This is a genomic window from Nonomuraea sp. LPB2021202275-12-8 (assembly GCF_037044575.1).
In the GTDB taxonomy this organism is placed as follows: Bacteria; Actinomycetota; Actinomycetes; order Streptosporangiales; family Streptosporangiaceae; genus Nonomuraea.
The window spans coordinates 1-223,465 of record NZ_JBAHWD010000002.1 but is presented as its reverse complement, the minus strand read 5'-3'; the positions used below and the strand labels follow the sequence as shown (position 1 = coordinate 223,465).

At 71.3% G+C, this 223,465-nt stretch carries 213 protein-coding genes, 1 tRNA gene and 2 pseudogenes (1 of these 216 cut by a window edge); 110 read left to right on the top strand and 106 right to left on the bottom strand.

What is annotated here, in order from left to right; genetic code table 11:
- Positions 1-1,784: the 5' portion of a M64 family metallopeptidase gene (locus tag V5E28_RS04850; protein WP_336205133.1), read on the bottom strand. 460 nt of this gene lie to the left of the window's left edge; the window shows 1,784 of its 2,244 coding nt (coding positions 1-1,784); its start codon is at positions 1,782-1,784; the stop codon falls past the left edge of the window.
- 77 nt (positions 1,785-1,861) lie between these two features.
- Here V5E28_RS04850 and V5E28_RS04845 point away from each other — a divergent pair, with 77 nt between their 5' ends.
- A complete protein-coding gene (locus tag V5E28_RS04845) occupies positions 1,862-2,803 on the top strand; it encodes a LysR family transcriptional regulator (RefSeq protein WP_336205132.1) in 942 nt (313 codons plus the stop codon).
- Positions 2,804-2,885: 82 nt separating this feature from the next.
- On the opposite strand, the gene V5E28_RS04840 is transcribed toward V5E28_RS04845, so the two are convergent.
- Positions 2,886-3,920, bottom strand: coding sequence for an anti-sigma factor (locus V5E28_RS04840; protein WP_336205131.1), 1,035 nt, complete (start codon positions 3,918-3,920; stop codon positions 2,886-2,888).
- A 125-nt stretch (positions 3,921-4,045) separates the two neighbouring features.
- On the opposite strand from V5E28_RS04840, the gene V5E28_RS04835 reads away from it, so the two are divergent.
- The 3 genes from V5E28_RS04835 to V5E28_RS04825 all read left to right on the top strand — a co-directional run bounded on the left by V5E28_RS04835 (position 4,046) and on the right by V5E28_RS04825 (position 7,516).
- Positions 4,046-5,314: an FAD-dependent oxidoreductase gene (locus V5E28_RS04835; protein WP_336205130.1), complete on the top strand. Its 1,269-nt coding sequence runs from the start codon at positions 4,046-4,048 to the stop codon at positions 5,312-5,314.
- 5 nt (positions 5,315-5,319) lie between these two features.
- On the top strand, positions 5,320-6,654 hold the full coding sequence (locus V5E28_RS04830; protein ID WP_336205129.1) for a class II 3-deoxy-7-phosphoheptulonate synthase: 1,335 nt from the start codon (positions 5,320-5,322) through the stop codon (positions 6,652-6,654).
- A gap of 91 nt (positions 6,655-6,745) precedes the next feature.
- On the top strand, positions 6,746-7,516 hold the full coding sequence (locus V5E28_RS04825; protein ID WP_336205128.1) for an SAM-dependent methyltransferase: 771 nt from the start codon (positions 6,746-6,748) through the stop codon (positions 7,514-7,516).
- Positions 7,517-7,567: 51 nt separating this feature from the next.
- Here V5E28_RS04825 and trxA read toward each other — a convergent pair whose 3' ends face one another.
- Both trxA and V5E28_RS04815 read right to left on the bottom strand, forming a co-directional pair.
- Positions 7,568-8,008, bottom strand: coding sequence for a thioredoxin (gene trxA, locus V5E28_RS04820; RefSeq protein ID WP_336205127.1), 441 nt, complete (start codon positions 8,006-8,008; stop codon positions 7,568-7,570).
- 57 nt (positions 8,009-8,065) lie between these two features.
- Positions 8,066-9,757 carry an ExeM/NucH family extracellular endonuclease gene (locus tag V5E28_RS04815; protein ID WP_336205126.1) on the bottom strand — a complete coding sequence of 564 codons (1,692 nt, stop codon included), beginning with the start codon at positions 9,755-9,757 and terminating at the stop codon, positions 8,066-8,068.
- Between the two features lie 106 nt (positions 9,758-9,863).
- Between V5E28_RS04815 and V5E28_RS04810 the strand changes: the two genes are divergently transcribed.
- The gene (locus tag V5E28_RS04810) at positions 9,864-10,919 is read left to right on the top strand and encodes a pentapeptide repeat-containing protein (RefSeq protein ID WP_336205125.1); all 1,056 of its coding nucleotides are present in this window, start codon (positions 9,864-9,866) and stop codon (positions 10,917-10,919) included.
- Here V5E28_RS04810 and V5E28_RS04805 read toward each other — a convergent pair.
- The 3 genes from V5E28_RS04805 to V5E28_RS04795 are packed head-to-tail and all read right to left on the bottom strand — an operon-like array spanning position 10,916 to position 12,043.
- Positions 10,916-11,350 (bottom strand): SRPBCC family protein, encoded by a 435-nt coding sequence (locus V5E28_RS04805; RefSeq protein ID WP_336205124.1) that lies wholly within the window; start codon positions 11,348-11,350, stop codon positions 10,916-10,918. The two genes, V5E28_RS04810 and V5E28_RS04805, sit on opposite strands and share 4 nt — an antisense overlap.
- The gene (locus tag V5E28_RS04800; protein ID WP_336205123.1) at positions 11,343-11,693 is read right to left on the bottom strand and encodes an ArsR/SmtB family transcription factor; all 351 of its coding nucleotides are present in this window, start codon (positions 11,691-11,693) and stop codon (positions 11,343-11,345) included. Before V5E28_RS04800 ends, V5E28_RS04805 begins: the two co-directional genes overlap by 8 nt.
- Entirely contained in the window at positions 11,690-12,043 is a 354-nt protein-coding gene (locus V5E28_RS04795) for a glyoxalase superfamily protein (RefSeq protein ID WP_336205122.1), read from the bottom strand. Before V5E28_RS04795 ends, V5E28_RS04800 begins: the two co-directional genes overlap by 4 nt.
- Before the next feature lie 107 nt (positions 12,044-12,150).
- On the opposite strand from V5E28_RS04795, the gene V5E28_RS04790 reads away from it, so the two are divergent.
- On the top strand, positions 12,151-12,810 hold the full coding sequence (locus tag V5E28_RS04790; protein ID WP_336205121.1) for a permease prefix domain 1-containing protein: 660 nt from the start codon (positions 12,151-12,153) through the stop codon (positions 12,808-12,810).
- On the opposite strand, the gene V5E28_RS04785 is transcribed toward V5E28_RS04790, so the two are convergent.
- Complete coding sequence (locus V5E28_RS04785; RefSeq protein ID WP_336205120.1) at positions 12,794-13,129, bottom strand: PadR family transcriptional regulator; 336 nt, start codon at positions 13,127-13,129, stop codon at positions 12,794-12,796. The two genes, V5E28_RS04790 and V5E28_RS04785, sit on opposite strands and share 17 nt — an antisense overlap.
- An 89-nt stretch (positions 13,130-13,218) precedes the next feature.
- Between V5E28_RS04785 and V5E28_RS04780 the strand changes: the two genes are divergently transcribed.
- The 8 genes from V5E28_RS04780 (at position 13,219) to V5E28_RS04745 (ending at position 21,266) form a co-directional block, all read left to right on the top strand.
- Entirely contained in the window at positions 13,219-14,382 is a 1,164-nt protein-coding gene (locus tag V5E28_RS04780; RefSeq protein WP_336205119.1) for a cytochrome ubiquinol oxidase subunit I, read from the top strand.
- A 9-nt stretch (positions 14,383-14,391) separates the two neighbouring features.
- Positions 14,392-15,156 (top strand): cytochrome d ubiquinol oxidase subunit II, encoded by a 765-nt coding sequence (locus tag V5E28_RS04775; protein WP_336205118.1) that lies wholly within the window; start codon positions 14,392-14,394, stop codon positions 15,154-15,156.
- A gap of 6 nt (positions 15,157-15,162) precedes the next feature.
- Entirely contained in the window at positions 15,163-16,923 is a 1,761-nt protein-coding gene (gene cydD, locus V5E28_RS04770; protein WP_336205117.1) for a thiol reductant ABC exporter subunit CydD, read from the top strand.
- Entirely contained in the window at positions 16,920-18,623 is a 1,704-nt protein-coding gene (gene cydC / locus V5E28_RS04765) for a thiol reductant ABC exporter subunit CydC (RefSeq protein ID WP_336205116.1), read from the top strand. The genes cydD and cydC overlap by 4 nt, the downstream gene beginning before the upstream one ends.
- An 88-nt stretch (positions 18,624-18,711) precedes the next feature.
- Complete coding sequence (locus V5E28_RS04760; protein WP_336205115.1) at positions 18,712-19,335, top strand: hypothetical protein; 624 nt, start codon at positions 18,712-18,714, stop codon at positions 19,333-19,335.
- On the top strand, positions 19,332-19,655 hold the full coding sequence (locus V5E28_RS04755) for a transcriptional regulator (protein ID WP_336205114.1): 324 nt from the start codon (positions 19,332-19,334) through the stop codon (positions 19,653-19,655). Before V5E28_RS04760 ends, V5E28_RS04755 begins: the two co-directional genes overlap by 4 nt.
- Positions 19,652-20,533 (top strand): ABC transporter ATP-binding protein, encoded by an 882-nt coding sequence (locus V5E28_RS04750; RefSeq protein WP_336205113.1) that lies wholly within the window; start codon positions 19,652-19,654, stop codon positions 20,531-20,533. Before V5E28_RS04755 ends, V5E28_RS04750 begins: the two co-directional genes overlap by 4 nt.
- Positions 20,526-21,266, top strand: coding sequence for an ABC transporter permease (locus V5E28_RS04745; protein ID WP_336205112.1), 741 nt, complete (start codon positions 20,526-20,528; stop codon positions 21,264-21,266). The genes V5E28_RS04750 and V5E28_RS04745 overlap by 8 nt, the downstream gene beginning before the upstream one ends.
- A gap of 71 nt (positions 21,267-21,337) precedes the next feature.
- Here the strand turns inward: V5E28_RS04745 and V5E28_RS04740 are convergent, their stop codons facing one another.
- The 3 genes from V5E28_RS04740 to V5E28_RS04730 form a co-directional block, all read right to left on the bottom strand.
- On the bottom strand, positions 21,338-22,570 hold the full coding sequence (locus tag V5E28_RS04740) for a S1C family serine protease (RefSeq protein ID WP_336205111.1): 1,233 nt from the start codon (positions 22,568-22,570) through the stop codon (positions 21,338-21,340).
- 283 nt (positions 22,571-22,853) lie between these two features.
- Positions 22,854-23,051, bottom strand: coding sequence for a hypothetical protein (locus V5E28_RS04735; protein WP_336205110.1), 198 nt, complete (start codon positions 23,049-23,051; stop codon positions 22,854-22,856).
- Positions 23,052-23,097: 46 nt separating this feature from the next.
- Positions 23,098-23,535, bottom strand: coding sequence for a hypothetical protein (locus V5E28_RS04730; RefSeq protein WP_336205109.1), 438 nt, complete (start codon positions 23,533-23,535; stop codon positions 23,098-23,100).
- Positions 23,536-23,633: 98 nt separating this feature from the next.
- Here V5E28_RS04730 and V5E28_RS04725 point away from each other — a divergent pair, with 98 nt between their 5' ends.
- A complete protein-coding gene (locus V5E28_RS04725) occupies positions 23,634-24,083 on the top strand; it encodes a MarR family winged helix-turn-helix transcriptional regulator (RefSeq protein WP_336205108.1) in 450 nt (149 codons plus the stop codon).
- A 50-nt stretch (positions 24,084-24,133) separates the two neighbouring features.
- On the opposite strand, the pseudogene V5E28_RS49430 reads toward V5E28_RS04725, so the two are convergent.
- From V5E28_RS49430 to lon, 9 genes and pseudogenes are all read right to left on the bottom strand, one after another.
- Positions 24,134-24,427 (bottom strand): annotated as a pseudogene (locus V5E28_RS49430) (integrase core domain-containing protein); the annotation flags it as partial.
- 46 nt (positions 24,428-24,473) lie between these two features.
- Positions 24,474-24,653 (bottom strand): hypothetical protein, encoded by a 180-nt coding sequence (locus V5E28_RS04720; RefSeq protein WP_336205107.1) that lies wholly within the window; start codon positions 24,651-24,653, stop codon positions 24,474-24,476.
- Between the two features lie 49 nt (positions 24,654-24,702).
- Positions 24,703-26,238 carry an AMP-binding protein gene (locus tag V5E28_RS04715; RefSeq protein WP_336205106.1) on the bottom strand — a complete coding sequence of 512 codons (1,536 nt, stop codon included), beginning with the start codon at positions 26,236-26,238 and terminating at the stop codon, positions 24,703-24,705.
- Between the two features lie 100 nt (positions 26,239-26,338).
- Positions 26,339-26,926, bottom strand: coding sequence for a hypothetical protein (locus V5E28_RS04710; protein ID WP_336205105.1), 588 nt, complete (start codon positions 26,924-26,926; stop codon positions 26,339-26,341).
- 141 nt (positions 26,927-27,067) lie between these two features.
- Complete coding sequence (locus V5E28_RS04705) at positions 27,068-27,901, bottom strand: MetQ/NlpA family ABC transporter substrate-binding protein (RefSeq protein ID WP_336205104.1); 834 nt, start codon at positions 27,899-27,901, stop codon at positions 27,068-27,070.
- 10 nt (positions 27,902-27,911) lie between these two features.
- Positions 27,912-28,568 carry a methionine ABC transporter permease gene (locus tag V5E28_RS04700; RefSeq protein WP_336205103.1) on the bottom strand — a complete coding sequence of 219 codons (657 nt, stop codon included), beginning with the start codon at positions 28,566-28,568 and terminating at the stop codon, positions 27,912-27,914.
- 22 nt (positions 28,569-28,590) lie between these two features.
- On the bottom strand, positions 28,591-29,541 hold the full coding sequence (locus V5E28_RS04695; protein ID WP_336205102.1) for a methionine ABC transporter ATP-binding protein: 951 nt from the start codon (positions 29,539-29,541) through the stop codon (positions 28,591-28,593).
- 317 nt (positions 29,542-29,858) lie between these two features.
- On the bottom strand, positions 29,859-31,004 hold the full coding sequence (locus V5E28_RS04690; protein ID WP_336205101.1) for a Fic family protein: 1,146 nt from the start codon (positions 31,002-31,004) through the stop codon (positions 29,859-29,861).
- Positions 31,005-31,151: 147 nt separating this feature from the next.
- Complete coding sequence (gene lon / locus V5E28_RS04685; RefSeq protein WP_336205100.1) at positions 31,152-33,512, bottom strand: endopeptidase La; 2,361 nt, start codon at positions 33,510-33,512, stop codon at positions 31,152-31,154.
- Positions 33,513-33,687: 175 nt separating this feature from the next.
- Between lon and V5E28_RS04680 the strand changes: the two genes are divergently transcribed.
- The 5 genes from V5E28_RS04680 (at position 33,688) to V5E28_RS04660 (ending at position 38,571) form a co-directional block, all read left to right on the top strand.
- A complete protein-coding gene (locus V5E28_RS04680; protein WP_336205099.1) occupies positions 33,688-34,968 on the top strand; it encodes a sensor histidine kinase in 1,281 nt (426 codons plus the stop codon).
- Positions 34,965-35,621: a response regulator transcription factor gene (locus V5E28_RS04675; protein ID WP_336205098.1), complete on the top strand. Its 657-nt coding sequence runs from the start codon at positions 34,965-34,967 to the stop codon at positions 35,619-35,621. The genes V5E28_RS04680 and V5E28_RS04675 overlap by 4 nt, the downstream gene beginning before the upstream one ends.
- A 32-nt stretch (positions 35,622-35,653) precedes the next feature.
- A complete protein-coding gene (locus V5E28_RS04670; protein ID WP_336205097.1) occupies positions 35,654-37,012 on the top strand; it encodes a phenylacetate--CoA ligase family protein in 1,359 nt (452 codons plus the stop codon).
- A 63-nt stretch (positions 37,013-37,075) separates the two neighbouring features.
- Entirely contained in the window at positions 37,076-37,627 is a 552-nt protein-coding gene (locus tag V5E28_RS04665) for a flavoprotein (RefSeq protein ID WP_336205096.1), read from the top strand.
- A 113-nt stretch (positions 37,628-37,740) separates the two neighbouring features.
- The gene (locus tag V5E28_RS04660) at positions 37,741-38,571 is read left to right on the top strand and encodes an alpha/beta hydrolase (protein ID WP_336205095.1); all 831 of its coding nucleotides are present in this window, start codon (positions 37,741-37,743) and stop codon (positions 38,569-38,571) included.
- A gap of 83 nt (positions 38,572-38,654) precedes the next feature.
- On the opposite strand, the gene V5E28_RS04655 is transcribed toward V5E28_RS04660, so the two are convergent.
- Both V5E28_RS04655 and V5E28_RS04650 read right to left on the bottom strand, forming a co-directional pair.
- Positions 38,655-38,996 (bottom strand): DUF4180 domain-containing protein, encoded by a 342-nt coding sequence (locus V5E28_RS04655; RefSeq protein WP_336205094.1) that lies wholly within the window; start codon positions 38,994-38,996, stop codon positions 38,655-38,657.
- 124 nt (positions 38,997-39,120) lie between these two features.
- Complete coding sequence (locus V5E28_RS04650; protein WP_336205093.1) at positions 39,121-39,522, bottom strand: helix-turn-helix domain-containing protein; 402 nt, start codon at positions 39,520-39,522, stop codon at positions 39,121-39,123.
- A gap of 112 nt (positions 39,523-39,634) precedes the next feature.
- On the opposite strand from V5E28_RS04650, the gene V5E28_RS04645 reads away from it, so the two are divergent.
- Positions 39,635-40,327, top strand: a complete 693-nt coding sequence (locus tag V5E28_RS04645; RefSeq protein WP_336205092.1) for an MBL fold metallo-hydrolase — start codon at positions 39,635-39,637, stop codon at positions 40,325-40,327.
- Here the strand turns inward: V5E28_RS04645 and V5E28_RS04640 are convergent.
- On the bottom strand, positions 40,292-42,502 hold the full coding sequence (locus V5E28_RS04640; protein WP_336205091.1) for a P-loop NTPase fold protein: 2,211 nt from the start codon (positions 42,500-42,502) through the stop codon (positions 40,292-40,294). The genes V5E28_RS04645 and V5E28_RS04640 overlap by 36 nt on opposite strands.
- A gap of 500 nt (positions 42,503-43,002) precedes the next feature.
- Between V5E28_RS04640 and V5E28_RS04635 the strand changes: the two genes are divergently transcribed.
- The 4 genes from V5E28_RS04635 to V5E28_RS04620 all read left to right on the top strand — a co-directional run bounded on the left by V5E28_RS04635 (position 43,003) and on the right by V5E28_RS04620 (position 46,583).
- Complete coding sequence (locus V5E28_RS04635; RefSeq protein WP_336205090.1) at positions 43,003-43,383, top strand: ClpX C4-type zinc finger protein; 381 nt, start codon at positions 43,003-43,005, stop codon at positions 43,381-43,383.
- A gap of 388 nt (positions 43,384-43,771) precedes the next feature.
- Entirely contained in the window at positions 43,772-44,413 is a 642-nt protein-coding gene (locus tag V5E28_RS04630; RefSeq protein WP_336205089.1) for a biliverdin-producing heme oxygenase, read from the top strand.
- 80 nt (positions 44,414-44,493) lie between these two features.
- Positions 44,494-45,096, top strand: a complete 603-nt coding sequence (locus tag V5E28_RS04625; protein WP_336205088.1) for a TetR/AcrR family transcriptional regulator — start codon at positions 44,494-44,496, stop codon at positions 45,094-45,096.
- Positions 45,097-45,185: 89 nt separating this feature from the next.
- Positions 45,186-46,583 carry an MFS transporter gene (locus tag V5E28_RS04620; protein WP_336205087.1) on the top strand — a complete coding sequence of 466 codons (1,398 nt, stop codon included), beginning with the start codon at positions 45,186-45,188 and terminating at the stop codon, positions 46,581-46,583.
- Here V5E28_RS04620 and V5E28_RS04615 read toward each other — a convergent pair.
- Positions 46,565-47,794 (bottom strand): cytochrome P450, encoded by a 1,230-nt coding sequence (locus V5E28_RS04615; protein WP_336205086.1) that lies wholly within the window; start codon positions 47,792-47,794, stop codon positions 46,565-46,567. The two genes, V5E28_RS04620 and V5E28_RS04615, sit on opposite strands and share 19 nt — an antisense overlap.
- 67 nt (positions 47,795-47,861) lie before the next feature.
- On the opposite strand from V5E28_RS04615, the gene V5E28_RS04610 reads away from it, so the two are divergent.
- Complete coding sequence (locus V5E28_RS04610; RefSeq protein ID WP_336205085.1) at positions 47,862-49,223, top strand: FG-GAP and VCBS repeat-containing protein; 1,362 nt, start codon at positions 47,862-47,864, stop codon at positions 49,221-49,223.
- Here V5E28_RS04610 and V5E28_RS04605 read toward each other — a convergent pair.
- From V5E28_RS04605 to V5E28_RS04595, 3 genes and pseudogenes are all read right to left on the bottom strand, one after another.
- The gene (locus tag V5E28_RS04605; RefSeq protein WP_336205084.1) at positions 49,208-50,641 is read right to left on the bottom strand and encodes a sensor histidine kinase; all 1,434 of its coding nucleotides are present in this window, start codon (positions 50,639-50,641) and stop codon (positions 49,208-49,210) included. The two genes, V5E28_RS04610 and V5E28_RS04605, sit on opposite strands and share 16 nt — an antisense overlap.
- A gap of 22 nt (positions 50,642-50,663) precedes the next feature.
- Positions 50,664-50,993, bottom strand: a pseudogene (locus V5E28_RS04600) (response regulator); the annotation flags it as partial.
- Positions 50,990-51,163, bottom strand: a complete 174-nt coding sequence (locus V5E28_RS04595) for a DUF5666 domain-containing protein (protein ID WP_336205083.1) — start codon at positions 51,161-51,163, stop codon at positions 50,990-50,992. The gene V5E28_RS04595 and the pseudogene V5E28_RS04600, both read right to left, overlap by 4 nt.
- A 156-nt stretch (positions 51,164-51,319) precedes the next feature.
- On the opposite strand from V5E28_RS04595, the gene V5E28_RS04590 reads away from it, so the two are divergent.
- Positions 51,320-51,796 carry an efflux RND transporter periplasmic adaptor subunit gene (locus V5E28_RS04590; protein WP_336205082.1) on the top strand — a complete coding sequence of 159 codons (477 nt, stop codon included), beginning with the start codon at positions 51,320-51,322 and terminating at the stop codon, positions 51,794-51,796.
- Positions 51,797-51,867: 71 nt separating this feature from the next.
- On the opposite strand, the gene V5E28_RS04585 is transcribed toward V5E28_RS04590, so the two are convergent.
- The 5 genes from V5E28_RS04585 to V5E28_RS04565 all read right to left on the bottom strand — a co-directional run bounded on the left by V5E28_RS04585 (position 51,868) and on the right by V5E28_RS04565 (position 58,591).
- Positions 51,868-53,394 (bottom strand): alkaline phosphatase D family protein, encoded by a 1,527-nt coding sequence (locus V5E28_RS04585; protein WP_336205081.1) that lies wholly within the window; start codon positions 53,392-53,394, stop codon positions 51,868-51,870.
- Positions 53,395-53,460: 66 nt separating this feature from the next.
- Positions 53,461-55,329 (bottom strand): hypothetical protein, encoded by a 1,869-nt coding sequence (locus tag V5E28_RS04580; RefSeq protein WP_336205080.1) that lies wholly within the window; start codon positions 55,327-55,329, stop codon positions 53,461-53,463.
- Positions 55,322-57,103, bottom strand: coding sequence for an HSP90 family protein (locus tag V5E28_RS04575; protein ID WP_336205079.1), 1,782 nt, complete (start codon positions 57,101-57,103; stop codon positions 55,322-55,324). Before V5E28_RS04575 ends, V5E28_RS04580 begins: the two co-directional genes overlap by 8 nt.
- A 43-nt stretch (positions 57,104-57,146) precedes the next feature.
- Complete coding sequence (locus V5E28_RS04570; RefSeq protein WP_336205078.1) at positions 57,147-57,728, bottom strand: HAD family hydrolase; 582 nt, start codon at positions 57,726-57,728, stop codon at positions 57,147-57,149.
- The gene (locus tag V5E28_RS04565; protein ID WP_336205077.1) at positions 57,725-58,591 is read right to left on the bottom strand and encodes a hypothetical protein; all 867 of its coding nucleotides are present in this window, start codon (positions 58,589-58,591) and stop codon (positions 57,725-57,727) included. Before V5E28_RS04565 ends, V5E28_RS04570 begins: the two co-directional genes overlap by 4 nt.
- Positions 58,592-58,791: 200 nt before the next feature.
- On the opposite strand from V5E28_RS04565, the gene arfB reads away from it, so the two are divergent.
- Positions 58,792-59,199: an alternative ribosome rescue aminoacyl-tRNA hydrolase ArfB gene (gene arfB, locus V5E28_RS04560; protein WP_336205076.1), complete on the top strand. Its 408-nt coding sequence runs from the start codon at positions 58,792-58,794 to the stop codon at positions 59,197-59,199.
- A gap of 50 nt (positions 59,200-59,249) precedes the next feature.
- Here arfB and V5E28_RS04555 read toward each other — a convergent pair whose 3' ends face one another.
- From V5E28_RS04555 to V5E28_RS04545, 3 genes are read right to left on the bottom strand one after another with little or no spacing between them, the layout of a single operon-like run.
- A complete protein-coding gene (locus V5E28_RS04555) occupies positions 59,250-59,879 on the bottom strand; it encodes an NADPH-dependent FMN reductase (protein WP_336205075.1) in 630 nt (209 codons plus the stop codon).
- Positions 59,880-59,891: 12 nt separating this feature from the next.
- A complete protein-coding gene (locus tag V5E28_RS04550) occupies positions 59,892-61,853 on the bottom strand; it encodes an ABC1 kinase family protein (RefSeq protein ID WP_336205074.1) in 1,962 nt (653 codons plus the stop codon).
- A gap of 9 nt (positions 61,854-61,862) precedes the next feature.
- Positions 61,863-62,786 carry an acyl-ACP desaturase gene (locus V5E28_RS04545; RefSeq protein ID WP_336205073.1) on the bottom strand — a complete coding sequence of 308 codons (924 nt, stop codon included), beginning with the start codon at positions 62,784-62,786 and terminating at the stop codon, positions 61,863-61,865.
- Between the two features lie 79 nt (positions 62,787-62,865).
- Here V5E28_RS04545 and V5E28_RS04540 point away from each other — a divergent pair, with 79 nt between their 5' ends.
- The gene (locus V5E28_RS04540; protein ID WP_336205072.1) at positions 62,866-63,333 is read left to right on the top strand and encodes an NUDIX hydrolase; all 468 of its coding nucleotides are present in this window, start codon (positions 62,866-62,868) and stop codon (positions 63,331-63,333) included.
- Here V5E28_RS04540 and V5E28_RS04535 read toward each other — a convergent pair.
- A complete protein-coding gene (locus V5E28_RS04535; protein WP_336205071.1) occupies positions 63,296-63,919 on the bottom strand; it encodes a hypothetical protein in 624 nt (207 codons plus the stop codon). The two genes, V5E28_RS04540 and V5E28_RS04535, sit on opposite strands and share 38 nt — an antisense overlap.
- Before the next feature lie 25 nt (positions 63,920-63,944).
- Positions 63,945-64,739: an HAD-IIA family hydrolase gene (locus V5E28_RS04530; protein WP_336205070.1), complete on the bottom strand. Its 795-nt coding sequence runs from the start codon at positions 64,737-64,739 to the stop codon at positions 63,945-63,947.
- Between the two features lie 61 nt (positions 64,740-64,800).
- Between V5E28_RS04530 and V5E28_RS04525 the strand changes: the two genes are divergently transcribed.
- From V5E28_RS04525 to V5E28_RS04490, 8 genes are all read left to right on the top strand, one after another.
- Positions 64,801-66,012 carry a M20 metallopeptidase family protein gene (locus V5E28_RS04525; protein ID WP_336205069.1) on the top strand — a complete coding sequence of 404 codons (1,212 nt, stop codon included), beginning with the start codon at positions 64,801-64,803 and terminating at the stop codon, positions 66,010-66,012.
- A 34-nt stretch (positions 66,013-66,046) separates the two neighbouring features.
- Positions 66,047-66,970 carry a zinc-dependent alcohol dehydrogenase family protein gene (locus V5E28_RS04520; protein ID WP_442945769.1) on the top strand — a complete coding sequence of 308 codons (924 nt, stop codon included), beginning with the start codon at positions 66,047-66,049 and terminating at the stop codon, positions 66,968-66,970.
- A 159-nt stretch (positions 66,971-67,129) separates the two neighbouring features.
- Positions 67,130-68,959 (top strand): ABC transporter substrate-binding protein, encoded by a 1,830-nt coding sequence (locus V5E28_RS04515; protein WP_336205067.1) that lies wholly within the window; start codon positions 67,130-67,132, stop codon positions 68,957-68,959.
- Between the two features lie 3 nt (positions 68,960-68,962).
- The gene (locus V5E28_RS04510) at positions 68,963-69,970 is read left to right on the top strand and encodes an ABC transporter permease (RefSeq protein ID WP_336205066.1); all 1,008 of its coding nucleotides are present in this window, start codon (positions 68,963-68,965) and stop codon (positions 69,968-69,970) included.
- On the top strand, positions 69,967-70,872 hold the full coding sequence (locus tag V5E28_RS04505; protein ID WP_336205065.1) for an ABC transporter permease: 906 nt from the start codon (positions 69,967-69,969) through the stop codon (positions 70,870-70,872). Before V5E28_RS04510 ends, V5E28_RS04505 begins: the two co-directional genes overlap by 4 nt.
- A gap of 2 nt (positions 70,873-70,874) precedes the next feature.
- The gene (locus tag V5E28_RS04500) at positions 70,875-71,861 is read left to right on the top strand and encodes an ABC transporter ATP-binding protein (protein WP_336205064.1); all 987 of its coding nucleotides are present in this window, start codon (positions 70,875-70,877) and stop codon (positions 71,859-71,861) included.
- Entirely contained in the window at positions 71,858-72,868 is a 1,011-nt protein-coding gene (locus V5E28_RS04495) for an ABC transporter ATP-binding protein (protein ID WP_336205063.1), read from the top strand. The genes V5E28_RS04500 and V5E28_RS04495 overlap by 4 nt, the downstream gene beginning before the upstream one ends.
- A gap of 2 nt (positions 72,869-72,870) precedes the next feature.
- On the top strand, positions 72,871-73,797 hold the full coding sequence (locus V5E28_RS04490) for a GNAT family N-acetyltransferase (RefSeq protein WP_336205062.1): 927 nt from the start codon (positions 72,871-72,873) through the stop codon (positions 73,795-73,797).
- A gap of 2 nt (positions 73,798-73,799) precedes the next feature.
- On the opposite strand, the gene V5E28_RS04485 is transcribed toward V5E28_RS04490, so the two are convergent.
- Entirely contained in the window at positions 73,800-74,912 is a 1,113-nt protein-coding gene (locus V5E28_RS04485; RefSeq protein WP_336205061.1) for an exo-beta-N-acetylmuramidase NamZ family protein, read from the bottom strand.
- 58 nt (positions 74,913-74,970) lie between these two features.
- Here V5E28_RS04485 and murQ point away from each other — a divergent pair, with 58 nt between their 5' ends.
- The 3 genes from murQ to V5E28_RS04470 all read left to right on the top strand — a co-directional run bounded on the left by murQ (position 74,971) and on the right by V5E28_RS04470 (position 77,419).
- Positions 74,971-75,870 (top strand): N-acetylmuramic acid 6-phosphate etherase, encoded by a 900-nt coding sequence (gene murQ, locus V5E28_RS04480; RefSeq protein ID WP_336205060.1) that lies wholly within the window; start codon positions 74,971-74,973, stop codon positions 75,868-75,870.
- Between the two features lie 75 nt (positions 75,871-75,945).
- Entirely contained in the window at positions 75,946-76,998 is a 1,053-nt protein-coding gene (locus tag V5E28_RS04475) for a serine hydrolase domain-containing protein (protein ID WP_336205059.1), read from the top strand.
- Positions 76,999-77,038: 40 nt separating this feature from the next.
- Positions 77,039-77,419 carry a VOC family protein gene (locus V5E28_RS04470; RefSeq protein WP_336205058.1) on the top strand — a complete coding sequence of 127 codons (381 nt, stop codon included), beginning with the start codon at positions 77,039-77,041 and terminating at the stop codon, positions 77,417-77,419.
- A gap of 3 nt (positions 77,420-77,422) precedes the next feature.
- Here the strand turns inward: V5E28_RS04470 and V5E28_RS04465 are convergent, their stop codons facing one another.
- Positions 77,423-78,313, bottom strand: a complete 891-nt coding sequence (locus tag V5E28_RS04465) for a TIGR03619 family F420-dependent LLM class oxidoreductase (protein ID WP_336205057.1) — start codon at positions 78,311-78,313, stop codon at positions 77,423-77,425.
- A gap of 31 nt (positions 78,314-78,344) precedes the next feature.
- On the opposite strand from V5E28_RS04465, the gene V5E28_RS04460 reads away from it, so the two are divergent.
- Together V5E28_RS04460 and V5E28_RS04455 are read left to right on the top strand one after the other, a co-directional pair.
- Entirely contained in the window at positions 78,345-79,199 is an 855-nt protein-coding gene (locus V5E28_RS04460) for an aminoglycoside phosphotransferase family protein (protein ID WP_336205056.1), read from the top strand.
- A gap of 56 nt (positions 79,200-79,255) precedes the next feature.
- Positions 79,256-79,531: a TFIIB-type zinc ribbon-containing protein gene (locus V5E28_RS04455; RefSeq protein WP_336205055.1), complete on the top strand. Its 276-nt coding sequence runs from the start codon at positions 79,256-79,258 to the stop codon at positions 79,529-79,531.
- Between the two features lie 56 nt (positions 79,532-79,587).
- On the opposite strand, the gene V5E28_RS04450 is transcribed toward V5E28_RS04455, so the two are convergent.
- Positions 79,588-80,565, bottom strand: a complete 978-nt coding sequence (locus V5E28_RS04450; protein WP_336205054.1) for a hypothetical protein — start codon at positions 80,563-80,565, stop codon at positions 79,588-79,590.
- A gap of 152 nt (positions 80,566-80,717) precedes the next feature.
- Between V5E28_RS04450 and V5E28_RS04445 the strand changes: the two genes are divergently transcribed.
- Entirely contained in the window at positions 80,718-82,478 is a 1,761-nt protein-coding gene (locus tag V5E28_RS04445) for an AMP-dependent synthetase/ligase (RefSeq protein WP_336205053.1), read from the top strand.
- A 15-nt stretch (positions 82,479-82,493) separates the two neighbouring features.
- Positions 82,494-82,865: an acyl-CoA thioesterase gene (locus V5E28_RS04440; protein ID WP_336205052.1), complete on the top strand. Its 372-nt coding sequence runs from the start codon at positions 82,494-82,496 to the stop codon at positions 82,863-82,865.
- Here V5E28_RS04440 and V5E28_RS04435 read toward each other — a convergent pair.
- The 5 genes from V5E28_RS04435 to meaB are packed head-to-tail and all read right to left on the bottom strand — an operon-like array spanning position 82,849 to position 86,667.
- Entirely contained in the window at positions 82,849-83,928 is a 1,080-nt protein-coding gene (locus V5E28_RS04435) for an acyltransferase family protein (protein WP_336205051.1), read from the bottom strand. The genes V5E28_RS04440 and V5E28_RS04435 overlap by 17 nt on opposite strands.
- Positions 83,925-84,542 carry a TetR/AcrR family transcriptional regulator gene (locus V5E28_RS04430; protein ID WP_336205050.1) on the bottom strand — a complete coding sequence of 206 codons (618 nt, stop codon included), beginning with the start codon at positions 84,540-84,542 and terminating at the stop codon, positions 83,925-83,927. Before V5E28_RS04430 ends, V5E28_RS04435 begins: the two co-directional genes overlap by 4 nt.
- A gap of 41 nt (positions 84,543-84,583) precedes the next feature.
- Entirely contained in the window at positions 84,584-85,006 is a 423-nt protein-coding gene (locus V5E28_RS04425) for an acyl-CoA thioesterase (RefSeq protein WP_336205049.1), read from the bottom strand.
- Entirely contained in the window at positions 85,003-85,650 is a 648-nt protein-coding gene (locus tag V5E28_RS04420; RefSeq protein WP_336205048.1) for a TetR/AcrR family transcriptional regulator, read from the bottom strand. Before V5E28_RS04420 ends, V5E28_RS04425 begins: the two co-directional genes overlap by 4 nt.
- A 57-nt stretch (positions 85,651-85,707) precedes the next feature.
- Positions 85,708-86,667, bottom strand: a complete 960-nt coding sequence (meaB, locus tag V5E28_RS04415) for a methylmalonyl Co-A mutase-associated GTPase MeaB (RefSeq protein WP_336205047.1) — start codon at positions 86,665-86,667, stop codon at positions 85,708-85,710.
- Positions 86,668-86,800: 133 nt separating this feature from the next.
- Here meaB and V5E28_RS04410 point away from each other — a divergent pair, with 133 nt between their 5' ends.
- Complete coding sequence (locus V5E28_RS04410) at positions 86,801-88,315, top strand: serine/threonine-protein kinase (protein ID WP_336205046.1); 1,515 nt, start codon at positions 86,801-86,803, stop codon at positions 88,313-88,315.
- Positions 88,315-89,835, top strand: coding sequence for a serine/threonine-protein kinase (locus V5E28_RS04405; RefSeq protein WP_336205045.1), 1,521 nt, complete (start codon positions 88,315-88,317; stop codon positions 89,833-89,835). Before V5E28_RS04410 ends, V5E28_RS04405 begins: the two co-directional genes overlap by 1 nt.
- Here V5E28_RS04405 and scpA read toward each other — a convergent pair.
- From scpA to V5E28_RS04380, 5 genes are all read right to left on the bottom strand, one after another.
- Positions 89,829-92,006, bottom strand: a complete 2,178-nt coding sequence (scpA, locus tag V5E28_RS04400; RefSeq protein WP_336205044.1) for a methylmalonyl-CoA mutase — start codon at positions 92,004-92,006, stop codon at positions 89,829-89,831. The two genes, V5E28_RS04405 and scpA, sit on opposite strands and share 7 nt — an antisense overlap.
- Positions 92,003-93,742, bottom strand: a complete 1,740-nt coding sequence (locus V5E28_RS04395) for a methylmalonyl-CoA mutase subunit beta (protein WP_336205043.1) — start codon at positions 93,740-93,742, stop codon at positions 92,003-92,005. Before V5E28_RS04395 ends, scpA begins: the two co-directional genes overlap by 4 nt.
- Before the next feature lie 44 nt (positions 93,743-93,786).
- Positions 93,787-94,302 carry a peptidoglycan-binding domain-containing protein gene (locus tag V5E28_RS04390; protein ID WP_336205042.1) on the bottom strand — a complete coding sequence of 172 codons (516 nt, stop codon included), beginning with the start codon at positions 94,300-94,302 and terminating at the stop codon, positions 93,787-93,789.
- A 341-nt stretch (positions 94,303-94,643) separates the two neighbouring features.
- On the bottom strand, positions 94,644-95,582 hold the full coding sequence (gene mtnA / locus V5E28_RS04385; RefSeq protein WP_336205041.1) for an S-methyl-5-thioribose-1-phosphate isomerase: 939 nt from the start codon (positions 95,580-95,582) through the stop codon (positions 94,644-94,646).
- A 9-nt stretch (positions 95,583-95,591) separates the two neighbouring features.
- Positions 95,592-97,457 (bottom strand): CASTOR/POLLUX-related putative ion channel, encoded by a 1,866-nt coding sequence (locus V5E28_RS04380; protein WP_442945767.1) that lies wholly within the window; start codon positions 97,455-97,457, stop codon positions 95,592-95,594.
- A gap of 90 nt (positions 97,458-97,547) precedes the next feature.
- Between V5E28_RS04380 and V5E28_RS04375 the strand changes: the two genes are divergently transcribed.
- Positions 97,548-99,158 (top strand): serine/threonine protein kinase, encoded by a 1,611-nt coding sequence (locus V5E28_RS04375; protein ID WP_336205039.1) that lies wholly within the window; start codon positions 97,548-97,550, stop codon positions 99,156-99,158.
- Between the two features lie 49 nt (positions 99,159-99,207).
- Positions 99,208-100,323, top strand: coding sequence for a DUF5925 domain-containing protein (locus V5E28_RS04370; protein ID WP_336205038.1), 1,116 nt, complete (start codon positions 99,208-99,210; stop codon positions 100,321-100,323).
- 48 nt (positions 100,324-100,371) lie between these two features.
- Here the strand turns inward: V5E28_RS04370 and V5E28_RS04365 are convergent, their stop codons facing one another.
- Both V5E28_RS04365 and V5E28_RS04360 read right to left on the bottom strand, forming a co-directional pair.
- The gene (locus tag V5E28_RS04365; protein WP_336205037.1) at positions 100,372-101,820 is read right to left on the bottom strand and encodes a hypothetical protein; all 1,449 of its coding nucleotides are present in this window, start codon (positions 101,818-101,820) and stop codon (positions 100,372-100,374) included.
- Positions 101,817-103,148: an SWIM zinc finger family protein gene (locus V5E28_RS04360; protein ID WP_336205036.1), complete on the bottom strand. Its 1,332-nt coding sequence runs from the start codon at positions 103,146-103,148 to the stop codon at positions 101,817-101,819. The genes V5E28_RS04365 and V5E28_RS04360 overlap by 4 nt, the downstream gene beginning before the upstream one ends.
- A gap of 82 nt (positions 103,149-103,230) precedes the next feature.
- On the opposite strand from V5E28_RS04360, the gene V5E28_RS04355 reads away from it, so the two are divergent.
- The 4 genes from V5E28_RS04355 to V5E28_RS04340 all read left to right on the top strand — a co-directional run bounded on the left by V5E28_RS04355 (position 103,231) and on the right by V5E28_RS04340 (position 108,071).
- A complete protein-coding gene (locus V5E28_RS04355; RefSeq protein WP_336205035.1) occupies positions 103,231-104,295 on the top strand; it encodes a peptidase C39 family protein in 1,065 nt (354 codons plus the stop codon).
- A gap of 3 nt (positions 104,296-104,298) precedes the next feature.
- On the top strand, positions 104,299-106,152 hold the full coding sequence (locus tag V5E28_RS04350) for a S9 family peptidase (RefSeq protein ID WP_336205034.1): 1,854 nt from the start codon (positions 104,299-104,301) through the stop codon (positions 106,150-106,152).
- Positions 106,149-107,411 (top strand): M20/M25/M40 family metallo-hydrolase, encoded by a 1,263-nt coding sequence (locus tag V5E28_RS04345; protein WP_336205033.1) that lies wholly within the window; start codon positions 106,149-106,151, stop codon positions 107,409-107,411. Before V5E28_RS04350 ends, V5E28_RS04345 begins: the two co-directional genes overlap by 4 nt.
- Before the next feature lie 66 nt (positions 107,412-107,477).
- Positions 107,478-108,071, top strand: coding sequence for a TIGR03086 family metal-binding protein (locus V5E28_RS04340; RefSeq protein WP_336205032.1), 594 nt, complete (start codon positions 107,478-107,480; stop codon positions 108,069-108,071).
- Between the two features lie 8 nt (positions 108,072-108,079).
- Here V5E28_RS04340 and V5E28_RS04335 read toward each other — a convergent pair whose 3' ends face one another.
- The 6 genes from V5E28_RS04335 to V5E28_RS04310 form a co-directional block, all read right to left on the bottom strand.
- Positions 108,080-109,042 carry an ABC transporter permease gene (locus V5E28_RS04335; protein WP_336205031.1) on the bottom strand — a complete coding sequence of 321 codons (963 nt, stop codon included), beginning with the start codon at positions 109,040-109,042 and terminating at the stop codon, positions 108,080-108,082.
- Positions 109,039-109,896, bottom strand: coding sequence for an ATP-binding cassette domain-containing protein (locus V5E28_RS04330; RefSeq protein WP_336205030.1), 858 nt, complete (start codon positions 109,894-109,896; stop codon positions 109,039-109,041). The genes V5E28_RS04335 and V5E28_RS04330 overlap by 4 nt, the downstream gene beginning before the upstream one ends.
- On the bottom strand, positions 109,893-110,285 hold the full coding sequence (locus V5E28_RS04325; RefSeq protein ID WP_336205029.1) for a GntR family transcriptional regulator: 393 nt from the start codon (positions 110,283-110,285) through the stop codon (positions 109,893-109,895). The genes V5E28_RS04330 and V5E28_RS04325 overlap by 4 nt, the downstream gene beginning before the upstream one ends.
- Positions 110,286-110,347: 62 nt before the next feature.
- Complete coding sequence (locus tag V5E28_RS04320; protein WP_336205028.1) at positions 110,348-111,091, bottom strand: DUF427 domain-containing protein; 744 nt, start codon at positions 111,089-111,091, stop codon at positions 110,348-110,350.
- Positions 111,092-111,119: 28 nt separating this feature from the next.
- A complete protein-coding gene (locus V5E28_RS04315) occupies positions 111,120-111,707 on the bottom strand; it encodes a hypothetical protein (protein WP_336205027.1) in 588 nt (195 codons plus the stop codon).
- Positions 111,708-111,767: 60 nt separating this feature from the next.
- The gene (locus V5E28_RS04310) at positions 111,768-112,235 is read right to left on the bottom strand and encodes an adenylyltransferase/cytidyltransferase family protein (RefSeq protein WP_336205026.1); all 468 of its coding nucleotides are present in this window, start codon (positions 112,233-112,235) and stop codon (positions 111,768-111,770) included.
- Between the two features lie 158 nt (positions 112,236-112,393).
- On the opposite strand from V5E28_RS04310, the gene V5E28_RS04305 reads away from it, so the two are divergent.
- Positions 112,394-112,834 carry an ATP-binding protein gene (locus tag V5E28_RS04305; protein ID WP_336205025.1) on the top strand — a complete coding sequence of 147 codons (441 nt, stop codon included), beginning with the start codon at positions 112,394-112,396 and terminating at the stop codon, positions 112,832-112,834.
- Here the strand turns inward: V5E28_RS04305 and V5E28_RS04300 are convergent.
- The gene (locus tag V5E28_RS04300; protein ID WP_336205024.1) at positions 112,831-113,802 is read right to left on the bottom strand and encodes a helix-turn-helix transcriptional regulator; all 972 of its coding nucleotides are present in this window, start codon (positions 113,800-113,802) and stop codon (positions 112,831-112,833) included. The two genes, V5E28_RS04305 and V5E28_RS04300, sit on opposite strands and share 4 nt — an antisense overlap.
- Before the next feature lie 205 nt (positions 113,803-114,007).
- On the opposite strand from V5E28_RS04300, the gene thrS reads away from it, so the two are divergent.
- From thrS to V5E28_RS04280, 4 genes are all read left to right on the top strand, one after another.
- Positions 114,008-115,183, top strand: coding sequence for a threonine--tRNA ligase (thrS, locus tag V5E28_RS04295; protein ID WP_336205023.1), 1,176 nt, complete (start codon positions 114,008-114,010; stop codon positions 115,181-115,183).
- Between the two features lie 94 nt (positions 115,184-115,277).
- A complete protein-coding gene (locus V5E28_RS04290) occupies positions 115,278-117,800 on the top strand; it encodes a TRAP transporter permease (protein ID WP_336205022.1) in 2,523 nt (840 codons plus the stop codon).
- A complete protein-coding gene (locus V5E28_RS04285) occupies positions 117,797-118,738 on the top strand; it encodes a TAXI family TRAP transporter solute-binding subunit (RefSeq protein ID WP_336205021.1) in 942 nt (313 codons plus the stop codon). The genes V5E28_RS04290 and V5E28_RS04285 overlap by 4 nt, the downstream gene beginning before the upstream one ends.
- Before the next feature lie 20 nt (positions 118,739-118,758).
- Positions 118,759-119,292 carry a DUF1850 domain-containing protein gene (locus tag V5E28_RS04280; protein ID WP_336205020.1) on the top strand — a complete coding sequence of 178 codons (534 nt, stop codon included), beginning with the start codon at positions 118,759-118,761 and terminating at the stop codon, positions 119,290-119,292.
- Here the strand turns inward: V5E28_RS04280 and V5E28_RS04275 are convergent.
- Together V5E28_RS04275 and V5E28_RS04270 are read right to left on the bottom strand one after the other, a co-directional pair.
- On the bottom strand, positions 119,187-120,158 hold the full coding sequence (locus V5E28_RS04275) for a magnesium transporter CorA family protein (RefSeq protein ID WP_336205019.1): 972 nt from the start codon (positions 120,156-120,158) through the stop codon (positions 119,187-119,189). The genes V5E28_RS04280 and V5E28_RS04275 overlap by 106 nt on opposite strands.
- Positions 120,159-120,872, bottom strand: a complete 714-nt coding sequence (locus V5E28_RS04270; protein ID WP_336205018.1) for a DUF72 domain-containing protein — start codon at positions 120,870-120,872, stop codon at positions 120,159-120,161.
- A gap of 85 nt (positions 120,873-120,957) precedes the next feature.
- Here V5E28_RS04270 and V5E28_RS04265 point away from each other — a divergent pair, with 85 nt between their 5' ends.
- Positions 120,958-122,253 carry a YibE/F family protein gene (locus tag V5E28_RS04265; protein ID WP_336205017.1) on the top strand — a complete coding sequence of 432 codons (1,296 nt, stop codon included), beginning with the start codon at positions 120,958-120,960 and terminating at the stop codon, positions 122,251-122,253.
- Here the strand turns inward: V5E28_RS04265 and V5E28_RS04260 are convergent.
- The gene (locus V5E28_RS04260; RefSeq protein WP_336205016.1) at positions 122,199-123,059 is read right to left on the bottom strand and encodes an NAD(+)/NADH kinase; all 861 of its coding nucleotides are present in this window, start codon (positions 123,057-123,059) and stop codon (positions 122,199-122,201) included. The genes V5E28_RS04265 and V5E28_RS04260 overlap by 55 nt on opposite strands.
- Positions 123,060-123,197: 138 nt before the next feature.
- Here V5E28_RS04260 and V5E28_RS04255 point away from each other — a divergent pair.
- The 5 genes from V5E28_RS04255 (at position 123,198) to V5E28_RS04235 (ending at position 125,439) form a co-directional block, all read left to right on the top strand.
- Positions 123,198-123,271, top strand: a tRNA-Pro gene (locus tag V5E28_RS04255).
- 103 nt (positions 123,272-123,374) lie between these two features.
- A complete protein-coding gene (locus tag V5E28_RS04250) occupies positions 123,375-123,800 on the top strand; it encodes a hypothetical protein (protein WP_336205015.1) in 426 nt (141 codons plus the stop codon).
- 68 nt (positions 123,801-123,868) lie between these two features.
- The gene (locus tag V5E28_RS04245; protein WP_336205014.1) at positions 123,869-124,414 is read left to right on the top strand and encodes a hypothetical protein; all 546 of its coding nucleotides are present in this window, start codon (positions 123,869-123,871) and stop codon (positions 124,412-124,414) included.
- Positions 124,411-125,235 carry a hypothetical protein gene (locus tag V5E28_RS04240; RefSeq protein ID WP_336205013.1) on the top strand — a complete coding sequence of 275 codons (825 nt, stop codon included), beginning with the start codon at positions 124,411-124,413 and terminating at the stop codon, positions 125,233-125,235. The genes V5E28_RS04245 and V5E28_RS04240 overlap by 4 nt, the downstream gene beginning before the upstream one ends.
- A 6-nt stretch (positions 125,236-125,241) precedes the next feature.
- Positions 125,242-125,439, top strand: a complete 198-nt coding sequence (locus V5E28_RS04235) for a hypothetical protein (RefSeq protein ID WP_336205012.1) — start codon at positions 125,242-125,244, stop codon at positions 125,437-125,439.
- A gap of 57 nt (positions 125,440-125,496) precedes the next feature.
- Here the strand turns inward: V5E28_RS04235 and V5E28_RS04230 are convergent, their stop codons facing one another.
- On the bottom strand, positions 125,497-125,853 hold the full coding sequence (locus V5E28_RS04230) for an ATP-binding protein (RefSeq protein ID WP_336205011.1): 357 nt from the start codon (positions 125,851-125,853) through the stop codon (positions 125,497-125,499).
- Between the two features lie 75 nt (positions 125,854-125,928).
- The gene (locus V5E28_RS04225) at positions 125,929-126,702 is read right to left on the bottom strand and encodes a SigB/SigF/SigG family RNA polymerase sigma factor (protein ID WP_336205010.1); all 774 of its coding nucleotides are present in this window, start codon (positions 126,700-126,702) and stop codon (positions 125,929-125,931) included.
- 178 nt (positions 126,703-126,880) lie between these two features.
- On the opposite strand from V5E28_RS04225, the gene V5E28_RS04220 reads away from it, so the two are divergent.
- A complete protein-coding gene (locus V5E28_RS04220; protein ID WP_336205009.1) occupies positions 126,881-127,237 on the top strand; it encodes an STAS domain-containing protein in 357 nt (118 codons plus the stop codon).
- On the opposite strand, the gene V5E28_RS04215 is transcribed toward V5E28_RS04220, so the two are convergent.
- Positions 127,234-127,935, bottom strand: coding sequence for a GAF and ANTAR domain-containing protein (locus V5E28_RS04215; protein WP_336205008.1), 702 nt, complete (start codon positions 127,933-127,935; stop codon positions 127,234-127,236). The genes V5E28_RS04220 and V5E28_RS04215 overlap by 4 nt on opposite strands.
- Before the next feature lie 73 nt (positions 127,936-128,008).
- Between V5E28_RS04215 and V5E28_RS04210 the strand changes: the two genes are divergently transcribed.
- The 3 genes from V5E28_RS04210 (at position 128,009) to V5E28_RS04200 (ending at position 131,693) form a co-directional block, all read left to right on the top strand.
- Positions 128,009-129,841, top strand: a complete 1,833-nt coding sequence (locus V5E28_RS04210; protein WP_336205007.1) for a SpoIIE family protein phosphatase — start codon at positions 128,009-128,011, stop codon at positions 129,839-129,841.
- A 166-nt stretch (positions 129,842-130,007) separates the two neighbouring features.
- A complete protein-coding gene (locus V5E28_RS04205) occupies positions 130,008-131,054 on the top strand; it encodes a glycosyltransferase (protein ID WP_442945766.1) in 1,047 nt (348 codons plus the stop codon).
- Between the two features lie 45 nt (positions 131,055-131,099).
- Positions 131,100-131,693 (top strand): FMN-binding negative transcriptional regulator, encoded by a 594-nt coding sequence (locus V5E28_RS04200; RefSeq protein ID WP_336205005.1) that lies wholly within the window; start codon positions 131,100-131,102, stop codon positions 131,691-131,693.
- 3 nt (positions 131,694-131,696) lie between these two features.
- Here the strand turns inward: V5E28_RS04200 and V5E28_RS04195 are convergent, their stop codons facing one another.
- Positions 131,697-132,749, bottom strand: coding sequence for a PucR family transcriptional regulator (locus V5E28_RS04195; protein WP_336205004.1), 1,053 nt, complete (start codon positions 132,747-132,749; stop codon positions 131,697-131,699).
- A 75-nt stretch (positions 132,750-132,824) separates the two neighbouring features.
- Between V5E28_RS04195 and V5E28_RS04190 the strand changes: the two genes are divergently transcribed.
- The gene (locus V5E28_RS04190; protein ID WP_336205002.1) at positions 132,825-133,742 is read left to right on the top strand and encodes a proline dehydrogenase family protein; all 918 of its coding nucleotides are present in this window, start codon (positions 132,825-132,827) and stop codon (positions 133,740-133,742) included.
- 2 nt (positions 133,743-133,744) lie between these two features.
- Positions 133,745-135,370 carry an L-glutamate gamma-semialdehyde dehydrogenase gene (pruA, locus tag V5E28_RS04185; protein ID WP_336205001.1) on the top strand — a complete coding sequence of 542 codons (1,626 nt, stop codon included), beginning with the start codon at positions 133,745-133,747 and terminating at the stop codon, positions 135,368-135,370.
- Between the two features lie 231 nt (positions 135,371-135,601).
- Here the strand turns inward: pruA and V5E28_RS04180 are convergent, their stop codons facing one another.
- Positions 135,602-135,760, bottom strand: coding sequence for a hypothetical protein (locus tag V5E28_RS04180; protein ID WP_336205000.1), 159 nt, complete (start codon positions 135,758-135,760; stop codon positions 135,602-135,604).
- Between the two features lie 33 nt (positions 135,761-135,793).
- Here V5E28_RS04180 and V5E28_RS04175 point away from each other — a divergent pair, with 33 nt between their 5' ends.
- A complete protein-coding gene (locus tag V5E28_RS04175) occupies positions 135,794-136,486 on the top strand; it encodes a hypothetical protein (protein WP_336204999.1) in 693 nt (230 codons plus the stop codon).
- Between the two features lie 122 nt (positions 136,487-136,608).
- On the top strand, positions 136,609-137,859 hold the full coding sequence (locus tag V5E28_RS04170) for a serine hydrolase domain-containing protein (protein WP_336205422.1): 1,251 nt from the start codon (positions 136,609-136,611) through the stop codon (positions 137,857-137,859).
- 45 nt (positions 137,860-137,904) lie between these two features.
- Here V5E28_RS04170 and V5E28_RS04165 read toward each other — a convergent pair whose 3' ends face one another.
- The 3 genes from V5E28_RS04165 to V5E28_RS04155 all read right to left on the bottom strand — a co-directional run bounded on the left by V5E28_RS04165 (position 137,905) and on the right by V5E28_RS04155 (position 140,993).
- A complete protein-coding gene (locus V5E28_RS04165; protein WP_336204998.1) occupies positions 137,905-138,624 on the bottom strand; it encodes a DUF4142 domain-containing protein in 720 nt (239 codons plus the stop codon).
- A 123-nt stretch (positions 138,625-138,747) separates the two neighbouring features.
- Entirely contained in the window at positions 138,748-140,250 is a 1,503-nt protein-coding gene (locus tag V5E28_RS04160) for a SagB/ThcOx family dehydrogenase (protein WP_336204997.1), read from the bottom strand.
- 110 nt (positions 140,251-140,360) lie between these two features.
- Positions 140,361-140,993: a helix-turn-helix domain-containing protein gene (locus V5E28_RS04155; protein ID WP_336204996.1), complete on the bottom strand. Its 633-nt coding sequence runs from the start codon at positions 140,991-140,993 to the stop codon at positions 140,361-140,363.
- 68 nt (positions 140,994-141,061) lie between these two features.
- Between V5E28_RS04155 and V5E28_RS04150 the strand changes: the two genes are divergently transcribed.
- Together V5E28_RS04150 and V5E28_RS04145 are read left to right on the top strand one after the other, a co-directional pair.
- Positions 141,062-142,312, top strand: a complete 1,251-nt coding sequence (locus tag V5E28_RS04150; protein ID WP_336204995.1) for an MFS transporter — start codon at positions 141,062-141,064, stop codon at positions 142,310-142,312.
- Positions 142,313-142,368: 56 nt separating this feature from the next.
- Complete coding sequence (locus V5E28_RS04145) at positions 142,369-143,175, top strand: serine/threonine-protein kinase (protein WP_336204994.1); 807 nt, start codon at positions 142,369-142,371, stop codon at positions 143,173-143,175.
- Here the strand turns inward: V5E28_RS04145 and V5E28_RS04140 are convergent.
- Positions 143,172-143,930, bottom strand: coding sequence for a lysophospholipid acyltransferase family protein (locus V5E28_RS04140; RefSeq protein ID WP_336204993.1), 759 nt, complete (start codon positions 143,928-143,930; stop codon positions 143,172-143,174). The two genes, V5E28_RS04145 and V5E28_RS04140, sit on opposite strands and share 4 nt — an antisense overlap.
- Positions 143,931-144,047: 117 nt before the next feature.
- Here V5E28_RS04140 and dhaK point away from each other — a divergent pair, with 117 nt between their 5' ends.
- Genes dhaK through dhaM form a run of 3 tightly spaced genes read left to right on the top strand, consistent with a single transcriptional unit; the run spans position 144,048 to position 146,030 of the window.
- Positions 144,048-145,028: a dihydroxyacetone kinase subunit DhaK gene (gene dhaK / locus V5E28_RS04135; protein ID WP_336204992.1), complete on the top strand. Its 981-nt coding sequence runs from the start codon at positions 144,048-144,050 to the stop codon at positions 145,026-145,028.
- Positions 145,028-145,642: a dihydroxyacetone kinase subunit DhaL gene (gene dhaL / locus V5E28_RS04130; RefSeq protein ID WP_336204991.1), complete on the top strand. Its 615-nt coding sequence runs from the start codon at positions 145,028-145,030 to the stop codon at positions 145,640-145,642. The genes dhaK and dhaL overlap by 1 nt, the downstream gene beginning before the upstream one ends.
- 13 nt (positions 145,643-145,655) lie before the next feature.
- A complete protein-coding gene (gene dhaM, locus V5E28_RS04125; RefSeq protein ID WP_336204990.1) occupies positions 145,656-146,030 on the top strand; it encodes a dihydroxyacetone kinase phosphoryl donor subunit DhaM in 375 nt (124 codons plus the stop codon).
- Here dhaM and V5E28_RS04120 read toward each other — a convergent pair.
- From V5E28_RS04120 to V5E28_RS04105, 4 genes are all read right to left on the bottom strand, one after another.
- Positions 146,027-147,694: a thiamine pyrophosphate-binding protein gene (locus tag V5E28_RS04120; RefSeq protein ID WP_336204989.1), complete on the bottom strand. Its 1,668-nt coding sequence runs from the start codon at positions 147,692-147,694 to the stop codon at positions 146,027-146,029. The genes dhaM and V5E28_RS04120 overlap by 4 nt on opposite strands.
- Positions 147,691-148,464: a cyclase family protein gene (locus V5E28_RS04115; protein WP_336204988.1), complete on the bottom strand. Its 774-nt coding sequence runs from the start codon at positions 148,462-148,464 to the stop codon at positions 147,691-147,693. Before V5E28_RS04115 ends, V5E28_RS04120 begins: the two co-directional genes overlap by 4 nt.
- An 81-nt stretch (positions 148,465-148,545) precedes the next feature.
- Positions 148,546-149,097 (bottom strand): hypothetical protein, encoded by a 552-nt coding sequence (locus tag V5E28_RS04110; protein ID WP_336204987.1) that lies wholly within the window; start codon positions 149,095-149,097, stop codon positions 148,546-148,548.
- Positions 149,098-149,118: 21 nt separating this feature from the next.
- Positions 149,119-149,547, bottom strand: coding sequence for a CBS domain-containing protein (locus tag V5E28_RS04105; protein ID WP_336204986.1), 429 nt, complete (start codon positions 149,545-149,547; stop codon positions 149,119-149,121).
- A gap of 155 nt (positions 149,548-149,702) precedes the next feature.
- Here V5E28_RS04105 and V5E28_RS04100 point away from each other — a divergent pair, with 155 nt between their 5' ends.
- Positions 149,703-151,097, top strand: coding sequence for an aminopeptidase P family protein (locus tag V5E28_RS04100; protein ID WP_336204985.1), 1,395 nt, complete (start codon positions 149,703-149,705; stop codon positions 151,095-151,097).
- Positions 151,098-151,118: 21 nt separating this feature from the next.
- Here V5E28_RS04100 and V5E28_RS04095 read toward each other — a convergent pair whose 3' ends face one another.
- A complete protein-coding gene (locus V5E28_RS04095; protein ID WP_336204984.1) occupies positions 151,119-153,986 on the bottom strand; it encodes an AfsR/SARP family transcriptional regulator in 2,868 nt (955 codons plus the stop codon).
- 272 nt (positions 153,987-154,258) lie between these two features.
- On the opposite strand from V5E28_RS04095, the gene V5E28_RS04090 reads away from it, so the two are divergent.
- From V5E28_RS04090 to V5E28_RS04075, 4 genes are all read left to right on the top strand, one after another.
- Positions 154,259-156,097, top strand: a complete 1,839-nt coding sequence (locus V5E28_RS04090) for a DNRLRE domain-containing protein (RefSeq protein ID WP_336204983.1) — start codon at positions 154,259-154,261, stop codon at positions 156,095-156,097.
- The gene (locus V5E28_RS04085) at positions 156,094-159,564 is read left to right on the top strand and encodes a LamG-like jellyroll fold domain-containing protein (RefSeq protein ID WP_336204982.1); all 3,471 of its coding nucleotides are present in this window, start codon (positions 156,094-156,096) and stop codon (positions 159,562-159,564) included. The genes V5E28_RS04090 and V5E28_RS04085 overlap by 4 nt, the downstream gene beginning before the upstream one ends.
- Positions 159,565-159,666: 102 nt before the next feature.
- Positions 159,667-160,443: a hypothetical protein gene (locus tag V5E28_RS04080; RefSeq protein WP_336204981.1), complete on the top strand. Its 777-nt coding sequence runs from the start codon at positions 159,667-159,669 to the stop codon at positions 160,441-160,443.
- Positions 160,444-160,552: 109 nt separating this feature from the next.
- Positions 160,553-162,085 (top strand): alpha/beta hydrolase, encoded by a 1,533-nt coding sequence (locus tag V5E28_RS04075; RefSeq protein ID WP_336204980.1) that lies wholly within the window; start codon positions 160,553-160,555, stop codon positions 162,083-162,085.
- 11 nt (positions 162,086-162,096) lie between these two features.
- Here the strand turns inward: V5E28_RS04075 and V5E28_RS04070 are convergent, their stop codons facing one another.
- Positions 162,097-163,518, bottom strand: a complete 1,422-nt coding sequence (locus V5E28_RS04070; RefSeq protein WP_336204979.1) for an FAD-binding oxidoreductase — start codon at positions 163,516-163,518, stop codon at positions 162,097-162,099.
- A 406-nt stretch (positions 163,519-163,924) separates the two neighbouring features.
- Here V5E28_RS04070 and V5E28_RS04065 point away from each other — a divergent pair, with 406 nt between their 5' ends.
- From V5E28_RS04065 to V5E28_RS04030, 8 genes are all read left to right on the top strand, one after another.
- Complete coding sequence (locus V5E28_RS04065) at positions 163,925-164,563, top strand: 4'-phosphopantetheinyl transferase family protein (protein WP_336204978.1); 639 nt, start codon at positions 163,925-163,927, stop codon at positions 164,561-164,563.
- A gap of 9 nt (positions 164,564-164,572) precedes the next feature.
- Entirely contained in the window at positions 164,573-164,749 is a 177-nt protein-coding gene (locus tag V5E28_RS04060; protein ID WP_336204977.1) for a hypothetical protein, read from the top strand.
- Positions 164,750-164,818: 69 nt separating this feature from the next.
- The gene (locus V5E28_RS04055) at positions 164,819-165,277 is read left to right on the top strand and encodes a MarR family winged helix-turn-helix transcriptional regulator (protein WP_336204976.1); all 459 of its coding nucleotides are present in this window, start codon (positions 164,819-164,821) and stop codon (positions 165,275-165,277) included.
- A gap of 59 nt (positions 165,278-165,336) precedes the next feature.
- Complete coding sequence (locus V5E28_RS04050) at positions 165,337-165,987, top strand: LppX_LprAFG lipoprotein (RefSeq protein ID WP_336204975.1); 651 nt, start codon at positions 165,337-165,339, stop codon at positions 165,985-165,987.
- The gene (locus V5E28_RS04045) at positions 165,984-167,477 is read left to right on the top strand and encodes an MFS transporter (RefSeq protein ID WP_336204974.1); all 1,494 of its coding nucleotides are present in this window, start codon (positions 165,984-165,986) and stop codon (positions 167,475-167,477) included. The genes V5E28_RS04050 and V5E28_RS04045 overlap by 4 nt, the downstream gene beginning before the upstream one ends.
- 55 nt (positions 167,478-167,532) lie before the next feature.
- Positions 167,533-168,618, top strand: coding sequence for a GNAT family N-acetyltransferase (locus V5E28_RS04040; protein ID WP_336204973.1), 1,086 nt, complete (start codon positions 167,533-167,535; stop codon positions 168,616-168,618).
- Complete coding sequence (locus tag V5E28_RS04035) at positions 168,615-169,781, top strand: DegT/DnrJ/EryC1/StrS family aminotransferase (RefSeq protein ID WP_336204972.1); 1,167 nt, start codon at positions 168,615-168,617, stop codon at positions 169,779-169,781. The genes V5E28_RS04040 and V5E28_RS04035 overlap by 4 nt, the downstream gene beginning before the upstream one ends.
- Positions 169,771-171,102, top strand: coding sequence for a lipopolysaccharide biosynthesis protein (locus V5E28_RS04030; RefSeq protein WP_336204971.1), 1,332 nt, complete (start codon positions 169,771-169,773; stop codon positions 171,100-171,102). The genes V5E28_RS04035 and V5E28_RS04030 overlap by 11 nt, the downstream gene beginning before the upstream one ends.
- A 35-nt stretch (positions 171,103-171,137) precedes the next feature.
- Here V5E28_RS04030 and aspS read toward each other — a convergent pair whose 3' ends face one another.
- The 6 genes from aspS to V5E28_RS04000 all read right to left on the bottom strand — a co-directional run bounded on the left by aspS (position 171,138) and on the right by V5E28_RS04000 (position 177,757).
- Entirely contained in the window at positions 171,138-172,403 is a 1,266-nt protein-coding gene (gene aspS / locus V5E28_RS04025) for an aspartate--tRNA(Asn) ligase (protein ID WP_336204970.1), read from the bottom strand.
- A 291-nt stretch (positions 172,404-172,694) separates the two neighbouring features.
- Positions 172,695-173,540, bottom strand: coding sequence for a class D beta-lactamase (gene blaOXA / locus V5E28_RS04020; RefSeq protein ID WP_336204969.1), 846 nt, complete (start codon positions 173,538-173,540; stop codon positions 172,695-172,697).
- An 85-nt stretch (positions 173,541-173,625) separates the two neighbouring features.
- Positions 173,626-175,020, bottom strand: coding sequence for a ribosome biogenesis GTPase Der (der, locus tag V5E28_RS04015; RefSeq protein WP_336204968.1), 1,395 nt, complete (start codon positions 175,018-175,020; stop codon positions 173,626-173,628).
- Positions 175,021-175,049: 29 nt separating this feature from the next.
- The gene (cmk, locus tag V5E28_RS04010) at positions 175,050-175,706 is read right to left on the bottom strand and encodes a (d)CMP kinase (protein WP_336204967.1); all 657 of its coding nucleotides are present in this window, start codon (positions 175,704-175,706) and stop codon (positions 175,050-175,052) included.
- A gap of 69 nt (positions 175,707-175,775) precedes the next feature.
- Positions 175,776-177,134: a carotenoid oxygenase family protein gene (locus V5E28_RS04005; protein WP_336204966.1), complete on the bottom strand. Its 1,359-nt coding sequence runs from the start codon at positions 177,132-177,134 to the stop codon at positions 175,776-175,778.
- Positions 177,134-177,757 carry a TetR/AcrR family transcriptional regulator gene (locus V5E28_RS04000; RefSeq protein WP_336204965.1) on the bottom strand — a complete coding sequence of 208 codons (624 nt, stop codon included), beginning with the start codon at positions 177,755-177,757 and terminating at the stop codon, positions 177,134-177,136. Before V5E28_RS04000 ends, V5E28_RS04005 begins: the two co-directional genes overlap by 1 nt.
- A gap of 106 nt (positions 177,758-177,863) precedes the next feature.
- On the opposite strand from V5E28_RS04000, the gene V5E28_RS03995 reads away from it, so the two are divergent.
- Positions 177,864-178,727, top strand: a complete 864-nt coding sequence (locus V5E28_RS03995; RefSeq protein WP_336204964.1) for a glycosyltransferase family 2 protein — start codon at positions 177,864-177,866, stop codon at positions 178,725-178,727.
- Positions 178,728-178,747: 20 nt separating this feature from the next.
- Positions 178,748-178,942: a DUF2795 domain-containing protein gene (locus V5E28_RS03990; RefSeq protein ID WP_336204963.1), complete on the top strand. Its 195-nt coding sequence runs from the start codon at positions 178,748-178,750 to the stop codon at positions 178,940-178,942.
- A gap of 54 nt (positions 178,943-178,996) precedes the next feature.
- Here the strand turns inward: V5E28_RS03990 and V5E28_RS03985 are convergent, their stop codons facing one another.
- From V5E28_RS03985 to V5E28_RS03940, 10 genes are all read right to left on the bottom strand, one after another.
- Entirely contained in the window at positions 178,997-180,145 is a 1,149-nt protein-coding gene (locus V5E28_RS03985) for an NAD(P)/FAD-dependent oxidoreductase (RefSeq protein ID WP_336204962.1), read from the bottom strand.
- 73 nt (positions 180,146-180,218) lie between these two features.
- Entirely contained in the window at positions 180,219-181,310 is a 1,092-nt protein-coding gene (locus V5E28_RS03980) for a prephenate dehydrogenase (RefSeq protein ID WP_336204961.1), read from the bottom strand.
- A gap of 21 nt (positions 181,311-181,331) precedes the next feature.
- Positions 181,332-181,691, bottom strand: a complete 360-nt coding sequence (gene aroH / locus V5E28_RS03975) for a chorismate mutase (RefSeq protein WP_336204960.1) — start codon at positions 181,689-181,691, stop codon at positions 181,332-181,334.
- Between the two features lie 70 nt (positions 181,692-181,761).
- Positions 181,762-183,810: a pseudouridine synthase gene (locus V5E28_RS03970; RefSeq protein ID WP_336204959.1), complete on the bottom strand. Its 2,049-nt coding sequence runs from the start codon at positions 183,808-183,810 to the stop codon at positions 181,762-181,764.
- Complete coding sequence (gene scpB / locus V5E28_RS03965) at positions 183,807-184,328, bottom strand: SMC-Scp complex subunit ScpB (RefSeq protein WP_336205421.1); 522 nt, start codon at positions 184,326-184,328, stop codon at positions 183,807-183,809. Before scpB ends, V5E28_RS03970 begins: the two co-directional genes overlap by 4 nt.
- A gap of 394 nt (positions 184,329-184,722) precedes the next feature.
- Positions 184,723-185,541 (bottom strand): segregation and condensation protein A, encoded by an 819-nt coding sequence (locus V5E28_RS03960; RefSeq protein ID WP_336204958.1) that lies wholly within the window; start codon positions 185,539-185,541, stop codon positions 184,723-184,725.
- Positions 185,538-186,479 carry a ParA family protein gene (locus tag V5E28_RS03955; RefSeq protein WP_336204957.1) on the bottom strand — a complete coding sequence of 314 codons (942 nt, stop codon included), beginning with the start codon at positions 186,477-186,479 and terminating at the stop codon, positions 185,538-185,540. The genes V5E28_RS03960 and V5E28_RS03955 overlap by 4 nt, the downstream gene beginning before the upstream one ends.
- 144 nt (positions 186,480-186,623) lie before the next feature.
- A complete protein-coding gene (locus V5E28_RS03950; RefSeq protein ID WP_336204956.1) occupies positions 186,624-187,529 on the bottom strand; it encodes a site-specific tyrosine recombinase XerD in 906 nt (301 codons plus the stop codon).
- A 14-nt stretch (positions 187,530-187,543) separates the two neighbouring features.
- On the bottom strand, positions 187,544-188,155 hold the full coding sequence (locus V5E28_RS03945; RefSeq protein ID WP_336204955.1) for an NUDIX hydrolase: 612 nt from the start codon (positions 188,153-188,155) through the stop codon (positions 187,544-187,546).
- Complete coding sequence (locus tag V5E28_RS03940) at positions 188,152-189,816, bottom strand: CTP synthase (protein WP_336204954.1); 1,665 nt, start codon at positions 189,814-189,816, stop codon at positions 188,152-188,154. Before V5E28_RS03940 ends, V5E28_RS03945 begins: the two co-directional genes overlap by 4 nt.
- Before the next feature lie 109 nt (positions 189,817-189,925).
- On the opposite strand from V5E28_RS03940, the gene V5E28_RS03935 reads away from it, so the two are divergent.
- Genes V5E28_RS03935 through V5E28_RS03925 form a run of 3 tightly spaced genes read left to right on the top strand, consistent with a single transcriptional unit; the run spans position 189,926 to position 192,549 of the window.
- Positions 189,926-190,618 (top strand): acyltransferase, encoded by a 693-nt coding sequence (locus tag V5E28_RS03935; RefSeq protein WP_336204953.1) that lies wholly within the window; start codon positions 189,926-189,928, stop codon positions 190,616-190,618.
- 9 nt (positions 190,619-190,627) lie between these two features.
- Positions 190,628-191,752, top strand: coding sequence for an NAD(P)H-dependent flavin oxidoreductase (locus tag V5E28_RS03930; protein ID WP_336204952.1), 1,125 nt, complete (start codon positions 190,628-190,630; stop codon positions 191,750-191,752).
- A complete protein-coding gene (locus tag V5E28_RS03925; protein ID WP_336204951.1) occupies positions 191,749-192,549 on the top strand; it encodes a GntR family transcriptional regulator in 801 nt (266 codons plus the stop codon). The genes V5E28_RS03930 and V5E28_RS03925 overlap by 4 nt, the downstream gene beginning before the upstream one ends.
- Here V5E28_RS03925 and V5E28_RS03920 read toward each other — a convergent pair.
- Positions 192,506-194,887: a GcvT family protein gene (locus V5E28_RS03920; protein ID WP_336204950.1), complete on the bottom strand. Its 2,382-nt coding sequence runs from the start codon at positions 194,885-194,887 to the stop codon at positions 192,506-192,508. The two genes, V5E28_RS03925 and V5E28_RS03920, sit on opposite strands and share 44 nt — an antisense overlap.
- A gap of 70 nt (positions 194,888-194,957) precedes the next feature.
- Between V5E28_RS03920 and V5E28_RS03915 the strand changes: the two genes are divergently transcribed.
- Together V5E28_RS03915 and V5E28_RS03910 are read left to right on the top strand one after the other, a co-directional pair.
- Positions 194,958-195,863, top strand: coding sequence for a phosphotransferase (locus tag V5E28_RS03915; RefSeq protein WP_336204949.1), 906 nt, complete (start codon positions 194,958-194,960; stop codon positions 195,861-195,863).
- 4 nt (positions 195,864-195,867) lie between these two features.
- Positions 195,868-196,464, top strand: coding sequence for a DUF4126 domain-containing protein (locus V5E28_RS03910; protein WP_336204948.1), 597 nt, complete (start codon positions 195,868-195,870; stop codon positions 196,462-196,464).
- Here V5E28_RS03910 and V5E28_RS03905 read toward each other — a convergent pair.
- Positions 196,412-196,981 carry a PadR family transcriptional regulator gene (locus V5E28_RS03905; RefSeq protein ID WP_336204947.1) on the bottom strand — a complete coding sequence of 190 codons (570 nt, stop codon included), beginning with the start codon at positions 196,979-196,981 and terminating at the stop codon, positions 196,412-196,414. The two genes, V5E28_RS03910 and V5E28_RS03905, sit on opposite strands and share 53 nt — an antisense overlap.
- A gap of 58 nt (positions 196,982-197,039) precedes the next feature.
- Here V5E28_RS03905 and V5E28_RS03900 point away from each other — a divergent pair, with 58 nt between their 5' ends.
- The gene (locus tag V5E28_RS03900) at positions 197,040-197,804 is read left to right on the top strand and encodes an alpha/beta fold hydrolase (RefSeq protein ID WP_336204946.1); all 765 of its coding nucleotides are present in this window, start codon (positions 197,040-197,042) and stop codon (positions 197,802-197,804) included.
- Positions 197,805-197,954: 150 nt separating this feature from the next.
- Here V5E28_RS03900 and V5E28_RS03895 read toward each other — a convergent pair whose 3' ends face one another.
- Positions 197,955-198,719 carry a glucose 1-dehydrogenase gene (locus tag V5E28_RS03895; RefSeq protein ID WP_336204945.1) on the bottom strand — a complete coding sequence of 255 codons (765 nt, stop codon included), beginning with the start codon at positions 198,717-198,719 and terminating at the stop codon, positions 197,955-197,957.
- Positions 198,720-198,925: 206 nt separating this feature from the next.
- Between V5E28_RS03895 and V5E28_RS03890 the strand changes: the two genes are divergently transcribed.
- Positions 198,926-199,531: a hypothetical protein gene (locus V5E28_RS03890; RefSeq protein WP_336204944.1), complete on the top strand. Its 606-nt coding sequence runs from the start codon at positions 198,926-198,928 to the stop codon at positions 199,529-199,531.
- 29 nt (positions 199,532-199,560) lie between these two features.
- Here V5E28_RS03890 and V5E28_RS03885 read toward each other — a convergent pair whose 3' ends face one another.
- On the bottom strand, positions 199,561-200,130 hold the full coding sequence (locus tag V5E28_RS03885; RefSeq protein WP_336204943.1) for a hypothetical protein: 570 nt from the start codon (positions 200,128-200,130) through the stop codon (positions 199,561-199,563).
- A 415-nt stretch (positions 200,131-200,545) separates the two neighbouring features.
- Between V5E28_RS03885 and V5E28_RS03880 the strand changes: the two genes are divergently transcribed.
- Positions 200,546-201,121 (top strand): RNA polymerase sigma factor, encoded by a 576-nt coding sequence (locus V5E28_RS03880; protein WP_336204942.1) that lies wholly within the window; start codon positions 200,546-200,548, stop codon positions 201,119-201,121.
- Positions 201,114-202,313, top strand: a complete 1,200-nt coding sequence (locus tag V5E28_RS03875; RefSeq protein WP_336204941.1) for a CU044_5270 family protein — start codon at positions 201,114-201,116, stop codon at positions 202,311-202,313. Before V5E28_RS03880 ends, V5E28_RS03875 begins: the two co-directional genes overlap by 8 nt.
- Before the next feature lie 40 nt (positions 202,314-202,353).
- On the opposite strand, the gene uvrB is transcribed toward V5E28_RS03875, so the two are convergent.
- Genes uvrB through V5E28_RS03855 form a run of 4 tightly spaced genes read right to left on the bottom strand, consistent with a single transcriptional unit; the run spans position 202,354 to position 206,434 of the window.
- Complete coding sequence (uvrB, locus tag V5E28_RS03870) at positions 202,354-204,459, bottom strand: excinuclease ABC subunit UvrB (protein WP_336204940.1); 2,106 nt, start codon at positions 204,457-204,459, stop codon at positions 202,354-202,356.
- Between the two features lie 36 nt (positions 204,460-204,495).
- Positions 204,496-204,729, bottom strand: coding sequence for a helix-turn-helix transcriptional regulator (locus V5E28_RS03865; RefSeq protein WP_336204939.1), 234 nt, complete (start codon positions 204,727-204,729; stop codon positions 204,496-204,498).
- A gap of 14 nt (positions 204,730-204,743) precedes the next feature.
- The gene (locus tag V5E28_RS03860) at positions 204,744-205,598 is read right to left on the bottom strand and encodes an ABC transporter permease (RefSeq protein WP_336204938.1); all 855 of its coding nucleotides are present in this window, start codon (positions 205,596-205,598) and stop codon (positions 204,744-204,746) included.
- Positions 205,595-206,434 (bottom strand): ABC transporter ATP-binding protein, encoded by an 840-nt coding sequence (locus V5E28_RS03855; RefSeq protein WP_336205420.1) that lies wholly within the window; start codon positions 206,432-206,434, stop codon positions 205,595-205,597. The genes V5E28_RS03860 and V5E28_RS03855 overlap by 4 nt, the downstream gene beginning before the upstream one ends.
- Positions 206,435-206,653: 219 nt before the next feature.
- Here V5E28_RS03855 and V5E28_RS03850 point away from each other — a divergent pair, with 219 nt between their 5' ends.
- The 8 genes from V5E28_RS03850 to V5E28_RS03815 all read left to right on the top strand — a co-directional run bounded on the left by V5E28_RS03850 (position 206,654) and on the right by V5E28_RS03815 (position 213,501).
- Entirely contained in the window at positions 206,654-208,255 is a 1,602-nt protein-coding gene (locus tag V5E28_RS03850) for an SPFH domain-containing protein (protein WP_336204937.1), read from the top strand.
- On the top strand, positions 208,252-209,481 hold the full coding sequence (locus V5E28_RS03845) for an SPFH domain-containing protein (RefSeq protein WP_336204936.1): 1,230 nt from the start codon (positions 208,252-208,254) through the stop codon (positions 209,479-209,481). The genes V5E28_RS03850 and V5E28_RS03845 overlap by 4 nt, the downstream gene beginning before the upstream one ends.
- An 8-nt stretch (positions 209,482-209,489) precedes the next feature.
- Entirely contained in the window at positions 209,490-210,263 is a 774-nt protein-coding gene (locus V5E28_RS03840; RefSeq protein WP_336204935.1) for a sporulation protein, read from the top strand.
- A gap of 190 nt (positions 210,264-210,453) precedes the next feature.
- Positions 210,454-211,536: a hypothetical protein gene (locus V5E28_RS03835; RefSeq protein ID WP_336204934.1), complete on the top strand. Its 1,083-nt coding sequence runs from the start codon at positions 210,454-210,456 to the stop codon at positions 211,534-211,536.
- A 9-nt stretch (positions 211,537-211,545) separates the two neighbouring features.
- Positions 211,546-212,163: a hypothetical protein gene (locus tag V5E28_RS03830; RefSeq protein ID WP_336204932.1), complete on the top strand. Its 618-nt coding sequence runs from the start codon at positions 211,546-211,548 to the stop codon at positions 212,161-212,163.
- A 10-nt stretch (positions 212,164-212,173) separates the two neighbouring features.
- Positions 212,174-212,983: an inositol monophosphatase family protein gene (locus V5E28_RS03825; protein ID WP_336204931.1), complete on the top strand. Its 810-nt coding sequence runs from the start codon at positions 212,174-212,176 to the stop codon at positions 212,981-212,983.
- Positions 212,984-213,085: 102 nt separating this feature from the next.
- Positions 213,086-213,358 carry a hypothetical protein gene (locus tag V5E28_RS03820; RefSeq protein WP_336204930.1) on the top strand — a complete coding sequence of 91 codons (273 nt, stop codon included), beginning with the start codon at positions 213,086-213,088 and terminating at the stop codon, positions 213,356-213,358.
- Entirely contained in the window at positions 213,355-213,501 is a 147-nt protein-coding gene (locus V5E28_RS03815; RefSeq protein ID WP_336204929.1) for a hypothetical protein, read from the top strand. The genes V5E28_RS03820 and V5E28_RS03815 overlap by 4 nt, the downstream gene beginning before the upstream one ends.
- A gap of 7 nt (positions 213,502-213,508) precedes the next feature.
- On the opposite strand, the gene V5E28_RS03810 is transcribed toward V5E28_RS03815, so the two are convergent.
- On the bottom strand, positions 213,509-213,961 hold the full coding sequence (locus tag V5E28_RS03810) for a hypothetical protein (RefSeq protein WP_336204927.1): 453 nt from the start codon (positions 213,959-213,961) through the stop codon (positions 213,509-213,511).
- A gap of 38 nt (positions 213,962-213,999) precedes the next feature.
- A complete protein-coding gene (locus V5E28_RS03805) occupies positions 214,000-215,172 on the bottom strand; it encodes an SLC13 family permease (RefSeq protein ID WP_336204926.1) in 1,173 nt (390 codons plus the stop codon).
- A gap of 57 nt (positions 215,173-215,229) precedes the next feature.
- Here V5E28_RS03805 and V5E28_RS03800 point away from each other — a divergent pair, with 57 nt between their 5' ends.
- On the top strand, positions 215,230-220,809 hold the full coding sequence (locus tag V5E28_RS03800; protein WP_336204925.1) for a TIR domain-containing protein: 5,580 nt from the start codon (positions 215,230-215,232) through the stop codon (positions 220,807-220,809).
- A gap of 15 nt (positions 220,810-220,824) precedes the next feature.
- Here the strand turns inward: V5E28_RS03800 and V5E28_RS03795 are convergent, their stop codons facing one another.
- Complete coding sequence (locus V5E28_RS03795) at positions 220,825-221,406, bottom strand: TetR/AcrR family transcriptional regulator (protein WP_336204924.1); 582 nt, start codon at positions 221,404-221,406, stop codon at positions 220,825-220,827.
- 92 nt (positions 221,407-221,498) lie between these two features.
- Between V5E28_RS03795 and V5E28_RS03790 the strand changes: the two genes are divergently transcribed.
- The gene (locus V5E28_RS03790) at positions 221,499-222,317 is read left to right on the top strand and encodes an SDR family NAD(P)-dependent oxidoreductase (RefSeq protein ID WP_336204923.1); all 819 of its coding nucleotides are present in this window, start codon (positions 221,499-221,501) and stop codon (positions 222,315-222,317) included.
- Between the two features lie 33 nt (positions 222,318-222,350).
- On the opposite strand, the gene coaE is transcribed toward V5E28_RS03790, so the two are convergent.
- Positions 222,351-222,953 carry a dephospho-CoA kinase gene (gene coaE, locus V5E28_RS03785; protein WP_336204922.1) on the bottom strand — a complete coding sequence of 201 codons (603 nt, stop codon included), beginning with the start codon at positions 222,951-222,953 and terminating at the stop codon, positions 222,351-222,353.
- Between the two features lie 9 nt (positions 222,954-222,962).
- Positions 222,963-223,430, bottom strand: coding sequence for a GNAT family N-acetyltransferase (locus V5E28_RS03780; protein ID WP_336204921.1), 468 nt, complete (start codon positions 223,428-223,430; stop codon positions 222,963-222,965).
- Positions 223,431-223,465: the final 35 nt, after the last annotated feature.

Sequence of the window (223,465 nt, the reverse complement as noted above, 5' to 3'; positions counted from 1 at the left end):
CAGGCGGGCGGCGGCGCGATCGTGGTGACGGTGAAGCTTTTGGCCCCGCCGTGGTTGCCCGCGGCGTCGATGGACCGGTACTCGATGGTGTGCCGGCCCCTGGGCAGCTTGCCGTACACGAGATGGTCGATGACGGTGCCCTGCTCGGTGAAGGTCCACGGCAGCTCGGAGGAGGTGGGCCAGCCGAAGTAGTTGAACCAGCCGTCGCCGTCGACCCTCGACTCCGACACCACGTAGCCGTCTCGGTCGTCGTCGCCGGTGAGCCGCATCGAGAACGGCCCGTTGTAGACGTAGGTGTCGCCGGACCTGGCCAGCGGCTCGGACAGCTCGTAGCGGGTGCTCGGCGCGACGGCGTCGACGGTCCAGGTGAGCGTGTCGCCGCCGAGCGCGGCGGTGAGCTCGTGGGTGCCGGCGGCCAGGTCGAGGTCGCCGAGGTCGAGGTCGGAGCCGCTGCCGCCGACCGGTTCGCCGTCGAGCTTCCAGTCGACCTCGGGCACGGTCGCCGCCGGGTGCGTGGTCTCCACGGAGACGACGTCGGCCCGGCCGAGCGGCCGGCCGGTCGGCGTCGAGGAGACGAAGCCGGGCGTGACGCCGTCGGGCGGGGTGGTCAGCGCGGTGTCGACCGTCCAGGTCCGGGTCCTGGTCATGGCGCCGCGGACGGCCGGATCGCGGACGAACTCCGTCGGGTCGCTGACCGTGGCGGTGACCGTGTGCGTCCCGGGCGCCAGGCCGAGCGTGCGCAGGTCGAGCGTGTCGGCGTCGCCGGGCAGGTCCGTGCCGTCCACGGTCCAGGTGGTGACCAGGCCGTGGCTCACCGGGCGCATCGGCTCCACCCAGAGCACCCGGTCGGCGCCCACGGGAGCGGTGGCCGGCGTCGCGTCCTGGATCACCATGGTCTTGGCGGTGATCCGCTGCGCCATGACCTCACGGCCGACCTGGTCGAAGTAGTAGCCGAGGCTCTTCATGATGGAGTGCGCACTGGGCCGCCAGACGCCCGTGGTCGTGTAGAGGCCGCCCTCGTACCGGCCGATCGGGCCGCCCGACTCGCTGGGGTCGCCGAGCCAGCGCCACCACTTCCTGCGCTGGTCGCGCATCTCCTGCTCGGACAGCAGCGTGTGGTGCGCCGACGACGGCTCGGGGCCGGTGTAGGCGCCGCCGGGGACGCCGCGCTGGTAGTAGTCGTACTCGTCCTGCAGCCCTCCCAGGGAGTGGCCGAGCTCGTGCGGGCTGATCAGGGCCGACATCGCGTTGCTGCCGGACGCGGTGGCGTAGGAGCCGCCCGCGCCGCCGTAGGTCCCGCTGTTGCCGAGGGCGAGGATCTGCCGGTTGCCCGAGGTGGTGCCGGTGACCAGGTTCGCGTACCGGTTCGCGGCGGCGTTGTCCATGGTGATCAGCCGCTGCACGCTGCCGGGATTGCACTGTCCCCAGAAGCCCATGCTGAGCGGTGTGGTCTTCCTCGGCGAGGTCAGGTCGGGGTCGCAGCTGATGCCGGAGTCGCCGGAGACGATGTCCACCCGGTAGACGTTGAGATAGTTCCGGTAGGACTTGAACGGCTCGATCGACCACATCACGTTGAGGTGCCGGTCGACGTCCTCGCGGAACCTCCCCTGCTCGGCCTCGGTGTAGCCGTCGCCCATGATGATCAGGTTGAACCGCTTGGCCACCGCGCCGGTCACCTGTACGGGCACCACGGTGGCGGTCCCCGGTTCGGCGGCGCTGTCGGCGGCAGCGGGAGGCGCGTACAGGAGGGCGGCGGCCAGCACCAGGGCCGCGAATCTACGCATGCCTCGCACTATCGGCCCGGCAGCGGCGGCAGTCTCATCCCATATAGGCATAACTCCGGCGTGATAGCTTCTGCGAGGTGCAGCTGGAGCTGAGGCATCTCAAGACGCTGCGTGCCATCGCCGACCAGGGCAGCGTGACCAGGGCGGCCGCCGCGCTCGGCGTCTCCCAGCCCGCGCTCACCGCCCAGCTCCGCCGCATCGAGCAGGTGCTCGGCGGCGCCGTCTTCACCCGCGACCACCGGGGCGTGGCGGCCACCGCGTTCGGCGAGTTCGTGCTGGCCAGGGCGCGCGTGGTGCTGGCCGGCGTGGACGACCTGCTCGCCGCCGGGCCGTACGAGCCGGCGGGGCAGGCGGTGCGGATCGGCGGGTTCGAGAACCCCGTCGTGGTCACCCTGGTCGCCAACCTCGCCGACGCGCTCCCCGAGGCCAGGATCACGCTGCAGACCGAGCACTTCGTCCGCCTCCTGGTGGACATGGTGGTCAACGGGCGGCTGGACGTGGCGCTGGTGGCCGACTATCCCGGCCACGAGCTGCGCCCCCACCCGTCGCTGGGGCTGGAGGTGGTGGCCGTGGAGCCGGTGTTCGTGGCCGTGCCCGCCGGTCACCCGCTGGCCTCCCGCGAGGAGGTGGAGCTGGCCGACCTGGCGGGCGAGCCGTGGGTGCTCCCGCCGCCCGACGGGATGGGCTGGCCCGAGCACCTCCTGCAGGCGTGCGCGCGGGCCGGGTTCACGCCCCGGGCCCGGTATCAGCTCGCGGAGGCGGGGGTGCGCAGGGAGCTGATCGGGGCCGGCCACGCGGTGTCGACCTGCCAGGCGCTGTACGAACCCGGCGAGCGCGTCGCCGTGCTGCCGCTGCGCGGCAACCCGCTGTGGATGCGGCAGGTGCTCATCTGGCGGCCGTCGTTCGCCGCCCACGCGCCGTCGCTCGTGGACAGCGCCCGCGCCGCCCACGCCGCCGTCTCCGCCCGCAGCCCCGCCTACAGCACCTGGCTCACCCGCCACGACCCCCCACCCGCCTGACCTGTAACCCGCCTGACCTGTAACCCGCCTGACCTCTCACCCGCGATGGCCAGGCTTCCGCAGCCTGAGCGGCGGTCCCGGCTCAGGCTGCGGGCAGCTCGGCGAACAGGATGGGCTGGGTCGTCGGCCGCCTGGAGCCGCCGGCGGGCTCTACCGTGAGGCCGACGTGCCCGTCGTCGGCGAGCGTCGTCGCCAGCAGGGGGGCGGTGAGGCCGTCCTCGCGGCGGTCGAGGAGCCCTGCCGGACGCATCCCGCCGGGGCCCATCAGCCACAGCTCGTAGACGCCGGCCTCCGGGAGCTCGGGCAGGCCGGACGCGGTGAAGACCATGCGGCCCTGGTCACGGGAGAGCACGAAGACACCGGTGCCCCCAGCGGTGACGGGCTGTCGCACCGTCCGCGCGTCGGGCGCGGCCAGCACCGCGGCGACGGCCGCGTCACGTGCCCGCATCTCCCCCAGATCCTGGCGGGCGTCGAAGGCCAGCGCGCCGAAGGCGACCGCGGCCGCCGCCGCCACCGCCGCCAGCCCCGCCACGACCTTCGCCGGCCACCGGCGGCGCGACGGGACGACTCCGAGCCGCCCCCGCTCCGGAATCACGGTCCGCGCATCCCGTCCCCCCACAGGACGCGGGAGGACCGCGGTCGCGTCGTCGTCGGACCCCTGGGACCCCTGGGGACCCGGGGCCACATCGTTCAGCCCTTCGCGCCGGGGCCACTGGATCAGGGTGGCGTCCGCGCCCTCGTCCCCGGGCGCCGGGTGGACGAGAGTCCCGTCCCCGACGGCATCCCGCAGCGGCGGATGAGCCACGGTCGCGTCCCATGCTCCCCCGGCGGGGTCCCGGTAGGCGATGGTGGCGTCGCCGGCGGTGTCGTGGGCGGTGTCGTGGGCGGGGGGCCGCCGCCGTACCCGGTGGACGGCGGCCAGGACGCGCGGGCGCAGGGCGTCGGGAGGGTCGAGGGCGACGGCGAGCGCGAGCCGGGCGGCGGTCTCCCGCAGCCCGCGCACCTCGGCCGGGCACACCGGGCAGACCGAAAGGTGCTCCTCGTACGGCCCCACGTCGGCAGGCGGCAGAGCGTGCACGGCATAGGCGCCGGAAAGGGCGTGGAGGTCGTTGTCCATGTCCACTCCCATGTCCACTTCCGCGTGAGAGGCGGCTCCCGCCATTGATTCGGCCTTTCGGCCTTTCCGGATGCAGGGCTTGCGCTTTTCCTGTGAGATGAGACAATCTCATCAGGTGATGAATTATGACATGTGCGATCGCGGGCGGCGGCCCGGCGGGCGCGATGCTCGCACTCCTGCTGGCCCGGACCGGCGTCGAGGTGACGCTGCTGGAGAAGCACGCCGACTTCCTGCGCGACTTCAGGGGTGACACGATCCACCCGTCGACGCTGCGGGTGCTCGACGAGATCGGGCTGGCCGGCGAGTTTCTGAAGCTCCCGCACCGGAAGGCGTACGAGATCAGCCTCGTGTCCGACACCGGCCCGATGCGGCTGGCGAGCCTGCGCGAGCTGCCCGGCCCCTACAACTACATCGCGTTCGTCCCCCAGTGGGACTTCCTCAACCTCATCACGGCCGAAGCGGCCACCTACCCGAACTTCCACCTGAAGATGCGGGCGGAGGCGTACGACCTGATCCGCGAGGACGGCGCCGTGCGCGGGCTGCGCTACCGCGACGACACCGGCGAGCACGAGCTCAGGGCCGACCTGACCGTGGCGGCCGACGGCCGCGGCTCGGTGCTGCGCGAGCGGGCGGGGCTGGTGCCGGAGGAGCTGGGCGCGCCGATGGACGTGCTGTGGTTCCGCATGCCGCGCGAGGACACCGACCCGGACGAGACGTTCCTGCGCGTCTCCAGCGGCCACATGATGGTCGCGATCAACCGCGAGAGCTACTGGCAGCTCGCCTACGTCATCCCCAAGGGCGGCTTCGACCGGCTCGCGAGCCAGGGCATCGAGGCGTTGCGCGAGCCGGTGGCGAGGATGCTGCCGTTCCTCGAAGGCCGGATCGGGCAGGTACGGAGCTACGACGACGTCAGCATGCTCACCGTCGCCCTGAACCGGCTGCGCCGCTGGCACCGGCCCGGCTTCCTGTGCATCGGCGACGCGGCGCACGCCATGTCGCCGGTGTTCGGCGTCGGCATCAACCTCGCCGTGCAGGACGCGGTCGCCACGGCCAACCTGCTGGCGGGCTCCCTGCGCTCCGGCGCCCTCATCACCGACTCCACGCTCCACCTGTTGCAGAAGCGCCGCATGCCGCCGACCCGGGTGACGCAGGCGGCCCAGCGGCTGGTGCAGGACAGGCTGATCCGCCCGGCGCTGAAGAGGCAGTTCAAGCCGCCGCGGGTGCGGCCCGACCTGGCCAGGATCCCGCTGCTCAACCGCGTCACCCGCCGCTTCATCGGCCTCGGCGTCAGGCCCGAGCACGTGACCGTGGGCCCGGTGGCGGGACGGCCTTCTCACAACGTGGACAATGGGGTCGGTAGGGAGGACCCAGTGGAATACCCTCGTATGTCGTGAGCGCAATGAGCAATTCGCTGAATCCCGAGTCCTGGCGAGCCCTCCCGGCGGCCCAGCAACCTGACTGGCCCGACCGCGAAGAGCTGGACAAGGTCGTCGCCGAGCTCGGCGGCCTGCCCCCGCTTGTCTTCGCCGGAGAGTGCGACCAGCTCAAGGAGCAGTTGGCCGCCGTCGTCCGCGGCGAGGCGTTCGTGCTCCAGGGCGGTGACTGCGCCGAGACGTTCGCCGGGGCGACCGCCGACAATGTGCGCAACAAGCTCAAGACCCTGCTGCAGATGGCGATCGTGCTCACCTACGCCGGCAAGGTGCCGGTCGTGAAGATCGGCCGGCTGGCCGGGCAGTTCGCGAAGCCGCGCTCCAAGGGCACCGAGGCCCGCTCCGGCGTCGAGCTGCCCGCCTACAGGGGCGACATGGTCAACGGCTTCGAGTTCACCCCCGAGGCGCGCAACCCCGATCCGTGGCGGCTGCTCAAGGCCTACCACTCCTCGGCCGTGACGCTCAACCTGGCGCGGGCGTTCACCAAGGGCGGTTACGCCGACCTGCGCCAGGTGCACGCCTGGAACCAGGACTTCGTCGCAGAGTCACCCGCCGGACGCCGCTACGAGCAGCTCGCCAGGGAGATCGACCAGGCGCTGGCGTTCATGCGGGCCTGCGGGGCCGACCCGGAGGAGTTCCACTCGGTGGAGTTCTACTCCTCGCACGAGGCGCTGATCCTCGACTACGACCAGGCGCTCACCCGCGTGGACTCGCGCACCGGCCTGCCGTACGACGTCTCGGCGCACATGGTGTGGATCGGCGAGCGCACCCGCCAGCTCGACGGGGCGCATGTGGAGTTCTTCTCCCGCATCCGCAACCCGATCGGCGTCAAGCTCGGCCCGACCACCACCCCCGACGAGGCGCTCGCGCTGATCGACAAGCTCAACCCGGACAACGTGCCGGGACGGCTCACGTTCGTCACCCGGATGGGCGCCTCCAAGATCCGCGAGCACCTGCCGCGGCTGGTCAAGGAGGTCACGGCCTCCGGCGCGCAGATCGCGTGGATCTGCGACCCGATGCACGGCAACACCTTCGAGGCGCCGAGCGGGCACAAGACGCGGCGGCTCGACGACGTGCTCGACGAGGTAGCGGGCTTCTTCGAGGTGCACCGCTCGCTGGGCACCCACCCGGGCGGCATCCACATCGAGTTCACCGGCGACGACGTGACGGAGTGCGTGGGCGGCGGCCACGAGATCGTCGAGGGCGACCTGGCGACGCGCTACGAGACCGCCTGCGACCCGCGGCTCAACCGCGGCCAGTCCCTCGATCTCGCGTTCCGGGTGGCCGAGCTCTACCGCGGCTGACAAACCACGTCTCACACCAGCACTTCCCGCACGGCCAACCCCGGTGGTCTCCTATGATCACCGGGTAAATGCCGAAATATCGGGAGATGTTGTGGATAGTGCGCCGGACGGGGTCGACCCGAACGTGCCCAACGTCGCGAGGATGTACGACTACTACCTCGACGGCAAGGACAACTTCGCGGCAGACCGGGAGGCGGCCGAGCGGATCCTGCGGCTGTTCCCCAACACCAAGGACTCGGCCCGGGAGAACCGCGGCTTCCTGCGCCGCGCCGTACGGGATGTGACCGCCGGCGGGGTGCGGCAGATCGTCGACCTTGGAGCGGGTCTGCCCACCCAGGGCAACACGCACGAGATCGCGGGCGAGGCCCGGGTGGTGTACGTGGACTACGACCCGGTCGTGTGCACGCACGGCCGCGCGCTGCTGGCCAGGGGCGAGAACGTGGACTTCCTGGAGGCCGACGCCAGGAAGCCGGACGAGCTGCTCGCCCGCCTTGAGCCGATGATCGACTTCGATCAGCCGGTGGCGTTCATGTTGCTCGCCATCCTGCACTTCATGCCGGACGACAGCGCCTACGACGTCGTGGCGAGGCTGCGTGACGCCTCGGCGCCGGGGAGCCACCTCATCCTCAGCCACGCCATCGACGACAAGCCTGACACCACGCCGGAGGCTCTGGAGGTCTATCAGCAGGCCACGGCCGCGCTCCGCCTCAGGACCCATGAGGAGATCCTGCGCTTCTTCGACGGCTACGAGCTGCTGGAGCCGGGCCTGGTCTACCCCAAGGACTGGCGGCCGGACGACGAGCAGCCGGCGAGCCGGTTCAGGTCCAACCCCGGCTACGCGGGAGTCGGGCGCAAGGCCTGAGGCCCCGGAAACAGAACGGCCCCGCCGGGAAACCGGGCGGGGCTCTTTCGTTCAGTTCTGGTCGGCGTTCTTGAGCTCCTTGTCGAGCTCGGACCTGATCTCGTCCATGTCGAGAGCGCGCACCTGGCGGATGAGGTCCTTCAGCGCGGGCTCGGGAATGGCGCCGGGCTGCGAGAAGACCACGATGCCGTCGCGGATCGCCATGAGCGTCGGGATCGACCTGATGTCGAAGCCCTGTGCGAGCGCCTGCTCCTGATCGGTGTCGATCTTCCCGAACGTGATGTCCTGGTGCTCCTCTGACGCCTTCTCGAAGATCGGGCCGAACATCTTGCAGGGTCCGCACCACTCGGCCCAGAAGTCGAGCAGGACGATCCCCTTGTCGGCGATGTCGTTGAAGTTCTTCTCGGTTACTTCGATGGTCGCCACAAGTGGCTCCTCGTGTCGTCGGTCCTCTGTCTTCCGCAGTTGCAACCCTGACAACCACGTACCCATCACCAGCATTCCATGCGCCGGGCCGCGTCGCCGCGGCCCGGCCCCAGCGAGGATCGCTCAGCGGCCCGGCAGGCTGAGCCCGACGACGAGCGGGTCGTGGTCGGAGGAGCGGTAGGCGTCCGGCTTGTAGAGGCCCGGCGGGTTGAACTCGGTGTTGTAGTCGAGGATGCGCGGCTCGTCGGCGTTGATGTGCCAGATCGTGGCGCTGGTCACGCGCTTGAGCAGCTGCTTGCCCGCGAGCATGTGGTCGAGCTCGCCCGCCAGCCCGTCGAACACGTAGCTGTAGCGCAGCGGCGCCGGCACGAACCTCTTGGTCAGGCTCGTCAGGCCGCCCGCCTCCAGCGTGTCGATGGGGTCCTCCTCGCCGTAGGCGTTGAGGTCGCCGAGCACGAGCGGGCCGGGCAGGTCGGCGACGAGCCCGAGCAGCGCCTGCGCCTGCTGGACGCGGGTGGCGTTCCAGCAGCCCTGGCCGTCGCCCTGGTCGGTGTCGGGGCCGCCGTCGGGGCAGGAGCCCTTGGACTTGAGGTGGTTCACCACCATGGTGAACGGCTGGCCTCCCGAGGTCCTGCGGAAGGTCTGGATGAGCGGCGGCCGGCTGAAGACGGGGTCCTCGGACGACCTGGCGGCGCCCACCGGCGCCAGTTTGCCGGGCTTGTAGATGATGCCCACCTGGATGGCGTCGGTGCCGGGGAAGGGGTGGCTCAGCGCGGCGTACGTGCCCGCGCCGACCTCGGCGTTGACCGCGTCGACGAGGGCCTGCAGGGCGGTCTGGCCGTTGTTCTCGACCTCCATGAGCCCGACCGCGTCGGCGTTGACGCCCTTGAGCGCCGCCACCAGCTTGGCGAGCTGCCGCTGCTGCTCCTCGGGGTCGGTGGCGCCGCGCGAGCCGATGGTGGTGAACCAGTTCAGCGTGTTGAACGAGGCCACCCTGACGTTGCCCACGACGGGGAAGGGCTTGGGCAGGCGCGGGTTGGTCCTGAGGTAGTCGATGGGCTCGGTCGGCTGCAGGCGGTATCTGCCGAAGCCGTAGCCCAGGACGCCGGTGACGCCGAAGGCGGTGTCGCCGGCCCGGACGATCGGCGGCAGGGTGGCCGGGTTCTCCCTGGTGGAGCCGTCGTCGATGAGCAGCGAACGCCGCAGGTTCGCGCCGGCGTCGACGCCCGGCCGGTCGGTCGGCTGGAACAGCCGGCCGCCGGAGGAGACCGTGACCTCGCCGAAGCGGCCCAGGTTGTAGTGGTCGTCGACGGTCAGCAACTGGCGGAAGGTGAGCAGGACGTTCTCGACGGCTTCGAGCCCGTCGCCGGGCAGCCTGTAGCTCCTGGCGGCCACCGAGCCGGTGCCGCACACGTCGACGGCGGTGACCGGGGACAGCTCGGTCCACCCGTTGAACTCCGTCGCCCGGCCGGTGACGAGGACCCGGTCGCCGACCTTGACGTCCTTGAACGACTCACGGGCGAAGGCGAACAGCCCGTCGGAGGTGGCCGGGTCGGAGTCCGGCGTCGAATCCTGCAGGAAGAAGCCGCTGAGCTGGTCGGTGCGCTGGAAGTCGCCGGTGACGACGCCTTCGACGCGTACGGTCTGCCCGGCTAGCGGGGTGGCGTCGCCGCTCCCCTGGACCTCCGCGATCTGCCGGTCCGCTGGAGTGTCGCAGGGACCGGCGGGGGTCGCGGCGGCGGGAGACACCGTGAAGGTGGCGGTGAGTGCTGCCACGGCGACCGCGGCGAGATAAGTCCGAGGTAAAGCGCGCATAACCTGCACTTTAGAGCTTACTGTGCTTGCAATTTTCTACATAGATGTGGCTAGAAGATGAAATTACCCACCCTTGACAAGGCCGACCGCCGGGTATGACCAGCGTATGGACTGGGTCACCTGCGCGCACTCAGCCGCATGCACGGGAATCGCTCGCCGGCCGTACGGTCACTGCCTCGCCCACCTGTCCCACGACGAACTCGCCACGGTGCTGGCGGCGATGTCCCCCGGTCACCTGCTCGACCTGCGCGGCACCACCGTCTCCGGCGACCTGCTGCGGCGGGTGATGGAGGCGGCCCAGGACCGGCCCGGCCGGGCCCGGCTGGAGCGCGCCAGGTTCACCGGCGACGTCAGGCTGGCGGGCGTGACGTTCCAGGGTGACGTGTCGCTCGACCTCGCCAGGTTCGAGCGGCTGGCCTCCTTCTTCGGCGCGCGCTTCGAGGGCAACGTGTCGCTGGCCGGGGCCAGGTTCCTCAGGGAGCTGTCCTTCCATGGCGTCCACGTGCGCGGGCACATCTCGCTGGACCACGCGGTGATGTCCCGGGACGCCCTCTTCAGCCAGGTGGTCTTCGAGCGCGGGCTGTCCTGCGAAGGGGCGAGGTTCGAGGGGTACGCCACCTTCGACGGGGCCGAGCTGCGCGGGGCCGCGAGTTTCCGCGGCGCCCGGTTCGGCCGGACGCTGTCGTTCCGCAAGGTCAGCGGCAGCGTCGGGTTCGACGCGGCGCGCTTCGCGGCCGACGCCTACCTGTCGGCGACCGGCCGCTTCTCCGCCGCCAGGGCGCACGCCGACGGCGCCCTGGACGTGGCGGTCCAGGCCTGCGGGGTGGACCTGCGGCGGGTGGAGGTGTCGGGCGTCACCACGCTGCGCCTCACGGACTCGCAGGCCGACCTGGAGGGCGCGGTCCTGCGTGGCCCGGCGAGCGTGACCGGGCGCGGCAGGTCCGCGCTGACGTCGCTGCGTGAGGTGGACGCCGGGCACCTGGCCCTGTCGGGCCTGGACCTGTCGTCGTGCCGGTTCGGCGGGCTCGCCAACCCGTCCGGGGTGCGGCTGAAGGAGTGCACGTTCGCGCTCACCGGGAGGCACATGAGCCTGCGCTGGCCGATGCTGCGCTGGTTCGCGCGGCGCCGGGTCCAGCCGCCCGACCGGGTCGTGCACCGCTAGAGTCGCGCCGCCACCTCCGCGATCGCCCTGAAGTGCTGGGAGCGCCAGCCGCCGCCCATGATCCTGCGGGAGAGCTGTTGCGTCGGGTCGTCGGGGTCGAAGCCCTCGTGGTCGAGGAAGAGCCTGGTGCCGCGACCCTCGGGCTCCAGGCGCCAGGTGACGGTCCAGTCCGCGTCGCGGCCGCCGCGCCAGCTCAGCTTCAGCAGCTTCTCCGGCTCGGCCTCCAGGACCTCGCAGTGGACGACCCCGTCGAAGCCGACCTGCTCCTTGGGCGCGGTGGTGAAGGTGAACCGGTGCCCCGCCTCCGCCTTGATGTCGCCCGGCATGAGCCAGCGGGACACCAGGTCGGGCTCGGTGAGGGCGCGCCACACCTTGGCGGGCGGGTGCGCGATGAACTGGTCGAGCCGGATCGCGCGCGGGTCCTCAGGCATCGTCGGCCTCCATGTCGTCCTCGATTTCGTCTTCCATGTCGTCCAGCAGGTCGCGCAGGCGCGCCAGCCTGCCTGTCCAGAAGCGCTCGTACGGGGAGAGCCAGTCGCGGATCTCCATGAGCGGGGCCGCCTCCAGCCTGTAGTGCCGTTCGCGGCCCTTGCGGCTCTCGGCCACCAGGCCCGCGTCCTTGAGCACCCTGAGATGCTCCGAGACGCTGGGGCGGCTCATGTCGAAGCGCTCGGCAAGCCGGCCGGCGGGCTGGGCGCCCTCGTCGAGCAGCAGCCGCAGCAGCTCGCGCCTGGCCGGGCTGGCCAGCGCGGTGAAGACGTGGTCGGCGGTCATGCCGGGCTGACCACGAACCCGTTGCCGAAGGGGTCGGCGAACAGCAGCTGGCGCCCCCACGGCTCGTCGGTCGGCCCCTGGAAGTCCATGCCGTGCTCGCCGAGCCGCGCCGCCAGCGCGTCGAGGTTGGGCGCGGCCACCACGAGGCCGCCGATCGGCGCCATGTCCGGGAACCAGGAGGCGAGCAGGAGGCCGGTCTCCGCCCCCTTGGGGGCGACGGTCAGCCAGCGGCCCATCGGGAACGGGTTGTCGGTGCGGACCTCGAAGCCGAGGACCTCGGTGTAGAACGCCAGCGCCTTCTCCTGGTCGGCGACGGGCACGGTCACGGTCATGAGCTGGGAGATGAGCATGTCGCACACTATACGTAGGAATTTTCCTACATATCAACTGCTGCCTGGTCAGAATTCAGGGAAAACCCCGATGGGACCCCGACCGGCCCGTCCCTAAACTGGTGCGCATGCGCATCGACGACTACGTGGCCGGCCTCGACAGGGCCCTGTCGGGGCCGCACGGCCCCAAGTACGACCTGGTCGTCGAGGCGCGCGACAGCCTGGTCGACACCGCAGACGCGTTCGAGGCCGAGGGCCTGGCGCGGGCCGAGGCCGAGCGGCTCGCGGTCGAGGAGTTCGGCCGGATCTCCGAGGTCGCTCCCGGCTATCAGGCGGAGCTGACCGCGACGGCCGGACGCAGGCTGGCCCTGCTGCTGCTCACCAGCGTGCCGGCGACCGTGCTCATGTGGGGGCTGATCTGGCAGCTCTACCCGGGCGAGGCCGCCGCGTGGGCCGCGCGCCCCGGCTGGCACATGACCGCCTCCCTGCTGATCGACATCCTGCAGCTCTCCGTCGGGGTGTACGGCGGGCTCGCGCTCCTGGCCCTGAGCCGCGGCAGGCGCTGGATCCCCCGTCCCCGCCTGGTGACCCGCTCGCTCGGCCTGGCCGTCTGGGCGATGCTGCCGCTGACGTCGGCACTGGGCCTGCTGCTCTCCCAGGGCTCCTACGTGCCCGCCGACCTCGACCGCTTCCCGCCCGTGATGCTGGCCAGCCTGACCACCTACGCCTTCGGCGGACTCCAGCTCTACTGCGCCTCCCGCTGCATCCGGCTCACCCGGACGGCCTGACCTCCGGCTGCAGCACGCTGCCGATCGCGCTGGTGAACTCCCGCCAGGCCGACCGCTCCCCCCGGAGCTGCCTCCTGCCGGAGTCGGTCAGCCGGTAGGTGCGGCGCCTGCGCCCGCCCACCGTCGCCCACTCGCTGGACAGCAGGCCGGTGCGCTCCAGTCTGCGCAGCGCCGGATAGACGGTGCCGGTCGGGACGCTGAGCGCGCCGCCGCTGCGCTCCTGCAGGGTCTCGATGATGGCGTAGCCGTGCAGCGGCTCACGCTCGAGCACGGACAGCAACAGAGCGTCCATGTGGCCGCGGAGCGCGTCTGGGTTCATGCCCGCAATCCTAGGAGCCCGTTCAGCATGTAGACAGTCTACATGTAGACTCCCTATATGTAGGCAGACACAACGACGGGGTTGAAATCATGGACGTTCTCGAGCTGGCCCGGTTACAGTTCGCCGTGACGGGGAGCCTGCACTTCCTGTTCGTCGTGCTCACGCTCGGGCTGGCGCCGCTGGTCGCGATCATGCACACGCGCTGGGCCCGATCAGGCAGGCCGCTGGACGAGCGGATGACCCGGTTCTGGGGCCAGATCTACGTGATCAACTACGCGATGGGCATCGTCACGGGGCTGGTGATGGAGTTCCAGTTCGGGCTGTCGTGGAGCGGGCTGTCCCACTACGCGGGCGACGTGTTCGGCGCCCCGCTGGCCATGGAGACGCTGGTCGCGTTCTTCCTGGAGTCGACCTTCCTCGGCCTGTGGATCTTCGGCTGGGGGCGGCTGCCGAAGTACGCGCACCTGGCGTGCATCTGGCTGGTGGCCGCGACGGCCTACGCCAGCGCGTTCTACATCATGGTCGCCAACTCCTTCCTGCAGAACCCGGCAGGAGCCGTGGTCGCCGGCGACCGGCTCGAACTGGCCGACTTCGGCGCGCTGCTGACCAACAAGACGCTGGTCTTCTCCTTCCCGCACGTGCTCGGAGCCGGGCTGTTCACCGGGGCGATGGTGCTGGTCGGGGCCAGCGCCTACCAGTTGCGGCGCCGTACCGGTGAGGTGGAGTTCTTCACCAGGTCGATGCGGATGGGCGTGGTCACGGCCGCGATCGGCATCTTCCTGACGGTGGGCTTCGGCTACGCGCAGTTCGGCGGCATCCAGGAAGGCAAGTTCGACGGCGACGTCGCCGCGGCCGTCCCGCTCGCGATCATGATGGAGGGCGGGAACCTGCTCTCCCTGTTCGTGCTGCTCTTCATGCTGCCGCTGGTCGCCGTCCTGCATCGCTGGCGGCGCACGCAGCTGGTCCTCATCGCGCTGACGCCGCTGCCGTTCGTGCTGGCGATCCTCGGCTGGCTGGCCAGGGAGCTCGGGCGGCAGCCGTGGATGATCTGGGAGAGGCTGACCGTCGCCGACGCCATGACGCCCGGGCTCACCTCCGGCATGGTCACCGCCTCGCTCGTCGGCTTCGTCCTGGTGCTGGGGCTGCTCGCGGTCGTCGACTACGTGCTCATCGCCAGGGTGATCAGGCGTGGCCCGCGCGACCTCGATCTCGGCGCCACCGCCGAGCAGCGCTCCCCTGCGCTGACCTACTAGGAGTCCGCCATGGAACTGATCTGGTTCGCCTTCTTCGCCGTGCTGCTGGCCGGCTACTTCGCTCTGGAGGGTTTCGACCTGGGGGTCGGGCTGCTGCTGCCGGTGCTCGGCAGGACGGCCGGCGACCGGGACCGCATGGTCGCCGGCATCGCGCCGTTCGTGCTGGCAGGCGAGGTCTGGCTGGTGGCGGTCGCCGGGACGCTGTTCGGCGCCTACCCGATGCTCGAGGGCGAGGTGCTGTTCGGGCTCTACCCGCTGGTGGTGGCGATGCTGCTGTCCTGGATCGTGCGCGACGCCGGGTTGTGGTTCCGGCGCAGGATCGGCGGCGCGCGCTGGCGGGGGTTCTGGGACCTGATGATCACGCTCGGCTCGCTCGGGCTGTCGTTCGGCTGGGGCGTCGCGCTCCACGCGGCGGCCACCGGGTTCGGCTCATCGCTGCTGCATCCGCTGGGGCTGCTGCTGGGCTTGGTGGTGACGCTGCTGTTCGCCTTCCACGGCTGGATCTTCCTCGGCTGGCGGCTGCCCGGGTTCGCGGGCGCCGCCCGCTCGGGGCGGGCCCTGCTGCTGTCCGCGGCGCTCGCCGCCCTGCCCGCCATCGGCGTGCTGGCGGGCGGCATGGGCTATCTGCTGGACCACAGCGCGCCGCCCGCCACGCTGAATGTGCTCAGTCTCATGGTCCTGCCGTTCGCACCCATCATGCTCGGGGCGCAACTATGGGTATGGCGCACTTTCCGTCCAGGTAAGGATGCCGACCGGATCCCATCGTTCTTCTGAGGACTCGTGCACAAGGATCTCCTGCGCCTGATGCGGGCCGAGCAGTCGGTGCGCCGCCACCTCGCCGTCACCTTCGTCGCGGCGGTGGCGGCGGGGCTGCTCGTCCTGGTGCAGGCTGAGCTGCTGGCCGGGGTGCTGTCCGGCAGGTTCGCCGCCACCGCGCTGGCGGGCGTGGCCGCCGTGGTCGCCGTGCGGGCGCTGCTGGCGTGGACGCAGGGCGTGTTCGCCGGGCGCACCGCCACCGGGGTCAAGTCCGCGCTCCGGCACCGCCTGCTGGCCAGGCTGCAGGACCTGGGTCCCGCCAGGCTCGCCGGGCACCGCTCGGGCGAGCTCGTCACACTCACCGGCCGCGGCCTCGACGGTCTGGACGCCTACCTGACGGGCTACCTGCCCTCGATCGCCGTCGCCGCGGTGGTGCCGGTGGCGGTGCTCGTCCGGCTGCTTGTCGCCGACCTGGCCAGCGCCGTCATCGTGCTGGTCACCCTGCCGCTGATCCCGATCTTCGGCGCTCTGGTCGGGATGACCACCAAGGCCGTCACCGAGCGGCAGTTCCGGGCGCTGTCCCGGCTCGGCGGGCACTTCCTCGACGTGGTCCGCGGCCTGCCCACGCTGCGCGCCTTCGGCCGCGCCCGCTATCAGGCGACGGTCATCCAGCAGGTCGCCGACGCCCACCGGGGCGCCACCATGAAGACGCTGCGAGTGGCGTTCCTGTCGTCGCTGGTGCTGGAGCTGTGCGCGTCGCTGTCACTGGCCCTGGTCGCCGTCCCCATCGGGCTGCGGCTGCTGGGCGGCTCCCTCGACCTGACGACCGCGCTGCTGGTGCTGCTGCTCGCGCCGGAGGCGTACCTGCCGCTGCGGGCCATGGGCACCCGCTTCCACGCCTCCATGGAGGGCGTGGCCGCCGCCGACGCGGCCTTCGCCGTCCTGGACGGCGAGCCACGGGAGCCCGGCGCCCGCCCGGCCGGGCCGGAACGGGCGCCCCGGCCGCAGGCGCCGCCTGAGGGGCCGCCGCTCATCCGGCTGGAGGACGTCACCGTCCGCTACCCCGGCCGGGACGACCCCGCGCTGGAACACGTCACGCTCACCATCGAGCCCGGCGAGCGGGTCGCCCTGGTCGGCGAGAGCGGCGGCGGCAAGAGCACGCTGCTCAACCTGGTGCTCGGCTTCGTCCAGCCGTCCGAAGGCAGGGTCCTGGTGGACGGGACCGATCTGCGCGAGCTCGACCTGGACGGCTGGCGCGCCCGCCTGGCGTTCGTCCCGCAGCGCCCGCATCTCTTCACCACCACCGTGGCCGGCAACATCCGCCTCGGCGCCCCTTCGGCCTCTCCGCTGGAGGTGCGGCAGGCGGCCACGGCCGCGCACGCCCACGACTTCATCGACGAGCTCCCCGAGGGGTACGAGACACGGGTCGGCGAGCGGGGCGCGAACCTGTCGGCGGGCCAGCGCCAGCGCATCGCCCTGGCCAGGGCGTTCTGCCGGCCGTCGGCTCCGCTTCTGCTCCTGGACGAGCCCACGGCCCGCCTCGACGGCCGCAGCGAGGCCGCCGTGGTCGCGGCGACCGCCGACCTCTGCCGCGACCGCACGGCCGTGATCGTGGCGCACCGGCCGGCGATGATCGAGCTCGCGGACCGGGTGATCCGTATCCACGAAGGCCGGGTGGTCGCGGATTCGGCGGCTTGTCGCGAGATATCCGGCGCTGACGCACCAGATATCTCGGATATATCGCCCGACGACCGATATATCCCTACATCGAGGAGTGAGTCGTGAACCGGCGCATGGGGCGGCGGCTCGTCTGGGCCGTGCTGGCCGGGGCCGCGGCCGACCTGGCCGGGCTGGGCCTGATCGCCGCCGCGGCCTGGCTGATCACCAGAGCCGCTGAGCAGCCTCCGCTGGCCGCGCTGAGCGTGGCGATCGTGGCGACGCGGGCGTTCGCCACGAGCAGGGGCGTGTTCAGGTACGCCGAGCGGCTCACCGGACACGACGTGGCCCTGCGCGCCCAGGCGGACGCCCGCGAGCGGCTCTACGCCTCGCTCATCGCGCCGCGGCGGCCCGGCCACGGCGGGGCCGACCTGCTCAGCAGGATGGTGGACGACACCGAGGCGGTGCAGGACCTGCTCGTGCGCTGCCTGCTGCCCGCCGCTGCCGCCGCCATCGCGGGGCTGGCCGCGGTGGTCGTCGGGCTGACCCTGCTGCCCGTCACGGCGCTGGTGCTGGGGGCCGGGCTGGTGGTGGCGGGCGTGCTGGTGCCCGCCGGCACGGCCACGGCCGCGCGGCGCTGGTCGGCCAGGATCGCGCCGGCCAGGGCCGAGCTGGCGAGCCGGGTGGCCGACCTGGTGCACGGTTCAGCGGACCTGGCCGCGTACGGCGCCGGCGACCGCGCCCTGGCCGACGCCCTGGCCGCCGACGCGAGGCTGGCCACGCTGGAGCGCCGCCAGTCCCGCGTGCACGCCGCCGCGCTCGCGACGGGCACCCTGGTGCAGGGCCTGACCGTGGCCGCGATCGTGCTGATCGCCCAGAACGCGGGCGTGGGGACCGTGGCCACGGCCGTGCTCGCGCTGACGGCCTTGGTGTCCTTCGAGCCCGTCCTGCCGCTGGCCGCGGCGGGCGAGCGCCTGGCGGGCGTACTGGCGGCCCTGCGTCGCCTGCGCGACGTCCAGGCCACTCCCCCGGCGATCGACGAGCCCGCCGCCGCCACCCCCGCCCCGCCGTCGCCGCTGACCGTCGAGATCGACGATCTGGTCGTACGGCATGCTTCCGCGAACGGATCCGGTACCGCGCACACCGGCAGGCCGGCCGTCGACGGGGTGTCGCTGACGCTGACGCCCGGCAGGCGGCTCGCGCTGGTGGGACCGAGCGGCGCCGGGAAGAGCACGCTGCTGGCGGCGCTGATGCGGCTGGTAGAGCCCGAGTCCGGAAATATCAGGATCAACGGCGTCGACATCAGGAGCATGGCCTCTGATGACGTACGAACGCTGATGACCGGCCTGACCCAGGATCCGTACATCTTCCAGACCACCCTGCGCGACAACCTGCGCCTGGCCGGGCCGGAGGCGGGCGAGGAGGCGCTGCTGCGCGCCGTACGGGATGCCCGCCTGGAGCAGTGGGTCGAGCGGACCGGATGGGACGCCGAGCTGGGCGAGGACGGCAGCACCGTGTCCGGCGGGCAGTTGCAGCGCCTGGCGCTCGCCAGGGCGCTGTTGTACGACCCGCCGGTGCTGCTGCTGGACGAGCCGGCCGAGGCGCTGGACGAGGAGACGGCGGACCGGCTGATGACCGACCTGCTCGACGTGACGCACGACCGCACCACGCTGCTCGTCACGCACCGGCTGAAGGGGCTGGAGCAGGTGGACGAGATCATCGTGCTGGAGGAGGGCCGCGTCGTGCAGCGGGGGCACCACGACGAGCTCGTCGGGCGGCCGGGCTACTACCGGGACCTGTGGGAGTCCGAGGCGCTCACCCGCCGCTGAGCCGGGAACCATCCGGTCGGACCGCTCGTTGTGCTGCATGGCAGGCTGGTTTAAAGTACAAACCAGTTTGAGGCCAAGAGGAGTTGCCATGACAAATGACGGCGAGCGCGTTCCCAGCCCCGAGGAGACGCTCCGCCTCATCGAGGAGCAGCGCGTCGCCACGGTGAAGGCGCTGCGCGGCGACCCCCTGCTGCTCTACGCGCCCTGGGGCATGGCCTGGCTGCTGGGGTTCGGCGCGTTCTTCCTGCACTACGGCCTGCACGGGGTGCCATACGCGCCGATCAGCCAGAACCAGGCGCTGGGCGTGCTGATGAGCGCGCAGGTGGTGGCCGGTGGCCTGGCGGCCTTCGGGATCGTCAAGATGGCCGGCCAGGTGCGGGGAGAGACCTCGGCCAAGGGCACGATGTATGGCTACTCCTGGTTCGTCGGGATGGTCCTGCTGGGCGTGATCGCCACCCGCGTCAGCCCCATGCTTCCCGCCGCGGAGTCCGGCCTGCTGTGGGCGGGCGCGTCCCTCATGCTGGTGGCCGTCCTCTACATGACCGGCGGCGCCATCTATCTCGACTGGCCGATGTTCTTCGTCGGCGTCTGGATCGCCGCCGTGAACGCGCTGGGCGTGCTGCTGGGCCCGGGCTGGCACGCGCTGCTGACGGCGGTGCTGCTCGGCGGGGGGCAGATCGCCGCCGGCTTCTGGCTCAGGCGGCGGATGTGACCGCGGACAACACCCTGCCCGAGCTGGACCCGGTGGTCCACGCCCAGGCCAGGCTGCGCGTGATGGTCACGCTCAACACGCTGGGCGACGGCGACGAGATCGCCTTCCCCACGCTGAAGGACCTGCTCGCCATGACGGCCGGCAACCTGTCCGTCCACCTGTCCAAGCTCGAAGAGGCGGGCTACGTGCACATCACCAAGACCCACAAGGGCCGCACCCCCATCACCTACGTCGCCCTGACCAAGCGCGGGCGGCTGGCGCTGGAGGACTACACCAAGGCGATTCGCGCCCTACTGGACTCCACAGGAGGCATTTCATGACAGTCCTCGCCAAGACGGTCGAGGTCACCCGGCGCTACGGGAATGTGCTCGCGCTCGACAACGTGTCCCTCGACATCCACGCCGGCGAGTTAGTGGGCTTGCTGGGCCCGAACGGCGCGGGCAAGTCCACGCTCATCAACCTGTTCGTGGGACTGCGCCGCGCCACCTCCGGCACGGTCGAGCTGCTCGGCGGCTCCCCTGCCGACCCGCTGGTACGGCGCGGCATCGGCGTCACGCCGCAGGAGACCGGCCTGCCCGAGGTTCTCAAGGTGGGCGAGATCGTCGACTTCGTGTCCGCGCACTTCCCGCAGCGTGCCGACAAGTCGGAGCTGCTGGACCGCTTCGACCTGGGCGATCTGGTCAAGCGCCAGATCGGCGGCCTGTCAGGCGGGCAGAAGCGGCGGCTGGCCGTGGCGCTGGCCTTCGCGGGCAATCCCCGGCTGGTCTTCCTGGACGAACCGACCACCGGGCTCGACGTCGAGGCCAGGCGGGCGCTCTGGGACGGCATCAGGGCATTCCACGACGAAGGCGGCACGGTGCTGCTGACCAGCCACTACCTGGAGGAGATCGAGGCGCTGGCGCAGCGGGTCGTGGTGGTCGGCCACGGCCGCGTGCTCGCCGACGACACCGTGCGGGCCATCCGCGACGTGGTGGGGGTGCGGCGGGTCTCCCTGGTCGCGGACGGGCTGCCGGAGCTGCCCGGCGTGATCGCCAGCCACCGTGAGGACGGCCGCGTCCATCTGGTGACCTCCGACCCCGACCGGCTCGTCGTCGAGCTGGTGCGCAGCGGCACGGCGTTCTCCGGCCTGGAGATCCGGCCCACCTCGCTCGAAGAGGCCTTTCTCGCCATCACCGCCAAGGAGCCGTCACATGTCTAGCCTGATCCTCGCCCACACCCGCTATCAGGCCCTGGAGCAGATCCGGGTGCCGATCGGCCTGCTGGCCAGCACGCTGTTCCCGGCCATCTCGATGCTGGCGTTCGTGGTGCCGTTCGCCGGCGCCGACCCGCTCGCCGCGACCACCGCGACGGGATCGATGATGCTGATCGGCGCGATGTCTGCCGCGCTGATCGGGCTGGCCATCTCGGTCGCGCAGGATCGTGAGCAACCGTGGAACCCCTACCTTCGCACCCTGCCCGCCGGGCCGCTCCCCCGCTTCGCCGGGCGGATCCTCACCACCATGGGCATGATGGTCGCCTCGGTGATCCCGGTGCTGGTGATCGCCGCCCTGTTCACCGAGGCGACCATCACCGCGCCCCGGCTGCTGCTCGGCGTGGCCGCGGTGCTGGTCTCGTCGATCCCGTTCATGATGATCGGCCTGTTCATCGGCTTCGCGATGCCGTCGAAGGCGGCCATCGCGGTGTCACAGCTGCTGTTCTTCCCGCTCGCGATCCTGGGCGGGCTGATGTTGCCCATCCAGCTGATGCCCGCCTTCGTGGACACCGTCTCGCAGTTCGTGCCCACCCGGGGCGCCGGCGAGCTGGTCTCATGGGCCGCCGCCGGCGTCCAGCCGGAGGTGCTGCCCCTGGTGACGCTGGCGGCCTGGACACTGATCTCCGCGACGGGAGCGGCATGGGCCTACCGGCGCGACGAGGGACGCCGGTTCTCGTAAGCCCGAAACGGGGGGTGTGCCGCCAAGTCCGCAGCGATCTCGACGGCACACCCGTCCGTGAGGGGGTCCTGTTATTTCTTCTCTTCGAGGGTCACGGTGGCGCTGCTCTCCTTGCCGTCCCTCATATATGTGATCTGAACCTGTTGGCCCGGTTTGAAACCTCTGACCTGCCCAACAACCGTATCTCCGCCGTCGACCGCCTTACCACCGATCTGCGTGATCAGGTCGCCCTGCTTCAGCCCGGCCTTCTCAGCGGGGCTTGCGGCGGTCACCTGGCGGACCAGCGCCCCGGGCACGTCGCCGGTGGCGTCGGTGACGCTCACGCCCAGGAACGCGTGGCTGACCTTGCCGCTGCCGATGAGCTGGTCGGCCACGTGCTTGGCGGTGTTGATCGGGATGGCGAAGCCGACGCCGATGCTGCCGCTGCTGCCACCGTTCGTGGCGATGGCGGTGTTGATGCCGACCAGCTGCCCGGAGGCGTTGACCAGGGCGCCGCCGGAGTTGCCCGGGTTGATCGCCGCGTCGGTCTGGATGGCGCCGGCGATCGTGGTGACCTCGCGCGCCTGACCACGCTGCTCCCCCCAACCGGGCGGGACCTGCTGCTCCTGCTCGCCGCCGACCGACAGCGTCCGGTCGAGCGCGCTGATGATGCCCATGGTGACCGACCCGTCCAGGCCGAGCGGGCTGCCCAGAGCCAGCACGGAATCGCCCACCTTGAGCCCGTCACTGTCGCCCAGCGAGGCGGCGGTCAACCCCGAGACGCCCTCCGCCCTGATGACCGCCAGGTCGGTGGCGGGGTCGGTGCCGACGACGGAGGCCTTCGCCGTCTTGCCGTCGTTGAACTTCACGCTCATCTCGCCGCCCTGACCGGCCCCCACGACCACGTGGTTGTTGGTCAGGATCAGCCCGTCGGCCGACAGTACGACGCCCGAGCCCTCACCGGTGGCACCCTTGATCATCACGACGGAGGGCTGCACCTTCTCCGCTACCTCGGAGACGGACAGGTTGTTGGAGACCGACTTGAACGCCGAGCTCGGCGCGCTCGCGGCGGCGGTCGGCTCCTGGAACGCGGTGGCGACGGTGGCCCCCACGGCACCGCCGCCGATGGCCATGGCCGCCAGGGCCAGTCCCGCGATCGCCTTCTGCCGGGCGGTGAAGCCCGGCTTTCTCGGCGCGGGCGGCGGCGGCGCCGGCGGCCCCATGATCACGGTGTCTCGCCGGGGGAAGCCCCCGGCGGAGGGCGGAGTGTCGCCGAACTGGCTCCACCCGCCTGCGCCCTGCTCGCGAGGCTCGTTCGCGTTCATGTCATCTCCTCAAGTCCCGATGACTCAAGGGTGCCAAGGTCGGCGTAAGTGCAGGTTAAGCGCTTGATCGAAGGAGGGTGAGAAGTCTGACGAGAGCCTTATCACTGCTGGTGGGGGCTCTGTCACCGGACAGAATTTTGTGTGGGTAAAACATTGTTCCCGCGACCCGGACGGTGTCGACGCGCGGGGGCCCTCGCCGCAGGACGTCCCGGCCGGGGTGCACCGTGCGCGACACGTTGACTTCTCGCCCACGCTGAGGGCGGTGGAGAAGCACGGGACGGGATCAGCGGTGGGCGCGCAGCGCGGCGAGCAGCCTTTGGAAGGCCGGCACCGCCTCCGGGGCCGGCGGCAGGCCCCGGAGGCGGTTCAGAAGCTGCCAGTACCGCTCCACTTGGGGCTCGGCGACCAGTTCCAGCCAGTCCGTCAGGGAGGCGATCTCCTCGGCGGGCAGCTCAACGGGGATGATCCGGTCCAGAATCACCCTTGCGCCAGGCGACTCCGGCGGGACCTCCTTCTCAGGAGGTGGATCAGGCGGCGCGAACGTCTGATCCGCGCGGAGAAACCGCAGGCTCCCGTCTGCGCGTGACGAGCCGGGCGGCCAGCAGTCCCAGCACGACAATGCAGGTTAAATCGAACCAGATGCTCAGCGGCGACAGATCTCCGCGGATCGCCGCGTTGGGCAGAATGAGGGCGAGAAACGTGGTCTTGCCGACCACGGCTGCCAGGGCGGCCGCGAGGCGCACCGGCGGGTGGAACGCGGCCCACACGATGGCGGCCCCGAGCAGAAGCTGCAGCATGCCCCGGTGCTGCAGCAGGGCCTGCGTCATTGGAGCGGGGTCGGACACGCCGTAGTTCCAGTCGAGGATGCCGACGTTCACGAGGGCGACGACGGGCAGTGTGGTAATTGTGCCGATCAAGGTGAGGGCGACACGCAGGGCGGTCTCGCCACGGGAAGACAGCGTCATGAGAGCTCCTTTAGCGCGCATCCGTCAGGTTGGCTGACGATTTTTCGTCAGTCTAGCTGACGATTGTCGCCGGGCTCAAGGGCTCTACATTGGACGGCATGAGCACGCGCGGCGCAGCAGAGCGGATCTCCATGGCCACCGGCTACATGTTGGCGCGCCTCGGCGACTTCGCGCGGCAGCGCATCGAGGTCGAGGTCGGCGGCTGGGGCCTTACCGGCAAGGAACTGCGCGTGCTGGCCTATGCGCACGACGCTGCCATGTCGCAGCGCGACCTGACCGCGCTGGCCCGCATGGATCGCACCACCATGACGGAGGTCATCAACACGCTGGAGCGGCTGGGGTATGTGCGCCGCGTCCGCAACACCGCCGACCGCCGCAAATATCTGGTCACGGTCACCGAGGACGGCGCACGCGTAGTGGAGGAGGTGCTGGCGCATATGGCGAAAGTGGAGGCTGACTTCCTCGGCGCGCTGACACCCGTCGAGCGCTCGCTGCTGAACGACATGGTCGCCCGCCTGTTCATCGCCCACGACCCTGATTGTGCGTAATCAGGGTCGTGCGTACCACGCAGGTTCAGATGGGCTGGGCCTGACGAGGCCTAACAGCACCGCTGCTCCGCAAGGCGGTGGGGCTCGCGCACTGACGCCCAGGTCGTGCGACATTGCGCCTGCCGAAAACCCCATCCACGCACTTCAAGCGGCATGTGAGTATTCGTGGAGGACTCCGCCGAGCTGGTCTCGCCGGCCGGATCGTTAAGGGGTTGGCGTAGTGACAGTGCCTGATGCGGCCGGTGCTCGTTGCAGTGGCGCCTGTACCCGGCCAGGACCTGCCTCAGATGCCGCTCACCAAGGACCAGAAGGTGATCGAGGCATTCACGCCGCAGCGTGCCGACGAACCACTCGGCAACGCGTTCGCCCGTGGCGAGCGCGGCGGAATCTTCAGGACGCGCACGTCCGCGCCGACGAGCACCCCGTCAGATCGTCCTGCTCTCCGGTCAAGACCATCTGCCGGACCGTCCGCTGGAAGCTCTCGTCGGCGACCAGCTCGGCCAGCTCTATCCAGGCGTTCACCTGCTCGGACGTCGGGTCTTCCGGAAGCTCGGCAGGGATGTCGCGCATCCATTCCGCGACGAGGGCGGCCGCCGGGAGCGGCCGGGGTGTGTCGCGGCTATGAGGGCGCGGGCCAGTATTCGTCCTTGAGCAGCCGCTTGTACAGCTTGCCCGTGGGGTGCCGGGGCAGCTCGGCGCGGAAGTCCACCGATCTCGGGCACTTGTAGTGGGCCAGGTGCGAGCGGCAGTACTCGATCAGCTCCGCCTCCAGCTCCGGCCCCGCCTCGGCCATGGAGACCGGCTGCACCACCGCCTTGACCTGCTCGCCCATCTCCTCGTCCGGCACGCCGAGCACCGCCACGTCGGCGACCTTGGGGTGGACGCACAGGACGTTCTCCGCCTCCTGCGGGTAGATGTTCACCCCGCCCGAGATGATCATGTACGAGCGGCGGTCGGTCAGGTAGAGGAAGCCGTCGGCGTCGAGGTAGCCGATGTCGCCGAGGGTGGTCCAGCCCCTGCCCTTGGGGTCCTGGACGGAACGGGTCTTGTCCGGGTCGCCGTGGTATTCGAAGGCGGCGCCGCTGTCGAAGTAGATGGTTCCGTGCTCGCCAGCCGGGAGGTCGTCGCCCGCCTCGTCGCAGATGTGCACGGTGCCGAGCAGCGAGCGGCCGACCGTGCCCCGGTGCTGGAGCCAGTCGGCGGAGTTGACGTACAGGAATCCGTTGCCCTCGGTGCCGGCGTAGTACTCGTGGATGATCGGGCCCCACCAGTCGATCATCTGCTCCTTGACCGGGATCGGGCAGGGGGCGGCCGCGTGGATCGCGCAGGCCAGCGACGACAGGTCGTACTTCTGGCGCGTCTCGTCGGGCAGCTTGAGCATCTTGATGAACATCGTCGGCACCAGCTGCGTGTGCGACGCCCGGTATTTCTCGACCGCTTGCAGGTACTGCTCGGGATCGAAGCGTTCCATGACGACGACCGTGGCGCCGAGCCGCTGGAGCGACAGGCAGTAGCGCAGCGGCGCGGCGTGATAGAGCGGCGCGGGCGACAGGTAGACGCTGTCGGCCGACGGCGCGAACAGGCCCTCGATGAGCCTGAGGAGCATGCTCGGCTCGGTGAGCGGCGCCATGGTGAGCGCCGGTTTGATGCCCTTGGGCCTGCCGGTGGTGCCGGAGGAGTAGAGCATGTCGGCGCCCTGGACCTCGTCGTCGATCGGGGTGACCGGCTGCCCGGCCACCGCCTTCTCGTAGGAGGTGAAGCCGTCGGCGACGCCGTCCAGCATCAGGCGCAGCTCGACGCCCGGGGTGGCGGCGGTGATCGAGGTGGCGACGTCGGCCAGATCGGCGCTCGAGATGAACACCCGCGCGCCGCAGTTGCCGACGATGTAGGAGAGCTCGTCGGCCTGCAGGCGGGAGCTGATCGCGGTGTAGTAGAGGCCGGAGCGGTGCGCCGCCCAGGCGATGGCCAGGAAGAGCGGATGGTTGCCGAGCATGAAGGCGATATGGTCCCCCGGCCGTAGGCCGGCGGCGCGGAACAGGTGGGCCAGCCGGTTCGACTCCTCGTCGAGCCGGCGGTAGGTGATGACCTGACCGGAGCCCGCCATGATCACAGCGGGCTTGTCCGGGCTGACTGCTGCGATGGCTCCGGGGTACATGAACCGAACACTATTCTGCTGATTGGCCGATGCGCCAGAACCACCCGGGCACGGCGAAGCCGCGACCTCGCCATCGAGATCGCGGCTCCGTCAGAACGGGTCAGGCGGCGGCGTGGTAAACGTCCTGCCAGCCGGAGTACCAGCCGGTCGGGCCGAAGTGCTTGCCCCTGCTCACGTTCACGTAAATGTGCGCGGCGTCCTTACCGGAGAACGAGTAGTGCTTCGGGAACTTGTGGCAGTTCTTGAACTTCTTGAAGTACGTGGAACCGTCGTGGTTCACGATCTTGAAGGTCTCCCACGCGCAGTTGTTCTTGCCCCACCACTTGTAGTTGGTGAGCTTGCTGTCGACCGAGTAGAAGTGCTCGGTCTTCCAGACCCACACGTGCTTCTTGAACTTCTTCGGAATCCACTTGCAGTGCTTGTCGCCGTCCTCGTCGTACTTGCAGACCTTCTTCTTGACCCAGAAGGTCTTCCAGTACCAGTGCTTGTACTTCTTCTCTTCGACCTCGACGTGACCCTTGGCCTTGGCCTTGTGGTCGCTGGAGTAGTAGGACCCCCAGCCCGCCTCGTACGAGGCGGGGGTGGCGGAGGTGGCCGAAGTGACGGAAGCGTTTGCGGCGACCGGGGCGGCGATGGCGACCGTGGTGGCGGCGGCCACGCCGATGAGGATTCGTGCTGCGAATCGCATGTGGAGGCTCCTCGGGAGAGGGTTTGCTTTTTGCTGTCCCTGTATTGGTAATCCGACCGCATTGCCTACCACTTACAATCCGCTTACATGGCCTTAAATCGCCCTTAAGATCATTTAATATGATCTAGCGGTTTTTCAATATCATTTGGCGGCGATCACCGAGCCCTGATACTTCTGCGCGATGAAGTCCTTGACCTTCTGGTCCTGCAGGAGCTTGCCGAGGGTCACGATGTTGGCGTCCTTCTCGTGGCCGGCCGGCACCACCAGGCCGTTCACGTACGGGTTCGCCTCGGTCTTCTCCAGCGCCAGCGCCTGCGTGGCGGGCTTGAGCCCGGCCTCGAGCGCGTAGTTGCCGTTGATCACCGCGGCGTCGACGTCGTCCAGCGAGCGGGGCAGCTGGGCTGCCTCCAGCGGCTTGAACGCGAGCTTCTTGGGGTTGCCGGTCACGTCCCGCTCGGTGGCGGCGGTGCCGGCGCCCTCCTTGAGGGTGACCACGCCGTTGTCGGCGAGCAGCTTGAGCGCGCGGCCCAGGTTGGTGGCGTCGTTCGGAACGGCCACGGTGGCGCCCGCGGGCAGCGCGGCGAGCTCGGTCGACTTCTTGGAGTACAGGCCCAGCGGCTCCAGGTGGACCGGGGTGACGAAGCTCAGCTCGGTGCCCTTGGAGGCGTTGAAGTCGTCCAGGTAGGGCTTGTGCTGGAAGAAGTTGGCCGTGAGCTGGCCCTCGCTGAGCTGCACGTTCGGCTGCACGTAGTCGGTGAACTCGACGACCTCGAGCTTGAGGCCGGCGGCGGGAGCCAGGTTGTCCTTGACGAAGTTGAGGATCTCCGCGTGCGGGACCGGGCTCGCGCCGATCTTCAGCACGGTGTCCGCCGACTCGGCCTGGGCGCCGCCTGCCGGAGTAGCGGACTGCGACGTACCGCATGCGGCGAGCAACAGGGACAGGGCAGCCGCGCCCACAAGGCGATGAATTTTCATGATTTTTCCTTTACTTGTGCGATAGACGCCGGGCGAGCACATCGCCCAGGCTCTGCATGATTTGCACGATCACGATGAGCAGCACGACGGTCACGATCATGAGCACCGTCTCGAACCGCTGGTATCCGTATCTGACGGCCAGGTCGCCGAGCCCGCCACCGCCGATGGTCCCGGCCATGGCCGAGTAGCCGATCAGGGCGACCACGGTCACGGTCACCCCCGCGACGATGCCCGGCAGCGCCTCGGGCAGCAGCACCTTCCAGACGATGGCGGCGCGGCCCGCCCCCATCGCCTGAGCCGCCTGGACCACATCCCTGTCGACCTCGCGCAGCGCCGTCTCCACCAGGCGCGCGAAGAATGGCACCGCCCCGACGGTGAGCGGCACGACCACCGCCGCCGTCCCGATCGTGGTGCCCACGACCAGCCGGGTGAACGGGATGATCGCGATCATCAGCACGATGAACGGCAACGACCGCCCCACGTTCACGATCAGTCCGAGCGCCGACTTGAACACCGGCAGGGGGCGGAGCCCGCCCCGGTCGAACACGACCAGCGCCACGCCCAGAGGCAGCCCGAGCAGCACGGTGAAGACCGCGGCCCAGCCCACCATCACGGCGGTCTGCCAGGTGCCCTCCCACAGCAGGGGCGCCATCTCGTCCCAGGTCATCCGGTCTGTCCGCCTTTCCGCGTCATGACGTCTCCACCAGCAGGCCACGCTCGCGCAGGTACGCCAGCGCGGACGGGACCTCCTCGCCCGCGAGGGCGACGCGCAGGCGGCCGACGGAGCCGCCCGCGAGCTCCTCGATCGAGCCGCCCAGGATGCTGACGTCCACGTCGAACTTGCGCACGACCTCCGACACCAGCGCCTGCCGTGGGTCGCCGGTGAAGGTGAGCGTGACCGAGCCCGCCGGCGCGGGGTCGGGCAGCGGGAAGATCTCCCGCGTCAGCCGCGAGCCCGGCGTCCTGATGAGCCCGGCGATCGGCCCCGACTCCTCGATCCGGCCGCCGGCCATGATGGCGGCGGAGTCGCAGATGGTCTTGACGACGTCCATCTCGTGGGTGATCAGCAGGATCGTCAGCCCGAGCTCGGTGTTGAGCCGTTTGAGCAGGGCCAGGATCGACTGCGTGGTGCCCGGGTCGAGCGCCGAGGTGGCCTCGTCCGACAGCAGCACCGCCGGGTTGCCCGCCAGCGCCCGGGCGATGCCGACCCGCTGCTTCTGCCCGCCGGACAGCTGGTGCGGGTGGTCGCCCCCGCGGCCGCCGAGCCCCACCAGGTCGAGCAGCTCGCCGACGCGTCGCCGTCGCTCCGCCCTGGGCACGCCCATGACCTCCAGCGGGAAGGACACGTTGCCGGCGACCGTGCGCGAGGAGAGCAGCGCGAAGTGCTGGTGGATCATGCCGATGCGCTGGCGGGCACGGTTGAGCTCCCTGCCGCGCAGCGCCGTCAGGTCCTGCCCGGCCACCGTTACGGTGCCGGCGGCGGGCCGTTCGAGCAGGTTGACGCAGCGGAGCAGGGTGCTCTTGCCGGCGCCGCTCTGGCCGACCACACCGTAGATCTCGCCCTCGCGCACGTGCAGGTCGACACCGTCCAACGCGACGGTGTCGCCGTACAGCTTGCGCAGGCCGGATACCTGGATCACGACATTTCCCCACGACTGAGAGCGGCCACCCAAGGGGCCGCGCAACGGACATCAGCAGCAGAGGACGGGCTAGCGGGTGCCCGGATGGAATGGCAGGTGACTCAGCCTGCGCAGCACGAACAAGGGTGTGATCACGGTGACCTTCGAGGGATGCGGGCGGGTGGTTCTCAGCGGGCCTGCATGGCGGACATTCGCCCCATACGCATGCGACAACACCAGGCGCCCATGGCGCTCCGGTCGTCCGCGTATGCCTCGTTCACGCCGTGTGCAACAGCGTTGTTAGCCCCTCCTATTCCGGTTATGTCCGGTGATCTGAGTCACTGTACGGTTTCGCGCTCCTTGTACGGGTCCACCAGGGGGATGACCCGCTCGGCGAACTGCGCCTTGATCTCGGACATCCGGGGGCCGGGGGCGTAGAAGCGGCCCTTGGTCTCGCCGTACGGCCGAACCCAGCGCTTGGCCGCGAGGTCGCGCAGGTCGCGGGCGGCCTGGCCCTGGCTGAGCCCCTCGTCGGCCTGGTATCGGCTGCGTCGCAGCCGGGTGTTCACGAACACCTCGTATAGCGCGGACACGACGCGGGGGTTGAGCGCGTCGGCATCGATCCGCTCTTCCAGGAGGGTCCAGATCTCTCCCGCCTGTGCCAGGCGCTGTGCCACGCGCTGGGCTTGAAGGTGGTGTGCTCGCAGGCAGAACCGCACCCATGCCAGGGTGTCCCCGTGCGGACTCCAGCTCCGCCGACCGACCTCGCCGAGGACGTCGTAGTAGTCGAGAGTGGAGCGCTGCTGGCCGAGCCACTCCTCGATCGAACAGAACTCGGGTGTCGTGATCTGATCCCGGCCGAGCACCAGGGTTTGCAGGGCCCGCGACATCCGGCCGTTGCCATCCCGCCAGGGATGGATCTTGACGAGATTCAGGTGCGCCATTGCGGCGCGGACGTACCCGGGGGCGCCGAGATCCCCGTCGTTGAGCCACTCGACCAGCTTGTCCATCAATTCCGGCACCCGTTCGCTGTCCGGCCCCTCGTAGACCACCTCGCCGGTCTCTGAGTTGCGGATGTAGACGCTTCCGGGCCGGATGACGCCCGGCGACTTGTCGCGATGGTGGCCGATCATCATGAAGTTCAGTGCGTTGAGCAGCCCCGCGTCATACCGGAAGGCAGAGGCCCTGGAGAGCTGCTGGATATAGGTCAGGGCCTGCTGGTATCCGGCGATCTCCCTGGCCACGGGGCCGGTCGTCTCCAGCGGCTCCTCCCCCGCCATGATCGACTCGATGTCCTCGACGCTGGCCTGGTAGCCCTCGATGGAGTTGGACCCCTGGATGGCGCGCGCCTGCAGCTGCCGGCGGAGCTGGCCGTCCCAGCGATGGGTCTCGGCCAGGCGGTATTTCAGATCGCGCCGCATGTCCTCGATCTCGGCCAGCACGGCTTTGTCCACCGCCTCAAGCGCGGGCGTTCCGTACAGCATGAGGTCAGCCAAGCATCAACGAATCATTCAGTCAAACGGCGGGATGATTCAACCATCTATATACGGAAAATAATGATCTTTGATACGAGCACACGGGCACCCCGCCGCAGCGGGAGCTGCGACGGGGTGCGCGTCATGGAGGCCGGGTCAGGCGGCGACGGAAGACGCCACCTGCGCCGGGGCGAGGGCGATGTCGAGCACCTCGCGCACGTCGCCGACCGGGTGGATGGTCAGCTCGTCGCGGACCTCCTGGGGCACGTCGTCCAGATCCGGCTCGTTGCGGGCCGGGATGAGCACCGTGGTGATGCCCGCCCGGTGCGCCGCGAGCAGCTTCTGCTTGACGCCGCCGATCGGCAGGACCCGCCCGGTGAGCGAGATCTCGCCGGTCATGGCCACGTCGCCGCGGACCAGGCGGCCCGACAGGAGCGAGGCCAGCGCGGTCGTCAGCGTCACACCGGCCGAGGGGCCGTCCTTGGGCACGGCGCCCGCGGGGAAGTGGACGTGGACCGAGCGGTCCTTCAGCGCGGTGACCGGCAGCTCCAGCTCCGCGCCGTGCGAGCGCAGGTAGGACAGTGCGATCCTGGCCGACTCCTTCATCACGTCGCCGAGCTGGCCGGTCAGCGTGAGCCCGGTCTCGCCGGTCTCCGGGTCCGCCAGCGACGCCTCCACGTAGAGGACGTCGCCGCCGGCGCCGGTGACCGCCAGGCCCGTCGCCACGCCGGGCACCGAGGTGCGCTGGGTGGCCTCGGGCAGCGACGACTCCGGCACGAACCGCGGCCGTCCGAGGTAGCCGACCAGGTCGTCCGCGCCCACGGTGGCGGGCAGCTCGTCGTTGGCCGTCACCTTGCGCAGGATGCGGGCGATCGAGCGCTCCAGCGACCGGACCCCGGCCTCGCGGGTGTACTCGGCGGCCAGCCTGCGCAGCGCGCCCTCCTCGACCTTGACCTCTTCGGCCGTCAGGCCGGCCAGGTCCAGCTGCCGGGGCAGCAGGTGGTCGCGGGCGATCGCGACCTTCTCGTCCTCGGTGTAGCCGTCGAGGGTGACGATCTCCATGCGGTCCAGCAGCGGCCCGGGGATCGCCTCCAGGACGTTGGCCGTGGCCAGGAAGAGCACGTCGCTCAGGTCGAGCTCGACCTCGAGGTAGTGGTCGCGGAAGGTGTGGTTCTGCGCCGGGTCGAGCACTTCGAGCAGGGCAGCGGTCGGGTCGCCGCGGTAGTCGGCGCCGACCTTGTCGACCTCGTCGAGCAGGACGACCGGGTTCATCGAGCCGGCCTCGCGGATGGCCCGGACGATGCGGCCGGGCAGCGCGCCGACGTAGGTGCGCCGGTGGCCGCGGATCTCCGCCTCGTCGCGGACGCCGCCGAGCGCGACGCGGACGAACTTGCGGCCCATCGCGCGGGCGACGGACTCGCCCAGCGAGGTCTTGCCGACTCCGGGCGGGCCGGCGAGGGCCAGCACCGCGCCGCTGCGGCGGCCGCCCACCACGCCGAGACCCTTGTCCTGGCGGCGCTTGCGCACGGCCAGGTGCTCGATGATGCGGTCCTTCACGTCGGACAGGCCCGTGTGGTCGGCGTCCAGCACCTCGCGGGCGCCGACGATGTCGTAGGTGTCCTCGGTCCGCTCGTTCCAGGGGATGTCGAGGACGGTGTCGAGCCAGGTGCGGATCCAGCCGGTCTCGGGAGACTGGTCGGAGGTCCGCTCCAGCTTGTCGACCTCCTTGAGCGCCGCCTCGCGCACCTTCTCGGGCAGGTCGGCGGCCTCGACGCGGGCGCGGTAGTCCTCCTCCTCGGTCCCGGCGGTGTCGCCGTTGAGCTCCTTGAGCTCCTTGCGGACCGCGGCGAGCTGCTGGCGCAGCAGGAACTCGCGCTGCTGCTTGTCCATGCCCTCCTGGACGTCCTTGCGGATCGTCTCGGCCACGTCCAGCTCGGCGAGGTGGTCGCGGGACCACTCGATCAGCCGGGCCAGCCGGTCAGCCGGGTCGGCGGCCTCCAGCAGCTCGACCTTCTGGGCGGTCGTCAGCCACGGGGTGTAGCCGGAGCTGTCGGCCAGCACCGACGGGTCGTCGATCTGGTTGACCTGGTCGACCACCTGCCAGGCGCCACGCTTCTGCAGGATCGTGGTGGCCAGGGCCTTATACTCCTTGGCCAGCTCCTGGGCGCGCTCGCCCGCGGCGACGGTGTCGACCGTGCTGACCTCCACCCACAGCGCCGCCCCCGGTCCGGTCGTGCCACTGCCGACGCGCACCCGGTTGACGCCGCGGACGACCGCGGCGGGCTCGCCGCCGGGAAGCCTCCCGACCTGCTCGACAACGGCCTGCACGCCGACGGCGCCGTAACGGCCGTCGATCCGGGGAACGAGGAGGACCTGCGGCTTGTTGCGACCGGATGCCTGTGCCGCGTCGATGGCGGCCCGCACCTCGGAGTCGGACAGGTCCAGGGGAACCACCATGCCCGGCAGGACGACAGCGTCATCCAGCGGCAGGACCGGGAGGATCAAGCTCTCACTCATGCGCACTCCAAAGGGTTGAGTTACATGGACTCAATTCATCAGAGCCCGCCATTGTTCCCTTCGCTGCGACTGTTCGCTCAGAGCGATCGTAATTATGTAAGCGATACCTGGGAATGAGGGGGGATCAGACCTTGGTGGGACGCGGCGCCCCCGGCCCCGCTCGTAGGCTGTGGGCGTGATCCCGGCAGTGGTGCGGCCTGTTCAGCTCGCGCTCTATCAGGGTGTGGCCGACCCTCCGGCGCCCCGCTCGCGGCGGCTGACAGTCCGGTTGCCGCGCCGGCTCGCCGTCGTCCCGACCTCCCGGCTGGATCTGGTGCAGGCGGCCGACGCGCTGCTGGCCGCGATCGCGTTCCTCACCACGCTCTCCCAGGTGTCCGACTGGAATGTGAAGGCCGTCTCCCCCGTCTCCGAGGGCTTCTCTCTGCTCATGGCCGTGGGCGTGGCCCTGCCGCTCGCGCTGCGCGACAGGTGGCCGCTGGCCGCCTGGCGGACCGGGTTCCTCATGCTGCCGATCGGCGTCTGGGTGACCTCGTCCATCGGCGTCCGGCCCGCCGATGCCCCCTACACGTTCCTGATGGTGCTGTCCTGTCTGCTGGTGAGCTACTCGGCCGCGGTACGCTGCGAGCGGCGGATCACCGTCGCGATCTGGGTGCTGAGCGTCCTGACGGCCTGGATCATCCATCCCAACTCCATGCCCGTCGCGGCGGTCATGGTGACGGTCGCCGTCCTGTTCGGCTACAACGTGCGCGTCCGCCGCACCGCCACGGCCCAGCTGGTCGTGGAGGAGCAGCGCACACAGGAGGCGGTGGGCGCCCAGGCCGTGCTGGAGGAGCGGGCCCGCATCGCGCGCGAGCTGCACGACGTGGTGGCGCACCACATGTCGGTGATCGCGATCCAGGCCGAGGCGGTCCCCCTCAAGGCGGCGGGCGATCCGGCCCAGCTCGAAGCGGGGCTGGCGGACATCCGCGGCCTGTCGCTGGACGCGATCGCCCAGCTCCGCCAGGTGCTCGGCGTGCTGCGCGACCAGGACGGCCGGACCGACACCGCGCCGCTGCCCGGCCTCGACCGGGTCGAGGAGCTGATCGCCAACGCGCGGGCCACGGGGCTGACGGTGCTGGTCAAGCGGCCCACGTCGCTGGAGGGCCTGGCGCCCGCGCTGGGACTGTCGGCCTACCGGATCGTCCAGGAGTCGCTGAGCAACGCCATGCGCCACGCGCCGGGCGCCACGGTCGTGGTCGACATCGGCCGCGACGACGGCGGCTTACGCCTGCACATCACCAACGGCCCCGGCCTCGCCCCCGCCGGGCCGCGGGGAGCCGGTCAGGGGCTGGTCGGCATGCGCGAGCGGGCGGCGCTGCTCGGCGGCACGCTCGACGCCGGGCCGGTCCCCGTGGGAGGTTTCCAGGTGACCGCGACACTGCCGGTCGACGCCACGACCGAACGGGGGTCCGGGTGATCCGGGTGCTGATCGCCGACGACCAGGGCATGGTGCGCACCGGGTTCACCGTGTTCCTGAGTGCCCAGCCGGACATCGAGGTGGTAGGCGAGGCCGCCGACGGTCGGGAGGCGGTCGAGCGGGCGGCGGAGCTCGCCCCCGACGTGGTGCTGATGGACGTCCGGATGCCGGTCATGGACGGGCTGGAGGCCACCAGGCGGCTCCTGTCCTCCGGCGCGCGGTCCAAGGTCCTCATCCTGACCACCTTCGACCTCGACGACTACGTCTACGAGGCGCTGCGCGCCGGGGCGAGCGGGTTCCTGCTCAAGGACGCCTCCGCCACCCAGCTGGCCGAGGCGGTGCGGGTGGTGGCCGCCGGTGAGGCGCTCATCGCGCCGGCGGTGACCAAGCGGCTCATCCGCGAGTTCGCCAGGCTGGGCCCGTCACGGGCACCCGAGGCGGGCCGGCTGGCAGGGCTGACCGAGCGGGAGACCGAGGTGCTCACCCTGGTCGCCCAGGCCATGTCCAACCAGGAGATCGCCGGCAAGCTGGTGCTGGCCGAGCAGACCGTCAAGACCCACGTGGGGCGGGTGCTGATGAAGCTGGGGCTGCGTGACCGGGCCCAGGCCATCGTCTACGCCTACGAGACGGGGCTGGTGCGGCCGGGCGGGTGACGGCCGCCGCCCGGCGGATCTACAGTCGGCAGATGGACGTCGTCAAGCTGTTCCACGAGGTGGCGGAGACGGTGCCGGCCTACCGGGCGTTCCTGGCCGAGCACCACATCGATCCCCGGAAGATCACGACATCTCAGGATTTCGTGGGATTGCCGATGACGACCAAGGACGGCTACACGCGCCGCCATCCCCTGCCCGATCTGTGCCGCGACGGGGTGATCGGCGACATCATCGCGGTGTCGTCCGGCTCCACCGGGGTGCCGTCGTTCTGGCCGCGCTCCGCCTCTGACGAGCGGGTGATCGCCGCCCGTTTCGAGGAGATCTTCAGGGACTCCTTCGACGCCCGCGAACGCCGCACCCTGGCCGTCGTCTGCTTCGCGCTCGGCACCTGGGTCGGCGGCCTGTTCACCGTCAGCTGCTGCCGCCACCTGGCGGAGCTCGGATATCCGATCAGCGTGGTCGCGCCCGGCAGCGACAAGCAGGAGATCCTGCGCGTCATCCCCGAGCTGGCGCCACACTTCGACCAGGTGGTCCTGCTCGGTTACCCGCCCTTCCTGAAGAACGTCATCGACTCCGGTCTCCCCTGGTCCGCCTGGGACGTCAAGCTGGTCACCGCCGGCGAGGTCTTCAGCGAGGAATGGCGCACCCTCGTGGCCTCCAGAGCGGGCATCGACGACCCGCTGCGCGGCATCGCCTCCCTGTACGGCACCGCCGACGCGGGCGTTCTGGGCAACGAGACTCCGCTGTCGGTGGAGATCCGCCGCTTCCTGGCCGAACGACCCGCCACGGCCAGGGAGCTGTTCGGCGAGTCCCGCCTGCCGACGCTCGTCCAGTACGACCCCGAGGTCCGCCATTTCGAGGAGCACCGGGGCACGCTGCTCTTCTCCGGCGACAACGGCGTCCCGCTGATCCGCTACCACATCGCGGACGAGGGCGGGGTGATCCCGTACGAACGCATGCTGCGGTTCGTCCGGGAGCGCGGGCTCGAACCGTCGGCCCCCGGACCCGAACGGCCCTTCGTGTACGTCTTCGATCGCACCCACTTCACCGTCTCCTACTACGGGGCGAACGTGTATCCGGAGAACATCGCGGTCGGGCTGGAGCAGCAGGCTGTGAGCGCGCTGGTGACGGGCAAGTTCGTGCTGGAGGTGGTGGAGGACTCCGGCCGCGACCGGCACCTGACGGTCACGGTGGAGCTCGCGCCCGGCGAGAAACCGTCCCAGGAGACGGCCCGGGCCGTCGGCGGGTCGATCCTGGAGCAGTTGCTCCGGCTCAACAGCGAGTTCGGGCACTACGTGCCGGAGGCGCAGCAGGCGCCCGTCATCCGGCTGCGCGAGGCGGGAGACGCGGAATACTTCCCTCCTGGCGCCAAGCACCGCTACACCCGCTGACGGGCCGGGCGACGCTCAGTCGCATGCCTTCGAGGCATCGGGCCGACCGGCTTGAATGCCCTCATGAACACACCCGTCAATCCCGTGCTCTACATCGTCGTCTGCGCGACCCCGCGCGCCCGCGTCGTCGACGAGCTCGTCGAGCGGGCCATCGGACGCGGCTGGACCCCGTGTGTGATCGCCACGCCCCAGGCGGTGCGGTTCGTCGACGTCGCCGCTCTCACCGAGCTGACCGGCTACCCCGTGCGTCACGCGTACAAGGATCCTGACGCGCCCGACCTGCTTCCCGACCCCGACGCCATTCTCGTGTGCCCGGCGTCGTTCAACACGATCAACAAGTGGGCGGCGGGCATCAGTGACACCCTGGCCCTCGGCCTGATCACCGAGGCCATCGGCATGGGCCTGCCGCTCGTGGCCGCCCCCGCCGTCAACAGCGCCCAGGCCTCCCACCCCGCCTTCGAGCGCAACGTCGGCGAGCTGCGGGCCGCAGGGGTCACCATGCTGTACGGCCCCGGCATCTGGGAGCCGGCACCACCACGAAGCGCCGGAGCGCCGTTCGACTGGGATCTCGCCCTCGACGCCCTCGACGAGGCCCGCGACAGGCTCGGCTCGTAGCCGTACGCGCCGCGCGTCATCCCCGGCCGAGCCGCGTCACCCCTTGGTACTACCGGGAGGTTCAACCCCAGCGGTGACGCGGGTTACATGGCGGTCTTCGTAGCTTCGACGCCATGCGCACACGCCATGGAGTTCTCGGAATGCTCGCGTTCGGCGCGCTCGTCATCCCGCCCGCCCCGTCGAGCGGCCGTCTCGTGGAGGTCTTCGGCGATCCGGCCACGGCGGACGGGGTGGCGATCATCGTGCCGGGCGCGGACGTCACGGTGAAGACGTTCGACACCGGCCACCATCGTCCGGGAGGCTCGGCCCGCGCACTCCTGGCCGAGGCGTCCCGCCTGGATCCCGACAGGCGGCTCGCCGTGGTGGCCTGGCTCGGTTACGACTCCCCGCCGACCGTGAGCCTGGACGTCATGCTGGACACCTCTGCCACGCGGGGAGCGGCGGCGCTCCGCCGCGCCGTCGCCGACCTGCGCGGCCGGACGGCGGCGCCGATCACGCTGCTCTGCCACAGCTACGGCTCTGTGGTGTGCGTCAAGGCCGTCCCCGGTCTGCCGGTCACCGACCTGGTCGTCTTCGGCAGTCCCGGTCTCGAGGACCCCTCCTCCGCCGCGGCCCTCACCCCACCGCGGACACCCGCCGCCTCCACGTTGACCAGCACGGCCACAGCGCCCAGCGGGACGGTTCACCGCACGTCTCCCCCGCCGCGCCTCTGGGCCGGGCGAGGGGACGGCGACTGGATCAGGTTCGTGCCCAAGGTGAAGCTCGGACCGCTCGGCTTCGGCGCCGACCCGATGGATCCCGCCTACGGCGCACGACTGTTCGAAGTCGGCGCGGGCGGCCACAGCGACTACTTCAGACCGGGCACTGCCTCACTGCGCAATCTCGCCCTCATAGCCCTGGGCAGGCACGATGACGTGACCCGTGCACCGGCGGCTGGGACGTGAGCACAGGAGCCGCCGCCGAGATGCGTCGGATGAGGCCGGACGGCAGGAACGGCCGAGGCCCGACGGCGGGGATGGCTGGGCGTTCACGCCTCGGACAGTCGCTGCTCCAGCTCCGCCAGGTCAGCGACGAACCACGTCTGGCGGCCCTCGTTCGCCTCCCGGACCCAGTCGCCGAAGGACGAGCTGGCGGCGACATGGGGGGAAACGTCGCCCATGATGGCGAAGCCGAGCCGGTAGTTGGCGAACTTCTGCACCAGCTCGCCCGCGACCCGCGTACGGAGACTCCAGAAGTCCTCATGCAGCCGCTCGGTGGGGACGGCCACCCAGCGGGCCTGCTGAGACCAGGCTTCGCCGATCAGGTCGAGGGCGTCCTGCTCGCTGCGCAGGGGCTCGCCATGCGGTTCGCACACCAGGATGTCGGACACTTGCGCTCTCCTCACAAAGGATTCAGGGGCGTATTTCTCATCAGTGAATGGCGGTCGCCGCCTCGCAGCGGCGGGGCCGGTGGCGGGGCCGGCTTGCAGCCGTCATGGGACGAGCCGGTTGCCTTCACTCCCTCACCAGCGCCTCGACGAGCCTGAACACCTGGGCGGACATCTCCAGGTCGCCCAGGATGATGATCTTCAGGTTGGCGCGCTCCTCGTCGTAGACCAGCTCGACCCGGACGCCGTTCGGGCGGCCCACAAGGGCTCCCAGGAGCATGGTGCTCAGCCGGTCCATCTGGAGCCGGTCGATGCCGTCGATCCGCACGATGCTGGACGCCTCCACCTGGCGGGCGGGGACGGGGGGCGACAGGGTCCGTCCGGTGAACGCCTCAAGATCCTCGCGGGCGATCCGATACTGCTTGCCGATCTTGACGGCCTTCAGCCGGCCGTCGCGCACATAGTTGCGGACGGTCTTGACGTGAAGTCCCAGCAGGTCCGCTGCCTGCCCGACGGTGTAATCTTGCATAACGTTCCCTAATTTACCCCGATAAAGGGAATGACAAGGACGTTAAGGGAGTGCGCTCCGCTCCTGGCGAAGGGACGCGCTCGCGGGCCAGAGCGGGCGTAGGTTTGCGCGCATGGACCTCGTCGAGCTGACGCCCAACCTGCACCTGCTCCGTTTCGACGTCGGGCACGCCTATCTGTGGCACGAGCGCGACGCCCTGACGCTGATCGACACGAGCGTGCCCGGCTCAGGCGGCGACATCGAGGGCGCCATCCGGTCTCTCGGCTTCACCCCCCGGGACCTGAGGCGTGTCATCGTGACCCACGGGCACGAGGACCACCACGGCGCCCTCGCGGAGATCGCGGCCGACGCCACGGTGATGGTCCACCAGGCCGACGCGCCCGTCGTACGGGGAGAGGCAGCGAGGCAGCTGCCCGAGCGGGCGGACATGCCCGACTGGGAGCGGGAGATCTTCGACAGCCTCCCCCCGATCCCGCCGGTCCCGCCCGCCCGGGTCGATCAGGAGCTGGCGGGCGGCGACGTCATCGACTTCGGCGGCGGAGCCGAGGTGATCTCCATTCCCGGCCACACCGACGGCAGCATCGCCATCCACGTCCCGGCACACCGCCTGCTGTTCGCCGGCGACACCATCGCGCACGTGGACGAGCGGATCATGCTCGGCGTGTTCAACGTCGACCGTCCCAGGGCGGTCGAGTCCTTCCGGCGGCTGGCGGATCTCGAACTCGCCCCGGTCTGCGTCGGCCACGGCGACCCGATCACCGGCGACGCCTCAGCCGGTCTGCGCAGGGTGGCCGCCGAACTCTGACCCCGCGCCGGCCGGGGCGATGGGCGGCAGCGCGGTGAGGGTCCAGGCCTTCCTGATCTCGTCCAGGGTGGATCTGGCCAGCACGTCCGCCGTGCCGATCTCGCGTTGTGCCCGAGCCAGCGCGGAGAAGGAGCCGGAATGGCCGGGCCGTGACGCCTCGGTGATCAGTTGCTCGGTAACGTTCCCGGAGAAGACGGACGACACCGTGTCCAGGAAGTAGGCGCGGTTGGCGAGCGTCACGCCGAGCCTGGCGCCGCCGGGCAGGACGGCGGCGTGCTCGGCGATGCGGTCGCCGAGCTGGCGCAGGCCGCCCTGCCCGGCGACCACGTCCATCCGGAAGAACTGCAGGAGCTCCCCGGGCGTCGCGACGCCGTCCCCGGCGCTGTTGGCGGTTCTGGCCAGCTCGCGCTCGACGAGGCCTGCCGTGACCTCCGCCAGAGAACTGGGCCGGTCCGGCTCCAGCAGGGCCACCGCGGCGCGAGCCGTGCGGAGCAGGCCGCGGGGCATGCCGCCCGACAGGCAGTAGAACAGCGCCGCGAACGGGGCGGGCAGGCCGATGACGCGGGTGTCGAGGAGCTTCACGGCGGTGCGGTGATCCAGGGGCTCGACCCGGACGACCTCGTCGATGGCGCTGTCGAAGGCGTCGCGGCGGCCGGCAGGCGACAGGTCCGCCTCCTTGAGCGCCTCGTCCGAGACCGACAGCACGAACAGGCAGTGCGGCACGTCGAAGACGACCTTGAGCTCGTTGAGGAAATCCCGCGCGACGGCCGCCGGCGCGATCCGGTCGAGCTCGTCGATGGAGACCACCAGCCGCCGCGCCGGTATGGCGGTCGAGACCTCCTCCGCCACCACTCCGAGGAAGCCCGTCAGCATCTGGACGATCTCGGGGTAGGCCAGCGGCTGGCGAGTGTGAGTGGTCCCGCGTTTCGCCGACATGCTCCACGGCCCCCAGCCGCCGCTCGCGTTCAGCTCGCCCGAGCGCGTGTGCTGATACCGGACGCGCTGCAGGATTCTGGTCGCCTCGGGCGCGGCCCGGAGTTTCTCGCGGATCACCACCCTGCACAGCCTGGCGAGCAGGTGGAGCATGAACTCGCGCCGGTCGTAGACGACCGGCGCGGTCACCTCGACAGCCAGTTTCGCCGTGCTGTCGGGGGCGACGCCCTTGCAGTACGCGTTCAGCAGCTCGCTCTTGCCCGCCCCGCGCGGCCCGGCCAGCGCGATGCTGCCGCCGTCCATGCCGTTGCAGACCCTGATCAGGGTTTCCTCGGCAGGAGTCACCACGTGGTAGTCCAGCGCCCGCACCCGCCGCAGGCCGGGAGCGCTCATGACACTCAGGACGGTGGCGTACCTGCGCTCCAGCTGTTCGCCGATATGGGAGCGCAGGAAGCCCAGGACGCACTCGTGGAGCGCTTCGCGCCAGACGGTCTCCAGTCGGCTCGGCTCTCCCCCGTCGCCGACGTACTCGCTCGTGAACTCTGCCAACCGGCCACGCAGGAGCCAGTACGCTCCCGCGTAGATGATCAGAGTGCCGACGAGCAGCGCCCACTCCCAGCCGTAGGTGTCATCCGGGCCCGGCGGCCGGTGGTGTTCGTGCACCCAGAGGATCTTGGTGACCGAGGCGGAGAGGGACGCCGCCGCGAGCACCGCCACGAAACCGGTCGCGCCTACGACCGTCCCGTTCAGCCGCCGATCTTCGGCGGCCGAGTCTCCCGTCCGCACGGCGGGCACCAGGAACCAGTACGCCCACCAGGTGACGGCCCCCGCGATCGCGCCGAGGAGTGCGAGAGCCATGAGGATGCCCGCACTCTGGACCAGGACGTCGACGAAGGAGACCGGGCGGCGCTCGGCCATGGCCTGATCGATCTCGGCGCTCCAGCCGCCGGCGACGCACGCCGCCAGCGTGACCACCAGGGCGGCCACTCCCGTCGCCCAGGACAGGATCGACCAGCCGCGCTCGCTCCGCCAGGCGGCTTGCACCCCGCCGGCCGCCTGGAGGTACTCCTCCTCCGCGCCGCGCGCCTGGTCCATGATGTACGCCCGATGCTCCCGCGCGACCCGGCGCAGCGCACCGGCGGAGGTCTCGCCGGTGGCGCCCATGCTCGCCACCAGTTCCGGCTCGCGCAACGCGCGATCAAGGAGCTGGTTGAACACACCGGCTCGCTGCTCTTCGTCCACCTGCCGCCCGCTTCCTACCGGCCCCGAGGCGGGATGGCGGTTGCGCACCCCCAGAGAGACATCGGCGGGGTGAGGGGAAAGGTTTCGCCCGGGGCCTTGCGAAACACGGGCCCCGCGTGGTGGAGGCTTCGTGACCGAGCCGACGGGCAGGCGGCGGCCCGGCATCTCCCGGCATTACCGGCCAGGATCCGACGTCTCGCAGTCCCCGGCCACGACCCCGGACAGCGGTCCCGGACACCACCCCGGGCGAGCGCTCCCTGGGCACGGCCCCAGGTGAGCGGTCCAGGGTCAGCGGTCCCGGGTTATGCGGCGCGCGGCGGCCGGCGCATACACGCGAGGCTGCCGACCTGGTGTCACGCGATGCCAGGGGGCGACGCGGTGGCTCGCCGGCCATGCGGGAAGCCTTCCAGACGTCGCGGAGAGCTTGTCAGGTCAGACCTGACGGGTTAGAGTCGCACCGTCAGGATGGCCCTGACAGCCGCCCGACCCAGGAGGATCGCATGACTGCCCCTTCCCCGACCGACCAGAAGATCCACTGTTCGTTCTGCGCGAAGCCGGAGACCGACGTGGAAAGGGTGATCGCCGGTGCCGGCGTCCACATCTGCAACGAGTGCGTGCATCTGTGCGTCACCATCCTCGACTCGACGGCCGAGTCGACCGGATCGGCCGCTGCCGCCGAGATCCCCTGGCCGGACAGCATGACCGACGAGGAGATCCTCGCCTTCCTACCGCGCGTCGCCGCGGTGAGCGCAGAGGTGGACGCCAACCTTCAGGTCTGGGTGACCCGGGCGCGCAACCGCGGGGTCACCTGGGCCCGGATCGGCGCCGCCCTGGGCATGGCGCGGCAGTCGGCCTGGGAGAGGTTCTCCGGCGAGGAGTGACCCGTCGAGCCCGTGAACCCGCCATGGTTCACGCGGCGTCGACGCGATCGCTCCGCCGCCGCACCCCTGGCCGTGGCGCGTGTAGGCGGACCGTTCCGCCGCACCCATGGCCGCGCCGCCCACGGGCCACTCCCCGGCGCCGCGGCCATGACCGTGCCGCGTGCACGCGGGTCGCTCCGCTGACGGAGCATGGTCACGCCGCCGCTTCCGCACCCCCTGGTCCCGTTCCCCCTGTTACCTGCCGTTTCACGTGCGCGACCCGCGAACCCCGGAGGACCGGGGCGCAGAGTGGGTATGAGTTGATGACATGGTGTCGCCATCCGCTTGACGAGGCCCGACGGTGTTTGTGACACTGTGTCATTAAAGATCCAACCAGTTAGGGTGAGCCGTGACGTCGTTCTCCGAGACCTTGAGAAGCGCCACCTGGAGCGACCACCAGTCGGCCGAGGGTGAGAGCTACCTGACGGAGCTGATGGGCGGGCGGCTGAGCGAGCAGGAGTACGGCGAGATGGTCGCCCAGCACTACTTCGCCTACCTCGCCCTCGACGGCGTGTCCCGCAGGCTGAGCGAGCATCCGGTGGCGGGTCGGTTCGTCTTTCCCGAGCTCTACCGGGAGGAGGCGCTGGAGCGGGACCTGGCCAAGATCTACGGGCAGAGGTGGCGGGACCGGATCGCTCCGTCCAAGGCCACGCGGACTCTGGTGGCCAGGATCGAGCAGGTCGCCGACTGGCCAGGCGGGTACATCGCGCACCACTACACCCGCTACCTCGGCGATCTGTCCGGCGGGCAGTTCATCCGGATGGAGCTGCAGAAGATCTACGGCTACCAGAAGGGCGGGGGCGTCGACTTCTACGTCTTCGACCGGGTCGGCAGCCTGCCCAGGTTCAAGGCCGAGTACCGGAGCCGGCTCGACTCGCTGGAGCTGGACGAGCGCGAGCAGCAGCGGATCATCCGCGAGGTGAAGCTGGCCTACCAGCTCAACACCGAGGTGCTGACCGAGCTGCTGCACGTGGTGAAGACCGCGGCCTAGGGTGCCGGCACGGGCGTGGCTCGACCGGGTACGCGCGCGCGGCCCCGCGCGCGAACGGGCAGGCGGCCTACCATGGGCCTATGCCCCGGATCTCCGCAGCCACCATCGGTGAGCACCGCGCCAAGACGCGCGACCGAATCCTGCAGGCGGTCTCGCGGCTGTCGCGGGTGCAGGGCATCGACGCCATCTCGCTGACGGATGTGGCCAGCGAGGCCGGGATCACCCGCACGGTTCTGTATAACTACTTTCCGGACAAGGCGGCTCTGCTGCTGGCGTTCACCGAGCGGGTGACGCGTTACTTCATCGACAGCTACGAGCGGGGCCTGCCCGCGGGCGCCGCACCGGCCGACCGGCTGCGGGTGTTCGTGCGGCTGCAGCTCGAAGGGCTGGTGGCGCACCCGCACCCGGGGGCGGCCGATCTGAGCGCCGCCCTGGGCCCGGCCGCCTACCAGCAGCTCGCCGACCACGTGGCGCCCATGCAGCGCATCCTGGTGGACATCCTCGACAGCGGCGCGGCGTCGGGTGACTTCCAGGTGCTCGACGTGGCGGCCACCGCACGCATGATCATGGCGCTGATCGGGGCCGAGCGGATGCCGCTGATCAGCGGGGCGGTGACCGTCGACAGGGCCGCCGAGCTGGTGTCCGCGTTCGTCCTGCGCGCCCTGGGCGCCCCACCCGCCTGACGGCACATCGGCCGGGCCGCCTGACGGCACCACGGCCGGGCCCGCCTGACGGCGCGAAGGCCGGGCCGGGGCAGTGACAGGATTGGCTCATGGAAAACGGCCACATAGAGCTCAAATCGGCACAGGGGCGATGGATCCTGGCGGCGACCGTGCTGGGCTCAGGGCTCGCCATGCTCGACAGCACCGTGGTGAACGTCGCGCTGCCCTTCCTCGGCACCGAACTCGAGACGGGCATGGCGGGGCTGCAGTGGACCGTGAACGCCTACACGCTGACCCTCGCCGGGCTGATCCTGCTGGGCGGCTCCCTCGGCGACCGGTTCGGCAGGCGCAGGGTGTTCCTGATCGGCACGGTCTGGTTCGCGCTGGCCTCGGCGCTGTGCGGGCTGGCGCCGAACATCGAGTTCCTCATCGCCGCCCGCGCCCTGCAGGGCATCGGCGGCGCGCTGCTCACCCCCGGCTCGCTGGCCATCATCCAGGCCTCCTTCGACCGCGGCGACCGGCCCCGGGCGATCGGCGCCTGGTCGGGTCTCGGCGGGGTGGCGAGCGCGATCGGGCCGCTGCTGGGCGGGGCGATGGTGCAGACGATCGGCTGGCGCTGGGCGTTCCTGATCAACCTGCCGTTCGCGGTGCTGGTCGTGCTGGTCACGGTCAGGCATGTGCCGGAGAGCCGGGACGAGCTGGCGACGGGCCGCTTCGACGTGCTGGGGTCGGTGCTGGCCGCGCTGTCCCTGGCCGGAATCACGTACGGGCTGATCCAGCTCGATGCGCCGGTGCCGCTGATCGCGGGCGTGCTGCTGGGCGTGGCGTTCGTGGTGGTGCAGGTGCGCAGGTCGCCTGACGCGCTGGTGCCGGTGGAGATGTTCCGCAACCGGGTGTTCACGGCCGTGAACGTCGTCACGCTGATCATGTACGGCGCGATGGGCCTGGTGTTCTTCCTGCTGGCGGTGCAGCTCCAGGTGGTGTCGGGGTTCTCGCCAATCGCGGCCGCCTCCGCGCTGCTGCCCGCGACGCTGCTGATGCTGCTGCTGTCGGCGCGGGCCGGGGAAGTCGCCAAGCGCATCGGGCCGCGCTGGCCGATGACGGCGGGCATCCTGGTGTCGGGAGCGGGCTTCCTGTGGATGAGCACGATCGGTCCCGGCGCGTCGTACCTGCTGCAGGTGCTGCCGTCGGTCACCGTGTTCGGGCTGGGGCTGTCAGCGGCGGTGGCGCCGCTGACCTCGACCGTGCTGGCCAGTGCCGCCGACCGTTACGCCGGCACGGCCAGCGGCGTGAACAACGCGCTGGCCCGCACCGGCGGGCTGCTCGCGGTGGCCGCGGTGCCGCCGCTGGTGGGGCTGGTCGGGGACGCGTTCGAGAACGCTCCGGTGTTCGACGCCGGGTTCAGAATGGCCATGCTGATCAGCGCGGCCATGATGGTGGTGGCGGCGCTGATCACGGTCTTCACGATCAGGACGAACGTCCTCGACCCTCAGAACGTGAACGCCTGACTGCGGACGCTGTTGTCGAAGTTGGACACCAGCAGCTCCGGCTCGCCGACCGAGCGGATGTCCGGCAGCTTGGTCAGCAGCGTCCTGAACATGGTCCGCATCTCCTGCCTGGCCAGGTTGGCGCCCAGGCAGAAGTGCGGGCCGGGGCCGCCGAAGCCGACGTGCGGCTTGGCGTCGCGGGTGATGTCGAAGGCGTCGGCGTTCGGGAAGACCGTCTCGTCGCGGTTGGCCGAGCCGTAGAAGAGGACGACCTTGTCGCCCTGCTTCAGCTCCAGGCCGCGCAGCGAGTAGTCCTCGGTCACGGTGCGGCGGAACTGCATGATCGGCGAGACATGGCGGACCATCTCCTCGATCGCGTTGCCGATGTGCGCGTCGAAGTCGCTCATCAGCAGCTCGCGCTGCGCCGGGTTGTCGGTGAGGAGCTTGATGCCGTGGGCCATGGTGTTGCGGGCGGTCTCGTTGCCCGCGACCAGCAGCAGCGCGAAGAACGAGCCCAGCTCGCGGTCGTTGAGCTTCTCGCCGTCGGGGTTGGCGGTCACCAGGAGCGAGACCAGGTCGCCCTTGGGGTCGGCGGCGCGCTCGTGGCCCAGCTTGATCACCATCCGCTGGAGGGCGAGCAGGGCCAGCATGTTCTGGCCGGCGAGCTGGACGCTGCGGGCCAGGCTGGGGCGGACGCCGGTGTAGGCGGTGGAGACGTCGACGTGCTGGTGGACCTTGGCCCGCCAGCCCTGCGGGATGTCGAGCATGTCGCAGATGACATGGATCGGCAGCCGGGCGGCGACCTGGGTGACGAAGTCGCGCGGGCCGTCCTTGACCACGTCGTCGACGATGCCGGCGCACGCGGTCTCGATGTCGGCCTGCAGGTTGGCGAGCATGCGCGGGCTGAACGAGCGGGTGACGATCCTGCGCAGCCTGGCGTGCCGCGGGTCGTCCATGTTGACCATGGACTCGCCGAACACCTGCTTGACCCAGCCGGGCGGCTCCGGGTTGGTCACGGCGGGCTCGCTGGAGAAGATCTTGGCGTTGCGGCTGGCCTCGACCACGTCCGCGTGCCGGACCAGGGCGTAGAAGCCCTTTCCCGACCGGAGGAAGGGCACCTTCTTCTCGGGGAAGAACACCGGATGCTCAAGCTGCCGGAGCTGGGCGAACGCCTCGTGCCGTTCTTTCGGGGGCTTGCGCCAGAAATCCAGATCTGCGAGATCGATGTGCACGTGCCTATCCTGGCACGTTCCCGTGGCGTTAATGCCTGGTTCGGACGGCCCGGAGATGACTACAGGTATGAACGCATCGCTCGCCGCCTGCCTGGTTCTGCCCCTGCTCACCGGTACGGTGCACACGGCGTCCGCTTCGTGCGGCGGGGCGCCTTCGGACTTCGACGGCGACGGCCGTCCGGACGTGGCCGTGGCGGCGCCGTACGACGACAGGCGGGCCGGCTCGGTCACCATCCTGTACGGGTCGGGACAGCGGGTGAGGCTGGCCCAGGACGAGCCCGAGCCGGGTGACGCGTTTGGGGCGGCGCTGGCCGTGGGCGACTTCGACGGCGACCGGTGCGCCGACCTGGCCGTGGGGGCGCCGGACGAGTTCGCGGGCGAGCGCGTGCCCGGCGGCGACGGCAACGGCGCGGTCCAGCTCTATCACGGCTCGCCCGGCGGGCTGCGGCCTGGCCGGGAGCTCACCCTGTCCAGGCCGTCGAGCGACCGGTTCGGGGCGTCGCTGGCGGCCGGCGACCTGGACGGGGACGGCAGGGACGAGCTCGCCGTGGGCGCTCCCGGGTTCCGGTCCGGTGGCGGGGTTTCGCTCTACTGGCTGAAGGGCCGCGAGCCGTACCAGATCACGCAGAAGACGCGGTGGGTGCGGCAGGCGGCGCGTGTGACGGACCAGTGGGGCGAGGCGCTGACGACCGGTGACTTCGACGGCGACGGCCGCGACGAGCTGGTCGTCGGCGCGCCGTCCGACAGCGTGACGCACGACGGGCAGGGGTCGGCCACCGTCCTGGACGTACGGCGCGAGCAGGCGCTGCGGATCACGCAGAGCTCGCCAGGGCTCAAGGGCTCGGCGGAGAAGTGGGACGCGTTCGGGGCGGCGCTGACGACCGGCGACTTCGACGCCGACGGCCGTGACGACCTGGCCGTCGGCGCCCCGGGCGAGGGCCTGACCGCCGGTCAGCGGGCCATGGACTACGGCGACGGCGCCCTGCACGTGCTGTACGGGACCCGGCACGGGCTGCGCGGCGGCCGGTCGGAGATGTGGACGCAGCGGCTGCTCAAGGGCGAGCCGCGCTACTTCGACAGGTTCGGCGCGTCGCTGGCCGCCGGGGACTTCAACGGTGACGGCGACGACGAGCTGGCCGTCGGCGTGCCGGGCGAGAACGCGGTCCAGGTGCTGGCGGCGGCTCCCGGGGGCGGGCTGACGCGGCACGGGGACCTGCTGATCAAGGGGAAGGGCGCCTCGGTGTCGGCACTGCCCGCCTCGGGCGGGTACCGGTCGCTGGCGAAGCGGCCGGCGCTGCACGGGCTGGTGGTGGCGGCTCCCGACAAGGGGGTGGTGACGTACGTGCCCGGGGCGCGCGCCGGGCTGCGACCGGGCAAGGCCCGCAGGCTCGGCACCGGTGAGGGCCTGTACGGCTACGCGCTCGGCTGAGCGGCCCCGCCGGACCTGAGCGGCAGGGTGACGCGGAAGGTGGCGCCCCTGCCCGGCTCGCCGGTGACGGCGATCGCGCCGCCGTGCGCCTCCACCAGCGTGGCGGCGATGGCCAGGCCGAGTCCGGAGCCGCCGCTGCTGCGCGCCGGGTCGGCCCGGTAGAAGCGCTCGAAGACCCGCTCGGCCACCTCGGGCGGGAACCCGGGCCCCTCGTCGGCGACCTCCAGCACCGCCATGCCGTCGTGCGCGCCGACTCCCACCCGGAAGGGCGTGCCCGGCGGGGTGTGGGTGATCGCGTTGCTGATCAGGTTGCCGGTCACCTGGCCGAGCCGGGACTCGTCACCGGTCACGACCACCGGCCCTTCGCCGCCGTGCAGCCGGACCAGCTCGATGCTCCTGTCGGGGGCCAGCGTCTGGGCGTCGAGCACGGCGGTGGCCGCGAGGCTGAGCAGGTCGACGGGCCGCTGGGCGAGGGCGCGGCGCTGGTCGAGGCGGGCGAGCAACAGCATGTCCTCCACCAGCAGCCCCATCCGCGCCGCCTGCCCCTCGATCCGCTCCAGCAACCTGACGGCCTCCTGCAGGTCGTGGTCCGCCCCCAGGCGGTAGAGCTCGGCGAAGCCCCTGATGGAGGTGAGCGGGGTGCGCAGCTCGTGCGAGGCGTCGGCCATGAACCTGCGCATCACCTCCTCGGAGCGCCGGGCGGCGGTGGCGGACTCGCGGGCCGCCTCGGCCGCCGCCTCCCGCTCGTGCACGGCGCGCTCGATCTGGCCGAGCATGCCGTTGAGCGCCCGGCCGAGCTTGCCGACCTCGGTGGTGCCCGCCCAGCGGGGCACCCGCCGCGACAGGTCGCCACCGGCGATGTCGCCGGCGATGCGCTCGATCTCGCCCAGCGGGCGCAGGCTCCGCCGGACGAGCCAGAAGCAGGCGAGGCCGAGCACGGCGAGCGTCCCGCCGCCGCCGACGGCGACGATCAGGATGAGCTGGCGGGCGGTGGCCTCGGCGTCGCCCAGGCTGATCGCGATGACGCGGCTGTCGCCGCCGCGGCCGGGCATGGCGACGACCCGCCAGCTCGGCCCGCCGGGAGCGCGCGAGTCGACGGTGAACGGCCTGCCCGCGCGCCTGGCGACGTCGGCGGTGGTGAGCCTGGGCAGGTCGGGCTTGTGCGTCTCGGTCGACTCGGCGAACGTCCTGATCACCGTGCCGTGGTCGTCGACCAGCACCTGGTGGAACAGGCCGAAGAAGCGCTGCGGCCGGGCACCGGGCTGCGGGTCGGGTGGAGGGGGCGCGGTCCGCCACGGCCCGCTGGCGGCACGGAGCTGCTGGTCGACCCGCTCGACCAGATAGCCGCGCAGCAGCCGCTCGGTGAACAGACCGGTCGCGGTGATGGCCAGCGTGACCAGCAGCAGCGTGACCGACACCAGGCGCAGCCAGAGCGGCGCCCAGCACCGCGCGGATCCTGGCGATGACCTCCTCCAGGCTGAACGGCTTGGTCACGTAGTCCTCGGGGCTGTCCTTGGCCGTGACGAACAGCACCGGGACCCGGCGGCCCCGCGAGCGCAACCTGCCCGCGACGGCCAGGCCGTCCAGGTCCGGCAGCATGACGTCGAGCATGACCAGGTCCGGGGCGCTCTCCTCGGCGATCCGCAGCGCCTCCTGCCCGTCGGCGGCGGTCAGCACCTCGAATCCGGCCATCCGCAGGCTCGCCGAGAACAGCTCCCTGATGTTGGGCTCGTCGTCCACCACCAGCAGCCTGGCCTCCGGCTCGCTCACCGGCCGCCTCCGGTCCGGGTGATCGCGGTCGCGGACATCGTGCCGTCCGCGCCCCGCTCGCCGCGCACGGTGACGGTGCTGCCGGCCTTGAGGTCGGACACCGAGCCACGGCTGGTGACCTCGATCGTGGTGGCGTCGGTGGTGGTGACCGTGACAGTGGAGCCGTCCATGGTCCTCAGGCATACCTTCCCTTTGTCCACCTTCTCGACGGTGCCCGCCGTGCCCGGGCCGCCCGCGGCCCGCTGGCCGAACCCCTGCTGCCTGCCGCCCGGCCGGCCTGGCTGCTGGCGGCCCCCTGCTGGGGACCCGCCTGCTGGGGGCCGGCCGTGGCGGCGGGCGTGCCCAGCGCCTTCTGCGCCTGGATGCCGATCAGCACGCCGGCGACGAGCACCACGCCCGCCACGAGGGCGAGCGTCAGCCTGGACGTCTGGCGGCGCGGCCGGGCGGCCCACGTCGCGCCCACGGCGACCACCGACGACCGGCTCGTCCGCTACGCCGTCACGCTGGCCTTCGACGAGCCGCCCAGCAGGCTCATGCTGGGCCAGACCGCCTCGGCGACGGTCACCACCGGCGCCGCGCGGGACGCGGTGTACGTGCCCGCCGCGGCGGTGCGCAGCCGGGCGGACGGCGCCTCGGTGGTCACGGTGCGCTCCGGTGGCAAGGACACGGCGCGGGTCGTGCGCACGGGAATCCGCGGCGACCAGTACGTCGAGGTCACCTCGGGCGTGGGCGAGCACGACCAGGTGGTGATGGCGGCCACCGGCACCGGCGAGTTCCCTGACGGCGCCTGGCCGAACGGCTGACCGCCCCGCCGGCCGGCGTTCCCGGCGGCGCCGGGGGTTGAGCGGATCCTCAGGACGTTCCCAGGTTGCCTTCAGGTGCCCGGGGTGGCGGGGATGGTGACGCGGTGGGAAGTGCGGGCGGGGGCGCCCCGGCGGGAGATCCGGTCGAGGGTGCGGAAGTCCACCGAGAGGTCGTCCCGGGTGAGGCGGGCCATGATGTAGCCGCGGCGCTGGTCGATGTAGGAGATGTGCGGGTTCTCCGCGAGCGACTCGGCGATCCAGGTCCTGTCGCGGTAGCCGTCTCCGTCGCTGGCGATCGACGTGGCCACCAGCTCCCTGGCCACCACGGGCGAGTCCGGGTCGTCGAAGTCGGTCTTGAGGTCGGCGAGGTGGTGCATGTGCGCGTCGCCGGTCAGGACGACCGGGTTCGCGGTGCGCGACAGCGACTCCAGCAGTCGGGTGCGCTCGGGCGCGTAGCCGTCCCAGGAGTCCAGGTTCACCTCGCGGCCGGGACCGCGCCTGAAGTCTCGGTGGGTCATGAGGATCTGCTGGCCGAGCAGGTTCCAGCGGGCGCCCGAGCCGCGCAGGCCGTCCTCCAGCCAGCGCCACTGGCCGGCGCCGAGCAGGGTGCGGTCCGTGGACAGCCGGTCGTCGCAGCCGCCCCGCACACCGTCGTCGCAGGCCTGGTCGTCGCGGAACTGGCGGGTGTCGAGCAGGTGGAAACGCGCCAGGGAACCCCAGGAGACGCGCCGGTTCAGGTTGAGCCCGGCGCCGCGCAGGGTGGCGCGGCGCAGCGGCATGTTCTCGTAGTAGGCGCGGAAGGCGGCGGCCCGGCGCCGGGCGAAGGAGGGGGCGCCGCTGCTGGAGACGGGACCCGCCCAGTTGTTCTCCACCTCGTGGTCGTCGAAGGCCACCAGCCAGGGCGCGGCCGCGTGCGCCGCCTGCAGGTCGTGGTCGCTCTTGTACTGGGCGTGCCGCAGCCGGTAGTCGGCCAGCGTGACGCACGTGCCGGGCGTGTGGGTGCGGACCCGCCCGGCCAGCGCCGTGTAGCCGCTGGGCCCGTACTCGTACATGTAGTCGCCCAGGAACACGACCAGGTCGGGCTCCTGCTCGGCGAGGCGGCGGTAGGCGGTGTAGTAGCCGTGCTCGTAGTGGGCGCACGCGGCGACCGCGAACGCGAGCGGCGTCTCCACCCGCTCGCCCGGCGTGGTCCTGGTGCGGCCGTGGGGTGACAGGCGGCCCTCGCTCCTGAAGCGGTAGAAGTAGTCGCGTCCCGGCTCCAGGCCGGACACCTCGACGTGGACGCTGTGGGCGCCGCGGGCCCGGGCGGGGACCGTACCGGATTTGACGATCTTGGAGAAGCGCTCGTCGGCGGAGACCTGCCAGTCGACGTCCGCGTCGCGGGACGGCATCCCGCCGAGGCCGGCGCCGCCGAGCGGGTCGGGCGCGAGGCGGGTCCAGAGCACGAACCCGTCGGTGCCGGGATCGCCTGAGGCCACGCCGAGCGTGAACGGGTCGGCTCTGAGGGTTCGGGAGGAGGATGCTGGGCGCGTTCCGGTCAGCGGGGCGGGGAGGAGAAGGCCCGCGCCCGCTGCCGCGAGGAAGGATCTGCGGTCCACGCTCCCAGGTATGTCCGGCTCCGCTGACCCGGCCATGACAACGGAGTCAAGGGCAGGTGAACAGCGTCAGTCGTCCTCGCCGAGCGCTCTCAGCAGGTCACGGGCCAGCTCCGCGTCGTCTTCGTCGCCGAGGGCGGTGAAGGCGTCCGCGGCCTCTCGGGCGAGTTCGGCGGCGCGGTCGTGCTCGTCCTGCCACCGCAGCACGTCGGCCTCCTCGTAGGCGAGGAGGGCCAGCTCCCGTGCCGCCCGCTCCTTGCCCGCGGCGGTCAGCGCGGCCCTGGCCCGGTCGAACGCCGCGGCGATCCCGGCCCGGTCGTCGCCGGCGTAGTGGACCGACGTGGCGTGCAGCGTCAGCGCCCGGCCGGCGGCGAGGAGGTCGCCGGCGGCCTCGAACAGGTCGGCCGCCGCCGCGTAGGCGCCGGCCGCCTGACGGTCCTCGTCGCGCCCGTTCATGTCGTCGGCCATGTCCATCAGCGCGGCCGGGTCGCCGAGGCGGCGCAGCGTGGCCAGTTGCCGGTCGTACTCGCCGAGGGCGTGCTGCGCGGCGGCGAGCGTCCTGCGCGCGGCGGCCGGCGCGGTCCCGTCGGCCCGATCCAGCAGGGTGACGGCCTCCTCGGCGGTCTCCGCCGCGTCGAGCGCCCGGCCGGCGGCGAGGTAGGCGCGGGCCAGGTCGACCCGGGCCAGGGCGGCGCCGGCCGTGTCGCCCCGCTCGGTGAATCCGGCCACCGCCTCCGCCAGCTCCCGCACGGCCGGCCCGGCGTCGTGGTCGCGCGACGCGGCCTGGTCGAGCGCGGCGACTCCGCGACGCCAGTTGTCGTGCGGTGACCCGGTCGAGGAGGCGCGGTGGTGGGGGAACAGCGGAAGGCGGGCGACCAGGGGCCGGGCGGCCAGGCGGCGTTCGGTCTGCCGGGAGTGGGTGTCGTTGCCGTTGCGCGCGTCGAACTCGGCGGAGATCCGCCGCGCTCCGGCCTCCATGGCCGCGCGCAGCTCGGGCACCGGCACGTCCCGTCCCGCCCGCCGCACGGTCAGGTGCCCGTGGCCGGTCTCCTCCAGGCGGCGCAGCAGCAGCGCGGCGCCCTCCTGGAACGTCCGCTCCTGGGAGGGCGACGGCGGCCGCTCCAGCAGCGGCAGTTCCCGCTGGAGGATCTCCAGGCCGCGCGTCTCGTTGCCGGTGAGCGCGCAGAACTCCAGGTGGGTGCCGATGTCCTCCAGGTGGGACGGCTGCCCCCGGACGATCCGGTACGCCCGCCGGTGCGCCTGCGCCGCCTGCTCCAGCCGGCCGGTCCTGACGTACGGCAGGAGCACGGTGATGAGCATGTTCTGCGGCTGCACCGCGCAGGTGGAGCGGCCCTCGACGACGGGCTTGGCCGCCGCCACCGCGTCCTCGTCCCTGCCGAGCGACGCCAGCGCCCACACCTTGGAGGAGGTGTCGCACGCCTCGCAGTCGGACAGCTCGTCGCGCGGGCTGGTCTGCCAGCGGTGGAACCATTCCCGCATGCCCTCGTCGTCGCCGAGGTGACTGGCGGTGAAGCAGCGCTTGGCGTGCACGGCGTGCGTCATGTCGCCCGCCTGCCGGTAGCGGCGCTCCATCTCGTCCAGCGCGTCGAGCGTGCGGCGCAGCGGGATCTGCGGGAACTGGCGCATGTTGGCGACGACCCACTTGAACTGCCAGAGCAGCTCGTGGGTCACCCACCGGTCCCACCGGCCGGGTTCGGCGTCGTAGTCGGCGAGGTTGCGGGAGAACGTGGCGAACACCTTCACCGGCTCGCCGCCGTACTGGTAGGCCTCGGCGAGGTCGAGCCTGGCGCGGATGACCAGGTCGTGGTCGTCTCCCGCCTCGGCCGCGCGCAGCGCGCGCTCCACCAGGACGGTCCTGGCCTCCCCGTACGGCATGGCGTCCGCTTCGCGCAGCAGCGCCGCGACGTCCTCAGCCATGCGCCCCTCCCTGTACGGCCCAGTCGAGCAGGCCGAGGAACGAGCGGTTCAGTGCCGCGGTGTCGGCCGGGCGGAGCGGGTGGTGTCCATGCAGCAGCGCCATGCCGTACAGCGCCTCGACCGCCGTGGCGGCGAGTGAGAGGTCCGGCAGGCCCGTGACGCGGCGGACCAGCGGGTTGCGGTGGTTGAGCACGAGCCGGGGCCGGTCGACCGCCATGGTGCGTTCGAGCGCGCCGAGCACGTCGGCCCACAGCTCGGAGCTGGTGTCCCGGGCCTCCAGCAGGTCGGCGTGGTGCTGGGCGGCGCGGCTGGTCAGGTAGAGGGCGGGCAGCGAGGCCGGGTCGTAGTCGCGCAGCACCACCTCGCAGCCGAGCGGCTCCAGGGCCCGCGCGGCGGCGGCGAGGAACGGCCGGGCACGCAGCTCGGCCTCGGGGTCGGCCGGGCCCAGGTGGGTGGCGAGCTCGGCGGGGTCGAGCGGTCGCAGGCCCGCGCCGGGGTCGATCCGGTCCAGGCGGGCCAGGATCTCGCTGTCGTAGACGTAGCCGCCGTTGACCAGGCCGACGCCCTGCGCTCCCGAGACCGCGGCGAGCTGGCGGAACTCGTCGACGGTGGAGGTGTAGCGGCCATGCGGATGCCTGGTCCTGAACTGGGCGAGCGTCATCGGGCCGGCGCTGGTCTCGTACTCCAGCCACCGGTCCACGAGCCTGAGCATGTCGTCGTCGTGCAGGGCGAGCGCCTTGACGCCCAGGTGGTGCAGGCGCAGGAAGGCGCGCATCCCGTCGGGGTCGGTCTCGGCCAGCCGGACGAGCCAGGCGCGCAGCCGGCGGCCCAGCTCGTCGCGGGTGTGTTCGAGCAGGTCGTCCTCGTAGAGCGCCTCGCGGCTGGCGGTGGGGCGCAGCTCGGCCGCGTCGACCACGCAGCGGGCGAAGAACGCCCAGTCGGGCAGCAGCCCGTCGGCGGTCTCGGTGAGCAGCATCCGCTTGAGGTAGACGCGGTGGGTGCCGCGGACCGCCGGGTTGGCCGGCGCGGGCAGGATGTAGGCGACGCCGGTGAGCCCCGCCTCCGGCACGCCGAGGTCGACGGCGTCCAGCGGGGTGAAGCCGAACAGCTTCGCGCAGTGGTCGGCCAGGGCTCTTCCGCGCGCTTCCGGCGACGGGTGCCTGGCCTGCCAGGGCGGGGCGTCGACGGTGGTGCGGCGGCCGTTCACGGTGATCTCGAAGGGCAGCAGCGAGCCGTACAGCTCGGCCAGTTCGGTGACGGTGCGCTCGGCCACCCACTCGGCGGCGTCGTGGCGGGCCGTGAGCGTGACCGTGGTGCCGGGCTCGGCCCGCTCCGCAGCCGCCCGTTCCACCCGGTAGCGGCCGTCGGATCCGCCGGTCCACAGCACGGTGTGGCCGCCCTTGGCCGACCTCGTCTCGACCCTGATCTCGTCGGCCACCAGGAAGCCGGACAGCAGCCCGATGCCGAACTGGCCGAGGAACTCGTGCCTGGCGAAGCCCAGCTCGTCGCGCTTGGAGGAGCGGCCGATGGTGGCCAGCAGCACGTGGACCTCGTCCTCGGTCAGGCCGATGCCGGTGTCGGTGACGCTGATGACGCCGTCCGCCACCTCGATGGCGACCGCGGCGGGCGCTCCGGGATCGGTGGACCGGCGGGCGGTGATCGCGTCGGCCGCGTTCTGCAGCAGCTCGCGCACGTAGACGCGGGGGCTGGAATACAGGTGGCGGCTGAGGAGGTCGACCACTCCGCGCAGGTCCACTTGGAAGGCGTTGTCCACCCGGCACACCATAGGTCACATAGGCGACATTTGGCCGGGCCTTTTACGGCCTCAGCACCTCGCGCAGGGCGTCGGCGCCGGTGAACCGGACGCCGGTCATGCCCGCCGCCTCGGCGCCCGCGACGTTCTCCGGGCGGTCGTCGACGAAGACGACGCGGGCGGGGGCGGCGCCGAGCTCGCGCGCGACCAGGTCGTAGATCTGCCTGCCCGGCTTCACCAGCCCCAGCCTGCCGCTGTAGAAGCGGCGCGGGATGCCGGCGATCCAGGGCAGCTCGTCCAGGCCGTCGGCGACGCAGGCGGGCGCGTTCGACAGCAGGGCGACGTCGCGGCCGGCGGCGAGCAGCTCGCCCAGGAGGGTGACCGTGCCCTCGTCGGGATGGGCCCAGCTCGCCACGTCCATGTCGATCAGGCGGGCGACCTCCGCGCCGCCCAGCGGCCTGCCGGCCACCCGCGTCCAGTAGTCCGCCGGGCTCAGGGAGCCCCCGTCGAACTCCAGGCGGTGCTGCCAGTAGCGGCTCCGGAACGCCACGGGGTCGGCGCCGGCCGCGCCGGCCATCGCCTCGGCGTCGGCGGCGGGCTGGGCGAGGGACAGGACGTTGCCGTAGTCGAAGAGGATCCAGTTCACCCGAGGAATGGTCGCAGATGCGGGTGCAGGGCCGGGCAGCCGAGATACTTCTCCGCCGTGTGGAAGTCGATCCAGTCCAGGTTGACCAGCTCCTCGACGTCGACGCCGGTGAAGCTGCTCGCCAGGGCGGGCGGGATGGCGGCGATGTCGTCCTTGTCGGCGATGTTCACCCAGCGCCGCACGCCCTTGGGCCGCTCGCCCCGGCCGTTGATGGGGGCGGGCAGGAGGCGCTCGAAGACGACGTTGCGCATGCCGAGCGGGCTGCCGAGGGTGAGCAGGAGGTCGACCTCGAGGTCCGGGTGGGCCCAGAGGGTCTCGTAGGCGACGACGCTGCCGAGCGAGTGCGCGATAACCACCTTGGGTCGATTTTTCCGGATAACGTCGGCGACGAGCTGCCGGGCCCGTTCCCGCTTCGCCTGGTCGGCTAGGTAGACGGCCACCTCGGGCGCGAACAGCTCGGCGAACGCCGCCGACCTGCGGTCGAGCCTGGTGAGCAGCCACCCGGTGAACGACTTGAGCGCCCCTGTGAAGTGCTCACCGAACCCCAGGTTGGCGGCCCACCCCGAGACCACCTGCTGGGTGGAGGCCTCCATGGCCGCGAACCGCCGCGGATCGGCGAGCTCGTCGTCCTCCTTGAGCACGTGGGAGAAGTAGGCCACCTCGCTGAAGTAGGCCCGGCCCGGCCCGCCGAGCGAGGCCTGCAGGTAGCGGTCCCACTTGAGGCGCATCGCCTCCGCCGCCCCCGCCACCGAGCGGCCCGCCTCAAGGTAGTAGTCGTACTTGCCGATCCCGTGCACGCCGACGATCCTCGCCGCACCGCTCGCCGCACTGGCCCCTGCACTGCCGGCCGTACTGCCCGCCACAGCCACTCCCCACCCGCTCGAAGGTTCCGCCCCGTAGTATCCGCGCGATATTGGCATACGCCGCTTGCACCCGGCCGTCAACCTGGCCCGCCCGTGCTCCGGCGGGCGTGGGCGCGGAAAAGCTGTTGGTAGGCGCATATGTTCGACAGATACGGTGACACTCGCTCTAGAGGGAATTTCAGGATCAGGAGAACCCCGCCATGCCCGGCCCGCTGGTCGTCAACGCCTCGGTCGTCATCCCCGACGCCGAGCTCGTCTGGCGTTTCTCCCGCTCCTCCGGCCCCGGCGGCCAGGGCGTCAACACCACCGACAGCCGGGTCGAGCTCACCTTCGACGTGGCGGCGAGCACCGCGTTCTCCCCTGCGCTGAAGGCCCGTGCCCTGGAGCGCCTCGGCTCCCCCACGATTACCATCGCCGCCTCTGAATACCGCTCCCAGCTCCGCAACAGGGAGGCGGCCGAGCAGCGGCTGGCCCAGCGCCTGCGCGAGGCCATCGCTCCGCCGCCGAAGCGCCGCCGGCCCACCAAGCCGAGCCGGGGCGCGGTCGAGCGCCGCATCGCCGGCAAGAAGCGCCGCTCCGACCTCAAGCGCCTGCGCCGCGACCTCTGAAGCGCCCCTGAGGCGTCTCTTCGAGCCGTCGCCGAGCCGGTAGCAGCCGGTCAGCCCGAGAGCACGGGCTCCCTGATCTGTGCCGGGCAGAGCTGGAAGACCACCTCGCGCACCTGGGCGCGCAGCTCGCGGGCCCACAGACGGCCGTCGTCGTCGAAGTGCGGGCAGACCGGCGAGATGACGAGCTCGGCACCGATCACCACCGCCCCGGCGGTCATCAGCTCCTTGTAGAGCTCCGCCTGCGCCCACATGGCGCCGCAGGCCCGGGCGCTGGCGCACATGACGGCCACGTGCTTGCCCGCCAGCCCGCCGCGCGCCGACATCCAGCCCAGCGCGTGGTCCAGCTCCGGCGGCAGCAGGCTGTGCTCGGGGGCGGTGAGCACGATCGCGTCCGCCTCCTCCACCAGGGTGAGCAGCTCGCGCACCACGGCGGGCGCGGGGCCGGGGCCGTAGGGCGGCACCTCGCCCAGACCTTGCCAGGCCTCGAAGGCCACGCCGGGCGGCAGCTCGCTGCAGATCGCCTCAAGCAGCCTGTTGATGTACGAACCCGCATGGAGGCTTGCGGCGATCCCGATGACTTTCACCCGCAACTCTCCAAAGGTCTTGATGTACGGCCGGTAGTCGGAAACCTTCCCGATGCCGTGGTTGTCCAAGACCATCCCGAGGTCAAGAGGGTGCACGGGCTCGTCGGGTCAAGAGGTATCGCGGGGGCGGCGGAAGATCAGGATGAGCACGCGCAGCACGAGGATGGCGCAGATGACCAGCAGGTTGTAGCCGATCAGCTCGAACAGGCTCAGGTCCATGACCCTGCTCACCTGGGGGCCGCCGTCGGTGCCGAGCAGCAGGACCGCCATCAGTCCCGCGGTGGCGCCCAGCACGGTCAGCAGCACCTGGTGCAGCAGGCCGGTCACGAATCGGCGGTCGCGGTCGTCGGCGAGCAGGCGCACGTTGAGCCCCAGGCGGCCGTGCTCGGCGGCGCTGGCGATGCGCTCCACGCGGCGGGGCAGGCGGCGCAGCATGGGCACCAGCGCGGCGAGCTCCTGGGTGGCTGCCTCCTTGAGGGTGCCGCCGTCGAGCCGCTCGGTGAGATAGCGGCCGGCGAACGAGCGGGCCTCGCCGATGAGGTCGAAGCCGGGCGAGAGCCGTACGAGCGTGCCTTCGAGGGTCGCCAGAGCCCTGAAGACGGCGGCGACCTCGGGCGGGACCGACAGCCCGTGCACGGAGACGATCTTGAACAGGTCGGTGAACATCTGGACGCCGTTCATGCCGGGCGCGAGGTTCTTGGCCATGAACCGGCCGAGCGCCCGCTCCAGCGCGGCCTCGTCGATCTCCTCGGGTCTCGGCACGACATCCAGCAGCGCGTCGGTGACGCCCAGGGGGTCCTGCCGGTTCATGGCCAGCAGGAAGCGCTGGAGGGCGGAGCGGATCGAGGCGTCGAGGCGGCCGACCGAGCCGAAGTCGAGCAGGCCGAGGGTGCCGTCGTCGAGCAGCATGAGGTTGCCGGGGTGCGGGTCGGCGTGGAAGACGCCTTCCACGAGGATCTGCCTGAGCAGGCAGTCGAGCAGGTCGCGGGCCAGGCGCGGCCCCTGCTCGGCGGAGGCGGCGGCCAGGGGGCCGCCGGTGAGGCGCTGCATGACCAGCACCCGTTCGGTGCACAGGGGGGTGACCGGCGCCGGGTAGGTGACGGCGCCCCCGTCGCCGGCGGCCACCGCCGCCATGTTGACCGCCTCGACGCGGAAGTCGAGCTCTTCCCTGATGGCGATCGCGAACCCCTCGGCCAGGTCGCGCGTGCCTAGCGAGCGGCCCCAGCGGGTTCTGGTCTCCAGCGTGCGGGCCAGCCGCCGCACGATGTCGAGATCCCTGGCCACGGTCGGCCCGATGCCGGGCCTCTGCACCTTGACCACGACGCTCTCGCCGGTGTGCAGGCGGGCGGTGTAGGCCTGCGCGATCGAGGCGGCGGCCAGCGGCGTCCGGTCGAACGCGGCGAACACCTGGTCCACCGGCCCGCCCAGCTCGGCCGCCAGCACGGGCTCGATCCGCTCCCAGGGCTCGGGCGCCACCTGGTCCTGCAGCCGCCCGAGCTCGTCGATGAACTCGGGCGGCAGCAGGTCACGCCTGGTGGACAGCACCTGCCCGAGCTTGACGAAGGTGACGCCGCCGTCGTCCAGCGCCTCGCGCAGCGAGCGGGCCAGCCGCACCTTGCCGGGCCGGTCCTCCGGGCGGTCGCCCCGGCCGCGCAGGTAGGGGCCGAGCCCGTGCCTGACGGCGATCCTGGTGATCTGCGAGTAGCGCCTGGCCCGGGAGATCCGGCCGCGCAGCGACCGGAGGAACTCCAGCGGCCCCGGGATGGACCCCGGCGGCACCAGCGCCTCGGCGATCACCAGGATGACCATCGGAATGAGCACGATGCACATCACGACGAGGAACAGCACCCACATCGGCCCGATGCCCGGATCGTCGTCCACGCCGGTGCCGCCGAACGAGCCCAGGATCGGCGACACCAGAGGTTCGGCCAGGACGAAGGCCAGGAAGCCCGCCAGGAAGGTCCGGATCACTCCGAACCGGACCCCCAGCAACCGCTGCGCGGCCGTCGCCAGCGCAAAGATCATCAGTAACGAGACGAGCCCGACAAGCAGCGTGGCAGGAGCATCCATGGGGACGAATCATCGCATGGCGCGCGCCCTGCGCTCTTCGCGGCGGGCGACGAACCTGGCCGCCGTGACGTCGGCCTTCGCCAGGTAGGCCGACAGCTCCTCACGGGCCTGCTCGCCCACGGAGTCCAGGCCGGTCTGGTCGAAGACCGCCCACTGGCGCAGCACCGGCATGAGCACGTCGTCGAGGTGCAGCCGCAGGTCGTAGATGCCCTCGTGGGCGATGATCATGGCCTTGCGGGTGAAGCCCTCGATGTTGGAGCCGGGCATCTGGAAGGTGGTGACGACGTCGGTCACGGCCCGCATGGTCTGGTTGGGGTCCAGCTCGAAGGCGGCCTTGAGCAGGTTGCGGTAGAAGAGCATGTGCAGGTTCTCGTCGGCGGCGATGCGGGCGAGCAGCCGCTCGCAGCCCTCGTCACCGGAGGCCCTGCCGGTGTTGCGGTGCGCGATCCGGGTGGCCAGCTCCTGGAACGACACGTAGGCGAGCTGCTGCAGCATCGTGTCGTAGTCGGTGATGAAGCCGCTCTGCATGTGCACCATGCGGGCCCGCTCCAGCGCGACGGGGTCGACCGCGCGGGTCACGGTCAGATAGTCGCGCAGCGCGGTGCCGTGCCGGTCCTCCTCGGCCGTCCAGCGGTGCACCCACGTGCCCCAGGCGCCGTCGCGGCCGAAGGTGGTGGCGATCTCGTGGTGGTAGCTCGGCAGGTTGTCCTCGGTCAGGAGGTTGACGATGAGCGACACGCGAGCCGGCTCGGGCAGCTTGGAGTCGCCCTCCTGCCACGCCTCGCCACCGTAGATGCCGTCGAAGTCACGCCCCTGGCTCCACGGAATGTACTCGTGGGGGAACCACTCCTTCGCCACCTTCTCGTGGCGGTCGAGCTCCCCGGCCACCACCGGCTCGAGCTCGTGCAGCAGCTGCGTCTGAGTCATCGCCATGCAAGGATCCTCTCCCTCAAGGTTACGGCACCGTAAGTTAGATTACCGGAAGGAGATACAGGTCAAATAGGGTGGGGGCATGCGACCCAGTGTTCGGGGCATCCTGCTGGATCACGACGACCGCCTGGTGATCTTCCGGCGCACGGTGCCGGACCGGGAGGTCTACTGGTCGGTGCCGGGCGGCCACGTGGAGCCGGAGGACGCCACGCTGGAGCACACGCTGCACCGGGAGCTCCTGGAGGAGCTCGGCGCGACCGTCTCCGCCGTCACCCCGCTGACCACGGTCACCTATCCCTATCAGGGCGAGGTCAAGACCCAGCACGTGTACGGCTGCCGCCTGCTGACGATGGATCCCGCGCTGCGCCACGGCCCCGAGTTCGAGGACCCCTCGCGCGGCGTCTACGAGGTGGAGCGGGTCCCGCTCGCGGAGTCGGAGATCACCTCACGCCACCTCATCCCCGAGGCGGTGGCGGCCTACCTGTCCGTCCACATCACGGCCCTGCCGCGACTCATCGGCGGTCTTCGATCTCCCACAGATGGTCGATGACGTGCCAGATGACCCGCCGCCTGGCGTAGCTCGGCGGCCAGCCGGTGGTCGGCGGCGGCTGCCAGGCCCGGGACAGCACCTCGGCCAGCTCCGCGCGCATCGCCTCCCTGTCCTCGCGTGACCTGAACGGCCGGTGCCGCACGTCGATCTTGCGGGCGTAGGCGCGCTCGGAGTCCTCGACATGGTGCACGATCTTCGTCAGGTCGCGCCCGCCGCCGCGCGGGCCCTTGCGCAGGTCCTCCGGCGAGCCGGCGGCCACCTCGTCGAACATCTCCCAGGCGGCTCGCATCAGCGTCACCTCCCGCCGCGCGGTCGCCTCGTCGAACGGCTCCAGGTCCAGCTCCGGCACCTCGTACGGGACGCCGAAGTCCGTCATGTCGCTGCCCGCCACGCGCGCGACCACGACCGGGTCGCCGGGCTCGAACGCCAGCCCCGCCCGCGCGGCGATCGCACCGTAGCGCGGGACGTACTCCATGAGCCGGTCGATGGCGGCCTCTTCGCCCTTGGCGATCCGGCACCAGCCTGGCCAGTCCAGCGAGCAGGCGAAGACCTTCTTCGGCCCGGCCTCGAGGTAGATACGGGTCATGAGAGCAGCCTGCCACCCGTACCTGTCAGCTTCCGGCAGGTTCCACCAGATCGATCAGGTCGGCGACCGAGTCGACGACCATCGACGGCCGGTAGGGGAAGCGCTCGACCTCGTGGCGCTGGGTGACTCCGCTGAGCACGAGGATGGTGAACAGGCCCGCCTCCATGCCGCAGACGATGTCGGTGTCCATCCGGTCGCCGATCATGGCCGTGGACTCGCTGTGGCCGCCGATCTCGTTGAGCGCGCTGCGCATCATCCGGGGGTTGGGCTTGCCGACGAAGTACGGCTCCACGCCCGTGGCGCGGGTGATCATGGCGGCGACGGCGCCGCAGGCGGGCAGCGACCCCTCGGTGGACGGGCCGATCGGGTCCGGGTTGGTGGCGATGAAGCGGGCGCCGGCCTCGATGAGGCGGATGGCACGGGTGATCTGCGTGAAGCTGTAGGTGCGGGTCTCGCCGAGCACCACGTAGTCGGGGCCGAGGTCGGTGAGCACGTAACCCGCCGCGTGCAGCGCGGTCGTCAGCCCGGCCTCGCCGATCACGTAGGCGGAGCCGCCCGGCCGCTGGTCGTCGAGGAACTGGGCGGTGGCCAGCGCCGAGGTGTAGATGGAATCGGCGGGCACGTCGAGTCCCGCGCCGGACAGCCGCACCGACAGGTCGCGCTGGGTGTAGATGGAGTTGTTGGTCAGGACCCTGAAGGGCATGCCCGACTCGCTGAGCCGCTTGATGAAGGTGTCGGCCCCGGGAACGGGCCGCCCCTCGTGCACGAGGACGCCGTCCATGTCGGACAACCAGTAGTCGATCCGCCTACGCTCAGTCACGCGGCCATCGTACCGAGCGCGGCATATCGACTTCCCACCTGGTACGTGAAGAATGTTCTTCATGTCGTTCACCGAATCCGCGCTGGACATGCGGGACGAGCTCGTCCAGCTCCGCCACTCGTTGCACACCACACCCGAGCTGGGCCTCACGCTGCCGCGCACACAGGAGAAGGTGCTCTCCGCCCTCGACGGGCTGCCTCTGGAGATCACCCTCGGATCCGCCCTCACCTCGATCACCGCCGTCCTGCGGGGCGGCAGGCCGGGTCCGGCCGTCCTGCTGCGCGGCGACATGGACGCGCTGCCCGTCGCCGAGCGCAACGACCTGCCGTACATCTCCCAGACCGACGGGCAGATGCACGCCTGCGGCCACGACCTGCACACCACGATGCTGGCGGGCGCCGCGCACCTGCTGAGTGCCCGGCGCGAGGAGCTCGCGGGTGACGTGATCTTCATGTTCCAGCCGGGCGAGGAGGGCCACGAGGGCGCCAAGCACATGATCTCCGAAGGCGTCCTGGACGCGGCGGGCACGCCGCCGATCGCCGCCTACGGCATGCACGTCGTCTCCTCGATCCTGCCGCCCGGGCTGTTCTCCTCGCGGTCCGGCCCGATCATGGCGGCCGCCGACGTGTTCACGGTGACGGTCAAGGGCCGCGGCGGGCACGGCTCCAGCCCGCACCGGGCGCAGGACCCGATCCAGGCGGGCTGCGAGATGGTGGCGGCGCTGCAGTCCATGGTCACCAGGACGTTCGACGTGTTCGATCCCGTCGTCGTCACGGTGGGCAGTTTCCACGCCGGGTCGACCGACAACGTCATCCCGGACGAGGCGCGCTTCGAGGCGACCGTGCGCACCTTCAGCAAGGGCAACCGGGTGCTGGTGAAGCGCCGGCTGGTGGAGGTGGTGCAGGGCATCGCGGCGGCGCACGGGCTGGGCGTCGAGGCGTCGTTCGGCATGGGCTATCCGGTGACGGTCAACGACCCCACCGAGGCCGACTTCGCCGGCCGGACGGCGGACGCGCTGTTCGGGCCCGGTCGTTACTTCGTGTCGCCGCAGCCGGTCATGGGCTCGGAGGACTTCTCGTACGTGCTGGAGGAGGTGCCAGGCGCGTTCGTCTTCCTCGGCGCCTGCCCGCCCGACCGGGATCCGGCGACGGCGGCGTACAACCACTCCCCCGAGGCGATGTTCGACGACGCGGTGCTCACGGACGGGGCGGCGCTGTACGCCTCGCTCGCCCATTCGAGGCTGGCCGCGGCCGATGCGGGCCTGGGCGGTTGACCGACCCGGGCCGATCGGGTCCGGGCCGCTGCGGATGGTGGAGCGGCCGGTCCCGGTGCCCGGGCCCGGCGAGGTGCTGGTGCGCGTCGAGGCGTGCGGCGTGTGCCGTACGGACCTGCACCTCGCGGAGGGGGACCTGCAGCCGCACAGGGCGATGACGTCGCCGGGCCACCAGGCGGTCGGGCGGGTGGTGCGGCCGGACGGGAGCGACGGGGGCCGGGTGGGGGTGGCGTGGCTGCGCTGGACGTGCGGGCACTGCCGCTTCTGCCTGCGCGGCATGGAGAACCTCTGCCCGTCCTCGGCCTACACCGGCTGGGACGCCGACGGGGGGTTCGCCGAGTATCTGACGGCGCCCGAGGCGTACGTCTACCCGCTGCCCGAGGACGTGCCCGCCGAGCGGCTGGCGCCGCTGCTGTGCGCGGGGATCGTGGGCTACCGGGCGCTGCTGCGCTGCGACCTGCCGCCAGGCGGGCGGCTGGGCCTGTACGGGTTCGGCGCGTCGGCGCACCTGACCGCGCAGGCGGCGATCGCCCTGGGGGCCGTGGTGCACGTCGTCACCCGCTCCGCCGCGGCCCGGGAGCTGGCCCTGGAGCTGGGGGCGGCCTCGGCCGGGGACCGGCCGCCGGAGCCGCTGGACTCGGCCATCCTGTTCGCGCCCAGCGGGGACCTGGTGCCCGTCGCGCTGGAGGCGCTGGACCGGGGCGGCACGCTGGCCGTCGCCGGGATCCACCTGACCGGCGTGCCGCCGCTGGACTATGAGCGCCACCTGTTCCAGGAACGGACGCTGCGCAGCGTCACGGCCAACACGCGGGACGACGGGCGGGCTTATCTGGATCTGGCGGCGGCGCGTCCGCCCGCCGTGGCGACGGTGCCCTACGCCTTCGAGGACGCGGACCGGGCGCTGGCCGATCTGGCGAACGGGCAGGTCAACGGTGCTGCCGTGCTCCGCCTAGGCTGATGACCCGGCCGTGGAGACGAGCGCCATCGCATGAGGCAATGAAGGAAAGTTACATTAGCCTCACAACAACTGGAGATTATTGACGCAATCCCCACGTGACCGTAGTGTCCGGTCAACCCCACAGATCCTCATCAGGTCCGAGCATCCCCGGAGCGGTACATGAAGCGACTAGCAGCGGTAGTGGCGTTGACGGGCCTCGCCGCCGTCACAGCGTGCAGCGGCGGCGGCAGCACCCCCAAAGAGTCCGGTTCGGGTGGCGGCGGCGGGCTCTTCACCACGATCGACGTGAACCGGCCGGGCCTGGAGCCGTCGGCTCCGGCCAACCCGTACGCGCCCAAGGGCAACTCGTTCGTCGGCTACAACGCGATGAACATCGCGTGGGTCAAGAACCACCTGACGGATCCCAACCAGGCCCTGCCCGGCATCGCGGCGAGCTGGGAGATCGCGCCAGACAACTCGGCCATCACGCTGAAGCTCCAGCCGAACGCGAAGTGGTCCGACGGCAAGCCCGTCACCGCCGAGGACGTCAAGTTCTCCATCGGGGTCGCCTACACCCAGGGCAGCACGGCCTTCTCGATCACCCCCGGTGCGGCGGGTGCCGCCGCCGAGGTCACCATCGTGGACAACACGACTCTGAAGATCACTCAGGACATGGCCAATCCCAGCCCCAAGTTCGCCCGGGGCGTGTTCGACACCATCGTGCTGCCCGCGCATGTCTGGTCGAGCGTGCTGCCGACCGACTTCTGGGACAAGCTCAAGGCCTCCCGCGCTGAGGGCGCCGACGCGGAGAAGGCGCGCGAGGAGATCCTGGCCCTCGGCGAGAAGGTGCTCGCCTTCGCGCCGCCCAAGGACGTCTCCGCGGGCCCGTTCGTGCTGGAGCGGGTCAACCCCGGCGAGGCGCTGCTGGTCAAGAACAAGAGCTTCTTCAACGCCGCCAACGTCGCCCCCGACCAGGTGAAGTTCCTCAACTACACCGGCAACGAGCAGATCTGGAACTACCTCACCCAGGGCAAGCTGGATCACTCCGGCTTCGTCGCCGCCCCTCCCGACGTGATGAACCGGATCAAGGCGGCCCCGGGCAGCGAGGTCATCAAGGGCTACTCGCCGGTGGCCGTGGGCATGGCGTTCAACCAGTCCAAGAAGCCCTACGACAACGTGCACGTGCGCAAGGGCCTGGCCTACCTGATCAACCGCGAGGAGGTCACCAAGGTCGCCTCCTCCGAGGGCGGCACCGCGGCGGTCACCACGAGCGGCATCCACCAGAAGGCCGCCCAGGCGTGGATCCCCGAGGCGCTCGGGCAGCTTGAGCCGTACAAGACGGACGTGGCCAAGGCCGAGGAGGAGTTCAAGGCCGCCGGGCTGACCAAGAAGGACGGCAAGTGGACCCTGGCCGACGGCAAGCCGTGGAAGGTCTCCATGCACGCGCCGTCCGGCTTCTCCGACTGGCTGTCCGCCCAGGAGAACATCAAGAGCCAGCTGATCAAGGGCGGTGTCGACGCGGAGGTCGTGACCACCACCGACTACCCGCTCTACCTTGAGGAGCTGGCCGCGGGCAAGTACGACGTGGGCTTCTGGCTCATGGCGCTCGGCCCCGCGCCGTACGACATCTTCCAGCGGCTCTACGGCACCTCCAACGGCTGGACCAACGTCGCCGGCAAGGTCGCGCACTCCCCCGCCGGCAAGGGCGGCAACTGGATGGGCGGCCCCGAGGAGATCGAGGTCGACGGCGAGAAGGTCAACCCCGGTGAGCTGACCGGACAGCTCAACTCGGCCACCGAGGAGGAGGCCAAGCCGATCATGGCGAAGCTGGCCAAGGCCGCCAACCAGGATCTGCCGGTCATCCAGCTCTGGGACTACGTCAACAACCAGTTCGTCAACAACAGCCGCTTCACCGGCTGGCCGAAGGACGACGAAATTCTCCGCTCCGGTGCCAAGGTGCTTCTCTCCGGGGTGTGGATCCAGGCTGGCATGATCAAGTCGAAGCAGTAGTCCATGACGCTCATCGCACGCCGACTCGCGGGCCACCTGGCCCGCGGGTTCGTCATGATCCTGGTGGTCGCCACGATCAGCTTCTTCATCATCAACAACATCCCCGGCGACCCGATGGCCGCCCGTTTCGAGAAGCTGATCGAGCAGGGCATGTCGCCCGACGCGGCCGCGCAGTCGGTCAAGGTGCTCTACGGCTTCCAGCCCGACGGCACGCTCTGGCAGCAGTACCTCGACTACATGGGCGGGCTGCTCCGCCTCGACCTCGGCGAGTCCGTCACCCGGCCGGGCACCCCCGTGCTGGACGTGCTGGCCGAGAAGGCGAAGTGGACCGTTCTACCGGTGCTGGCCGGCACGCTGCTGAGCTTCCTCGTCGGGGTCATCCTCGGCGTCTACGCGGCCATCAAGCGCACCGGCAAGCTGGGCGACGCGCTGGCGATCTCCGGCTCGCTGCTGCACGGGATCCCGCAGTACGTGCTCGCCATGCTGCTCGTGGTGATCTTCGCGACGCTGATCCCGATCCTGCCCGCCGACGGGCCGGTGGACATCCTGTTCGAACCGGGCTTCAACGCCGGCTACATCGGCTCGCTCGCCGAGCACGCGGTGCTGCCGGTGGTCACCTACGCCCTGTCGGCCTACGGCGGCTGGATCCTGGCGATGAAGTCCAGCGTGGTCACCGTGCTGGGCGACGACTTCATCCTGGCCGCCGAGCTGCGCGGGATGAAGCGCTCGATCGTCTTCCGCTACATCGCGCGCAACGCGATCCTGCCGCTGTTCACGATCCTCGCGCTGTCGCTGGGGCTGCTGCTCGGCGGGGCCGTCTTCATCGAGAAGATCTTCAACTATCCCGGGCTCGGACTGCTGCTCATCGACAGCGTCAACGACCGCGACTACGCGACGATGGGCGGGGCCTTCCTGCTGATCACCGTCGCGGTCATCGTGGCCAACATCGTGGCCGACCTGTTCTACACGGTCATCGACCCGCGGGTGCGCAGCGGAGAGGAGGCGAGATGAGCGCCACGCTCATCCCCGAGGCCGGGTCCGCCACCGCGACCATGCGCCGCAACTTCTGGCAGGGCGTATGGCGGGTGATGAAGCGCAAGCCGAGCCGGATGGCCGGCGTGGTCATCGTCGTCGGCTTCGCGTTCATGGGCGTCTTCGGGCCGATGTTCTTCCCGGAGCACCTGCCCGGCAACGTCGAGGCGATCACCCAGCCGCCGAGCTGGGAGCACTGGTTCGGCACCGACCCGCAGGGCCGCGACGTGCTCGCGCTGGTCATCACCGGCTCCCGCTACGTCCTGCTCTGCGCCGCGGTGACCGCGCTCATCACGGTCGTCGTCGGCACCGGGCTCGGCCTGTTCTCGGGCTTCAAGCGGGGCCGCTGGGACACCGTGATCATGCGGGTCACCGACATGAAGCTCACCATCCCCGGCCTGCCGCTGCTGCTCGTGCTGGCGACGGTCTGGAAGTTCGGCAGCCCGATCCAGATGGGCCTGGTGCTCGGCCTGCTCGGCTGGGGCGGCGTGGCGCGGGCGGTGCGCGCGCAGACGCTGTCCCTGCGTGAGCGCGGCTTCATCGAGGCGGCGCGCGGGCTCGGCCTGTCCACCGGACACATCGTGGGCAAGGAACTGCTGCCCAGCATGGCCCCGTACATCGCGATGAACATGCTCATCGCGGTCACCGGAGCCGTGTACGCGCAGGTCGGCCTGTTCTTCCTGGGCGTGCTGCCGTACGAGTCGGACAACTGGGGCGTGATGCTCAACCTGGCCGTGTTCCAGGCGGGCGCCATGATCCAGCCGAACGCCCTGGGCTATCTGATGGCGCCGCTGCTGGCGATCCTGCTGCTGACGCTCGGCATCGTGCTGGTGGTCGACGCCATGGACGAGATCTTCAATCCCCGGCTGCGCGAGGAGTAGCAGTGCCAGAACAAGCGCCGGGAGTGCGCATCGGCGGCCTCACGGTCGTCTACAAGACCTCGGCGGGCGAGCTGCCCGCCGTGCGGGACGTCAGCCTGACCCTGGAGCCGGGCACGATCACCGGCATCGTCGGCGAGTCCGGCTCCGGCAAGTCGACGCTGGCGCTGTCGCTGCTGAACGCGGTGCAGCCGCCCGGCCGGATCGCGGCCGGCAGCGTCGAGATCGACGGTCTCGGAGACGTGGCGGGCCTGCGGGGCGAGCAGCTCCGCAAGGCCAGGGGCAAGCACATCGGGTACGTCTTCCAGGCGGCCCAGAACTCCCTCAACCCGCTCAAGACGGTCGGCAAGCAGCTGCTCGATCTGGGCCGCTCGCACGGCGTGGAGGACCTGCCGGGCCTGGTCCGCGAGGCGAAGGAGCTGCTGGGCCGGATGGGCCTGGACGGCGCCAGGGTGCTCGACTCGCACCAGCACGAGCTGTCGGGCGGCATGCGCCAGCGCGTCGGCATCATGCTGGCGCTGGTGCTCAACGCCCACCTGGTGGTGCTGGACGAGCCGACCACCGCCCTGGACATGATCACGCAGGCGAACATCCTGAAGATCATCCGTGAGGTGCACGCCGAGCGCGGGCTGACCACCCTGGTGATCACGCACGACATCGGCGTGGTGGCCGAGGTCGCCGACCGGCTCGCCGTCATGTACGGCGGGCGGCTGGTGGAGCAGGGCCCGACGCGGGAGGTGCTGGGCGCGCCCAGCCACCCCTACACCAGGGGCCTCATCAAGGCCATCCCCCGCCTGGTGGGCGACATCGACGAGGCCCGGGCGCTGCCCGGACGGCCGCCGACGCTGACGACGGTGCCGGACCGGGGCTGCGTCTTCCGGGACCGGTGCGCGCTGCGGATGGACGTCTGCGACACCGAGGATCCCGCGGCCGTCCCGCACGGATCGAGGATCGTCGCCTGCCATGCGGTGACGGTGAAGGAGCACGCGTGATTACCGGAAGCGGCATCGTCAAGTCCTTCAGGCAGCGGGGCACGATCCTCGGCAGCCGGGAGGTGCGCGCGCTGCGCGGCGTGGACTTCGCGATCCCGAAGGGCGGCGCCGCCTCCTTCATCGGCGAGTCCGGCTGCGGCAAGACCACGTTGGGCAGGATCATCGCCGGGCTGGAGTCCTACGACGAGGGCGAGCTGGTCATCGGCGGCACGGCCCTGTCGGAGCTGAAGCCCAAGCAGCGGCAGCCGCACTTCCGCAAGATCCAGCTGATCCACCAGGACCCCTACTCGGCCCTGAACCCGACCCGCACCATCCACCAGACGCTGCACGCCCCGCTGAGCCTGCGCGCCAAGCAGACCGGCCGGTCCAAGGCGTGGATCGAGGAGCGGGCCGCCGAGGTGCTGTCGCTGGTGGGCCTGGACCCCGGCACCGTGCTGGCCCGCTATCCGCACCAGCTGTCCGGCGGGATGCGGCAGCGGGTCGTCATCGCCCGCGCGCTGACGGTCGACCCCGAGATGCTCGTCGCCGACGAGGCCGTCTCGATGATCGACGTGTCGCTCCGGCTGGGCATCCTGGCACTGCTGAAGGACCTGCGCGAGCGGCTCGGCGTCAGCGTGCTGTTCATCACCCACGACGTGGCCACCGCCCGCTACATCGGCGGCGACGGCGAGCTGTACGTCATCTACCGGGGCCAGGTCGTCGAGCGCGGCCCGGTGGACACGATCATCGCCGACCCCGTCCACCCCTACACCCAGTCGCTGCTGTCGGCCATCCCGGTGCTGCACGGCCTGGAGCAGCCGGGTGAGCAGCCGGTGGTGCCGCTGGAGCCGCTGGACCCGGGCCAGGACGAGACCGGCTGCCTGTTCGCCGGCCGCTGCCCGTTCCGCGGCGAGCGGTGCACGAGCGAGCGCCCGCTTCTGCAGGTCACGGAGGGCCATCCGCAGGAGCACGCCTGCTTCTACCCTGAGCGCCGCAGCGTGATCGCGCGCCCGCTGAGCGAGGTGTGACCGTGCTCCCTCGCCCCGACGAGCACGCCCACGGCCCGGCCGCCGGCCCCGGTCAGGCCACGGGTGACGTGCGCCGGACCGGGGAGCCGGCCGCCGCCGGGCTGGCCGAGGCCGGAGAGGTGGCGCGGGCGGCGCTGACCTACGACGCCGCCGAGGCCGCCGCGCTGGTGCGGCGGCTTGCCCGCCCGCCGGCGGACCGCCGGTGGACGGCGCTGCTGGCGGACGGCGGGGTCGCGATGGCGTCCGTGTCCACCCGCGACCCGGCCGTCGGCCACATCGACCTGCTGGCCGTACACCCGGACGCGCAGGGGCACGGGCTCGGCCGGAAGCTGGTGCGCGCGGCCGAGGAGTGGCTGCGCGCCGAGGGCGCGGCGCGGGCCCGCTTCGCCGGGAACCCGCCCTGCTACGCCTGGCCGGGCGTCGACGTGCGCTACACCGCCGCCGCGTCCCTGGCCGAGAGCCTCGGCTACGAGCGCTACGACGTCGCCTGGAACATGACCGCGGACCTGTCGGCGGAGCTGTCCGTCGAGGACGACGTCCAGCGGCTCGCGAAGGCGGGCGTCAGCGTGGTCGCGGCCGGCCGCGACCGCGAGCGGGTGGCGGCGTTCGTCGCCGAGCACTGGAACGACAGCTGGGCGTGGGAGGCCGCCAACGCCGCCGGCGTGCACTACGCCGAGCGCGACGGCCGCATCCTGGCCTTCGCCGCCTGGGGCGCGCGTCCGACCTGGTTCGGCCCCATGGGCACCGCGCCCGCCTCTCAGGGGCTCGGGCTGGGCCGGGTGCTGCTGCGCCGCTGCCTGGCCGACCAGCGTGCCGCCGGCCAGCGGACCGCCCAGATCGGCTGGGTCGGCCCGCTGCGGTTCTACTCGCGCGCCGTCGGCGCCCGCGCCGAACGCGTCTTCTGGCTGTACGGGCGCGAACTGGCGTGAAGTCACCCGTAAAGGAGCGGTCCATCCGGGTGAGCGGGGTCGGGGCAGAGCTCGCGCGGGTCCTCGCCCGCGTCCAGGCACCTGCTGAGCGTGTCGGAGCCCCACAGGTGGTCCATGAACAGCTCGGGCCCCCGCCACACCAGATGGTCGGCGTAGAGGGTGCGGGCCACGTGCAGCATGGACAGTCCGGTGAGCACCGGCCTGAACTCCGCCTCGTCGTGCACGTGGAGCTGGACGCCGCGCACCTGGATGCCCGCGTGCTTGTGGAACGCCGGGGTGAACCAGGTCTCCCTGAAGCGCACCCCCGGCAGGCCGAGCGCGGAGAGCGCGGGCGCGAACCCGTCGTCCACGTACGGCGCGCCGATCAGCTCGAACGGCCGGGTGGTGCCGCGCCCCTCGGAGAAGTTGGTCCCCTCGAACAGCCCGGTGCCGGGATAGACCAGCGCGGTGGCGGGCGTCGGCATGTTCACCGACGGCATCACCCAGGGCAGGCCCGTGTCGGCGAACGCCTGCTCGCGCCGCCAGCCCTCCATCCGGACCACGTGCAGGTCCACGTCGAAGCCGAACAGCACGGCCAGCTCCCCCACCGTCCTGCCGTGCCGCAGCGGCAGCGGGAACCTGCCCACGAAGCTGGCGAACGCCGGGTCGAGCAGCGGCCCCTCGGCGACCGTGCCGCCCAGCGGGTTGGGCCGGTCGAGCACCACGAACCGCAGCCCCAGCCTGGCCGCCGACGCCAGCAGGTCGTACATCGACCAGACGTAGGTGTAGAAGCGGGCGCCCACGTCGGCGATGTCGAACACCAGCGTGTCCACTCCGGAGCGCGCCACGAGCTCGTCCAGCGCCTCGCCGGCGGCCTTGTAGGTGTCGACGACCGGCAGCCCGGTGCGGACGTCGACGGTGTCCGGCTCGCTGAAGCTCGCCTGGGCGGTGCCTCTGACGCCGTGTTCGGGCCCGAACAGCGCGGTCAGCGGCGCGCCGGCCGCCAGGAGCGCGTCGGCGGTAGGGGTCAGGTCGGGCAGGACTCCGGTGGGGTTGGTGATCAGGCCGAGGCGCGCTCCACCCGCCAGCGCGGGATCCGTGGCCAGCCGTTCAGCTCCGGTGCGTATGTATGACATGAACCCCATTGTCTGAAAGATATTTACAAGAGAGAAGTAAAGGGTGGAAATTAGCGTCATGATTGATCCGCTACCCGAGCTGCCCACCGAGCAGAGCGATCCCCGCTACAGCCAGATCGACCAGTTGCCGACGGCGCAGATCGCCAGGCTGATGAACCAGGCCGACGCTGCCGTCCCGGCGGCGGTCGCGCTGGCCGTCCCGGCCATCTCCGACGCCATCGACGCGATCTCCGCACGCATGGCCAAGGGCGGCCGGCTCCTGTACGTGGGCGCCGGCACGTCGGGACGGCTGGCCGTGCTCGACGCCTCCGAGTGCCCGCCCACCTTCGGCACCGACCCCGAGCTGGTGCAGGGCATCATCGCGGGCGGCCACGACGCGCTCACCCGCTCCATCGAGGGCGCGGAGGACGACGCGGGAGCCGGCGCCGCCGCCCTGGCCGGCCTGGACGTGGGTCCGCTCGACTCGGTGGTGGGCGTCTCGGCCAGCGGGCGCGCCCCCTTCGTGCTGGGCGCGCTGGCTGAGGCGACCCGGCGGGAGGCGCTGACCGTCGGCCTGTCGTGCAACGACGCCGCGCCGCTGTCGGCCGCCGCCAAGCACGCGATCGAGGTCGTCGTGGGGCCCGAGGTGGTGACCGGCTCCACCCGGCTCAAGGCCGGCACCGCCCAGAAGCTGGTGCTCAACATGATCTCCACCATCTCGATGGTCCGGCTCGGCCGCACGTACGGCAACAAGATGATCGAGATGTCGGCGATGAACAGCAAGCTGGCGGGACGGGCGGTCCGCATGGTCAGCGACATCACCGGCGCCGACCACGACGCGGCGGGCGAGGCCCTGGACGCGGCCGGCGGTCAGGCCAAGGTGGCGGTGCTGATGATCCGGCACGGCCTGGACGCGGAGGGGGCACGGGCCCTGCTGCGCTCGCACGGCGAGCGCCTCAGCGACGCGCTGAGCGGCTGACGGCGCCTGGATCACCAGGGGGCTTCGACTCCACCCCACGACGCGTGTGGGGTGACGTACGGGGAGGTAACGGGGATGTCTGATCGGCTGGACGCCATCCTGGCGGGCGCGGTGCCGCGCGTGTGCTCCGCGGCGGTGGCGCTCGTCGCCGTGGACGGCGCCGTCGTCGCGGCCTCGGCCACCGGAGAGCTCGTCCGCTACACGGACACGGACTTCACACTCGCGGGGGACAGGCCGCCCGCGCGCCGCGACTCGCTCTTCGACCTGGCCTCGATCAGCAAGCTGTTCACCACCTCAGCCATCGGGTCGCTGCTCGACGAGGGCCTGCTGGATCTCGACGAACCGGTCGCGACCTGGCTGCCGGGCCGCGACGCGCGCATCACGCTGCGCCGCCTGCTGACGCACACGGCGGGGCTCCAGCCCATCCGACGCATCGACCTGGAGCTGCCGGGCGCGGACCCGGCCACCCGCATGGGGGCCATGCTGGACACGCCGATCACCGCGCCGGTCGGCGGGCCCTACCTCTACTCCGACGTCGGCATGATCATGGCGGGCCGGGTGGCGGAGGTGGCGGCCGGCGCCCCGCTCGACGCGCTGGTCCGCGCCCGCGTCACCGAGGTGCTGGGCCTGTCCGACACCGGCTACCGGCCGGCGCCCGAGCTGCTCCCCCGGATCGCCGCCACGGAGTGGAAGCCCGAGCGTCCCGGCCCCGGCTGCGTGCGCGGCGAGGTCCACGACGAGACCTCTCACGCGCTCGGCGGCGTCGCCGGGCACGCGGGGGTGTTCGGCACCGCCGACGATCTGCTGAGCCTCGGCGAGACGCTACGGCTCGGCGGCGGCCCCATGCTGCGCCCGGAGACCGTCGCCGAGATGCTGCGCGACCAGGGGGCCGAGGGGGCTCCGTTCCGGCACGGGCTCGGCGTGCGCCTCGGCGACCCCGGCATCGTCGGCCCGCTGGCGGGCGCCTTCGGCCACTCCGGGTTCACCGGCACCAGCCTGGTCGTCGCCCCCGCCCACCGGCTGACGGTGATCCTGCTGACCAACGCCGTGCACCCCGTGCGCGGCCGTGACGGCATCCGCGACCTGCGCGCCGCGGTCGCCGCCGAGGCGCTGCGCCTGGCGGCCTGAGGGCGCATAGCCTGGCTCTGGAGCGGAAAGGAGCACCCCCATGCCCGTGCAGCTGAACCATACGATCGTGGAAGCCCGAGACAGGGACGTGACCGCCGAGTTCCTGGTGGACGTGCTCGGCCTCCAGCCCGCCGAGACCTTCGGACCGTTCAAGGTGGTCTCGCTCGGCAACGGCGTCTCGCTCGACGTCGTCCAGGCCGGCCCGGACGTGCACCCGCAGCACTACGCCTTCCTGGTCGGCGAGGACGAGTTCGACGAGATCTGGGGCCGCATCAAGCGCTACGGCCTCACCTACTACGCCGACCCCTTCCACCGCCACGCCGGCCAGATCAACACCAACGACGGCGGCAGGGGCCTCTACTGGCTCGACCCCAACGGCCACAACCTGGAGATCATCACCGTCCCGTACGGGGGCGGCTGAGTCCTACGGGGCCAGGGCCTCCAGCGCCTCCTCGGCCCGCCGCATCGCCTCCTTCGGGTCCGCGGTGACGATGTCCGGGTCGAAGTTGAGGTCGTGGAAGACGTCCGTCACGCCCTCGGCCGCGAGCGCGTCGACGTCGCCGCGGATCTGCTCCGGCGTGCCGGTGAGCGGTGGCCGCCGTTCACCGGCGCCGGCCCTGACCCGCGTCACGCCCCGGCAGACGAAGCGCAGCTCGTCCCCGTCCCGGCCCGCCTCCCGCGCCGCCGCCTTGATGATCTCGATCCGCGGTCCGATGGCCGACAGGTCCTCCCTGCTGGAACTGACCCACCCGTCCGCCAGCCGGCCGGCCCGGCGCAGCGCCACCTCGGCGGTGCCGCCCAGCAGGATGGGCGGCGCCGGCGACGGCTTGGGGTCCTGATGCGACGGCGGGACACGGAAGAACTCGCCCCGGTGCTCGACCACCTCGTCCGTCCAGGCCTTGCGCAGCACTTCGACGAACTCCTCGCCCCTGCGCCCCCGGTGCGCGAAGCCGACGCCGGCGGCCTCGAACTCCTCGGGCAGCCACCCCAGCCCGAGCCCGGCCGTCAGCCTGCCGCCGGAGACGGCCTGGAGCGTGGCGAGCTGCTTGGCCAGCACCACCGGCTGGACGAAGGCGTTGACGACGGCCACGCCGAGCCGGATGGCGCTCGTCGTCCCGGCCAGGTAGGCCAGGGTGACGAGCGGGTCGTGGACGCTGCGGTAGGTGGGCCCCATCGGATGCCCGACGGGGTAGAGCAGCCGCTGGAAGGTCCACAGCTCGTGATAGCCGAGCTCCTCCGCCCGGGTGGCGACACGGCGCATGTTGTCCGGGGTGGCCCAGGGCCCTGACTGAGGCACGGCGAAACCCATTCTCATGCCCCCTAGTCTGGCCCTCTACTCTGTACGGGTGGGTCTTGAGGCGGAGTTGGCCGGGGTCGCCGGCGCGTATGGCGGCGCGGGCGAGCCGGTGCTCCACCCGACGCGCACGGACGTGGTGGTGCTGCGCCGCGGCGAGGTGGTGGTCAAGGCGCACTCGCTGCGCGACGACGTGGCCGCGCTGCGGCCCCGCCTGCGCGCCACCGCCTCGGCGGCGCTGGCCGGGGTGATGCTGGCGCCGCTGGAGCCGGAGGTGCTGTCGGTGGCGGGCCGCGCGGTGACGGTCTGGCCCGCCGGGCGTCCCATCCGGCAGGACGAGACCGACTCCGCCCCGTGGGAGGAGGGGGCCAGGTTGCTGGCCCGGCTGCACGCGGTCCCGCTCACGCTGCTGCCGCCCCTGCCCGCCGCCGGCGGTCCCGCCCGGGCGGCGCGCGCGGTGCGGCGGATGGCCGGCGACGGTCCCGTCGAGCAGCTCGTACGGCGGGCGTTCGCGGAGTTACCCGACCCCGAGCCGTCCCCGGCCCTGGTGACCCACGGCGACTGGCATCTGGGCCAGCTCGTCCACCGCGACCGCTGGCTGCTCATCGACGTGGACGACCTGGGCGCCGGCGACCCGGCGTGGGACCTGGCCAGACCCGCGGCCTGGTATGCCGCGGGGTTACTCGACCCTGACGTCTGGGACCGGTTCCTGGGTGCCTATCAGGCGTCGGGCGGGCCCGCCCTGGGCGCGGGCGAGGACCCCTGGCAGCGGCTCGACCTGCCCGCCAGGGCGCTGACCGTGCAACTGGCCGCGGTGGCGGTGGTCAACGCCGCCCGCGAGGGCCGGGAACTCGACGAGGTCGAGCATTCGTTGGTCGAATCGTGCAACAGAATCGTCAGAGCGTGACGGCGTTGCGCGCGGTAGGTTTTGCTCAACACTACGAGGCCGAGGAGACCGACTAGATGCAGTGCCCGAAGTGCCGCGGCAACATGCGGACATATGAGCGCAACGGCGTCCACATCGAGCAGTGTGACAACTGCCGTGGGATCTTCCTGGACTATGGCGAGCTCGAGACGCTGTCCCAGATGGAGTCGGCCTACCACGCCGCTCCCCCGCCTCCCGCGCCCGGCCCGGCGTGGGGTGCCCCTCCCCACCGTGGCGGCGGTCACGGCGGTCACGGTGGCCACTACGGCCACAACCGCCAGCGCAGCTGGGTGGGCATGCTCTTCTCCAGCTGATCCGCCTGTGCGGGGGCCGCGCACCCGTGAAGCGCGGCCCCCGGATTCGCTCCGGCTCAGCCCGGGAAGTCGTCCGGGTCGACCGGTGCGGTGCGGGCGTTGCCGCCCGAGATCGCGTGCAGCGTGACGCGCCAGTCGTGCCAGAGGATCTGCGTGGCGGTGACGGTCGTCTTGAATTTCACCGACTTCTGAAACCGTTCGAAGCTGCAGTCGCGGCTGAAGGCCTTCCGCTTGCGGTCCCAGTCGACGCCGTGCGTGAAGTAGATCCGGTAGGTGCCGTCGCTGACGCCGTTGATCTTGAATTTCGCCTTCCGGCGCACGTACACGCTGAGCACCTTGGACTTGCCGCGCATGATGTTGACCACCGCGTCGCGGCTGGCGCCGTTGTGGATCTGCAGGGAGCTGCGCCCGCCCAGGCCGCCCCTGCGCAGGAACTGGCCGTTGCTCAGCCGCCTGCTCTGCTTGCTACCGGCCTTCACCGTCACGATGTCGGCCGGATAGTCTCCCGCCTTCTGCAGCGCCTCGCCCGCCTTGTCGAGCGCGCCCAGCGCGTCGCCGAGGTCGGTGAGCACGGCCGGCGGGGTGCACAGGTCGCGGGCGCCGACCTTGGTCGCCGCCGAGTCGAGGTCGGTGGCGACGTCGCGCAGGCTGGTGATGTAGGCGTCGTGCTGGACCTGGACCTCGGGGGGCGGCGCCAGCGCGGCGAGCTCGGTGGCGGCGCCGTCCAGTGCCTGCTGGGCACGCCCGACCCGCTGGTCGAGCGTCTTGACGGTGCGCGCGCCCACCATGGACTTGATCGCGTCGCCCATGGCCTTTTGCCTGGTCTCGAGCTCGCCCTTGTACGCCTCGGCGGTCAGCGCGCTGGGGGTCGGGCTGGAGCTCTCGACCGGAGCGCCGGTGGCGCTGGACTCGCCCCCTCCGGCGACGCCGCCGGCGGTCGGCTCACCGCCGGTCAGGGTGGGGGCTGAGGTGCACGCGCTGAGCGTGAGTGTCGCCAGGGCGAGTGCGCAGGAGATCATCCGGGAGGCAGCCACCTGCCACACTATCGCCCGCTTCATCCCACCACGTCAATCGCGTTCAGGCCAGTCCACCGTCGCTCCGGCCCGCCACGTGACAGGACGGGACCATCGACTGAAACGCTCCATTAGTCCTAGAGTCTGCTCAACACCCCCACTGGAGGTCAGGCATGTCGAGCATCCCCGCCCTGCTGCGCGACCGGATCGCGGCCACCCCCGAAGCCGAGGCGTACCGAATGCCGTCAGGCGACGGCTGGGCCTCGTTGTCGTGGCAGGACGTCGGGGAGCGGGTGCGCGGGCTGTCGCTGGGGCTGGCCGAGCTGGGGGCGGGGCCGGGCGCCAGGGTCTCGATCCTCTGCTCCACCAGGGTCGAGTGGATCCTGTGCGACCTGGCGGTGCTGTCGACCGGCGCGGCCACCACCACGATCTACCCCTCCAACACCGCGGCCGAGTCGGCGTTCGTCATCACGGACTCCGGCAGCACCGTCGTCATCGCCGAGAACGACGACCAGGTGGCCAAGCTCAGGTCCGTGCAGAAGGAGCTGCCCGACGTCACGCGGGTCGTGGTGATCGACGGCACGCCCAGCGACGACGGCTGGGTGGTCACCCTGGACTCGGTGAGCGGCGAGGGCGACTACGACGCGATGGTGGACGCCATCGGCCCGGACGACGTGGCCACCCTCATCTACACCTCCGGCACGACGGGCCGCCCCAAGGGCGTGGTGCTCACCCACGACAACTGGCTGTACGCCGCCGGCGCCGTGCGCGAGCTCGACCTGCTCAGCGGCGACGACCTGCACTTCCTCTGGCTGCCGCTGTCGCACTCGTTCGGCAAGCTGCTCGAGGTCGTGATGATCGGCATCGGCGTGCCCACCGCGATCGACGGCCGCCTGGACCGGATCGCCGACAACCTGGGCGCGCTCCAGCCGACCTTCATGGCGGCCGCCCCGCGCATCTTCGAGAAGATCCACAACACGGTTGCCGCCACCCAGCAGCGCGAGGGCGGCGCCAAGCTGAAGATCTTCAACTGGGCACGGGCCACGGGCATCAGGGTCGTCAAGGCCCGCCAGCGCGGCGCGGGGATCCCGCTGACCACCCGCCTGGAGTACGGCGTGGCCGACCGGCTGGTCTTCAGCAAGCTGCGCGCCAGGTTCGGCGGCCGCATCCGCTTCTTCATCTCCGGGGCGGCGCCGCTCTCGCAGGAGATCGCCGAGTTCTTCGACGCGGCGGGCCTGACCATCCTGGAGGGCTACGGCCTCACCGAGTCCTCGGCCGGCAGCTTCCTCAACCGGCCCGACAACGTGAGGTTCGGCACGGTCGGGCTGCCGCTGCCCGGCACGCAGGTGCGCATCGCCGAGGACGGAGAGGTGCTGATCGGCGGGCGCGGCATCATGCGCGGCTACCACGACCTGCCGGAGGAGACCGCCGACGCGCTGGAGGACGGCTGGCTGCACACCGGCGACATCGGCGAGCTCGACGACCAGGGCCGGCTGATGATCACCGACCGCAAGAAGGAGTTGATCAAGACCTCCGGCGGCAAGTACGTCGCGCCCACCCACCTGGAGGGCCGGATCAAGGCCGCCTGCCCGTTCGTGTCGCACGTGTTCGTGCACGGCGACCGGCGCAACTACTGCACGGCGCTGGTGACGCTGGACATGGACGTGACCAGGCCGTGGGCCGAGTCGGAGGGCCTGCCCACCGACCCGGAGGAGCTGCGCACGCATCCGCGCATGCGCGAGGAGGTCGAGAAGGCGGTCGACCAGGTCAACGCCGACCAGGCCAGCTACGCCACCATCAAGAAGTTCTCCATCCTGGCCGAGGACTTCACGGTCGAGGGCGGAGAGCTCACGCCCAGCCTCAAGGTCAAGCGCAAGTCGGTCGAAGAGCGTTACGGCGACACCCTGGACTCCTTCTACAAGGAGACGGTGTAGGGACTGCGGAAACCCATGGCCTCCCTGCTGCGGGTGCGCCCGCGCCACTGCGACGCGCAGGCGATGGTGCACGCGATCCGCTACTACGAGTTCTTCGAGGACGCGATGCTCGACTGGCTCGACGAGCGGGGCGGCTACGGGCGGCTGCGCGAGGCCGGCGCGGACCTGGTGATCAAGGCGAGCGGTTGCGAGCATCACGCACCCGCCCGCCTCGACCAGGTGCTGACGGTCGAGACCCGCCCCGCGCGGGTCGGCACCACCTCGATCACGATGACGTTCACCCTGCGCCACGAGGACGAGCTGGTGGCCGTCGGCACGCTGGTCTACGTGTGCGTGCGCGACGGTGGGCCCGTCCCGCTCCCGGCGATGCTCACAGCACCCGCTTAGCTCCGGGCAGCGAGCGCACCAGGTAGGCCAGAGCCCAGCAGAGCGGCAGCGAGACGGCCACCGCGACGGCGAACTTGACGACGGCGACGGCCTGCAGGCCGCTCAGCGCGTAGCCGACGGCGACGAGCACCAGCGGATGGACGACGTAGACGGTGAACGCGTGCTCCGACAGCCACCTGCCACGCGGCCCCTGCGCGCCGAACCGCTCTCTGAAGAGCACCACGAGCCCGATGATCAGGCTGACCGCGAACGTGGACTCCCAGGTCGCGGTCAGCGCCGCCGACACCGCCCCGGTGGTGATCGCCGAGAGCGGCACCAGCACCACCGAGGAGACGCCCGCCACGACGAACCCGAGCCGACCGGCCCGGACGGGCAGCGTCTCGAACCAGCCGCGCCTGAAAGCGACGATCCCGGCGACGAACATGCTCGCGTACTGCGGCAGGAAGTTGGGTGTGGGCAGCCCGAGCACCGGCACGTAGCTGCCGACCGGCACCGGGATCCGCCACAGGAACGTCGCCACCGACAGGCAGAGCACGAACAGCACGATCCACCGCGGCCGCAACGCCGACGGGCTCGCCTCGACCGGCCGCCTCCAGCGCCTGAAAAGCGCGTACAGGAGGGCGAAGCCGAGCAGCACCTCGGCGAACCACATCGGCCCCGGGTCCCACGAGCCGAGGTAGAACATCCAGTAGGGCATGCCGTCCTGGTCGGCGTAGATGCCGAGGGTGACCAGGGGGCGCAGCAGGAGCAGATAGACCAGCAGGGGAATGCCGAGCCGCACCAGCCGGTCGCGTAAGAAGGCGCGCCCGCCCTTGCGGTCGTGGGAGCCGGGGGTGAAGAAGCCGGAGACGAGGAAGAAGAACCCCATGAAGAACGCCTGGTTGATCATCACCAGGATGTCCAGGACGGCGCCGGAGGCGTCGCGGGCGGGCTCGGTGTAGTACCACAGCGGGATGTTGCCGTAGGTGAGGGCGACGTGGTGGACGACGACCAGCACGGTCAGCGTCACCCGCAGGTTGTCGATGGCGAAGAGCCTGGTGGCGGCCCTCGGCTCGGTCTTCATGAGACGGCCCTTTCGAACAGGTCCGCCAGCTCCCTGGCGTGCGCGTCGAGGTCGTGGTCGGGGTGGACGATCCAGTAGGCGAACATGTTGTCGATGGCGGACGAGTGGGTGATGGCCATCACGCGGACGTCGAACCGGCGGAACTCGCCACTCTCCTGGCCGAGGCGGTAGATCGCTTCCAGCGACCGGTAGAGCTCCTCGTTGGTGTGGATGCCGTAGCGGGGCTGCCCGTCGTCGGTGCGCAGGTTGGAGAAGATCTCGCCGAGCGCCTTGAGCTGCGTGCGGTTGCCGCGCATGTGCTCAGTGACGGACAGGATGTGCGTCCGGAGCAGGCCGGTGGCCGTGCCGACCCCGTCCATCCTGACGATCACGTGGTCGGCGATCGACGTGTAGACCTGGTTGACCACCTCCTCCATCAGCTCGTTCTTGCCGGTGAAGTGGTAGGAGATGACGCCCTTGCTGATCCCGGCGCGCTCGGCGATCCGGGCCAGCGACGCGCGGGCGAACCCGAGGTCGGCGATCACCTCGATGGCGGCGGCGATGATCTGCGCGCGCCGCGCCTCCTCGATGAAGGATCGGCCCTTCTGACCGCTTGGCTTGATTTCTGGCCGCACGGCCAAAATCTAACACGAACGGCCAGAGACCGTGCCGCGCCTCAGGCGGGGGCGCCCAGGAGCGGCGTGGCGGCTTCGCGGATCTCGGGGCTGAAGGGAGCCGGGCGCAGGGTGGCGGGGTCGAGGTTGACGTTCACCCGATAGCCGTCGGCGTGGACGACCGACCGGTCCGCCGACAGCACCCGGAACCCGTACACCCCGCTGGTGCGGCCCATCCGGTCCATCCAGAACTCCACGAGCACCTCCCCCGCCCCCATGATGGGCACGTTGTAGGTGATCTTGAACTCGCGGACCGCCAGGTAGACGTCCTTGAACCGGGAGGTCGCGGGGTCGAAGGTCCACCCCTGGTCGGCCCAGAAGGCCGAGACCGCGCGCTCGACGAGCAGCGCGTAGCGCGAGTTGTGCAGCAGGCCCATCGCGTCCAGGTCGTCGAAGTGGATCTGGACGGTGCGGATCTCGGTCACGACGGGTCCTCCGGGAGCAGTGCGGGGTCGGTGGCCAGGGCGCGCAGACGCTGGAGCACCGCGCGGTGGGCGCGCCGGTAGGCGGCGTCGCGATCGAGCAGCCGGGCGTGGGTGACGGCGGCCTCGCCCAGGGCGTCGATCTCGTAGGCGAGCTGCCCCGGGTCGGTGTCGGCGGACAGCTCACCCAGCGCCACCGCCTCCTCCACGACCTGCTCGATGAACCCCACCCAGCCGGCCAGCGCCTTGGCGATCCGGTCGCGGACGGGCCCCGGCCGGTCGTCGAACTCGACCTGGGCCACGAAGAAGAAGCAGCCGCCCGGCAGCACCTCGTCGGCGTAGAACCGCAGCCGGGCCTCGTGCAGCGCCAGCACCCGCCGGACTCCCGCGGGAGCCTGCAGGGCGGGCTGCACGATGTGCTCGATCCACTGCAGCCTCGCCCACTCGACGGCGTCGAGCTGGAGCTGCTCCTTGTCTCGCCAATGTGCGAAAAATCCGGACTTGCTCACGCCCGCCGCCTCGGCCAACCGGCCCAGGCTGAGCCCGCCCAGCCCGTGCACCGAGGCCAGCGACACCGCCTGCCCCAGGATCGCCTCCCGGCTGCGCTCACCCCGGAGCAGCCGGCCGTCCCTTCTGTTCCCTGCCATGCGGCCGACTATATAAGACCGACCGATCGTTCGTATAACCGGGCAGGGCAGGCCGGATCAGGCTCGCTTGAAGGCCGACAGCAGCCGGTCCGCCGCCAGGGACGGGGGCAGGGTGCCGGCCAGCACCTCGCGCTCCACCTCGTCGCTGATCGCCGCCACCGCCGGGTCGTCGCGCAGCTCGGCGAGCAGGCGGTCGCGGACCATCGTCCAGGTCCACCGCACCTGCTGCAGGCGTCGCTTGGCGGCCAGGTCGAGGCCCTGCTTGTGGGCGAGGACCTGCCGCCACAGCTCCTCCAGCCCGTCGCCGGTGAGCGCGCTGCAGGTGAGCACCGGAGGCGCGGACGTGTCGGAGCGCAGCATGCGCAGCGCCCCGGCCAGCTCGCGCGCCGCCTTCCTGGCCGCGAGCGCGTGCTCGCCGTCGGCCTTGTTGACCGCGATGACGTCCGCCAGCTCCAGCACGCCCTTCTTGATGCCCTGGAGCTGGTCTCCCGTGCGGGCGAGCGTCAGCAGCAGGAACGTGTCCACCATGTCGGCGACGGCGGTCTCGGACTGGCCGACGCCGACGGTCTCGACCAGCACCACGTCGAACCCGGCCGCCTCCACCACGACCATCGCCTCCCTGGTCGCCTTGGTGACGCCGCCGAGGGTGCCGGAGCTGGGTGAGGGACGGATGAACGCGGCGGGGTCGGTGGACAGGCGGGCCATGCGGGTCTTGTCGCCGAGGATGCTGCCGCCCGTCCTGGTGGAGGAAGGGTCCACGGCCAGCACGGCGACCTTGTGGCCCCGGCCGGTCAGCAGCGTGCCGAGCGCGTCGACGAAGGTGGACTTGCCGACGCCGGGCACGCCGGAGACGCCCACCCGCGTGGCCTGGCCCGCGATCGGGGTCAGCTCGACGAGCAGCCGTTGCGCCAGTGCCATGTGATCGGGTCTGGTGGACTCGACGAGCGTGATCGCTCGGGCGATCCACGTGCGCGAGCCCGCCTTGACGCCCTGGACGTAGTCCTCCAGCGACCGCACCCCCGCCTCCTTGTCTTCCGCCTGCTCCGATCCTGTTTCTAGAGTTCCATGAGCCTAACTCCCGACGAATGCCGAAATTTGCCGCTATGGTGCTACGGATTCGATCTCATCCGTCACAGGAGTCACTCCCCTCATGCCCCATGTCGAACCCCTACGCGAGGGTGACCCGGCGGCGGTGGGACCGTACCGCCTGGTGGGACGGCTGGGCGCGGGCGGCCAGGGCGTCGTCTACCTCGGGCAGGCCCGCAACGGCGCGCCGGTCGCGATCAAGGTGCTGCGCGACGGCCTGACCGGCGACGACCGCTTCGCCCAGGAGATCGCCGCCGCGCGGCGGGTGGAGCCGTTCTGCATCGCCCAGGTCCTCGACGCCTCCACCGGCGGCAGGCCGTACATCGTCACCGAGTACGTGGACGGGCCGTCGCTCCAGCAGGCCGGCCGGCACACAGGGACCGAGCTGCAGCGGCTGGCGGTCGCGACGGCCACCGCGCTGGCCGCGATCCACCAGGCGGGCGTCGTGCACCGGGACTTCAAACCGGCCAACGTGCTGCTCGGGCCCGGTGGGCCGCGCGTCATCGACTTCGGCATCGCCCGCGCGCTCGACTCCGGCGTCTCCGCCACCAGCAGCATCGTCGGCACCCCCGCCTACATGGCGCCGGAGCAGCTCGCCGGGCAGCGGGTGGGGCCGCCGTCGGACGTGTTCGCGTGGGCTTCGGTGATCGTGTTCGCGGCGTCGGGAGTGCCGCCGTTCGGCGACGACTCGCTGCCCGCGGTGATCAACCGCATCCTGCACAACGAGCCGCAGCTCGGCGAGCTGCCGCGGCCGCTGCGCGACGTGGTGCTCGCGTGCCTGGCCAAGGACCAGGCTCACCGTCCCACGATGCAGGACGTGCTGCTCCGGCTCCTCGGCGGCCAGCACGCGCCGGCGTCGCAGCACGAAGCCGCCTCGGCCGCGGCCGGACCGGGTCCGTTCGCGCAGGGTGGCGGCGGCCCGGCGACACGGCCGTCCCAGGGGCGGCGGCGCGGCAGGACGGCGGTGATCGCGGCGGTGTCCGGCGTGACGGCGCTCGCGCTGGCGGGCACGATCGTCTGGCTGACGCCGTCGACGCCCACGCCGAAGGCCACGAACCTGGCCGTCGTCACGACGGGCACGACTCCGGCCGCGACCGCCACGCCACCGCCCAATCGGACCCGCAAGCCCAGACCAACGGGCCAGAGACCCACCACCGGTTCCACCGGCTCCACCGGTACCACCGGCCGTCCGACCGGTGACGCCACCACTCCGCGCGCCACCGCCACGACCCCGCGCCCCGCCACGACCCGCCCATCCGGGGGCCTCAGGCTGCTGTACGTGCGCACGGTCGGCAGCTGGCACGTCGATCCCGGCTGCTACGCCGGCGGGAGCGTCGCGGTGCACGCCGTGGTGGAGCGCACCGGCTCGGCGACCGTGCCGTTCCGCTACACGTGGTACTTCGACGGCAAGAGCGTGGACAGCGGATCCGCCCTCATCGTCAACGACACCGAACAGGTCCGGCCCCCGCACGAGCTGCAGGCCGACGGCGGCAGGCATGTCGCCACCCTCCGCATCACCTCGCCCGTGTCCGCGCAGCGGTCCGTCTCCATGGTGTTCTGCGAGCGGGAGACGTACTGATGCCCCGCGCCGCCCCGCTGCGCCCCGACGATCCGGCGGCCGTGGGACCGTACCGGATCATCGGGCGGCTGGGCGAGGGCGGCCAGGGCGTCGTCTACCTCGCGCAGGCGGGCGACGGCACGCCGGTCGCCGTCAAGGTGCTGCAGGACGGGCTGGCCGGTGACGGCAGGTTCGCCAAGGAGATCGCGGCCGCGCGGCGGGTGGAGCCGTTCTGCATCGCCCAGGTGCTCGACGCCTCGCTGGGCGGGCGCCCGTACATCGTGACGGAGTACGTGGACGGGCCGTCGCTCCACCAGGCCGGCCGGCACACCGGCGCCGACCTGCAGCGGCTGGCGGTCGCCACCGCCACGGCGCTGGCCGCGATCCACCGGGCCGGCGTCGTGCACCGCGACTTCAAGCCCGCCAACGTGCTGCTCGGCCACGACGGGCCGCGCGTGATCGACTTCGGCATCGCCCGCGCCACCGACGCCTCCCTGACGGTGACCAGCAGCATCGTCGGCACGCCCGCCTACATGTCGCCCGAGCAGCTCGCGGGGGCCGCGCTCGGGCCGGCGGTGGACGTGTTCGCCTGGGGCTCGGTCATGGTGTTCGCCTCGACGGGCACGCCGCCGTTCGGCAACGACTCGCTGCCCGCCGTGATCAGCCGCATCCTGAACGGCGAGCCGTACCTGGGGGACCTGCCGGAGCCGCTGCGCGCGATCGTGTACGCCTGCCTGGCCAAGGACCCGGCCCGCCGCCCGGCGATGCAGGACGTGCTCCTGCGGCTCATCGGCGGCCCCGCCGCGCCGCTGCCGGCAGGCGCGGCGGACGGCACGGTGAGCGGCAGGCGGGGACGGGCACCCGGGCCTGGACACGGCGGCGCGGTCCCCGGCCGGAAGCGGCGGAACCTGCTGCTGGCGGGCGCCGCCGCGGCGGTGTCCGTCGCGGCGCTCGCCTCAGCCGTGTTCTGGCTCCCGCCCATGGTGGCCGGCGCGGAGCCGGACGACCTGGCCGCGGGACCGCCGTCGCGGACCGTCGCGGGCGGCACGCCCACCGGAACGAAGAAGGCCACCCCCGGGACGAGCCCGGCGCCGAAGCGCTCCGCCAAGCCGACCCCCACCAGGACGCCGACCACCACCAGAACGTCGGCGCCTCCCACGACGGCCACGACGGAAGCCGGCACGTCGAAACCCGCCACGACGAAAGCCCGGCCGACCGTCACCAAGGCTTCCGGCGGCAGGATCACCTCCGCGACGTTGACCGTCCATCGGCCGAAGAAGGCGAGCGGCTGCTATCCCCGCCTCAACGAGGTCTACGCCATGATCGCCGGCACCGAGGGCGCCAAGGCGACCTACAGGTGGATCGTGAACGGCCAGGACCAGGGGCGCAGCACCACCTATCTCAGCACCGAGAAGAGGATGCTGCAGAACTCCTACGGCACACTCGACAAGCCGGGCGGCAACACCGTGATCCTCAGGTTCGAGTCGCCGCAGCGGGTCGAGCGCAAGGTCACGTTCACCATCTGCGACGACTACTACTGACGGGCCCGCAGCTCGGCCAGCAGCTCCAGGGCGGCGGTGGCGATCACCGTGCCCGGCGGGAAGATCGCGGCGGCTCCGGCGGCGCGCAGCTCGGCGAAGTCGTCCGGCGGGATGACGCCGCCCACCACGATCATCACCTCCGCTGCGTCCAGGTCGGCGAGCGCCCGCTTGAGCGCCGGCACCAGCGTGAGGTGACCGGCGGCCAGCGTGGAGACGCCGACGATGTGCACGTCGGCCTCGACCGCCTGCCTGGCCACCTCCTCCGGAGTCTGGAACAGCGGGCCGACGTCCACGTCGAAGCCCAGGTCGGCGAAGGCGGTGGCGATCACCTTCTGTCCCCGGTCGTGGCCGTCCTGGCCCATCTTGGCGACCAGGATGCGCGGGCGGCGGCCCTCGGCGCGCTCGAAGTCCGCGCACGCCTGGCGCGCCCGCTCGATGTCGCCGGCCGGTCCGGCCTCGTCGCGGTACACCCCCGAAATGGTACGGACCGGCTCGGCGTGGCGGCCGAACACCCGCTCCAGCGCGGTGGAGATCTCGCCCACGGTGGCCTTGGCGCGGGCGGCGTCGACGGACAGCTTGAGCAGGTTGCCGTCCAGGCCGGGTGAGGGGTCGTCGGCGGCCTTGGTGAGCGCGTCCAGCGCCCGGCCGACGGCGTCCTCGTCGCGCTCGGCCCTCAGCCTGCGCAGCTTGTCGAGCTGCTGGGCGCGCACCGCGCTGTTGTCGACCTTGAGCACCTCGATGGGCTCGTCGGCGTCCGGGAGGTACTTGTTGACGCCGATGACCGGCTGGCGGCCCGAGTCGATGCGGGCCTGGGTGCGGGCCGCGGCCTCCTCGATGCGGAGCTTGGGCAGGCCCGCCTCGATGGCCTTGGCCATGCCGCCCGCCTCCTCGACCTCCTGGATGTGCGCCCAGGCGCGTTCGGCCAGGTCGTGGGTGAGGCGTTCGACGTAGTAGGAGCCGCCCCACGGGTCGATCACCTGGGTGGTGCCGGACTCCTGCTGCAGCAGGAGCTGGGTGTTGCGGGCGATGCGGGCGGAGAAGTCGGTCGGCAGCGCGAGCGCCTCGTCCAGGGCGTTGGTGTGCAGCGACTGGGTGTGCCCCTGGGTGGCGGCCATGGCCTCGACACAGGTGCGGGCGACGTTGTTGAACACGTCCTGGGCGGTGAGCGACCAGCCCGAGGTCTGGCAGTGGGTCCGCAGGCTCAGCGACTTCGGATTCTTCGCCTCGAACCCGGACACCAGCTTGGCCCACAGCAGCCGGGCGGCCCTCAGCTTGGCGACCTCCATGAAGAAATTCATGCCGATGCACCAGAAGAAGGAGAGCCGCGGCGCGAACCGGTCCACGTCCATTCCGGCCGCGATGCCCGCCCGCAGATATTCGACCCCGTCGGCGAGGGTGTAGGCGAGCTCCAGGTCGCAGGTGGCTCCGGCCTCCTGAATATGGTACCCAGAAATGCTAATAGAGTTGAATTTCGGCATTTTTTCACTCGCATAAGCGAAAATATCCGAAATTATCCGCATGGACGGCGTCGGCGGATAGATGTACGTGTTCCGTACCATGAATTCTTTGAGGATGTCGTTCTGGATGGTCCCGGCGAGCTGCTCGGGCGCCACCCCCTGCTCCTCGGCCGCGACGATGTAGAGAGCCAGGACCGGGAGCACCGCCCCGTTCATGGTCATCGACACCGACATCCGGTCCAGCGGGATCCCGTCGAACAGCTGCCGCATGTCGTAGATGGAGTCGATCGCCACCCCGGCCATGCCGACGTCGCCCGCGACCCGGGGGTGGTCGGAGTCGTAGCCCCGGTGCGTCGCCAGGTCGAAGGCCACCGACAGCCCCTTCTGCCCGGCCGCCAGGTTGCGCCGGTAGAAGGCGTTGGAGTCCTCGGCCGTGGAGAAGCCCGCGTACTGGCGGATGGTCCACGGCTGGTTCACGTACATGGTGGGGTACGGGCCCCGCAGGTAGGGGGCGGCGCCGGGGTAGGTCTCGAGGAAGTCCAGCCCTCGCAGATCCCGGCCGGTGTAGAGCGGCTGGACCGCGATCCCTTCGGGCGTCTCCCACACCTGCCCGTCCCGCGCCGCGGCGCCGGCGGCGTCCTGGTCGCTCGCGGGCGGCGCCGCGCCCGTCCGGGCATCGTCGTCGAGCGGGATGCCGGAGAAGTCGGGGATCATCGCGTCACCTCCAGGTCGCGGAAGGTCGTGCGGAGTACGTCGAGCGCGTCGCAGCCGGCGAACAGACAGCCGTCGACGCTCTCATAGGTTCCCTTCCCCGCCAGCCAGACCCTGCGCGCCCCGGACCGTTTCAGCGCGGCGGCCACCGCCTGCGCGTGCTCGCCGTACAGCCTGTCGCTGGAGCACAGGCAGGCGACGGCCGCGCCGCTGATGGCGAAGGCGGTGGCGATCTGCTCGGGGTCGGTGCCGGGCCCGGCGGTCTCGGTGGCGAGCCCGCCCGCCTGGAACAGGTTCGCGGCGAACGCGGCCCGGGCGGTGTGCGCGGCGACCGGGCCGATCGTGGCCAGGAACACCTTGGGCCGCTCGGGCTGCGCGTCGGCGAGGTCGCGCAGCTCCTCGAACTCCCGCGCGTAGCGGATCCCCGGCCCACCGGGGAAGGTCGCCGGGTCGACGACGGCGCCGACGGCGTCCTGCCCCGCCGCCGCGGGCTGGACGCGCAGGGGCTTCTCGTCGATGTCGGGGAACTCGCTGACGCCGGTGATGGGCAGGCGGCGGTGGGCGATGTCGTCGGCGCGGCGGGCCCGAGTGGCGGCCACGCGGGCGGACACCAGCTCGGCGGCCGCCTCGACGCCGCCCGCCGCCTCGATTTCCTGGAACCACGCCCAGGCACGCTCCGCCAGGTCGGCCGTGCGCCGCTCGACGTACCAGGAGCCGCCCGCGGGGTCGATCACCCGGCCGGCGCCCGCCTCCTCCAGCAGCAGCGACTGCGTGTTGCGGGCGATCCGCCGGGAGAACGCGTCCGGCGTCCGCAGCGCGGCGTCGAACGGCTGGACGGTGACCGCGTCGGCGCCGCCCACCCCGGCGGCGAAGCAGGCCAGGGTGGTGCGGAGCATGTTCACCCACGGGTCGCGGGCGGTCATCATGGCCGAGCTGGTCACCACGTGCTGGCGCTGCGGGCTCCGGACGCCGCACACCTCGGCCACCCTGGCCCACAGCTTCCTGGCGGCACGCAGCTTGGCGACGGTGGCGAACTGGTCGTCGGTGGCCGCGTAGCGGAAGTCGAGCTGGCCGAACGCCTGCTCGGCCGTGAGCCCGCCGCCGGTGAGCGTGCGCAGCCCGGCGACCCCGAGGGCGATCGAGCACCCCAGCTCCTCGGCGTCGCCGCCGCCCGCGTCGTGGTAGGGGGTGGCGTCGACGGTGACGGCCCGCAGTTGCGGGAACTCGGCCACGCACCGGGCGGCGAGCTCGGCCGCCACCGGCTCTCCGGCGGGAGCGCCGAGGTTGCCGCTCGGCGTGACGCCCTGGGCGGCGGCCAGGGCGAGCAGGGCGCCGGCGGCCTCCGCGGTCCGGGCGCCGGCCTCCAGCGTGATCGGCACGAGGTCGAGGTAGACGTCCTTCAGGACCCCGGGCAGTTCCTCGACCGGGATCGCGCCGTCTCCGGCCACCAGCCAGAGCGAGGTGACCCCGTTCTCCAGGTCGGCCAGCACCGCCTCGGGGTCCGCCACGGCGTGCCGTTGCCGGACGTCCCACCCGGTGGCGGTGCGCGTCTCCCGCCGGGCGGACTGAGGCAGGTCGCCGGCATCGTAGAGCGGCTGGACGGTCACCCCGTCGTAGGTCACGCTGGCCAGCGCCTCTTCCGGCGTGGCGGCCTCGACCCCGGACTTGCGCAGCACCGCGAGCGCCAGCCGCCGCCAGTCGTCACGGGTGGTGGAGGGAAATCCCGCTGCCAGCTTCATGTTCGGATATTAAGCGCAACCGGGACAGTCGTATGAACAGGGGTCTACCGGGCGGGAGCCTCCCATGCGAGTCGCCAGGTGACCGGTCCCACGACGCCGTCGTCGTCGACGCCCCGCTCGCGCTGGAAGTCGCGGCACACCTCACGCGATCGGCTGCCGTAGGCGCCGTCGGCGTCGATCTCCCATCCGCGGGCGGCCATCTGCGTCTGCCAGGTGCGCACGTCCTCGCCGCGCATCACGGGCGGGTATTTCAGCAGCCGGCCGGGGAACGGCGGCACCGACGGCGGCGTGTCGTCACCGCCGTCGGTGCCAGGGCGGGGCGCTCCCCGCCTGAGCCACGAGTACAGCGGCTCGCCGGGGCAGTCGGTCGAGAACCCGTCCCGATGCCCCTTGATCTCCTTGCCGGCGCGCCCGTTGGCGCGTACGTGGTCGACGGCGTCGAGGATGGCGTGCAGCATCGGGTCGGGCGGCTGCACCAGGCCGGAGTTGCCGACCAGGCCGAGCACGGCGTAGTGCCCGGCGTTGAGCCCGGACCCGTTGGCGGCAGGTAAGTGGTGCAACCCCCGCCCCTCGAAGACCTTCTTATGCGGACATGCCACAAATGAATAGCCAATATCGATCCAGCCATTGCCGTTCATGTGATGGCCCTGAATGGATTGCACAAGTTTGACGCACCCGGCATGGTCGGCGACGATGCCCGGATCCACCCTCCCGCCGGTGTAGTGGATTTTCACCCCTTTGGTGGAATCGAGCTGTGTGTAGTCGCCACGCGGTGACCGCGCATCCCAATCGCGCCTTATCACAAGGTCAATGGCCATACTGTGCTCCGCAACGTCGGGATTATGACAACCGAGCGTAACGCGGGATGCGCGGACAGGTCCGGAGATCAGGCTTTTTTGGTCTACGGCCGGATGATGCGCTTGTCCGTCACGATGGCGGTGATCAGATCGTGTGGTGTCACGTCGAACGCCGGATTGGCCGCCTTCGTGCCTTCAGGAGCCACTCTCGTGCCCGCGAAGGCGACGACCTCGTCGGCTCCCCTGTCCTCGATCTCGATGTCCTCGCCCGACGGGGTCGCCGGGTCGATCGTGGTCTCCGGCGCGACCACGATGAACGGCACCCCGGCCCGCCGGGCGCCGAGCGCGAGCGCGTACGAGCCGATCTTGTTGGCGGTGTCGCCGTTGGCGGCGATCCGGTCCGCGCCGATGAGCACCGCGTCCACACCTCCCCTGGACAGCAGGTACGGGCCCGCGGAGTCGGTGATGAGCCGGTGCGGCGCCCCCATCCTGGCGAGCTCCCAGGTGGTGAGCCTGGCCCCCTGCAGGAGCGGGCGGGTCTCGAGCGCCAGCACCTCGGCCAGCCGCCCGCGCTCGTGCAGCGTCTGCACGACGCCGAGCGCGGTGCCCCGCTCGACGGCGGCGAGCCCGCCGGTGTTGCACACGGTCATGATCCGCAGCCGGTCGCCCTGGAGCAGGTCCGCGCCGCGCTCGCCCATGGCATGGCAGGCGGCGATGTCGTCGTCCCTGATCCGCAGCGCCGCCTCCAGCACGGCCCGGGGGCCCTCGCCGAGGCAAGCGGCGGCCTGGTCGACGCCCCAGGCCAGGTTGACGGCGGTCGGCCTGGCGGCCCGCAACCTGGCGATGGCGTCGCGGTCGTCCCCCGCGAGCACCACGCCGAGCGCTCCGGCCACGCCCAGCGCGGGCGCGCCGCGCACGGCCAGCCGCCGGATAGCGTCGACGAGCTCGTCCACGGTGTGCAGGCGCAGCATCACGCACTCGCCGGGCAATCTGGTCTGGTCGACGAGCTCGACGGCGCCGTCCACCCAGTCGATGGTCCTCACGACCGAACGCTATCCCTCGGCGAGCACGATGACGGAGTCCCGCTCGGTCAGGGTGAGCGGCTCCCTCTTCGAGGGGTTGAGCACGATGCCGTAGTGCGGTGGCGTGTTGAGGCCGGAGGCGTCGCGGTAGCCGATCGCGGTCTCGCCCCTGCGCCGGGCGGCCTCGACGACCGTGGAGAAGGCGATCGGCGTGCCCGTGATGACGTAGGAGGCGGCGGGGCGGGGATAGATCTCCGAGCCGCGGGAGTCGAAGAGGACGCGGAAGACGTCCTCCAGGTGCCGGTTCGTGGCGAGCTGGGCGAGCAGCAGGCCGATCACGGTGTCGCTGATGACGATGTCGTCGGCCTCGGTGACCTCGGCCAGGGCGCGGTTGTTCTCGTCGTGCATCTCGCTGACGATCGAGTAGTGCTCGCCCAGGACGCTCTGCATGTCGCGCAGTTGCAGCAGCGTCATGAGCGTGCGGGTGTCGGCGTGGTGCGGCGTGAACCGGTCGTCTGACAGCACGATGACGTGCTGGTAGAGGCCGATGCCGAGCGCTTCGAGCGCGTACCTGTCGGTGGTGTCGCAGTCCTTGACGTTGACGGTGAGGTGACGCAGGCCGTCGAGGCCGGTCCCGGCCTTGGGGTGGTCGGCGGCGATCTCCAGCACCGAGCCGGGGGCGACGTAGCCGTCCAGGTAGCGGACGATCTGGGCGGCCCGGCTGTTCCAGTTGAGCAGCAGCGTGCGCTCCGGCATGGGGCCGGCGACCGTCGCGGCGGCGATCGCGTCCTCGTCCACGGCGGCGGCCTTCTCGGCGAGGTGGATCCGCGAGTCGTCGTGGGCGATGACGATGACCTGGTCGTCGCCGGTGACGGTGGTGTCCATGGGCGGGTTGAGCACGACGCCCGACGGCCTGCGCAGGCCGATGACAGTGGCGGTCTCGTAGGCGTGCAGCGCCTCGCCGTAGGTGTGCCCGGCCACCTCGGCGCCGGCGCGCAGGTAGATCTCGTCGTCGTCGAAGTTCAGCAGGTCCATGCAGACCACGGACATGCCCGACTGCCGGGAGGACTGCACGATGAGTTTGGAGGCGGTCTCGTCGGAGTCGACCAGGTGCACGTCCGCGCCCCCGGCCAGGCGGGCGGCGGCGAGGTTGCGGGTGGCGGCGATGGCCGCCACCACCGGCGGGTGCACGCCGTCGCGCTTGGCCAGCGCGAGGAGGATCTTGATGACGTGCGCGTCGGGATCCTCGCCCTCGGGCGACAGCACGACGATGGACCTGGCGGCTGCGAGGTTCAGGAGCGCGAGGTCGTGCGGCTGTGTGGCCGACCCGGTGCGGCAGACCAGGCGGGTCCTGCCCAGGTCGCCGACGTGCTCGCGGATCTCCTCCTCCATGGCGAGTTTGTCGCGCTCCGCCAGCACGGCGACCACCGCTCTGGACTGGCTGGCGTGCGCCTTCGCCAGCTCGGCCACGATCGTGAACACCTGGTCGGACCAGCCCAGCACCACCGTGTGACCGGTCTCGGCAATCTGGGATCGCCCTCTGCGCAGCCGGTCGACCTTCTCCTTCAGCCCGTTGGACAGCAGGCCGACGAGCATGCTGACGACGAAGAGGCCGCCGAGCGACCCGGCGAGCATCACCCCCAGGTAGGCCGCGGAGCCGTCGTCGCTGGCGACCTTGCCGGGGGAGAGCGCGTGCATGAGCGTGACCCAGAGCACGTGCCCCGGCCCGCCGGTCCCCTCCGGCTCGCCGGGAGCGAGCCAGAGCGTGAGCCCGGCGACCACCACGATGAGCCCCACCGACACGACGGCCAGCCAGCCGACCAGAGAGGTGGTCCCTCGGGACATCGTGTTGTCGAACCAGTACCGCATGCGCTCGCGGAACGTAACCCCAGCCACCCCGATACCTCCAAAATGAAGCAATTTGATCAACTAGACAAGGTATCGACCTATCTGTCCCGCCGCATGAAGACCGATAACGTAGCCGCCATGGTGACCCCTCTGACACCGGACGACCCGGCCGCGCTGGGCGGCCACCGCCTGGCCGGACGTCTCGGCGAGGGCGGGCAGGGCGTGGTCTACCTCGCGCACACGCAGGCCGGCGAGCCGGTCGCGATCAAGCTGCTGAGCACCGGCGACCGCGAGACCCGTGCCCGGCTGGCGCGGGAGCTCGAAGCGCTGGAGAGCATCGCGTCCTTCTGTACGGCGCGGGTGCTGCACGCCTCGACCGACGGGCCGCGCCCGTACGTGATCAGCGAGTTCATCGACGGTCCTTCGCTGGCCCACCGGGTGCGCGACCGCGGCCCGCTGGCGGGCGGCGAGCTGGAGCGGGTGATGGTCGGCACCGCCACGGCGCTGGCGGCCATCCACGCGGCGGGGATCGTGCACCGCGACTTCAAGCCCGGAAACGTGCTGCTCGGGCCCGACGGCCCGCGCGTGGTGGACTTCGGCATCGCCAGGGCCGAGGGAGCGGCGACGATGACCTCCGGGCTGATCGGCACGCCGGCCTACCTGTCTCCCGAGCAGATCAGCGGGACGCCCGCCTCTCCGGCCTCGGACGTGTTCGCGTGGGCGGCGACGATGGTGTTCGCGGCGACGGGGATCAGCCCGTTCGGCGCGGACACGGTCCCCGCGGTGCTGCACCGGGTGCTCCACTCCGATCCCGACCTGTCGCCGATGCCGCCGCGGCTGCGCGCGGTGCTGGCCGACTGCCTGACCAAGGACCCCTCACGCCGCCCCACGGCCAGGGACCTGATGGGCATCCTGGTCGGCCCGAACACCCCGCCCCGGGCGGGGTCCTCACCCGCAGGAGGCCCTCCGCGGCCCACCGGCCCGAACGGCGCCTCCTCCCAGCCCTCGGGGCTCTCCACTCCCGGCGGCGTGCCGCATCCGGGAACGGCTTCCGGCGACGCCCACCACACCGGCCCGCCGGGCCCGGCGCACACCACGGGCGTGCCGCGGCGGCGTTCCCGTGGCGTGCTGATCGGCTCGCTGGCCGTGGTGGTGGTGCTGTTGGTGGGCGGCGGCGCCCTGCTCTGGCTGAACGGCACCCCCTCCCTCCTGTCCACGCGATCCACCACGGCCCCTCCCACGCCGACCACAGGCGCGGGCACGGGCACGGGCACGGCGTCCTCTCCTCCGCAGACGCCCGCCACGGAGACCAGCCCGGAGACCAGCCCCGAGACCAGCCCCGAGACCAGCCCGGCGCAGGTGCCGACCTCGAAGGAGAGCGCGGCCGCGGGCGGGCTCAAGGTCCCGGCGGCGTTCGCCGGCACCTGGTCGGGCAAGGCTGACGGCAAGATGATGGACAAGGAGTTCAAGGACGAGGCCGTGACGATCACTCTGCGGCAGGGCGCGGGCACGGGCGTGTGGGAATCCCCCGGTGAGGACCCCGGCTGCTCGAAGGGCACGCTTACGCTGACCAGGGTGAGCGGCTCCACGCTGTCCTTCGACCTGACCGGCCTCGGCGGCCTGTGTGCCGTCCTCGACAGCGCGGGAGGCATCCGGGTCTCCCTCGAGCGCAAGGACGAGGGCCGGGCCGAGTACGAGCTGACCATGTTCGGCGGGACCAGCGAAGGAGAGCTGACCAAGTCAGGCTGATCCCGCAAATCCTTCGACACCATGCCCAGCCAACTGTGATCATTGGAGAATGTCTGTGATTAGGGAGGTGCCGTTCCCCGGCCAGGAGTCCGCCGAGCTCCCGATGAACATCTGGATCGACGACTCCGACTCCGCCATCGACGTCATCGACGCGCTGGCGCTGTCGCCGTTCGCCACCGGCGTGCAGCCCTGGTCCCGCCTCGCCAGCCTGGAGCGGGTCCGCCCGGAGGCGCCGCTGCGTCCCGCGCACGGCCGCGTCGTGCGGACCGCGCAGATCGAGGACGGCTCGGAGTCGCGGCTGATCTGCGGCGACGGCTGGACCCTGCGCGTCATCCGGCACCGCAACCGCGCGGCGACGGTCAGCGTCACGGCGATCAGCGAGGAGCTGGCCCGCTCGGTGCTCAAGGAGAGCCTGGAGGGGGCGGAGGAGCCGGATCCGGAGACCGACCACGTCGACATGGGCTTCTGGTGGCGTGGCTCGCACGGCGGCACCCGGTCGGAGAAGCCGATCACCGCGCAGCCCTGGCCCAACATCAGCGGCAACTACTCCGCGAGCGTGCGCGGCTCGCTCGACGACCTGATGGCCGTCACCCCGGCCGATGTGAACGGCCGCCTCATCCTGCTGCACGGTCCTCCCGGCACCGGCAAGACGACGGTGTTGCGCACGCTGGCCAAGCAGTGGCAGGACTGGTGCCAGGTCGACTGCGTGCTCGACCCTGAGCGCCTGTTCGACGAGCCCGGCTACCTGATGGAGGTGGCGGTGGGCTACGACAACGACGAGGACGACAAGCAGCGCTGGCGGCTGCTCGTGCTGGAGGACTGCGACGAGCTGATCAGCTCGTCGGCGAAGTCCCAGACGGGGCAGGGCCTGTCGCGCCTGCTGAACCTGACGGACGGCCTGCTCGGCCAGGGCCGCGACGTGATGGTGGCGATCACCACGAACGAGGACCTGGCCCGCCTGCACCCCGCCGTCGTGCGCCCGGGCCGCTGCCTGGCACAGCTTGAAGTCAGCGCGCTGACCAGGGAGGAGGCGGTCTCCTGGCTCGGCTCCGCCGACGGTGTCGGCCCTTCGGGCGCGACCCTGGCCGAGCTGTACGCCCTGCGCTCGGGCCGCGCGGTCACCCCGGCGTCGTCCAGCGGCGAGAACACGGGGCTCTATCTGTAGTGGTTCCCTGCCCGGGGGCGCCCCCGCGCTCCCCCGGGCAGGAGGTCCTCAGGCCAGCAGCGCGTGCAGGCGGCGGGCCTCACGGACGAAGCCGCTGGTGCCGTCGCGTCCGGCGATCTCCGCCACGCACGGCAGCGCGCCCCTGGCCCCGCTCCACCGGGCGATCCGGCAGGCGAACGCCAGCGCCTGGGTGTGCGCCGTGTGCGCCCGCTCCCCCGGCCCCGGCAGGTAGACCGGCAGGAAGCCGGTCAGGATCCGCCACACGTGCTCGTGACCGCCCCGGACGGCCGCGGTCTCCAGCGTTTCGCGCATCGTGACCGGCTTGAACCAGGTCCGCCTCAGGAGCAGCGCCAGCTGGCGCCCGACCTCGGCGGCCGGCAGGTCGCCCCTGGCGGCCAGGCCGAGGAGCAGCGGCACCCCGTCGTCGGGCCGCCACTCGCGGTGCAGCAGGAAGTGGGCCACCAGCAGCGCGACGCCCTCGCCGGCCGGCCCGTCCGCGAGTGACAGGGCCTCGACGTGGGCGATCCGGACGTGCGACCCGTGCCACCGGCAGAGCAGGTGGGGCAGGTAGTGCGACGCGACGGCCTCGCGGTCGTGCGGCATCATCGCGGGCCAGCCGCCCGGGTCGTCGCCGTCGCCCTGCCAGCGTGACGGCCGCGGGTCGGACAGCAGGCGGTCGACGAGCTCCAGCCCGGTGGGCTCGATCCGGATCCCGGGGATGAGGGAGGGCTCGTGCGGGGCGCCCGGCTCCCGGTCGTCGAGATACAGGCGCGAGCCGTGGGACCAGCCGACGCGGGTCCGCGGGCGCGGCCGGCGGCTCATCCAGCCCGCCACCGTGACGCCCGCCGCGGAGGTCAGCCGCCCGGCGCGCGCCGCCACTTCGGGCGCGATCTCATGAGGCAGCCGGAGCAGCGCCTGTTGCAGGTCGGCGGGCATCGCCTCGGCGCCCGCCCGCTCGTGAGCCTCGATCCTGGCGACCAGCTCCGCCGCGTCGAGCGCGCCGGTGCCGGTGGTGGGCGTGGCCAGCAGGCCGGGCGGCGGCGTCCCGCCGCGCACGGCGGAGTGGAGCTCGGCCAGGCGGCGCAGCAGGAGCCAGTGCGGCGCGGACACCCGCGACGCTTCGGGCAGCCGGCCCTCCGCCGGTCGCGGCGCGCCGGGCCGCTCTCCGGGCGTGACGACGTGCCTGGCCATCGCCTCCGCCCACTGGCCGGGATGCTGCCATTCGCGCTCGTCATGGAGGCCTGTCGGCTCGTCCGCCAGGTCCTTCAGCGCCACCCGGAGCCCTTCGAGGTCTTCGGTGTGGAACCGCACGAACGCCGCCAGCCAGCGCTCCAGCTCCTGCCAGCCTGATCGCTCGGGCAGCCGCCGCAGGTCGGCGGGGTCGGCGATCGGCGGTGGCAGCGGCGCGGGCTCCGGCGCGGGCGGCAGCCGCTCGGGGGCGAAGTCGCCGGGCCCCTCGGCCATCCGCGTGCCGGTCGCCTCGCGGGAGGGGGTCACGCGGGCACGTCCACGGCGAGGCGGGCGGCGATCCTGGCGGCGAGCACGTGCTTGCACGGCCCGCGCGACCCGCGGTGGTCGAACCACCACTCGCACGTGCAGGTGCCCTGCTCGATCCGCACCTGCCTGACTCCGCCGGAGGTGGTGACCCGGGCGTGGTCGCCGTCGAGCCGGACCGCGCCGGAGTCGGCGAGCGCGCGTGCCGCCGTGAGGCGCGGGTTGAGCTGCGCCACCTGGTCCCTGTCGTAGGGCAGCTCCCGGTGGAAGTGGGACGCCTCGCGCAGGTCGTAGCCGACTCGGCCGGCGGTGCCGAGCTGGGTGAGCGCGGCGCGTACCCGCTCGACCGGCAGCCCTGACCGGTCGGCGAGCAGCCCGATCTCCACGGTCGGCTCGAAGTTGAGCAGCATGCCGAGCACGTCGGCGTCGCCGGCCGCCTCGTCGGTGGCCAGGTGGTCCAGGACCGCGCCCTCGCCGGAGAAGCCGCGCCACGGCTCGGGCGAGACGGCCAGCGTGTAGCGCATCCCGGGCAGCTCCAGCTCCCACGCGCCGGCCTGGTGGCCGGCGCCGGCGGCCGGGCCGTAGACGCGCAGCGCCTTGGCGAACCTGAGCAGCGGCATCAGCGTGGTGACCCGGCCGGTGCCGGACAGGCACACCGCGCCGCGCCCGGGCCCGGAGGCCAGGCGCAGGTCGCCGCCGGACGGCATGGCCCACACGGTGGAGGTGGCCTTGCGCGGCAGCGACCGCAGGAACCGCACCGCCTGCGGCCCCTTCAGCTCGGCCCGCAGGTCGAAACCGGCCGCGATCACCTGCACCTCGGCGAAGCCGCGCAGCCAGCGGGTGGGCAGCGGCACCTTCTTCTCCACGACCGCGCCGTCGAGGGTGGTGACGGTCAGCTCGTCCGGGCCCACGCCGAGGTGCAGCGGATCCCGGCCGCCCACCCTGGCCAGCGACTCGCGCAGCGGGCCGTTGACGTCGACGTTGGTGGTGCCGCGGTCGAGCACGTCGCCGTCGAGGGCGTCCACGTCGAGCCGGGCGTAGACGCCGCCGCAGGCCGAGAACGACTCGAACCTGAGCCGGCCGCCGTCGCACGTGACGACCGGGTCGCGGGTCCAGCCGGGGCGGGGCTGGTGATAACGGGTGAGGGCCACGTCCGCCACGGCCAGCAGGCCCGCGGCGGCCGGAGCGGCCTGGGTGAGCAGCCCGCTGAAGAACCTGGGATGGGTCTGAGGGCCCGACAGTGCCGTGCCGCCGGAGGTGGACAGCCCGAGCCGGCCGTCGGCGAGCACGGAGGGCCCTGCGTAGGAGTACGCCTGCACCGCTTGAGTCATGGCCCGGACGATAGTGATCACCACTGACATTCCGGGGCAGTACGTAAAACCTCCGATGCGCCAGCTGTGAGGCCGATCCACAATGAGCCTGGTGCTCACCGTCGACCTGGCCCGCGTCGCCTTCACCCGCTTCACCGTGCCCCCTGACCCGGGCGCCGCGTGGACCGGCGAGGAGCAGCCGGTCGGCTTCCCCGCGACGCAGCTCGTGGCCTCGTGGACCGCGCACACCCCTCCGGGCGCCTGGATCGAGGTGGAGCTGCAGGCCACGACCGAGTCGGGGACCCGCACCAAGTGGTACGTGATGGGCCGCTGGTCCGAGCACGGCCATCCGCGCACCTCCGTGCCCGGGCAGGGCGACGAGGACGGCGATGTGGCGGTGGACACGTTCGTGGCCCGGCGGCCCGTGGTGGCCTACCGGGTGCGGGTCACGGCGCACGGTGTCGGCGCGCGGGTGGACTGCCTGGGCGTGATGGCCTCCGCCGTGCCGCGGCGTCCGGCCGCGCCGGCGGCCTCCACCGCAGGGTCGGCCGCGGCGGGCGCGGTCCAGCTGGTGGTGCCCGCGCACTCGCAGCACGAGCACGCCGGGCACCATCCGGAGTGGGACGGCGGCGGCGCCAACTGGTGCGGCCCCGCCGCGGTCGCCATGGTGCTCGCCTTCTGGGGCCGTGGCCCCGCGCCCGCCGAGCTCGGCTGGGTGGGCGACGGCGACCCGTGCCCGGTGGTCGACCACGCGGCGCGCGGCACCTACGACACCAGCTACCAGGGCACCGGCAACTGGCCGTTCAACGTCGCCTACGCGGGGACGTACGGGCTGGCCGGCTTCGTGACCAGGCTCCGGTCGGCGGCCGAGCTGGAGCGGCTGGTACGCGCCGGCATCCCGGTGATCACCTCGCAGTCGTTCAAGGCGCACGAGCTGCCGGGCTCCGGCTACTCCACCAACGGGCACATCATGGTCGTCACCGGCTTCACCGCTGAGGGCGACATCCTCGTCAACGACCCCGCCGCGCCGGGCGACGCGCAGGTGCGCAGGGTCTATCCGCGTGCCGCGTTCGAGAATGTGTGGCTCAGAGGTTCAGGCAGCGGCGGCATCGTGTACGTCCTGCATCCGCCAGAGTTTTCCCTGCCCCCGTCAAATGGCAATTGGTGAGATATGAGTATTCGACCGATCGATGTGGCCCGCACCGACGGCGGCCCCCAGTGGGTGGAGGCCGTCGCCACGCCTGAGGGTGTGGAGGTGTGGTGGGACGAGCCGCGCCCGCACGAGGGCGGCAGGCGGTGCGTGGTGCGCCGCCTGCCCGGCGGCGAGCGCGTCGACGCCCTGCCCGCCAGCTGGAACGCGCGCAACCGGGTGATCGAGTACGGGGGCCGCTCGTGGCGTCCCCTGCCCGGTGGCGGCCTGGTCTTCACGAACTGGGCCGACCAGCGCGTCTACCGCGTCGACACCGGTGACCCGGTGCCGCTCACGCCCGCGGGGCCGGCCCGCTACGCCGACCTCTACCTGCCGCCAGGCCGCGACGAGGTGTGGGCCGTGCGGGAGACCGAAGACGTGCGCGACCTGGTGGCGATCCCCCTCGGCGGCGGCGAGGTCAGAGTGATCGTCAAGGCGCAGCACTTCGTGATGAACCCGCGCCTGTCGCCCGGCGGCACCCAGGTGGCCTGGATCGGCTGGAACCATCCGGCCATGCCGTGGGACGGCACCGAGCTCTGCGTCGCCCCGCTCGGCCCCGACGGGATCGCGGGCCCGTACGAGGTGGTCGCGGGCGGGCCGCAGGAGTCGGTCGTGCAGGCCGAGTGGCGCGACGACGACAGCCTGTACGCGGTCACGGACCCGACCGGCTGGTGGAACGTGCACGTGATCGGCACGGACGGCGCCCGCGGCCGCAACCTCACGCCGATGGAGGCGGAGTTCGGCGCCGCGCCGTGGAAGCCCGGCCTGGCCTGCCTCGCGGTGACCGGCGACCGGTTGGTCGTGGTGTACGGCACGGCGGACCGCCGTCGCCTGGGCGTCCTGGACCCCGCGAGCGGCGACCTGCGGGAGATCGGCGGCGAGGCGACCTACTGGGCCTCCACCGTGTCGGCGGCCGGCGGCAAGGTCGCGGCCGTGGCGGCCACCCCGTACACGCCTCTCGAAGTCATGCTCGTGGACCTGGAGGGCGGCGGGCGCGAGGTGGTGTCGGCGCCGAAGCCGCTGCCGGAGCGCGATCTGCTGCCCGACCCGGAGTCGGTGACGATCGAGGGCGTGCACGCGCACCTCTACCCGCCCGCCGGCGTCCGGGGCCCCTCGCCGTACGTGATCTTCGTGCACGGCGGGCCCACCGGCAGCAGCCCGGTCGTGCTCGACCTGGAGATCGCCTACTTCACCAGCAGGGGCATCGGCGTGGCCGAGGTGAACTACGGCGGCTCGACCGGCTACGGCAGGGCCTACCGGGAGCGGCTGCGCCACCAATGGGGCGTGGTCGACGTGCAGGACTCCGCCAAGGTGGCGCGCGGGCTGGTGGAGCTGGGCCGGGCCGACGCCGCCCGGATCGCCATCCGGGGCGGCAGCGCCGGCGGCTGGACGACGGTGGCGGCGCTGGTGCACAGCGACGTGTTCGCGGGCGGGGTGGCCCACTACGCGATCACCGATCCGGAGAGCTGGGCGGCCGAGACGCACGACTTCGAGTCCCGTTACCTGGACGGCCTCATCGGCCCGCTGCCGGAGACCCGCGAGCGCTACACCGACCGCTCGCCGCTGCTGAACGCCGGCCGGGCGTCGGGCCCGTGCCTCATGCTGCACGGGCTGGAGGACGCCATCGTGGACGTCGGCCAGGCCGAGCGGTTCGTCGCCGAGCTGGACAGGCACGGCAAGGAGTGGGCCTTGCTGACCTTTCCCGGAGAGCAGCACGGCTGGCGCAGGGAAGAGACCATCGTGGCGGTGCTGGAGGCCGAGCTGGCCTTCTACGGAAAGATCTTCGGGTTCGAGACGCCCGAGGTGGCACCGCTCAAGCTGGAGGGAAGCAAGTGAAGAGCGTCGCCGAGATCTGCTCGGACCTGATCAGGTTCGACACCACCAACCCGGGCTCCGGGGAGCGCCCGGCCGCCGAGTACGTGGCCACGTTGCTGGCCGAGGCGGGGCTGGAGCCGGAGGTGTTCGAGTCGGCGCCGCGCCGTACCACCGTGGTGGCCAGGATGGAGGGCGACTCCTCCGACGCGTTGCTGATCCACGGTCACCTGGACGTGGTGCCCGCCGACCCGGCCGAGTGGCGGATGCACCCGTTCTCCGGTGAGATCACCGACGGCTGCGTGTACGGCCGGGGCGCGGTCGACATGAAGGGCTCGTGCGCGATGACGCTGGCCACCGTGCTCGGCATGCGGGCGCGTGGCCTGCGGCCCAAGCGTGACGTGGTGCTGGCGTTCCTGGCGGACGAGGAGGCGACCGGCGACTACGGCTCGCGGCACGCGGTGACCGAGCACCGGGAGCTGTTCGACGGCGTGACCGAGGCGATCAGCGAGTCAGGCGGCTTCAGCGTCGCCTCCGGCGATCACCGCGTCTACCCGGTGGCCGTGGGCGAGCGCGGCACGGCCTGGATGAAGGTCACCGCGCACGGCGTGGCAGGGCACGGCTCCAGGCCCGCGGTCGACAACCCGGTCGCCACGCTGGCCCACGCCCTGTCCCGGGTGGCCGCCCACCAGTGGCCGGTGCGGCTGACCCCGTCCGTGGCGGCGCTGATCCGGAGCCTGTCGGAGATCACCGGCTCGCCGGTCGACCTGGACCGCCTGGACGAGGAGGCGGCCCGGCTCGGCGCGCTCGGCCTGCTGTTCAAGGGCCAGATCCGCAACTCGGCGAACCCGACCATGCTGAACGCCGGTTACAAGGTGAACGTGGTGCCCTCGACGGCCGAGGCGCACGTGGACGGGCGCTACCTGCCTGGCCTGCGGGAGGAGTTCCTGGAGACGATCGACGAGCTGCTCGGCCCGAAGATCACCCGGGAGTTCGTCAACCTCGAGGACGCCCCCGCCGCGCCGTACCCGTCGGCGTTCTTCGACGAGCTGGCCGGCTCGCTCGTGGCCGAGGACCCGATGGCCCGGCCGGTGCCGTACGTGATGAGCGGCGGCACGGACGCCAAGTCGTTCGCCAGGATCGGCATCGAGGGGTACGGGTTCGCGCCGCTCATGCTCCGGCCCGACCTGGACTATTTCGGCATGTTCCACGGCAAGGACGAACGGGTGCCGGTGGAGGGGCTGGAGTTCGGCACGCGGGTGCTCACCCGCCTCCTGACCTGAGTGGAACAAATCATTCCGTTCTGATAGAGTTCGGGAGGACGAACACCGAAAGAGGAGCCACCAGTCATGAGCCAGAACACCGGTTGGGACCTGCTGGACGCCTCCCACGAGGCGCTGCGCACGACCGTCGGCAACGTGCCCGCCGAAGCGTGGGGACGGCCCACGCCGTGCTCGCAGTGGAACGTCACCCAGGTGCTCCAGCACGCGGCGGGGGACCAGATCGGCTACGCCGCCTTCCTCACCGGCGAGCCCGGCCCGGACGAGAACCCGTTCGCGCCGTCGGGCACACTGGCGGGCGAGCCCCTGGCCGTGGTGGAGAACGCCATCGAGCGCTCGGCCAAGGCCTGGGCGGGCGTCGACAGGCAGGCCGCCGAGGTCTCCGTCCCGATGCCGCCGAACAAGATGACGCCGGCGCTCGGCGCGGGCGCCTGCGCGCTCGACGCGGCGGTGCACGCCTGGGACATCGCCGTCGCCACCGGTCAGCCCTCGCCGTTGACTCCGGAGCTCGCGGCGGGACTGCTCCCGGTGGCACGGCAGACCGCCGAGATCGTGCGCGGTTTCGCCTACGCCGACGCGCTGGAGCCCCAGCCGGGCGACGACGAGGTGGCGCAGCTCCTGCGCTACCTCGGCCGCGACCCGCACTGGACCCCCACCGCCTGAGCCGGCCGCTAGGCCGTGCGGCGCAGCGTGTGCCGCACGGCCAGCCCGCCCATCACCGTCGAGGCGAGGAGGAGGATGCCCGCCTCGGTCCACTGGAAGCGCCAGAACCGCGCGGGCGGATGGTAGCGGACGGCGTAGCCGTACCCCTTGCCGAACAGGCACTCCTGCCACGCTTCGGTGTTCCTGCTGCTGCGCCCCGGGTCCACCCGGCGGGGGCAGACCTCCGCGCCCGGGCTGTCGACCTCGCGGCCCGACGGGTCCACCCAGGTCGCGCTGACCAGCCGCGCGTCCGGATCGCCGAGCTCCACGGCGCCCGACAGCACCACCCGCTCCGGGGCCGCGTAGTGGTCGCTCAGCGCGAACAGCGTGAACATGGTCACCGCCACCCCGGCCACGACCAGCGCCATCGCGGGCAGCGTGCGCCTGAACAGGGCCCCGGCCAGGGTCCCGAACGCGAACGCGTACAGCCACCACGCCGCCGGCGCCACCCCGACCATGTTGAACACGCCGACGTTGCCGAACGACGAGTCGATCCCGGCGCGGAACACCGGCCGCCAGAGGCTGATCATCAGCGACAGCAGCAGCCCTCCGGCGACCACGGCGCCGCCGAGCACGACCAGCTTGACCGCCAGCCAGCGCCATACCGGCACCGCCTGGGTCCAGGCCAGCCGGTGCGTGCCTCGCTCATACTCCCTGCCGAGCAGCGGCGCCCCCCAGAACGCGCCGACCAGCGCGGGCAGCACCAGCGGCATCCAGCCGAACACCGAGTAGACCGCGTCGTACCGCTCCCCCAGCGCCACCTCCAGCGGCGCGCACGCGGGCGCGGCACCCGGGCAGCCGGGCGGGGCGTGGCCGGCGACGTACAGCGCGGCCTCGATCGCGGAGCCGAGCAGCAGCAGCCCGAGCACGGCCAGGAAGGCGGCGGTGAGCAGGATCTGCGCCCGGTGCTGGCGCCAGGTGAGCCAGATCATCGGCGCACCCCCGCGAGGCTCGGCAGTGCGGCCGACTCGGGGCTGCGCAGATAGCCCATGACGAGCTCGTCCAGCCCCGGCCGCCGCGCGTGCCATCGCGGGTCCAGCACGGGCTCTCCCCTGACCAGCAGGCTCGCCTGCCTGCCGGTGCGGCTCGCGGAGACGACGTGGCTCCGGTCCATCAGCTCGCCGGCCGGCTCCGCCGGTCCCGTCAGCACGAGATGCCCGGCCAGCAGCTCCTCGATGTCTCCGCTGACCTGCAGCCGGCCGCCGTGCAGCACGACGAGCCAGTCACAGGTGTCCTCCAGATCGGAGACCACGTGCGACGACAGCAGCACGCTCAGCCCGTGCTCCGCCACCTCCGCCATGATCGCCCGCATCACGTCGTGCCTGGCCACCGGGTCCAGGTTGGCGAGCGGCTCGTCCAGCACGAGCAGGTCGGGGGTCCTGGCCAGCGCGATGGTCAGCGCCACCTGCGCCTGTTGGCCTCCGGACAGCCTGCCCACCTTGCGCTCCAGCGGGATGCCCAGCCCGGCCAGCCGCTCCAGCGCCGCCCGCTCGTCCCACCGCAGGTTCGTCCGCCGTCCGAAGGCGAGCATCTCGGCGACGGTGAACGACTCGTAAAGCGGCTTGTCCTGGGCCACGAACGCGACCTGCCCCCGTACCACGACACTCCCCTTCGCGGGGGCGAGCAGCCCGACGGCGGCGTGCATGAGCGTGGTCTTGCCCGCCCCGTTCGGCCCGACCAGCGCGGCGACCCGCCCGGCCGGGACGGCCAGCGAGCAGTCCCGCAACGCCCACCCGCGCCGGTAACGCACCCCCAGCCCGGTCGCCTCCAGCACCGGCGGGCTCATGCGACGCCCTCTCTGGAGGAGTCGGACAGCACCGCGCCGAACAGCGCCCGCAGATCCTCCTCGTCCAGCCCGGCCTCCCGGGCCTGCCGCACCCACTCCTCGAGCCCGCGCCGCAGCCGGGTGTGGTCGGCCAGCGTCCCCCCGGCGAAACCTCGCTCCACGAACGTCCCGAGCCCCGGCTTGCCCGCGACAAGCCCCTCGCGCTCAAGCTCCCGATAGGCCTTGAGCACGGTGTTGGGGTTGATCGCCAGGCTCTCGACGACCTCCCGCGCGGTGGGCAGCTTGTCGCCCGGCCGCAGCGTGCCGAGCCGCAGCGCCTGTCTGACCTGATGGACGAGCTGGAGGTACGTGGACACCCCCGAGCCTCGGTCCAGCTGGAACTCGATCACCAGAACACCCTTTCACTAATTGAATAGTGAAAGGGTGTTAGATGGCGGCCGAGCTTGTCAACTCAGCTGAACTTCGTCTTCGGCCGTTCCTCACGCTCACCGTCGAGGTAGATGTCGAGCTTCTCGTTGTAGAAGGCGATCAGGCCGGCCACCCGCTCGCTCTCGGGCAGCGGGGTGCGGTACGACCAGGCGAGGTCCTCCTGCCCGTTGACCTTCCAGTATTCGGCGCTGCCCTTGTACGGGCAGTGGGTGACGGTGCCGGTGTGTTCCAGCAGGTCGAGCCGGACGTCGGTCTTCGGCAGGTAGTAGCGGGCCGGCAGGCCCGTCTCGAAGAGGATCCTGGCGTTGCGCGAGTCCGCCACCGTCACGCCGTCCACCTCCACCCGCACGTGACGCGAGCTCGGCAGGATGTCGACGCGGGTGTACGGGTCGCGCGGGTGGTGGTAGACCTCCTCGTCCTCCTCGAACCAGGCGTCCATCGCCTCCCAGTCGAAGCGCACATGCCCCCGCAACGCCTCCAGCGGCGACTCGGGGTAGGCCAGCGCCGCCTCGGGCGCCTCCACGCCCTCGGAGGTCACCGTGTAGACGACGCCCTCGCCCCTGCTCGGCGAGTGCCGGGTCGTGCCCGTCCGCTTCAACGCCGACTCCTCGAGGTCCTCCAGCGGGAAGTAGTAGACCGGATAGTAGGGAACCTCCCACACCAGCAGCGCCCGGGTGGTGTCGGCCACCACCCGGCCGCCCAGGTAGGTCCTGACGCGCTTGGCCGAGCGCTCGACACGCACCCGGCCGCGGTTCGTGGCATCCATATTCCCGCAAACCCCCACCGTCTACGCGCTATTCCATGCCGAACGCCGCCAGCGTGACCCAGGTGATGAGCGCCCCCACCGCGGCCCCCACGGCCACCTGGGCCGGAGTGTGGTGGGCCAGCCGCACCCGCGCCCAGCACACCAGCGCCACCACGGCCACGCCGGCGACCAGGGTGGGCAGGACGGGCAGCACGTGCGCCAGCACCACGACGGTCCCGGCGGAGACGGCGGCGTGGAAGGAGATCTTCCAGCGCAGCGTGACCGGGATCGTCACGGCCAGGGCGGCGAGCATCGCGGTCACGGTGGCGACCAGCAGCCTCGGCGCGCCCAGCAGGGCCAGCACCAGCAGCGCGACGACCACGGCGGCGACGGCGGCGAGCAGCGGGCCGGTCCGGCGGGCCCGGTCGACGATGTGGTGGGAGTCCAGCCGCCCCGAGCGCACGCCCACGGCGATCACCGCCGCGGGCACGCCGCCGCAGAGAGCGGAGGCCACCAGGCCCCACGCGGCTCCGGGCCAGCCCTGGGCGATCAGGCCGACGGCAGGCGGCATGGCGATCACGAGCACCTGCGGGGCCAGCAGGTCCGTCACCCTTCGCGCCACCGAATCGGCCATCATGGCACGAAAGATTACGCGATCATGAGCGTCTGCCCGGCCGCCGCGCGTCCCGTGTCTCCCCTAGGACTTGCCCGCGGCGTTGACGATGCGGGTGGTCGAGCGGTCCGGGATGGCCTCCAGCTCCCAGCACTCGGCGTCCAGCAGCGCGGCGGCCGCGCACCGGGCGCCCGCGTGCGGGTCGCCCGCCGTGTGCGCGAGCGCGCCCGGCCGCATCGGCGCGAGCAGGTCGATGTAGTCCTCGGGCCCGTGCGCGTCCGGCGGGCCTGTGACGATGAACACACCCGTCACGAACCGGAGCGCCGCCATCACCTCGGCTCGCTCAGGCGCGGGGTTGAACGGGCGCGACGGCCCCTTCCAGGCGCGCACGCGCGGATCGTCCTCGATCCCGACGATCAGCGGCAGCCCCCGGGCCGCGACGGAGCCCAGGTAGCGCACGTGGCCCACGTGCAGGATGTCGAAGACGCCGGTCACGACCGCTGCCCCCGGGTGGTCGTACGGCTGCACCCAGACGGCCTCCAGGCTGCTCACGCAGGCACTCCTCCTAGTCGACTCGTCGATCGCAGCGTACTCGGTCCGGCCGGACGGTCGTACGGGTGACCTTGGGAAAGGGCATTCCTACCTTTTCGCGATAGTCCCAGGCACCAGTGTGGCGCGTCTCATGACGTCGCCGTCATCAGGGGGTCACCGTGGCATCGTCCTCGCAAGAGACCACCGAACCGGGCTCCCACCATCTCGCGCACCGCTTCCCGGGTGTCCCGTCCCAGGTGGCGGGGGCGAGGAGCCTGGTCACCGCGGTGCTCGGCCGCGACCATCCGCTGCACGACGACTGCGCGCTGCTCACCAGCGAGCTGGCCACGAACGCGATCCTGCATTCGCGGTCCGGGGCCGGGGGCGAGTTCACGGTCACCGTGCTGGCGGCTCGGGACCTGGTGCGGGTGTGCGTGGAGGACGGGGGCTCCGACGGGCCGCCGTGCGCCTGCCGTACCAGCCTGCAGGCGACCGGCGGACGCGGGCTTCCGCTGCTGGAGGCGCTCAGCCACCGCTGGGGTTTCACCCGCGGCGACGGCAGGACCGCCGTCTGGTTCGAGCTGCCGCTGGTGACGGTCCCGGCGGGCTGGACCGTCTAGACGTCCAGGCGGCACAGGCCCTCCGCCAGGACCTTGGTGGTGAGCCGGGTGCGGCTGTCGCAGCCGAGCTTGGCGAAGATGTGCTCCAGATGGGTCGTCACGGTGCGCACGCTGAGCACCAGGGCGGCGGCGATCTGCGGGTTGGAGTCGCCGGCCGCGACCCGGGTGAGCACGTCCACCTCCCGCCCGGTCAGGTCGTACGGCAGCGTGCAGGGCCGCTCGGCGACGACCGCGCCCTGCAGGCCGCCCTGGAAGCCGACTCCGGCCCGCAGCAGCCGCACCTCGCGCCACCGGCCGCGCTGGTCCAGCCAGAGGCCGCGGCGGTTGAGCTCGCGCGAGTCGATGAACGCGCGGGCATAGCCGGCCATCGCGGGCTCGTCCCACAGCACCGCGGAGGTGTCCAGGCCGGGCACGTCGCGGCGGGTGCCCACCCGGTCGAACGCGACCGCCCGGAACCCCGCGGGCAGCCCCACCGGGTCGATCACGCACCGGGCCAGGTCGGTGACGTGCGCCAGCATCGGGCTCACCGCCGCGACCAGTGCGGGCGTGACCTCGGGGAAGGCGTCCCTGGTGGCCAGGTGCAGCAGGCCCGTGTAGCGGCCCTCGGTCAGGAACAGCGGCGCGGTCAGCCCCGCCCGCCAGCCGTAGGGAGCCAGGTGGCGGCGGAAGTAGCGCTCGGTGCCGGGCTCCGGCATCGTCACCGGCGCCCGGGTGGCCATGGCCGTGCGGTAGGCGTCGAGGCCCGCGTACTCCTCCGCCGCGTCACCGTCGATGCGCCGGTGCCCGTCGGAGACGACGCTGTGGTGCCGGCCGGTGGCGGGGTCGAAGGCGACGAACTCGTAGGCGTCGAGCGGCACCACCTTGCGCAACGCGGTCATCGCGCCGTGCGCCCCGCTGCCGCCGGCGACCTGGTAGCCGACCTCGGCGAACGCCTGCAACTGGCGGACGTGCAGGGTGATCTCGGCCACGGTTCTTTATATCATTTGCCGATTTTCGGGCCTTTCTTGGTAGTTGTGTCCCACCTGCTGCGCGTGACCGCCGGTGCTACCGTGGTCGCATGCAGCGCGCTTACGTCACGACGACGCCGGACCCGTTCCCGGCGCGCTGATTCCTGCTCCCCGGGCGAACGCCCGGGGAGATCGGTCGTTCGCCCCTTCCTCGTAAGGGATGATCATGAACGACCACCGCAGGCTCGGCCGCGAGCTCGGCCTCTTCGACACCGATCCGCTGATCGGCTCCGGCCTGCCCTTCTGGCTGCCCGCGGGCGCCGCCGTCCGCAAGGCCATCGAGGACTACGTGCACGAGCTGGAACGCCGCCACGGCTACCAGCACGTCAACTCGCCCGTGCTCGGCAAGCGTGAGCTGTACGAGAAGTCGGGACACTGGGCGCACTACGCCGAGGACATGTTCCCCCCGATGCTGGTGGGCGGGGAGGAGTTCGTCCTGCGGCCGAGCCTGTGCCCGCACCACGCGCTGATCTACCGCTCCCGCCAGCGCAGCCACCGCGACCTGCCGCTACGCGTCGCCGAACTCGGCGGCATGTACCGCTCGGAGCTGTCGGGCGTGCTCGGCGGGCTGACCAGGGTGCGCGCCATCCAGCTCAACGACGGCCACGTCTTCTGCGCGCCCGAGCAGGCGGCGGACGAGGTCTCGGCAGCGCTCGACCTGATCGAGGCGGCGCACGCCCAGCTCGGCATCCAGGCCGTCCGCTACCGCCTGTCGCTGCGGGGCGAGGGCACCAAGTTCGTCGACGACCCGCCGATGTGGGAGCGCTCCGAGGCCGTCCTGCGCGACATCCTGAAGCGGCGCGGGCGCGCCTTCGACGAGGAGCGCGGCGAGGGCGCCTTCTACGGCCCGAAGATCGACATCCAGATCGCCGACCCGGCGGGGCGTGAGTCGACCCTGTCGACCGTCCAGGTGGACTACTACCAGCCCGAACGCTTCGACCTCGGCTACACCGGCGGCGACCGGCCGGTCATGGTCCACCGCAGCGTGGTCGGCGGCCTGGAACGGCTCGTCGCCCATCTGATCGAGGTGCACGGCGGCGCGTTCCCCGCCTGGATGGCACCGGTGCAGGCCGTCGTGCTGCCTCTGTCCGACGCCGAGCTGCCCGCCGCCGAGGACCTGGTACGGCGCGCCGTCGAGGCCGGGCTCAGGGCCGAGCTGGCTCCCGCCGACCGGGGGACCCTCGGCGCCAGGATCAGAGCACACCGGCTGGTGCCGTACCAGCTCGTGGTGGGGCCGCGTGAGGTGGCGAGCGGACAGGCGTCGGTGCGGCTGCGTGACGGGAGCCAGGCGGGCCCCGTACCCCTTGCCGAATTGGCCGAACGGTCCAGGCACCGGTTTTGAGGCAGGCAATAAATCAAATAAAGGTAACGGAGTCTTCCCACAGCCGGTAAAGGGCTCGTAAATTGCCCCCAACGCCGTGTCGGGAGGAAACGATTTGACCGAGCTCAGTGAACGAGAGGCGGAGCTGGTCTCCGCTCACGAGCAGGAGCGGCCGGCCCGGCAGCTCGGCGGCCCCCTGCGGCTCGGCGTGTGGATCGTGGGCGGACTGCTGTCGGCGTACTCGATCGCGGTGGTGTTCTACCCGGTCGAGGCGCTGCAGCATCGGATGACGTTCCTGGCGGTGGCGCTGCCGCTGGTCTTCCTCAGCTACCGCTCCGGGCTGGGGCCGGCGATCCAGCGGTGGCGGGCCCGCCGCTCCACCCCGCCGGGCGACGCCTCCTCGGCCCGCTCCCCCGAGGCGCCCACCCTGCCAGAGGTGCACACCCCCGACAGCCCCACGATCCAGTTCTCGACCGCCCCGGACGCGCCGACCCTCCAGGACATGCCCACACCGGACCCCGCGGCCGGCGCGCCCACGCTCCGCGCGATCCCCGCGCCGGGGGACGCGCCGGGGCGGGCCGACGGGACGGATGCGCCCACCCTGCGGGAAACGGCCGCCCCCGTGGACGCCGCCGCCCTCCGGGAAGCGGGAGCGACGGCGGACGCCGTCACCCTCGCCGAAGCCGGCGCGCCACCGGACGACGCGGGCCCCGCGGCGGGACCGCACGGCGCCTCCCTCACCGAGACCACACCCGCGGCGGACGCCCGCGCCACCGTCCCGGCCACCGAAAGCGTGAGCGTCCCAACGGCTGAGGAGGACACGCGCCCCGCCGAGAGCTCCACCCGGCCGGCCGTGACGGAGGCTCGGACAGCGGACGACACCCGTCCGGCCCCTCCAGGCGCGGGAGGGACCGTCCCCGCGGGGCCGGTCCCCGCGGCGGCGGGCGGGAGGCGGGTCGAGTGGCCGAGCGTGGGCGACTGGCTGCTGGCCGCCGCCGCGCTGGCGGCGCTGGTGTACCCGCTGCTCGGCATCGACGCCTTCCGCGACCGGGGCTCGGGAGCCGCGCTGAGCGAGATGGACGTCGTCGCCGGGCTGCTCCTGACCGTGCTGCTGCTGGAGGCCGTACGGCGGACCGTCGGATGGTCACTCACCATCATTTGCGCCTTTTTCCTGGCATATGCCTATTTCGGCGCATATTTGCCGATTGACTGGACGATCGGCCATCGAGGGTTCGACCTCGACCAGATCGTGTCGCAGCTCTACACCGGCACCGAAGGCTTTTTCGGAGTCCCCCTGCAGGTGGCCGCCAGTTACATCATCCTGTTCACCATCTACGGCGCCGTGCTCGACTTCTCGGGCGCCAGCAAGTTCTTCATCGACCTGAGCTTCGCCGCCTTCCGCAAGTCCCGCGCCGCCCCCGGCCGCACCGTCACCACGGCGGGCTTCCTGCTCGGCACCGTCTCGGGATCCGGCGTGGCCACCACGGTCAGCCTGGGCAGCGTCGCCTGGCCGGTGCTCAGGCGGGCCGGCTACCCGAAGGAGCCGGCGGGCGGCATCCTGGCCGCGGGCGGAATCGGCGCGATCCTGTCACCGCCGACGCTGGGCGCGGCGGCGTTCATCATCGCCGAATACCTGCGGGTCAGCTATCTGGAAGTGCTGGTCTTCGCGACGATCCCGACGATCCTGTACTACCTGGGCATCTTCCTGGCCATCGAGATCGACTCGCGCCGGTTCAACACCCACGCCGTGGCCGTGGACGCGCCCCGGGTGGGCAAACTGCTGCTGCGCTTCGGCTACCACTTCAGCTCGCTCATCCTCATCATCGTGCTGATGGCGCTGGATCGTTCGGCGTTCCAGTCCGTGGTGATCGCCACCGGCGTCGCCTTCGCACTGTCCTTCCTGGACCCGGCGCACCGGATGGGCCCCAGCCGGATCGGCCAGGCGCTGGCGAAGGGCACGCTGGAGGTGCTGCCGGTGACCGCGGTCTGCGCGGCGGCGGGCATCATCGTCGGCGTCATCACCCAGACCGGGCTCGGGCTCAACCTCAGCGCGATCATCGTGGACTTCGCCGCGGGCAACCTCATCCTCACCGCGGTCATGTCCGCCGTCGCCGTCCTGCTGCTCGGCCTGGCCGTCCCGGTGACCGCGAGCTTCATCATCGCGGCGGTGATCATCGGCCCGGCACTCACCACGCTCGGCGTGAGCCAGGCCGAGGCGTACATGTTCGTGTTCTACTACGCGGTCCTGTCGGAGGTGAGCCCGCCGACCGCGCTGTCGGCGGTCGCCGCGGCCGCCATCACGGGCGGCAACACCTACAAGACCATGATGATGACGTGGCGCTACACGCTGCCGGCCTTCCTGGTGCCGTTCGCGTTCGTGCTCACGCCGAACGGCCAGGCGCTGCTCGGCCAGGGGCCGATCGGCACCGTGCTGCTGATGACGGCGGTCTCGGCCGTCGCGGTGGCGGCGCTCGCCCTGGCGACCGGCGGCATCACCGGCTGGCCGGAGCGGCTGATGGCCGCGGTCGCCGCCGTGCTGCTGCTCTTCCTCGAACCCGTCCCGATCGCCGTCGGCTTCGCCGTGCTGGCGGTCGCGGCAGCCGTACATCTCATCAGAAGAAGGAGAGTCCCAGCGTGAAGCGGATTTTGGCGCTACTCGCCGCAGCGGCCCTGATCGCGGGCTGTGGCGGCGGATCGGGCGGCTCGGGCAACCGGCTGTCGATCGCGACCGGCGGCACCACCGGCGTCTACTACGTCTACGGCGGCGGGCTGGCCAAGCAGCTGTCCTCCAGCATCGCCAACACCCAGGCCACCGCCTCGGTCACCTCCGCCTCCATCGAGAACATCAAGCTGCTGGCCACCGGCAAGGCCGACATCGGCTTCTCCCAGTCCGACACCGCCGCCGACGCGGTCAACGGCACCGGCTCCTTCACCGAGAAGCAGGCGGTCAAGTCGCTCGCCCGCATCTACGACAACTACTCCCACGTGGTGGTCGCGCCAGGGGTCGCCGCCGAGAAGGTCGCCGATCTGAAGGGCAAGACGGTCTCACTCGGACCGCCGAACTCCGGCACCCAGGTGGTGGCCAGACGCATGCTGGAGGCGGCCGGCCTCAACCCGGACACCGACATCACCAAGCAGCAGCTGTCGATCAACGAGTCGGTGCAGGCGGCGAAGGACGGCACGATCGACGCGTTCTTCTGGGTGGGCGGCCTGCCCACGGCCGGTGTGGTGGACCTGGCGACGACCAAGCCGGACATGAAGATGCTCGACACCAGCGACGTGCTCGCCAAGATGCAGACCAAGTACGGCAAGCAGTACGTCGGGCTCGACATCGACATGAACGTCTACAAGCTGGAAGGCACGGTCAAGACGGTCGGGATCGCCAACGTGCTGCTGGTGCCGGACAAGATGGACGAGCAGCTCGCCTACGACATCACCAAGACCCTGTTCGAGAAGAAGGCCCAGCTCGTGGCCGTGCACCCGGAGGCGGAGAAGCTCGACGTGGCGCTCGCCCAGCAGGTGGACCCGGTGGCGCTGCATCCGGGCGCGGCCCGTTACTTCAAGGAGAAGGGCTGATCAGGCTCGTTCTCGCGCTCGTGGCGGTGCTGGCGCTCGGCTCCGGTGGTGGAGCCGGGCGCCCGGCCGTGAACGGGCTCGTCCTGCCCCCCTCCGGCGTGTTCGCGATCGGTTACGTGCATTCGATCTACCGGGCGCCGTCGGCGGAGGTGTTCACCGTGGAGGGCAGCCGTTTCACCATGCGGGCCGTCGTCTCGGCCAGCGGCGGCGTGCTCGACTACTACGCGCTGGACGGCGAGCGGAGCCGCCTGCCCGACGGGCTGTGGCTGCTGCGCCTGGCGGTGCCGGCGACGTACGAGGAGCTGCCGCTGATCGCCACTCCCATCGGCCGCAGGACGCTGCTGGCGGGCGGGCGCTGCCTGCCGTTGTATCCGGCCTCGGGGGCGCGGCAGGTGCGGGTGGCGGTGGCGCCGGCGCTGGACGACCGGGGGGTGCCCTGCGCGCCGCCCTACAACCAGTCCTTCTTCTTGAACACCACGTACAGCCCCACTGAGGCGAGCGCCACCAGCACCAGCGACGTCCAGAAGCCCCACGCCTCGCCCGAGCCGGGGTAGGGCACGTTCTGGCCGTAGAAGCCGGTGATGGCGGTCGGCACCGCGATGATCGCCGCCCAGCCCGTGAGCCGCTTCATGATCTCGTTCAGCCGGAAGCCCTGCTGTGCCAGCCGCGTCTCGCGCATGTTGGCCAGCAGGTCGCGCAGCGACTCGACCCACTCGGCCGTACGGAGCACGTGGTCGTAGACGTCCTCGTAGTAGGGGGCCATCGCCGGGGCGGCCACCAGTTCCTGGTTGCGGCGGCGCAGGGTGCCGACGATGTCCCGCATGGGCATCGTCGCCTTGCGGAACCTGACCGTGGCCTTGCGCAGGGAGTACATCCTGCGCTGCAGCTCGCGGCCGCGCGCGGGACGGTCCTCGAACAGGGCCTCCTCCAGGTCCTCGGCCTGCGCGTCGAGCTCCTGGACCACCGAGAGATGGCCGTCGGCCACGAAGTCCAGCACACCGTGCAGCAGGAAGGAGACGCCGTGGCCCGCCAGGTGGGGGGCGGCGGCGTCCCAGGCCTTGACCACCTCGTCGATGTCGAAGCGGTCGCTCTGCCTGACTGTGACGAGGGCGTTGGCGGTGACGAAGATGTCGACCTCGCAGAGGTCTAGGGTCTCGCCGTCGAGGTGCGCGGCATACACGCTGATGAACAGGTGGTTGTCGTATACGTCCACCTTCGGGCGCTGGTGGTCGCTCGACACGTCCTCGACGGCCAGCTCGTGCAGTCCCAGCTCCTCGCCGATCGCGTCGAGTTCCTGCACCGTGGGGGCGCACAGGTCGAACCAGACCACGTTGTCGCCGTCGGCCACGTAGTCGGAGACCTCCGCGACCGGGAAGCCCTCCTTCTGCAGGCGGCCGTTCCTATACAGACGTGTGCGCATCTACACGAGTGTGGCAAAGCGCCGAGCGTTCCGCACCGCCGCTCCGCCGGGGTCGTTGTTGAAGTACACGTACGCGTCCCGCCAGCCCGCCTCACGCACGCGCCTGGCCCAGGACCTCAGCGACATGTCACCGTACGAGGGCCTGGGGGTGGCGCGGCCCTCGTGCAGCCGGACGTAGCCCCAGGACGCGGTGTCCCAGAACGGGTTCTGCGGCCTGCCGAGCCGGTCGGCCCAGCACAGGGCCGCCTCGCGCGCCCGCAGGACCTTGCGCGTCTCGTCCGTCCACCACGACTCGTGCCTGAACTCCACCGCCACCCGCACCCGCCCGGGAAAGCAGCTCAGGCACCGGTCGAGCTTGCCGGGATCGGCCTTGAGGTTCGGCGGGAGCTGCAGCAGGATCGGGCCGAGCTTGTCCCCCAGCCCCGCCACGGCCCCCATCAGCCGCTCCACCGGCTCCTCCGGCTCGGCCAGCCGCTTGATGTGGGTGAGGAACCTGCTCGCCTTCACCGCCATCACGAACCCGTCCGGGGTCCGCTCGCGCCAGGAGGCGAACAGCTCCGCGGACGGCAGCCGGTAGAACGCGTTATTGCTCTCGACCGTGGCGAACGTCTCGGCGTAGGTCTCCAGCCAGAGCCGCTGCGGGACGCCCTGCGGGTAGATGACGCCGCGCCAGTCCCGATACTGCCACCCAGAGGTGCCCACCAGCGTCGCCATGCCAGGCGCCTACCCGGGGAGAGTGCCGCCTACCGCGCATCGGTGCAGTACTGTCGCTCTGCGAAATCGTAGGAGGTCTCCACGGATGGGCGCCAACCACGCGCACGGCACCGCTGCGCCCGCCTCACGCCGGGCGGTCGTGGCGACGCTCGCCGTCCTGCTGCCGCTCGCGGTCGCCACGCTGGCGGCGCTGGTCTGGCTCTGGCCCGACGGCCGCACCGAAGCGGCGCAGGAGCCGCCCGCCTTCCAGCGCGTCACCGGCACCATCACCGCCGTCACGCTCGAAGCCTGCCCGGAGACGCCGCCCGAGTCGCCCAAGCCTCACCCGGCCACCTGCGGGACCGCCACCGTCGCGGTCGGCGACGGCGAGAACGTCACGCTCCCCCTGCCCAGCGGCCCCGGTTCGCAGCGCTTCGCCGCAGGCGACGAGATCGTGCTGCTGCACCACCCGGAAGCCGAGCCGGGCACGCCCGCCTACCAGATCTCCGACCACGACCGGGCGAGCACCCTGTGGCTGTTCGGCGCGGCCTTCGCCCTGGCGGTGATCGCCTTCGGCCGGTGGCGCGGCGTGACCGCACTCGTCGGGCTCGCGATCACGTTCGTGCTGCTGCTGACGTTCGTCATCCCCGGCATCCTCGAAGGCCGGCCACCCATGCTGGTGGCCATCGTGGGCGCCGCGGCGATCATGCTCACGGTCCTGTTCCTCACCCACGGTTTCACCCAGGCGACGGCGATGGCCGTGCTCGGCACGCTGGCCAGCCTCACCGTCACGGGAGTCCTGTCCTACGCCGCGCTCGGGGTGGCCCGGCTCAACGGCATCACCGACGACAGCTCCTTCACCCTGGACATGAGCCTGTCGATCGACACCCAGGGGCTCCTGCTGGCCAGCATCATCATCGGCGCGCTCGGCGTGCTCGACGACGTGACGGTCACCCAGTCGGTCACCGTCGCCGAGCTGGCCGCCGCCAACCCCACCTACGGCTTCCGCCGCCTCTACCGGGCCGGCAGCCGCGTCGGCCGCGCCCACATCGCCTCGGTGATCAACACGATCATCCTCGCCTACGCGGGGGCCTCGCTGCCGCTGTTGCTGCTCTTCAGCATCGGTGAGCAGCCGCTCGGCGAGGTGCTCACCACCCCGGTCATCGCCCAGGAGATCGCCCGCAGCGTCGTCGGCACGCTCGGCCTCATCTCCGCCGTGCCCATCACCACCGCGCTGGCCGCCCTGGTCGCGGCGCGGCGCGACCCGCCCGAGGAGCCGCACGCCCCCCATGCCCCCCATGCCCCCGCTGAGCCGCCCATGCCGGCGGCCAGGCACCGCCGGTCGGCTCAGCCCAGCTCGACGCTGCCGTCCACGCGCAGCTTGCGGCGGGCCCGCTCGTAGAAGGTGGTGCCGAGCCTGACCACCTTGGCCGCACCCGGCGCGGCCGCGACCGTGATGCTGTCGCCGGGGACCAGGTGGCCCACCACGATGCCGTCGAGCTCGACGGCAAGCCGCCCGCTGATCGGCAGCACCTCCAGCGTCACCTCCTCGTCGGCGGGCAGGACCAGCGCCCGGTTGAAGGAGGAGTGCGCGGCCGCCGGCACCACGAGCACGGCCTCGACCCGCGGCGAGACGACGGGGCCGCCCGCGGAGAAGCTGTAGGCGGTGGAGCCGGTGGACGTGGCCACGATCACCGCGTCCGCGGCATAGCTCACGAACGGCTGCCCGGACGGCGAGACCCTCACCCCCGCCAGCCGGTCGCCCGGGATGCGGGCCAGCGCGATGTCGTTGAACGCGGTCAGCTCGCCGCTCCCGGCCAGCGTCGTGCGCACCGCCATCCGCGGCTCGACGGTGTACTGGTGACTGTCGATGGCCGACAGCGTGGCGGCCAGCTCCTCAACGTCGATCTCGGCCAGAAAGCCGAGCCGCCCCATGTTCACCCCGAGGATCGGTGTGCCCCGCCCGGCGATGAGCCGCATGGTGCGCAGCATCGTGCCGTCTCCGCCGAGGCTGACCAGCAGGTCGGCCCGCTCGACGAGCTCGTCACCGTTCACCGCCACCGCGCTGCAGTCGATGCGGTCCACCTCGTCGGGCAGACCGAGCACGGTGGCGCCCCGCACGGCGGCCCAGCTCAGGATCGTGTCGATCGCCTTCTTGGAGTCGCGCTTGGGATGAAGCACCAGCCCGACCGTCCCGACCATGCCCATGGATCCACCTTAGGGGGCGCGATCTGAACAGCCTCACCCCGCCTGAAGTTGGCACGGAGAGGTCTGTGGCCCGTGATAGTGTTTTCCACGCAAGACCGGGCCGAACACCTCCACAAAAAGGTTCAGCTCGGGGATTGGCGGGACGTAGCGCAGCTTGGTAGCGCACCTGACTGGGGGTCAGGGGGTCGCAGGTTCAAATCCTGTCGTCCCGACACAATATCCAGCCCGATCACCGGAATTCGGTGATCGGGTTTTCTCATGCGCGAAAGCCCCGGCATCATGGCCTTGACGTGCATCGCGAGCTGAGGAGGCCGGGTGGGGCGCAGGCCGACGATCGATCGGGGCGAGCTCTCCAGGCTCGCCGCCGAAGGGCTGAGCGTGCAGGAGCTGGCCGCGCACTTCGGGGTGAGCGAGTCCGGGGTTCTGCAGGCCAAGCGGGCCGCCGGGCTGGCCAAGCCGATGCTCGACCACAGCCGCGCCGTACCGTGGAAGCTGTCGCGCACGCACGCGCAGTCCGGGCCCGCCACCAACCTGCGCAACCTGTCGGCTGCCGCGCAGGGCAAGCCTCCCGCGGCGGAGCGGCTCAACACCGCGCTGCGGTGGGCGCAGCGGCTCGTCGACGCCGGGCTCGACGTGGACTACGACCCGGCCGCCGGATTCGTGGAGATCCCCGCCGACGCATCCGGCTCTCATGTCGCAACCGTGCTGGCAGCGGCCAGAAAAGCCCTGGACGAGCGGTGATGTAGGCGTTTCGTGAGCCCGTTCGAGGGCAGACGCTGGTCTCAACACAGAGACCGGAGGCGAACATCATGACCACCTTCATCTGGGTGGCCGTCGTCGTGGTCGCGGTCGTGGCAGTCGCCGCAGTGGGCTATGTCGTGCTACAGCAGCAGCGCCGCAGCCGCCTCCGCGAACGTTTCGGCCCCGAGTACGAACGCATGATGGCCGAGCACGAGAACAAGCGGGACGTGGAGCAGGAGCTGATCGCCCGCGAGCAGCGCCATGCCGAGCTCGACATCCGGCCCCTGCCGGAGGAGTCGCGCGAGGCCTACGCCAGCCGCTGGACCGAGGTGCAGGAGCGCTTCGTCGACGCTCCCGGCTTCGCGGTGACGGAGGCCGACCAGCTGGTCGCCTCGGTCATGGCCGAGCGGGGCTACCCGACGGAGGACTTCGAGCAGCGGCTGTCCGACCTTTCGGTGGGGCACGCGGCAACCCTGGACCACTACCGGACGGCCCACGAGATCAGCGGGCGCGCGGCCAGGAAGGAAGCCTCCACCGAGGAGCTTCGCCAGGCCATGGTGCACTACCGCGCGCTGTTCGAGGAGCTGCTCCACGAGACAACGCGAGGACGGTGACAGACATGCACGGCGACGAGCTGAAGGTGCCCTCGCAGCGGGCGGATGAACGCCACGACGAGCAGGCGCACACGGACGTGACCGGCGACACCACCACGAACGACCACACACGGGACGACCACACCGACGCGGACGACCCCACACGGGACGGTCACACCGACGCGGACGACTACACGCGGGACGACCGGACCGACACGGACGACCCCACACGGGACGACCGGACCGACGCGGACGACCCCACACGGGACGACCGGACCGACGCGGACGACTACGTGCGCGACGGCCAGACCGACACGGGCACCTACGTGCGGGACGGCCACACCAATGACGACACCCCCTACGGCGAGACCCAGCGGACGGACACCACCCTCGACGACTCCGAGGACGCCCCCTACCGCGACCCCTACGCCAAGACCGACGACGTGCTGGTCGAGCCCGAGACCGTCCCCGAGACGGGCCCGGACGCCGGCATCGAGGGCGTGACCCAGACCGGGCCCGCCAACACGGACGAGACCCCCGCGCACGCGGCCCCCAAGGAGATCGTCCTGTTCGACCAGGACCCCACCGCGGTGCAGGCCCGCTGGCGCGACCTGCAGGCGGCGTTCGTCGACGACCCGTCCGAGGCGGTCCAGCGGGCCGACGGCCTGGTCGAGGAGGTCGTCGAGGCCCTCACCAGCGCGCTGACCACGCGCACGGGCGAACTGCGCGAGAAGTGGAAGGGCGCCGACGGCGGCGACACCGAGCAGCTCCGTCTGGCGCTGCGCGAGTACCGGGGCGTGCTGGAGCGGCTTCTCGCCCTGTCCGGAACGGGAACGAGGTGACGTGACATGCTCGCCATAGTCGCAGCGATCGTCTTCGGGCTGGGTTTCCTGCTCGACCTGCTGGACACCCAGATCGCCGGGAGCATCTCCGGCACGACCTTCATGCTGCTCGGCCTGACGCTGCTGGCGCTGCACCAGGCCGGCATCGGCACGGCCAGTGTCAAGAGCTACCGCGGCAACTGGCGGGGACGCACCCGCCGCTGACCACCGCGGACCAGGCGCGGCGCACTCGATCTTCCGAGTGCGCCGCGCCTGGCGTTGTCATCCCTTGCCGGGGAACCGCATGATCACTGTGCTCCCGCCGTTGCCGATGCGCAGGGTCAGGTCGGACGAAAGCATCCTGGCCACCCACAGGCCCATGCCGCCGACCGAGCCGGGCATCGGCCCGGGCTTCCAGGTGCCCTCGTCGTGCACCTCCACGACGAGGTCGCCGTTGTCGAGCCAGGTGCGGACCTGGGCGTCGTCGTCGCCGTGGGTGACGGCGTTGGTGGCCACCTCGTTGACGGCGATGACGAAGTCGTTGACCGACTCCGCGGGCATGCCGAAGTCACGGGCTTCGGACTCGGCGAACTCCCGGACCTGAGGCAGGTCCGGGAGCCGGAAACGGAGTCGTCGCACGGGCGTGCCGGGCGGTGGGCTCGTGGAACCCGAACGAGGATCGCTGTCCTCTGACATCACCCGGAGACCGCCTTCTCAACCGACCAGAAGCTCTGCACGCAACTGGTCGAGAACCTTACGAAGAATCCTGGACACGTGCATCTGTGATATGCCGAACTCCGCCGCGATCTCGGCCTGCGTCATGTTGCCGAAGAAGCGCAGCAGGAGGATGTGCTTCTCGCGCGACGGGAGCGCGTCGATGAGCGGCTTGACCGCCTCGCGGTCGACCATCGTGCTGAGCGTGTCGTCGTCTTCGGGGATGACGTCGCCGAGTGAGGCGGCGTCCTCCTCGGTGCCGAGCGGCGCGTCGAGCGAGAGCGTGCTGTAGGCGGCGGAGGCGTCGAGCGTGAGCAGGACGTCCTCCTCGGTGATCTTCATCTTGGCCGCCAGCTCGGCCACGGTCGGCGAGCGGCCGAGGTCCTGGCTGAGGTCGGCGACGAGCCGGTTCAGCTCGGAGCGGCGTTCCTGGTAGAGGCGGGGCACCCGGATGGCCCAGGTGCGGTCGCGGAAGTGGCGCTTGACCTCTCCCGTCATGGTCACGACCGCGTAACCCCTGAAGGCGTGGCCGAGGGTCGGGTCGAATCCGTTGACGGCCTTCATCAGGCCGACGTAGGCGGCCTGGAGGAGGTCCTCGAGTGGTTCGCCGCGGTAGCGGTAGCGTCTGGCGATCTCCATGGCGAGCGGCCGGTGCATCTCGACGATGCGTTCGCGGAGCCGTTCGCGCTGACTGTCAGGGGTGCCGTCCCTGACCATCTCGGCCAGGAGCTCTTCGGCGGTCATCTCTTCGAGGACGCGATCCTGCACAGCCATGGCTGCTCCTCATATGGGTGGCAGGCGCCCTCTGCGCGAAAGAGAAGAAGCCCATGCAGAGGCGCGCCTCGCTCAACTTCGAGACGGAAGCCCTCTGCTGGACTTCGGACACCAGTATCCCCCATCGTCCGGGAAGTATTCCTCCCTTGTTGAGTGACAGTAAAGTTGCCCCGTGACAATGCCCGAGAACGGCGACGGGTCCGTGGCGGCCCTGAGCCTGACATCGTCGACAGTGGCCGAGATCTCTGTGATCAAGGTCGACGGTGTCCTTGATGCCACGACGCGCGAACAGTTCGCCGACTATCTGTCGCTGGCCGGTCGGGATCTGATCCTGGACCTCGGTGGGGTGACCTTCATGGACTCGCGCGCCCTGGGGCTGATCGTCCACCACTGGCAGACCAGCCTGACCTCGGGGACCAAGTTCGCCCTGATCGGCGTGGAGTATTCCAAGTCCAAGGTGATGTGGATCACAGGACTGGCCCAGAGGTTGCCGATCTACGACACGCTCGACGACGCTCTGGCCGCCATTGGTTAGCGGCGGTTCTTGCGCTGATGCTCCTCGACCAGGAGCCTCGCCAGGTCGGCCACCTTGACCTGGTGATGCTGGGAGATCCGACGCAGCTCCTCGAAGGCGGCTTCGGCCGTGCACCCGCTGGTCTGCATGATGATGCCCTTGGCCTGGTCGATCAGCGCCCGGCCGGCCAGCGCCTCCTGGAGCTGGGCGGCGTCGGTGCGCACCTCTTCGAAGTCCCACATGTTGGCGATGGCCACGCCGACCTGCTCGGTCAGCATCTCGGCGAGCGACTGGGCGCCCTGCGGGGAGAAGGCGCCGCGCCGTACCGAATACAGGCCCACGATCAGCAGGACGGGAGCCACCTCGATGGGCACCGCGAGGACCGAGCGCACGCCCCAGCGGGTGGCCAGGGCGGCGTAGCGGGGCCAGCGGCTGTCGGCCAGCACGTCGGCGACGGCGACGCGGCGGCCGCTCTGTCTGGCCTCGACGGACGGCCCCTCGCCGAGCTCGCGCTCGCCTTCGACGAGCATGATGAGCTCGCTGTGCGAGCCGGAAACCAGGACCCGGTGGTCGCGCCAGTGCTCGGCCGAGCCGCCCGAGCAGCCGGGCACGCCGTCTGCCAGCGCGGTGGTCAGGCCACGCAGTACGCTCTCCGTCGAGGTGTCCTCACCGAGCCGGCCCAGCGTCGCCAGGTCGCGGGTGAGCCCAGGAGTGATCATCGCGGTTGATTCCATAGCAAGAAGCCCCTACCCCTTATGGCTAGCATTATCCCGTGTGGCGTAGCGTCAGAGGATGACCATGCCAGACCTCGAGCACGCTCTGGACGCACTCGCAGGGCGCGTCTCCTCGTTGCGTGAGGCGAGGGCTGCCTACCCCTCGGACCTCGCCCCCACGCTCGACGCCGCGCTCGCGGAGCTGGACACCGCCGCCGAGCTGCTGGCCGAGGCCCGCGAGCAGCTGGGCAAGGCGCCCAGGCGGCCCGCCGGCAAGAAGGACGGGTCGCAGCGGGAGCTGAAGCTGCTGCGCCAGGTGTTTCGCGCCTTTCCGGTGCCCGTCGTCGTCCTCGACGGCGGCGGCATGGTCAGGCGGATCAATCCCGAGACCTCTCGCGTGCTCGGCAGCCCCGACGGCTACCTCGTCGGCCGGTCGTTTCCGCTGCTGGTGGACGTGTCGAGGAGAGCGGCGTTCCGGTCTCACCTGACCTCGGTGCTGCAGACCGGGCAGGCCGCGGCCTTCGAGACGCGGCTGTCGCACCAGGGCAGGACGCACACGGTGCAGCTCGCGATGGCCCGGTTGACGATGCCGGGCGAGCCGCAGCAGATGGTGGCGGTGGTGGCGCTGCCGACGAAGGTGCAGTTGCCCGAGCCGAGTGCCGCGCGGCCCGAGCAGTCCGACGGCGCGCTGCTGCTGGCCGCGGCCAAGCGGCACGACCTGCTGGCCAGGATGGGCGCGCTGCTTCTGGACGAGGAGGCGCTGCGTCAGCCGGTCGCGCTGCCCAGGGCGACGCGGCTGCTGGCTGCCGAATGGGCCGACTGGGTGATCGCGGACATGGTGCGTGACGGGCTGCCGCGCCGCTCGGTCGTGGTGGGGCCGAAGAACCTCCCGGTGAGCGAGCTGGTGCGGCAGGTGGAGGCGACCGCCCCGTCCGGCGCCCAGGTGGTGACGCAGGTGCTGGAGCGCGGCTCGGGCGTGGTGCACGAGATGGTCGACGACGAGACGCTGCTCGGCTTCTGCGCCGAGGGGCCGTTGCTGACCGTGATGGGCGCGGGATCGCTGCTGTGCGTGCCGATCGGCACCGGCGACGGCGCGCTGACGCTGGTGCGCACCCCTGACCGGCCGCCGTTCACGCTGGCCGACCTGAGCGTCATGCAGGAGGTCGGGCTGCAGCTCGGGTTGGCGGTGCGCGCGCAGAGCAGCTTCCAGAGCCGTTCGCGGGCCGCCGACGCGCTGTCGACCAGTGTGGCCCCGCGGAGCCTGCCGGACGTGCCCGGTTACGAGGCAGCCGCCGTCTACCATCCCGGCTCGTCGGTGGGCGCCGAGTTCTACGACATCTTCCCGGTCGGCGGCGGCTGGGGTTTCGCCCTGGGAGGCGCCGCCGGCAAGGGCGAGGAGGCGGCGTCGGTCAGCGCGATGGTCAGGGGCGGGTTGCGGGTGCTCAGCGTCTGGGAGTCCGATCCGGACCCGGTGGTGCGCAAGGTCAACGAGGCCCTGGTGGCGCAGGGCACCGGCATGTTCGTGATGGCCGTGGCCGGTTTCGTGAAGGGGCGGCGGATCCGCATGTCGTCGGCCGGCCACCACCCGGCGGCGCTGGTGCAGCCCGACGGCTACGTCCGCTTCGCCGCGGGCGGCGGCGTCCCGCTGGGCATCTCGCCGGAGGCGGAGACGAGCACAGAGGAGATCACGCTGTCGGTCGGCGAGACGCTGGTGCTCTATTCGGAGGGCCTGGTCTCCTCCAGGAACGAGACGGGCGAGCCGTACGGCGAGGAGCGGCTGGCCGACGTGCTGGGCAGATGCGCAGGTCAGGCGCCGTCCACGGTGGTCAAGGCGGTGGAGGCGGACCGCAACGCCTTCTCCGGCGGGCAGGTCTGGGACGAGATCGTGGTGCTGGCTCTCCGCGGTGTCTGATTAGGCAGGGTTTGCGAACCGCGAGAAAGTGGGTATCGTCTTGGCGTAGACAGACGTGCCTAAGACGCAGGCACACCTTGAAGGCTGCTTTTTCACGCTGAGGTGTGCCATGAATATCGCAATCGTCGCTTCCGGCTCTGACAACAAGCGTCACCACATTCTCTCCGTGGCGCGTGAGCTTGGGCGTGAGCACCACGTCACCATCTACTCCCGCCGTGAGAGCGCCGACGGCAAGCCCAAGACGAGGGTGGCCCCGGGTGTCACGGTGGAGCACATCGACGTGGGGCCGGCTCGCAGTCTGACCGCCTCCGATGTGGCGCCGTTCCTCAACGACGTCGGCGAGTACCTGATGAAGCGGTGGCAGCAGGACCGCCCCGACGTGATCCACGCGCACTCCTGGACCTGCGGCCTGGCCGCCGTCTCCGGCGCGAAGGGCCTGGACGTACCGGTCACCCATACTTTCCACACCGTCGACCCGGCGCACCAGAAGCTGGAGCGGGCGCTCGGCCGTAGAGCCAGGGCGGTCATCGCGGGCTCGGGCGACGAGGAGTCGGCCCTGATCCGGATCGGCGTCCCCCGCAACAACATCGCCATCGTCCCCTACGGCGTGGACACCGAGCGCTTCCACCGCCAGGGTCTGACGGCCACGCGCGGCACACGCAGGCGCCTGCTGCACGTCGGCCCCCTGTCGCCCGACCGGGGCGCGCACACCGTGGTGCGCGCGCTGCCCGGCCTGGCGGACGTCGAGTTCGTGATCGCGGGCGGCCCCGACCCCGAGGAGCTCGAGCAGGACAGGGACGCGCGGCGCCTGCGCGCTCTGGCCGAGCAGCTCGGCGTGTCCGACCGCGTGACGTTGCTGGGTCAGGTCAAGCGGACCTCGGTGCCCAAGCTGATGCGCAGCGCCGACGCCGTGGTGTCGGTGCCGCGTGAGGCCACCAGCGGCATCGTGGCGCTGGAGGCGATGGCCTGCGGCGTGCCGGTGATCGCCTCGGCCGTCGGCGCCCACCTGGACTCCGTCATCGACGGCGTCACCGGCCTGCTGGTGCCGCCGGACCGGCCCGCCAGGACCGCGCAGCTGGCGCGCGAGCTGCTCACGGACCCGACGCTGCGCACCGCGCTCGGCTACGCGGGCGCCGACCGGGCCCGCTCGCGCTACTCCTGGGAGCGCGTCAGCCAGGAACTCCTTCGCGTGTACGAAGCGGCCTGCGCGTAGGAATCTGGCACGACGGCCCCAAAGAGCCTCATATATGGTCAGCGCATGCTGATCCACCCGTGGGATGCGGGCACCGACGACCAGTCGCTCGCCTACGTCAGGGACAACCAGTTCGGGCATCTCATCGCCGCCGGCCGCGGCCGTGACGTGCCGGTCGTGGTGCCCACCCAGTTCCTGCTCGTGGACGACGAGACGATCTGGCTGCATCTCGCGCGGCCCAATCCCATCTGGCCCGCCATCGAGGAGAACCCCAAGGTCCTCCTTTCGGTGGCGGGCCCTTGGGCTTACATCGCCGGCCGGTGGCGCGCCGACCCGGGCACCGATCCCGGCCTCGGCGTGCCCACCACCTACTACTCCTCGGTCCAGCTCACCTGCCACGCCGAGATCGTCGCCGACCCCGAGGGCAAGCTGGAGATCCTGCGCGCCCAGCTCGGCGACCTGGAGCCCGGCCACGGCGACCCGGCCGCGATGCCCCGGCTGCTGTCGGGACTGCAGGGCATGCGGCTGACCGTCGCGGAGATCCGCGGCAAGTTCAAGTACGACGGCCACAAGGACGCCGGGCTGCGCGAGCGCGTCGCCAAGGGCCTGGCCGGGCGCGGCGGGCCGGGCGACGAGGCCGCCCTGCGCCACCTCGCCTGACGCTCACCGCAGCCGGGCGGCCTTCAGCCCCAGATGGACGCTGAGCCGGTCGTCGCCGTCCGACAGGTCCCGGTGCGTCAGCCGCTCGGCCTTGCCGAGCCGGTAGTAGAGCGTCTGGCGGTGGATGCCCAGCTCGGCGGCGGCCTTCTGGGCATGGCCGCCGAGATCCAGATAGACCTCCACCGTCTGGGCCAGCTCCGGGTCGAGCACCGCGACCTCGGCCGCCAGCTCCCGCAGATCGCCGCCGCCGAGCCTGGCCAGCAGCCGGTGCACGCCCAGCTCCTCCCACCGGGCGACGGGGGCGAACCTGGGGAAGTGCTCGGCGATGCGCAGCGCCTGCTTGGCCTCGCGCCAGCTCTGCCAGGCGTCCCCCGGGTCGGTCCGGGCGCCGCCGATCCCCGCCGCGGTGCCGTACGCGCCCTGCACGGTCTGGGCCACCTCGGCGGACAGGTGCGCGGGGGCGAGCAGCGCGACCGGCGAACCGGCGCGCGCCAGCACGCCTCGCGGGAGCGTCCAGAGGGCGGCGACCCGCTCCGGCGACTCGCGCACCGCGATCGCCGTCACCGGCCCCGGCACCTCGATCGCGGCCTCGGCCCGCTCCTCCGGGTCGGCGGACAGCAGCGCGGACAGGCCACGGCCGAGGTCCTGACGGCTCCTGGCCTCCTGGGCGAGCGCGGCGGCGGCCCTGGCGACGAGCGGCGCGACCCGCTCCAGCGCGTCGTCGGTGAGGCTGCCCGAGTCGAGCAGCCACAGATACCCGTAGGCGACGTCGCGGTGGCGCAGCGGCCAGCAGACCCTGGCCAGCACCTTGAGGTCGGCGTCGGCGGGGATCCGCACGGGGCCGTGCGCCCTGGCGATGCCATAGCGTTCGAAGTAGTCGCGCACCTCCCCCGTGGCACGCCGGCGCAGGATGGACTCCTGTCGGACGGTGTCGATGTCGCCGTGCTGCGCGCCGTACGCGAGCAGCCGGAACGAGCGGTCCTCCAGAGTCGCCGACGCGCCCAGCACGCCGGCTATCTCGTCGACGATCTCCTGCAGATCGGTGGCATTGTGCATTTGTATGACAGCCTGCCACAACCCGCGTTACGCCCGTCGATGGCCCCTCCTGAACAGGCGTTTTAACCTGTAGTCATGTTGGGTCAACTGCTGCTCGCCACCTCCCGCAGCGCGCTCGTGCGCCGCTCGGTGTCCGGCTTCCCGCTCACCCGCAAGGTGGTCGACCGCTTCGTCGCCGGGGAGGCCGGCTCCGAGGCCCGTGCCGCGATCGAGCGGCTGCGTGACACCGGTCTCGCCGTGACCGTCGACCATCTCGGTGAGGAGACCCGGGACGCCGGCGCCGCGGCCGCCACCGCGAAGGCGTACATCACGCTGCTGGAAGAGCTGCGCCCGCTGGGGCTCGGGCGCGGAGCCGAGGTGTCGGTCAAGCTGTCGGCCGTCGGGCAGGCGCTCGACGACGCGATGGCCCTGGAGCACGCCCGCGAGATCTGCGCCGCCGCCGACGGCAACGGCTCGACCGTGACGCTCGACATGGAGGACCACACCACCGTCGACTCGACGCTGCGCATCCTGCGTGAGCTGCGCGCCGACTACCCGTCGACCGGCGTGGCGATCCAGGCCTACCTGTTCCGCAGCGAGGACGACTGCCGCGCGCTCGCCGGTGAGGGCTCGCGCGTGCGGCTGGTCAAGGGCGCCTACCGGGAGCCCGCCTCCGTCGCCCACCAGAGCAAGAGCGAGGTGGACAAGGCCTACGTGCGGTGCCTGCACATCCTCATGGCGGGGAAGGGTTACCCCATGGTGGCGACCCACGACGACCGGCTGATCTCCATCACCGAGCTGCTCGCCGACCGCTTCGGCCGCTCCATGGGCGACTACGAGTACCAGATGCTGTACGGAATCCGCACCGACCGGCAGGAGGCCCTGGCCGGGGCCGGTCACACGGTCCGCGTCTACGTCCCCTACGGCGACGACTGGTACGGCTACTTCATGCGCCGCCTGGCCGAGCGCCCCGCAAACGTCGCCTTCTTCCTTCGTGCCCTTGGGGGTAAGTGAAAATGGATGCCATCAGCAACGTGCCGGTTCCCGCGAACGAGCGGATCTACGGCTACGCGCCCGGCAGCACGGAGCGTTCCGCGCTGGAGCGCCGGATCAAGGAGCTGGCCGGCTCCTCGATCGACCTGACGATGACGATCGACGGCGAGCAGCGGCTCGGCGGCGGCGCGCCCATCGACGTGGTGCAGCCGCACAACAAGGAGTCCGTCCTGGGCCGCACCCATGACGCCACCGCCGACGACGTGCGGGAGGCGATCTCCAGCGCCCTGCGGGCGGCCCCCGCCTGGCGGGCGCTGTCCTTCGACGAGCGGGCCGCCGTCTTCCTCAAGGCGGCCGACCTGCTGTCCGGTCCGTGGCGGGCGACGCTGAACGCCGCGACCGTCCTCGGCCAGTCGAAGTCGGTGCAGCAGGCGGAGATCGACGCGGCCTGCGAGCTGATCGACTTCCTCCGGTTCAACGTGTCCTACGCCCGGCAGCTCTACGCCGACCAGCCGGTCTCCTCCCCCGGCGTGTGGAACCGGATGGAGTACCGGCCGCTCGAGGGCTTCGTGCTCGCGATCACGCCGTTCAACTTCACCGCCATCGCCGGCAACCTGCCGACCTCGGCCGCCCTGATGGGCAACGTGGTCGTCTGGAAGCCGTCGCCCACCCAGCAGTTCGCGGCGCACTTCACGATGCGGCTGCTGGAGGCGGCCGGGCTGCCTCCCGGCGTCATCAACATGGTGACCGGCAACGGCCAGGCCGTCTCGGACGTCGCGCTGACCCATCCGGACCTCGCCGGCATCCACTTCACCGGCTCGACCCCGACGTTCCAGCACCTGTGGGGCACGGTGGGCGCCAACATCGCCTCCTACCGCGGCTACCCGCGGCTCGTCGGCGAGACCGGCGGCAAGGACTTCGTGCTGGCCCACCCGTCGGCCGACCCCGGCGTGCTCACCACGGCCCTGGTCAGGGGCGCGTTCGAGTATCAGGGGCAGAAGTGCTCGGCGGCCTCGCGGGCCTACGTGCCGCGCTCGGTGTGGAGCCGGATGCGGGACGACTTCGTGGCCATGACCGAGTCGCTGACCGTGGGCGACGTGGCGGCGGACCTGTCGACGTTCATGGGCGCGGTCATCGACGAGCGGGCCTTCGCCAAGCACAAGGCGGCCATCGACCGGGCGCGCTCGGCGTCGAATATCGACCTGCTCACGGGCTCGTACGAAGACTCGGCCGGATATTTCGTGAAGCCGACCATCCTGGAGTGTGCCGACCCGGCGGACGACATCTTCGTCAAGGAGTACTTCGGCCCGATCCTGGGCGTGCACGTCTACGACGACGGCGACTTCGACGCGGTGCTCGACCAGATGGAGGGCATCGCCCCCTACGCCCTGACCGGCTCGATCATCGCCCAGGACCGCTACGCCATCGCCTCGGCCTCCGAGCGCCTGCGCTTCGCGGCGGGCAACTTCTACGTCAACGACAAGCCGACCGGCGCGGTCGTGGGCCAGCAGCCGTTCGGTGGCGCCCGCGCCTCCGGCACCAACGACAAGGCCGGCTCGATCTTCAACCTGATCCGGTGGGTGAACGCCCGCACCATCAAGGAGACTTTCGTCCCGCCGACCGACCACCGTTACCCGCACATGGGCTGACCTCGCGCGACGGGCTGGGAACAGCCCCGGCGCCCGGCCGTTGACGAGCCTTCCGATGCGGCCGGACGGACAGCGCCCCGGGACTCGCACAAGAGTCCCGGGGCGCTGTCGTTCGCGACGGCGGAGCGACGACCCGGACCGGCTGTCGCGGGACGTTGCCCCCGGACGCCTGACCGGCGAGGACGTACGTGATCGTCGCGCGGTGCTGCGGGTGGGCGATAAGGTTCGTGATCATTTGTCGGTGATCGCGTAGAAGGCGTCCACGGTGAGCCGGTGGATGCGCGAGGTGGCGCCGCGCGGCGAGTAGACCTCGGCGCTGGTCCGGTTGACGACGCCCGCCAGGTAGTGTCCCGCCTCCCGATCGGAGGCCACCGCCTCGATCCGGGCCACCCGCCCGACGGCCGGGCCACGCTGGGCAAGGCGGTGACCGGCAAACTTCGCGAGGCGATCACCCGGATCACGGTGTCACCCGAGGGCAGGATCGCCTACGCTCGCGAGGTCGCGAAGGGCCACGACACCTCGTCGTTCGCGGGGGTGCTCGATCCCGGCCGGGAGTGGCCCGCCCGCACGCGGGGCCTCTACTGGCGCGACGCGCACACCCTGGGCCTGCCCGAGGACGTCCTGCACGAGACGGGGGCGCGGGACTCCGCCGGCCAGCTGACCGTCACGACCCGGGAGGCGGTCATCGACGTGCGCCTGCCCGCCGCGGACCCGCGAGCGACCTCCGAGCGGGTGGCCGCGCCGCGCGGCCTGCCCGGCTACGACCGGGTGGTGCCGCTGCCGGACGGCCGCACGCTGCGTGCCCTCGGGTCCGAGGCGGCGAAGGTGACGGTGCACGACGGGGACCGGCCGATGGGCGCGGCACTCACCCTCGGCGGTGGCGGCCGGATCGAGTCGATGGCCCTGGCTCCCGGCGGCGATCACCTCCTGGTCAGCACCTCCGTGCAGGTGAGCCCGCCCTCGGAGGAGTCGCCGTCCGGGACGTCCACGTACGAGCTGGTCCGCGTCGACCTCCGCCCCGTGACCGGACGGGCCGTGACCGGCGAGGGTGACCTCGGGTTGCCGCGCACCGTCGTGTGGCGCGGATCCGAGCACGTCGGGGAGCTCGCCTGGTGAGCCGCCTGCACCGATATTTTCGGACGTATGTCACAGATGTTCTGAACATCCCGAAATAGCGAGCGTTTTCCGCTAGAAAGGTCCCTTTGGGAATTGATGTGAACATAGGGACTGATGTGACCATGCTCAACAGGCGGCGACTCCTCCAGTCGGGCGCGCTGGCCGCCCCCGCCATCGCGCTCGGCGTCCGCCCGGCGGTTGCCGAATCCGCTTCGGCCATCCCCGTCAGCGGCGTCGTGCCCAGCCAGCTCGCCGGGTTCGACACGGCGTTGAAGACCTTCATCGCCCAGCGCGGCATCACGTCCGCCCAGCTCGCCGTCGCCAAGAACGGCAAGATCCTGCTGGCCCGCGGTTACGGCAGCTATGCGCGCGGCGGCGTGACCAAGACCGTCCAGCCGACGTCGCTGTTCCGGATCGCCAGCCTCAGCAAGAGCATCACCGCGGCGGCCGTCGCCCGGCTGGCCCAGGACGGCAAGCTGACCCTGGGCACCCCGGTGACCAAGCTGCTCGGCCTGTCCGCCACCGCCGACCCCCGGCTCGCGAACGTGACCCTGTGGCGGCTGCTCCAGCACACCGGCGGCTGGGACCGGGACGCCTCGCTCGACCAGCTCTGGGCCGACCACACGATCTCCGCCGCGCTGGACGCGCCGCTCCCGATCGGGCACGACGAGATCATGGAGTACGCCACCGCCAGGAAGCTCGACTTCACGCCCGGCTCGCGCTACGCCTACAGCAACTACGGGTACATGCTGCTCGGCCGGATCATCGCGAAGGTCTCCGGCCTGAGCTACGAGGCCTACGTCAAGCAGCGGCTCCTCGCCCCCGTCGGCATCACCCGGATGCGCCTCGGCCGCAGCCTCGCCTCGCAGGCCGCCTCGACGGAGGCGAACTACGACTCCGTCTACACCCGCAAGACGGTGCTGAACGACGCGGGCGCGATCGTGCCCTACCAGTACGGCGGCTTCAACATGGACAACCAGGACGCCAACGGCGGCTGGCTGGCTTCGGCCGTCGACCTGGTGAAGTGGGGCTTCGTCTTCGACGCCCCCGGCCCGGTGCTGAACTCGACATCGCTGTCACGGGTGTTCGCCAAGCCGGAGATCGGCATCGGGTCCGGCGGGTCCTGGTACGGCCTGGGCTGGAGCGTCCGCAACAACAACGTGGGCGGGCTCAACATCTGGCACAACGGCTCGATGCCCGGCACGTTCGGCTTCCTGGCCAGGGTGCAGAACGGGGTCAGCTACTGCGCCCTGTTCAACCGCAGGCAGGAGGGGGACGCGCCGTCGTTCGGCGACATCGACCCGATCCTCGGCAAGGCGATCGGCACCGTCGCCTCCTGGCCGGCGACGGACCTCACCTCGCGTTACTTCTAGCGCCACCGCGCCTGGGACCCCGCCCGACGACGTGCCGGGCGGGCCTCAGACGGCGGGCGGAGTCGGGAAGGCCTCGGGGCCGGCCAGGCCGGTGCTCTCCAGCAGCCGCTGATGGTTCAGCACGGCCGCGTTGCAGATCTCCGCGAAGCGCCGTACCAGCGTGTTCTGGGTGCTCCCGCGCACCGCGCCGATCAGGGGGAAGATCTGCCCGTGCGCCAGCCGCAGCCACTTGACGTACGTGACGTCGTAGTCGCGCCCGGATCTGCCGGAGATGTCGGCCATCCAGCGTTGCTGCGCCTCTGTCGGCCTCACCGGCAGGCGCACGTCGAACCTCTTCGCCAGCTCGCGGGCGTCCTCGTCCAGCCCGTGGTGCTGCTCGGAGATCTCCGCGCTGATCGTGCGGACCTTGGCGGTGCTCGCTCGCTGCATCGCCTCCTGGGCGATCGTCATCTCCCACAGCGTGGCCAGCCGTACCTTCTTGATCAGGTCGCGGTCGGCGGCCGACAACGGGCCCCACTTGGTCGGCCAGGTGCCGGTGTCGCCCGCCGTCTCGGCGGGTGACGCGGCCGGCGAGCCGGTCGGGGCTGTGAGGCTGGTCGCCGGAGGCGCCAGCTCCTCTTCCGGGATGTCCTCCACGGCTGTCGAGGGGGTGTCGAAGACTCGCGCCGTGTCGGCGCTCTGCAGGCCGCCGGGGGTGGTGCAGCCGACTGCGGCCAGGAGCGCGACGGCGCCGACCAGTACGAGTCGGCCATGTCGAGGGGGCACTCGCCGTCATCCCCTTCCGGGTCATCGGGTATGACCAGACCGGCGGTTCGCCGATCAACAGTGGGTACGCACGGCGCGGCGGGGGCGTTCATCGTCATGGGCAGAACGTTCGGCGGGCGACGATCAGGTGTGCCCGAGCAGGACGCCGAGGACGAACTGCTCCTCCTCGCCTTCGAGGCCGAGTGCCCGGTTGACCAGGTCGTCGAAGAGGCCGCTGACCGGACGCGCGTGGACGCCGAGCGCCGTCGCGGCGAGCACGAGGTTCTGCGACAGGTGTCCCGCCTCGGCGATCAGCATCCGATAGCCGCCCTCGCCGTGCCGGTCCTCATGGCGGGCGAAGACTCCCGTCAGGCAGATGAGGGCGGCGGCGCTGCCCAGAGTCGCCCGCTCCTTCGGCAGCGCCGCGCCCAGCACATCGGCCCGCACCTCCCCCGCGCGCACGGGGTCCAGCGCGCTCGCCCGCGCGTCGTAGCGGTACACGCCGGATGGCAGGCCGTCCACCGCCAGGACGGCGGGGTAGACCTCGATCGCGTAGCGCCCGCCACTCGACGGGTAGGCCCGCAGGGGCACGCCGTGGCCCTGTGGGCGCAGCGTGCCGGTGACGCCGCAGGCGGTGGTGAGGATCGCGTCGAGCTCGGCCCTGCGCAGGGCCGGGCCGTCGTGGTCGTGGACGGAGCGGCGGCTCCTGGTCAGCGCGTGCAGCGACGCGAGCGGGGCCGGGACGCCCGTGCTGACGGGCAGGCGGCCCGCGACGCCGCGCCGCGCCCGGACGGCCGCCGGCCGCACCGTGCCCGCTCCCGCGGACGCCTGCGCACCGCTCGCAGGCGGCGCGGGTGCGGCGTCGGTGAACGGCTCTGAGGCCCCTCCGGAGGCGCCCGAGCCCTCCGCGGTTCCCGCCCCCGCCTCGGGGACAACGCTCCCGCCCGAGGTGACGGCCCCCTCAGAGCCCGCGCCTTCGTCGGAAGGGGTATCGCGGGACGTGTCCGAGACCGGCTGGGAGAGGCTCTCGGCCGGCGGAGGGGCGGGTAGTGGTACAGGGGGGCGGATCGGCGGGTGGAACAGGGCGCGGGACGTCAGCGGGTCGCCGGGCAGGACGCCCTTCTTGGTCATCGTGTGCAGGTAGCGGGCGACGGGCCGGCCTGACAGGTCGAAGGCGCCGGCGGCGGCGAGCCTGCCCGGAAGCGTGCCGCAGGCGGCGGGGAACCGGCCGGCGGGCGTGTGACCGTCCGCCGCCCGCAGCGTCTCCCAGAGCGGCCGCAGGTCGCCGCGGACGAGCACGTCCCGGCGCCGGCGCCGCAGGACGGTGACGGCGTTGTGGCGGTCCAGCACCGGCTCGCCGAGCGGCAGGCAGAGCCGCGCGGCGCCCGACTCGTCGAGGTAGAGCCGGGTGCCCGGGACCAGCACGGGCCGGCACTCGGGGTCGAGGCGGGCCGCCTCGCGGACGACCGCGTGTGTCCGCCGCCCGCGTCCGCCGACGATCAGGTCGGTGTCCAGCACGTACTCCACCGAGAGCTCGTCGCACACCTCCACCGTGCAGCCAGGCTCGTCAGCCGTCATCGGTACGGCCACGACCTGCCCGGGGCCGGCGCGCTCCGGGCGGGGCGGTCGGCTGGGGAGCGGTCGCATGGCATGTCGCATCCTTCGTCGCCTCGCCGGCCCGGCGAAAAGGCCAGGTGACGATGGACACTAGGGCGCTGATCGACGATCTCGCCTCAGGGCGCGACCTAGGGATGCCCCTAGGCGGGGTGATCCTCGGCGTCGTCCCGCTCCGGCTCCTCGCCGCCGACGCCCACGGGGAAGACGTCGAAGTGCACGATGACGTGGGCCGTCGCGGGGTCGGCGACCGGGGCCTCGCGGGTCCGGCCGTCGGAGAGAGCGCGGTAGCGCTCCAGCACCTCGAACACCGCGTCCCGCATCCCGGTCGTCTCCTTGGCCGTGAGCCGCAGCGAGCGGCGGCCCAGCCCGCTGGCCTGAACCCACTCCTGCGGCGTCCCGTCCACCTCCTCGCGCCACCGGGTCAGCTCCGCGCCGCGCTGCCGTACCAGTTCGTCGAGCAGGAACTCGAAGGCGCCGGCCGTGTCGGCGTCGGCGGGCTGCTCGCCGAAGGAGAAGCCGCCGGGCACCACCCGCCAGTACTTCTCCTTGCCGCGTCCGAGCTCCGGCACGGTCTCGATCATCTCGTGCCTGGCCAGCTCCCGCAGGTGGTAGCTGGTCGCGCCGGTGTTGTGGCCGACCAGGACGGCGAGCTGGGTCGCGGTCGACGGGCCGCGCTCCTCAAGGAGCTCGTACAGGCGCAGGCGGAGGGGATGGGCGAAGGACTTGAGCGCGTGGGCGTCGAGAGTCCGGGCGGAAAAGCTCTTGCGCTGCATCAGTGTGCAAACCTATCTTTGCAAAGGAATCCATGCACAGTTTTCCTTACACACTACCGGAGTACCCCATGGCACGTCTCGGCCGATCGTTCGGCTTCCTGTTGTCATCCACCGCGCTGTCGAACCTCGCCGACGGCGTGCTGAAGGTCGGCGCGCCGCTGCTCGCGGTGTCGCTGACCCGCTCCCCCGCCCAGGTGGCGCTGGTGGGGGCGGCGGCCACGCTGCCGTGGCTGCTGTTCGCGCTGCCCGCGGGCGCGATCGCGGACCGCCTGGACCGCCGGCGGATCATGGTGCTGGCGAACGTGGCCCGCGCCGCCGTCCTCGTGGCCGCGGCCGCGCTGGGCGCGCTCGGGCTGATGAACTTGTGGATCATGCTGGGAGCGGTGCTGCTGGCGAGCGTGAGCGAGGTGTTCGCGGACATCGCGGCGCAGTCGGTGCTGCCGATGACGGTCTCGCCCGCCCACATCACCAGGGCCAACGGCCGCGTGGTCAGCACCCAGATGATCGGCAACGAGTTCGCCGGCGCGCCCGTCGCGGGCCTGCTGGTCACGCTTCTGCCAGCCGCCGTCTTCGGCGCCCCCGGCCTCCTGTACGGCGCGGCGGGGCTGCTCCTGCTGGGCATGCGCGGCCGGTTCCTGCCCCGAGCCGAGAGCACCGGGCAGCGGTCGATGGCCGGGGACATCGGCGAGGCGCTGCGTTACCTGTGGGCGCACCGCCTCCTGCGCACGATGGCCGTCTCCGCCGGGATGCTCAACCTCGCCAGCGCCGCCTACTTCGGCGTGTTCGTGCTGTGGGTCGTCGGCGAGGGGTCCCGGATGGGGATGGAGCCGAGCAGCTACGGGCTGGTGATGACGGCGCTCGCCGTCGGGGCCGTGGCGGGGTCGCTGGTGTCGGAGCGCGTGACCCGGCTCGTCGGCGAGGGCCGGGCGCTGGTGGGCCTGTGGCTGATCAGCGCGCTGCTCTACCTCGTCCCCGTCCTCCTGCCGATCGGGTGGCTGCTCTATCCGACCGCCGTGGTGTGGGGCGCCACCGGGGCCGCGGCGAACGTGCTCGTGGTCTCCGCCCGGCAGCGGCTCATCCCGGCCGAGCTGCTCGGGCGGGTGAACTCCGCCTACCGCCTGATCGCCATGGGCGGGATGCCGATCGGCGCGGCGCTGGGCGGGGTGCTGGGCGAGTTCGCCGGGCTGCCGGCGGTGTTCCTCGGCGCCGCGGCCGTCTGCCTGGCCGCCGTCGGCCTCATATGGCGTGTCGCACTGGATCGAATTTCATCGCCTCTGACCAGCGACACTACGATTCCCGACATATCCAGATCACGTTAGGCATCCAAAGACGTGCGCTGAGATGACATGATTACCCCTGTCAATGAGGGGATGGTATGCGGGAGATCGGCGGACGGTACCTCCTGAACGAGGAGGCCGGTCGTGGGGGTATGGGCGTCGTATGGCGCGCATTCGATCAGCTCCTCCACCGTGAGGTGGCGCTCAAGGAGCTGACGCTGGCCGGGGAGGCCGAGATGGTGCGCCGTCGCGTGCTCCGAGAGGCGCGCATGGCGGCCAGGCTCTCGCACCCCAACATCGTCACAGTCCACGACCTCATCGAAGAGGGCGGCAAGCTGTGGATCGTGATGGAGTACCTCGACGGCCTCTCTCTTCACCAGTTGCTCTCCCAGGTGGGCACGCTGCCCGCGCAGTCGGTGGCGGCGATCGGCCAGCACCTGCTCGCGGCGCTGCGCACCGCCCACCAGGCCGCGGTGCTGCACCGTGACGTGAAGCCGGCCAACGTCATGCTGACCGGCGACCGGGTGGTGCTGACCGACTTCGGCATCGCCACCGCCGAGGGCGACATCCGGATGGTCACCTCCAGAAGGCTGCGCGGCACCCCCGCGTTCATGGCCCCGGAGCGGCTGCACGGCGGACCTGCCAGCAAGGAGGCCGACATGTGGTCGTTCGGCGCCACGCTCTACAGCGCCATCGAGGGCCAGCCGCCCTACCCGGGGCAGGACGCCGCGACCGTGCTGGGGATGGCGCGCAGCGGGGGCTTCCCGCCGCCGCGCCGGGCCGGAGTGATGCGCCCGCTCATCGAGGGCCTGCTCCACCACGATCCGGTGCGGCGCTTCACTCCGGAGCAGACGGCGGGGCTGCTGGCGGGCATGCGCGCCAGCAGCTATCAGGCCGCCATCTAGAGACCCGGCTGGTCCTTCGCGGCGCGCGCTCGCGCCTCGGCCTCGTCCATGGCGGCCGCCTCCTCGGGGGTGGGCGCGGTGCCGCCCAGATGCGCGGGCTGCCACCACACGCCCTGCGGGATCTCCGGATAGGTCCGCTGCGCCCGGTCCACCAGGCCCGACAGCCGGGAGTGCAGGTCGGCCACGTGCTGGTTGACGTCCTCGCCCCGCTGCGGGTACATCGGCTCGCCCACGATGATGGTGATCGGCACGTGGCGCTGGAGGAGCTGCTTCTTCCTGCCCTTGGTCCACAGCCGCTGGCTGCCCCACAGCGCCACCGGGATGATCGGGACCTTGGTCGCCTGGGCCATGCGGATGGCGCCGTTCTTGATGTCCTTTACGGTGAACGAGCGGCTGATCGTCGCCTCGGCGAACACGCCCACCACCTCGCCCGCCTTGAGCATGCGCAGCGCCGTCGCATAGGAGCCGGCGCCCGCCCCCCGGTCCACCGGGATGTGGTGCATGCCGCGCATCAGCGGCCCGGAGACGCGGTGGTCGAACACGTCCTGCTTGGCCATGAAACGCACCAGCCGCTTGGCCGGGACCGCGCCGAACCCGGCGAAGATGAAGTCGAGATAGCTGATGTGGTTGCTCACCAGCACCGCCCCGCCGGTCCGCGGGATGTGCTCGGTCCCCTCCAGGTGGAAACGGTAATCGAGCACGCGAAAGAGGGTCCGCGCGGCGGCGATCACCGGCGGGTACACGATCTCAGCCATGACCAGAAGGTAGCCTATTGAGGCCGGTTCCTTGGCAGGCGCCGTCCAGCGCATCGGATCGCCGGGATCCACGCCGTGGCGCTTGCCTCCCGCCCGGAACGGGCAGATGTTCTGACCATGAAGAAGCTCATCAACACGGCCGAGTCCGTGATTGAGGACGCACTGACCGGCCTCGCCGCCGCGCACCCGTCGCTGCGGGTGCGCGATCGGGTGGTCTACCGGGCCGGCGGCCCGCGGCCGGGCAAGGTCGCCCTGGTCTCCGGGGGCGGCTCAGGGCACGAGCCCCTGCACGCGGGATTCGTCGGCCACGGCATGCTCGACGCGGCCTGCCCGGGCGAGATCTTCACCTCCCCCGTGCCCGACCAGATCATCGACGCCACCAGGGCCGTCGACGGCGGCGCCGGCGTGCTGCACATCGTCAAGAACTACACCGGCGACGTGCTCAACTTCGAGATGGCCGCCGAGCTGGTCGAGGACGTCGAGGTGGCCAGTGTCCTGGTCGACGACGACGTGGCCGTGCGGGACTCGCTCTACACGGCTGGCCGCCGCGGCACCGGGGCCACCCTGTTCGTGGAGAAGATCGCCGGAGCGCTGGCCGAGGAGGGCGCGCCGCTGGCCGAGGTGGCGCGGGTGGCGGGCGAGGTGGACGAGCGCAGCCGCTCCTTCGGCATCGCGCTGACCTCCTGCACCGCGCCCGCGGCCGGCAAGCCCACGTTCGACCTGCCTGAGGGCGAGGTGGAGCTGGGCATCGGCATCCACGGGGAGCCGGGCAGGGCCCGGGTGCCGATGGCCCCGGCGCGGGAGCTGGCCGCCGTGGCCATGGAGGCGATCCACGGCGACCTGCCGCTGGAAGGCGACCTGCTCGTCATGGTCAACGGCATGGGCGGCACCCCGCTGATGGAGCTGTACGTGGTCTTCGCCGAGGTGACGGCGTTCGTGCGGGGCAAGGGGGCGCGGGTGGCGCGGTCACTGGTGGGCAACTACGTGACGAGCCTGGACATGCAGGGCTTCTCGGTCACGGTCTGCCGGCTCGACGACACCCTGACGCGGCTGTGGGACGCGCCCGTCGAGACGCCCGGGCTGCGCTGGGGACGCTGATGGACACCGAGTTCTTCCTCGCCTGGCTCACCGGTGCCGCCGAGCTCGTCCGGCGGCACCGCGACCACCTGACCGAACTGGACGCCGCCATCGGCGACGCCGATCACGGCACGAACCTCGACCGCGGGTTCACCGAGGTGCTGCAGGCGCTGGACGACTGGCCACCGACCTCGCCGGCGCAGGTGCTGCTCTCCGCCGGCACGACCCTGATCCGCCGCGTCGGCGGCGCCTCCGGCCCCCTGTACGGCTCGGCGTTCCGGCAGATGGGCAAAGCGCTGGAGACGCCGGTCACGCCGGCCGGGTTCGCCACGGCGTTCGAGGCGGGAGTGCGGGCGGTGGAGCGGCTGGGCAAGGCCGTCCCGGGCGACAAGACCATGGTGGACGCGCTGGTCCCCGCCTCCAGGGCGCTGGCGCAGGCCGTACAGGAGGGGGTGGAGGCGCGGGAGGCGTTCGAGCGGGCGGCCCGCGCGGCCGAGGAGGGGGCGAAGGCGACGATCCCGCTGCGAGCCCGAAAGGGGCGGGCCAGCTATCTGGGCGAGCGCAGCGTCGGGCACGAGGATCCGGGCGCGGCCTCGTCGGCGCTCATCATGGCGGCGCTGGCGGCGGTTTCCTGATGGTGGCCGTCTGATGGTGGGCGTGGTGCTCGTCTCGCACAGCGCCGGGCTGGCGGCGGAGGCGGCGGCGCTGGCGCGCGGCATCGCCGGGGAGCGGGTGCCGGTCGCGGCGGCGGGCGGGACCGAGGACGGCGGGCTGGGCACCAGCGTGGATCTGATCGAGCGGGCGATCGCGGCCGTCGACCAGGGGGACGGGATCGTGCTCGTGCCCGACCTGGGCAGCTCGGTGCTCACCGCCCGCCTGCTGGAGGAGCCGGACCGGATCGTGGTGGCGGACGCGCCGTTCGTCGAGGGCGCGATCACCGCGGCCGTGTCGGCGGGCGGCGGCGCGCCGCTGGCCGCCGTCCTCGCCGCCGCGGAGGAGGCCCGCGGCCACCGCAAGCTCTAGTGCCCTCTGAACGCCTCTTCCAGCCACCAGGACGGATGCTCGCGGGTGACCTTGGCGTGCACCAGCATCGGCCGCTCACGCGGGCCCTTCAGCCAGGCGGCCACCCCGGCCAGGCCGGCCGGGTCCGTCACCGTCACGGCCTCGAACCCGTAGCCGCGGGCGATGGCGGCCAGGTCGGCGGGCGGGAACCTGACGGTGTCCAGCGGATGCCCGTGCGGCCCGAAGTGGTGCACCTCCGCGCCGTAGGCCTCGTCGTCGTAGACCACGACCAGCATCGGCAGGCCGAGACGCGCGACGGTCTCCAGCTCGGCGGCGCTCATCAGCGCCCCGCCGTCGCCCAGCGCGGCCACCGGCAGCCGGTCCGGCCGCGCCACGGCGGCTCCGACGGCGGTGGCCAGGCCCAGCCCGACCGCCTGGAACGCCTGCGTGAAGCAGAACCCATACTCATCGGGGACATCCAACAACATCGAGGGATATCCCATGAAATTTCCGGAATCGGGGGCTACGAGCCGTTCGGCGGGGAGCAGATCGTCCAGCCCGATCGTGAGCGTCCTCGGGTCGATCCGGCCGTCGCCGCTCTCGTCGGTGTACGGAACGGCCCGCCACCGGCCCTCCCGTCGGATGCGCCCGGCCAGCTCCGGCGACCGGTAACCGTGCTCCTCCGCGACCTCCCGCGCGGGAGACGGCCCGATCGCCTCGCGCGCCGCCAGCGCGACCCGCGCCACGTCTCCCACCACGCCGAGGTCCGCGGGCACGTGACGGCCGATCGCCGCAGGCTCCAGATCCACCTGTACGACCTTCGCCCCGGGCCCGATCAGCGACCCGTGGCGGGTGGTCCACATGTTGAGCCCGCACCCCCAGCCCACCACGAGGTCGGCGTCGCGGATCAGCTCGGCGGCCAGCGGCGTGGCGAACCCGCCGCTCACGTCGAGGTCCCACGGGCTCCCGCGGAACAGCCCCCTGGCGACGGCCGAGGTGGCCAGCAGGGCGCCCGTCTGATCGGCCAGCTCCTCCAGCTCGCGCCGGGCGTGGCGGGCCCCGCGCCCGGCGACGAACACCGGCCGCCGGGCGCCCATGAGCATCCGCACCAGCGGCGCCACGTCCTCCACCGCCGGCGCGGCGGCCTGCGGTCGTTCGCGGAGCCGGGCGGCGGCGAGCTCGAGCTCGTACCACGAGCCGCCGGCGTCCGCCGCCTGCACATCCAGCGGAAGGTTGAGCAGGACCGTGCGCCGCTCCTGGCAGGCCACCCGGAAGGCCTCCAGCGCGCACTGCCCGGCCGTGTCCGGGGCGGAGACGCGCATGGGCACCGCGCCCACGGCGCGGGCCACGGCGTCCTGGTCGATGGCGAAGTTGGAGCGGGCGTCGGTGGCCTCGCCGGACAGCACGATCATCGGGGTGCGGCTCTTGGCGGCCTCGGCGATGCCGGTGATCGCGTTGGTGAAGCCGGGCCCCTGGTGCACGGTGACGACGCCGCCCCTGCCGCTCATGCGGGCGTAGGCGTCGGCCATGGTGGCCGCGCCGCCCTCGTGGCGGGCCGCGACGAAGCGCGCGCCGTGGCCCACGAGAGCGTTGGTGACGTGGAAGTTGCCGCTGCCGACCACACCGAAGACCACCTCGGCGCCCGCCGCCGCGAGGATCCTGCCGACGGCCTCGGCGACGATCAACGCTCGACCAGGGCGAGCACCCGGACCGGGCTGCCGGAGCCGCCCACGATGGGCAGCGGCGGCGCGACCACCACGGCCCCCGTCACCGGGAGGCGATCGAGGTTGCGCAGCTGGGTCAGGCCGTACTTGCCCGCGCCGAGCAGGAAGGAGTGGCACGGGAACGCCGGGTCGAAGGAGTGGGCGGCGCCCGCGTCGGTGCCGACGGTCTCCACGCCGAGCCCGAGGATGGGCGTCTCGCCGGCCAGCCACTTGGCGCACTCGACGGAGATGCCCGGGGTGTGCGGGCCCGTCTCGTCGGCGTTCAGGAACGCGGCCTGGTCGGCGGACCTGGCGTCCCAGCCGGTGCGGTAGAGGAGCCAGCCCCCCTCGGGCAGCGGGCCGTTGGCGCGTTCCCACTCCTTGACGTGGTCGATCTGGAGCAGGAAGTCGGGGTCCTTGCCGGCCTCGGCGGAGAAGTCGAGCACCACGGCGGGCGCGAGCAGGCTGCGCGCCGGAACCTGCGAGACGTCCTCGCCGTCGCGGGCGGTCACCCAGTGGATCGGGGCGTCGAAGTGGGTACCGGAGTGTTCGCCGGTGTGAATGTCGTTCCAGTACCAGGCGGGGCCGCGGTCGTCGTAGCGGCTGATCTCCTCCAGCCGGAACGGGATCGTGTTGCCGAACGGCTCGGGCAACTGGAGGATCGGCGTCTCCTGCGACAGCGGCGCGGTCAGGTCGATCACCTCGATCGAGCCGTTCCGCACACTGTCCACGAAGCTCCGCAACACCGACATGTCATCCTCCTTGGTGGGCTGAGGAGATCCTCCTACGCGCGGATGAACTGAGCAATCACCCCCGGCGGCGTGCCCGATGCGTCACGCCTTCGCCCACTCCGCGCAGCCGGCCGTCTGGAAGCCCTTGTCCGTGGGCAGGATCGTGACGGTGGCGGGACCTGACGGCATGTCGGCCGCGATCACGTCGCCGAGGTCGCCGGTCGTGCCCTTCATACGGGCCCAGTAGCACTGTCCACCGCCCGTGGCGGGGCCGGTGGTGCGGTAGGTGCCCGGCTGGATGTCCACCCCCACGACCAGCGTGCGAAGGGACTCCAGGGCGCCGAGCAGGTCGGTGCTCGTCCCGTTCGGGGGCGATCCCGTCGCCGCTCCCGTCGGCGCGGGCGTGCCGGTCGGGGCCGAGGTCGCCGGGGGCGCCGGAGGCTCGGTGGTCGCGGGCGCCGACGGCTGCCCGGACGGGGACTCGCGCTCGACTGTCACCGTGACCCGGGGCGCGGGCGAGGACGAGGTGTCACCCGAGCCCATCCCGGCGAAGAACCCGAGGAGGAATCCCAGCACGGCCGCCATCCCGGAGACGAGCAGGATGATCGTCGGGCTGCTGGAGGCGCGCGGGTATTCGGGAGGCCCGTACATCACCCGGACAGCCTCCCACCCACGTCAACGGTGGAGATAGTCGACCAGCGACGCCTTCTCGGTCTCCAGCTCCTCGATCGCGCTCTTGACCACGTCTCCGATGCTGACGATGCCGACCAGGCGGCTCTCTTCGACCACGGGCATGTGCCTGACCCGGTGGGTCGTCATGATCTTGCGCAGCTCTTCGACGTTGTCGCGCGGGGTGACCGTGCGGACCTCAACCGTCATGATCGTCGAGACCGGCTCGTCGAGGATCGCCGCGCCCCGGTCGTGCAGGCGGCGCACCACGTCGCGCTCGGAGACGATGCCCGCGATCGTGGCACCGTCAGAAGAGACCACGACCGCTCCGATATTGTGCTCCGCCAGCTGCGCCAGCAACTCGCGGACGCTGGATTCCGGCGCCACCGTCGTGACGTCGCTCCCCTTGCCGCGCAGGATCGTACCGATGAGCATGTGCACCACCTCGGCTCTCAGTTACCCCGAGCGGGACCCGTCTAAAGCGCTCCACTCGACCTGGTTCCCAGGCAAGCGCGCCGGTGGGGACCCCGTCAAGGAATCCCGTAAGCTGCCCGTACCGAAATCACATGAAAGCACCCGCGGGGACACGTATGACCGAGCCGCTCAACACCGGAAGCCACGATCTACCCATCACCGAGGAGCTGGCCGCGTTCATGCGCACGGGGTGGGCCGACACCCGGCGCACCGGCGTGCCCGCGGTGGCCGTCGCCCCGTGGGCGGCCAAGCGGCGCGCCGCGCTGGCGAGCCGCTTCCCCGGCGAGCGGCTCGTCGTGCCGTCGGGAACGCTCAAGGTGCGCAGCAACGACAGCGACTACCGGTTCCGGCCGCACAGCGCCTACTCCTACCTGACGGGCGCGAGCGAGCCCGGCGACGTGCTCGTCATCGAGCCGTCGGGCGAGGCCAGGCTGTACGTCAGGCCGCGCTCGCCGCGCGAAGAGGGCCAGGAGTTCTACCGTGACCGCCGCTACGGCGAGTTCTGGGTGGGCCGCAGACCGGACCTGGCCGAGGCGGCGGAGCTCTACCAGGTGGAGTGCGCGCACCTGCGCGAGCTGAGCCTGAAGGGCCCGGCCCGGGTGTTGCGCGGGGTGGACCCGTCGGTGGACGCGCTGGTGGACCCGGGTGAGGGCGACGCCGAGTTCGAGATCTTCCTGTCGGAGATGCGGCTGGTCAAGGACGAGTGGGAGGTCGGCGAGCTGCAGTCGGCGGTCGACGCCACCGGCCTCGGCTTCGAGGACGTGGTCCGGGCCCTGCCGCTCGCGCTCGGCCACCCGCGCGGTGAGCGCTATCTGGAGGGCGTGTTCGGGCTGCGCTCGCGGCTGGAGGGCAACGCGGCCGGCTACGACAGCATCGTCGCCTCCGGCGCGCACGCCTGCGTCCTGCACTGGATCCGCAACGACGGCGCGCTCCGCCAGCAGGACCTGCTCCTGCTCGACGCCGGCGTCGAGACCGACAGCCTCTACACCTCCGACATCACCCGCACCCTCCCGCTGTCGGGCCGCTTCGACCCGGTGCAGAGGCAGGTGTACGAGCTGGTGTACGCGGCGCAGGAGGCGGGCATCGGCGCGCTCAGGCCGGGAGCCCGCTTCCGCGACTTCCACCAGGCGGCCATGCGCGTCATCTGCGAGGGACTGCGCGACTGGGGCGTGCTCAAGGGCTCCCCCGACACGCTCATGGAGTCGGGCCTCTACCGCCGCTACACGCTCTGCAGCAGCGGCCACATGCTCGGCCTCGACGTCCACGACTGCGCCAAGTCCCGCGCGGAGGCCTACCTCGACGGGGTGCTGGAGGAGGGCCAGGTGCTGACCGTCGAGCCCGGCCTCTACCTGCAGCCGGACGACCTCACGCTGCCGGCGGAGTTCAGAGGGCTGGGCGTGCGCATCGAGGACGACCTGGTGATCACGGCGGACGGGGCGCGACTGATGTCCTCCGGCCTGCCCCGGCACCCGGACGAGGTCGAGTCCTGGATGGCGACTCTGCTCTCCTAGGAACGGGGCCAGGGCGCGGGGTCAGGCCTCGGTCTCGTCCAGGCCTGCTCGCGCGGCGGCCAGCTCGTAAGGGTCGCCGATGCTCCGCGCGAGCTCCAGCGCCGCACCGAAGCACTGCCTGGCCCTGTCGCGATCGCCGGCCGCCGCGTGCGTGCCGCCGAGGCCGTTGAGCACCATGCTCTCCAGGTGGCGGCTGGCCAGGCGGCGAGCGAGTGCGAGGGCCTCCTCTTGGTGGCGCAGCGCCTCGGCGAGGCGGCCCTGCATGGTCTTGATGTTGCCGATGCGGCAGAGCGCCTCGGTCTCCGGCTCCTTGCCACCGATCTCGCGGCTGATGAGCAGGGCCTGCTCCTGGCAGCGCAGGGCACGCGGGAGATCGCCGAGGCCGGCGTAGGCCGTGCCCATGTGCATGAGCGTGTGCGCCTCGTCGTGACGCCGCCCGCACCCGCGGATGTGATCGAGGCTGGTGCTCAGGTGCGCCACCGCCTGGCCCATGTCCCCGAGCCGCAGGTGCACCTGCCCGATCGTGTCGATGACGGCGATCTCACCCGGACGGTCGCCGAGCCCCTGGTAGAGCTCGCGAGCCTGCGCGCACGCGTCGAGTGCCTCGGCCAGCCGTCCGGTCCGATGAAGACCGTAGCCGACGTAGTAGAGGGCTTCTGCCTCTGTCTGCCGCTCGCCTTGCAGCCGGGCCAGCGCCACCGCCTGACGCTGGCAGTCCAGGAACTCCGCGTACTGGTCGGCCGCCATGTGGGCATGGCCCAGTGTCGTGAGGACCTTTGCCTCGCCTGAGTGGTCCCCGACGGATCGCACCGCTGTGAGAGCCAGACGCTGGGTGGCCACCCAGTCGTCGATGCTGCTCGCCAGGTAACAGTGGTACGCCGCCGTGTACGCGAGCTGCCAGGCGTGGACCGGCCACCCGTCGCCCGCGGCAAGCTCCACCAGGGCGACCCAGTTACGGTGCTCGGCGGCCAGCCACGCCAGCGCGCTGTCACCACCGGCGAACTCGGGCACGCCACCGGCAGGCTCCTCGACCGTGGGCCGGATCAGGTTCGCGTCGGGATCCACCCACGACATCGCGGAACGGGTGGTGTGGGTGTGCCAGTCGAGCAACCGGGTCAGTGCCTGACGGCGCTCGCCGTCATCGGCAACCTGCTCGCGGGCGTACTCGCGGATGAGGTCGTGCATGCTGAGGCGGCCGCGCTCGTCACGGTGGACGAGATGGGCGCGCACGAGAGCCCCGACGACGTGGCGGGTGGCCTCCGGCGCCTGCCCGGTCATCGCGGCCACGGCCTCGAGACAGAGATCCGGCCCGGGGTGGAGGCCGGCCAGCCGGAAGGCCTGCCGCGCGGGATGCAGCAGGCTGCGGTAGGACAGGGCGAACGCGGCGCGCACGCCGATGTGCGGGTCGCCGTCGATGTCGAGCTCGGCGAGCCGGTTCCCGTCGCGGAGCCGGTGCGCGAACTCCGCCACGGACATACCGGCGTGGCCTCGGACGTGCGCGGCGGCCAGCCGGAGGGCCAGCGGCAACCCGCTGCACAGGCGGGCCAGCTCCGCCACCGCGTCGGTGTCCTGTCCGGCGCCGAGGAGGGCGACGAGCAGTTCCTCCGCTTCCCGCGCGGGCAGGACGTCCAGGTGCAGGAAGCCGGCGTCGTGGGTGACCGCCAGCCCAAGCAGGGAGTGCCGGCTCGTGATCAGGGTGCGGCCCTCCGCGGACCCCGGGAGCAGGGGGCGTACCTGGTCCGCCGAGGCCGCGTTGTCGAACAGGAAAAGCATCCGCCTACCGGCGACGAGCGACCGGTACATGCCGGCGCGTTCGTCGGTCTCGTGCGGGATCTCGTCCGCCGGCACGCCGAGCCCGCGCAGCAACTGGTGCAGCGCCTGGCCAGGCTCGACCGGCGGGCCGGGCGAGTAGCCGCGCAGGTCCACGTACAGCTGGCCGTCCGGGAACCGGTCGGCGCTCCGGTGCCCCCAGCGCGTGGCGAGGGCGGTCTTGCCGACGCCGCCTGCGCCCGCAACGGCGGCGATCATCAGCGCGCCGGAGAGGAGCTCGTCCAGCTCGTCAAGGCTTCGCTTGCGTCCGGTGAACCGGACGACGTCGGCGGGCAACTGCCGGGGGACCAGTGTCTGGCGGGTCCCGACACCCCGCGGCCGGTCCTGCGTGCCGTCCGCGGTGAGTATCCACTGATGGAGCTCGCTCAGCGCCCGCCCCGGCTCCAGGCCGAGCTCGTCACGCAGGGTGGTGCGCGCCAGCCGGTACTGCTGCAGCGCATCGGCGCGTCGCCCCGCACGGTGCAGGGCCAGCATGAGCTGGGCGCGGAAACGCTCGTCCAGCGGTGCTCCGTCGACCAGGCGCCGCAGCTCGCCGATCAGTTCCGCGTGCCGTCCCAGTTCGAGATCGGCGTCGACCCGGTCGGCCAGGGCGGCCATCCGGCGTTCCTCCAGCGCGCCGCTCTTGCCCGCCTGGAACTCCTGGCGGGTGCCGCCAAGGGCCGCTCCCCGCCACAGCGCCAGCGCGGCATGCAACTCGCCGGCCGCCTCGGCGACCCGGCCCGCGGCCCGATGCGCGCCTGCCGTTTCGACGCGCTCGGCGAACACGGCCAGGTCTAGCTCTCCGGCCGGGATCCGCAGCGCGTAGCCGCCGGCGGTCGTGATCAGCTCTCCCCCGTCGCCGATCAGCCTGCGCAGGGACCACAGGTGGTTGTGCAGAGCCTTACGTCCAGCACCGGGCGGCTCGTCACCCCACAGCACGGCCAGAAGCTCATCGTGCCGCGCCACCTGGCCCGCGTGCAGCAGGAGCTGTGCGAGCAGGGTGCGCTGCTTCTCCCCCACGATCGGCACAGCCACTCCGTCGCGCCAGAGCTCCACCGGCCCGAGAATGCGAAATCGCACTCTTCCCCCTTCGGCTTTTGAAAGACCCCCGTCCCTACTCGCGGTCACATGGTGAACGATCATGATCTCGGTGCGCGCACCGTGGGGTAACAGATCGGCATGACAAGATCGCGACAAAGTGTGGAGAGAACCGAGAGCGGTCGCGTTCATCATGACGGAGCCAATCCCGACCGAGTCGAGGAACCCGGTCAATCCCTGCTCCCCTGATGGAGGAACGGGTGCGCTCACGCCCCCCGATCGGCACGCGCGCGCGTGCACGAAAAGAAATCCCTTTGGTCCCGGCCACCGCTCTGATGCTGGTCTCGGCCCTGCTCGTCACCCTGCCCGCCACAGCGCCGCCCGCAGCCTCGGAGGCCGCGACCGGCGCGCCCCCCGCGCTCACCACGTTCCCGCGGCCGGATGACCCCGACGCCCACCTGCGCGCCGCGCTCGCCGAAGCCAGGAAACGAGGCGAGCCGGTGCCCGTGGAGGCGGCCTACACCGAGGCCACGCGCACGTGGGCCTATCCGGACGGCCACCTGACCACCCAGTCGTACGCTGCCCCCGCCCAGCTCAAGCAGGCGGACGGCACGTGGGGGTGGATCGACACCACGCTCGTCGAGCAGAACGGGGTACTCAAGCCCAGGCTCACCAAGGCGGACGTACGCCTATCGACCGGCGGCGACGGGCCGTTCGTCGCGCTGGAACGGGACAGGGGAGAGCGGCTCGCCCTGTCCTGGCCATCGGACCTGCCGCGGCCCGAGGTCACCGGCAACGTCGCCACCTACCGCGACGCCGCGGGCAAGGGAGCCGACCTGGTCGTGACGGCACTGGCCACCGGTTTCCGGCACGACGTGGTGCTGCGCGAGCGGCCCAAGGGTCAGGTCGAGTTCCGGATGCCCGCCGACACCGGCAAGCTCAAACTCGCCGCGGTGAAGAGCGGCGGCCTGAAGCTCACCGATGCCAAGGGCCGCGTCCAGGCGCTCGCTCCCGCGCCGGTGATGGTCGACAGCGGCCGTACGACGTCCGGCAAGGCTCCCCAGCAGCTGAACCGGCGCACCGGGAAGATCATTACCAAGGTGGAGACCGAGGGCGGCAAGAGCGTGTTGGTGCTCAAGCCCGACGCCGGCTTCCTCGCCGCCGCGGACACCGTCTATCCGGTCGTCGTCGACCCGACCACGACGCTCGGACTGGTCAGCGACACCACCATCAACTCGATTCCGCCGTCGCCCTTCTGGACTTCCTGGGACGACTACACGGGCGAGCTGCTCACCGTAGGCGGCGGCCTCGATCTGGACGGTTCCGAGGAGATGGACCACCATCGCGCCTTCCTGCAGTTCGACACCGCTCCCCTGGCCGGGCGCGCCGTCAGCGACGCCCGCCTCGAGCTCTGGGCGGTCGACGCCGTGGACTGCCTCCAGCTGATGGGCGGCATGAAGGTGTCGCGCGTGACCGAGCCCTGGGAGCCAGGCGGGCTCAACTGGGACGAGTTGCCCGCCGTCGTCGAGAACGACGCCCAGACCCAGCTGTGCAAGGACTTCTACGATGACGACGAGCTGCCACGGGCGTTCACCTGGCCGATCACCGGCATCACCCAGGCCTGGACTTCGGGGGCGCCCAACCACGGCGTGCAGGTGCGCGCGGTCAAGGAGGACGAGGACCGCTTCAACGACGCCTGGGGGTGGGTGGACTTCCACTCGGCCGAGATGACCGGCTCGGGCGCTCGTCCGCCGAAGCTCACCGTCTCCTACATGCTGCCGCCCGAGATCCCCACGATCACGGCCGAGTCGATCGACTCCCTGTCGGGCAACGATGCGATCGCCCGCAGCACCAGCGTGAAGGTCGGCTTCAAGTCCAGCGTCGCGGAGGCCCGCCCGCTCGACTACACGGTCACGGTGAACGACTCCACCATGGCGCCGCCGCCATCCATCCCGTCCGGGGCGCGCGCTTACTGGAAGTTCGACGAGACCACCGGCGACACGGCGGCGGACTCATCTGGCGGCAACGCCACGGCCACCTTCGACGGCGACTACACCCGCGGCCCCGGCCAGATCGGGCAGGCGGTCACGTTCACCGAAGGCCACGCGGCCACCACCGGGCCGCTCGTGCACACAACGCGAGCTTCTCGGTGAGCACCTGGGTCAAACTGACCACGGACACCGAGGCCCAGACCGTCTTCAGCCAGGCGAGCGACGATCGCCCGGGCGTCGCGCTGGCCTACCTCGGCTCGTCCGACGACCCGGACCTCAGCCAGAAGTGGTGGCTGGAGATGGCCCGCACACCCACCACCGGCGGCATCATCGCGCTGTCGGACCAGCACGCCAAGATCGGCACCTGGACCCACCTGGTCACGGTCTACGAGCACGCGGCGGGCAAGCTCCGGCTGTACGTGGACGGCGTGCTCGCCGGTGAGAAGGACCACACCAGCACCTGGGACGCCCGCGGCGACTTCGAGATCGGCCGCGGCGACATCATCGGCATCGACGGGCAGCTCAACGGCGGAGTCGACGAGATGCGCGTCTACGAGCGGGCACTGAGCTCCGACGACGTCCGTGCCCTGTACGGCGCGCCGTCGGCCACCAGCTACAACGGGATCCCCTCCGGCCAGGTGGTGGACCAGGTCTTCGCGCTGGACAACCCGGCCAGCTTCAAGTTCGTGGTCAAGGCCTGCCGCAACGGTGTCACCCCGCCCTCCTGCAACGAGAGCCCTGCCTACCGGATCACGTCGGACGCGCCCATGCTGCCGTCGGATACCGAGACGGGCATGGCCGATCCGGCCCAGCCAATCCTTTCGGGCATGGTCAACCGGCCCTCCGGCGGGCCGCTCATCGCCAAGTACTACCTGTACGACGACCAGGGGACGCCCATCGGAGCCGCCCCGCTCGGCACCCGCGCAGCCAACGGCGGGGAGCGGGCCTCGTTCCAGGTCCCGCCTGGCACCGTCCAACCGGGCCGTGCGTACCGATGGCAGATGATCGCCTGCGCGGTCGGCGAGGGCACGGCGACACCGACCGACCCGACCCCCACCCCGACTCCGACTCCGACACCCACCCCCGAGGGGCCGGTTCGTCATGAGGCGGAGTCGGCGGCTCTGTCGGGTTTCCGGGTCATGACGAATACGCCGGCCGGAACCTCGGGCAGCGCGGTCAGGAATCAAGGCTCGTCCTCCAGCATCACGTGGACGATCAACGCCGCCTCGGCGACCAGCGCGGGCCTGAGCTTCCGCTACAGGAGCACCCAGGCCTCGCCCATGGTCCTGGTGGACGTCAACAACGGGAGCCCCGTCTATCCGTCCATGGCCAGGACCACGACCTGGCTCGACGCCACGGTCACGGTGAACCTGAAGGCGGGCCAGAACACCATCCGGATGTCCACGCTGCTGGTGGCGGACGGCAACCTCTCACTCGACTACCTGGAGGTCCAGCCGCAGGCGGCCGCTCCCGCTCCGGCCACGGCGCGCGCGACGTCCACCGCGACGGAGGGACCACTGGAGGAGGTCTGCACCCCCAAGACGACCGCCGTCACGTTCACGACGCCGGGCACCCCGCCACCGCCTCCAGCGGAGGATGTGCGGCAGCTGACGCTGGGCCAGGACGGCTTCGTCATCAAGACGGCGAAGACGGATCCGACCGCCTGCGACGGCGGCCCCTGCACAGTTACAGACGCCGCCACGATGCGTATCGGTGGCAGCGGCATCGACAGGACAGCGGCAGTGGTCGGCTTCAAGCTCGACGAGTTGCCGGACGGCGCGATGGTGTCCGAGGGAATGCTGAAACTGGGCAGTCCCACGTGTTCGCCGGGTACCTGTCCGGCTGACGCGATCATCACGGCGACGCCGTTGAAGAACACGGTCACCAGCCAGACCAAGGGCCCGGATCTCGCGAACGACGTGGAGCCTGACGCCGCCTATTCCCTGCCGTTGAGCGGCCCTCAGGGCGACATAGCCGGCAGCGAGTATCAATGGCTCCTGCTCACAACCGATAGGGAAGAGATCATCTCCTTCGGTGACCCGGCGGCAGCCGAGCAACCATCGCTTGCGCTCGCGTACCTTCCCGCCGGTCCACCAAGCAGCGTGCTCAACCTGATCGCCAAAGGCGGCGATGCCAGCGCCACGGCCAGTTGGGGCCTACCGGAGAACAACGGCAGCATCGCCATGCTCGACGGGTACGACGTCGAGGTCACAGATGCCGGCGGCGCGGTCGTCAAGTCCATGGAAGCGAACCAGCCGTTCGCCGCCATCGACGGCTTGGCGAACGACATCACTTACACGATCAAAGTACGGGCGAAGACTGCGTTCGGCTCCAGCGACTGGCAGAGCACGACCGCTACGACCAAGGCTGTTCCGCCACCTCCAGCCGATGGAGGCGGAGGGGCGGAATGTGTTCCCTACGAAGAGCAGAGCCCGGCGGCCATCGCGGAATCCGTGGCGGGCGCGCAAGCGTACATCGACCGGGTCAAGCACTATTACCAGGCCCAGGACGCCGTTCTAGAGGGTCGCGCGAGCACGGTCTGGGACGCACCAGGGGTAGATCCTCAGGCGCCGAACACCGCTTCACTCTCCCTGCTCAACGCCGCGTTGCAGCAGCGGCACGAGGTCTCAGGGCTGGAAGGCCTGCCGCGGAGCAACTCCACCGTGACGCTCAATGACGTGGTGGTCCAAGAGATGGGCGGTGGTTCCGTCCGCGTCATCGCGGGAGTGAAGCGGGAATGGGACGTGCCCGCCACCGCTGCAAGAACCGGCACCGCCTCGGACGAGCCGGGCATGGTCGAGCCCATGGAATACATGATCTCGATCCACGTCTTCGAGCGATGCGGCAAAATGAGCGTGATTCAAGTGCCCTACGACGCCGAAGAGGATTCGACCGACTTCGATCCGGGAAATGCCGGCGGCGCGAGCCTGGATCCCCCGATCAAGGACGGCGAGTACGCATGGTGGCGGGGCAATCTCGGCCAGGAGCGCGACAGCAAGAGCGGAAAGCTCCGCATCGGAAAGAATTGGTATGTGATGGCCAAGAGCTATTCGGAGTGGACGGTACCGACCAGCTACAACGAGTGGCTCAGGAAATGGCGACTCAAGAACGTGTTCAGCAGGCTGGACATCTATCCCGCCTCGTCGGCTCAATATCAAACGGCATACGGTAAAGCGCTGGTCAAGCACCTGACGGTCAGCATCGAGAGCACGGTCTGCGTCAAGACACAGACGACAACTACCCAGACCAACATCGGTTTCACTGTCGGCACCGACAACACCGGAAATTTCGGACAGTCATTCACCACCAGCACCAAGTGGGAGTGCATCAAATACAAGCGAACCCTCGGAAAGGGAGTCAAGCCATCCCTTAATGCAGGCGTGAGCTGGATAGAAGCCGAATGCCTGGATGACTGCTCCGCCAAGTACTATCGCCATGCCACCATTGCCACGCTCGTGGCCAAGTTCATGGGCAAGGACAAACTGGTCCACGAAGAACAGGTTCGGGCCGACCTTTCCTGTGAGGTCGAAAGAGTGCCGCCTCGGGCCTTCGGATCCGCGAGAGGGTCGTTCAGGTATCCAGTATGCAAATCAGGAGGTAGCCCCAACCGTCCTATTCTAGAAGACTGACCTGAGCGCAAGGGCGTGAGGCGAACCGTCTCACGCCCTTGCGCGGGCGAGAGGACGAACATGAAGGCTGCTCCTTCTGGGGGAGGGCTCCCGTACTTAACGGTGCTGATGACACTGGGGCTGACGATGGCGAGCAGTTCCTGTACGACGGGATCGACCCTCACATCATGTGAGCGCCTCCGACTCGTCGGGCTGAATTCCTTCGCCGTGACCCACGGGGATTACGAGCTGAAGCGTGGCACGTTCGGAGAGGCGTGCGAGGACGGGACCCTGCCCATCCATCTGGGACCTCGCAGCGCGATGAGCGACACGGCGCAGTGGTCCGACGAGATTCGATGGGGAGATTCGGGCGAAGTGTTGTCGCCGTACACGCTCCCATGGCGGCTGACCTCGATTTTGGGCGACGCCACCGGAATGGCGTCCGCAGAGGCCGAGTTGGGCGATCAGAAGACTCTGCTCGAGTCCATCCCGTCCGGCATGCCCGTTCAGGTCGTCGTTGTTCTCGCCAAACCGCTCAAGGAGAGCGAGGTAAGAGCTCTCTGGTCGGATCCGCGGACTCTTCTGATGGCACCCGCCCAGCCGTTGATCTGGGAGGAGCCGATCTCCTGCGACCACAGGGGATTCGACACATGCGCATTCGACACCCACCCCGAACCGTTCACAGCCCAATTCAGGAAATGGGTGAGTCTGCTGCGGGCAGATGACGCCCCGATCCTCGCCCAGTTCAAGCTCAAGCTGCCGCAACTGCAGAAATACGCCAGCGACGGTCTCGTCTACGGGTTCACCGCCCGGAATCTGCCGGATCCTATCCGGGCCATCGTCAAGGATCCTCGCATCCGGGCCGTCTACGTCGTGGACACCGACCTGCCGCGTCCCTGACCGTCGGGTGGTCCGGGGTACGTGGGTATGACTGCGGTTTCATACTCCAGTCGGATGCACTGGTCGGGCGGTCTGGTCGAGGATCGAGGTCTCGACGATTGGACTCGCCATGCGAAGACCTGTCCTGATGCTCGCCTCCTTACTCTCCCTCATCGTCCCCCTGCTGCCGGTGGCGCCCGCAGCCGCCGCACCCGCCATCACCTGGTCCTCCTGCGCCCAGGACGCCACCGCCGAGTGCGGCACCCTCACGGTGCCCGTCGACTGGAAGAATCCCCGCGGCCAGACGATCGAGCTCGCCCTGGCCCGGCGCAAGGCCACCGATCCCGCCGCCCGGATCGGCTCCCTGGTGATCAACCCCGGCGGGCCCGGCGGCTCGGGGGTGGACGCCGTCCTGCAGGGGTGGCTCGGGTTCACGCCGGAGATCACGCGCCGCTTCGACGTCGTCGGGTTCGACCCGCGCGGGGTGGCGCGCAGCCATCCGATCCTGTGCTCCCTGGAGCTGGCCCTCCAGGCGCCCGACCCGCTGTCCATCGGCGACCAGGCGGACTTCGAGGCGCTGCTGGCCTACAACGAGCGCTACCGGCAGGACTGCCGGGCGCGCACCGGGCCGCTGTTCGACCACGTCGACACCGGCAGCGTCGTCCGCGACCTGGACACGCTGCGTGCCGCGCTGGGCGACGACAAGCTCACCTACTACGGCGTCTCCTACGGCACGCTCATCGGCCAGCTGTACGCCGAGCGGTTCCCCAAGCGGATCCGCGCGCTGGCGCTCGACAGCAACATGGACCACAGCCTCGGCACCCGGGCGTTCCTGGACACCGAGTCCTGGACCTCCCAGGACTCCTTCGACGAGTTCGTCGCCTGGTGTGACCGGACCGCCTCCTGCGCGCTGCACGGCAGGGACGTCCGCGCGCTCTGGGCCGAGCTGCTCGCGCGGGCCGAGCGGGGCGAGCTGCGGCTGCCGGGCAACCCGGACGTCACGCTGACCAAGCTCGACCTCATCGCGCAGGCGTTCGGCGCGTTCTACGGGCCCGCGTTCAAGGAGCTGGCCGAGTTCCTGGTGGCGCTCGACAGCGGGGCCACGTCGGCTCGGGCCATCCTGACGCCGCCCACCCTGCGGGCCGACCAGGAGATCAACGATTCCTCGCAGGTCTTCTGCCAGGACTATGCGCTGCCGATCCGCGACTATCGCGAGTACGCCGGGCATCTGCGCAGGTCGGCCGCGATAGCGCCGGACATGCTGGTCAGCGTGGTGGCGCACGGGCTGGCGGCCGCCTGTCTGGGACAGCCCACCCCGATCCCCAACCCGCAGCACCGGCTGCGCGTGGACCGGACCCCGACCCTGCTGCTGGGCAACGCCCTGCACGATCCGGCGACCGGCTACCCGTGGGCGGTCAACGCGGCGCGGCAGATCGGACGTGAGGCCCGGCTGCTCACCTACGAGGGCTGGGGGCACGGCGTCTACGGCAGGGGCGAGTGCCCGACGGGGGCGATCGACGGCTACCTGGCCTCCGGGGCGCTGCCCGCCAGGGGCGCCAGGTGTCCCGCCCTGCCTCCGGCCGAGGCCGCCACCCTGCGGTCCCGCCCGCTCACCGGTCCCCTTCCGGGGCTGCCCGGCTACACCTACAACCTCGCCCGATAGGCGCCGGGACGTCAGGGCGACGAGCCGTCGCCCTGACGCCCCGGCCTGATGTTGGCGTTCAGGTGGAAGGTGTTGTCCGGGTCGTAGACGGCCTTGACCGCGGCCAGCCTGGCGTACTTCTCCTGGCCGTAGGCGGCGTGGACGCGGGCCTCGTCAGGGTCGGTGAGGAAGTTCACGTACGATCCCGTGCCGCGCGCGTACGGGCGGAGCGCCTCCCAGGCGGCGCGGGCCCACTCCCGTTCCGCCGGCAGGTCGCCGGGCGACGGAGTCATCGCGGTGATGGACATGGTGTAGTGCGGCTCGCGCGTGCCGCCGAAGGCGGTCGCGTCGTCGGCGGGGGCCGTGAAGGCGCGATCGAGGCGGAACGTCGGCATGAACGACATCGGCGATCCCTTGCGCGCCGCCTGCTCGCAGATCACGCTCCTCGCCTCCAGCGGGAGCGACGGCAGGTCCAGCGCCCTCTCGTAGCCCATGACGCCCCAGGGGGCGCTCTCGTCCAGCAGCGACTGGAGTTGCGTGTACGGCATCGGCGCGACGAATTCGAACAGGGGCTTCAGCGCCTGCCTGATCGGCGCCAGCGCGGCCGCGTGGTGCTCGGCGGAGCCGAATCCGGCCAGGATGAGCACGTGACCGGGACGGAAGCGGTGCTGCACCGGCACGAACGGCGCGGGCGGGGCGCTCATGCCGAAGCCGATCAGCACACCGATGCGCTCGGGCAGCTCCGGCACCGTCGCCTCGATCGCCTCGATCGCCTCCGGGCCGCGTTCGGCCTCCCAGAACAGGATCGCGACGTGCACCTCCGGGCCCACCGGGTGCAGCCGGTAGGCCAGCGACGTGGCGACGCCGAAGTTGCCGCCACCGCCGCGGATCGCCCAGAACAGGTCGGGATTGTCGCTCGCGGAGGCGTGCACGTACTCCCCGCTCGCCAGCACCAGGTCGGCCGACTCGAGGTTGTCCACGGTCAGCCCGAAGTCGCGGGTCAGCCAGCCGAAGCCGCCGCCGAGGGTGAGACCGCCGACGCCGGTGTGGCTGATCGTGCCGCCGGGCGTGGCCAGGCCGTACGCCTGCGTGGCGGCATCGAGATCTGCCCAGGTCGCGCCACCGCCGCAGGTGACATAGCGGGCGGCGGGGTCCACTTCGACCAGACGCAGCGCGCTCAGATCGAGCATGACGCCACCGGCCGTCACGGCGGAGCCGCCGAAGCCGTGACCGCCGCCGCGGACCGAGATCTCCAGGTCCTCCTCGCGGGCGAACCCGATGGCCGCCGAGACGTCTCCGGGGCCGCTGCAGCGGACGATCACGGCGGGGTGGCGGTTGACGGCGCCGTTCCAGACCGATCGCAGGACGTCGTAGTCGGCGTCCTGCCGGGTGACGACCCGCCCGGCGCATCGCTCGCGCAGCGTTTCCAGTTCCCTTCTGATCAGCTGGACCATGGCGCACCCCCATGCGCGGCATACTGTCGCGAATTATCACTCAATCGTACGATTTTTCGCCCTTTAGGCTGGTTCGCGACGGGTGAAATCCTGACCACGCTCCGCCGACGCGCAGTCGGGTGGACGTCCTTTGACCTGCGGCTCAGCCTTTCCCGCCAGCACCCCATGATCACGGTGTCCCCGGCGGCCCCCTCTGGCGCGATGTCGGCAGGTGATCGCCGAGCTCCGGTGCGGGTGTCGAAGTCGGCCGCGCGCCCGGTGTACGTTTCGGACGAGGCGAGCGCGCGGCCGTCCGGCGTGGGCCTGAGAGCTCACGCCGATCAGGAGGCAGGCAGCCGATGCGACGGCTCCGGGTCCCGCCGAAGAGGACCGGCTTGACGAGCGGACGAAGGAGTGACCACACCCCGTGACGACCGGCCCCGCGCGGAGCACCCCGAAGACGACCGGCCCGGTGGCGATGGGCGGCCGGCCCGAGGAGGTGCGCGCGCCCGAGGAGTGGCTGACCGAGGTGGAGCGCGAGCGGGCCGCGCAGTTCAGGTTCGACGCCGACCGCCGCTCGTTCCTGGCCGCCCACCTGCTGGTACGCCTCTGCGCCGCCGCGGTGCTCGGCGCCGGGGCGCGCGAGCTCACGCTGCTGCAGTACTGCGACACGCACGGCCCAGGGCACGGCAGGCCGTACCTTGAGCAGGCCCCCGACCTGGGCGTGAGCTTCAGCCACACGCGCGGTTATGTGTGCGCGGCGGCCGGACACGGCCGGGTGGGCGTGGACGTGGAGCGGGTGCCGGCGGGGCCGTTCGACGAGGCCCTGGCGGGCATGGCGCTGACCCCGGGCGAGCGGTCGCTGGTCACCGGCAACGACGAGCTGATCCGGCACTGGACGCGCAAGGAGGCGCTGATCAAGCGCGGCGAGCTGACCCTCGACCGGATGGCCGCCGCCGATCAGGACTGGTCGGGCCGGTACCTGCTGGAGTGGCGCGCGGAGCCGGACATTTTAGTGGCCGTTGTCACCGATGCCCCAGCCGACCGCCTGCCTATTTCCGGATAAACTGGATACATGTTCTACCGCGAGCCCCTAGAAGAGCGCATTGCCAACAGGATGGCCACGCGGAAGCCCTTGGAAGAGGGCAACACCTTCGAGCACGGTCCGGCCAAGTTCGTGTTCGTCTCACTCCTCGTCGCCGTCGTGCTCATGCACGTGGTGGGGGTCGCGATCGTGATGGCCTTCAACTGACACGGAGCCCGCGAGCTTTCCCGGACTCGTCCCCTCATCGGTCACTCTACGTACGCTAGATTGGGGATCATGAGCGCGCCTCGCTGGCTTTCCCCCGCCGAGCAGCGTGCCTGGCGCACCCACCTGGCCCTGCACAAGCTCCTCATGCACCGCCTGGACCGGGAGTTGCAGGCGCACGCGCTGTCGCTGAACGACTACGAGATACTGGTCAACCTCTCGGAGAATCCGGGGCGGCGGATGCGCATGAGCGACCTGGCCGACGCCACCATCCAGTCGCGCAGCCGCCTCTCCCACCAGATCTCCCGCATGGAGGCCAAGGGCCTGGTCGTCAGGGAGGACTGCCGGGACGACCGGCGCGGCACCTTCGCGGTGCTCACCGACGAGGGCTGGGCGACGATCCAGCGGGTGGCGCCCGACCATGTGGCGAGCGTCCGCGAGCACTTCGTGGACCGGCTCACCGACGACCAGCTCAACGAACTGCAGGTCGCCTACGGCCCGATCGTGGAGCACCTGAAAAAGCTGCGCTGACACCCAACCGATATCGGCGACGGCGCGCGGCGTTTCCACCTGCTCGCTACGATCCGCTCATGTTCAAGAAGGTACTCCTCGTCCTCTTCATCGCCGCGCTGTCGGCCTGCTCGTCAGGCAGCGGCGAGGAGTTGCCCGCCGGGCCCGACCTGATGAAGAAGGCCGCCGAGGCGATGAAGACGGTCAAGTCGGCGACGTTCTCGATCGCCACCGAGGGCAAGCCCAACGTGCCCGTCAAGAAGGCCGACGGCAGGCTGACCGCGGCGGGCGACGCCGACGGCACGATCACCCTGGAGGTGCTCGGCAGCCTGCAGGAGGTGTCCTTCGCACTGATCGGCGACACCGTGCACTTCAAGGGGCCGACCGGCGGCTTCCAGCAGATGACCAGGCAGCAGCTCGCTCAGCTCTACGACCCCTCCCTGATCCTGGATCCGGCCAAGGGCATCGCGCAGCTGCTCACCTCGGCCGCGGAGGCCAGCGTCGAGGCCGAGGAGGGCGGCGCCTACCGGGTGGCCACCACCTTCTCCGGGCAGACCCTCGGCACGCTGGTGCCCGGCGTCACGCAGGCCGTCAACGGCAAGGTCTGGGTCGACAAGGCCACCAGCAGGCTCACCAAGGTGGAGCTGCCGCTGCAGAACGGCAGCGTGACGGTGACGCTCGGTGACTACGACGCGCCGGTGACGGTCACGCCGCCTCCCGCCGCCCAATGAAGCGCGCCCGCCGGGTCGCGCTCGGCGTGGGCGGGGCGGTGGTGCTGCTCGCCGCGCTCGACGCCTACGTGGTCGTGACCGTCCTCATCGACATCGCCACCGACCTCGGCATCCCGCTGAACCGCCTGGAGCGGGCCACCCCCGTGGTCACGGGCTTCCTGCTCGGGTACGTCGCGGCCATGCCGCTGCTCGGCGGGCTGTCGGACCGCTACGGCAGGCGGCCGCTCATCCACGCCTGCCTGGCGGCGTTCGCCATCGGCTCGGTGCTGACCGCGCTGGCCTCCGGAGAGGTGATGGTGGTGGCCGGCCGGACGATCCAGGGCGTCGCCGGTGGCGCCCTGCTGCCGATCACGATGGCGCTGATCGGCGACCTGTGGGGCGAGCGCGAGCGCCCGGTGGCCCTCGGCGCGGTCGGCGCGGCGCAGGAGCTGGGCAGCGCGCTGGGCCCGATCTACGGAGGGGTGCTGGCGCTGCTCCCGAGCGCGCCGGTGCTCGGGATCGAGCTGGGCGGCTGGCACGCCATCTTCTGGATCAACGTCCCGCTGGCCCTGGCCGCGGCGCTGGCCGTACAGTTCGCCATCCCGGCCGCCCCGGCGCGGACGGCGCGGGCGGCGGGCCGGATCGACGGGGTCGGCGGAGCGCTGCTCGCCCTGGCGCTCGGGCTCCTCGTCGTCGGCCTCTACAACCCGGATCCCGCCAAGGCGGTCCTGCCGCCCTGGGGCGTGCCCGTCATCGCGGCCGGGGTTCTGGTGGCGGCGGTGTTCGTCTGGTGGGAGATCCGCTCGCCGGTGCGCCTGCTCGACCTGTCGGGCGTCACGAAGGGGCCGCTGCTGGCGACGCTCGGCGTGAGCTTTCTGACGGGCGCCGCGCTCCTGGTGACGATGGTGTTCGTGCAGTTCACCGCCCAGACGCTGCTCGGTCTGGAGGCGCTGGACGCGGCGCTGGTGCTGGGCAGGTTCCTCATCGCCCTGCCCGTCGGCGCGGTGCTGGGCGGGCTGCTGACCCGCCGGTTCGGCGACCGGGCCGTCACCGTGGCCGGCCTGCTCGTGGCCGCCGCCGGCTACGCGCTGATGAGCCGCTGGCCGCTGGATCTGGCGAGTGCCCGGCTGCTGATGGACGCCGACCTGGTCGTGGCGGGGCTGGGCGTCGGCCTGGTGATCGCTCCGGTGTCCGCGGCGGTGCTGCGGGTGACCCCGTCCGCGCAGCACGGCGTCGCCTCGGCGGCGGTCGTGGTGGCCAGGATGATGGGCATGCTGATCGGCATCGCCGCGGTGTCGGCGTGGGGCTTCTACCGCTTCCAGTCGCTGACCGCCCACCTGGACACGCCGGTCCCGTTCGGCGTCGACGCCGACACCTACGCGCTGCGGCTGGCCGAGTACACGGGCAAGGTGCAGGCGGCGCTGCACGTCGAATACACCGAGATGTTCCTGGTGACAGCCTTCATCTGCTTGCTGGGAGCGGGCTTGGCAGTGTTCATGCCGCGACGTTGACCAGCCGGTACGATGATCCCGTCCTTCGGGGGCCGGAGCTTTATAGGGGTACGCCTTGCCAGAAATCGCTATTCTCCGCCCGCGCGAGCTGGGCTTATCCGAGATCGAAGCGTGGCGGGAGATGCAGCGGGCGCTGCCGCACCTGGCCAACCCCTTCCTGAGCCCCGACTTCACCCTCGCGATGGGCGAGGTCAACGACCGGGCGCGGGTGGCGATCGTGGCCGACGCGGAGGGCGTCGCAGGCTTCTTCCCGTACGAGGACCATCCCGGCGGCGGCACGGCCATCGGCGCGTGGGTGTCGCTGTGCCAGGGCATGATCCACCGGCCCGGCGCCCAGTTCGACGCCGACGCCCTGCTCAAGGCATGCGGGCTGCACGTCTGGGAGTTCGGCTGCCTGGCCGAGGGACAGCCGTGGTTCGCCCGGCACGAGACGCTCCGGCAGGAGGCGATCATCCTCGACCTGGCTGACGGCTATCCGGCCTACCTGCGTGAGCTGGGCGAGCGTGCGCCCAAGTTCCTGAAGACCACCCTGTACAAGGAGCGCAAGCTCGGCCGCGACAGCGGAGAGGTGTCGTTCGCGTTCGCGGTCGACGCCGACGAGCAGTTCCGCCTGTTACGGACGTGGAAGTCCGCACAGTACGCCCGCACCGGCCGTCCCGACCGGTTCGGCCGGGAGTGGGTGGTGGAGCTGGTGGAGAGGCTGCACGCGATCGACAGCAAGGACTTCGGCGGCGTGCTGTCCATGCTCTACGCGGGTGGCGAGCCGGTGGCGGGACATTTCGGGCTGCGTTCGCATTCGACGCTGGTCGGCTGGTTCCCGTCCTACGATCCGGCCTTCAGCAAGTATTCGCCAGGCCTGATCCAGCACCTGCGCATGGCGGAGGCGGCCGCCGCCGCCGGGCTGTCCTCGATCGACCTCAGCGTGGGCGCCGGTTACGAGTACAAGACGGCGCTGTGCAGTAGGACCGTTCCAGTCACCGAGGGCATCGTGCGACGGCGCACGATGCGAGCCGGCGCCCACTGGGTGCGCACGGAGCCGGTGCGCCGCGTGCGCCGCGCCGTCCTCGACGCCCCCGTGCTCTACAAGGTCGCCGACCGGGTCCTGAAGAAGTACGGCCAGATCAGGAGCGGATCACGGTGAACGTCACCGGCATCGAGGCCGCCATCAGCGAGCGGATCGGCCAGGAGTGCCTGCATGTGCCGTCCGCGCGGTTCGGGCTGCTGCTGGCCCTGCGTCACTGGTTCAGCCCAGGCGACCGGGTGCTGATCTCGCCGACCAACTGCGAGACCGTGCTGTTCGTCGCGCTGGCCGCCCGGCTCACGCCGGTGATGGCGCCGGTGTCGTGGCGCGACGGCAACATCGACGTGCCCCGCGTCGACTGGACCGGCCTCGCCGGAGTGATCACCACCCACCTGTACGGCCAGCCCGACCAGGTGGACGCGCTGCGCGCCGAGTGCGACCGGCGAGGGCTCGTCCTCGTCGACGACGCCGCGCACGCCTTCCAGACGATGATCGACGGCCGGGCGGCGGGCCTGTTCGGGCAGGCGGGCGTCTTCAGCCTGGCCAAGCACGGCCGGGCGATGTCCGGCGGCTTCCTCACCACCGCCGACCCTCGCGCGCTGCCCGAGCTGGCCGCGGCCCGTGAGGAGCTGCTGTTGCCCGGCGGGGCGCAGCTGGGCGCGGTGCTGCGGCCGCTGATCCGCGAGACGATCTACCGCACCGGCCTCGTCCGGCCGGTGTGGCACGCGCTCAAGAGACTCGGCATCGTCAAGTGGACCGGCCACCGCTACCCGACGACCGCGGAGGAGCTGGGCAAGGCGGCCGGGGATCTGGCGGCGATGGACCCGTGGCTGCGGATCGACCTGGACGACTGGCGGATGCGCCCGTCGTCGCCGCTGCTGCGCTTCCAGCGCTCCCGCATGAGGGTCGCCGACCGCGAACGTGACCGGCGGCTGGCCGGAGTGGAGACGCTGCGCGCCACCCCCTGGGCCGCGCGGGGAGTGCGCGAGGCTCCGGTGCGGCCGCTGCTGCGGGTGCCGCTGCTCGTCCAGGACAGGGACGAGGTGGTCGCCGAGCTGGAGAGCCACGGCGTGGTGCCGGGGTTCATCTACGACCCGCCGCTGGACGACTACCTGCCGATGATCGCCCAGGGGCCCACGCCCGAGGTGGCGCGCTGGTGGACCGGCCACGCGCTGCCGGCCGACCCGCTCGACGCCGCACGCGTGGTGCGGCTGCTGGAGCGGATCGGCGCACGACCGCTCGAGACCCCTCCCCCGGAAGGACCACCGGCCCATGACCAGTGAAGAGGTCGTCAAATCGGGACCCGGCCTGGTCGCCAGGCTGCGGACCGACCTGCGTAACCCGCTCTTCCTGCAGGGCTACGCGCTGATGGCCAACACCGCGGCCACGGCCGTGCTCGGCCTGGGCTACTGGTTCCTGGCCGTGCGCCTCTACAGCCCGGCCGCGTTCGGCGAGGGCCAGCTCATGATCACCGCGATGCGGCTGTTCTCCTCGCTGGTGGGACTGGCGTTCGTCGGGGTCATGGCCAGGTTCATCCCGATCTCCGGGGCCGCGACCTCGAAGCTGGTGCTGCGCGGCTATCTGGTCGCCGGCGTCACCGCGGTGCTCGCCGCGCTCGGCTTCCTGCTGACGCTGCCCCTGTGGGGAGCCGCCTACGCGGAGCTGGCCACGCTGGTGCCTGCGCTGTTCTTCCTGGGGTCGGTGCTCGTCTGGACGATCTTCACTTTGCAGGACGTGGTGCTGGCGGGGCTGCGCAAGGCCATCTGGGTGCCGGTCAACAGCACGGTCTTCGGCGTGGGCAAGATGGTCCTGCTGGTCGTGCTGGCGTTCGTGCTGCCGACGGGCGGGATGTTCGGCGGCATCTTCGTCTCCTGGATCGTGCCGACGGCCGCGGCGCTGATCCCGATCAGCTGGCTGATCTTCAAGGTCGCCATCCCGCAGCACGTGATCAGGACCGGCAGCGACGCCGCCCCGCCCCGGCTGCGCGAGATCGGCCGGTTCGTCGCCGGCGACTTCTCCGGAGCGCTCTCCACGCTCCTGGTCCTCTACCTGGTGCCGGTCATGGTCGGCGCCTGGCTCAACGACCCGGAGATGTTCGGCTACTTCTCGGTCACCCACACGCTCGGCTGCATGATGGGGCTGCTCGCGGCGAACATGGCGGTATCCCTGACCGTCGAGGGCTCGCTCGACTCCGCCCGCCTGGCGCAGACCACCCGCAACGCGTTGCGCCGCACCTTCCTCATCGTCGGCCCGGTCGTCGCGGTCGTCGTCCTCGCGGCTCCGCTGATCCTGCTCGTCTTCGGCCCCGAACTGTCCGAGGCCGGCACCCCGCTGCTGCGTCTGATGGCGCTGGGCGTGCTGCCGATGGCGCTGGTGGAGATCCGGCTGGGCACGCTGCGGGCGCGCAGCGAGGCCAGGAAGCTGGCGACGATCCAGATCGGGATGACGGTGCTCGTCTTCGCCAGCGTCATCGCGCTGTTCCCGGTCGCGGGCATCACCGGCGTGGGTTACGCGCTGCTCGCCAGCCAGACGGTGACCGGCCTGTGCGTGCTGCCCGGCCTCCGCAAGGTGCTGGCGCTTCCCCGTACGCAGGAGGTGGCCTGACCCGCCGTCCGGTGGGGACGGCGGGTCGTCGCGCGTTACGGCGAGAGCCGGTGCAGGTCGCGCGGGAAGGCTGTGGCCTGGCGGATGTTGGCCGCGCCGGTCAGGCGGGCGGTCCACCGCTCCAGCCCGATCGCGAACCCGCCGTGCGGCGGCATGCCGTACGCGAACGCCTGCAGATAGCCCTCGTACGGCTCCGCGCTCTGGCCCCTCTCAGCCAGGGCGTCCAGGTAGTCCTGGTGCCGGTGCAGCCGCTGCCCGCCGGTCACCAGCTCCAGGCCCCTGAAGAGCAGGTCGAAGCCAAGGGAGTAACCGGGACGCGCCGGGTCCGGATGGGTGTAGAAGGGCCGCTTGGACATCGGGTAGCCGGTCACGAAGAGGAACTCCGAGCCGTGCTCGCGCAGCGCCCAGCGCGACAGCCACCGCTCCTGGGCCGGTGACAGGTCCGGCTCGTCCTCGCCTGTCAGGCGCTGCGCCTCGGTGAAGTGCATGGCCGGGATCTCCGCGGGCACCTCGGGCAGTTCCAGGCCGAGCGTCCGGGTGGCGGAGGCGGCGCGCTCGCGCACCGACTCCAGCATGCCAGCCACCGCCTCCCGCAGCACCGCCATCACCTCGCGGTGGTCGCGGACGAAGCCGAGCTCGGCGTCCAGGCTGGTGTACTGGGCCAGGTGCCGGACGGTGTCGTGCGGCTCGGCCCTGAAGACCGGCCCCACCTCGTAGACCCGCTCGAACACCCCGACCATGGCCTGCTTGTAGAACTGCGGCGACTGGGCCAGGTAGGCGGGCCGGCCGAAGTAGTCGATGCCGAAGACGTTCGCGCCGGACTCGGTGGCCGAGGCGACGATCTTCGGGGTGTGGATCTCGGTGAAGCCGAGCCGGTCGAGCGAGGCCCGGAACCCCGCCACGCTCGCCGCCGAGATCTCCAGCGGGGCCCTGAGCGCCGGGTGGCGCAGGGCCACGGGGGCGTGGTCGAGGATCGTCGGCAGCGCGGCCGGCACGACCGGGCGGTAGAGGTCGAAGGGCGGCGCCTCGCCCGGCTCGGACAGCACGCGCTGCTCGGGGGCGGCGAGTTCGACACCGCCCGGCGCCTGGGGGTTGGCCGTCACGGTCCCGGTGACCTCGACGACGCTTTCCTCGCCGGGCAGGTCGCCGCCGTGGAAGACGGCCTGCGCCAGCCCGGTGCGGTCCCTGATGACCAGGAAGGACACGGATTTCAGCAGCCGGCGGCGATGGACCCAGCCGGCGATCGTCACTCGTTGCCCGGCGTGCTCAGCGAGCTCCGCCGACAGGACACGAGAGATCATCACAGCTCCTCACGAGGAAGTGCATGACCCCTTGGGAGTGCGGGGGAGAAGGGAACTCCCGGTGCCACCGCACTTTCGCCGCCCGCCAGGGGCGGCCTCCACGACCCGATGACGGGGGTCAGGCCGGCGGGGCATTGCCTCCCCGCACTCGGGAGTGTCTTCACCGGGGGGCGCGGGGCCGCCTTTCCAGCGTGCGGCGGCTCTCTGGACCCGCGCGGGCCCCGGCTACTCGTCTCCGTCTACGTGTTGCCGTGGATGGTATCCGGATCGCCACCCGCCCGGCAAAGGGTTTCAGCCGGGCAGTGCGCCCAGCCGGGTCAGCAGGTCGCGGGTCACCGGGACCCGCGCGGCCACGTCGGCGTCGTCCACGATGTCGGCGTTGAGGGCGAACGCGTAGAGCCGGTCGCCCCGCTCGATCCAGCCCACGTACCAGCCGATGCCGGGCGTGAAGGTGTCGGCCCAGCCGCTCTTCGCGTACAGCGTGTAGCCGTCCTTCTGCTCGACCTTCAGCATGTCGCGGACCAGTCTCAGGCTCTTCTTCGTGGCGGGCAGTTGCTGGCGGGCGAACTTCGACAGGAATTTGGTCTGCTCCACGGCGGAGATCTCCAGCGGCCCGTCGAGCCAGAACCGGTCGACGACCCGGCCGATCTCACGGTCGCCGTAGCCCAGCCGGTTCACCCACTGCTTCTCCTTCTTCAGCCCGATCCTGCGGGCGATCGTCTGGAACACGGGCACGTTCGACACCTTGATCGCGTCGCCCAGGTTCATGTCCTGCTCCCACTGGGGGAAGGACTGCGGCTTGCCGCCGTAGGGGATGATCTCGTGCTCGTCCTTGACCGCGCCGGTCTCCAGCGCGATCACGGCGTGCGGGATCTTGAAGGTGGAGGCGGGCGCCATCGGCTTGTACGCCCTGCTGCGGTCGACCACGGTGGTCCGGCCGCTCCTGACGTCGAGCAGCGCGAACGTACCGCGCAGGCCGGCCTTGTCGAAGACGGCCCGCAGGTCGTCGCGGACGACGACGCCGGGCTGCGCGACGGCGTGCGCCCCGGCGACCGGCGTGGCGGCGTGCGCCGTCCCGCCGGCCAGCGCGGTCACGGTCAGCAGGGCAGCGCTCAGCAACATTCGGGGATGTCTCATGCGGAAGATCAGATCAGCACTTCCGCAGTCGTGTCCAATATTGCTATTACTGCCAGCCCGATATCCGTCCGGATATCGGCCCAGGTCAGCGGTCCTTCTTCTGCCGCTTCTCGCGGATCTTCATCGTCACCTCGATCGGCGATCCGGCGAAGCCGAACTCCTCCCGGATGCGGCGCTCGATGAAGCGGCGGTAGGTGTCCTCCAGCCAGCCCGAGGTGAACAGCACGAACTTGGGCGGCTCGGTCGACGCCTGCGTGGCGAACAGGATCTTCGGCTGCTTGCCACCGCGCACCGGAGGCGGCGTCGCCTGGACCAGCTCGGTCAGGAACGCGTTCAGCCTGGACGTCGGCACCCGGGTGGACCAGGACTCCAGCGCCTTCTCCAGGGCGGGCACGAGCCGGTCCATGTGGCGGCCGGTCAGGGCGGAGATGTTGACGCGCAGCGCCCACGGGGTGCGGACGAGCTGCCTGTCGATCTCCTTCTCCAGGTAGTAGCGGCGGTCCTCGTCGACGAGATCCCACTTGTTGAACGCCACCACCATGGCCCGGCCTGACTCGATCACCAGGCTGATGATGCGCAGATCCTGCTCGGTGAGCGGCTCGCTGGCGTCGATCAGCACGATCGCCACCTCGGAGCGGTCCAGCGCGGCCCTGGTGCGCATGGCCGCGTAGAAGTCGGCGCCCTGCAGCTCGCGGTCGCGCCGCCTGATGCCCGCGGTGTCGACGAACCGCCAGGTCCTGCCGCCGAGCTCGATCAGCTCGTCGACCGGGTCGCGGGTGGTGCCCGCCATCGGGTCGACCAGCACCCGCTCCTCCCCCGCCAGCTTGTTGAGCAGCGAGGACTTGCCCACATTGGGCTTGCCGAGCAGCGCCACCCGGGCGGGCCCGCGCTCGGTGCCGAACGTCACCGCCGGCGTCTCCGGCAGCGCTTCGAGCACCACGTCGAGCAGGTCGCCGCTGGAGCGGCCGTGCAGGGCCGAGACGGCGTGCGGCTCGCCGAGGCCGAGCGACCACAGGGCCGCCGCCTCCAGCTCGATCTGCTGGTTGTCGACCTTGTTGGCGGTCAGGATGACCGGCTTGCCCGACTGGCGCAGGATCGAGCCGACGATCTCGTCGGCGTCGGTGGCGCCCACGGTCGCGTCGACCACGAACACGATCACGTCCGCCAGTTCTGCGGCGATCTGCGCCTGCTCGGCGATGCGCAGGTTCATCCCGGTTGCCTCGGGATCCCAGCCGCCGGTGTCGACGACGGTGAAGCGGCGTCCTCGCCAGTTGGCCTCGTAGGTGACGCGGTCGCGGGTCACTCCCGGCACGTCTTCGACGACCGCCTCGCGGCGGCCGATGATGCGGTTGACCAGCGTGGACTTGCCGACGTTCGGCCGCCCTACGATGGCCACGACCGGTAGCGGACCGCTGTCCGCCGGTGTTTCGGAAACTTCGAGATCGTCGAGGTCAACCTCGACCCAATCCCCCGTTGACACGATGTCTCATCCTTATGAGTCCCGCACCCCTAGGTGCGCTCCTTGACCAGTCTCAGCACCTCCGCGATGACCTCTTCGAGGTTGAACGCGGTGGTGTCGAGCTCGATGGCACCATCCGCCAACGAGAGTGGATCCGTCTTGCGTGTTGAGTCGAGCGTGTCACGCCTGGCCATGGCCGCCTGCTGCGCCTGCGCCGTGGTGCCGATCAGCTCCGCGGAGCGGCGCTGGGCCCGGGCCTCGGCGCTGGCCGTCAGATAGATCTTGACGGCCGCCTCCGGGGCGACCACGGAGCCGATGTCGCGGCCTTCGACCACGATGTCACCGGCGCCGATGATCTCCCGCTGGAGCGCGACGAGCCGCGCCCGCACCTGCGGCACCGCCGCCACGACGGAGACGGCGGAGGTGACCTCGTCCTGCCTGATCGGCTCGGCCACGTCGACGCCGCCGACCTGGATGGCCGGCGCGTCGGGGTCGGTGCCGGACACGATCTCGGGCTCGCCGCAGCGGGCCGCGACCGCGGCGGGGTCGGCGAGGTCGACGCCCTGCCGGAGCATCCACCAGGTCATCGCCCGGTATTGGGCGCCGGTGTCCAGGTAACGAAGCCCCAGCGCGCGGGCGACTCCGCGCGAGGCGCTCGACTTGCCCGACCCCGAAGGGCCGTCCATGGCGACGACCAGACCGGCCACGGTCTCTCCCTCTTCACGTTTCGACCTAACCTGAAGAGGTTACCGCCTCGCGCCCCGTCGATCCGCCGGTCAGTCGGCCACCCAGCTCCCGTGGAAGCCGAGCGGCACCCGGGCGGGCAGGTGCACGGTGGCGACCGGCTCTCCGGAGAAGTCCTGCGCGGGCAGGATCACCAGGTCGGCCGCCCCGCGCGCCGGGTTGTTGACGAAGGTCAGCACGTAGCCGTCATCCTCGGCCGCGCCCGACTCCACGAACACCGGCTCGCCCACGTAGGCGCCCCTGCCGAACTGCCGCGCCTGCTGGGTGCCCCGCTCCAGGTCGTGCTTGATGAGCGTGTTGTCGAACGCTTCGTCCGGCAGGTCCTCCAGCTCGGTGTCGCCCGGATAGACCACGTCGATCAGGTCGCGGGTGGCGGCGGTGTAGCCGTAGCGGTAGGGCCTGCCGGTGAGCCGCTCGTTGATGCGCGGGAACTCCTGCGACCGCCCGTCCAGGCGGGTCTCGGACACCTTGCCCGACGTCAGGTCGATCCGCCACCGGTCCAGCGTGGGCATGCCGCCCAGGTCGAGCCGCGCGTCGACGAACCGCTGCGGATAGCGCACCACGTCGACCACCACCTGGTCGCCGTCGTCGTAGGCGTTGAGCGTGTGGAAGACCCAGCACGGGTCCACCTCGAACCAGCGCACCTCGCCGGTCGCGCGCGACAGCAGGCCGAGCCGGGAGCCGTGCTCCTCGTTCCACGCGTACGGCAGCGGCGTGCCCTTGGCGGCGTGGTCCATGCTGAACGTGACGGGCAGGTCGTAGAGCACCACGTAACGCTCGGTCAGCGCGAAGTCGTGCAGCATGGGCGCGTCCGCGATGGGGATGTCCCTGGTCTGCGTGACGGCGCCCTTGGCGTCCAGCACGATGTGCTGGTGGTGGTCCCAGCCGAAGAAGTACGCCATCGCGTGCAGCTCGCCGGTGGCCGGGTCCAGGTGGGTGTGCGCGGCGAACCCGCCGGGCAGCCCGCCGTCGAAGTCGCACGCGCCGATCGTGTCGAGCTCGTAACTCAGTTCGTACGGCAGCGCGCCCGCCTCGACGGTCGCGAAGGTACGGCCGGCCAGGCCGATCACGTGGGTGTTGGCGGCGAAGTCCATGCCCGCGTGGTTGAGAGCGGACCGCGGCTGCTCGCCGAGCCGCCGGGCGACCTCGGCGTTGCGCACCCACCGGTTGCGGTACCACTCGGCGCGGCCGTCGCGCAGCCGGACGCCGTGCACCATGCCCTCGCCCAGGAACAGGTGCGCCGCCTGGGGGTCGTCGAGGCTGAGCGGGTTGGGGCCGTTGCGCAGGTAGCGGCCGTTCAGCTCGGCCGGGATGCGGCCGGTGACCTCGAGGTCGAAGGCGGTGATCTCATCTGTGACCGGGGTGAAGCCGCCTCTGTAGGGGGTGGACATCAGGTGGTCCTCTCGTCGGGAGTCAGGAAGGGCTTGAGCACCGAGGAGCAGAGCAGCCTGTAGCGCCGTTCGGCCTCGGCTCGATCGAAGTAACCGGACAGCTCCAGGCTGACCGCGCCGTGCATGGCCATCCAGAGCACGTCGGCGATCTCCACGTCGGTGGCGCCGCGCAGCCGGCCCTCCTCCAGGCACCGGCTGACCACGGCCACGAGCAGGCTGAAGGTTCTCCTCGCCACCTCCTGGGCCGGCCGGCTCGGCGTGAAGCCGGGCACCGCGCCCTGGAACATGACGCGGTAGTACGCCGGCTGCTCCAGCGCGTAGTCGCGGTAGGTCTCGATGCCCGCCCGCAGCTCGGTCAGGGCGTCGGGGTCAAAGGGCACGGCCAGCAGCCGCTGCTCGAACCTGGCGAACCCCTCCAGCCACAGCGCCTCGGTGAGCCCTTCCTTGCCGCCGAAGAGCGTGTAGATCACCTTGGTGGAGCACCCGGCCTCGCCGGAGATCCGGCGCACGGTCAGCGCCGCCGGGCCCTCGTTGATCAGGAGGTGCGTGGCGGTGTCGAGGATCGCGGCCCTGACGACGACCTGCCCTTCCTGCTGGGCTTGCCGGTAGGTGGTGGAGCTCATGGAGAAACGCCGTTTCTGTACGGTAACACTGTTACCAACATTTGTACGCCCTGCCGACGCCGCCGTCAACGCGAGTAAGGACGTTGTGACCGGAAACAAGGCCGGTGTGACGGACACGAGTGAAACGACCAGCAGGGTGACGGTGGTGGTCGCCACCATGAACCGCCTCCGCGCGCTGCAGCGCTCGCTCCCCCACCATCCCGGCCCGGTGATCCTGGTCGACAACGGCTCCACCGACGGCACCACCGGATTCGTCCGGCGCCACTTCCCGCACGTGCGCGTCGTCGAGGCCGGGCGCAACCTGGGCGCGCCGGCCCGCAATCTGGGCGTCCGGATGGCCGAGACGCCCTACGTGGCCTTCGCCGACGACGACTCCTGGTGGGCCTCCGGAGCGCTGGAGCTGGCCGCCGACACGCTCGACGCCCACCCGCGGCTGGCCGTGCTCGGCGCCCGGGTGCTGGTGGGGGCCGAGCAGCGGCTCGATCCGGTGAGCGCGGAGATGCGGCGCTCCCCGCTCGGAGTGGCGGACGACCTGCCGGGGCCGAGCGTGCTGGGCTTCCTGGCCTGCGGAGCGGTGGTGCGCCGACAGGCGTACCTGGAGGCGGGCGGCTTCGACGACGTGATCTTCTTCTTCGGCGAGGAGGAGCGCCTCGCGATGGACCTGGCCGCCAGAGGCTGGGGGCTCGCCTACGTCGACGACGTGGTGGCCCACCACCACCCCTCACCGCCTCGCGACCCGGCGGCACGGCAGGCTCTGGCGGTCCGCAACGCCCTGCTCACCGCGGTCCTGCGCCGCCCGTGGCGGGTGGTGGCCCTGCGCTCGCTCGACGCCCTGCGCCGGGGCCCGCCGGGCTGGCGCGGGCTGCGGTCTGCCGTGCCGCGCCTGTCCCGGGCCCTGGCGCAGCGCCAGGAGCTGCCGCCGGAGGTCGAGCTCGCGCGGCGAACCCTGGAGCGCGGTTACAGTATGTGACTAAAGGGTAGCAATGCGTCATGACAACTGCACCAAATCCGATTCAGCTACAGAAGCACCTCAAGGGTGTCGACTATCCCGCCAGCAAGTCCGACCTGCTGGAGGCCGCCCGCAAGCAGGGCGCGGACCGGGACACGATCAAAGCGCTGGAGGCCATGCCCGACCGCGACTACGACGGTCCCAACGCCGTCAGCCAGGCTGTCACCCAGCGTTGAAAACGCCGCGCGGGCCACCGGATCAACGACGATCCCGTGGCCCGCGCGGGCCTTTCACCTGCCACCCGCCGTCAGCCTGAAGAGCGCCACGGGCACCAGCCCTCGCTTGAGCAGCCTGTAGGTGGCCATGGGGCTGCTGCTGACGATCTCCTTGTAGGCCACGGCCGCCCGGCCGGTCAGGCGCCACCGGCGCGGGCTGTCGTCGGGGCGGGTGAACTGGATCACCGCGTCCTCGCGGCCCAGGCTGACGGGCTGGTGGACGTACCCGAACCTGAAAGGTCTCGGCCTCCGGCCGCGCAGCTCCGCGGCGAGCGCGGTGGCGGCGTGCAGCGCGCTCGGGATGCCGCTCTGGCAGGTGCCGTGCAGCACCCCGAACGGCTGCTTGACCGCGGCGGCGTCGCCGACGGCGTACACCTCCGGGTGCGACACCGACCTGAGCGCCTCGTCCACCACGATCCTGCCGCGGCCGTCCACAGTCAGCCCCGCGTCGCCGGCCAGCGGCAGCCCGGTGGTGCCGGCGGTCCACAGCGTCGCGTCGGCGTGCACCAGCTCGCCTCCGGCCAGCTCCACCCCGCCGGGAAGCACCTTGATGATCTCGGCGCCCGTCCGTACCTCGATCCGCAGCCGGTCCAGCGCCCTGTCGAGATGGGCGCGCGCGCCGGGGCCCATCATCGAGCCCGGAACGTCCCGGGTGAGCAGGACGACGTGCAGCCCCGGGTGCGCCTCGGCGAGCTCGGTGACCGACTCGATCCCGGTCAGCCCGCCGCCGGCGACCACCAGCGTGCCGCTTTCCAGCTCCGCCAGCCGGCCCGCCAGCCGTACGGCCTGGTCGTGGCTGTCATAGGTGAACGCGTGCGCCGCGACGCCGGGGACCGACGTGTCGGTGACGGTGCCGAGGGCGTACACGAGCCTGTCGTAACCGAGCACCCGCCCGTCGCCGAGCGCCACCTCCCGCCGATCGGCGTCGAGCCCGGTGACCGTGCCGCGGACGAACTCGGCGCCCGTCCCGGCGAGCACGTCCCCGATGGAGTGGTCCGCCAGCCGCTGCCCCGCCGCAGTCTGGTGCAGCCGGAGCCTCTCGGTGAAGCGCGCCGACGGGTTCACCAGCGTCACCCTGCCTCCGTGGCGCCGCGTCCTGACGGCCACCCTGATTGCCGCGGCGATGCCCGTGTAGCCTGCGCCCAGTATCACGATCCTTGTCATCTGCCCTGCCTCCTCGTCTCGCCGATGAAGACGTGATGAGCGGGCCGGGTTGTGACATCGCGGCGCCAGGTGACTAGGGGAGCTGCCAGTCCCGCTCGCGCAGGGCCCGGGTGAGGACCGGGGCCGAATCGGGCTGCACCGACACCTCGGCGATGCCCAGCGGCAGGCCGGGCGCGTGCTCCAGGCGGACGTCCTCGACGTTGACGCCGACCTCGTCGCAGACCTGGAAGAGCCTGGCGAGCTGGCCGGGGCGGTCGCCGATGACGACCTGGACGACGACGTAGGCGGAGGCGGGACCGCCGTGCTTGCCCGGGATCCGGTCGTGGCCCGCGACCCCGCGCTTGAGCAGCTGGGTGAGCTCGCCATGCGCCGTGCCGTCGCCGCCGGCCAGCGCGCGCAGCGCGGTCGCGGCCTCGGCCAGATCGCGGGAGACCGCCTCCAGCACCTCGGCGACCGGTGCCGCGTTGCCCGACAGGATGCCCAGCCACAGGGTCGGGTCGCCGCCCGCGATCCTGGTCACGTCGCGGACGCCCTGCCCCGCCAGGCCGAGCGCCACCTCGGAGGCGTCGGCCAGGCGCGCCGCGACAGCCGAGGCGGTCACGTGCGGAGCGTGGGAGACGACGGCCACCGCCCTGTCGTGGTCGGCGGCGTCCACCTCGACCGGGTTGGCGCCGCACAGCTCGATCAGCCGCAGCACCGCCGCCCTGGCCTCCGCGGACGCCTCGGCCGTGGGGCAGATCGCCCATGGCCGGCCCAGGAACAGATCCACTCTGCCCGCGCCGGGACCGGACTTCTCCCGCCCGGCGAGCGGATGGGAGGCGACGTAGCTGGTCAGATCACAACCGAGCTGGACGGCGCGCTCGATCGGCTCCGCCTTGACGCTGGCCACGTCGGTGTAGAAGCGGGCGACGCCGTCGCGCTGCAGCTCCAGCAGCTCGCTGGCGACATGCCCTGGCGGCACCGCGATCACCGCGAGGTCGATCTCCGCGGGCGGGCGGCCGGGCTGCCACTCCTCACCGGCGCCGAGCTCCCGCGCCAGCCGGACAGCGCCCTGGTCGCGGTCGGCGAGCAGCACGCGCACGCCCTTCTGGCGCAGTGCCAGGGCAAGCGAGGTGCCGATGAGACCGGTGCCCACTACCAGCACGGTGCGGAGTTCGGTGGCCATGTCTTCGTCCTGGAGGTGTGATTACTGAGCGATGTCCTGGCGCAGCGCGACGGCGCCGCGCAGGTAGACGTGCTGGATGGCGGAGCGCGGGCGGTCGGTCTCCACATGCGCCATGAGCCGCACCACCCGGGGCAGCGCGCCAGGCACGTCGATCTCCGTGGTGCAGATCAGCGGCACCTCGTGGAATCCGAGCTTGCGCGCCGCCAGCGCGGGGAACTCCGCGGTCAGGTCGGGCGTCGCCGTGAACAGCACGCTGATCACGTCGTCCGTGGTGAGCTCGTTGCGCGCCATGATCTGGGCGACCAGCTCGGTCGTCCCCTCGATGATCGAGTCGCGGTCGTCGGCATCCACCTGGATCGCCCCGCGGATCGCCCTCACCATGCGCTTCGCTCCTTCTATAAGCGGGAGAGCCCGTGCGGAGATTCGCACGGGCTCCTGCGTTCTGGTCAGGTTACAGCTTTACGGCGGCGTAAAGCTCGCCGACCTCCTTCAGGCTCAGCGACCTGATGGTGCCCGGCTTGGTACGGCCCAGCTTGACCGGGCCGAACTCGATCCGGGCCAGGTCGATGACCCGGTGACCGGCCTCTTCGAGCATGCGCCGTACGACGTGCTTGCGGCCCTCGTGCAGCACCACCTCGACCAGTGCCTGCTGGCCGTGCTCCTGCACGATCGCGAAGCTGTCGGCCCTGGCGAGGCCGTCCTCCAGCTCGATCCCCTGCTTGAGCCGGCGGCCCAGGTCGCGCGGGATCGGGCCGGGCACCTTCGCCCAGTACTTCTTCTGCACGCCGTAGCTCGGGTGCGTCAGCCGGTTGGCCAGCTCACCGTCGTTGGTCAGCAGCAGCAGGCCCTCGGTCTCGGTGTCGAGCCTGCCCACGTGGAACAGCCTCGGCGCGAGCTCCTCGACGAAGTCGGCCAGGCACGGCCGCCCCTGCGGGTCGTCCATGGTGGACACGACGCCGATGGGCTTGTTGAGCGCGTAGTAGACCAGGTCGGGAGCGGTCGGGATGCGCTTGCCGTCGACGTGGATGATCTGCGTGGCGGGGTCCACCTTGGCCCCGAACCTCCGCACGACCTGCCCGTTCACGGTGACACGACCGTCGCCGATCATCTCCTCGCAGGCGCGGCGGCTGGCGACACCCGCCTGCGCGAGCACCTTCTGCAGCCGGACGCCGCCGGGCACCTCGGTGGTGTCCCGCTCGTCGGTGTAGCCCTCGGGGAACAGGTCGCGGTCCCGCATCGGCTGGCGAGCCGTCTTGAACCGGTCGCGCGGCGGCTGGTCCTGCCCGCCGCGGCTCCCGCCGTAGCCGGCACGGGGCCCGCCGCCGATCGTCTGCACGCCGTCCCTCCTGGGGGTACGGCCACCGCGGCCGTCGTCCCGCCCGGAGGCGCGGCCACCGCCGCGGCCCTCGTCGCGCCTGCCGAACCTGGCCCGGGTCGCACCGCCCTCGGAGGCGCCTTCCCTGCGCCCGCTCCGGTCGGCCCGGAACCCGCCACGGTCCTCGCGGACGCCGCCGTCGGAGTGGCCACGGCCCCCGCGCTCACCGCGCTGGTCGCCGCTGTAGCCACCACGCTCACCGCGCTCACCGCGCTGGTCACTGCTGTAGCCACGCCGGTCGGCGCCGTAGCCGCCGCGCTCACCGTCGGCCGCGCCGCCGCGCGGGTCGGCTCCACGGCGGTCACCGCCTGGGGCGCCGCTGTCCGGACGGCGGTCACGGAAGCCGCCGCGCTCGTTACGCCGCGCGGAGCCGTCACGGCCGCCGGGACGGTAACTCTCGCGGTCACCGCCCCTGCTGGACCGGAAGCCCTCCCGGTCGCCACCCGCGGGGCGGGCGCCGTCACGGGAAGCCGGACGGTAGCCCTCACGGTCGCCGCGAGGCGCCGGGCGGAAGTCGTCGCGGTCACCGCGAGACGCCGAGCCGTAACCCTCGCGCCCCTCGGACCGGTTGTCGTAACGGCGCTCGGACCGGCCGCCGTCGAACCCCGTACGCTCCCGGCTGTCGCGGCCGGGAGACTTGCCGTACCGGGCGCGGGCCCCACCGCGGTCGGCGCGGAGCGAGTCGCGAGCGGGCCCGGCCTCGCTCCTGGAGTCGCGGCCGTAGCCGCGGTCACTGTCGTCGCGGCGGGGACCGCCGCGGTGGTCGTCACGGCCGGAGGCGCCGCGGTAGCCGCCACGGGCGCCGTCACGGCCGCCGTCACGGGGCGACCCGCCCCGGGAGTCGTCGCGGCGGAATCCGCCACGGGAGTCGTCACGGCCCGCGCGATCGTCGCGGCGGAACCCGCCACGGTCATCGCTGCGGGAGTCGTCACGGCGGGGGCCGCGTACGTCGTCTCGGTGGGAACCGCCGCGGTCGTCACGGCGGGGACCGTCACGGAAGTCGTCGCGGCGGGTGGCGCCGCGCGTGTCGTCCGAGCGGAAGGCGGGACGCCCGCCACGGCTGGAACCGCCGGCGCGTCCACGACCGCGTCCATCACCGGACGGGGTGCTTCGCCTGTTGATCACTTTGTTGTCTCCTCGAGGTTTTCCACGTCGTCGGGGAGGAAGGGCGCGAGCTCGGGGAGCTCGCTCAGGTCCCTCAGTCCCAGACGTTCAAGGAAGTATGAGCTTGTCCGGTAGAGCACTGCTTGGCTCTCCGGGTCGGTGCCGGCCTCTTCGACCAGCCCCCTCGCGACGAGCGTCCGCATGACGCCGTCGCTGTTGACGCCGCGTACGGCGGCGACACGAGCGCGGCTCACCGGTTGCCGGTAGGCCACGACCGCGAGTGTTTCGAGCGCGGCCTGGGTCAGCCGCGTCTGCTGGCCGTCACGGACGAACCGCTCGACCAGCTGTGCGCAGTCGGCGCGCGTGTAGTAACGCCAGCCGCCTGCGACCTCTCTCAGGTCGAAACCCCGTCCGGCGGCGGTGTATTCCTCAGCCAGCTCCCGCAGCGCTGCCGCCACCTGGTGCGTGGGGCGCTCCAGCACCTGGGCCAGCGTCACCTCGGCGACAGGCTCGTCGACGACGAGCAGGATTGCTTCCAGCGCCGTCTTGAGCGCGGGCGCCTCAACCTGCGGCTCACCGGGCTGCCCGAGTTCCTCGGCCCCGCCCGACGCACCGGCGCCGGGGACACCCGCGGAGGCGACCTCGAAGTCCTCGGAAGGTCCCACGGGCGCATCCTCGGGGGCCGTCGAGACCTCCCTCGCATCCGCACGCGCCGGGGCGTCCGGTGTGAACCCCGCCTCCTCTTCCTCCGAGGCTTCGGAGGCTTCATCAGGGTGATCCGGCGTCGCCGGGACGTCGGCGTCCCCGTGCGAAGGAGCGTCGTCCGGAGTGGGATCTCCGGGTGTCTCCGTGGCCGCGAGGGAGCCGGGGAGGGTCATCCAGGCGGGGATCCGGTCCGCTTCGCGGGAGTCGGTGGAGTCCGGCCGGGGGTGCTCAGTCATCTGCGGGTTTCTCCGGGCTCTCCTCGTAGTCGTCGCCGACCGAGACGTCACCGTCGTCGGCGCCGGTCCAGGTCACGTGCAGGTCGCCGAGTGGTTCGAGCTGGTCGAACGTGACGGCCGACTCCCGGAAGAGCTCCAGGACGGCCAGGAAGCGGGCGATGACCTCGTAAGTGCCCTCGCAGTCGGCGACCAGGGCCCGGAAGGTGGCCCTGCGCATCCGGCGCAGGCGCTGGACCAGGATAGCGGCTTGCTCGCGCACGCTGGCGAGCGGTTGGTAGATGTGGCCGACGTTGACGGTCGGCGGGAGCTTGGGGGTGAAGGCCCGGGCGGCGATCCTGGCCAGCTGCTCGGGGCCGATGCCGAGGATGAGCTCCGGCAGCAGGTCGGCGAACTGGGGCTCCATGGCGACGGTGCGGGGGAAGCGGAGGGCTTCCTGGGCCATGCTCCCGGCGAAGACCTTGGCCACCTCCTTGTAGGCCTTGTACTGCAGGAGGCGGGCGAACAGCAGGTCGCGGGCCTCCAGCAGGGCGAGGTCCTCTTCGTCCTCGACCTCGCCCGAGGGCAGCAGCCGAGCCGCCTTGAGGTCCAGGAGGGTGGCCGCGACCAGGAGGAAGTGGCTGGTCTGGTCGAGGTCCCACTCGGGGCTGCTGGAGCGGATGTAGGCGATGAACTCGTCGGTGACCTGGGAGAGCGAGATCTCGGTGATGTCGAGCTTGTGCTTGGAGATCAGGCCCAAAAGCAGATCGAAGGGGCCCTCGAAGACGTCCAGGTGAACCTGGAAACCCTGAGGCTCGGTCTGCTGCTCGGTCACCTGGCCATTGTCGCAGGCGCGGGCCAGCGCGACAGCACCTCGCGCGCCAGCTCACGATAGGCGTTGGCGCCCAGGGAGGACGGGTCGAAGGTGGTGATCGGCTCGCCGGCGACGGTGGCGTCGGGGAACCGGACGGTGCGGTTGATCACCGTGTGGAACACCTTGTCGCCGAACGCCTCCACGACCCGGGCGAGGACCTCGCGGCCGTGCAGGGTGCGGGCGTCGTACATGGTGGCGAGCAGGCCCTCGATCTCGAGGTCCTCGTTGAGCCGCTCCTGCACCTTGGTGATGGTGTCCATGAGCAGGGCGACGCCGCGCAGCGCGAAGAACTCGCACTCCAGCGGCACCATGACGCCCTGCGCGCAGGTGAGCGCGTTGATGGTGAGCAGGCCGAGCGACGGCTGGCAGTCGATGAGGCACACGTCGTAGTGCGGCAGCAGCGGCTTGATGACGCGGCCGAGCACCTGCTCGCGGGCGACCTCGGTGACGAGCTGGACTTCGGCGGCCGACAGGTCGATGTTGCTGGGCAGCAGGTCGAGGCCCTCGACGCCGGTTTCGAGCAGCACGTCCTCGGCGGTGACGTTGCGCTCCATCAGCAGGTTGTAGACCGTGAGGTCGAGCTGCAGCGGGTTGATGCCGAGGCCGACGGACAGGGCGCCCTGCGGGTCGAAGTCGACGAGCAGCACCTTCAGGCCGTACTCCACGAGGGCGGCGCCGAGGTTGATGGTGGTGGTGGTCTTGCCGACCCCGCCCTTCTGGTTGACCATGGCGACCACCCGGGCCGGGCCGTGCGTATCGCGCGGGACCGGCTCGGGAAACACCGGCCGGGGGCGCCGCGTGGGGCCCAGATTCACGCCGCTGGAAGGCGCGTTGGTCTTCGTGTCACCCCAGGGGTTGTCGGGGGTCCCCGGGGTCGAACCGTTGGTCTTCACAGTCACCAGCTCGAACCTCCCTGACGATCCCGAACCGGACCGTCCGGACGGACACTATGGCGTCACCACCAAACCCGGCAAGGCGGCACGCCGGAGTCACACGTGGCAAGGCGGCACGCCGAAATGCCGTATGACCCAGAAGACTATAGATCACTTCAGGGCACGGGGATGCGCGGCGGCGTACACCTCGCGAAGCTTGTCGACCGTGACCAGGGTGTAGACCTGAGTGGTCGTCACCGAGGCGTGCCCGAGGAGCTCCTGGACCACCCTAACGTCGGCGCCGCCGTCGAGGAGGTGGGTTGCGAAGGAATGCCGGAGAACGTGTGGAGATATCCCGGGGAGTCCGGCTCGTTCGGCGGCGGACTGCAGCACGTCCCAGGCTCCCTGCCTGGTCAGGCGGCCACCCCGGGCGTTGAGGAACACGGCGGAGGTGCCACGGCCGTGGGCCAGCAGGCCTGGCCTGGCCCTGACCAGGTAGGCGTCCAGGGCCGAGCGGGCGTAGCGGCCGAGTGGCACCATCCTGGCGCGGCCTCCCTTGCCGCGCAGCAGCACCTGCTCGTCGTCCAGGTCGTCGACCGCCAGGCCGACGGCTTCCGAGATGCGGGCGCCGGTGCCGTACAGGACTTCGAGCAGGGCGCGGTTGCGGAGGGTGAGAGGCGCGCCGTCGGGGCCGGAGGCGGCGATGAGCCGTTCCACCTCGTCGACGGCGACGGCCTTGGGGAGCCTGCGGAGTTGGCGCGGCGGTCGTACCGCGTGCGCGGGGTCGTGCTGGGTGACGCCCTCGCGCAGCGCGAAGCGGTGCAGGCCGCGTACGGCGGAGACGGCGCGGGCGGCCGAGCTGGCCACGAGGGCGGGATGATCACCGTCTCCCTGGCGCAGCGCGGTGAGGAAGCCGCGCACGTCGGCCTCCCCCACCTCGTCGAGGCGGAGGCGGCCGCGGGCCTGCAGGTGCTCCAGATAGCGGCGCAGGTCACGCCGGTAGGACGCGAGCGTGTTGGCAGCCAGGCCCCGTTCCACCGCCAGATGGGCGAGGTAGCTGGAGAGCACCGCCTCCACGGATGGTCCTTCCGTCAGACCTCGGGTGCGTCGGCGGGGCGCAACAGACCGAACCCCTCAACCGAAGCCGCGTACGCGGCGAGGATACCGGCCACGGCCGGGGAATTGTGGATCATTCCCATCAGGGCGTGCTCGACGGCGTCGGCGAGCGGCACCCACTCGACCGGCATGCCGATCTCCTCGTGCCGGTGTACGAAGCCGTTCTCCTCGTCGGGGATCTTGGTCAGGCCGCGGGCCAGGAAGACGCGGATGCGCTCGTTCGACATGCCGGGCGAGGTGTAGAGGTCGATCAGGGTGTGCCAGGTGCGGGCGCGGTAGCCGGCCTCCTCGGCCAGCTCCCGGGCGGCCCCCGTGACCAGCGGCTCGCCCTCGACGTCGCGCAGTCCGGCGGGAAGTTCCCACAGCAGGTGGCGCGTCGGGTGGCGGTACTGCCGGATGAGCAGGACCCGGTCGTCCTCGTCCAGCGCCACCACCGCGACCGCGCCGGGATGGACGACGTAGTCGCGGTCGGCGATCTCCTCGCCCGGCATCCGCACGGTGTCGGTGACGACGTCCATGACGTGCCCCTTGAACCGGTGCTTGGACTCGACGACGTCCCAGGCCTCGGGCGTGTCCTCGATCCTCACTTCGACACCTTGTCGGCGATCCGGCCGTCGGCGTAGACCAGGGCGGCGTGGATGAGCCCCTTGAACATCGGATTGGCCCTGGTGGGGCGGGAGCGGAACTCGGGATGCGCCTGGGTGCCGATGAAGAACGGGTGCGCCTCGGCGGGCAGCTCGGTGTATTCGACCAGGCGGCCGTCGGGCGAGACGCCGGAGAAGACCAGCCCGACCTGCTCGAGCTTGTCACGGTAGGCGTTGTTGACCTCGTACCTGTGGCGGTGGCGCTCGTCGGCCTTGGCCTTGCCGCCGTAGAGCCTGCGGGCCAGGGTGTCCTCGCCGAGTTTGGCGGTGTAGACGCCCAGGCGCATGGTGCCGCCCATGTCGCGCTCGCCTGCGACGACGTCCTCCTGGTCGGCCATGGTGGAGATGACCGGGTGCTTGGTGTCGGGGTCGAACTCCGCGGAGTTGGCGTCCTCGATGCCGGCCATGTTGCGGGCGGCCTCGATGACCATGCCCTGCATGCCGAGGCAGATGCCGAGCAGCGGGATCTTGTTCTCGCGGGCGTGGCGGATGGCGCCGATCTTGCCTTCGATGCCGCGCACGCCGAACCCGCCGGGGATCAGCACGCCGTCGACGCCGTCGAGCTCGCGCTCGGCGCCTTCGGGGGTCTCGCAGTCGTCGCTCTTGACCCAGCGGATGTTGACGCGGGCGTCGTTGGCGAAGCCGCCCGCGCGCAGCGCCTCGGTGACCGACAGGTAGGCGTCGGGCAGGTCGATGTACTTGCCGACCAGGGCGACGGTGACCTCCTTGGCCGGGCGGTGCACGCGGCGCAGGAGCTGCTCCCACTCCTTCCAGTCCACGTCCCTGAACGGCAGGCCGAGCCGGCGCACGACGTAGGCGTCGAGCCCTTCGGAGTGCAGCACCTTGGGGATGTCGTAGATGGAGGCGGCGTCGACGCAGCTGACGACGGCGTCCTCGTCCACGTCGCACATCAGGCTGATCTTGCGCTTGATCGACATCTGGACGGGCCGGTCGGAGCGCAGCACGATCGCGTCGGGCTGGATGCCGATGCTGCGCAGGGCGGCCACGCTGTGCTGGGTAGGCTTGGTCTTGAGCTCGCCCGACGGGCCGATGTAGGGCAGCAGGGAGACGTGCAGGAAGAAGACGTTGTCGCGGCCGACCTCGTGTCTGATCTGCCGGACCGCCTCAAGGAACGGCAGCGACTCGATGTCGCCGACAGTGCCGCCCACTTCGGTGATGACCACGTCCACCTCGGGGCCGGCCATGCCGCGGATGCGGTCCTTGATCTCGTTGGTGATGTGCGGGATGACCTGGACGGTGTCGCCGAGGTATTCGCCGCGCCGCTCCTTGGCGATCACGTTGGAGTAGACCTGGCCGGTGGTCACGTTGGCCGAGCCGTGGAGGTCGGTGTCGAGGAAGCGCTCGTAGTGGCCGACGTCGAGGTCGGTCTCCGCGCCGTCGTCGGTCACGAACACCTCGCCGTGCTGGAACGGGTTCATGGTGCCGGGGTCGACGTTGAGGTAGGGGTCCAGCTTCTGCATGGTGACGCGGAGGCCGCGCCCCTTGAGCAGGCGGCCCAGGCTGGACGCCGTGAGCCCCTTGCCGAGACTGGAGGCGACACCGCCGGTGACGAACAGATGCTTGGTTTGCGATGCGCTGCGCAAGGAGGCTCCCGTGGCTCGAGGTGTGGTCAAGTGTCCACGGGCTCTCAGGATATCAAACAACCTCCCCGACATGCCCGAACAGCTTGACCTAGCGGTAACTTTGGTCTTTATGTCACTTGTACGGCGGGCGATCGGCAAGCTGGTCCACCGCGCCTACACGGCGATCCGCAACGCGGGCGCCATCACCCCGGCCTCTCCGGGAGGCCACGGGTTCCGCCGCCTGGGCGCCGGCGCCAAGATCGCCTTCCCGCCGGGCGCGATCTTCGGCGAGGAGTGGATAGAGGTCGGCGAGCACACGCTCATCGGCGAGCGCGTTTCACTGTCGTGCGGCATGTGGCCGGGCGCGGACCTGGGCCCGGACTCGATCCTGCGGATCGGCCCGAGCTGCTCGATCGGCAGGGGCACGCACATCGTCGCCCACCAGTCGATCGACATCGGCGCCGACGTCTTCACCGGTCCGTACGTCTACATCACCGACCAGAACCACGTCTACGACGACCCGGAGACGCCGATCGGCAGGCAGTGGCCGCGTAACAGCCCGGTCTCGATCGGCTCGGGCTCGTGGCTGGGCGCGGGCGCCATCATCCTGCCGGGGACCCATCTGGGCCGCCAGTGCGTGGTGGCGGGCGGCGCGGTGGTGCGTGGCGAGTTCCCCGACCACAGCGTGGTGGCGGGCGTGCCGGCCAAGCTGGTGCGCAGCTACGACAAGGAGCTGGGCTGGCACTCGCCGGCGGCGGGCGGGCGCGGATCGGCCGGCGGACGCCTGGTCACCTCCTGGACCGAACATGCTTCTGGCGGTTAGCGTCAGATCATGCGGACCGCTATCTGCGAACGCCTCGGCGTCGAGTTCCCCCTGTTCGCCTTCAGCCACTGCCGCGACGTGGTGGCCGCGGTCACCAACGCGGGCGGCTTCGGCGTGCTAGGCGCGATCGCGTACACACCCGAACAGCTCGACACCGAGCTCACCTGGATCGACGAGCAGGTGGGCGGCAGGCCCTACGGCGTGGACGTGCTCGTGCCCGGCAAGGTCGACGCGTCCGCGCTGGACCGCGGCGCGCGCCTGGCCGACGCCATCCCCGAACGGCATCGCGACTTCGTCACCCACCTGCTGTCCAAATACGGGGTGAGCGGGCCCGGGCCGCTGGCCGGCGCCTCGGCCGACGAGTTCGGCAGGCGGGTGACCGCGGCGGGCGCGACCGGGCTGATCGACGTGGCGCTCAAGCACCCGATCGGGCTGATCGCCAGCGCGCTCGGGCCGCCTCCTCCGGAGATGGTCGCGAGCGCGCGGCAGGCGGGCGTGCCGGTGGCGGCACTGGTCGGGACCGTCGAGCACGCGCGCAGGCAGGTGGCGGCGGGCGCCGACCTCATCGTCGCGCAGGGCACCGAGGCGGGCGGCCACACCGGTGAGATCGCCACCATGGTGCTGGTGCCGCAGGTGGTGGACGCCGTGGCGCCGGTCCCAGTGCTGGCGGCAGGCGGGATCGCCTCGGGACGGCAGATGGCGGCCGCCATGGCGCTGGGCGCGGAGGGCGTGTGGTGCGGCTCGGTCTGGCTGACCACCGAGGAGGCCGAGACCGCGCCCGCGGTCAAGCGCAAGATGCTGGCCGCCTCCTCGCTCGACACGGTCAGGTCCCGCTCGCGCACCGGCAAGCCCGCGCGGCAGCTCAAGTCCGCCTGGACCGAGGAGTGGGACTCCGGCCAGGAGAGCCCCGGCCCGCTCGGCATGCCGCTGCAGATGCTGGTCGCCGAGGGGGCCATGGCCCGCATCGGCCAGGCCGCCGAGCGGGGCGACCCCGGCGCGGTGCAGCTGGCCAACTACTTCGTCGGCCAGGTCGTGGGCCAGCTCGACCGGGTCAGGCCGGCCCGCGAGGTGGTGTACGAGATGGTGAGCGAGTTCGGCGACGCGGTGGAGCGGCTGGCCCGGCTGTCGCGGTGACGGGCCACCATGCGCGTCTGGTCGGGACACCGCCCGAACTGGAGCGCGGCACCGGGGTTCCGGCGCACGTGCAGATCGAGCGGTGGCTGCTCGATGCGATCGCGGGCGGCGAGATGGAGCCCGGCGACCGGCTGCCCGGCGAGCGGGAGCTGGCCGCGCGGCTCGGCGTGAGCAGGATGACGCTCCGCCAGGCGCTGGCCACGCTGGAGCGCGACGGCGTACTGGTGCGGGTGCCCGGGCGGCGGGGCGGCGCGTTCGTGGCCGAGCCGCGCATCGAGTGCGACCTGACCGGGCTGGCGGGGTTCACCGAGCAGATGCGGCGCGCACACCTGCGGGCCGCGGCGAGGATCCTCGTGGCCGCCACCGTGCCCGCCTCTCCCGCCGCGGCCGCCGCGCTGGAGGTCTCGCCCGGCGACCCCGTCCACGAGGTGGCGCGGGTGCGCTCGGCCGGGCAGACCCCGGTGGCGCTCGAACGCTCCTTCTTCCCCGCCCTGCCCGGCTTCCTGGAGCAGGACCTCGGCGGGTCGCTGTACGCGCTGCTCGCCGGGCACTACGACCTCGCGCCGCGCACCGCCGTGGAGCACCTCGACCCGGTGATCGCCGCCGCGGCCGAGGCCGCCGAGCTGGGCATCGAGCCGGGAGCGCCGCTCATGCTGATCGAGCGCACCGCCTACGCGGAGACGGGCACCCCGGTGGAGTACGCGCGCGACCTGTTCCGCCCCGACCGGGTGCGCATCTCGGTGCGCAGCGGCGTCAGCGCACCCGCTCCCCCGCCGGGTCGTAGAGCGGATCGCTGACCACGCTCCCGGCCACCCAGTCGCCCTCCACCTCGACCTCCACCTTGGCGCCCGGCTCGGCCTCCAGGTAGGCGTAGGCGATGGACGACTCCACGGTGTAGCCGTAGCCGCCCGAGGTGACGCGGCCCACGACCTGTCCCTCCACCCGCACCGGCTCGTTGCCGAGCGCGACGGCCCGCGGGTCGCCGAGCGTCAGGCAGCGCAGCCTGCGCCGCGGCGCGGGGTCGAGCGCGTCCTTGCCGAGGAAATCCTTGTCCTGCTTGACGCAGAACCCCAGGCCGGCCTCGTACGGGGTGGTCTCCGGGCCGATGTCGGCGCCCCAGACGCGGTAGCCCTTCTCCAGGCGCAGGCTGTCGATGGCCCGGTAGCCTCCGGCCAGCATCCCCTGCGGCTCGCCCGCCCGCCACAGCGCCTGCCACAGCGCCAGGCCGTACTCGCTGGAGCAGTAGAGCTCCCAGCCGAGCTCGCCGACGAACGTCACGCGCAGCGCCAGCACCGGCACGTCGCCGACGGTGAGCTCGCGGGCGGACATGAACGGGAACTCCAGCGGATCCGGGGTGAGGGTCGACAGGATGTCGCGGGCGCGCGGCCCCCACAGGGCGAAGCAGGCGTACTGGCCGGTCACGTCCGCGACGCGCACGTCGGCGCCGCGCAGCCGGGCCTGCTTGCGCAGCCAGCCCAGGTCGTGGGAGCCGAAGGCGGTGCCGGTGACGACGAGGAACTCCTGCTCGCCCCGCCTGGTGACGGTGAAGTCGCACTCGATGCCGCCCCGGCGGTTGAGCGCCTGCGTGTAGGTGACGGCGCCCTCCTTGCGGGCGACGCGGTTGTCGCACACCCACTCCAGCAGCGACGCCGCGTCGGGCCCGGTGACCTCGATCTTGGCGAAGGAGCTCTCGTCGAACAGGCCCGCCGCCGAGCGGGTGGCCCGGTGCTCGGCGGCGATCGCGGGCGAGAAGTTGCGGCCGGCCCAGCCCCTCGGCCGCTCGTCGTCGCCACCCCGGGCGTTGCGCCGGTAGAAGTTGACCCGCTCCCAGCCCGCCTTCTCGCCGAAGACCGCGTCGTGCGCGGCGTGCCAGCCGTAGGCCGGGGAGACCTTGAGCGGGCGGCCCGCCGAGCGCTCGTCGCCCGGGTAGCGGATGTCGTAGTAGGTCTCGTAGTTCTCCACGGCGCGGGCCAGCGTGTAGGAGGGCGAGCGGTAGTGGCGGCCGAAGCGGCGGATGTCCATGTGCCAGACGTCCATGCTCGGCTCGCCGTCGACGATCCACTCGGCCATGACCTTGCCGATGCCGCCGGCGCCCGCGATGCCGTGCGCGCAGAACCCGGCGGCCACGTAGAAGCCGCCGACCTCGGTCTCGCCCAGGCAGAACTCGTTGTCCGGGGTGAACGCCTCCGGCCCGTTGATCAGCTTGCGGATGCCGACGTCGGCCATGGCCGGCACCCGGATCCTGGAGTTGTCGGAGATCTCCTCCAGGCGCGGCCAGTCCTCGCCGAGCAGCCGGCCGTTGAAGTCCGCGGGGATCGCGTCGTAGGTGGTCCGATCGGCCGTCCACGGCGCGCAGGTCCGCTCGTACCCGCCCATGACCAGCCCGCTCACCTCCTGCCGGTAGTAGACGAGCAGGTCGGGGTCGCGCAGCGTCGGCAGCCCGGTGTGGTCGTGGAAGCCCTCCGTCACCACGTACTGGTGTGACATCGGCACGATCGGGATCCGCACGCCTGCCATCCGGCCGATCTCGGCGGCGAACATGCCGCCGCAGTTGACCACGATCTCGCAGTCGATGTCGCCCTGGTCGGTGCGCACCCTCGTCACCCTGCCGCCGGCGACGTCCAGCCCCAGCACGCGGGTGCGGGTGCGGATCCGGGCGCCGCCCTGCCTCGCCTTGGCGGCCAGCTCGTAGCACAGGCGCGAGGGGTCGATCTGGCCGTCGGTGGGCAGGTAGGCGGCGCCGACGACGCCTTCGGGGTTCATCAGCGGGAACAGCTCGGCGGCCTCGGCGACGGAGATCTCCTCCAGCGGCAGGCCGAAGGTGCGGGCCCAGCCGATCTGGCGGCGGATCTCGGCCATGCGCTCGGGGGTGGAGGCCAGCTTGATGCCGCCGCACTCGGTCCAGCCCGCGTCCAGCGTCCGGTAGAGCTCGACGGAATACTGGTTCATCCTGGTCAGCGTGGGGTCGGCGCGGAGCTGGCCGACGAGTCCCGCGGAGTGGAAGGTCGAGCCGCTGGTCAGCTCGTCGCGCTCCAGCAGGACCACGTCCCGCTCGCCGAGCATGGTCAGGTGGTAGGCGACGGAGGCGCCGCCCACGCCGCCTCCGATGATCACGATGCGGGCCGAGTCGCTCATGCTGGCGAGGCTAACCGCCACCCGGGTAAAAGGTCTAGACCGTTTAGCGCGGCGGAGATTAGCATCGACCATGGCCGTGCCCGAGGTTCTCGACCGCATCCCCCTGCTGGCCGGCGTGCCGCGCTCCGTGGTGGAGCTGCCCGGCGGGCTGACCAACCGAAACTACAAGGTCACCACCCCCGGCGGCGTCTACGTGGTGCGCGTGTCGGCGAGCGACGGTTCGCTGCTCGCGATCGACCGGGACGCCGAGCACGCCGCCTCGGTCGCCGCCGCGCGGGCGGGGGTGGGGGCGCCGGTGCACGACTACCTGCCGGACGAGGGCGTGCTGGTGGTGGGCTACCTTCCCGGGCGTACGTTCACCGAGGCCGATCTCCGTGACTCGGCCAACCTGCCGCGGGTGGCGCAGGTCTGCCGGCGACTGCACACCGGGCCGAGGTTCGTCCGTGACTTCGACATGTTCGACATCCAGCGGCACTACCTGGCGATCGTGCGCGAGCGGGGCTTCCGGCTGCCTGCCGGGTATCTGGACTTCATGCCTCAGGTCGCCCAGCTGCGAAAATGCCTGGAAATACGCGCAGAAGGCACCGTTCCTTGTAACAACGACCTGCTGCCCGGCAACATCATCGACGACGGCGAGCGGCTCTGGCTTATCGACTACGAGTACGCGGGCAACAACGACCCCTGCTTCGAGCTGGGCAACGCCTGGAGCGAGTCGGACCTGTCGCTCGACCAGCTCGAGGAGCTCGTCACCGCCTACTACGGCCGGCGCCTGCGTAACAAGATCGCGCGTGCGCGGCTGCTCGGCCTGATGTCCAAGTACGGCTGGACCCTGTGGGCGTCCATCCAGGACGGCGCCAACGACGCAATCGACTTCGACTTCTGGTCGTGGGGCATGGAGAAGTACGAGCGCGCCGTGGCCGAGTTCGGGGGGCCGGACCTGCCGCGTCTCATGGACGAGGCAGCCCGGGCAGACTAGGGGCATGTTAGCTGCTCTGACAGGGCTGGGCCTGTCCACGGCCGCCGGACTGAACGCCTACATCCCGCTGCTCATGGTGGGTGTGCTGGCGAACGTCACCGACGCGGTGAAGCTGCCCGACGGCTACTCGTGGCTGTCCAACTGGGGCGTCCTGGCCATCATCGCGGTGTTGCTGGTGGCGGAGATGGTGCTGGACAAGGTGCCGGCGGTCGACAGCGTGAACGACGCGATCCAGACAGCGGTCCGCCCCGCGTCCGGCGGCGTGGTCTTCAGCGCCACCAGTGCCGCGGCCGAGCTGGAGAGCTCCACCTGGATGACGGCGAATCCGTGGGCGAGCTGGCTGCTGGGCATCGTGGTGGCGCTGGCCGTGCACGCCCTCAAGTCGGCGAGCCGGCCTGTGATCAACGCGGGCACGGCCGGAGTGGGCGCACCGGTCGCGAGCACCGTCGAGGACGCCGGCTCGCTCGGCATGAGCCTGATCGCGGTGTTCATGCCGCTGCTGGTCATCGTCGCGCTGGTGCCGCTGGCACTGGTGGCCTGGTGGGCGATCAGGAAGGTGCGCCGCTTCCGCGCCAGGAAGAGCCGCCCACCCCGCTTGTGAGCTGCTCGACGGTCGCGCGGAGCCAGCCCAGCTCCGCCTCGCTGGTGGCGTGCGCGATGGTCAGCAGTCCCCGCCTGAACGGGTCGGCGAACTCCTCGGCCGCCATCGGCCGGTCGCCGTCGTCGTAGAAGAAGCTCGTCGGCTCCTCCAGGAACGCCAGCCGCCTGCGCAGCACAGCCGCCTGTGCGCCCGGATCGTCCAGGTGACGCAGGAACGCCAGCAGCACGAACCACCGGTTCTCGTCGCTGATGTCGAGCTCGCCCGGCTCCCGCAGCCGCCGCTCCAGCTCGGCGCGCCCCGGCCCGCTCAGGTAGAGCGTCCGCCTCGGCGCGGCGGCTGCTCCGGGCTCGTCCTTCCTGGTGACCCAGCCCGCGCCGGCCATCCGCTTGATCGCCGGATAGAGCGTGCCGTCGGCCACCGGCCGCACGTGCCCCATCAGCGCCGCCACCCGTTTACGCAGGTCGTAACCGTGCAGCGGACGGTCCCTGAGGAATCCGAGTATCGCCAGTTCCAGCATGGTTGCCACTATACCTCGATGTCGATGTATATTGCTCCCGATATATGAGGAGACCCCCATGCACGATGCCATAGTCCATTCCAGCGGCGCCCGGATGCGCTGGGTCGAGCTGCCCGGCGAGGAGCCCGCCCGCGTCTACGTCCACGGCCTCGGCGCCACCTCCGCCCCCTACTACGCGGCGGTCGCGGCGCACCCGCTGCTGGCCGGCCACCGTTCGCTGCTGATCGATCTGCTCGGCTTCGGCATCAGCGACCGCCCCGAGGACTTCACCTACACCCTGGAGGCCCACGCGGACACGCTGGCCGAGGCTCTGCGCCAAGCCGGGGTGACGAGCGCGGCGGTGATCGCCCACAGCATGGGCGGCGCGGTGGCCATCGTCCTGGCCAACCGCCATCCCGACCTGGTCTCCCAGCTGATCCTCGTGGACGCCAACCTCGACCCGTACGTCCCGCCGGGCAGCAGCGGCATAGCCGGTTACACCGAGGACGACTTCGTCGCCCACGGCTGGCAGGAGATCCGCGACCGGGTGGGCCCCCACTGGTGGTCCACGATGCGCCTGGCGGATCCGCGCGCCCTCCACCGCACGGCGGTCGGCCTGTCCAGGGGCACGACCCCCACCATGCGCGTCATGCTGACGTCCCAGCAGATTTCGCGCGCCTTCCTGCACCCGGAGAACGCCCCGCCGGCCGGGATCGAGGCCCTGCGCGCCACCGGTGTCGAGGTCGTCGAGATCCCCGGCAGCGGGCACAACATCATGCTGGACAACCCGCACGCCTTCACGCGGACGGTCGCGGCGCTCCTGGCCGATCATCCGTCAGGGTGACGCGCATCCGCCTGCAGGCTGATTCGCCGGCGCCCTCGCCGCCAGTACGGTCGTGAGACCTACACAGGCCGTGTGGGCGCACCGTGGCCCCCGCCCAGCGCCCGCACGCACGAGGGCCCGGCAGCGCATCCCGCTGCCGGGCCTTTCGGGTCATCCGGGCGAGCCGCCCAGCCTGGCCAGCAGCGCGCCCTCCCCCGCGGTCCAGCCGCCGTCCACCGCCAGCTCCGCTCCGGTGACGTACGACGCCGCGTCCGACAGCAGGAACGCGATCGCCTCCGCCACCTCCTCCGGCTCCCCCCATCTCCCGGCCGCGGCGAGAGGGAAGCGCCCCTCTCCGGAGACAGCGCCGTACGACAGCGTCATCGGGGTGACGATCATGCCGGGATGCACGGAGTTGACCCGCACCCGTGAGGCCGCGAACTCCAGAGCCGCGATCTTCGTGATCCCCCGGACGCCCCACTTCGACGCCCCGTAACCACCCGTGCCGGGCAGAGCCGTGAGCCCGGCCACGGACGACAGGTTGACGATCGACCCGCCTCCCGACTCGCGCATCGCCGCCACCACGGCCTTCAGCCCGAGGAACACCCCGACGAGATTCACCTTGAGCACGCGTTCGAACTCCTCCAGCGACTGCTGCTCCAGCGCCATGGAGGTGGCGATGCCCGCGTTGTTCACCAGCCCGTCGACCCGGCCGTGCTCCTCGACCACGGCCGCCACGACACGGGCCCACGCGTCCTCGCCGGTGACGTCGTGCTCGACGAACCGGCCGCCGACCTCCTTCGCGGTGGCCGTACCCTCGTCGACCAGCACGTCGGTGACCACGACGCGCGCTCCGGCGGCGGCGCAGCGGCGGGCGGTGGCCGCCCCCATCCCCCTCGCACCGCCCGTGATGATCACGACCTTGCCGTCCAGCATGGCTGGGCTCCTCCCGATCGCAACGCCCTCCACGGGTGCTCTTCGAGAGGGGCTACCAGCACTGAAGCACGCCCCGACATCCCGATCAAGACGTGCGGCCCGCTCCGGAACCCGCACCCGCACCCGCTCGTTGGACCAGCGAAATCGCATACACGCGGCCCCGCCGCCCAAGCGAGATATCCTCGACAGCGAGCACTCAACAGGAGGTGGCCACGATCAGCGAAATCGTCCTCATCGTGCTGGTGATTCTGGCTTTCCTCCTACTGGTGACCGGGGTCGGCGTCTACTTCCTGGTCAAAGTGGGCAGGAAGGCCGCGGTCAAGGCCAGGCAGGCCACGACCAGGCTGACCACGCACGTCAACGCGATGGGCACCGGCGACGCCGCCGAGGTGGAGCGCCTCCGGCTGGACCTGCGGCGCGAGGTCTCCCTCACCCGCCAGGCCGTGGAGCAGGCCCAGCAGCAGGGCTGGGGCCTCGGCGACCTGCCCAGGCTCCTGGCGGACCTGACGGCCCAGGCCGACATCCACGACACCCAGCTCGGCATGTACGCGCAGCAGCGGCGCGTCTCCCCCTACGTCGACCACGCCACCCTCAGCCGGCTGCGCGAGCACCAGGCCAAACTGACGGCCATGTGCGCCCGCATCCGCGCCGACCTCCTCAGCGACCAGGTCCAGCACACCGCCACAGGCATCGACGACCTGCACTCCCGCACGGACCTGGAGATCGAGGCCCGCCGCCGCGCCCCGGACCCCCTGGACGAGATCGACGAGCTCTACCGCCGCACCATGCAGGAGCGCAGAGACCCATCCTGACTCCATGACGCCGGCTGCCCTGGGCAAGATCAGACGCTGACGTCACCTGTCCACTCGCGGTGGATGAACTCCGCGTACTCCTCCACCGTGCCTCCCCTGTTGAGGATCGCGCGGGCGGCCTGAGCCTGCGCGGTGCTCGGAAGGTGCCCGTCGAGCAGGATCGGGAGCGAGAGCCTGCGGCCCTGCACCTCCCGCGCCGAGATCCCGTACGATCTGCGCACCACCGAGACGTTGACCCGCAACGCATGCTCGTTGCCGGGCGGCACCCCTGGACGATCCACCTCAATGGCGGCGTACCGATACCCATGAGCCCGGGCACACGCAGCACAGCCGGCGGGGCCCCGGCTCAACCTCTCCCCGCACTCCGCACACTCAAGCCGGTCGTAGGCGGCGTCGACGACCCGCCAGGGATGCCGATCGATCTCGTCGACCACCATCTCGGCGATCGCCCGCTGGTCGTCCGCCGTGGCGCCCGCGAACTCCCGCTCGACGAACTCCCGCCACCCCGCCTCGACGATCTCGTCCACCACTGCGGCACACCGCCCGCAGTCCGGCGCGCCGGCGGGCTCCCACTCCCCGCACCCCTCACACCTGCGCATCCCCGCACGGTACAAGCCCTCCCATCCGCTTTCACCTCGATTTCGCCTCCGCCCCCGCAGGCGCAGGCTCGTCAGGTCCTGCAGTCGCTCCCACTCGGTGGCGGTCAGCGGCGCAGCACGGACCGACGGCAGGGTCAGCAAGGCGCTGCGCCGCCGGCCAGTACGCCGCGATCGATCTCCGGCGGCGTCGCGCCGGCCGAGCGGAACCTCGCGGTCGCCTGAGCCAGAGCGGCCAGGACCACCGCGGCTTCTGACCGGGGCACCGCAGGAGCCTCAGGTCGGGGGCGTTCATGATGAAAGCGGCCAGTGGACACCCGGCGAGGCCCCGGAGTGCAACCGGGGAGCGGGCTTCGGGATAGAGGAGGGTGTCAGCACGCCCCAAGCACGGAGGACGCCCTGCCATGAAGAGATGCCCATGGCCATGGTGAGTCATGCCAGGGATGAGTTGGACGATTCGAGGATCGTCGCCGCCTCCCTGGAAGACCCGGACGCGTTCGGTGAACTGTTCCGCCGCCACTCGCCGCGGCTCCACGCGTACGTCAAACGGCGCCTCGGGCTCGCCCTCGCCGACGACCTCGTGTCGGAAACGTTCGCGACCGCGTTCCGGCAGCGGGAGAGGTTCGACGGGCGCGCGGAGTTCGGCGCGTGGTTGTGGGGCATCGCCAGCAATCTGATCGCCAAGCAGCATCGGCAGGAGACGCGCATGTACCGGGCGTTCGCCCGGACCGGTGTGGACCCCGCCGAGGAGGACGTCGCCGACCTGGCCAGCGACCGCGTGTCGGCCGCGGCACTCGGCTCCCGGCTGGCGAAGTCCCTGGCCTCGCTGAGCGCGCAGGAGCGCAGTGTCATCCTGCTGCTGGCCTGGGGCGGGATGTCGTACGCCGAGATCGCGGCGACGCTGAACCTGCCTCTCGGCACCGTCAAGGCCAAGATCCACCGGGTCCGGGCGAAGCTCCGCAAGACCCTCCCTGAGGAGACCACCGATGGATGAACTCGACGCGTTGCGTCACATGCGGACGGCACTCGCCCAGGAGGAGCACCCGGACCGGATCGCCCTGCGCACCGACTGGCGTGGCGGCGCGGCCCGCCCCCGCCGCAGTCTCAAGATTCCGGTGGTGAGCCTGGCGGCGACGGCCGCCCTGGTCGTGGGGGTCGTCGCCGTCGTCCCCCTGCGGTCGGACAGGGGTGTTACTCCCGGCCCCGGTAGGAGCGGGGCCGTTATTCGGCAGGGCGACGTACTGCTGGTGGCCGCCGCCAGGGCGCAGGAGGCACCGGTCGGCGAGTACTGGCACACGAAGAGCGTCAGCGGCAGGATCTACGCGGTCGGCACGAGCGCGGCGGACCACTACAAGGTCGATTCGAGGCAGGGGTCCGAGTCCTGGACCGACCGGAGCGGCAAGGGGCGCTCGGCCCACATCGAGCTGGCCGACGTTCCGCTCACCGCCCAGGATGAGCGGAAGTGGCAGGCGGCGGGATCGCCCGAGCTGGTGAGGATCCCGGCCCCGGAGGGAGCGGCGCGCTCGGTGTACCTGGACATGGAACCGCCCTCGGTGAAGGACCCAGGCTGGAGGCCGGCCGCTGACCGGTACTACGGCCTGGCGCCGGATCAGATCGCCAAGCTGCCCACGGAGCCGGAGGCGCTGGAGAACGCCCTGCTGAACCTGAGGGGCCGCTGGCAGGCATACTCCTCGAAGACCGGGAAGGAACCGATCCGAGCCTTGCGAGGGCAGCAGCGTGTCCGGGCGCTGAGCGACGTGGCGGCAACCCTGCTGTCCACAGCACCCGCTCCGCCCACCGTGCGAGCAGCGGTGTTCCGGATGCTCGCGACCCAGCCCGGTGTCAGGGCCGAGGGCAGGGCGACCGACCCGCTGGGCCGCACCGGAACAGTCATCTCCCTGCCACTGGAGACCACCGTGCCTCTGGGCCTCTACACCGCCCCCAAGCAGCTGGGCACCTACAGGCGCCAGTTGGTCATCAGTCCCGACACCGGGCGGCTGCTGGCCATCCTGGACCTCGTGGCGACGCCGCCCCGAGGCAGCCGGAAACTCCCCACCGGGGACGACGGCGAGTCCCGCAGCTTGAAGGCCAGGAACATGCCTGACCGATTCCACCGCCCCGGCGAGCTGGCCTCGTATCAGGTGTTCGAGGTCACCGAATGGACCGACACGGAGCCGCCACGCTGACAGCCGTCCCGCTCGGGCGGGATGAGCGAGGAGCCGAACCTCACCGGACCCCGGCCTCCCGCATGTCCCGCAGCTCCCGCTTGAGCTCCTTGATCTCGTCCCGCAACCGAGCGGCCACCTCGAACTGCAGATCGGCCGCGGCCTGATGCATCTGCTCGGTGAGGGACTCGATCAAGGACTCCATCTGAGCCCGAGGCATCTCCCCCGCGATGGCCTTCGCATGCTGCCCCGCCTTGGCGGCGAACCCGGGCACCGGCGCCTTGCCGCGCGACTGCTGCCGCCCGCCGCCCATGAGCTGCTGCGTGTCGGCGTCCTCCCGCTGCAACGAGTCCAGAATGTCGGCGATCTTCTTACGCAACGGCTGCGGATCGATCCCGTTGGCCTCGTTGTAGGCGACCTGCTTGGCCCGGCGCCGGTTGGTCTCGTCGATGGCCCGCTCCATGGACGGCGTCACCTTGTCGGCGTACATGTGCACCTGCCCGGACACGTTTCGGGCCGCTCGCCCGATGGTCTGGATGAGGGAGGTCTCGGACCGCAGGAACCCCTCCTTGTCGGCGTCCAGGATGGCGACCAGCGACACCTCGGGCAGGTCGAGCCCCTCACGCAGCAGGTTGATGCCGACGAGCACGTCGAACTCGCCGCTGCGCAGCTCGCGCAGCAGCTCGATCCGCCGCAACGTGTCGACCTCGCTGTGCAGGTAGCGCACCCGGATGCCGAGCTCCAGCAGATAGTCGGTCAGGTCCTCGGACATCTTCTTGGTGAGCGTGGTGACCAGGACGCGCTCGTCGCGGTCGGCCCGCTCGCGGATCTCGTGCACCAGGTCGTCGATCTGCCCCTTGGTCGGCTTGACGACGATCTCGGGGTCGATCAGCCCGGTGGGCCGGATGACCTGCTCGACGACCTCGCCCTTGGCGCGGCCGAGCTCGTAGGGGCCGGGCGTGGCCGACAGGTAGACGGTCTGCCCGATCCGCTCCAGGAACTCCTCCCACTTCAGAGGCCGGTTGTCGAGCGCGGACGGCAGCCGGAAGCCGTGGTCGACGAGGGTGCGCTTGCGGGAGGCGTCGCCTTCGTACATGGCGCCGATCTGCGGCACGGTCTGGTGGGACTCGTCGAGGACGAGCAGGAAGTCCTCGGGGAAGTAGTCGATCAGCGTGTTGGGGGCGCTGCCGGGCGACCGGCCGTCCATGTGACGCGAGTAGTTCTCGATGCCGGAACAGGTGCCGATCTGGCGCATCATCTCGAGGTCGTAGGTGGTGCGCATGCGCAGCCGCTGGGCCTCCAGCAGCTTGCCCTGCCGCTCCAGCTCCGACAGCCGCTCACCCAGCTCGGCCTCGATGCCGGTGACGGCGGCCGTCATCCGCTCCTCGCCGGCGACGTAGTGGGAGGCGGGGAAGATGTAGAGCTCCTCGTCCTCCGTGATGACCTCGCCGGTCAGCGGGTGCATGGTGGAGAGCTTCTCGATCTCGTCGCCGAACATCTCGATCCGGACGGCGAGCTCTTCGTACTTGGGGATGATCTCGATGGTGTCGCCGCGCACCCGGAAGGTGCCCCGGGTGAAGGCGAGGTCGTTGCGGGTGTACTGCATGTCGACGAGGCGGCGCAGGAGCTGGTCGCGGTCGACGTCCATGCCGACGCGCAGGCGGGCCATGCGGTCGACGTACTCCTGAGGTGTGCCGAGGCCGTAGATGCAGGAGACGGAGGCGACGACGATGGTGTCGCGGCGGGTGAGCAGCGAGTTGGTCGCCGAGTGGCGCAGCCGCTCCACCTCGTCGTTGATCGAGGAGTCCTTCTCGATGTAGGTGTCGCTCTGCGGGACGTAGGCCTCAGGCTGGTAGTAGTCGTAATAGGAGACGAAGTATTCGACCGCGTTGTTGGGGAGCATCTCGCGCAGCTCGTTGGCGAACTGGGCGGCGAGCGTCTTGTTGGGCTGCATGACGAGCGTGGGCCGCTGCAGCCGCTCGATGAGCCAGGCGACGGTGGCGGTCTTGCCCGTGCCGGTGGCGCCCAGCAGGACGTTGTCCTTCTCTCCGGCCGTGACGCGGCGCTCCAGCTCGGCGATGGCCGTCGGCTGGTCGCCGGAGGGAGTCATCTCGGTGACGACCTCGAAGGGCGCCACCTTCCGCTGCAAATCTGTGACCGGTCGCATGCTGCCCAATGTAGGCGAAGCGACCGACAGAAACCCTCAGGCGGTCCGCTCACCGATGCGGGGGAAGGGCGTGGTGGAGAAGATCACCTCCACGGGCACCTCGAAGTAGTCGGCGATGCGCAGCGCCAGGTAGAGGCTGGGGCTGTATTCGCCGCGCTCCAGATAGCCGACGGTCTGGTAGTGCACGCCCAGCGCGTCGGCGAGCTGCCTGCGGGTGACGCCCCGCTCGGCCCGCAGCAGGGCGATGCGGTTGTAGACGGTCTCGCTCATCGTCGCCCATCTTCTCAGCCGATGCGCTGCAGTGCCCGCTCGCGGCGCACCTGCATCAGCGATCCCGACTCGCGCCTGGCCATCCTGCGCAGGATCGGCGGCGCCAGCACGAGACCGGCGACGGACCAGGCGAGGAGAACGCCGAGCGTCTCCAGGGGCCGCCAGGAGCCGCCGAGCTCGGCTGCCGCGGCAGCGTCGGGCAGCAGGGCCGAGCGCATGCCGAGCCCGAGCCAGTAGAGCGGGAACGCCTGGCCGATGACCTGCAGCCAGGGGAGCAGCGCGGTGATCGGGTAGAAGATGCCGGAGACTGCGGAGATCCCGCCCATGGTGAGCATCGACAGGCCGGCCGCCGTCTGCGGGCTGGTGGCCAGGGAGCCTATGACGGCGCCCCACGGCAGAGTGGCCAGCAGTCCCAGCAGGGCCACCCAGGCCACGGTGAGCCATCCGCCCGCTCCCGCGCCGGCCAGCTCGGGCACCAGGATCAGGCCGGCGACGATCACGATCAGCAGGCCGCCCACGGCGGTGAGGGAGAGCGAGACGATCCGGCCCACGAGATAGCCGACCATCCCCTGCGGCAACGCCTTGGCCCGCAGCAGCGTGCCGTCCTCGCGTTCGACGGCCAGCGCGCCGACCGCGCCGACGAGTCCGTTGAAGGCCATGCCGAGGCCGAGGATGCCCGGCAGCGTGGCCGCGGCCAGGGACAGGTCGGTGCCGGGCACCTTGGCGTCGCGCTGGAAGTAGAGCACGACGACGAAGGCCGTCGTGGACACGATGGTGAAGCCGATGTCCTGCGCGTTGGTCAGGCTGTGCTTGAACTCGGTCCAGCCTCTGGACAGGCCCAGCCGGGCCGCGTGCAGCGTCGGGTTCATCCTTCCTCCTTCTTCAGGATGGCCATGTAGGTGTCCTCGAGCGTGGCGCGCCGTACCTCCAGGTCGCCGATCTGCTCGCCGTACTGCGCGAAAAGGTCCCGCACGAAGGCGGTGGCGTCCTCGGTGGCGTGCACGAACTGCTCACCACCGCGGCTCCAGCGGACCTGGGCGTCGCGGGAGACCTCGCGGGAGAGGCGGTCGGCGCTGCCGTCGGCGACGATCTTGCCGCCCGCCAGGATGAGGATCCGGTCGGCGAGCTTCTCGGCCTCGTCGAGGTCGTGGGTGGTGAGCAGGATGGTGGTGTCGTCGAGGTCCGAAAGCCGGTGCACCAGGTCGTGGAAGTCGCGCCTGGCCTGCGGGTCGAAGCCGGCGGTCGGCTCGTCGAGGAAGAGCACCTCGGGGCGCCCGACGATGCCGATGGCGACGTCGAGCCGGCGGCGCTGGCCGCCGGAGAGCCTGCTGACGCGCCTGCCGGCCTGCTCGGTGAGGCCGACGGCCTCGATGAGCTCGCCGGTGTCGAGGGGGCGGGGCCTGCCGGGGGTGCTGTAGGGGGCGTAGTAGCGGCCCAGGTGCTCGAGCAGCTTGTGGACGGGCCAGCGGCCGTGATCGCGCCAGGACTGCAGGACGACGCCCAGCCCGGCCCGCCACCGCTCGTCGCCCTTGGCCGGCTCGGTCCCGAGCACGCGCACGTGACCGGCGGAGGGCATGCGGAAGCCCTCCAGGATCTCGATCGTGGTGGTCTTGCCCGCGCCGTTGGGGCCGAGCAGCGCGATCACCTCGCCGGGGGCCACGGTGAAGTCGACCCCGCGCAGCACCTCCAGCGGTCCGTAGCTCATGTGTAAGCCGCTGACCTCGATCGCGGTGTCGGTGTTTGTCACATTGATGTCTCCATCCAGAGCACTGGTGACGCTCATAACCCCCTCCATGTAGTAGGTCTACTATATTGATAGCACGGCTACTACGATTGGCAACAGTGTTGCGACATTCCGATGCAAGCGAACATTAAGTCGCACCCGATACGGTCGAATCCGCCTGAAGCGGAAGAGGAAGGTGCGATGTCACGACCTAGAGAGGCCCTTATCCAGGCAGGCCAGGGCCTGGCCCAGACAGTGGTCCAGGGAGGCAACGTTCGGCAGGCCGTGGGGCAGGCGATCGGCCAGGCCGGGCAGCAGCTCGGACAGCAGGCACAGGGGTTCGCGCTGAATCCCCACGACTTCGCCGCGGCCCGCGACGGCGGCGTGTCGATCGGCACCCAGATCGAGGCACGCACCGCGTCGCTGAACGACGCCGGCGAGATCGTCAACCGCAGCTTCGCCGAGAACGGCATGCACGTCATCTCCCCCGTGGTGATCCCCAAGGGCAACATCGCCAAGGTGATCCTGCAGCTGGGTGTCCTGGTGGTGCTCGGCCTGATCGGCGCGCTCGGCAATGTCATCCCCAACACCGAGCTGTTCTTCGGCCCCCACTACTGGGTCGTGCTGGTACTGGCCGCCGCGTTCCTGTGGTGGCGGCGCAGCGTGGTCATGGTGCCCGAAGGCTGCAAGGCGCTGATCACCAAGTTCGGCAAGATGGTGCAGATCGCGGACCCGGGCCGGGTGACGCTGATCAACCCGTGGAAGCGGGTCAGCTACATCGTCAACACCACCCGCGAGTACCCCTTCAACGCCCCCATCAGCGAGGCGCCGACCCAGCAGGGCGTCAAGGCGAGCGTCGACCTGTTCCTGCAGTTCAGGATCGAGAACCCGGCCGAGTTCATCTTCGTGCTCGGCTCGGTGAGCGGCTTCCAGTCCAAGCTTCAGAACGCCATCAGCGAGGTCACCCGGTCCCTGATCTACGCCCAGCGGGCCGAGGACATCTACGACCTGGTGGGCGAGAGCACGCACGGCATGCTGGAGAACCTCAACCAGCAGTTCCTGCCCGCCGTACGGCTCACGGACGTGAACATCACCCACGCCGAGCCGTCCAGTCAGGAGTACCGCATGGACCTGGCCGCCCCCGAGATGGTGCGGGTGGCCAAGGAGGCCTACACCTACGAGTACGAGCTGCAGCTGCGCAAGGAGCAGAACGAGGGCGACCTGGTCAAGGAGCTCGCCGGGCTGCAGGAGACGCTGAGCGGGATCCAGGCGGAGATCGCCGGCTATCAGGCGCGCATGGACACCGCCCTCGAGCGGGCCACCCACCAGGCCACCGCGCAGGCCAGGCAGCGCCTGGTCGAGGCCGAGTCCTCGGCCAAGGCCAACTCGGCCCTGCTGGAGGCACAGGCGCTGGACATCCGGGCGCTCAGCGCCGCCGAGGCGCCGGAGATCCTCGACTACCGCTTCCAGCAGGATCTGCTGGACAAGCTGGAGTCGGTCTCGGCCCGGCTGCCGCAGGTCGTGCAGGTGGGCGAACATACCGACATCGACTTCCTGACGCTGGCCCAGCAGCTCATCGGCGGCAAGGGAGCGGCACTGTTCTCGCCCGAGGACATGGCCACCATCCAGTCCAGGCTGTCGGCGATCGGCGCGCGCGTCTCGGACCGTCAGGCGGAGATCGACGCGCTGCTCCAGCAGGTCGCGGAAGAGGTCAACGAGGCGCCTGACACCGACATCGTCACCGTGTCCGCGCCGGCCGAGGGTCGGCACCACACGCAGAGCATCGAGGGTGAGGTCCGATGAGCCGCCAGTTCTCGAAGATCAAGGAGTCGGTGGCCTCCTGGTCCGACATCCGCCAGCTTCTGCGCGGCGGTGAGCAGGGCCAGCTCGTGCCCGTCGTGATCCCCAAGGATCGGCGCGGGTTCGCCTGGATGACCCTGATCTTCATCGCCGTCTACTGCGCCGGGATGGCCGTGCTCACCGACCTGACCGTCGTGGCCGCGCTGGCGGCGGCGTTCTTCCTGGTCGTCGGGCTGATCTGGATGTGGCGCAGAGCGATCATCGAGATCGAGGAGGGCACCACGGGGGTGCGCAGTCACTGGGGCGCCATCACCGGCACGCTCTCCCCCGGCCGTCACTACCTCTGGCTGCCGTGGGACCGGGTGGACGCGGTGGTCGACACCTCCACCGAGATCCCCTACTCGGCGCCGATCGTGGCCAGCCCCACGGCCGAGAACGTGCCGCTGAAGTCGATCGAGTTCTTCCTGAAGTTCCGTATCGTGGACCCCGTGGCGTTCGTGCGCACGATCGGGGCCGGCAACTTCGACCTGGTGCTGTCGAGCGCCGTACAGGACGCGATCAGGCAGCGCAGCCGCCGGGTCAACACCGAGCGGGCCTACGACCTGCGCGGCTCCGACGTCGGCGACATGCAGGACGCGCTCAACCGCCAGCTCGGCCGCTACGGCGTGCGCATCACCGGCGCTAACATCCCCGACCTGCAGCTGCCCGACACCTACCAGGCGCACCTGTCCACCCGCGAGAAGGTGGCCAAGGAGCTGTCGGCCTACGAGCGCGAGTGGGAGCTGACCCGCAAGCGCCGCATCGACACGCTGCTGATGGAGATCGAGCGTTCCAAGAAGACCAGGGACGCCCGCGTCGTGGAGGTCAAGGCCGCCCACAACACCGCCCGCAAGGACGTGGCGCGCATGCTGGAGGAGCAGGCGACCGAGGCGCAGCGGGTCCGCTGGGAGATCGAGGCGCGCGGCCGCGCCGAGCTGACCTCCGCCGAGAACGAGGCCAAGGCGCTGCGCAGGCTGGCGGACTCCTACCGTGACAACCGGGCCGTGCTGCAGTACGAGCTGGCCCGCAGGCGCCTCGACGTGGGCGCCAAGCTGGCGGAGAGCGCCCCCCAGCCGCTGGTGGTCCGCACCCAGCAGGGCACCGGCGACTCCGCGCTCTCCACCCTGCTGCTGGCCCAGTTGCTCCCCCGCTTCTCGGCCAACGGAAACGGCCAGGCCCCGACCGCATAGGAGAATCCATGGTGTTCCGCAAGCTGATGGCCGCGTTCGGCGCGGGCGTCGAAGTAGACACGGTGCTGAACAACGCCACCGTGCGCCCCGGCGAACCGCTGCGCGGGGTGGTCAACTTCCGGGGCGGCGGCTCCGAATACAAGGTGGAGGGCATCTACGTCGACCTGACCGCGGTGGTCGAGGTCGAGTCCGGTGACAACGAGTACAAGTCGACCTACAGCTTCCTGCGCCAGCAGGTGGCGGGCGCGTTCCAGCTCGCCGCCGGGGCGCAGCACGGGCAGCCGTTCGAGCTGCTGGTGCCGTGGGAGACGCCGATCAGCGCGATCGCCGGCCACCCGCTGCGCGGCATGCAGCTGGGCGTGCACACGGAGCTTGCGCTCGCGGGCGCGCTGGACAAGGGCGACCTCGATCCCCTGTTCGTCACGCCGCTGCCCGCGCAGGAGCATGTCATCGGCGCGCTGGACCGGCTGGGTTTCCAGTTCAAGAAGGCGGACCTGGAGCGCGGCACGCTGCACGGCTCCACGATGCCGTTCTTCCAGGAGATCGAGTACTACGCCGGCGGCCAGTGGCGACGCCACTTCAACGAGCTGGAGCTGACCTTCATCGCCGGCCCCCGGCAGATGGACGTCATCCTCGAAGCCGACAAGCGGGGCGGCTTCCTGACTTCCAGTCACGACTCCTACAACCGCTTCACGGTCCGCTACGACGACCACCCGGGCGCCGTCGACCAGTCGCTGCAGCGCGGCCTGGAGCAGATGGCGCGTCGCCGCGGCTGGTTGTAGCCGGTCCAGCACGTTGTAGCCGGTCGAGGACCACGGGCGGCGCCGAGCACCGGCTCGGCGCCGCCCGCCGTCGTTCCCACCCCTGACGCGGGGGTACGACGGACGCGCTTTTCCCGTGCTAGCCGGTGGCATGACGTGGTCGTTACCATGACCACGGGACTGACTGATCGTCGGGGATGCGGGGCGAGCGATGGCACGGTTGGTGGGGGCACTGAGGCGGATCGCCCCGTGGGCTGCGCAGAACGCCGACGTCGCGATCGCGCTGGCCCTGGCCATCGTCGTGGGCGTGCTCGGCATCATGCCCGAGGAGATTTTCGGCGCCGACGAGGAGCAGGGCGCCAAGGTCCAGGCCCAGTTCGTCAGCGCCGCGACCCTGGTGATCCTGGCGCTGGTGGCCACCGCGCTGCTGCGCGACCGGGCGCGGCAGGCCCCGGTCGAGGAGACCATCACCTCCGGCGCGCTCGCCCAGCTCCCGATGCGGCTGGCCCGCCTGGAGCAGATCGAGCACCTGGTCACCGGCACCCGCAAGGCGCTGGACGCGCTGCAGCTCGTCAGGGTGCTCGGCAGCCCGCAGGAGACCGCGCAGGCGCACGCCGAGGCGCGCAAGGACACCACCCGGTGGAGTTTCAAGGGCGGCACCGGGACCTACATGCGCGCCGTCACCCTGCCCGCCTGCGTCGCCGCCGCCCGCCGCGACAAGCGCCACCTGACCATACGGATCGAGGTCATCGACCCGGCGGACGCCGAGGTCTGCGAGACCTACGCCCACTACCGGCGCTCCCTGTCCGACCAGCCCGACGGCACCGGTGAGACGTGGACGACCGACCGGGCCAGGAAGGAGTCCTACGCCACGATCCTGGCCGCCTTCTGGCACCGGCAGCGCTACGGGCTGCTGGACATCGGCGTGGGACTGTCGTCCACGATGACCACGTTCCGCTGGGACCTGTCGAGCACCCGCCTGATCATGACGGTCGAGGATCCGAACCGGGCGATGACGGCGCTGGCCGACACCTTCTACTACCAGAACTGCGACACCGAGCTGCGCCTCAGCTTCGAGCAGGCGCGGCGGGTGCCGCTGGAGGCGTACAAGCGGGTGCCGCTCAGCGACGAGCCCACGATCGAGGAGGTGCAGGAGCTGTTCGAGCGCATCGGGATGCCGCTGCCCAAGTCCTACAACGGGCGCGACGTCGTGGACATCGCGAGAAAGGCGCTACGCGCCGTGGATCCGTACGGTGAGCCGCGTCCGGCGGCTCACCAGCGAGACGGAACGTAAGCACCGGTCATGAGCTACAACGGCGTCTACCAGCAGGTCGTCCAGGGCCGGGCCAGAGACTGGGCGCTCGACGCGATCTCCGGAGCCGGAGTCAGGGCCGTACGCCACCCGCTCGGTTTCGTCTGCCTTCCGCTGGAGCGAGACGGCGGCGAGGGGGTATGCATCCATCTGTGGTCGGATTCGCTCACGCACGCGCACAGCACCACCTCGCAGATCCACTGCCACAGCTGGGACCTCGTCAGCCACGTGCTCTACGGCCAGGTGCGCAACGTGCACGCGGTGGTCACGGACGCGGAGCGGGACGCGACGCACCGCGTGTTCGAGGTCGTCAGCGCCGCCGACGGCGACCGCATCTCCCCCACCCGCCGCACCGTGCGGCACGCGACCGGGCTGGTGGAGTCGTTCGGGCCGGGCGACACCTACACCCTGTCAGCGGACCGCTTCCACAGCAGCGTCGTGCCCGAGGGCGGCGAGGCCGCCACGATCGCGCTCGGGCGTGGCCACCCGGGCAGCCGCGACCTGTCGCTCGGCCCGCTCGGCGCGGGCGGCCACCACGTACCGAGGCGGTCGCTCGACGCCCGGGAGACGGCACACGCCATACACCTCATCGCCGCCCACCTGAGCTGAGGGATGCCCGATGGATCTGGATCACGCTCGCGCGGTCGCCGTGGAAGCGGCCGAGGCCGCGGGAAAGCTGCTCCTCGACGGCACCAGGGGGACGGTCGGCGTCCGGCCCAAGGGCGGATCCGGGGACGTGGTGACCGACCTGGACCTGGCGTCGGAGCGGCTGCTGGTCGAGCGCATCGTCTCGGCGTACCCCTCGCACTCGGTCATCGCCGAGGAGTCCGGCCTGCTGGGCGCCTCCGGCGGTGAGTGGACCTGGCTGGTCGATCCGCTCGACGGCACCAACAACGTCGCTATCGGCCTTCCCGCCTACGTCGTGGGCCTGGCCCTGTGCCACGAGGACCGACCGGTGCTGGGCGTGGTGCACGACCCGGTGACGGCCCAGACGTGGTCGGCGATCCGCGGCTGCGGCGCGCTGGCGTCCTCGGGGACGCGGCTGGCCGCCCTCCACCGGCCCTCGCCGCACGGTCCGCTGCTGGCTTGGACCCAGGGGTATGCTGTGACCAGGCATGACGCGACGGCGCGCGGACTGAGGTGCGCTCTGGAGCTGGAGGCCCGGCGGGTGCTGCAGCTCTGGGCACCGCTGCTGTCGTGGGCGATGCTGGCGCGTGGCGACATCGACGGGATGGTCGGCTATCGGGCCGAGGCCGTCGATCTGCCCGCGGGCGCGCTGATCGCACGAGAGGCGGGTGTCGAGATCCGCGCGCTGGACGGCGGGCCCTTCGAGGAGGGCATCGGGGGCACGGCCGAGGATCGCAGCTTCGTGGCGGCTCACCCCGAGGCCATGCCGGGGCTGCTGGCCCTGGTAAGCGGCCAATTGTAAAAAATCTTGAATTTCAGGCGGCGAATGTCGATAACTTTCGGCGTGGTTCGACGTCTATACAGAGGGTGCTTCTGAAAGGCACCGGCGGAGAGGAGAAACACCATGTCGACAGTTCTGACCGGACCGACCTCTGCACTGACTGTGACGGAGCTGGCGCAGGTGCTCTTCGCCTCCGCTCTGCAACCGTCGCTCACCTCGTCGCCGCTCCAGGTGCGAGCGGCCATCGACGAGCGGCTGTGCGCCCGCGGCGACCGCTCGGTGTGCGCCGGCTATGTCGCGCAGGAGGCGGGCGACCATCCCGAGGAGTACGCGATGCGCATGCGCTGGGCGCTGGACGCGGTGGCCGGGGCCTACGGCGTCCGGGCGGCGGCATGAGCGGCGAGCGCAGGACCGGTTGGGCGCATCCGTGGTTCGCGGCGGTGGTCGGTCCGCGGCCGTCCGAGGAGGTGCCGGCCGAGGAGGTCGAGCGCCGGGCCAGGCGCCGGCCCCAGCGGACCGTCACGGTCCGCCGTCGCTGAGCGGCGCCTACTTGAGCATGTACTTGCACGACCCCTTGCCCGTGGCGACCCTGCGACCGTCCACGGTGATGCGGCACGGAGCGGGTTTGAACTGCCCGTCGGCGCCGCGCACGGAGCCCGACACGATGGAGACCAGGCGGCCCACCTCCTGCTCGGCGCCGGTGAGCTCGATCTCGGCGGTCCTTGACCAGGGCAGGGTGGCGTCGCTCTCGACGCCGCTCTCGTCGGCGTTGTAGATGATCGGCTGGGCCGCCTTGCCCTTGCCGATGACCTCCAGCTTGACCTTGCGCACGGCCTTGCGCGGGGCCTCCGAGGCGGTGCCGGAGGGCTGGACGGACTGCTCGGCCGCGGCGGCGCTGGAGGGTGCGGCCGCGGGTGTGCCCCCGCCACCGCAGGCGGTCAGCCAAGCAGTCGCCAGGACGACAAGACCGAAACATCTGATCAGAGGTGATTTGGCCATGGCGACCATTGTCCCCGAGATCAACCGGTCATGGGCACTCAACCGAAGATCACCAGCGCCCAGGTGGTCGCCGGCAGGCCCACGACGGCCAGCCCGGCGCCGGTCAGCAGGAACCGGCGCATCGGCACCTTGACGTCGTGGCGGCGGCATGACTCGAACCAGAGCAGCGTGGCCAGCGACGCCCACGGCGTGATGACCGGGCCGACGTTGGTGCCGACGAGCAGGGCGAGGAGCTGGCCGCGCTCGTGGACGGGGATGACCTCCTCGACGGCCTTGTAGGCGGGCAGGTTGTTGATCACGTTGGACAGACCGGCCCCGACGGCGGCCGTGCGGTAGGGGTTCCGTTCGGCGCCGAGCATCCAGTTCATCAGCTCCGCCAGGCCGTGCGCGCTGAGCGTGGGCACCACCAGGAACAGGGCCGTCACGAAGATGAGCAGCTGCCAGGGGATCAGGCTCCAGGTCAGCCTCTTGCGGTCGCGCACGACGAAGGCGACCACCACCACGAGCGCCGCCGCAGACGCCGCCGTCCACACCTCCACCCTGGCAAGCAGCGCGACGATGAACAGTACGCAGGCGGCCGAGGCGGCGCCGAACAGCACCCGGTCGGCGACCGGCTCCAGCACCGGAGGCGTGTAGCGCAGGTCCCGCCGCTCGCCCCGGCGCCAGAAGAAAACCCACAGGAACGCCATGGTGACCACGATCGAGACGACCTGCGGCGCCCACATCCGCGCGGCGAACTCCAGCGGCGCGAGCCCGATCTCGTCCATGGCCAGCAGGTTCGTCAGGTTGGACACCGGCAGCAGCAGGCTCGCGGTGTTGGCGAACCAGATCGTGGTCATGGCCAGCGGCAGGGCGGCGATGCGCGCCTTGGGGGCCAGGGCCAGCATGACCGGGGTGAGCAGCACGGCGGTCGTATCCAAATTCAGAAATATCGTAATAAATGACGCGAAGGCCGTACAAAGAAGGAAGAGGGCGACGTAGTTGCCGCGGCCGAGCACGGCCATCCTGGCCGCGATCGCGTCGAAGACCTGCGCCTCCTTGGTGAGCTCCGCCAGCACGATGATCCCGACCAGGAACACCAGCAGCGGCCCGATCTCCCCCATGCTCTCCCGCGCGACCGGCAGCGGGAGCAGCCCGGTGGCCACGAAGACCAGACCGAGCGCGAGCAGCCCGATCCTGATCCAGTCGAGCACGCCAAGACGCCGCAGCACGCGTCGATGATCGCACATGGCCTGCCAAACGCCGATCCCGCAGGAGATACTGAGCGAATGGCACGTGACGGCAGGCCGACCCGGATCTTCGTCAGCTACTCCCCCGCCGACACGGCCTGGGCGACGTGGATCGCCTGGGAGCTGGAGGCGGCCGGCTACCGGACGATGATCCAGTCCTGGGACTTCGTACCCGGCACCAACTTCATCGACTTCATGGACCGCGGGGTCAGCGAGGCCGAGCTCGTGGTGGCGGTGCTCTCGCGTAACTACCTGAGTTCCCGCTACGGGCGGATGGAGTGGCAGGCGGCGCTGCGTGCCGACCCGGACAATCCGTCGAACAAGCTGGTCACCATCAGGCTGGAGGACGTCCAGCTGGAGGGGCTGCTGTCCACGATCACCTGGGTGGACCTGCTGGGCGTCACCGACCCGGGCCACGCCCGGGCGCTGCTGCTCGGCCGGGTCAGGGAGGCGCTGTCCGGCCGGGCCAAGCCCGATGCCCCGCCCGCCTTCCCGACCGGCTCGGACCTGCCCGTGCCCGTCCCGACGTTGCCGCCGCCGGGCGGCCACGCGCGCGCCCGGCGCACGCCGGTGAGCGCGCCGAAGTTCCCGCCCGCCGCCGGCCCGCACTCCCGGCGGGAGTCGCTCAGCGTGCTGCATCTCGGCGGCCCCCGGTTCGGGCGGGCGCTGCCCGACCCGGGCGAGCCGTTCACTCCCGAGGACATGCAGGCCAGGATCTGGGCCGACCTGACGGCCATGTACGACAGGGGCGCGCCGCGGCCCGACCTCATCGTGGTCGGCGGCGACCTGACCGAGTCGGGCAGTCTCGGGCAGTTCGGGCAGGCCACGCGGTTCGTCACCGACTTACGGCTGCTCATCGGCCTGGAGCCGCACCGGCTGGTGATCGTGCCCGGTCCGCGTGACGTCACCAAGGCCGCCGCCAGCGCCTACTTCCTCACCTGCGAGGCCGACGACGTCAGCCCGCAGCCCCCTTACTGGCCCAAGTGGCGGCACTTCGCCGGCCTGTTCGGCGAGGTCTACCAGGGGCTCGACGACCGGGTGTTCGACGGCGAGCAGCCGTGGACTCTCTTCGAGGTGCCCGACCTGAAGGTGGTCGTGGCCGGGCTCAACTCGACGATGGCGATGAGCCACCTGGAGCGCGACGCGTACGCCATGCTCGGCGAAGGGCAGGCCGCCTGGTTCGCCGAGCGGCTGCGGCCCTACGAGGAGCAAGGCTGGCTGCGCCTGGGCGTGATCGGGCATCCGCCCGCCGCGCTGCACGACGCGCCGGCCTTCGACCGGCTCCTGGCCCACCGCCTCAACCTGCTCCTCCAGGGGTCCGGCCAGCCCGGCGACGCCGCCGTCGCCGCGCCGCGCCGCCACCAGGTCGTCGAGATCACCGCCGAAGGCGTGCGCACCTGGCTGCCCGACGGCGGCGAGCCCGAGCGCGTCCCGCACACCTGGCGGGCCGCCCGCACCACGTTCACCGGCGAGACGCCGCCCGACCCTCCGCCGGACAGACGGGCTCCGGTGGGCTCGGGGCACGACAGACGTCAGCCCACCCCGGTGGAGCTGCTGCTGGACCGGATCACCGAGGTCTGCGAGGCCCGGCACGAGCGGGCCAGGATCCGCCGCATGCCGGACCACCTCGTCGTCACCCACCCCGAGGACGGGTTCGTCCGCCAGATGATGATCGGCGCGCACGTGGGTGAGCTCACCGCCGGCGACGCCACCGAGTTCGTCCGGCAGGCGCACTCCGCCGAGCTGGCCGCCGAGCTGGTCTACCAGGGGCCGCCGCCGCGGCGCACGCTGCGCGAGGACCTGATGCGCAGGGGCGTCCGGCTGCGCAGCTTCACCGAGTTCCAGGGCCTGCTCGACCTGTCCGGTTACGTCGCCGAGCAGACGGCCAGGCTGACCACCGACCGCCGTTATCCGCCCGAGCTGTACGTGCCACAGCGCTACCGCGAGCTCGACCGCCCCGGCCAGAACGTCAAGCAGGGGCTCACCGACGAGCTGATGCGGCTGCTGGGCACCGACCACGGCAGGTTCCTGCTGCTGCTCGGCGACTTCGGCCACGGCAAGACGTTCGCGCTGCGCGAGCTGGCCAGGCGCATCCCCGCCGAGCTGCCGCACCTGACGCCGATCTTCATCGAGCTGCGCGCCCTGGACAAGGCGCACTCGGTCGACGGGCTCGTGGCGGCGCACCTGGCCAATCACGGTGAGGAGCTCATCGACCTGAAGGCCTTCCGCTACCTGCTCAGGCAGGGCCGGATCGTGCTGCTGTTCGACGGCTTCGACGAGCTCGTCACCCGGCTCACCTACGACCGGGCCGCCGACCACCTGGCGACGTTGCTGGCCGCGGCGGAGGACAAGGCGAAGATCGTGGTCGCCAGCCGGACCCAGCATTTCAAGTCGCACAGCCAGGTGCTGACGTCGCTCGGCGAGATGGTCGGGGTGCTGCCGCAGCGGCGGGTGCTGGGCGTCGAGGATTTCACCCACGACCAGATCCGCTCCTACCTGGCCAACCGGTTCGACGACGACGACGAGGCCACCGCGCGCATGTCGCTGATGGAGGGCATCAAGGACCTGCTGGCCCTGGCCCAGAATCCGCGGATGCTGAGCTTCATCGCCGACCTCGACGCCAACCGGCTGCGCACGGTGGCGGGGGCGCGGCACACGATCAGCCCGGCGCTGCTGTACGAGGAGATCCTGCAGTCCTGGCTGGCCTTCGAGGAGCGGCGGGTCAAGGTGCCCGGCTCCCCCGCCTCGCTCACCACCGGCGAGCTGTGGCAGGCGGTGACGGCGCTGGCTCTGCGGCTGTGGGACTCCGGCGAGTCGCTGCTCGGCGTGGACGAGCTGACCGAGATCGCCGAGACCCTGGCCGACCTGGCCAGCGGCCAGCTCTCGGCCGCGCACACCGCGTACGCGATGGGGTCGGGCAGCCTGCTGGTCCGCACCGAGGAGGGCATGTTCGGGTTCATCCACTCCTCGGTCATGGAATGGCTGATCGCCAGGCATGTGGCGGCGACGATCGACGCGCCCGTGGCGCTGTCACGCCGGCCGCTGTCGGCGCTGACCGTGGAGTTCCTGTGCGACCTGGCCGACGTGCGGGCGCTGCGGGCGTGGGTGACCGACCCGCCCGCCGACGACGTGGCCCGCGCGAACGCCGTCAAGATCGCGGCCCGGCTGCGCACCCCCGCCAGGGCCGACCTGCGCGGCGCGAACCTGAAGGGCGAGGACCTGTCGGCCAGGGACCTGCAGGAGGTGGATCTGACCGGCGCCGACCTGACCGGCGCCACGCTCGCCGGCACCAACCTGTCCAGGGCGGTCCTGCGCGAGGCCAAGCTGGTGGGGGCGCGGCTCGACGGCGCCGTGCTCACCGGCGCCGACCTGCGCGGAGCCGACCTGTCGGGGGCGCGGCTGGCGCGGACGGACCTGAGCGACGTGTCGGTCGAGGGCGCCCGGTGGCACCGGGCCACGCTGATCAACGTGACCGGCACGCTGCCGCACCTGCCGGGGGCCGCGGTGGTGCCGGGCCAGCCGGTGGAGATGCAGCTCGCGCCCGCAGCGATCGGGGTGCCGTACGGATACCACTTCCAGACCAGCCGCCTGCCCGAGCCGATCGCCTACAGCCCCGACGGCTCGACGATCGCGATCGGCAACGAGGACGGCGGCGTGCTGCTGTGCGCCGGCGGGCTGCCGGTGCGCACCCTGCACGGGCACAACGGCCGCGTCTACGCCGTCTCGTTCGCCGGCGACCTGCTGGCCACCGGCGCGAGCGACGGCACCGTCCTGCTCTGGGACGCCCTCACCGGCGAGCGGCTGCACAAGCTGACCGGCCACCGCGACGGCGTCTGGCCCGTACGGCTCAGCCCTTCGGGGGAGCTCCTGGCGGCGGGCGGCGGCGACGGCGTGGTCCGGGTGTGGGACACCGCCACCGGTGAGCCGGTGCACGAGCTGACCGGGCACCAGGCGCCCGTCTACACGGCCTCCTTCGGCGGCTCGGTCCTGGTGACCGGCGACTCGGCAGGCGTGCTGCGAGTCTGGGACCTGTCCACCGGCCAGATGAGCCGAACCCTCGACGGCCACCGCGGCGCCGTGTACCGCGCCGTGCACAGCCCCGACGGCACCCTGCTGGCCACCGGGGACCAGGCGGGCACGCTGCAGGTGTGGGACACCGCCTCGTGGGCCCAGCGGCACGTGCTGACCGGCCACCGGGGCAGCATCTACTGCGTGACGTTCTCGCCCGGCGGCGACCTGCTGGCCATCGGCGACACCTCCGGTGACGTGCGGCTGTGGGACCCGTCAGGCGAGTTCCGTGGCCTGCACACCACCCATGCCGCCGCCGTCTACCAGGTGGCCTTCTCCCCCGACGGCCGCACGCTGGCCACCGGCGACTCGGGCGGCGTCGTGCGGCTCCAGACGGTCGGCACCCCGCGGCGGAGCGAGCTGACGGGGCACCGGAGCTCGGTCTGGCCGTTCGCCTGGCGGCCCGACGGCGAGCAGCTCGCCACCAGCAGCAACGACGGCACGGTCCGGCTGTGGGATCCGGACTCGGGCCAGTGCCAGCGCGTGCTGCGCGGCCATGGCCGGCGCATATCCTCGGTCCGCTTCAGCGCCGACGGCTCGATGCTGGCGACCAGCGGCAACGACGGTGTCGTGCGGGTGTGGGAGCCGCGCACCGGGCGGCGGCTGCGCGAGTTCACCGGCCACGCCGACCGGCTGATCTCCGCCCTGTTCTCACCCGCCGGACCGGTGCTGGCCACCTCCAGCAACGACGGTGGCGTGCACTTCTGGAACGCCACAACCGGCGACTACGAGCGGGAGCTGAGCGCCGAGACCGACCATGTGTGGGCGGAGGCGTTCAGCTCCACCGGCGACATGCTGGCCACCGCCAACGACGACGACACCGTGCGGATCTGGTGGCGGTCGACCGGGCGGCTTGTCGCCAACCTCGCCGACCATCGCGGCCGGGTCCGCTCGATCGCCTTCAGTCCCGACGGCCGCTACGTCGCCACCGGCTGCGACGACCGGCTGGTACGGATCTGGCACGTGGACTCCGGTGGCCGGGTGGCGACCCTGGAGGGGCACTCCGACCGGGTCTACTCGGTGGTGTTCGACCCGTCGGGCCAGTATCTGGCCAGCGCGAGCAACGACGGCCAGGCCAAGGTGTGGGAGCTGAGGCCGGGCCAGCCCTGGCAGCCGCTGCTGAGGCAGACCCTTGACGGGGACGCGGGGCGGCTGTGGAGCGTGGACTTCAACGCCGCCGGCGACCGCCTCGCCACCGGCGGCGACGACGCCGCCGTCCGGGTCTGGGACACCGCCTCCGGCCGCCTGCTGCACCAGCTCAGCGGCCACTCGCGGCGCGTCTGGTCGGTCGCCTTCAGCCCCTCCTCCGACCTGCTCGCCAGCGCGGGCGACGACGGCGTGGTGATCCTCTGGGACGGGCCGGAGCGCCGGACGACCCTGCTCGGCCTGCCGGAGGGCTGGGCGGCGCTGACGCCGGACGGCCGCTACAAGATCCAGGGCGACACGGCAGGCCAGTTCTGGCACGTCATCGGCATGTCGCGGTTCGAGCTCGGCGAGCTGGATCCGCACCTGCCGGGTGTCCGCCAGGTCCCCCTCGACGCGCCGTTCTAGCTTCGGCGGGCCGGTCTAGGCGCTGCCCGACATGGGGCGGCCCAGCAGGCCCGTCGCCACGGTCGCCACGTGCGGGGCCAGGTCGGCGGCCTCGGCCTCGGCCAGGGCCGGGGTGGCGACCACGGAGCGCAGGATGCCGATGCCGACCAGCCAGGCGCTGAGCAACTCCGCGCGCAGCTGCCGGTCCGGCCCCTCGGCCAGCTCCTCCAGCGCGTCGACGTAGGTGTCGCACACCTCCTGGCGGATGCGCTGCCTGGTGTCCTGGTGGCCGGCGGACTTGAGCATGGCCACCAGCGGGTGCTCCCCGCCGTGGGTGGACCAGTCCTGGTAGACCACCGAGCGCAGCATCCGGGCGACCAGCTCCTCGGGCGGCCCGTCGAGCAGGTCATCAGGCACCTGCCCGGGGGCGGTGGCCTCGTCGAAGAGCCGCTTCTTGGAGCCGAAGTAGCGGAAGATGAGCGTGGCGTCGACGTCGGCGTCGTGGGCGATGTCGCGCACGCTGGCCGCGTCGTACCCGTCGCGGGCGAATCTCAGCCTGGCGACCTCCAGCAGCCTGGCCCGGGTGGCCTCCCGGTCCCGCTTCCGCTTCTCCGCCACACCGCCTCCTAGTCATCGACCGTTGACATTGTAGCCGGTGGTCGTGCTACGGTCCGTCAAGTCAGCGTTCGATGACTTGAAGATGGTGAAATATGCGGAACTATGTCGTGGCGGGTGGCACAACCGGCATGGGGCGTGGGCTCGCCCTGCACTACCTGGGCCAGGGCCACCGGGTGAGCGTGGTGGGCAGCGATCAGGAGAAGGGGCGCCGGTTCCTCGACGAAGCTGAGCGGCTGGACGCCGGCGGGCGGGCTGCGTTCATCCGCGCCGACCTCACCTCGGCGGATGAGAACCGGCGCGTGGTGGAGGAGGTGAAGGACCGCCACGAGGCCCTGGACGGGCTGGTGCTCACCGCGATGCGCCACTTCCCGCGCAGGGTCGAGACCCCGGACGGCTTCGAGGGCACCTTCGCCCTCTACTACGTCAGCAGGTTCCTGCTCAGCTACGGCCTGACCGGCCTGCTGGAGAAGGGCGAGCGGCCCCTCATCGTGAACGTCTGCGGCGTCGGGGCGACCAAGGGCCGCATCCACTGGGACGATCTCACGCTCAAGGAGGGCTACGGCGCCATCAAGGCCATGCTCCAGGGCGGCCGTGCCACCGACCTGCTCGGCGTCGCCTACGCCGGCAACCATCCCGGTGGCCGGACCCGCTTCCTGCTGCACCACCCGGGCTTCACCGACAGCGGCACCGCGACCCTTCGGCAGCCCGCCAGGACCGTCATCAAGACCCTGGCCAAGCTCTTCGCCCAGCCGGTGGCCAGGAGCATCGAGCCGATCGTCGAGCTGATGGACGACCCGCCCGAGGGCTCGCTGCTCGCCTACGACCGCCGCGAGCCGCTCCCGCCGTCGCTGCCCACCCTGGATCCGGACGACGCCCGCCGCCTGTACGACCGCACGCGGCACCTCCTGTGAGCCGCGTCCCGGCCACCAGGGGATGAGCCGCCGCTAACCCCGGCCCGCGCGCCGCACCAGGTCGTCCCACACCTCGGCGACCCGGGCTTCGAGCTCGTCGAGCGTGCCCTCGTTGGGGATCACCACGTCCGCCACCGCGAGCCGGTCCTCCCGGCTCGCCTGGGCGGCGATGCGGGCCTTGGCGTCCTGCTCCGGCATCCCGCGGCGCTCGGCCAGGCGGGAGATGCGCACCTCGTCGGCCGCGTCGACAACGATCACCACGTCGTACATCGGAGCCAGCTTGTTCTCCGCCAGGAGCGGCACGTCGTAGACGACGATCGCGTCGTCGTCCGCCTCGCGCTGCAACCCCGCCACCCGCTCCCCCACCAGCGGGTGCACGATCGCGTTGAGCGAGCCCAGCTTGTCGGGGTCGGCGAACACGATGCCGCCGAGCTTCTCCCGGTCGAGCGAGCCGTCGGGGCGCAGCACCTCGTCGCCGAACCTCGCCACCACCCTCGCCAGGCCCGGCGTGCCCGGCTCCACCACCTCGCGGGCGATCCGGTCGGCGTCGATGACGACGGCGCCCCTGGCCGCGAGCCGTCTGGCCACCTCGCTCTTGCCGGACCCGATGCCGCCGGTGAGTCCAATCTTCAGCACAGCGGCAGCCTATCCACGATCCGCCGGACGAGCGTGACGCAGGTGGACCAGCGTCAGATGGTCGTCCATCCGCTCCCGGTGCGTCTCCCGATAGCCCAGCCGCTTGTAGAGGCGCAGGTTGGGCTCCGACAGGTGGCCGGTGAACAGGTCGAACGCCTCCGCATCCGGCACCTGCTCGTGCAGCGCGCCCAGCAGGGCAGTGCCGAGCCCCCGGCCCTGGCAGTCGGGCGCCACCACGAGCCGGCCCACCAGGCAGGTGGTGCCGGCCACCGAGCCGCGCACCGCGCCGACGATGCGGCCCGCCTCGGCGGCCTTGAGCACGACACCGGTCTCGATGGCCTTGCGGACCTGCTCCAGGGACTCCACGAGCGGCGGGATGTACGGATCGCCGTAGAGCTGCGCCTCGCTGACGTACGCCGCCCTCTGCAGGGTCAGGATCTCGCCCGCGTCCGCCGCAACCGCCCGCTGGATCTCCACGCGTGCACCCTACTCCAAGCGGGCGGCGTCGCGGT

What these genes read in the sequence shown, in the direction of transcription:
- aroH (WP_336204960.1), bottom strand. Translation starts at nt 181,691, where the DNA reads ATGGTGAGGGCGATCCGCGGGGCGATCCAGGTGGATGCCGACGACCGC.
- V5E28_RS04775 (WP_336205118.1), top strand. Translation starts at nt 14,392, where the DNA reads ATGGAACTGATCTGGTTCGCCTTCTTCGCCGTGCTGCTGGCCGGCTAC.
- V5E28_RS04000 (WP_336204965.1), bottom strand. Translation starts at nt 177,757, where the DNA reads ATGAGCTCCACCACCTACCGGCAAGCCCAGCAGGAAGGGCAGGTCGTC.
- V5E28_RS04835 (WP_336205130.1), top strand. Translation starts at nt 4,046, where the DNA reads ATGACATGTGCGATCGCGGGCGGCGGCCCGGCGGGCGCGATGCTCGCA.
- V5E28_RS04195 (WP_336205004.1), bottom strand. Translation starts at nt 132,749, where the DNA reads ATGCACAATGCCACCGATCTGCAGGAGATCGTCGACGAGATAGCCGGC.
- V5E28_RS04650 (WP_336205093.1), bottom strand. Translation starts at nt 39,522, where the DNA reads ATGCAAGATTACACCGTCGGGCAGGCAGCGGACCTGCTGGGACTTCAC.
- V5E28_RS04690 (WP_336205101.1), bottom strand. Translation starts at nt 31,004, where the DNA reads ATGCTGTACGGAACGCCCGCGCTTGAGGCGGTGGACAAAGCCGTGCTG.
- V5E28_RS04395 (WP_336205043.1), bottom strand. Translation starts at nt 93,742, where the DNA reads ATGAAGCTGGCAGCGGGATTTCCCTCCACCACCCGTGACGACTGGCGG.
- V5E28_RS04700 (WP_336205103.1), bottom strand. Translation starts at nt 28,568, where the DNA reads ATGACCTGGGACGAGATGGCGCCCCTGCTGTGGGAGGGCACCTGGCAG.
- V5E28_RS04235 (WP_336205012.1), top strand. Translation starts at nt 125,242, where the DNA reads ATGCTCGCCATAGTCGCAGCGATCGTCTTCGGGCTGGGTTTCCTGCTC.
- V5E28_RS03895 (WP_336204945.1), bottom strand. Translation starts at nt 198,719, where the DNA reads ATGCTGGACGGCAAGGTCGTGATCATCACGGGCGGTGCGAGGGGGATG.
- V5E28_RS04155 (WP_336204996.1), bottom strand. Translation starts at nt 140,993, where the DNA reads ATGCAGCGCAAGAGCTTTTCCGCCCGGACTCTCGACGCCCACGCGCTC.
- V5E28_RS04335 (WP_336205031.1), bottom strand. Translation starts at nt 109,042, where the DNA reads ATGATCTGGCTCACCTGGCGCCAGCACCGGGCGCAGATCCTGCTCACC.
- V5E28_RS04055 (WP_336204976.1), top strand. Translation starts at nt 164,819, where the DNA reads ATGAGCGCGCCTCGCTGGCTTTCCCCCGCCGAGCAGCGTGCCTGGCGC.
- V5E28_RS04420 (WP_336205048.1), bottom strand. Translation starts at nt 85,650, where the DNA reads ATGGCAGGGAACAGAAGGGACGGCCGGCTGCTCCGGGGTGAGCGCAGC.
- V5E28_RS04580 (WP_336205080.1), bottom strand. Translation starts at nt 55,329, where the DNA reads ATGGCTGAGGACGTCGCGGCGCTGCTGCGCGAAGCGGACGCCATGCCG.
- V5E28_RS03880 (WP_336204942.1), top strand. Translation starts at nt 200,546, where the DNA reads ATGGCCATGGTGAGTCATGCCAGGGATGAGTTGGACGATTCGAGGATC.
- V5E28_RS04740 (WP_336205111.1), bottom strand. Translation starts at nt 22,570, where the DNA reads ATGAACGCGAACGAGCCTCGCGAGCAGGGCGCAGGCGGGTGGAGCCAG.
- V5E28_RS04270 (WP_336205018.1), bottom strand. Translation starts at nt 120,872, where the DNA reads ATGGCGACGCTGGTGGGCACCTCTGGGTGGCAGTATCGGGACTGGCGC.
- V5E28_RS03845 (WP_336204936.1), top strand. Translation starts at nt 208,252, where the DNA reads ATGAGCCGCCAGTTCTCGAAGATCAAGGAGTCGGTGGCCTCCTGGTCC.
- V5E28_RS04315 (WP_336205027.1), bottom strand. Translation starts at nt 111,707, where the DNA reads ATGATGGCCGATTCGGTGGCGCGAAGGGTGACGGACCTGCTGGCCCCG.
- V5E28_RS04245 (WP_336205014.1), top strand. Translation starts at nt 123,869, where the DNA reads ATGACCACCTTCATCTGGGTGGCCGTCGTCGTGGTCGCGGTCGTGGCA.
- V5E28_RS04075 (WP_336204980.1), top strand. Translation starts at nt 160,553, where the DNA reads ATGCGAAGACCTGTCCTGATGCTCGCCTCCTTACTCTCCCTCATCGTC.
- V5E28_RS04645 (WP_336205092.1), top strand. Translation starts at nt 39,635, where the DNA reads ATGGACCTCGTCGAGCTGACGCCCAACCTGCACCTGCTCCGTTTCGAC.
- V5E28_RS03875 (WP_336204941.1), top strand. Translation starts at nt 201,114, where the DNA reads ATGGATGAACTCGACGCGTTGCGTCACATGCGGACGGCACTCGCCCAG.
- trxA (WP_336205127.1), bottom strand. Translation starts at nt 8,008, where the DNA reads ATGGGTACGTGGTTGTCAGGGTTGCAACTGCGGAAGACAGAGGACCGA.
- V5E28_RS04145 (WP_336204994.1), top strand. Translation starts at nt 142,369, where the DNA reads ATGCGGGAGATCGGCGGACGGTACCTCCTGAACGAGGAGGCCGGTCGT.
- V5E28_RS04830 (WP_336205129.1), top strand. Translation starts at nt 5,320, where the DNA reads ATGAGCAATTCGCTGAATCCCGAGTCCTGGCGAGCCCTCCCGGCGGCC.
- V5E28_RS04005 (WP_336204966.1), bottom strand. Translation starts at nt 177,134, where the DNA reads ATGTCCACCCCCTACAGAGGCGGCTTCACCCCGGTCACAGATGAGATC.
- V5E28_RS03835 (WP_336204934.1), top strand. Translation starts at nt 210,454, where the DNA reads ATGGCACGGTTGGTGGGGGCACTGAGGCGGATCGCCCCGTGGGCTGCG.
- V5E28_RS04370 (WP_336205038.1), top strand. Translation starts at nt 99,208, where the DNA reads ATGTCTGTGATTAGGGAGGTGCCGTTCCCCGGCCAGGAGTCCGCCGAG.
- V5E28_RS04810 (WP_336205125.1), top strand. Translation starts at nt 9,864, where the DNA reads ATGGACTGGGTCACCTGCGCGCACTCAGCCGCATGCACGGGAATCGCT.
- V5E28_RS04515 (WP_336205067.1), top strand. Translation starts at nt 67,130, where the DNA reads ATGAAGCGACTAGCAGCGGTAGTGGCGTTGACGGGCCTCGCCGCCGTC.
- V5E28_RS04715 (WP_336205106.1), bottom strand. Translation starts at nt 26,238, where the DNA reads ATGTACCCCGGAGCCATCGCAGCAGTCAGCCCGGACAAGCCCGCTGTG.
- V5E28_RS04160 (WP_336204997.1), bottom strand. Translation starts at nt 140,250, where the DNA reads ATGCGACCGCTCCCCAGCCGACCGCCCCGCCCGGAGCGCGCCGGCCCC.
- blaOXA (WP_336204969.1), bottom strand. Translation starts at nt 173,540, where the DNA reads ATGAGACATCCCCGAATGTTGCTGAGCGCTGCCCTGCTGACCGTGACC.
- V5E28_RS04805 (WP_336205124.1), bottom strand. Translation starts at nt 11,350, where the DNA reads ATGCCTGAGGACCCGCGCGCGATCCGGCTCGACCAGTTCATCGCGCAC.
- V5E28_RS03815 (WP_336204929.1), top strand. Translation starts at nt 213,355, where the DNA reads ATGAGCGGCGAGCGCAGGACCGGTTGGGCGCATCCGTGGTTCGCGGCG.
- V5E28_RS04215 (WP_336205008.1), bottom strand. Translation starts at nt 127,935, where the DNA reads ATGATCACTCCTGGGCTCACCCGCGACCTGGCGACGCTGGGCCGGCTC.
- V5E28_RS04220 (WP_336205009.1), top strand. Translation starts at nt 126,881, where the DNA reads ATGCCCGAGAACGGCGACGGGTCCGTGGCGGCCCTGAGCCTGACATCG.
- V5E28_RS04840 (WP_336205131.1), bottom strand. Translation starts at nt 3,920, where the DNA reads ATGGACAACGACCTCCACGCCCTTTCCGGCGCCTATGCCGTGCACGCT.
- V5E28_RS04665 (WP_336205096.1), top strand. Translation starts at nt 37,076, where the DNA reads ATGAACACACCCGTCAATCCCGTGCTCTACATCGTCGTCTGCGCGACC.
- V5E28_RS04520 (WP_442945769.1), top strand. Translation starts at nt 66,047, where the DNA reads ATGGTGGAGCGGCCGGTCCCGGTGCCCGGGCCCGGCGAGGTGCTGGTG.
- murQ (WP_336205060.1), top strand. Translation starts at nt 74,971, where the DNA reads ATGATTGATCCGCTACCCGAGCTGCCCACCGAGCAGAGCGATCCCCGC.
- V5E28_RS04475 (WP_336205059.1), top strand. Translation starts at nt 75,946, where the DNA reads ATGTCTGATCGGCTGGACGCCATCCTGGCGGGCGCGGTGCCGCGCGTG.
- V5E28_RS03800 (WP_336204925.1), top strand. Translation starts at nt 215,230, where the DNA reads ATGGCACGTGACGGCAGGCCGACCCGGATCTTCGTCAGCTACTCCCCC.
- V5E28_RS03980 (WP_336204961.1), bottom strand. Translation starts at nt 181,310, where the DNA reads ATGGCCACCGAACTCCGCACCGTGCTGGTAGTGGGCACCGGTCTCATC.
- V5E28_RS04355 (WP_336205035.1), top strand. Translation starts at nt 103,231, where the DNA reads ATGAGCCTGGTGCTCACCGTCGACCTGGCCCGCGTCGCCTTCACCCGC.
- V5E28_RS04150 (WP_336204995.1), top strand. Translation starts at nt 141,062, where the DNA reads ATGGCACGTCTCGGCCGATCGTTCGGCTTCCTGTTGTCATCCACCGCG.
- V5E28_RS04780 (WP_336205119.1), top strand. Translation starts at nt 13,219, where the DNA reads ATGGACGTTCTCGAGCTGGCCCGGTTACAGTTCGCCGTGACGGGGAGC.
- V5E28_RS04815 (WP_336205126.1), bottom strand. Translation starts at nt 9,757, where the DNA reads ATGCGCGCTTTACCTCGGACTTATCTCGCCGCGGTCGCCGTGGCAGCA.
- V5E28_RS03910 (WP_336204948.1), top strand. Translation starts at nt 195,868, where the DNA reads ATGTTAGCTGCTCTGACAGGGCTGGGCCTGTCCACGGCCGCCGGACTG.
- V5E28_RS04455 (WP_336205055.1), top strand. Translation starts at nt 79,256, where the DNA reads ATGCAGTGCCCGAAGTGCCGCGGCAACATGCGGACATATGAGCGCAAC.
- V5E28_RS04485 (WP_336205061.1), bottom strand. Translation starts at nt 74,912, where the DNA reads ATGTCATACATACGCACCGGAGCTGAACGGCTGGCCACGGATCCCGCG.
- V5E28_RS04730 (WP_336205109.1), bottom strand. Translation starts at nt 23,535, where the DNA reads ATGACGCTGTCTTCCCGTGGCGAGACCGCCCTGCGTGTCGCCCTCACC.
- V5E28_RS03920 (WP_336204950.1), bottom strand. Translation starts at nt 194,887, where the DNA reads ATGAGCGACTCGGCCCGCATCGTGATCATCGGAGGCGGCGTGGGCGGC.
- V5E28_RS04790 (WP_336205121.1), top strand. Translation starts at nt 12,151, where the DNA reads ATGCGCATCGACGACTACGTGGCCGGCCTCGACAGGGCCCTGTCGGGG.
- V5E28_RS03820 (WP_336204930.1), top strand. Translation starts at nt 213,086, where the DNA reads ATGTCGACAGTTCTGACCGGACCGACCTCTGCACTGACTGTGACGGAG.
- V5E28_RS04320 (WP_336205028.1), bottom strand. Translation starts at nt 111,091, where the DNA reads ATGGATGCCACGAACCGCGGCCGGGTGCGTGTCGAGCGCTCGGCCAAG.
- V5E28_RS03915 (WP_336204949.1), top strand. Translation starts at nt 194,958, where the DNA reads ATGGCCGTGCCCGAGGTTCTCGACCGCATCCCCCTGCTGGCCGGCGTG.
- V5E28_RS04445 (WP_336205053.1), top strand. Translation starts at nt 80,718, where the DNA reads ATGTCGAGCATCCCCGCCCTGCTGCGCGACCGGATCGCGGCCACCCCC.
- V5E28_RS03865 (WP_336204939.1), bottom strand. Translation starts at nt 204,729, where the DNA reads ATGAGCGAGACCGTCTACAACCGCATCGCCCTGCTGCGGGCCGAGCGG.
- V5E28_RS04410 (WP_336205046.1), top strand. Translation starts at nt 86,801, where the DNA reads ATGCCCCATGTCGAACCCCTACGCGAGGGTGACCCGGCGGCGGTGGGA.
- V5E28_RS04505 (WP_336205065.1), top strand. Translation starts at nt 69,967, where the DNA reads ATGAGCGCCACGCTCATCCCCGAGGCCGGGTCCGCCACCGCGACCATG.
- V5E28_RS03810 (WP_336204927.1), bottom strand. Translation starts at nt 213,961, where the DNA reads ATGGCCAAATCACCTCTGATCAGATGTTTCGGTCTTGTCGTCCTGGCG.
- V5E28_RS04785 (WP_336205120.1), bottom strand. Translation starts at nt 13,129, where the DNA reads ATGAACCCAGACGCGCTCCGCGGCCACATGGACGCTCTGTTGCTGTCC.
- V5E28_RS04170 (WP_336205422.1), top strand. Translation starts at nt 136,609, where the DNA reads ATGCTCAACAGGCGGCGACTCCTCCAGTCGGGCGCGCTGGCCGCCCCC.
- V5E28_RS04705 (WP_336205104.1), bottom strand. Translation starts at nt 27,901, where the DNA reads ATGAAAATTCATCGCCTTGTGGGCGCGGCTGCCCTGTCCCTGTTGCTC.
- V5E28_RS03885 (WP_336204943.1), bottom strand. Translation starts at nt 200,130, where the DNA reads ATGCGCAGGTGTGAGGGGTGCGGGGAGTGGGAGCCCGCCGGCGCGCCG.
- V5E28_RS04405 (WP_336205045.1), top strand. Translation starts at nt 88,315, where the DNA reads ATGCCCCGCGCCGCCCCGCTGCGCCCCGACGATCCGGCGGCCGTGGGA.
- V5E28_RS04795 (WP_336205122.1), bottom strand. Translation starts at nt 12,043, where the DNA reads ATGCTCATCTCCCAGCTCATGACCGTGACCGTGCCCGTCGCCGACCAG.
- V5E28_RS04610 (WP_336205085.1), top strand. Translation starts at nt 47,862, where the DNA reads ATGAACGCATCGCTCGCCGCCTGCCTGGTTCTGCCCCTGCTCACCGGT.
- V5E28_RS04225 (WP_336205010.1), bottom strand. Translation starts at nt 126,702, where the DNA reads ATGGCTGTGCAGGATCGCGTCCTCGAAGAGATGACCGCCGAAGAGCTC.
- V5E28_RS04050 (WP_336204975.1), top strand. Translation starts at nt 165,337, where the DNA reads ATGTTCAAGAAGGTACTCCTCGTCCTCTTCATCGCCGCGCTGTCGGCC.
- arfB (WP_336205076.1), top strand. Translation starts at nt 58,792, where the DNA reads ATGCCCGGCCCGCTGGTCGTCAACGCCTCGGTCGTCATCCCCGACGCC.
- V5E28_RS03905 (WP_336204947.1), bottom strand. Translation starts at nt 196,981, where the DNA reads ATGCTGGAACTGGCGATACTCGGATTCCTCAGGGACCGTCCGCTGCAC.
- lon (WP_336205100.1), bottom strand. Translation starts at nt 33,512, where the DNA reads ATGAGTGAGAGCTTGATCCTCCCGGTCCTGCCGCTGGATGACGCTGTC.
- dhaK (WP_336204992.1), top strand. Translation starts at nt 144,048, where the DNA reads ATGAAGAAGCTCATCAACACGGCCGAGTCCGTGATTGAGGACGCACTG.
- V5E28_RS04140 (WP_336204993.1), bottom strand. Translation starts at nt 143,930, where the DNA reads ATGGCTGAGATCGTGTACCCGCCGGTGATCGCCGCCGCGCGGACCCTC.
- V5E28_RS04030 (WP_336204971.1), top strand. Translation starts at nt 169,771, where the DNA reads ATGACCAGTGAAGAGGTCGTCAAATCGGGACCCGGCCTGGTCGCCAGG.
- V5E28_RS04750 (WP_336205113.1), top strand. Translation starts at nt 19,652, where the DNA reads ATGACAGTCCTCGCCAAGACGGTCGAGGTCACCCGGCGCTACGGGAAT.
- V5E28_RS04470 (WP_336205058.1), top strand. Translation starts at nt 77,039, where the DNA reads ATGCCCGTGCAGCTGAACCATACGATCGTGGAAGCCCGAGACAGGGAC.
- dhaM (WP_336204990.1), top strand. Translation starts at nt 145,656, where the DNA reads ATGGTGGGCGTGGTGCTCGTCTCGCACAGCGCCGGGCTGGCGGCGGAG.
- V5E28_RS04105 (WP_336204986.1), bottom strand. Translation starts at nt 149,547, where the DNA reads ATGCTCATCGGTACGATCCTGCGCGGCAAGGGGAGCGACGTCACGACG.
- V5E28_RS03935 (WP_336204953.1), top strand. Translation starts at nt 189,926, where the DNA reads ATGTCACTTGTACGGCGGGCGATCGGCAAGCTGGTCCACCGCGCCTAC.
- V5E28_RS03985 (WP_336204962.1), bottom strand. Translation starts at nt 180,145, where the DNA reads ATGACAAGGATCGTGATACTGGGCGCAGGCTACACGGGCATCGCCGCG.
- V5E28_RS03900 (WP_336204946.1), top strand. Translation starts at nt 197,040, where the DNA reads ATGCACGATGCCATAGTCCATTCCAGCGGCGCCCGGATGCGCTGGGTC.
- V5E28_RS04200 (WP_336205005.1), top strand. Translation starts at nt 131,100, where the DNA reads ATGCTGATCCACCCGTGGGATGCGGGCACCGACGACCAGTCGCTCGCC.
- V5E28_RS04525 (WP_336205069.1), top strand. Translation starts at nt 64,801, where the DNA reads ATGTCGTTCACCGAATCCGCGCTGGACATGCGGGACGAGCTCGTCCAG.
- V5E28_RS04635 (WP_336205090.1), top strand. Translation starts at nt 43,003, where the DNA reads ATGACTGCCCCTTCCCCGACCGACCAGAAGATCCACTGTTCGTTCTGC.
- V5E28_RS04660 (WP_336205095.1), top strand. Translation starts at nt 37,741, where the DNA reads ATGCGCACACGCCATGGAGTTCTCGGAATGCTCGCGTTCGGCGCGCTC.
- V5E28_RS04210 (WP_336205007.1), top strand. Translation starts at nt 128,009, where the DNA reads ATGACCATGCCAGACCTCGAGCACGCTCTGGACGCACTCGCAGGGCGC.
- V5E28_RS04275 (WP_336205019.1), bottom strand. Translation starts at nt 120,158, where the DNA reads ATGCGCACACGTCTGTATAGGAACGGCCGCCTGCAGAAGGAGGGCTTC.
- V5E28_RS04760 (WP_336205115.1), top strand. Translation starts at nt 18,712, where the DNA reads ATGACAAATGACGGCGAGCGCGTTCCCAGCCCCGAGGAGACGCTCCGC.
- V5E28_RS04070 (WP_336204979.1), bottom strand. Translation starts at nt 163,518, where the DNA reads ATGGTCCAGCTGATCAGAAGGGAACTGGAAACGCTGCGCGAGCGATGC.
- V5E28_RS03830 (WP_336204932.1), top strand. Translation starts at nt 211,546, where the DNA reads ATGAGCTACAACGGCGTCTACCAGCAGGTCGTCCAGGGCCGGGCCAGA.
- V5E28_RS04725 (WP_336205108.1), top strand. Translation starts at nt 23,634, where the DNA reads ATGAGCACGCGCGGCGCAGCAGAGCGGATCTCCATGGCCACCGGCTAC.
- dhaL (WP_336204991.1), top strand. Translation starts at nt 145,028, where the DNA reads ATGGACACCGAGTTCTTCCTCGCCTGGCTCACCGGTGCCGCCGAGCTC.
- V5E28_RS04510 (WP_336205066.1), top strand. Translation starts at nt 68,963, where the DNA reads ATGACGCTCATCGCACGCCGACTCGCGGGCCACCTGGCCCGCGGGTTC.
- V5E28_RS04745 (WP_336205112.1), top strand. Translation starts at nt 20,526, where the DNA reads ATGTCTAGCCTGATCCTCGCCCACACCCGCTATCAGGCCCTGGAGCAG.
- V5E28_RS04260 (WP_336205016.1), bottom strand. Translation starts at nt 123,059, where the DNA reads ATGGGCATGGTCGGGACGGTCGGGCTGGTGCTTCATCCCAAGCGCGAC.
- V5E28_RS04360 (WP_336205036.1), bottom strand. Translation starts at nt 103,148, where the DNA reads ATGACTCAAGCGGTGCAGGCGTACTCCTACGCAGGGCCCTCCGTGCTC.
- V5E28_RS04540 (WP_336205072.1), top strand. Translation starts at nt 62,866, where the DNA reads ATGCGACCCAGTGTTCGGGGCATCCTGCTGGATCACGACGACCGCCTG.
- V5E28_RS04330 (WP_336205030.1), bottom strand. Translation starts at nt 109,896, where the DNA reads ATGAGCCCGCCGGTGCTGGAGGCGACCGGGCTGGGGGTGCGTTACCGG.
- V5E28_RS04350 (WP_336205034.1), top strand. Translation starts at nt 104,299, where the DNA reads ATGAGTATTCGACCGATCGATGTGGCCCGCACCGACGGCGGCCCCCAG.
- V5E28_RS03790 (WP_336204923.1), top strand. Translation starts at nt 221,499, where the DNA reads ATGCGGAACTATGTCGTGGCGGGTGGCACAACCGGCATGGGGCGTGGG.
- V5E28_RS03990 (WP_336204963.1), top strand. Translation starts at nt 178,748, where the DNA reads ATGACAACTGCACCAAATCCGATTCAGCTACAGAAGCACCTCAAGGGT.
- V5E28_RS04060 (WP_336204977.1), top strand. Translation starts at nt 164,573, where the DNA reads ATGTTCTACCGCGAGCCCCTAGAAGAGCGCATTGCCAACAGGATGGCC.
- V5E28_RS04550 (WP_336205074.1), bottom strand. Translation starts at nt 61,853, where the DNA reads ATGGATGCTCCTGCCACGCTGCTTGTCGGGCTCGTCTCGTTACTGATG.
- V5E28_RS04545 (WP_336205073.1), bottom strand. Translation starts at nt 62,786, where the DNA reads ATGGCGATGACTCAGACGCAGCTGCTGCACGAGCTCGAGCCGGTGGTG.
- V5E28_RS04100 (WP_336204985.1), top strand. Translation starts at nt 149,703, where the DNA reads ATGACCGAGCCGCTCAACACCGGAAGCCACGATCTACCCATCACCGAG.
- V5E28_RS03860 (WP_336204938.1), bottom strand. Translation starts at nt 205,598, where the DNA reads ATGAACCCGACGCTGCACGCGGCCCGGCTGGGCCTGTCCAGAGGCTGG.
- V5E28_RS03930 (WP_336204952.1), top strand. Translation starts at nt 190,628, where the DNA reads ATGCGGACCGCTATCTGCGAACGCCTCGGCGTCGAGTTCCCCCTGTTC.
- V5E28_RS04375 (WP_336205039.1), top strand. Translation starts at nt 97,548, where the DNA reads ATGGTGACCCCTCTGACACCGGACGACCCGGCCGCGCTGGGCGGCCAC.
- V5E28_RS04535 (WP_336205071.1), bottom strand. Translation starts at nt 63,919, where the DNA reads ATGACCCGTATCTACCTCGAGGCCGGGCCGAAGAAGGTCTTCGCCTGC.
- V5E28_RS03825 (WP_336204931.1), top strand. Translation starts at nt 212,174, where the DNA reads ATGGATCTGGATCACGCTCGCGCGGTCGCCGTGGAAGCGGCCGAGGCC.
- aspS (WP_336204970.1), bottom strand. Translation starts at nt 172,403, where the DNA reads ATGATCTCTCGTGTCCTGTCGGCGGAGCTCGCTGAGCACGCCGGGCAA.
- pruA (WP_336205001.1), top strand. Translation starts at nt 133,745, where the DNA reads ATGGATGCCATCAGCAACGTGCCGGTTCCCGCGAACGAGCGGATCTAC.
- V5E28_RS04115 (WP_336204988.1), bottom strand. Translation starts at nt 148,464, where the DNA reads ATGTCGGTGTTGCGGAGCTTCGTGGACAGTGTGCGGAACGGCTCGATC.
- V5E28_RS04435 (WP_336205051.1), bottom strand. Translation starts at nt 83,928, where the DNA reads ATGAAGACCGAGCCGAGGGCCGCCACCAGGCTCTTCGCCATCGACAAC.
- V5E28_RS03855 (WP_336205420.1), bottom strand. Translation starts at nt 206,434, where the DNA reads ATGAGCTACGGACCGCTGGAGGTGCTGCGCGGGGTCGACTTCACCGTG.
- V5E28_RS03850 (WP_336204937.1), top strand. Translation starts at nt 206,654, where the DNA reads ATGTCACGACCTAGAGAGGCCCTTATCCAGGCAGGCCAGGGCCTGGCC.
- scpA (WP_336205044.1), bottom strand. Translation starts at nt 92,006, where the DNA reads ATGATCCCCGACTTCTCCGGCATCCCGCTCGACGACGATGCCCGGACG.
- V5E28_RS04620 (WP_336205087.1), top strand. Translation starts at nt 45,186, where the DNA reads ATGGAAAACGGCCACATAGAGCTCAAATCGGCACAGGGGCGATGGATC.
- thrS (WP_336205023.1), top strand. Translation starts at nt 114,008, where the DNA reads ATGAACGACCACCGCAGGCTCGGCCGCGAGCTCGGCCTCTTCGACACC.
- V5E28_RS04625 (WP_336205088.1), top strand. Translation starts at nt 44,494, where the DNA reads ATGCCCCGGATCTCCGCAGCCACCATCGGTGAGCACCGCGCCAAGACG.
- V5E28_RS04340 (WP_336205032.1), top strand. Translation starts at nt 107,478, where the DNA reads ATGAGCCAGAACACCGGTTGGGACCTGCTGGACGCCTCCCACGAGGCG.
- V5E28_RS03840 (WP_336204935.1), top strand. Translation starts at nt 209,490, where the DNA reads ATGGTGTTCCGCAAGCTGATGGCCGCGTTCGGCGCGGGCGTCGAAGTA.
- V5E28_RS04720 (WP_336205107.1), bottom strand. Translation starts at nt 24,653, where the DNA reads ATGCGCGACATCCCTGCCGAGCTTCCGGAAGACCCGACGTCCGAGCAG.
- V5E28_RS04710 (WP_336205105.1), bottom strand. Translation starts at nt 26,926, where the DNA reads ATGCGATTCGCAGCACGAATCCTCATCGGCGTGGCCGCCGCCACCACG.
- V5E28_RS04800 (WP_336205123.1), bottom strand. Translation starts at nt 11,693, where the DNA reads ATGACCGCCGACCACGTCTTCACCGCGCTGGCCAGCCCGGCCAGGCGC.
- V5E28_RS04670 (WP_336205097.1), top strand. Translation starts at nt 35,654, where the DNA reads ATGGACGTCGTCAAGCTGTTCCACGAGGTGGCGGAGACGGTGCCGGCC.
- V5E28_RS04465 (WP_336205057.1), bottom strand. Translation starts at nt 78,313, where the DNA reads ATGAGAATGGGTTTCGCCGTGCCTCAGTCAGGGCCCTGGGCCACCCCG.
- uvrB (WP_336204940.1), bottom strand. Translation starts at nt 204,459, where the DNA reads ATGCGACCGGTCACAGATTTGCAGCGGAAGGTGGCGCCCTTCGAGGTC.
- V5E28_RS04045 (WP_336204974.1), top strand. Translation starts at nt 165,984, where the DNA reads ATGAAGCGCGCCCGCCGGGTCGCGCTCGGCGTGGGCGGGGCGGTGGTG.
- V5E28_RS04190 (WP_336205002.1), top strand. Translation starts at nt 132,825, where the DNA reads ATGTTGGGTCAACTGCTGCTCGCCACCTCCCGCAGCGCGCTCGTGCGC.
- V5E28_RS04440 (WP_336205052.1), top strand. Translation starts at nt 82,494, where the DNA reads ATGGCCTCCCTGCTGCGGGTGCGCCCGCGCCACTGCGACGCGCAGGCG.
- V5E28_RS04265 (WP_336205017.1), top strand. Translation starts at nt 120,958, where the DNA reads ATGGGCGCCAACCACGCGCACGGCACCGCTGCGCCCGCCTCACGCCGG.
- V5E28_RS04595 (WP_336205083.1), bottom strand. Translation starts at nt 51,163, where the DNA reads ATGGACGGCTCCACTGTCACGGTCACCACCACCGACGCCACCACGATC.